Raw genomic sequence first — 190249 nt, forward strand, 5'->3', positions numbered from 1 at the left:
GGCGGCTCCTCGAAGTCGGTCCGCAGGGCGACCCAGGAGCGGCGGCCGTACAGGCGGTCGAGCCCCGGGGAGATCGCACCGGGCGATTCGTCCCTGCGGACGATCTCCACGAGCACGAACTGCGAGCGCGTGCGGTGCCGGTACACGTTCACGCTGCGGGCCCAGCAGGCCGCGGCGATCTCCTCGGCGTACGCCTCGAACTCCTCGGCGCTGATGCCGGCCCTGACCATGATCAGCGCTTTCTCGCCCGTCACCGTCGGCGTGATCCACAGCACCAGCGGGATCCGTCCCGCCCGGGTGTGCATGGTCGTCTCCATGCACACCCGGTGCAGGCGGTGGCGGGAGACCACGCACCAGAAGTGCGCGGCGACCCAGCTGCGGCCCGCCTTGGTGGCGGCCGGCGCCGACACGGCGCTGGTCAGCAGGACGACCGGCACCCATTGGCCGTTCCGGGTGGCGCCGAAGAGCGCCAGCACGAACAGCGCCGCGGCGCCGAGCAGCAGCAGCTCGGTCCTCGCCCGCCACAGCTTGACCAGCGGCCGGCTCCCGCGGACGGCGGGGAGGTCCTCGTTGGCGGGGTAGATCTGGTTGCGCGGGTTCCTCGCCATCAGGACACCTCCTCTGTCACCTTGCGTGGGAGGCGGAGCTGGTCGAAGCGCGGGTCGCGGTAGCGACGGGAGCCGAACCCCGTCCTGGTCACCGTCCAGCCCATGCGGAAGGCGAACTCGTCCGGCTCTACGCAGATCTCGTAGTCAGCCGAGGCGATGAGGTCCCGGATCCAGGACTTGATTCGGCTGAGTCCCTTGGTACCTTGTGAGTACATAGAAGACCCCCTTTCGCGGCATTTAGAGGTGGCTTCTTGGCCGGTCCGACGGCTGATGACCGGTCTCGCCGCAGGGTGGCAGCCCGTGGTGCGACGAAGAATCGGTGGTCAGCCGCGGATCGGCTTTTTGCATGCTCGATCGAGCGAATTCGCGCTGTGCGCTCAGGCGATGACGAAGTCCTTCCGGCAAGTGGCCTCCCTGGGGCGGTGATTCGTTTCCGGGACGGCGACGTTGCCGGGGGCGCGCCCGCCGAACGAGCGCGTGATCATGGCTGGGAGTCCCCACGCGTGCGGCCGATGCGTCATGTCCGGCCTCCTCACCACTCGAGAACCCTCCTAGTTCAGATCGTCCCCCGAGGTCGGCGAAGCTGCAATACTTTGAGCAAGGGAAGATTTAAGTTTCTTCGCTTATTGCCCTGCAACTTGCACGCCAACTGTCATCGCCACGGTACGAGGAGGAAAACCTGGCCCGCCTCCGGCGCACCTGCGAAGGTTGTCCTTGCTCCTACGCTCTCTCCGTGAAAGCCTTCTGGCAAGGCTGTGCGGCACAACTCATGCAACTTGCAGTGTAAGATTGGGCGAACGGCCCAAAAAGCCGGACTGCAAACGATCCCTTCCGGCTACACCTTCATTCCCGAGAAGGAGAGTGGACGGTGCCATCGCAGCAGGGCAGTCCCACAGTACGGCGGCTCCGCTTGGGCCAGGAGCTTCGCCTCCTCCGCGAGCGGCGCAAGCTCACCGGCGCCAAGGCGGCCAGAGACCTCGGCTGGTCCGCCAGCAAGGTCAGCCGCATCGAAGCCGCCAAGACCATGCCCAGCACTGAGGACATCAAGGCCCTTGCCAAGCTGTACCGGCTGGACGGTGACAAACTTGATGAACTCTTCGGCTTGTTGCGTGATGCGGAGCAGCGAGGGTGGTGGGAAGATTACGAGGACGCCCTGCCCGAGGAGTACACGACATTCCTGGGGCTGGAAGCGGAGGCCACCGTTCAGCGCAACTGGGAACCCCAGGCTGTGCCTGGCCTCCTGCAAACCGAGGACTACGCGCGAGAGGTCATCCTGGCCACGCGTGGTATCGCACGCATAACGCACAGTGGTGTCCGTAGTCGCGTCGAGGCCCGTCTGGACCGGCAGCAACGAGTTCTCCACAGGCCGAACCCGTGCCAGTTGAGCGTGGTGCTGGACGAGGCGGCTTTGCTGCGGCAGTTCGGCGAGCCCTCGGTCATGCGGGAGCAGATGGAGCATCTCCTGGAGATGTCCGTCCTGCCGCACGTGAGCGTCCACGTCCTCCCGCTGGATGCACTGCATCCGGTGAACACGGGTGCGTTCATTCACCTGAAGTTCTCGGGTTTTGACGATGTGGTGTATCTGGAACAGCTGTATACAGCCGACTTCGTCGAAGATCTTGAACGGGTCGCCGGATATGAAATGGCATTCGATCATATGAAATCGGAGGCCTTGGATGAGGATGAATCGCGAGTCCTGATCCAGCGAAAGGCGATGCTGTGGCGACGATGACGGCATGACCTCACCAAAGAGGCAATGACGCCTCTGACCCTTTGGGGAGAATATGCACAACGATATTTCGAGGGCGGCCTGGCGTAAGGCGAGCTACTGCAACGGTGCGACCGCGTGCGTTGAAGTGGCGCCCCTGGCGGATGGCAACGTAGCGATCCGCGACAGCAAGCAGGACGACGGGCCTGTGCTTGTGTTCACTCCTGAGGAGTGGGCCGCCTTCGTTGCGGGAGTCCGCGACAACGAGTTCGACCTGGCCACGCTGGGCGCGAGCGCGTGACGAACGGCCCTGGAGAGTGACGTCACCGGCTCTCCAGGGCCGTTCCTTTGTGATGCTGAAACCCCTTTGTTGCATGCGGCCCTGAAAAGGGCCGCTCAATCCCATCAAACGTGTCGACTATGGCCGGGGAAGCGCGACTCCGGCGTGTTTGCTGCGGCATGCTCTACCCCCTCATGGCGTGACCGTGCATTCCGAACTCCTGCGCGGAGTCGGTGATGGCCTCAGGGCTCGTGAGAGGATGCCATGGGTAACTCGGATTCACCTACGAGCGAGTGACTCTCCCGCCTTCTGGATCGCCGGCGCGAACGCGATGTGACGCTCTGAATCGCTATTCGTCTCGGACGTCATCTCCGGTCCGGGATATGACGGTGAATGGCCGGACCACCGGGGGTTGCCCGGTGCCCGGCAAGGGGGGGAGTCGGTCATGCGGAGGCGAGGGGCTTTGGGCGGCGGGTGAGGAAGAGGGAGCTGAGGCCCGCAAGTACGGCGAGACCGGCCATCGCCAGAGAAGTGGTCATGGGGGCGGAGGACGTGGGGCCGGTGTCGAGGGTGATGAAGAGGGTGCCGATGGCGGCGACGCCGATGACCTGGCCGATCTGCATGACGGTGAGCAGGGCGCCGCTCGCGTCCGCCGCGTACGCGCCGTCCACCTGCTCGGTGGCCAGGTTCGTGACCGCGACCTGCACGCCGAGGCCGGCGCCGACGAGGGCGCTCATGATGGCGTACACCACGCCGCCGCTCGCGGCGAGGCCGAGGCCGACGTAGGCGGGGGCGGCGACCACGTAGCCGAACGGCAGCAACGGCCGCTGCAGGCGTACGGGCAGGCGCGGCCAGGCGAGCCCGACGAGGCCGAACGCCAGCGCGCACGGCACCAGCATCATGCCGGAGGCGAGCGGCGTCATGTGCAGGTCGCCCTGCAGGTGCAGGGCGGAGGTGAACAGGAAAGCGCCCCAGGTCGCCGGGCCGAAGAGCAGGACGGCGAGGCCGGGCCGCATGCCGGGCGCGCGCAGCACCCGGGCGTCCACGAGCGGCCGGCCGCCCCGGCCGGTGCCCCAGCGCTCGACGCGTACGAACACCGCGAAGGTCACCACGCTCAGCGCCATCGAGATCCAGCCCCACAGCGGCCAGCCGAGGTCGCGGCCGAGCACGAGCGGCACCACGAACAGCAGCACGGCCGCCGACAGCGTCACCAGGCCCCACGGGTCGAGCCCGGTCCGGCCGCCGCCCGAGTCGTGGGGGAGCAGGCGATGCCCCGCGATCAGCAACAGCGCGGCGACGGGCACCAGCACCAGGAACACGATCCGCCAGCCGAGCCCGACGCCCAGCAGGATGCCGCCGAGCGCCTGCCCCGCCACGATGCCGCCGCTGATCATCAAAGACCAGAGGCCGATCGCCCGGCCGCGGGCCGCGCCGTGGTAGTTGCGCTGGATCAACGTCAGCACCTGCGGCATCATCATCGCCGCCCCGGCGCCTTGCAGCAGCCGGGCCGCCACCAGCCAGCCCGTCGTGGGGGCGAGGCCGGCGGCGAGCGTGGTCACGGTGAAGGCCGCCAATCCGCCGAGGAACGCTCTGCGGTAGCCGAACAGGTCGCCGACCCTGGCTCCGGTGATCAAAAGGACCGCATAGACAATGGTGTAACCAGCGATGATCATCTGTAGCCCGGCGCCCGACGAGTGCAGGTCGGCCTCGATGGTCGGGGTGGCCACGTTGACGATGTTGACGTTCAGGATGGCCAGGAACTGCCCGAGGAGGATGGTCGTCAGGAGCAGCCCACCGGCTTTGGGGGCCTCCTGCGGGGTGGTCACCCCATCAGAGGACACAACGGTGGTTTGCGACATGTTGTGAAGTCTGCCGTGACCCCAGTACCAGTAACGAGAGCCCATTTATACTGGTATTGGGAGTAACTGGCTAAGTGCCGCAGATGTCACGCATAGTGGATTAATGCAGGTGGCTGAGGCAAGACGTACGGATCTGTCGGCGTTCCTGCGCTCCCGCCGTGCGCGGATCACGCCGGAGATGGTCGATCTGCCGCCGGGCACGCGCAGGCGCACCCCCGGGCTGCGCCGCGAGGAGGTCGCCCAGCTCGCCGGGGTCGGCGTCACCTGGTACACGTGGCTGGAGCAGGGCCGGCCGATCAACGCCAGCCCGCAGGTCCTCGACGCGATCGCGCGTACGCTGCGCCTGGACAGCGCCGAGCGGCAGCACCTCTACCGCCTGGCCGGCCACGTCGCGGATCCGGTGCCGGCGAGCTCCGGGCAGATCACGCCCGAGATGCAGGTCATTCTCGACCGCATGGGTGACATGCCCGCCGTCATCTCCAACGGCCGGTGCGACGCCCTGGCCTGGAACGACGCGTACGCGGCGCTCTTCCCCGAGGTCTGCTCCGCTCCCGAGGGTGAGCGCAACCAGCTCTGGCAGCTGTGCACGCGCCCCTCGACCACGCTCATGCTGGTCGATCACGACCAGGAGCTGGCCAGGCTGGTCGCCGTCTTCCGCGGCGCCTACAGCCGGCACTCCGACGACCCGTGCTGGCAGGACTTCGTACGCCGGCTGCAATCCGAAAGCGCGGTGTTCGCGCGGCTGTGGGCCCGGCAGGACGTGGCCGAGGCGGGGTCGCGGGAGAAGGCGTTCAAGCACGTCGAGCACGGGCTGCTGCGCTTCAGTGTGACGAGTTTCACCACGGTGCCGGAAACGCGGATGCTCGTCTATACGCCGATGGATGACCCGACTCGTACGGCGATGTCCAAGCTCATGGAGGCTCCCCGGTAAACCGCCCTGCATGGCATGCTCGATCCCGAAAAGTCAGGTTTCGAGCGGAAGTGGCGGCATATGAGACTCCCCCGTGCCCTCCCGGTTTTCGCTGCGCTCTTTTCCGTGGCCGCCTGCTCGGCCATCCCGGGAGCTGAGCCGGAACGGCAGCCGCAGCGCAAGGAGGTCCAGCGGCAGGCCGCCGAGGAGCCGACCAGCGAGCCGACCAGGAAGCCCAAGCCCAAGCGGCGGCCGTACACCATCGCCTTCGGCGGCGACGTGCACTTCGAGGGGATCCTCCGTCCCCGGCTCGCCAACCCGCGCACCGCGCTCGGGCCGATCGCGAGCGTGCTGCGCAAGGCCGACCTCGCGATGGTGAACCTGGAGACCGCCATCACCACAGGAGGGACGCCGGCGCCCGGCAAGCAGTACACGTTCAGAGCCCCGGCCAGCGCGCTCACCGCGCTCAAGGCGGCCGGGGTGGACGTCGCGTCCATGGCCAACAACCACGGCATGGACTACATGGAGACCGGGCTCGCCGACTCGCTGAAGGCGATCAAGCGCGCCAAGTTCCCCGTGGTGGGCATCGGGGCGAACGCGACCGAGGCGTACCGGCCCTATCGCAAGACCGTGAACGGCAACCGGGTCGCGATCATCGGGGCCACCCAGGTGATGGACGCGGAGTTCATCCAGGCGTGGACGGCCACGTCGACCAAGGGCGGGCTCGCCTCGGCCAAGAACGAGGCCGCGCTGCTGAAGGCGGTCAAGCAGGCGCGCAAGAACTCCGACACCGTCATCGTCCACCTGCACTGGGGCACCGAGCTGCAGAAGTGCCCCAACGAGGCGCAGCGCTCGCTCGCCCCCAAGCTGGTCAAGGCGGGCGCCGACGTGGTGGTCGGCGGGCACGCGCACATCCTGCTCGGCTCCGGCTACCTGGACGACGCCTACATCAACTACGGCATGGGCAACTTCGTCTTCTACAACTCCAACCCCGCCACCACCGGCAGGACCGGCGTACTGACGCTGACCATCAACGGGCGGCGGATACTCAAGGACGTCTGGACGCCGGCCACCATCCAAGGGGGAGTGCCGGTGCCGATGACGGGCGCCGCCAGGACCCGCGCGGTGGCCGACTGGAAGGCGCTGCGCTCCTGCACGGGACTGTCCGCCCGCCCCGAATCGGAGTGATGGGGGCCGGGGCTCTTCTCCGCACGCCCGCCTGACGCGGGGACGGCGGGGCCGTGTGACGCGCACCTCCGGGCGCGGCCGGCGGGTGCGGCCGGTTCGCGGTGGCCTGCGTGGGGTGGTCGGGGTGGTCTTGTCGGCCTCGTCTATTGGATGGTTCGTCCAATAGGAGGCCAGGATGTGGCGGGTGCGGTCAGGGGACGTACGGCGGGCGGGTGGTCTGCGCGGATATCGACATCGGCGCGGCGAAGCAGACGGCCGACGCTATTGCGAAGAATATTCGCGGTACGGCTTACGCCATGCGAGTGGACGTGGCGAATAGCGATCAGATGGAAGACTTCGCGCGAAAAATCATCACCGAAAATGGGGTACCGGACATTGACCTGAACAATGCCGGTATCGCGGTCGCCGGCGCGTTCCTCGATCACACCGTGGCGGACTGGCGCAGGGGCCTCGACGTCAATCTGCGGGGCGTCATCCACGGCTGCCGGCTCTTCGGCGCCGCCACGGCCGACCGTGTACGCGGGCGGGCACATCGTGAACGCGGCGTCCCTGGCCGCTTTCGTGCCGACCCGGCTGCTGCCCGCCTACACGGTGTCCAAAGCCGCCCTGAAGGCGCTCAGCGACTGCCTCAGCGCCGAGCTGGCCGGGCGCGGCATCGGGGTCAGCGTCATCTGTCCGGGTTTCGTCTCGACGGGGATCGCGGGCAACGCCACGTACACGGACGAAGGGCTGCGCGGGGCGGCCGTGCGGGCGCTGGCGCGGCGCGGGTACCCGCCGAAGCGGGTGGCGGCGTACATATTGCGCGCGGTGCACCGTAATCAGGCGGTCGTTCCGATGAACGTGGAGGGAAAAATCGGGTATGCCCTGTCGCGGATTTCGCCTCGAGCCCTCCGCGGGTTCGCCCGCTTGAGCTCTCCTACGAGGATTCCGGAATTCGGCAGGTAAAGATCGCCCCTACGGGAGAAGATGGTTTCGTGTTCTCGCCGCAGCAAATGGACGACGCATGCGTCCCGCCGAAAGCTCTCAGGCGGCAGCCATCACAGCGCCGCAGCGCCCGACGGGTCGAGCGGATGCTCGACGCGTGTGCCGAGCTCCTCGACGAGATCGGCTACGAAGCCCTGTCGACCACCCGCATCGCCGAACGCGCCGGAGTGGCGATCGGATCGGTCTACCAGTTCTTCCCCGACAAGCGCGCCATCACCCAAGAGCTCACCAGGCGCAACGTCGAGGAGTTCGTCCGCAGGGTCGATCGCCGGTTCCTCGAAGAGGACTATCGCGGCTGGTGGGAGGCCGTCGACGCGATCATCGACATCTACGTCGACATGCACAGGACCGTCGCCGGCTTCAAGAGCCTGCGCTTCGGCGACGCCGTCGATCTCAACCTGCTCGACTCCGACTCCGACAACAACGCCGTGATCGCCGGACGGCTGCGCGGGTTGTTCCTCAAGGAGTTCGGCTTGGCCGACAGCCCTTCACTCGACCTCGCCGTACTCGTCGCGGTCGAGGCCGGTGACGCGGTGCTGAAACTGGCCTTCCGCCGCGACCCGCAGGGCGCGCCCGAGATCATCGACGCCGCCAAACACCTCATCAGAGGGTTTCTGTCCCGGCAGCTCCGATCCTGGTCGCCCGCCGCTCCGCCCGCGAAGGAGCGCGTCGGGGAGCAGGTGAAAGAGCCCGTCAAGGAGCCCGTGGCGGGCCAGTAGCGGCACCGGGTCAGTAGCGGACCATGCCCGGCCGCTCAGGCAGTTCGGGCAGCCATCGCTCGGCCTCCTCCTGCTCCGCCAGCGCCGTCGCGGGCATGTCCTGGAGCTGGGGCGGGGCCGGCGTACTTCGGCATGCGCCCGAGAGCGAGGCCGGGCGTGCCTCTCTCGCCTCGCGGATCTGCAGCCGGGTCTCCAGTGCGCGCAGGTTGCGTTCGGCCGCCTCGATGGACTCCAGGCGGGCCGACAGGTAGCCGGCCACCCCTGGCCCGAGGGCCGCCAACACCACGGCACAGGCCAGCGTGAAGGTCGTCTGCTTGGACATGCCCATCACAGTCCCTCCGCTCGCTGTGGCGGCTGAGTGACGCCTATATGCCCGATGACCTGGGCGAATACGCATTCCGTGCGCTGGATTGGCCGAGACGTTACCGAATTTGCACGTGACCGGCGATGCGGATTGACCGGGCAAACGGCCGGGTGGCTCGGTAGTCTCGCGGTGTGGCGCATGTGACCCGTGAGCACCTTGATCGTCTGCTCGAGCAGGCCCTGCTGGCCGACGACCACAGTTCCCTGGCCCGTCGGCTGTACGACGTCGCTCAGGACTATTCGTCCGGCGACGTCTCCAGGGCTTCCATCCTGGTCCTCGCCGCTGAGGAGTGGCGAGCGGCCGGGCAGCCCGCCCGCGCGATGGAGTGCTTCCAGCTCGCGGTCGAGGACGGCGGCGATGCGGGTTTCGACGCGCGTGCCGGCATCGCCGACACGCTCTTCGAGCTCGATCGGCCGGACGAGGCTAGAGAGATCATCGAGACGATACGCGCGGAAGGCAACGTCTCCACGGCGACCGCTCACACGATCGCCGAGACGCTCGTGGCGTACGGCGACCTGCAAGGGGGGCTCGAATGGGCCACCCAGGCCGCCCTCGCCTGCGATGAGAACGATCCAGAGCAGGTGGCGGTGCTCCGCACCCGCTACCGCATCCGGGTCGATCTCGGGTTGCCTGAGGACGAGCTCGACGAGCTCGTCTCCTGACGACCGCGCGCCCTGGCGAGCCCCGCCGCTCGTGGCGGGGCTCCCTGAGCCGTGCCCGCAGCCGGGGATGGGGTCGGGTACGCGGCGGCTTCCGGCGGAACGTTCCGACGCCCCGCACCGTGCCGGGCCGCGGGGCGTACCTTCCCGGAGTGCCCGGCGTGGGGGCGAGCGGGCGAACCACGTGGTGCCTGGGGTGGGTGAGTGAGTAATCCCGTGGTGCCTGGGGTGGGTGAGTGAGTGATCCCGTGGTGCTTGTGCGGGGCGAGCAGGCGAACCGCGCAGCTCCTGGGGTGGGCCGCGTGATGTCCGGCGCCGGGGCGGCCGGTGGGCCGGGATGACGGTCGCGTTGGGGTCATTGACGGCGAAGCCGGCGCCGGGTGCGGCCGGCGCGGCGGTGGCTGGGTGGCGCACGAGCCGGCGGGTTGAGCACAGCGTTGCGGGTTGCGCGGCCCTCTAGCGCCGTTTCGTGGGGCATGTGGAGGGGGTGGCCGGAGGGACGGGTTGCCCTGGTCCCTCCGGCCTGGAGGCCGGGCGCGGCAGGCACGACCCGCGCCCGGACAGTGGCTCACCTCCGGCGTCAGCGGCGAGGAGGCGTCGCCGCTCGGATCCGGCGGACGCCGGGGTGAGGAGCTCCGCCCGGCTCCGGTGAGTGCCGGTGAGGAGCGCTTATCGCTCGGCCCCGGTGAGGGGCCGGAACGGGACGTACGAGGGCCAGCGCAACTCGGCCTCGCGGCGTGGCGAGAACGTGGGGGTGCTCCAGCGTCGCGCGTGCCGCTCAGTCCTCCCCTGGCGCGGCTCCGAGCCGGTGAGACCGGGCTGAGCCCCGTGGGGAGCGCTCAGGGCCGCGTGCGGTCTCTGAGCGCGTTCAGCGCCGGGGTCAGCCCAGGGGGAGCGGGAGGGCCTGGGTGAGGCCGCCTAGGCTGCTGAAGCCGCTGATGATGGAGCCGCCGCTGGGGGCGAAGCGGGTGCCTTCCAGGGTCTCGAACGCCTTGGGCAGCAGCTCGCTGATGACCTGGGAGCCGACCTGGCGTACCGGCTCGTGCAGATTGGCGGGCGAGTCGAGCCGGGTGCCGGCGACGGTGGCGGGCGGGGGCGCCTTGCGTGCATGCTTGCCCGCGCCGTGCTTGCCCGCGGGCGGCTTGCCGGTCAGCGGCACCCGGGGGAGCTCGGGCAGCGCGGGGACGCTGCGCATGGTGGCGAGGTCCTTCATCGTAAGCGGCTCCGGCACCAGGGGAAGCAGCGTGGGCGAGCCCGCCAGGGACGGCATGCCCCACGTCGCCGCGATGCCGCCGAGGTCGCTCATGCCGAGGGCCCGCTTGCCGGTCGCGAGGCCGGTCAGGCCGAGCCTCCTGGCCGTCTCACCGGCCGCCATGGCCAGCCTGTTCGTCTCCGTGGTGACCACCCGCGAGGCGCCGATTCCAGGGTCGTCGAGTGCGATGTCCGTGTGGTGCCCGCAGTGGGTCAGGGGCAGTGCCGCCGGTTCCGCTCGGGTGCAGGTCCGGGCCGCCGCAGGACCCGCGCACAGCCAGCTGACGCCCGCGGCCACCGCGACCACGGCGATCGTGCTCCGGATCTTCTGGAATGACACCGCACGTCCCCCTCATCGATGTCGGTGCACTGACGAACGCACAACGTAGTCAGCGATCTCGACCGGTGGAGGCGGCTTGTCCGAAGAGTGGGGCGAACCTTACCGAACGCCGGGCCCGATGACCCGGTCATGACACGCCGAAGCCCGGAGATCTCGCAGATCTCCGGGCTTCTTCATGCGTGGAACGTCATGCGCAGAACATCCTGCGCCGAATGTCAGGCGCCGAACGTCAGGCGCCGGACATGGCAGTCGGTCGCCGCAGCGGCCCCGTGGCGAGCCGACCGGCCGTGCTCGAAGAGCACGGCCGCGCGCGTCAGGCGGCGCGCTGGATCAGCAGCTCGTCGTCGCCGAGCTCCACCTTGACCGTGTCGCCGTCCACGATCTCGCCCGACAGCACGGCCTTGGCCAGCTTGTCGCCGATGGCGGACTGCACCAGGCGGCGCAGCGGGCGGGCGCCGTAGAGCGGGTCGTAGCCGGTGAGGGCCAGCCACTCGCGGGCGGCGGGCGTGACCTCCAGCCGCAGCCGGCGGTCGGAAAGACGCCGCGCCAGGCGGTCGACCTGCAGGTCGACGATCTGCGCCAGCTCCTCGGAGCCGAGCGCGTCGAACAGGATGACGTCGTCGAGCCGGTTGAGGAACTCCGGCTTGAACGAGCTGCGCACCGCCCCCATGACGGCCTCGCGCTTGGCGCCGTTCTCCAGGCTCGGATCGACGAGGTACTGCGAGCCGATGTTGGAGGTCAGGATGAGGATGGTGTTGCGGAAGTCGACCGTGCGGCCCTGGCCGTCGGTCAGCCGCCCGTCGTCGAGCACCTGCAGCAGGATGTCGAAGACCTCGGGGTGCGCCTTCTCCACCTCGTCGAGCAGCACCACGGTGTACGGGCGCCGCCTGACGGCCTCGGTGAGCTGGCCGCCCTCCTCGTAGCCGACGTAGCCGGGAGGCGCGCCGACGAGCCTGGCCACGCTGTGCTTTTCGGAGTATTCGCTCATGTCGATGCGGGTCATCGCCCGCTCGTCGTCGAACAGGAACTCCGCGAGCGCCTTGGCCAGCTCGGTCTTGCCGACACCGGTCGGGCCGAGGAACAGGAACGAGCCCGTGGGCCGGTCGGGGTCGGCGACGCCGGCGCGGCTGCGGCGTACGGCGTCGGACACGGCCTGTACGGCCTGCCGCTGCCCGATGATCCGCTTGCCCAGCTCCTCCTCCATGCGCAGCAGCTTGGCCGTCTCGGCCTCCAGCAGCCGCCCGGCGGGGATGCCGGTCCACGAGGAGATCACCTCGGCGATGTCGTCGGCGCCGACCTCCTCCTTGACCATCGCGTTCTCCGGCTGCGCGGCCTCGGAGGCGGTCTTGAGCGCCTGTTCGAGCCGCGGCACTTCGGCGTACATCAGCCGGGAGGCGGTCTCGAAGTCGCCGTCGCGCTGGGCCCGCTCGGCGGCGCTGCGCGCCTCGTCGAGCTGCTTCTTCAGCTCACCGACCTTGTTGAGCCCGGCCTTCTCCTGCTCCCAGCGGGCGACCAGGGCGTTGAGCTCTTCCTGGCGGTCGGCCAGCTCCCGGCGCAGGCGTTCGAGCCGCTGGACGGAGGCCTCGTCGGTCTCCTTCGACAGCGCGAGCTCCTCCATCTTCATGCGGTCGACGTTGCGCTGGAGCTGGTCGATCTCCACGGGACGGGAGTCGATCTCCATGCGCAGCCGCGAGGCGGCCTCGTCGACCAGGTCGATGGCCTTGTCGGGGAGGAAGCGGTTGGTGATGTAGCGGTCGGACAGCGCGGCGGCGGCGACCAGCGCGCTGTCGGCGATCTGCACCTGGTGGTGTGCCTCGTAGCGGCCCTTGAGCCCGCGCAGGATCGCGATGGTGTCCTCGACCGACGGCTCGCCGACGTAGACCTGCTGGAAGCGGCGCTCGAGCGCCGGGTCCTTCTCGATGCGCTCGCGGTATTCGTCGAGCGTGGTCGCGCCGATCATGCGCAGCTCACCGCGGGCGAGCATGGGCTTGAGCATGTTGCCGGCGTCCATCGAACCCTCGGCGGCCCCCGCGCCGACGACGGTGTGCAGCTCGTCGATGAACGTCACGATCTGCCCGTTGCTCTCCTTGATCTCGGAGAGCACGGCCTTGAGGCGCTCTTCGAACTCGCCGCGGTACTTCGCACCGGCCACCATCGCGCCCAGGTCGAGCGAGATGAGGCGCTTGCCGCGCAGCGACTCGGGCACGTCGCCGGCCACGATGCGCTGGGCCAGGCCCTCGACGACGGCGGTCTTACCGACGCCGGGCTCGCCGATGAGCACCGGGTTGTTCTTGGTGCGGCGGCTGAGCACCTGGACGACGCGGCGGATCTCCGTGTCGCGGCCGATGACCGGGTCGAGCTTGCCGGCGCGGGCGCGCTCGGTCAGATCGACGCCGTACTTCTCCAAAGCCTGGTAGGTGTCTTCAGGCGTCTCGCTGGTGACGCGGGCGTGGCCGCGTACCTTCTCGAACGCGTCGAGCAGCGCCTGCGGCGTCGCGCCCTGGGACTTCAGCAGCTCGGCCGTCTGACCCCCGTCGGCCGCCAGGCCGACCAGCAGGTGCTCGGTCGAGACGTAGAGGTCTTCGAGCCGGTTGGCGTGCTGGGCGGCGGTGTTCAACACGGTCAGCAGCTGGCGCGAGGTCGACGGCGCCCCCACCGTCGCGCCCTGCGCCTTCGGCAGCGTGGCGAGCTGCTCCTCGTTGCGGGCCTTCAGCGCCCGCCAGTCGGCGCCCACGGCCTCCAGCAGCGGAACGGCCGTGCCCCCCGTTTGCGTGAGCAGCGTGCTGAACAGATGAGCAGGAGCGACCTCGGGGTTGCCCTCGGCGGCGGCGCGCCGAACGGCACCCGAGAGCGCTTCCTGGCTCTTCTGGGTGAGCTTGTAGTCCATATTCTCAGGCCCCCGGTGGCAACTGGTAGCGGATCAACGCCTTGATCATCGCCATCTCGGCGCGCAGGCGGTGCACTTCCTCGCGCAGCCGGAGGTTCTCGTTCTCAAGCTCGAGGATCCGCTTGATCCCCGCGAGGTTGATGCCCTCCTCTTGAGAGAGCCGCTGCACCTCACGGAGCTGGATGATGTCTCTTGTGGAGTAGAGGCGGCCGCGCCCGGCCGTGCGGCCGGGGCTGACCAGGCCGAGCCGGTCGTACTGCCGCAGGGTCTGCGGGTGCAGCCCCGACAGCTGCGCGGCCACCGATATGACATAGACAGGGGTGTCGTCTGACAGATCGAAGTAGTTGGCGTCCATCCCCGCTCACTCGCTTCTGGCTCGCTGAATCAGCTCGGCGCGCGGGTCTTCGCCCGCGGTCGCGTTGGCGAACTCGCTGAGGAGTTCGCGCGACTTGTCATCGAGCGTCTTCGGCACGAGCACCTCGACGGTGGCGAGCAGGTCGCCCCGAGTGCCGTCCTTCCTCCTGACACCCCTGCCACGGATGCGGAACGTGCGTCCGTTGGGGGTGCCGGCGGGAATGCGCAGGGTGACCGGCATGCCGTTGAGGATCGGCACCTTGATCTCGGCCCCGAGGGCGGCTTCCGTGAACGTCACGGGAACGGTGACGGTCAGGTTGTCGCCCGTTCTGCCGAAGACGGCGTGCGGCTTGACGTGGGTTTGAATGTAGAGGTCTCCGGCCGGCCCGCCGTTCTCGCCCGGCGCTCCCTTGCCCTTGAGCTTGACCCGCTGGCCGTCGGCCACACCGGCCGGGATGCGCGCCTGGATGGTGCGGGTGCTCTTGGCACGCCCGCTGCCGTCGCACACGGGGCAGGGGTCGTCCACGATCAGCCCGCGGCCCTTGCAGTCGCGGCACGGCTCGGAGAAGGCGAAGCTGCCCAGGTTGCGGCTGGCCGCGCCGGTGCCCTCACAGGTCGGGCAGACCCTGGGGGTCGTGCCCGCCTTGGCGCCGGTGCCGCTGCACGCGGTGCAGGCGGCGGAGCTGGTCAGCCTCAGCGACACGGTGGTGCCCTCGACGGCTTCGGTGAACGTCAGCGTCACCTCGGACTCGATGTCCTGGCCTCGCCGCGCCCGGGTGGCGCCGGTGGTGCGGGCGCCACCCCGGTTGAACAGCCCACCGAACAGGTCGCCGAGCCGTTCGCCCGCGCTCCCTGCACCCTGCGGGCCGGTGCCGCCGAACAGGTCACCGAAGTCGAACGGGAAACCGCCACCGCCGGCCCGCTGGCCGCCCACCCCGGACCCGAACAGCGTGCGCGCCTCGTCGTACTCCTTGCGGCGCTTGGCGTCGGACAGGACGTCGTACGCCTCGGAGATCTCCTTGAACTTCTTCTCCTTGGCGGCGTCGCCCTGGTTGGTGTCGGGGTGATATTGGCGGGCCAGCTTCCGGTAGGCCCTCTTGATCTCCTCGGCGGTGGCGGTCTTGGGCACACCAAGGACGGCGTAGTAGTCCTTCTCCAGGTAGTCCTTGGTGCTCATCTACGGCCCTTCGTCCTTGTTGTCAGTTTTCTTGGTCGTCATCGGACGCCGCTGGAGCGTCCTCACCCGGCTCGGCGACGGCCACCCGCGCGGGGCGCAGCACCCGGTCACCCATCCGGTATCCAGGCTGCAGCACCTCGACCGCGGTCGGCTCGGTCACCTCCGACGAGTAGCTGTGCATCAGCGCCTCGTGGATGGTCGGGTCGAACGGGTCGCCCTTCTGCCCGAAGGAGCTGAGGCCCAGCTTGGTGAGCACGGACTCCAGCGATTCCGCGACCTTGGCGAAGCCTCCGGTCAGCTCGCCGTGCTCGCGGGCCCGCCCGATGTCGTCGAGTACGGGAAGGAGCTCGGTCAGCGTGGCGGCCACGGCCTGCTCGCGGACCGCGACCCGGTCGCGCTCGACCCTGCGGCGGTAGTTGACGTACTCCGCCTGGAGACGCTGCAGGTCGGCGGTCCGCTCGGCGAGCTGGGCCGCCAGCTCGCCCTCCTGCGGCTCCTGCGGCTGCTCGCCGGCCGGTCCTGTGGCCGGAGCGGCGGCCTCCTGCTGAGGCTGCCGCACCTGGCCGTCGGCGGGCGGCTGCTCCCTGACCTGGCCCGTCTCCGGGTCGATCTTGCGCTTGTCGCGGATCACCGGCTCCTCGTGCCCGTGGTCACTAGGCGGCATCACTGATCCTTCTTCGGCTGGTCGTCGTCCACGATCTCGGCCTCGACCACGTCGTCGTCGGCCTTCTGGCCCTGACCGGCCGAGGCGTCCTGAGCGCCGCCCTCAGCGCCCTGCTGGCCCTGGCTGGCGGCGTAGATGGCCGAGCCCATCTTCTGGCTCACCGTGGCGAGCTTCTCCGCCGAGGTGCGGATGGTGTCGACGTCGGTGCCCTCCAGAGCCTTCTTCAGCTCGGCCAGGGCGTCGTTGACCTCGGTCTTGATGTCGGCCGGGACCTTGTCGTCGTTCTCGCGGAGGAACTTCTCCGTCTGGTAGGCGAGGCCGTCGGCGTTGTTGCGGACCTCGGCCTCCTCGCGGCGCTTCCTGTCCTCCTCGGCGTACGACTCGGCCTCGCGCATCATGCGCTCGATGTCTTCCTTCGGCAGCGCGGAGCCACCGGTGATCGTCATCGTCTGCTCCTTGCCCGTGCCCAGGTCCTTGGCGGAGACGTTGACGATGCCGTTGGCGTCGATGTCGAAGGTGACCTCGATCTGCGGGATGCCGCGCGGCGCCGGCGCGATGCCGGTCAGCTCGAACGTGGCCAGCTTCTTGTTGTAGGCCGCGATCTCGCGCTCGCCCTGGTAGACCTGGATCTGCACCGACGGCTGGTTGTCCTCGGCCGTGGTGAAGACCTCGGAGCGCTTGGTCGGGATCGTCGTGTTGCGCTCGATGATCTTGGTGAAGATGCCGCCCTTGGTCTCGATGCCCAGCGACAGCGGGGTCACGTCGAGCAGCAGGACGTCCTTGACCTCACCCTTGAGCACACCGGCCTGCAGGGCCGCGCCGATGGCGACGACCTCGTCGGGGTTCACGCCCTTGTTGGGCTCCTTGCCGCCGGTCAGCTCCTTCACCAGGTCGGTGACGGCGGGCATACGGGTCGAGCCGCCGACGAGCACCACGTGGGCGATGTCGGAGACCTTGATGCCGGCGTCCTTGATGACCTGGTGGAACGGGCCCTTGCAGCGCTCGAGCAGGTCGGCCGTGAGCCGCTGGAACTCGGCGCGGGTCAGCTTCTCGTCGAGGTGCAGCGGGCCCTCGGACGAGGCGGTGATGTAGGGCAGGTTGATCGTGGTCTCGGACTGCGCGGACAGCTCGATCTTCGCCTTCTCGGCGGCCTCACGCAGACGCTGGAGCGCCATCTTGTCCTTGGACAGGTCGACGCCGTGCGCGTTCTGGAACCGCTTGATCAGCTCGTCGACGATGCGCTGGTCCCAGTCGTCACCACCGAGGTGGTTGTCACCGGAGGTGGCCTTGACCTCGACGAAGCCGTGACCGTCCTCCTGGCCGACGTCGAGCAGCGACACGTCGAAGGTGCCGCCACCGAGGTCGAAGACCAGGATCGTCTGGTCCTGCTCCTTGTCGAGCCCGTAGGCGAGGGCCGCCGCGGTCGGCTCGTTGATGATGCGGAGCACGTTGAGGCCCGCGATCTGGCCGGCTTCCTTGGTGGCCTGCCGCTGGGCGTCATTGAAGTAGGCGGGGACGGTGATCACGGCGTCGGTGATCTTCTCACCGAGGTACGCCTCAGCGTCCTGCTTGAGCTTCTGCAGCACGAAGGCGCTGATCTGCTGCGGCGAGAACTTCTTGCCGTCGATCTCCTTGGACCAGTTGGTGCCCATCTCGCGCTTGACCGAGCGAATGGTCCGGTCGACGTTGGTGACGGCCTGCCGCTTGGCGACCTCACCGACGAGGACCTCGCCGTTCTTCGCGAAGGCGACCACGGACGGCGTGGTCCGCGAGCCCTGCGCGTTCGCGATGACGGTGGGCTCACCGCCCTCGAGGATCGAGACGACGGAGTTGGTCGTCCCCAGGTCGATACCTACCGCACGTGCCATGAGTACGTCCTTGTAGTCAAAGTTGAGTCCTTGCGACTCAAGCTATGGATGTGTGTCGCCTTTGTCAAACGACTTGAGCCTACTCGACTCAACCCCCCTGAGCCTCGATGCATTCCCCCCGAGAAGGAGAAAAAAGCTGTAAAGACGCACATTCGGGGCAACGAGGGCGGTCATCCTCAGGGTTCCGGGCGTGGGCAGGTTCAGGGTCGGCTCAGGGTCGCCTCAGGGGCACGTGGGACGGTTCAGGCGCGCGGACGGCTTCCAGGGCGGTTCTTGCGCATGGGGACGGACGGCTGCCCGGGGGTTCTCGCGCATGGGGACGGACGGCTGCCGGGGTGGTTCTCGCGCTTGATGGGACGGCTGCCGGGGCGGCTTGCGCATGGGGACGTACGAAAACGGGGCCCGGCGCAGTGCCGGACCCCGTGAAGCGCCGCAGCGGCTCCCTGCCCGAACCCCGGGCCTATGGCCTACTTGGTCTTGGCGCCGTCGACGAGCTTCCGCTCGCCCAGCGGCTTCTTGAGCTTGACCGTGGTCGTCTTCTCGATCGCCATCATGATGCAGGCCATGTTCCTGGCCTTGGGCGCGGTGCCCTCGTACAGGGTGATCGTGACCTTCTTGGACGTCTCCGTCACCTTCACCCGGTCGAGCACCGTGCACGGCTCCACCCCCGACCACCACGTGAGCTGGACCTGACGGCCCTTGGCCACCGGCTTGGCCTTGGTCCAGCGGACCTTGCGCACGTTGATCGCGTTGCCCTGCGGCTTGACCGCCTCGGGCTTCTTCGTGGGCGCGGTGGTGACCGGCTCCGACGCCACCGGCGGCTTGGCCGGGGTCGTGGCGGCCACCCGCTGCGCCGGCTGCTCGGAGGCGCAGCCCGCCACGAGCGCCAGACATCCGGCCAGGAGAGTCGCTGTCATAGTCCGCATACCCTTACGACGGAATCCGCCACGCGGCGGTTCAACAGGGCCGGGACCAGTGCTCAGCCCGGGTTCAGTGATTAGTGTGGATCACGTGCTCCGTCAGGCCATGCTCGCCCTCGCCAAGAGCCGGCGAGCCGAGCGGTTCATCACCACCTCGCCGTTCACCGCGGACGTCGTCAGGCGGTACGTCGCCGACGACGTCTCCCGCGTGGTCGGCGAGCTGACCCGCCATGGGCTGCTGGTCAGCGTCGACCACCTCGGCGAGGAGATCACCGACGAGGCCGCGGCGCGGCAGTCCGTCGGCCACTACCTGGAGCTGCTCGACCTGCTGCCCGCGGGGGCCGACGTCTCGGTCAAGCTCACCGCGCTCGGGCTGCGGCTGTCGCAGCGGCTCGCGCTCGGCAACGCCGAGACCATCTGCGCCGCCGCCGGCGAACGCGGCATCACGGTCACGCTCGACGCCGAAGAGCACGACACGATCCCCGGCCTGCACGCCGTGCACGCCGATCTGCGCCGCCGCCACCCCGACGTGGGCGTGGTCGTGCAGTCCTATCTGCCCGACTCGATCGACCGGTGCGAGAAGCTCGGCGGCGCCCGCGTACGCCTGTGCAAGGGGGCCTACACCGCGCCAGGCGCCTACACCAAGCCCGCCGACATCGACCGCTCGTACGTACGGTGCCTGAAAGTGCTCATGGCGGGCACCGCTTACCCCATGGTCGCCACTCACGACCCCAGGCTGCTGCGCATCGCCGCCGCGCTCGCCGAGCTCGCCGGGCGCGACGCCACCGGCTTCGAGTACCAGATGCTGTACGGCATCCGCCCCGACGAGCAGCTCCGCCTGGCCGGGCAGGGGTCGCAGGTACGCGTTTACGTGCCGTACGGCTCCGACTGGTATCCCTATCTCATGCGCCGCATGGCGGAGCGACCTCGGAATCTCACCTTCTTCCTGCGCTCGCTGCTGTCGCGGCGCTAGCCGATAGGCTGCGAGATCCGCGTTCGTTCCGTACGAGGGGCTCCGAATATGATCGCGATTCTGGGCACGGGCAAGATGGGCGAGGCCCTGCTGTCCGGGTTGTTGCGTGCCGGGTTCAAGCCGGGCGACATCCTGGCGACCACGCGCCGGGCGGAGCGGGCCCAGGCGCTGCGCGAGACGTACGGCGTGCGCGTCGTCTCCAACTCCGAGGCCGCCAAGGCCGCCGACACCCTCATCCTGGCCGTCAAGCCGCAGGACATGGGCACGCTGCTGGCCGAGATCGCCTCCTACGTGCCGTCGTCGAGCCTGGTGATCAGCGCGGCCGCCGGCATCACCACATCGTTCGTGGAGCAGCGGCTCGGCGGCGAGGTGCCGGTCGTGCGGGTGATGTCCAACACGCCGATCAGGTTCGACGAGGCGATGAGCGTCATCTCGCCGGGTGCGCACGCCGGCGAGGAGCACCTCAAGCTCACCGAGGAGCTGCTGAGTCCCGTCGGCAAGGTGCTGCGCATCCCCGAGTCGCAGCAGGACGCCGCCACGGCGCTGTCCGGCAGCGGGCCCGCGTACTTCTTCTACCTCGTCGAGGCCATGGTCGACGCGGGCATCCTGCTCGGCATGCCGCGCGCCGCGGCGCTCGACATGGTGACGCAGTCGATCGTGGGCGCGGCGGTGATGCTGCGCGACTCCGGCGAGCACCCGGTCATCCTTCGGGAGGCCGTCACCTCGCCGGGCGGCACGACCATCGCGGCCATCGCCGAGCTGGAGCGCCACAAAGTACGCGCGGCCTTCCTCGCCGCCATCGAGGCCGCCCGCGACCGCAGCCGCGAACTCGCCTCCGGCTGAGCCGCCCGGCTCGCGCTGAGGCCCCGGCCGTGTCACCGCCGGCTCGGCTTCGGTGGTGGTCGGATGTTCTTCGGCGTGGCTCCGGCGTGCAGGGCGGGCCGCATGGACCCGGTCGCCGCCCTGCGCGCCGCGTGACGCGCCCCCGCCGGCCCTGCCGGTCTCCGCCGCTTAAAGCCGTCGCGTCGTCACCGGCGAGCCGTTCAGGCGTCCCGCCGTCGCATCAGGACGGCCCCCGCGAGCACCGACACGGCGATCCAGGCGAGGTACACCCCGAACCCGCTCCACGGCCCCAGCGAGTCGTTCGACCGGTTCGCGACGATCAGGGAGCCGGCGTTGGTGGTGAAGTAGTCGGAGACGGTCCTGCCCCACTCGCCCGGCAGCATGGTCGTGAGCTGCGGCAGCACCATGATCAGGGCGATGGCCGAGACGATCGCCCCCGGCGTGTGCCGGATGAGCGTGCCGAGCCCGAAGCCGAACAGCCCGCACGCGGTCAGGTAGAGCGTGTTCCCGACGCCGGCCCTGACCACCTCGGCGAGGTCGAACCCGGTGGGCTGGGTGATGGACAGGCCGATGGCGATCGCGGCGGCCGTGGAGACCGCGCCGGCCACGAGTGCCGTCGCGGTGAACACGATCAGCTTGCCGGCCAGCAGCTTGTACCGGTTCGGCACGGCCATCAGGGACGTCCTGATGCCGCCCGTACGGTATTCGCTGGAGATCACCAGCACGCCCAGCGCGGCCAGGGAGATCGTGGCGACCAGCCCTCCTGCGACCGAGATGTTCAGCGCCTGGTCGAGCGTGAGCGGTCCGTCGCCGTTGACGCGGGCCGATCCGTTGATCAGCGCGCTGAAGCCGATCATGAGCAGCACGGTGACGACGAGCGACCACATCGTGGAGCGCACAGAGCGGATCTTGGTCCATTCGGACCTGATGACGTTCATCATGACGAGTACTCCAGGCTGTACTTGGTGAGCTCCATGTACGCGGCTTCGAGCGAGGGCTGCACGTACGTCAGCTCCTCCAGGGGCAGACCGGCGCGCGCGGTGAGCGTGCCGATCTCCAACGTGCTCATCGCGGTCACCCGCAGGTGGTCGTGGTGCAGCTCGCCCACCTTGACCAGCTCGGCGACCTCGGTGAGGCGGGGTGAGCGGACCCGTACGTAGCCCTGGGAGCTGCGCCCGATGAACTCCTGTACGCTCGTGTCGGCGATCAGCCGGCCCTTGCCGATCACGATGAGGTGGTCGGCGGTCTGGGCCATCTCGCTCATGAGGTGGCTGGAGACGAACACGGTCCGCCCCTCGGCCGCGAGGTCGCGCATGAGCGTGCGGATCCACAGGATGCCGTCGGGGTCGAGGCCGTTGACCGGCTCGTCGAACATGAGGATCTCGGGGTCGCCGAGCAGCGCCGCGGCGATGCCGAGCCGCTGCGCCATGCCGAGGGAGAACCCGCCGACCCGGCGCCCCGCGACCCCGCCGAGCCCGACGATCTCCAGCACCTCCTGGACGCGGCGGGCCGGGATGCCGTTGCTCTGGGCGATGGCCAGCAGGTGGTTGCGGGCGCTGCGGCCGCCGTGCACGGCCTTGGCGTCGAGCAGCGCGCCGATCTTGCGCAGCGGGTGCTGTAACTCCGCGTACGGCTTTCCGTCCACGAGCGCTGACCCGCCCGAAGGGTGGTCGAGCCCGAGGATCATCCGCATCGTGGTGGACTTGCCCGCTCCGTTGGGGCCGAGGAAGCCGGTCACCCGGCCGGGTTCGACGGTGAACGACAGGTCGTCCACCGCCACGGTGTCGCCGTAACGTTTGCTGAGATTCGTTGCCCTGATGGCGGTCATGATTTGAGCGTGCCGCCGGGCCTGCCCGATTACCTCCTGCCCGCGAACCGTTCGTACGGCGGCGGTCTGGGAGCGTGGTCCTACTCTCCGGGGCGGACGAGACCCGCCTCGTACGCGGCGATCACCGCCTGCGCCCGGTCCCTCGCCCCGATCTTGGCGAACAGGCTCGTCACATGGTTCTTGACGGTGGAGGGGGAGACGGCCAGCTCGGCGGCGATCTCGGTGTTGGACCGGCCGCGCGCGATCAGCACCAGGATCTCGCGTTCGCGGGCGGTCAGCTCGGGCAGTCCCGGCCGCCTGGCGGGCTCAGTACCCGCCGACACTGTGCCGGCCGGAACTGTGCCGGTCGAGTCAGTGCGCGGCGGGTTATTGCGTACGAACGTGCTGATGAGCCTGGTCAGCAGCCGGGGCGCGACGGCCGACTCGCCGCGGTGCACCACGCGCACGCCCTCGATCAGCTCCTCGGGGGAGACGTCCTTGGGCAGGAAGCCGGCGGCGCCCGCGCGCAGCGCCGCGACCACGTTCTCGTCCAGGTCGAACGTGCTCAGCGCGAGCACCCGCACCTGCGGCAGCCCGGCGGTGATCAGCTCGGTGGCGCGCACGCCGTCCATGCCGGGCATGTGCAGGTCCATCAGCACCACGTCGGGCCGCAGCCGCCCGGCCAGCTCCACCGCCTGCTCGCCGTCCGCCGCCTCGCCGACCACGCCCAAATCGGGCTGGGCCTCCAGCATCAGCTTGAAGCCCCTGCGGACGAGCGCATGGTCGTCGGCGAGCAGCACCCTGATCTGCGTGCGCTCCCCGGCCGGCTGCTGTTTCCCGGCCGTCATGCGTTCTCCAAGGGGATGCGCGCGTGCACGCGGAACCCTCCCTCCGGTCTGGGACCCGTCGTCAGCCGGCCACCGCACAAGGCCACCCGTTCGGCCATGCCGCCGAGCCCGAAGCCGGGCGCGCCGCCGTCCTTGGCCACGCCGTCGTCGAGCACCTCGACCTCCACGGCGTCGGGCTCGTACGTCAGCCGCACGCTCGCCCTGGCCCCCACGGCGTGCTTGCGGGTGTTGGTGAGCGCCTCCTGGACGATCCGGTACACGGCGTGGTCCACGGCGGCGGGCAGCTCGACGGGCTCGCCGGTCACGGTCAGGCCGGCCGGCAGCCCGGCCGCCCTGGCCTCCTTGATGAGCGCGGGTAACCGGGCGGCGCCCACCCCGGTCGCCGCGTCGGGCCCCTCGTTGCCGTCGGCCCTGAGCACGTCGAGCAGCCGTCGCATCTCCGTCATGGCCTGGCGGGCGGTCTGCTCGGCGCTCTCCAAGGCTTCCCTGGTGACCTCCTGCTCGGGCGGCAGCGTGGCCCTGGCGCCGCCGACCAGCGCGTTGATCACGGTGATGTGGTGCGCCACGACGTCGTGCAGCTCCCTGGCGATGCGCCGCCGCTCGGCGCGTACGGCGGCGTCGGCGGCTTCGCGGGTGGCGCGCTCCCTCAGCTCGGCCCTGAGCCTGATGAGCTGTCCCCAGCCCACCAGCAGGCCGAACACGAACAGCAAAGGCACCCAGAAGTACATGCCGGGCTTGGCCACCTCCGTGGCGGCGGCGGCCAGGGCGTAGGTCGCCGCGAAAGAGATGGCCGTCGCGCGGCCCGAGGTGTAGCGGCCCAGGCTGTAGAAGGCGATGAGAGTGGGCAGTTGAGCGGGCAAGGGGGAGGTGGTGGTCAGCGTGAAGACGGCGTCGATGGCCGTGAACACGCTGACCGGGTAGATCGGCCGGCTTCGGCGCACGAGCAGGATCGGTGTGCCCGCTGCTTGCAGAGCGCTGCCGAGCGCCAGTGCCGTCTCGCCTTGCATGGCCAAGGCCACGGTGCCGATCACCGGGATGACGGACAGCAAGATCACCAGCGTCCGGTCGAACACCGTGGGCCGGCGGAAGAACCGCACGATCCTCAGGAACGTCCCTGCCACCCGCACGCTGGTAACCCTAAGTCACGACATGTCGATATCGGCGGCCAAGCGACCGGCCGCTTGAGGCCGGTCTACAACCAGCGATCTGCGCTGCGGTAACGTCGGCCGCAAGGCGAGGGCATGCGGCAGAGGGGTTGGCATGAGCCGTTCGGCACGGGTGATCTGGGACGACGATCTGACCTCGTACGACTTCGGCCCCAGTCACCCGCTGGCCCCCGTGCGCGTCGAGCTGACGATGGCGCTGGCCCGCGAGATGGGCGTGCTCGACAAGGTCGAGATGGCCGGCTGCCTCCCGGCGACCGACGACGAGCTGGCCCGCATCCACGACCGCGGCTACATCGAGGCCGTCAAGCGCGTCTCCGCCACCGGCCTGCCCGACATGAGCGCCGGGCTGGGCACCACCGACAACCCGGCGTTCGCGGGCGTGCACGAGGCTTCCGCGCTCATCGCCGGGGCCTCGCTGGCCGCCGCCCGGGCGGTCTACGAGGGAGCGGCCGAGCACGCGGTCAACGTCGCGGGCGGGCTGCACCACGCGATGCCCGCCATGGCGAGCGGCTTCTGCGTCTACAACGACCCGGCGCTGGCCATCGCGTGGCTGCTCGACCAGGGCGTGGAGCGCATCGCGTACGTGGACGTCGACGTGCACCACGGCGACGGCGTGCAGACGATGTTCTACGACGACCCCAGGGTGCTGACCATCAGCCTGCACGAGAGCCCGCGCACGCTGTTCCCCGGCACCGGCTTCCCGCACGAGACGGGCGCCGACGGCACGGCGGTCAACGTCGCGCTCCCGGCCGGCACCGGCGACGCGGGCTGGCTGCGGGCGTTCGACGCGGTGGTGCCGCCGCTGCTGCACGAGTTCGGGCCGGAGATCCTGGTCACCCAGCACGGCTGCGACAGCCACGCGCTCGACCCGCTGGCCAACCTGATGCTGAGCCTCGACGGCCAGCGGATCGCGTACGAGGCGCTGCACCGCCTGGCGCACGAGACGGCCGGCGGGCGGTGGATCGCGACCGGCGGTGGCGGCTACGAGCTGGTGCAGGTGGTGCCGCGGGCGTGGACGCACCTGATGGCCGAGCAGGCGGGGCATCCGATCGATCCGGCCACGCCGACCCCCGAGGCGTGGCGGCGGTTCGTCCGCGAGCGTACGGGGGAGACACCACCGCTTACCATGACAGACGGCCGCAATCCGGAATTCAGACACCTATCCGGTGGTTATGATCCTGCGGACCCCATTGACCGTGCGGTCATGGCGACCCGGCAAGCGGTGTTCCCCCTGCACGGCCTCGATCCGATGCCCTGACGAGGAATGAAGCAGTGCTGAGCCGCGACGAACTCCGAGAGCACCTTGTCCAGAGCCGCATCGCCGGCGATGTCGCGACCTCCCGCGAGAACAACCTCGATCACTACAGCTCGCTGGCCAACGGAGATCCCTACTACGCGCTCGGCCTGACCTTCGATCACCCGTGGTCCTACCGCGACATCCTCGCCCTCATGGCCAAGTCCGCGGGCGTCGTCGCCGATCCCGACCATCGCTGGGGCCAGGACACCATCGATCCCGATCTGACGATCGACGCGCTCGACGCGATGGCCGAGCGCATCGCCGCCGTGCTGTCGCGGCCGGAGCCGCGCGTCCTGTTCGCCACCGGGCACCCCACGGGCCTGCTGGCGATCCACCTGCCGCTCGCGGCCTTCTGCGTGTCCAAGGGCGCGACACTGCTGACGCCCGCCGAGGGCTGGTCGTACTCGGGGTCAGGGTTCGGCAGGCCGCGGCGGATCCGCTACCTCCAGGACGTCGCCATGCTCGACGACCGCGGCGCCCTCGTGCACACCCACGATGCGGCCCCGATGCGCCACATGCTCGACGAGCTGGACGGCGAGCTGCCCGACCTGGTGATCGCCGACCACGGCTGGGCCGGCGCGGCGGGCGAGGCCGGCGTGCCGACGGTCGCGTTCGCCGACTGCAACGACCCCGGGCTCTTCGTCGGAGAGGCGGAAGGCAAGCTTGACGTGGTCGTGCCACTCGACGACAACGTGCTACCCCGCTATTACGCTCCGCTGACGGAGAGGTTGGTCACAGAAGTCTCACGAGCCCTTTGAGTCGATAACGGTCCTCCCCATACCGTCTTTTCGCGCCTGCATTCCAAGGGGCTCGCTGTCCCTTTACCAACTTTAGACAGTGCCTCGGCGACTCTTATATGTGGCAGCTTGGACAGTTCCAGAGTCCGAGTGAGGTGCTTGGCCAGGCGGTTGGCCAGCGATTTCGCTGGTTCGGCTGACAGGTGACTCCGTTGACTGGAAAAATAGGGGGTTTGCGCACTCGGAGTCCCGACTTACGCTGACGGCAGTACACGTGCGTGAGCAATGGCACCAGTGGGGATAACCCGGAAACACGTGCGGAAGAGGCGTCCGATGGGTGCAGGCGAAAGACCTCTCAGCGAGGTGAAGTTCCTGACCGTCGCAGAAGTGGCGACGGTCATGAGGGTGTCCAAGATGACGGTGTACCGGCTCGTCCACTCCGGCGAGCTGCCGGCCATCCGAGTCGGCCGCTCGTTCAGGGTGCCTGAGCAGGCGGTACACGATTATCTCCGGGAGGCCTACATCGAGGCAGGTTGACGTAGCGACACGCCCGAGCGTGTCGTGAGTGCCATCGCGGGAGAGGCCCGGCCGCCCGCTGGTACGGCCGGGCACTCACCCCCGAGGGGCGATCTACCGTGGATCGCCGGTAGTCTGTGAGCCGGTGTGCGCTCGCACTCCGTTTCAGACTTGCTATCAGTACCTGGGGGTCCCGTGGGCTCTGTGATCAAGAAGCGCCGCAAGCGGATGGCTAAGAAGAAGCACCGTAAGCTGCTGAAGAAGACGCGCATCCAGCGGCGCAACAAGAAGTAACCGACGCAGCTGCGAGGCGCTGATGACCCACACCGTGCTCGTCACCGGGGTCTCGCGCCACATCGGCGCCCGGGTGGCGAGCGTTCTGGCGGCAGACCCGGACATCAGCCGTGTCATCGGAGTCGACACCGTGCCGCCCCCCTCGCTCACGCGAGACGGGGGCGTCTCACTCGGCCGGACGGAGTTCGTCCGGGTGGATCTCCGCAGCCCCGACATCGCGCAGGTGATCGCGGCCGCGGACATCGACACCGTTGTGCACATGAGCCTGGTCAGCGCCCCCTCACGCAACGGGGGCAGGGCCGCCATGAAGGAGCACAACGTCATCGGCACCATGCAGTTGCTCGGCGCGTGCCAGCGGTCGGCGACCGTGCGGCGCGTGGTGGTGCGCTCCACCACCGCCGTCTACGGCTCGTCGCCGCGGGATCCCGCGGTCTTCACCGAGGACCTGGAGCCGCACGAGGGCCCCGTCCACGGCTACGCCAAAGACGCGGTCGAGGTCGAGGGCTACGTACGCGGCTTCGCGCGGCGGCGTCCCGACGTCACGGTGTCGCTGCTGCGCTTCGCCAACTTCATGGGTCCAGGCGTCGACTCGCCGCTGACGCGTTACTTCACCCAGCCGGTGCTGCCGACCGTGCTCGGCTTCGATCCGCGGCTGCAGTTCGTCCACGAGGACGACGCGGTCGAGGTGCTGCGCCGGATGGCGACCGAGGACCACCCCGGCACGTACAACGTGGCCGGGGCCGGCGTGTTGTTGCTGTCGCAGTGCGCGCGCAGGGCGGGCCGTCCGTCGCTGCCGCTGCTCTCGCCTGCCTTCAAGGTGCTCGGCGGCGCGGCGCGCAGGCTCGGGCTGGTCGAATACTCGCCGGAGCAGCTCAGGCTGATGTGCCACGGCCGGGCGGTCGACACCGCGCGCCTGGAGGCCGAGCTGGGCTGGAAACCCAAGTTCAGCACCGGAGCGGCCTTCGACGACTTCCTGCGCTCGCGCGGGCTGCGCCCGCTGGGAGGCGTCCGCACATGAGCGTTTCCCGCCCAGCGCACGAAGAGGAAGGCCGGGTGATCCCCATCACCGCGGCGCCGTCGTACGACGAGCCCGAGACCGATCCCCTGGCCGAGTCCGTCGCCAGGGCGCTGGCCTTCATCCGCAGGCGCGTCACCGGCGACTACGAGGTCGACGAGTTCGGCTACGACCCCGAGCTGACCGACAAGGTCGTGCTCGAGCTGCTGCGGCCGCTCTACCGCCACTGGTTCAGGGTCGAGACGCTGGAGCACAAGAACGTCCCCGATGACAGCGGCGCGCTCATCGTGGCCAACCACTCGGGCACGCTGCCGGTCGACGCGCTGATGCTGCAGGTGGCGCTGCACGACGAGGTGGGCAGGCCGCTGCGGCTGCTCGGCGCCGACCTGGTCTACCAGCTTCCCGTCCTCAGTCACCTGGCACGCAAGACCGGCCACACGCTGGCCTGCCGCGAGGACGCCGACCGGCTGCTGCGCAAGGGCGAGCTGGTGGGCGTGTTCCCCGAGGGCTTCAAGGGCGTCGGCAAGCCGTTCTCCGAGCGCTACAAGCTGCAGCGCTTCGGGCGCGGCGGCTTCGTGGCCTCCGCCATCCGGGCGGGCGTGCCGATCGTGCCCACCGCGATCGTCGGGGCCGAGGAGATCTACCCCAAGATCGGCGACCTGAAGTCGCTCGCGCGGCTGCTGGGGCTGCCGTACCTGCCGATCACCCCGTTCTTCCCGCTGCTCGGGCCGCTCGGCCTGGTGCCGCTGCCGTCGAAGTGGATGATCGAGTTCGGCGAGCCGATCCGCACCGACGACTACGACCCGTCGGCGGCCGACGACCCCATGCTGGTCTTCAACATCACCGACCACGTGCGCGAGGTCATCCAGCAGATGCTCAACGAGCTGCGGCTGCGGCGCGGCCACGCCTTCCCCCCGCTCCTCTGACGCCGCCGGCACGACGGTCTCTGAACCCTGACGGCGGGTTGTGGCAAGACATCCGTGACACATTCCCCGCAGAAGGGCGGAGATGATCACGCAACCTGCCGTCGGGGGTGCGGACGCCGAACTCGTGAACGCCTCACTGACCGAACCCGAGGTGTTCGCCGAGCTCTTCGACCGCTACTCCGCCATGCTCTTCAGGTACGCCTCCAGGCGCCTCGGCCCTGAACCCGCCGAGGACCTCGTCGGCGAGACGTTCCTGATCGCCTTCTCCCGCAGGAAGAGCTACGACTTGGCCTACCCGGACGCCAGGCCGTGGCTCTTCGGCATCCTCACCAAGCTCATCTCCCGGCACCACCGCACGGAGGCGGCCCGCTACCGCGCACTCCTGCGCGCCCCCATCGACCACGAGGTGGAATCGCCCGCCGACCGGGTGGCGGTCGGGGTGTCCGCCCGTGCCGTCCGCGCGGAGCTGGCCGGCGCCCTGGCCGCGCTGCCCGCCAAGGACCGCGACGTGCTGCTGCTGATCGCCTGGGGCGACCTCACGTACGAGGAGGCCGCGCGAGCGCTCGGCATCCCCGTCGGAACCGTGCGCTCCCGCCTCAACAGAGGCAGGCGGAAGGTACGCGCGGCGCTCGGCGACACCAACCCCTTGGAGGAGGAGTGACGATGGACGACTTGAAGCTGCTCCGCGACTTCGGGGCCGAGCTGGAGCACCAGCCACCCGCCACCCTCGTCCGCCATCGCACGGGCTTCCTGCGCGGCCGTCCCCGGCGCAGGTGGCCGCTGGCCGCGCTCGTGGCCGCGGCCACGGCTGCCGTCGTGGCGGTGACGACGGCGTTCATCACCGGCATCCCCGTGGCCGCGCCGTCCGTCGGTGGCCAGGTGGACATGAGCGGCGCCATGAACGTGCTGCTGATCGGCTCCGACACCCGGGACGGTCCTGGCAACGTGAAGTACGGGCCGAAGTCGCAGGGCTCGGGCCAGCGGGCCGACACCATCATCATCGTCCACCTGCCGGCCGACAGGGGCCGGGCCACCGCGATCAGTGTCCCCCGGGACTCCATGGTGCGGGTCCCGTGCGGTTCGACGCCGGGCCGGATCGCCATGATCAATTGGACGTACGACGAAGGCGGCGCCGCATGCCTCAGGTCCACGCTGGAGAAGCTGACGGGGCTGCGCCTGGACCACACGGTCGAGGTGGACTTCGCCGGATTCAAGACCATGGTGGACGCGCTCGGGGGCGTGCGGATCAAGGTGCCGAGGCCCGTGGACGACCGCGCCTCGAAGCTCAGGCTGCCCGCGGGCGAGCAACTGCTCGACGGCGAGAAGGCACTCGGCTACGCCCGGCTGCGTTACTACGGCGACGGCTCGGACGCCGCGCGGATCAAGCGGCAGCAGCGGCTCGCGCAGGCGATGCTGGACAAGGCCCAGCGGCATCTCGTCTCCGATCCCGCCAAGCTCAGCGCCTTCGTGTCGGCGGTGCGCGGAGCGGTGAGAACGGACCTCAGCGTCGAGGAGATGTACGAGCTGGCCACCCAGCTCGCCAGGACCACGATGGCCACGGTGTCGGTGCCCAGTGAGCCCTATCCGCAGGACCCGAACCGGCTCCGGTGGAAGCAGCCGGAGGCGGACAAGCTGTTCGGCACGCTGAAGTGAGCCGGCTGAAGTGATCAGGGGCGGTCGCGGTAGTGGCGGCGCAGGGCGATGCCGGCGGCGACGCCGCCCGCCACCGCGCCCACCCCGGCCGCGATCGGCAGCGCGGCGAGCGTGGCCTTGCGGCCGGTGCGGAAGTCCTTGATCGGCCAGTCGTGCTTCCTCGCGTACTCGCGCAGCTCGCTGTCGGGGTTGATGGCCACGGCGTGGCCGACCAGCGAGAGCATCGGCAGGTCGTTGGCCGAGTCGCTGTAGGCGGTGCAGCGGGTGAGGTCGAGGCCCTCCCTGCGGGCCAGCGCGCGCACCGCCTCCGCCTTGGCCGGGCCGTGCAGCAGGTCGCCGACCAGCCGGCCGGTGTAGACGCCGTTGCTGGTCTCGGCGACCGTGCCGAGCGCGCCGGTCAGGCCGAGCCGCTGCGCGATGACCCTGGCCAGCTCGATGGGGGTGGCGGTGACCAGCCAGACGCGCTGCCCGGCGTCGAGGTGCGCCTGCGCGAGCGCGCGCGTGCCGCCCCAGATGCGGTCGGCCATGACCTCGTCGTAGATCTCCTCGCCGAGTCGTACGACGTCGTCCACCTTGGCGCCCGCGACGAACGCCAGCGCCGTCTCCCTGGCCACCGCGATGTGCTCGGGGTTCTCGTTGCCGCGCAGGCGGAAGACGGCCTGCCCGACGGCGAACTTGAGCAGGTCTTTCGTGGTGAACAGCCCACGCGTGGCGAGGCCGCGGGCGAAGTGGTAGATCGACGCGCCGCGCATCATGGTGTTGTCGACGTCGAAGAAGGCCGCGGACTCGAGATCGGGCTCGGCGGGCGCGACGGTGACCGCCGCCTGTGCCGCCGCCTCGCCCGCGACCTCCGGCTGCGCTTCCTGTCGTCGTCGCAAGAGCCGCCACATGGGCTTCAGCTTAGCTACCTACTCGGGTGCGACCAGACCTTCGATGTAGCTGAGGTACCCCTGCGCCTGAACCTGTTCCGCCTCGTTGAGCTGCTCGATCATCGGCTCGACGACCTTCTTCTGGTCCCGCGCGAATTTCTTGATCTTCGGCGACCGCGGCTCCGCGCGCTTGAGCCGGCTGATGCCCGCACGGGTGGACTCCTCCATGTCCTTGAGCGTCTTGCCCACCAGCGGCCCGTTGTTGGACGAGCCGAGCAGGGTGGCGACCTCCTTGGCGCGGGTCTTGGCGGAGTCCAGCTCGCGAGCGGCGCGCTCGGCGTCGTCGGAGGTGAGGCGGACGAGCGTGCTCTCGGCGGCGCGCTTGAGCGGGTAGAGCGAGTCGCCCGGCACGGCGCGGTACGTCGCGAACGAGGACACCATCAGCGCGGCCACCAGGCCGACGGTGGCGAGCTGGGACAGCAGGGGACGGCCACGGGACCGGCGGCGGCGACCGCGCGCTTCGACGGCCGTCTCGCGTCCCGGCCCGGCGGTTCTCAAGGCGTCCTCCGCCAAGCGGCCGGGCGTGTCGGGCTCGGCCGTGGCGAGGGCGCCCGACAGCAGCTCGGCGCGCAGCCGTTCCTTGAACGCGGGCTCGGGCAGGCCGCCGATCGGGAGCCTGCGCAGCTCGTCGAGGTGCATGAGCACGCGTTCCCGCCGCTCGCGCGCGCTACTCATCACCACGGCTCCCGAGCCTCACGGTCATGACACCTGTCCTAACGAGGGGCGGCTTGCGGAGGTTACGCCAGGTCGTGCTTGAGCGCTCTGGCCAGCGCGCGTACGGCACGGAACTGCAGCGCTTTGATCGCTCCACTCTTCTTTCCCATGATCAGCGCGGTTTCCGCGAGCGAGAGGCCGTGCAGGAAGCGCAGGACGACGCATTCCTGCTGTTCGGGATTGAGCTCGCGTACGGCACGCAGCACCCGGTCGTTGATGATGGCCGTGACCACGGCGTTCTCGGGAATGTGGGAGCCGTCGAGCGGAACGTCGATGATCTCGCCCGTGGGGATCTCCAGGCGGTAGCGGCCCGACTTGAAATGGTCGGTCACCAGGTTTCTCGCGATGGTCACGAGCCAGGCGCCGAAATCGCGGCCCTGCCAGGTGAAATCGCCGATCCTGCGCAGCGCGCGGAGGAAGGTCTCGCTGGTCAGGTCCTCTGCCAGCGGGTGCGAGCCGACCCGGAAGTAGATGTAGCGGTAGACGAGGTCCACGTAGCGGTCGTAGAGCGTGCCAAAGGATTGCGTGCATCCGTTCTTGGCGTGCATCACCAGCGTACGGAGGTCGTCGGTCGCGTCCTCGCGCACGCCGAGCTCGCCCGTCCGGGCATGGCCGGCGACGGCCGGCGCCAGCAGCCCGGCGAACGGCGACGAGTCAGGCATCCGGTATCCCTGGGGGTAAGGGGTGCGGCGTGCTCGAACACTCTAGAAATCAACTGGAAAATCCACAATCCACGGAAGTCATGCATGACTAGGCGTAATCGGCAGATACCGTGGTTGACCGACCCGTTCCCTCTTCGGCTACCGGCTGGGAGGCATTGTCCGGCAGCATTGGAGTCACCATGGAGATCCTCGTTGCTGTCATAGCTCTTGCCGGTGCGATCCTGGCCGGTATCGCCACGGCCGCCCTGATCCAACGCCTTCGCGAGGAGTCCGAGGGCTGGTTGATCGCCTGGATCGTCGCGCTCGTAGGGCTATGCCTGTCACTCGCGGTGATCGCACTGGGATCCTTCATGGGCTTCGGCGGCGTCACGTTCCGGATCTTCCAGGTGACCGGGTCGATGCTGGCGCCCCTCTGGCTGGCCATCGGGCTCGTGCAGCTGCTCGCCGAGAAGGTGCCGCCGAGATTCCTCGCCTGGCTGCTCGGCTCCGCCCTGACCTTCGTGGCCACCGTCATCATGGTCTGGGACCCGCTCAAGACCGAGGACATGGGCAAGACGCTGCCCAGGGCCGTGACCCACTGGAACATCGTCCCCAGCTACCTGCTCACCGGCGTCCACGCCGTCGCCGCGCTGGTCATGCTGGTGATGCTCGTCGTGGCGGGGGTCAGATGGCGCAACGGCGACGAGTACGACACCGACAACCTCCACGCCACCGCGGTCATCGTGCCGTCGGGGCTCGCGCTCATCGGCGCGATGAGGTTCGCCGTGCCCGGTCTGTTCGCCACCGTGCTGCTCGCCGTCGCGGCGGCGGCGGTCTGGTACTGCGTGCTGCGGCCGCTGGCGCCGTACGAGGACGACGAGGACGACTTCGACGACGAGATCCCTGAGCGCGCGCCGCGGCGTGAGGAACGGGTCCCGCGCGAGCGCGCGATGCACCACGAGGGTGCGCCCGACGAGCGGCCCATGTTCCGCGACGAGGCGCCGGGACGCCGCCGCGCGCCCGAGCCCGCGCCCGCCGACCTGCCGCCCGCGCCGCCGCGCAGGTCGTCGGGGCTCGGCGACCTGGTGGCCGAATACCGCGCGGGCGACCGCGAGGTCGACTACGCCTCCCGCATGGCGCCGCCCGCGCCCGACGACGGCGGCCCCTCCACCGGCTACATCATGAACGGCGCCCCGCCCCAGCGCCCCGACTACAAGCTCTCGCCCGCCGCGCCCGCCACCGGCGCCGTCTACCCCGGAGCCGACCTGTTCTCGCCCGCACAGCAGCAGGCCGCATCCGGCAGGCTGTCGCCCAACATCTACGGCATGCTCACCGTCTTCACGCTCATGGACGGCGCGGGCGAGGCGTTCGACCGGCTGGCCGAGGCCACGGTCGAGGCCGTGCGCAGGGGCGAGCCCGACACGCTCGTGTACGCCTGCCACGCCGTCAAGTCGGCCCCGCTGCAGCGCATCGTCTACGAGCTCTACCGCGACGAGGTGGCCTACCGCGACCACATGCGCCAGCCCCACGTGGAGCGCTTCGTCAACGACCGCCAGTCGATGGTGCTGGCCACCAACGTGATCGAGCTCGACGTCAACGCCGCCAAGGTGGTGCCGCTGCCCACCGTCATGTACTGACGCGGGAGTCGCGGCTCAGGAGATGCTCAGGACGTGAGCGCCGCGCGCAGCCTCGCCTCGTCCACGCGCCAGAAGTCGTGCTGCACGCCGTCGATCAGTGTGACCGGGATCATCTCCCAGTACTTCTCCTTGAGCTCCTCGGAGGAGTCGATGCTGATCTCCTCCCACGGCACGCCGAGCTCGCCCGCGACCCTGGCGATGATCTCGCGCGCGTCGTCACACAGGTGACAGCCGGGTTTGCCGAGCAGGGTGATGCGATGCATGACGCAACCGTACCTCTGCTGACTTTGTGCATCGGTTCACAAAGGGATTAACCTGAAAGACGGTCCGATTCCGTTAACGCGGTCCCCAAGCCGCCCGTCCCCTGGAGCACCGGCACGTGAAGAGCCGCCCGTCCCAGCCCCGTGACCGCGGCATCCCCGAGGCGACGGTCGCCAGGCTTCCGCTTTACCTCAGGGCGCTGCACGGGATGGCCGAGCGGGGCATCGCGACCGTGAGCTCGGAAGACCTCGCCAACGCGGCGGGGGTCAACTCCGCCAAGCTCCGCAAGGACCTTTCGCACCTCGGCTCGTACGGCACCCGCGGCGTAGGCTATGAGGTCGAGTACCTCGTTTACCAGATCTCCCGCGAGCTCGGCCTGACGCAGGACTGGGCGGTCGCGATCGTCGGAGTCGGTAACCTCGGCCGCGCGCTGGCCAACTACGGAGGTTTCGTCTCCAGGGGCTTCCGGGTCGCGGCGCTCGTGGACGCCGACCCCGAAGTCGTGGGCGAGACCATCGCGGGGTTGAATGTTGAGCACATCGACGACTTGGAAGCCGTGATCAAACGGCGTGGAGTTTCGATCGTGGTTCTGGCGACACCGGCGGCAGCGGCGCAGGAAGTGTGCGATCGCGTTGTCGCCGTGGGCGTGACCAGCATTCTGAATTTCGCCCCCGTCGTGCTCTCCGTGCCGGAGACCGTCGATGTACGGAAAGTCGACCTGTCAATCGAACTGCAGATTCTCGCGTTCCACGAGCAACGCAAGGCTGGGGGGCCACTCATGGCGGTGGACGGTCAATGAGCGTTCTGGCTGTCGGGCTCAGCCACCGGACCGCACCGGTGGGACTCCTCGAGCGCGTCTCCGTCACCGGTGACGCCCTCGTCAAGCTCCTGCACGACGTGCAGCACGATCCCTGCGTGGCGGAGGCCATGGTGGTCTCCACCTGCAACAGGGTCGAGGTCTACGCCGCCGTCGACCGCTTCCACGCCGCCGTCACGTCGATCAGCGGGCTGCTCGGCGTGCACTCCGGCGTCCCGGTGGAGGAGCTCATCCCGCACCTGTACGTCCACTACGAGGAACGGGCGGTCGAGCACCTGTTCTCTGTGGTGTGCGGCCTCGACTCCATGGTCGTCGGCGAGGGGCAGATCCTCGGCCAGGTGCGCCAGGCGCTCAAGCTCGCCCAGCGCCAGGGCACCGTCGGCGCCACACTCAACGAGCTGGTGCAGCAGGCGCTGCGGGTGGGCAAGCGCGCACACCACGAGACCGGCATCGACAAGCACGGCGCGTCCCTCGTCTCCGCCGGGCTCGCGCTGGCGGGCGAGCTGGCCGGGCGGCGGGCGCTGGTCATCGGCGCCGGCTCCATGAGCTCGCTGGCCGCCGCGACGCTCGCGCGCTCCGGGGTCACCGACATTGTCGTGGCCAACCGCACGTACGAGCGGGGCGCCCGGCTCGCCGCGTCCGTCGGCGGGCGGGCCGTCGAGTTCTCCGCTGTGGCCGACGAGCTGGCGCACGCCGACATCGTGATCGCCTGCACCGGCGCGGGCAGGCACATCGTCACGGCGGATATGCTGGTCAAGCCGGTGTTTCTGCTGGACCTGGCGCTGTCGCACGACATCGATCCGGCCGTGCGCGAGGTGCCGGGGGTCACGCTGGTCGACCTGGAGACCATCCAGGAGTCCGGCATCGGCTCGCGCGAGGGCGACGCGGTGCCCGCCGTGCGCGCCCTGGTGGCCGAGGAGCTGCGCGCCTACCTCGACGCCGAGCGGGCCTCCAGAGTGACGCCGACCGTGGTGGCGCTGCGCAGCAAGGCGGCGGGCGTCGTCGAGTCGGAGCTGGGCCGCCTGCTGATGCGGGTGCCCGACCTCGACGAGCGCACCCGCGACGAGGTCGCCATGACCGTCCAGCGGGTGGTGGACAAGCTCCTCCACGAGCCCACCGTGCGTGTCAAGCAGCTCGCCACCTGCCCGGGGGGCGATCATTATGCGGAAGCCCTGCGCGAGTTGTTCAACCTGGATCCGAAGATGCCCGAGGCCGTGAGGGAGGTGGAGCTGTGACGAGGCCCGCTCTGCGACTCGGCACCCGGCGCAGCCTCCTCGCGACCACGCAGTCCCAGATGGTGGCCGACGCCTTCACCGAGCGCACCGGGACCCCTGTCGAGCTGGTGGGCATCACCACGTACGGCGACGTCACCAAGGCGCACCTCGCGCAGCTCGGCGGCACCGGCGTGTTCGTCAGCGCGCTGCGCGACAAGCTGCTCGAAGGCGAGATCGACTTCGCCGTCCACTCGCTGAAGGATCTGCCGACGACGCAGGACCCGCGCTTCACGCTGGCCGCGCTGCCGCCCCGCCACGACCACCGCGACGCGCTCGTCAGCCTGCACAAGTTCGCCGACCTCCAGCCGGGCGCCAAGGTCGGCACCGGCTCGCCGCGCCGCGTCGCCATGCTGCGCGCGCTGCGCCCCGACCTCGAATACGTCCCGATCCGCGGCAACGCCGACACGCGCATCGGCAAGGTCACCTCGGGCGAGCTCGACGCGGTCGTGCTCGCCTCCGCCGGGCTGACCAGGATCGGCAGGGCCGCCGACATCGCGCAAATCTTCGAGATCGAGGAGCTGCTGCCCGCTCCCGGCCAGGGCGCGCTGGCCGTGGAGTGCCGCGCCGACCGGCCCGGCCTCGTCGAGGCGCTGTCCGTGCTCGACGACCCGGCCACCCGCTCGGCCGTCACCGCCGAACGCGCCCTGCTGAGCGCACTCGAAGCCGGCTGCTCGGCTCCGGTGGGTGCTTTCGCGTTCGATGACGGGCACACTCTGAACCTGACCGCTGTGGTCGTCTCCATCGACGGCCGCGAAGCGGTCCGCAAGTCCGCCGCCGGCTCTCCTTCGGAGGCAGCGAACCTGGGCCGCCGCCTCGCGGCCGAGATGATCGCCGAAGGGGCCGACAGATTGATGGGGGAGCATTCCCATTGAGCTCCGATAGTCCAACCTCCGGATTCGTCGCGTTCGTCGGCGCGGGTCCCGGCGATCCCAATCTGCTCACGGTCCGCGCCGCCGAGCTGCTCGGCAAGGCCGACGCGGTGGTGCTCGACTCCGAGACGCAAAGACCGCTGCTGCGCCACTGCCGCGAGGGCGTCGAGGTCGCCGAAGGCGACTTCGTGCAGCGCGCCGCGCGCGGCCAGCTCGTGGTGCGCCTGTGCCCCGGCGACCCCATGCTGTTCTCCTCGATCTCCGAGGAGGCCGCGGCCTGCACCGCGGCGGAGGTGGACTTCGAGATCGTGCCCGGCGTGCCGCCCGCGACCGCCGTGCTCGCCTACGCCGGCATCCCGCCGGCGAGCGACGTGCCCGAGTTCAGGATCGTCGACGCCGCCCAGGAGCAGGACTGGGCCGTGCACGCCGGCTGCAAGGGCACGCTGGTCATCTACAACGGCGTCTCCGACGCGGTGGCCATCGGCAAGGCGCTGATCGCCGGCGGCAAGCCCGACACCACGCCCGTGGCGGTCAGCAGCGGCGGCACCACCACCGAGCAGTACACCGTGGTCTCCTCGCTCGGCCGGCTGCAGGCCGACCTCAAGCACGCCGGGTTCACCGAGCCCGCGCTGATCGTGGTCGGCGACGCCGTCGCCCAGCGGGACAAGCTGTCGTGGTTCGAGACCAAGCCGCTGTTCGGCTGGCGGGTGCTGGTCCCGCGGACGAAGGAGCAGTCCCGCAGCCTGTCCGAGCAGCTCGTGGCCTACGGCGCGGTGCCCGAGGAGGTGCCGACCATCTCGGTCGAGCCGCCGCGCACCCCGCAGCAGATGGACCGCGCGATCAAGGGCCTGGTCACCGGGCGCTACGAGTGGGTGGCCTTCACCAGCGCCAACGCCGTCAAGGCGGTGCGCGAGAAGTTCGAGGAGTACGGGCTCGACGCGCGCGCCTTCGCCGGGCTGAAGGTCGCGGCCGTGGGCGAGGCCACCGCCAAGGCGCTGGTCGAGTTCGGGGTCAAGCCCGACCTGCTGCCCTCCGGCGAGCAGTCGTCGGAGGGGCTGGTGGCCGAGTGGCCGCCGTACGACTCCATGCTCGACCCGATCAACCGCGTGCTGCTGCCGAGGGCCGACATCTCCACCGACACGCTCGTGGCGGGGCTCACCGAGCTGGGCTGGGAGTGCGACGACGTCACCGCCTACCGCACGGTCCGCGCCGCGCCGCCGCCAGCGCCGATCCGCGAGGCCATCAAGGGCGGCGGTTTCGACGCCGTGCTCTTCACCTCGTCGTCCACGGTCCGCAACCTCGTGGGCATCGCCGGCAAGCCCCACAACGTCACCGTGATCGCCGTGATCGGGCCGCAGACGGCCAAGACGGCCGAGGAGTTCGGGCTCAGGGTCGACGTCATGGCCGACAAGCCATCCGCCACCGCCTTGGCCGCCGCGCTGGCCGAGTTCGGAGCCAAGCAGCGCCAGGCGGCGCTGGCGGCCGGCGACACGCCGCGCCGTCCCTCGCAGAACCGCCGTGGCGCGAGGAGGAGAGCCAGATGAGCGCGCAGTTCCCCATCGCCCGCCCGCGCAGGCTGCGCAGCAGCCCGGCGATGCGCCGCATGGTCTCGGGCACCAGGCTGCACCCCGCGGACCTGATCCTGCCGCTGTTCGCCAAGGAGGGCATCACCGAGCCGCAGCCGGTGGCCTCGATGCCGGGCGTCTACCAGCACACCCGCGACTCGCTGCGCAAGGCCGCCCATGAGGCCGCCGAGGCCGGGGTGGGCGGCGTCATCCTGTTCGGCGTGCCCGCGGTGAAGGACGCGCGCGGCTCGGCCGCCGACGACCCCGACGGCGTGCTGCAGGTGGCGCTGCGCGACGTGGTGTCGGAGGTCGGCGACGCGCTCGTGGTGATGGCCGACACGTGCCTCGACGAGTTCACCGACCACGGGCACTGCGGCATCCTGACCCCATCGGGCGACGTCGACAACGACGCCACGCTCGAGCGGTACGCCTCCATCGCGGTGGCGCAGGCCGAGGCCGGCTCCCAGATGGTGGCGCCGAGCGGCATGATGGACGGCCAGGTGGGCGCCATCAGGGCCGCGCTCGACAAGGCGGGCCACACGAACGTGCCGATCCTGGCGTACTCCGTCAAGTACGCCTCCGCCTTCTACGGCCCGTTCCGCGACGCCGCCGAGTGCGCGCCGCAGTTCGGCGACCGCAGCACCCACCAGCAGGACCCGGCGGGCCCGCTGGAGGAGGCACTGCGCGAGGTCAGGCTCGACCTGGCAGAAGGCGCCGACGCCGTCATGGTCAAGCCCGCCATGCCCTACCTCGACGTCATCACCCGCGTCCGCGACGAGGTGGACGTGCCGGTGGCCGCCTACCAGGTGAGCGGCGAGTACGCGATGATCGAGGCCGCCGCCGCCAACGGCTGGATCGACCGCGAGCGGACGATCAACGAGTCGCTGGTCGCGATCAAGCGGGCGGGGGCCGACCTGATCCTCACCTACTGGGCGACGGAAGTGGCGCGCACGCTCTAACCAAGGGGTTTCCCGTCAACGCCTGGGGCGTGTGGGTTAGAGTTGCATGACAAGTGCTGGTGTGTCCCGCGTGTGATGCAGGCGCAGGCTGTTGCTGCCCTGCGGCCGGCCGCCGTCAGCGGCCCGCCGGCCACCCGGATCCGGGACCTCCTCAGGCGCTGTGACTTTTCTGACGGGAGAGACCATGGTGGGGGTACCTCTGGCTCGGCGTACCAGAAAGCGGTCCCGGCCGACGCGCATCGAGACCGTGCTCGAATACGCCGCCATGGGCTGGCCGGTCGTGCCCGGCGCCCACCCGCTGCGCCAGGGCCCGCGCGCGTGTTCCTGTGACCGGCTCGGCTGTCCCGACCCGGGCGCGCATCCGCTGTCGCCCGCCTGGCACCTGCAGGCCACGACCGACGCGGCGGTGCTCACGCGCTGGTGGCAGAACGAGCCCGAGACCAACATCATCCTGCCCACGGGCCGCGTGTTCGACGTCTTCGACGTACCGCTCGCCGCCGGCCTGTCGGCGCTCACCCGAATCGACGCCGCCGGGGCACACCCGGGCCCGGTCGCCGCCAGAGGCGACCGGGTCTTGTTTTATGTCGCCACGCGCGGTAACCCCGAGGACGAAGACGAGTGGTGGTCCTGCCACCTCGACTGCGACCCGGCCACCATCGACGACACGCCTGGGCTGCGCTGGCACTGCCGCGACAGCTACGTCCTCGCCCCGCCGTCCACGATGCCCAACGGGCAGTCCGTGAGCTGGCTGCGCCCGCCGGACGGCCGGCCGCTGCCCGACCCGCTGCGCATCCTGGAGTGGCTCGCCGACTGAGCCCCGCGGCTCCGGGCCCTTCGGCGGCGTCCTGCGGCTCCGGCCCGCCTGCGGTCCGCCGCCCGGCTTCTGCGAGCGCCGTTCGGCTGCGGTGCCGCCCGTGCCCGCTCCTGGGAGCGGGCGTACCTGCGGCTACCCTGGGTGGGTGAGTCGTACGAAGAACTCCGAAGACCTGTTCGCCCGCGCCCGCGACGCCGTCCCGGGAGGCGTCAACTCCCCGGTGCGCGCGTTCGGAGCGGTGGGCGGCACCCCGCGGTTCATGGTCTCGGGGCAGGGCCCCTACATCACCGACGCCGACGGCAACCGCTACGTCGACCTGATCTGCTCCTGGGGTCCGATGATCCTGGGTCACCGCCACCCGGCCGTCGTCGAGGCCGTCTCCGAGGCCGTGGCGGCCGGTTTCTCCTACGGCACGGCCACGCCGGGCGAGGTCGAGCTGGCCGAGGAGATCGTGGCCAGGGTCGCCCCGGTCGAGAAGGTGCGCCTGGTCAGCTCCGGCACCGAGGCGACGATGAGCGCGGTACGCCTGGCCAGGGGCTTCACCGGCCGGTCCAAGGTGATCAAGTTCGCCGGCTGCTACCACGGCCACGTGGACGCGCTGCTGGCCTCGGCGGGCTCGGGGGTGGCGACGTTCGGGCTGCCCGACACGCCGGGCGTGACGGGGGCGTCGGCGGCCGACACGATCGTGCTGCCGTACAACGACATCGCGGCAGTGGAGGCGGCGTTCGAGGCGTCCGAGATCGCGTGCGTGATCACCGAGGCGTGCCCGGCCAACATGGGCGTCGTGCCGCCGCGCGACGGCTTCAACGCCCGCCTGCGCGAGCTGTGCACCCGGCACGGCGCGCTGCTCATCGTCGACGAGGTGCTGACCGGCTTCCGCGTCTCCAAGGCCGGCTGGTACGGCCTCGACCCGGTCGACGCCGACCTGATGACGTTCGGCAAGGTCATGGGCGGCGGGCTGCCGGCGGCGGCGTTCGGCGGCCGGGCCGACATCATGGCCCACCTCGCGCCCGAGGGCCCCGTCTACCAGGCGGGCACGCTGTCGGGCAACCCGCTGGCCTGCGCCGCGGGCCTGGCCACGCTGCGCAACCTGGACGACGAGGCGTACCGCAAGGTCGAGGCCGCGGCCACCGCGGTGGGGGACGCCGCGTCCGAGGCGCTGCGCGCGGCCGGGGTGCCGCACCGGCTGCAGCGGGCGGGCAGCCTGTTCTCGATCTTCTTCACCGACGCCGAGGTGACGAACTTCGACGAGGCGCGGACGCAGAACACCGAGGCGTTCACCGCGTTCTTCCACAGCATGCTCGACCAGGGGGTCTACCTGCCGCCGTCGGCGTACGAGGCGTGGTTCCTGTCGGCCGCGCACGACGACGAGGCGCTCGGCCGCATCGCCGACGCGCTCCCGGCTGCGGCGAAGGCGGCCGCGGCCGTTCTCTGACCCCGGTTCCCGTGGCGGCCGGGCCGGGTGTCAGCGCCCGTCCCGCCGCCACCAGAAGGGCGACAGGGCGCTGCGGCCGCGCGGCTGGGTGCCGGCGTACAGGACGCCGAAGACGATGAGCACGGCGGCCAGCACGCGCGGCCACGACAGCGGCTCGCCGGTCATCAGGACCGCCGACGACATGCCGAACACCGGCACGAGCAGCGTGTACGGCGCCACCGTCGAGGCGTCGTAGCGGCGCAGCAGCCAGCCCCAGACGCCGAAGCCGCCCAGGGTCGAGATGAAGGCCACGTACACGAGGGACAGCCAGCCCTCGGCGGGCGAGGAGAGCACGAGCGGGCCCTCAAGGAGCAGGGAGAGCAGCAGGAGCGGGGGCGCGGAGAACGCGCTCACCCAGATCATGAAGCGCAGCGAGTCGGGCGGGGCGGCGTGGCGCTGGATCACGTTGCCGAGCCCCCAGGCCGCTGCGGCTGCGACGCACAGAAGGAAGGCCCCGAGCGGGCCGGAGACGCCGAAGTCGACGGCGACGATGGCGAGGCCGGCGAACGCGACGGCCAGCCCCAGCACGCGGCGGGCGGTGAGCCGCTCACCGAGCAGGGTCACCGCGAACACCACGGTGAACAGCGCCTGCACCTGCAGGACGAGGGAGGTCAGGCCGGCCGGCATGCCGGCGCGCATGCCCACGAGCAGCAGCCCGAACTGGCCGACTCCGAGGGTGGCGGCCACGCCCAGGACCCAGCGCCAGGCGACGCCGGGCCGCCCCGCGAACAGCAGGGCGGGGAAGGCCGCCATGGCGAAGCGGAGGCCCGCGTACTCCAGCGGCGGGAAGTGGCGCAGGCCCACCTGCATGACCACGAAGTTGTAGCCCCAGACGGCGGCCAGTCCGACGGCCAGGGCGAGGTGGCGGGGGCTCACCTGGGCGCGGTCACCGGGTGGGCTTCTGGTACCGGATGCGCATGTCGCGCGCCTGCTCGGCGAGCACCTTCAGGTACGAGATGGAACCGGTCTGCTGCTTCTTCGTCTTCACGTTTCTCATGCCAACAATTTTCATCTGCTACACAATGAACCACAAGCGAGACTTTCTACGCTAAACGGTTTAGAGTGGCTTACATGTTGGACCTCAACCGCCTCAAAGCCCTTCACGCCGTCCATGTCTACGGCTCGGTCGGAGCGGCGGCCGAGGCCCTCATGGTCACCCCGTCGGCGGTCAGCCAGCAGATCGCCAAGCTGGAGCGCGAGACCGGCGCCCGGCTCATGGAGCGTTACGGGCGCGGCGTGCGGCTGACGGACGCGGCCGGGGTGCTCGCCGAGCACGCCGAGCGCATCCTCGCCCTGGTCGAGACCGCCGAGGCCGACTTCGAGGCGCTGCGCGGCCAGGTCGTCGGCCGGCTCAACGTCGGCGCGTTCCCCACCGCCGCGCGCGGCGTCATGCCCGGCGCGATCGCCTCGCTCAAGCGGCGCCATCCCGACCTGTGGGTGCAGCTCAACGAGCGCGAGCCGGAACGCGTCGTCCGCGAGGTCTCGCGGGGCGAGCTCGACCTCGGCGTCGTCCAGGACTGGCTGACGCGCCCGATGGCGCTGCCCGACGGCCTGTCGAAGGCCACGCTGCTCGACGACGTGGCCGACGTCGCCCTGCCCGCCGATCATCCGCTGGCCGGCGAGCGCGAAGTCGAGCTGGCCGCGCTGCACGGCGAGCAGTGGATCAGCTCGTCACCCGGCACGGTCTGCCACGACTGGCTGGTGTTCACGCTGCGCAGCGCCGCGCTGGAGCCGGTGATCGCGTGCATGGCCGACGAGTACCCCACGCAGCTCGCGCTGGTGGCCGCCGGCCTGGGCTGCGCGATCGTGCCGAGGCTCGGCCGCGACTGCGTGCCCGACGGCGTGCGGCTGGTGCCGCTGCTGCCGCGCCAGTCGCGGCGCATCTACGCGATCTGGCGCTCCGACGCCGCCCGCCGTCCCGCGATCAGGGCCATGGTGGACGCGCTGTCGGAGTCGAGCAGGAAGCAGGAGAACGCCTGGGCCGTCCAGTGACCGCCCGATGACCTCTTCCACGGCCCGCTTCCACGGCCCGCTTTCAGGGCCGGCTTTCAGGGCCCGCTTTCAGGGCCCGCTTTCAGGGTCGGCGCCGCGCCGGTGCGGGCCCTGACCGGGCCCTGCGGACGAGCGGATAGGCTGTGCCCACCATGGCTGAAACCACCGTCGTCCACCTGCTGCGCCACGGTGAGGTGCACAACCCCCAGGGCGTCCTCTACGGCAGGCTGCCCGGCTACCACCTGTCGGAGACGGGCCGGCTCATGGCCGAGACGGTCGCCAAGGCCGTCGGCGGCCGCGACATCGTCGCCGTCTACAGCTCGCCGCTGGAGCGCGCCATCGAGACGGCGACCCCGCTCGTGGAGAAGCTGGGCCTGGAGATCGTCCAGGACGACCGGCTGATCGAGGCGGGCAACCTGCTGGAGGGCCGCGCCGTCGGGCAGGGCCTCGGTGTGCTGCGCAATCCGCGCAACTACCGCTACTTCTGGAACCCGCTGCGCCCGTCGTGGGGCGAGCCGTACCCGGCCATCGTCAAGCGCATGAAGTCGATGATCGACGACGCCAGGGCGGCCGCCAGGGGACACGAGACGGTGCTGGTCAGCCACCAGCTGCCGATCTGGGCCATCCGCTCGGCCGCCGAGGGCCGCAGGCTCTGGCACGACCCGCGCCGCCGCCAGTGCGCGCTGGCCAGCCTCACCACCTTCACCTTCGACGGCGATCGGCTGATCAGCATCGGCTACAGCGAGCCCGCGGGATCGCTGCAGACGGGGCCGTCGATCCCCGGGGCCTGATGTCCGGAGCGTGCGGGCGTCCCGGTAGGGTTGGAAGCTCTACCGGTTGTAGTACAAGGAGATCTTCCTCCGTGCGCGCCAAGTCCATCTCCCTCTTCATCCTGGCTGCGCTGGTCGCGGGCTGCGCCGGCAACCAGGGCGGCCAGCCGCAGGCCGGCGACACCCGCTTCGTCGCGGGCGACGGGAAGATGCAGGTGTTCGAGGCGAGCGAGCGCAAGCCCGCGCCGGCCATCGAGGGCCCGACGCTCGACGGCGGCGCGGCCTCACTCGCCGCGCACAAGGGCAAGGTCGTCGTGCTCAACTTCTGGGCCTCGTGGTGCGGCCCCTGCCGGGCCGAGGCGCCCGTGCTCAAGGAGGTCTGGTCCAAGACCAAGGACACCGGCGTGCAGTTCCTCGGCGTCGACTTCAAAGACCGCCAGGCCGACGCCAAGGCGTTCGAGCGCACCGAGCAGACCGGCTACCCGCACATCTACGACCAGCCGGGCAAGGTCGCGCTGGCCTTCCAGGGCACCGTCCCGCCCGCCGCGATCCCGTCCACGCTGATCATCGACAAGCAGGGCCGCATCGCCGCCAGGGCGCTCGGCGCGGTCAAGTACACCGACCTGATGAACGCGGTGACCAAGGTGCGCGATGAGTGACGTCGTCGCCTCCGGCTCGCTGCTGCTCGCCGTGCCGATCGCGGTGCTTGCGGGCGTGGTGTCCTTCCTGTCGCCGTGCGTGCTGCCGCTGGTGCCCGGCTACCTGTCCTACGTGACCGGCATGACCGCCGACCCCAAGCGGGGGCGGCTGGTGCTCGGCGCGACGCTGTTCGTGGCCGGGTTCGCCCTGGTGTTCGTGCTCAGCGGCGCGCTGTTCGGCGGCATCGGCTCGGTCGTGCTGGGCCACGCCGAGATCATCACGCGGGTGCTCGGCGTGCTCACCATCGTGCTCGGGCTGGCCTTCCTCGGCGTGCTGCCCGGCCTCATGCGCGACGTGCGCATCCACCGGCTGCCCGCCGCAGGGCTCGCCGGAGCGCCGCTGCTCGGCGTGGTGTTCGGCCTCGGCTGGACACCGTGCATCGGGCCCACGCTCGCCGTCGTGCTGACGCTCGGGCTCAACGAGGGCAGCGCGGGGCGCGGCGCGCTCCTGGCCGTCGCCTACGCCCTGGGCCTCGGCCTGCCCTTCGTCGGCGCGGCGCTGGCCTACAGCCGGGCGCTGCGCACGTTCCGTGCCATCCGCAAGCACTCGCGCCTGATCACCAGGGTCGGCGGCGGCATGATGGTCGCCGTCGGCGTGCTGCTCGTGACCGGCCTCTGGGGAGAGATGATCGCCGCCATGCAGGGACTGATCGGCGCGTTCGAGCCGGTGATCTGATGAGCGTCAAGGAGCTGGAGAAGGAGCAGACGGAGCGGCAGGCGTCGTTCGGTCTGATGGCCTGGCTGCGCTGGGCCTGGCGCACGCTCACCTCGATGCGCACGGCGCTGATCCTGCTGTTCCTGCTCGCGCTCGGCTCGGTGCCCGGCTCGCTGGTGCCGCAGCGCGGCGTCGAGCCCGACAAGGTCGCCAGGCTGTACGAGCAGAGCCCGACGCTCGCCGAGTGGTACGACAGGTTCCAGCTCTTCGAGGTCTTCACCTCCACCTGGTTCGCGGCCATCTACCTGCTGCTGTTCACCTCGCTGATCGGCTGCATCGTCCCGCGCACCGCGGTCTACCTGCGCGAGCTGCGCCGCAAGCCGCCCGCCGCGCCGAAGCACCTCTCGCGCCTGCCGCACCACGCCGCCTTCGACGGCGAGCTGACCGTCGAGCAGGCCGCCGCGCGGCTGCGCAAGAGGCGCTTCCGCGTGGTCACCGGCGACGGCTGGGTGTCGGCGGAGAAGGGCTATCTCCGCGAGACCGGCAACCTGTTCTTCCACATCGCGCTGGTCGGCATCCTGCTCGCCGTCGGCGCGGGCTCGCTCTACGGCTACCGGGGCAACGTGCTGGTCGTCGAGGGCGACGGGTTCGCCAACACCGTGGCCGCCTACGACCGCTTCATCCCGGGCAGCAGGGTCTCCGCCGAGTCCCTTGAGCCGTTCAGCTTCCAGCTCACCGACTTCGAGGTGGCCTACCAGGTCGCCGGTGACAAGCGCGGTCAGGCGCTCGACTACACCGCCCACCTCAAGGTCAACGACACGCCGACGTCCCCGGCCCGCGACTACGACCTCAAGGTCAACGAGCCGCTGGAGATCGACGGCACACAGACGTACCTCATCGGCAACGGCTACGCCCCCGTCTTCCGCGTCACCGACGGCAAGGGACAGGTCGCCTTCGAAGGGCCCGTGCCCTGCCTGATCGAGGACAAGGCCACCATGACCTCCGGCTGCGTGGTCAAGGCGCCCGACGCGCAGCCGTCGCAGCTCGGGTTCCTGCTGCGGTTCCTGCCGACGAGCGTGCCGCTCACCGACGGCACGTACGCCTCGGCGTTCCCCGGCAAGATCAACCCCGAGGTGCAGATACTCGGCGCGTTCTCCGGCGACCTCGGCATGCGCTCGGGCAAGCCGCAATCGGTCTACGAGCTGGCCGAGCCCGAGGTGATGCGCAAGCTCAAGCCGGTGCTCATGGGCTCCGACGCGCCCAAGCCGCTGGCCGTGGGCCAGTCGGTCGATCTGCCGGGCGGGCTGGGCAAGCTGGAGTTCACCGGCGTCAAGGAGTGGATCACGCTCCAGACGGCGTACGACCCGGGCCGCATGCCCGCGCTGCTGGCCGCCGCCACGGCGGTCGTCGCCATCGCGCTCTCGCTCATGATCCGCCGCCGCCGGGTGTTCGTCCGCGTCGGCCAGGGCCGGGTCGAGGTGGGCGGGCTGACCCGCACCGACAACTCCGCGCCGGGATTCGCCGAGGAGTTCGCCGACATCGTGAAGGTTCTATCAGCAGGAGAGAAGGATGTCCGCTGAACAACTCGCCGAGCTGAGCGACCTTTTCGTCGTCGCAGCCGTCCTGCTCTACGTCGTCGCCATGCTCGGATTCGCCATGGAACTGGCCTTCGGGCGGGCGCGGGCGGGCAGGGCCGCGAGCGAGCGGCGGGTCGAGTCCAGGCAGCCGGTCGCCGTCGGGGCGACGGCCGCGGGCCCCGCCGTGAGCACCGCCGTGAGCACCGCCGAGGTCTCCGCGACGGCCGGCGACGCTCCGGCATCGGCGGGCACCGCTGCTGAGACCGCCGTCTCCGGCGCTGAGGCGCCCGTGGAGACGCTGTCGGAGGGGCCCGAGTCCTCCGCACCGAGCTCGCCGCTCGCGGCCCGCGCGGGCGTCGTGGCGCTCGTGCTCGCCTGGATCGGCTGGGCGGCCAACCTCGCCGCCATCATCACCCGGGGCCTGGCCGTCGACCGGTGGCCGTGGGGCAACATGTACGAGTTCGTGGTCGCCATCTGCTTCGCCGCCGTGACCGCGTTCCTCGTCACCCAGATCCGCGTCAACGTGCGCTTCCTCGGCGCGTTCGTCATGGTGACCGCGGCGCTCGGCCTGGGCCTTGCGGTCAAGGTGTTCTACACCGCGGCGGGGCCGGTCGTGCCGGCGCTCAACTCGTACTGGATCGCGATCCACGTGACCGCCGCGATCATCGCGAGCGGGCTGTTCACCCTGGCCGGTGTCGCGGGCGTGCTCTATCTGGTGCGCGGCGACGGCCTGTCGCGGCTGCCGTCGCGCGAGGTGCTGGACAAGGCGGTCCACCGGGCGGTCATCTTCGCCTTCCCGCTGTGGACGTTCGCCGTCATCGCCGGTGCCCTGTGGGCCGACCGGGCGTGGGGCCGCTATTGGGGATGGGACCCGAAGGAGGTCTGGTCCTTCATCACGTGGGTGGCCTACGCCGCCTATCTGCACGCCAAAGCGACGGCCGGGTGGAGGGGCAGGGCTGCGGTGATCGTGCAGCTCGTGGCGTTCGGCTGCCTGCTGTTCAACCTGATCGGCGTCAACATCTTCATCGACGGCCTGCACAGTTACGCGGACGTCGACTAGACGCTGAAGGCCCGGATCCGGGCGCGCCGATCAGGAGACGTCGTCGCCGCGCATCCGCCGCTCGAGCTCGCGCAGGAACTCGGGGTCGTCGTCCGGGCCCTTCGGCGCGCCCGGACCGGGGGTGACGGGCCGCGCGGCGCGGGGCACGCGCGGACGGCCGCGCGCCATCCACACCAGCCCGCCCAGCAGCGGGATGAGCACCACGACGAGGATCCAGAGGGGTTTTGGTACGTTCCTAACCTCGTCTTCCGGTGTCGTGACGACGTCGAAAAGCGAGAAGAGCCAGAAGGCCAGCAGAGCCAGGCCGATAACAACACCTGCCATGACCCGAACTGTAAGCCATGTTGAGACGTGATCGTGCTGCCTGATGTCCCATTTCGGGTGACTAGCGGAAGATCTGCGTCGTACCGTGGAAGCCGATGCGGCGGTGTCCACGGGGCTCCGAGGGGCGTTGATGAGAGGTGCGATGGCGTTTTCTCACGACAAGAGCTCCAATGACCGAGGACGGCATCGGCGCGGGCGATGGTGGCGGCGCGGATCGTATTTGTTCTCCCGGCGTAAGGAGGCGCCGCCCGACGCCGACAGGTCGCTCTGGCGCGACGTCCGCGAGCGGGCCCAGGACCGGCGCGAACGGCGTAAAGAGCTGAAGAAGGCCGAGCGCGGTCATCCGCCCGGTGGCGGCGAGCAGAGGCTGGACCGGCCGTTGTGGCCGGGCGCGGACGATCCGGCGGCGCAGAGCCCGTCAGGGGCCGCCTGGGACGCTTTCGCGGTACGCGAGCGCGCGGAGCGGCTGCCCGCCGCCGTCGTTGTCGAGCGGCCCCGCTACACCTGGGACGACTTCGAACTGCCCGACCGGCCGCTGAGAGCCCGGCCCAACCGCCCCGACCAGCCGTCGCTCGGCGACGGCCTGCGCCACTGCGGGGCCCTTGAGAAGATCCTGCACCGCCAGTGGGACGCCAGGTACGGCCCGCCGCCCGTGGAGGTGGTGCGCGCCGTCGAGAGCCTGGCCAGGCTCCCCGACCGGCTCAAAGAGCTGCTCGCCGACGGCCTTGAGGGCATCTACCTCGGCCCCGGCGGAGTGCCCGACCTCGACGACATGGGCTACTTACGCGGCGCCCCGCTCCCGTCGGGGCGCGCGACCTGGGACATCTGCGCGGGCGCGTACGGCGACAAGAAGATCGTCGTCGGAGACCGCCCCTCGCCCACTCCCGACGTGATGATGCACGAGGTGGGCCACGCGATCGACGACGTGGACTCGCCGCACGGCGAATGGGTGTCGGACTCGCCGGAGTTCATGAGACTGTACGAGGCGGCGCTGCCGCTGCTGACCTCCACTTTCCACCGGCAGGGAGGCGGGCTGGGCCGCAAGGAGTTCTTCGCCGACGCCTTCGCCGCCATCGCCTCCCGTCAGCGTCCGGCCCTCGTGGACATGCTCGGCGGTGACACGCGGATGGCGCTCGACATCATGCTGTTCTTCAACCGGCGCTACGGAATCTAGGTGATCGGCCATGTACGTCATCCGGCTCGCGGACGGGACGTTGCGCGTACCGCAGAGCCTGACCAGCCAGGACGGGCGCTTGATCGGTAACGCGTACGTGGAGGTCCAGCCCGGTGACCCCGAGTACGAGCAGTGGCTGGCCGAGTCGCTGACGGAGGAGGAGGCGGAGCTGCGCCGCCGGCGTTGGGCAGAGGAGAACGACGAGCTCGAGCGGGAGTTCCTCGCCTACAAGGCACGGCAGGAGGACACCTGAGCACCCGTGATCGCGTACTTGGCTTCAGGCGCCCGCGAGGGGTACGGACAGGCGCCAGCCACGGTCGGCGGTTGGCGCCGCCCCAGTGCCTTCCCGCACGAGAAGTGTCGGCGGGAGTGCACGCGAACAGTGGGTTCCGCCAGCGGTGATCCTGGCGGGACGGACCACCTGTGTAGCGGTCCATCGTGCAGGATCACCGACTTGACGGAACGTCAGACGCGCGGGGACTCACCTGCTGGCCTGTCGGCCGTAAGAACGTCCTCGCCTCGGAGAAGGGCGTGGACTTCCGACTCGCGGAAGCGCCGGTGCCCTCCGGGGGTGCGGATACTGCTGATGCGGCCTGCCGCTGCCCAGCGTGTAACCGTCTTTGGGTCTACCCGGAAGAGGGCGGCAACCTCTCCTGGGGTCAGCAGACGCTCGCTGCTACTCTCCACCAATCTCTCCCCCTCGCATCCCGCTTCCTGCCAGCGGGCGGACAGGTAACCAGTGTGTCGAGCGAAGCCTGATTTATCCGTGGTTTTCTACAAAGATCACGGGTTGTTATCAGCTGACTGCCCGATTGTTATATGATAGAGCCTCTTTGGGGCTCTCGTGGGTGTTTCTTTACGAAACTCCCTAACTGGGAACAGTAGCAGTGCTCGCGTCCCATGCGAAGAGCGAGCGCTGCACAGGTCCGAGTAACCTCGAACCTGTGCGTCCCGTTCTCGTTTACACCGCGTCGCGGATCGGCCTGTTTCTCGTGACCTTGGGTGTGCTCTTCCTGCTCGGACTGTCAAACCCGCTGGCGCTGATCGTCGCCTCTTTCGTGATCAGCGGCATAGCGAGCTACGTGTTGCTGTCCAAGCAGCGAGACGCCATGAGCGAACGTCTCAGCGCAAGGCTCGAGCGGCCGAAGTCGCAGGACGACTAGGGCAGGGGGAACATGCCAATCCGGGCATGGTACTCCCGTCCGAGTCTGGTTGTGTCGCTACCCACAAGTAGTCCGGTGCTGTGGGCGTAAAACGCCTTCACACCGATCCCGCGCTCGCGCGTCGGATTCCAACTGAGGGCCTTTCCGGTACGCGGATGAATGGCTCCGATGCCGGGCCGCGACACCGCGCCGGGGCCGGCCGAGTCGCGGCCCTGCGGATTGTCCAGCCAGCGCTGGTGCCCGCCCACATAGACGGCCGCGCCGGTCACCGCCACGGAGTACAGAGAATCTCCGCCTGTGCTGTTGACCCAGGTGGGCTTGACGTTCGAGCCCTTGGCATAGGTCTCGAACCGCGCTGCTGTGTCACATATCCCGCCCTTTGGGCCTCCCGTGGTGACGACCACGAAATAGCGCCCGTCGGGGGAGAAGTCGAGACCTCTGACGTAGGAGGGAAACGCGGTGGCGCAGCGGCGCGCGTACGTGGAAGTGCGCCACGCGGCGACCTTCGCCGTCCGCCGGCCGATGTCGATAAGCCCGACCTGGGGCCGCGAATGGCCGTCGAGCGTGGTGAACGTGCCGTCCACCAGCAGCCGGTCCCGGCTGACGGCCAGCGCGTGCACCTTCACCCGCGCCGTCAGCGGGTCGCCCGGCGTGACCGTGAAGCCCGGGTCGGCCGCGCCGGTCGTGGCGTCGAGCCTGGCCAGCGCGGTGCGCGGGCTGACGAAGTCGCCGCCCACGTAGAGCTGGGAGCCGTGCCTGGCGAGCGTGCTCACCATGCCGCCGCCGATGCGCGGCTCGAAGCCGGGCACGAGCGCGCCGTCGGAGAGCCGCAGCCTGGCCAGGCCGCGGGCCCGCTGGTGGTCGATGCCGTGGAACTCGCCGCCGACGTAGACGGTGCCGCCGTCGCCGGCCGCGAGCCCGTACACCGGGCCCGCCACGCTGGGCGCGAAGTCCGGCAGGACGCGCCCGGTGTGCAGGTCGTAGGCGAACAGGTTGGACCGCGGGTACGTCGTACGCCGGCCTGCGTCGCTCACTTCGCTGAACGAGCCGCCGACGACGACGGTGCGGCCCACCACCGTGATCGCGTTGACGATGCCGTCGAGCACGTGAGGTGTGGTGTCGACCGGGTCGGCCGAGACCACGCGCGGGTGCGCGACGGGGGAGGCCGCCGCCGCGCCCGCGTGCGCGACGGCGGACGAGCTGAGGATCGCCGCAAGGGCGACACGGGCAAACATTCGCCAATATTTAGCAGACGCACGGTAATCAAGTTGCTACTTTCCGTCGAATATCCTGATGGCCATAGGGTGTGGGCATGACGCGCGCTCAGTTGGACAAGAGGCCGGACGAGGTCGCCGCGATGTTCGATCGCACCGCCCGGCGCTACGACCTGGTGAATGACGTGATCTCCCTCGGGCAGGTCAGGGCTTGGCGCAAGGCGGTGGCCCGCGCCGTGGACGCCGGCCCCGGTGAGCTGGTGCTCGACCTGGGCGCGGGCACGGGCACGTCGACCGACGCGTTCACCACGCTCGGCGCGCGGGCGATCGCCTCCGACTTCTCGCTCGGCATGCTGCGCACGGGGGTGCGGCGGCACGGCGGCAACGCGCTGTCGGGGCCCGGAGTGCCGTTCATCGCGGGTGACGCGCTGCGCCTGCCGTTCGCCGACAACGTCTTCGACGCGGTGACGATCTCCGTGGCGCTGCGCAACGTGCACGACACCGGGCAGGCGCTGCGCGAGATGCTGCGGGTGGCCAAGCCCGGCGGCCGGCTGGTGATCCTCGAGTTCTCCCACGTCACCGTGCCGGGCTTCGATCTGATCTACCGCGAATACCTGATGCGGCTGCTGCCCAAGGTGGCCAAGGTGTTCGGCTCCAATGACGACTCCTACGAATACCTGGCCGAGTCGATCCGCGACTGGCCCGACCAGCGCACGCTTGCGCGGACGATCCAGGAGGCCGGTTGGGAACGCGTGGCCTGGCGCAACCTCACCATGGGCATCGTCGCCATGCACCGCGGATTCAAGCCCGCCTGAGCATTGGGCCCCGGGGCCGCGGCGGCGCTCATTTTCGTCATCGGCTCGCGTCTGACGAAAACCTCAATTCCGCCCGGCCCGATTTGCCGCTCGGGGGTCGCGCCACGGGATGTTCACCGGATGCGACCCTCGGTCATTTTCCGGGCCGATTATGGTCATCGTTCACCCCGCGCGTATGGCCGCCGTCGCGGCGGGGCGCGGAATGCGCGCGGCGGGATTTCGGACCCGCGCGAGCGCGCCCAGGAGGCGTATCGCGCGGTCGCGGCGCGCGGAAGTCTCAGGAGCGCATCGCTCACGGGACCGCCCGCGAGCCGTCGTGAGCTTGACTGCTAGCGTGACGATCATGACTGTGCTGCCCCAGGCGACACGCCGTCCCCTTGGATCACGGAACAGTACCCCGACTGCCACTATGTGTACGAAAAGCAGTAGACTGCGGGCCGGTAAGTTTGTGAAGGGGTTCACAAAGGAACGAAGGCGCGCCACCCCATGGCCTTCGAGCGTGTGTAGGGACAGGACAGTCCAGTGACCGTGCCAACAGCCACCCATCGAGCGCAGGAGCTCGTCGCGCGTGCGCACAGCCGACGAGTGGCGAAGCGGGCGCGATCATGAGCGACGCCGACGTCATCGTCGTGGGCGCCGGCCCCGCCGGCTCCGCCACCGCCTTCTATCTCGCGCAGGCCGGCCTCGACGTATTGCTCCTGGAGAAGACCAGGTTCCCCCGCGAGAAGGTCTGCGGCGACGGCCTGACCCCGCGCGCCGTCAAGCAGCTCCAGAACATGGGCATCGACATCGACGCCCCCGGCTGGATCAGGAACAAGGGCCTGCGCGTGGTCGGCGGCGGCCTGCGCTTCGAGCTCGACTGGCCCAAGCTGGAGCGCTTCCCCGACTTCGGCCTCGTGCGCACCCGGCAGGACTTCGACCAGATCGTCGCCGCCAACGCGGTCAAGCACGGCGTACGCCTGATGGAAGGCGTCACCGTCACCGGCCCCGTGCTCGACGACCGCAGCGGCCACATCGTCGGCGTCACCACCAAGGACGGCCGCGAGTTCCGCAGCCCTGTGGTCGTCGCCGCCGACGGCAACAGCACCCGCCTGGCCATCGGCATGGGCCTGCACAAGCGCGAAGACCGCCCCATGGGCGTGGCCGTGCGCACCTACTTCGAAAGCCCCCGCCACGACGACGACTACCTCGAGACCTGGCTCGAGCTCTGGGACGGCGACACGCTGCTGCCCGGCTACGGCTGGGTGTTCGGCGTGGGCGACGGCACCTCCAACGTCGGCCTGGGCCTGCTCAACACCAGCGCCCAGTTCAAGCACATCGACTACCGCGACCTGCTGCGCCGCTGGTGCCGCTCGATGCCCGAGGAATGGGGCTTCACCGAGGAGAACATGACGGGCCCGATCCGCGGCGCCGCGCTCCCGATGGCGTTCAACCGCCAGCCCCACTACACGCGCGGTCTGGTGCTCGTGGGAGACTCGGGCGGGTCGATCAACCCGTTCAACGGCGAGGGCATCGCCTACGCCATGGAGACCGGCGAGATCGCCGCGGAGATCATCGCGAAGGCCCTCAGGGAGGCCACCCCCGCACAGCGGGAGCGGACCCTGCGGACCTATCCTCGGGTGCTGAAGGACGCCTACGGGGGTTACTTCACGCTGGGCAGATGGTTCGTCGATGCCATCGGCAAGCCCGGCGTGATGAGCTTCGGCACCAGGCACGGGCTGCCTCACCCGAGGCTGATGCGCTTCGCGCTCAAACTCCTTGGTAATCTCACCGACCGGCGAGGCGATGCGTCGGACATGATCATCAACGCACTCTCGAAGGTCGCGCCACCAGCATGAATCTCAGAATCACCAGATCCCGCTGCGCGCCCGCGCGCGCGGCGACTCCAGAGGAGGCGTAGCGATGGACCTTTACGTGCCCATCCTGGTGCTCGCCGTCATCGCGGGGGGCTTCGCGATCTTCTCGGTCGCCATCGCTCCCTTCACCGGTCCCAAGCGCTGGAACCGCGCCAAGCTCGACGCCTACGAATGCGGCATCGAGCCGACGCCCCAGCCGGTCGGCGGTGGGCGGTTCCCGCTCAAGTACATGGTCACGGCGATGCTCTTCATCGTCTTCGACATCGAGATCATCTTCCTTTACCCGTGGGCCGTCTCGTTCGCGCCGCAGACGAACGACATCGGCCGCGTGGCCACCTCGGGACTCGGCCTGTTCGCGCTCGTCGAGATGCTGCTGTTCATCGTCACCGTGCTCGTCGCCTACGCGTACGTGTGGCGCCGCAAGGGTCTGGACTGGGACTGAAAATGGGACTTGAAGAGAAACTCCCCAGCGGGTTCATCCTCAGCACGGTCGAAGCGGCCGCCGGATGGGCGCGTAAGAACTCCGTATGGCCGGCGACCTTCGGCCTCGCGTGTTGCGCCATCGAGCTGATGGCCACCGGTGGCCCCCACTACGACCTGGCGCGCTTCGGTATGGAGCGCGCTTCGGCATCTCCCCGCCAGGCCGACCTGATGATCGTGGCCGGCCGCGTGTCGCAGAAGATGGCGCCCGTGCTGCGCCAGATCTACGACCAGATGGCCGAGCCGAAGTGGGTCATCTCCATGGGCGTGTGCGCCTCCAGCGGCGGCATGTTCAACAACTACGCCATCGTGCAGGGCGTCGACCACATCGTGCCGGTCGACATCTACCTGCCCGGCTGCCCGCCGCGGCCGGAGATGCTCATCGACGCGATCGTCAAGCTGCACGACAAGATCCAGAACATGAAGTTCGGCGCGCACCGCGCCAAGCAGATCGACGAGCTCGAACTGCAGGCGCTGCGCACGCTGCCGCTGATCGACCAGGGAGCCTCGAAGTGACCTCGCCCGACAACCTCCCCGAGGTCCCGGACGCACAGGTCCCCGAGGCGCCGGCGCCCCAGGAGGCGCCGATCGCCCGCCGGGGCATGTTCGGCGCCAAGGACTCGGGTGACACCTCCGGCTACGGCGGCCTCGTCGTACGCCGCCCGCCGCAGATCTCCACGCCCCGCCCGTACGGCGGCTACTTCGACGAGATCGTCGACGCGCTGGCGCTCGACGACGCCATCGAGCGCGTGGTCGTCGACCGCGGCGAGCTGACCCTGCACATCAAGCGGGAGCGGCTGGTCGAGGTCTGCCAGAAGCTGCGCGACGACCCGGCCCTGCGCTTCGAGCTCTCGCTCGGCGTGTCCGGCGTGCACTACCCGCACCTGAAGGGCGAGGAGCTGCACGCGGTCTACCACCTGTGCTCGATCACCCACAACCGGCGTGTGCGCCTCGAGGTGAGCTGCCCGGACGACGACCCGCACATTCCATCGACGGTCAGCGTTTACCCTGGTCACGACTGGCATGAGCGGGAGACGTACGACTTCTTCGGGATCATCTTCGACGGTCACCCCGCGCTCACCCGGATCATGATGCCGGACGACTGGGACGGCCATCCCCAGCGGAAGGACTACCCGCTCGGCGGCATCCCGGTCGAATACCGCGGCGCCACCATCCCGTCGCCCGACCACAGGAGGAGCTACTCATGAGCACCGCTTATGACGAGGCGACCGAGGGCAAGGTCTATTCGGTCAACGGCGCCGACTGGGACCAGGTCGTCTCCGGCGTGCGCGAGTCCGAGGAAGAGCGCCTGGTCGTCAACATGGGCCCGCAGCACCCGTCCACCCACGGCGTGCTCCGGCTGGTGCTGACGCTCGACGGCGAGACGGTGACCGAGGCCCGCAGCGTCATCGGCTACCTGCACACCGGCATCGAGAAGAACATGGAGTTCAGGACGTGGACCCAGGGGACCACGTTCGTCACTCGCATGGACTATCTCTCGCCGATCTTCAACGAGACGGCCTACTGCCTGGGCGTGGAGAAGCTGCTCGGCATCGAGGATCGCATCCCTGAGCGGGCGCAGGCGATCCGCGTGATGATGATGGAGCTCAACCGCATCTCCTCGCACCTGGTCGCGATGGGCACGTTCGGCATGGAGCTGGGCGCGACCACGCCGTTCCTCTTCGGCTACCGCGACCGCGAGATGGTGATGGACCTGTTCGAGTACATCACCGGTCTGCGGATGAACCACGCCTACATCCGGCCGGGCGGCGTCAGCGTCGACCTGCCGGCGGGCGCGGTCGACAAGGTCGGCGAGTTCCTCAAGGAGATGCCCAAGCGGATCAAGGACATCCGCAAGCTCCTCGACGAGAACCCCGTCTACCTGCGCCGCACCCAGGACGTCGCCTACCTCGACCTGACCGGCTGCATGGCGCTCGGCGTCACCGGCCCCATCCTGCGCGCCGCCGGTCTCCCGTGGGACCTGCGCAAGGCGCAGCCCTACTGCGGTTACGAGACCTACGAGTTCGAGGTCGCCACCGAGCGCGGTTGCGACGTCTACTCGCGCTACCTCGTCCGCATGAAGGAGATGGAGGAGTCGCTCAAGATCATTGAGCAGGCTCTCGACCGCATCGCCGGCCCGCTCAAGGGCGACCCGGTGATGATCGAGGACAAGAAGATCGGCTGGCCCGCGCAGCTCGCGCTCGGCCCCGACGGGTTCGGCAACTCGCCCGACCACATCGCCCACATCATGGGCACCTCCATGGAGGCCCTCATCCACCACTTCAAGCTGGTGACCGAGGGCTTCAGGGTGCCGGCCGGGCAGGCGTACGCCAGCATCGAGTCGCCCAAGGGCGAGCTGGGCGCCCACGTGGTCAGCGACGGCGGCACCCGGCCCTACCGCGTGCACTTCCGCGAGCCGTCCTTCTGCAACCTGCAGAGCTTCCCCGCCATGGCGGAGGGCGGCCAGGTCGCGGACGTGATCGCCGCGGTCGCTTCTATCGACCCCGTCATGGGAGGTGTGGACCGGTGACTTATTCACCGGAAGTCCGTGAGCGTCTGGAGCGGGACGCCAAGGAGATCATCGGGCGCTACCCCAAGACCCGCTCCGCCCTGCTGCCGCTGCTCCACCTCGTGCAGTCCGAGGACGGCTACGTCTCCGACGACGGGCAGGAGTTCTGCGCCGAGATGCTCGGCATCAGCAAGGCCGAGGTCACCGGCGTGGCGACCTTCTACACCATGTACAAGCGCAAGCCCGCCGGCGAATACCACGTCGGCGTGTGCATCAACGCGCTGTGCGCGGTCATGGGCGGCGACCAGATCTGGGAGGAGCTGTCGGAGCACGTCGGCGTCGGTCACGACGAGGCGACCCCCGACGGCAAGATCTCGCTGGAGCGCCTTGAGTGCAACGCGGCCTGCGACTTCGCCCCGGTCATGATGGTCAACTGGGAGTTCTTCGACAACCAGACTCCCGAATCGGCCAAGCAGCTCGTCGACGACCTGCGCGCCGGCAAGGAGGTGCGGCCCACCCGCGGTCCCAAGCGGCTGTGCACCTTCAAGGAGGCCTCGCGCGTGCTCGCCGGGCTGCCCGACGACCAGGCGGGCGAGGGCCCGTCGGCCGGGGAGCCCTCGCTTGAGGGCCTGAAGCTGGCCAAGGCCAAGGGATGGAAGGCCCCCGAAGCATGACGACGACTTTGACACCGGTCCTGACCGCGAACTGGGACCAGCCCAACTCCTTCACCATCGACGTCTACGGCGAGTACAAGGCGGCGAAGAAGGCGCTGGGCATGGACCCCGACGCCGTCATCCAGACCGTCAAGGACTCGGGCCTGCGCGGCCGCGGCGGCGCGGGCTTCCCCACCGGCATGAAGTGGGGCTTCATCCCGCAGGGCGACGGCAAGCCGCACTACCTCGTCGTCAACGCCGACGAGTCGGAGCCGGGCACCTGCAAGGACATCCCGCTGATGATGGCCAACCCGCACGCGCTGGTCGAGGGCATCATCATCACGTCGTACGCCATCCGCGCCAACCACGCCTTCATCTACGTGCGCGGCGAGGTGCTGCACGTCATCCGCCGGCTGCACGCGGCCGTGCGCGAGGCGTACGCCAAGGGCTACCTCGGCAAGGACATCTTCGGCTCCGGCTTCGACCTGGAGCTGGTGGTGCACAGCGGGGCGGGCGCCTACATCTGCGGCGAGGAGACGGCGCTGCTCGACTCGCTCGAGGGCTACAGAGGTCAACCCCGGCTCAAGCCTCCGTTCCCCGCCGTGGCGGGCCTGTACGCCTCGCCTACTGTGGTGAACAACGTCGAGTCGATCGCGAGTGTTCCCTCGATCATCGCGAACGGCGCCGACTGGTTCGCCGGCATGGGCACCGAGAAGTCCAAGGGCTTCGGCATCTTCTCGCTCAGCGGCCACGTCACCCGGCCCGGCCAGTACGAGGCTCCGCTCGGCATCACGCTGCGCGAGCTGCTCGACATGGCGGGCGGCATCCGCAAGGGTCACAAGATCAAGTTCTGGACCCCGGGCGGATCGTCCACGCCGATCTTCACAGAAGAGCACCTCGACGTGCCGCTCGACTTCGAAGGGGTCGGCGCCAAGGGCTCCATGCTCGGCACCCGGGCCCTGCAGATCTTCGACGAGACCACCTGCGTGGTCCGTACGGTGCTGCGCTGGACCGAGTTCTACGCCCACGAGTCCTGCGGCAAGTGCACGCCCTGCCGCGAGGGCACGTACTGGCTCAAGCAGGTGCTTGCGCGCCTGGAGAAGGGCCAGGGCACCGAGGACGACCTGGCCACGATCACCGACATCGCCGACAACATCCTGGGCCGCTCGTTCTGCGCGCTCGGCGATGGCGCGACCAGCCCGATTCACTCCTCGGTGAAGTACTTCCGCGATGAGTACCTCAAGCACTTCGAGATCGGCGGCTGCCCGTTCGACCCGAAGAAGTCCACTCTCTGGGGTGAGCAGTGACAGTCGTAGAGACCGAGACGAACCTGGTGACCCTGACCATCGACGGGTTCCAGGTCAGTGTTCCCAAGGGCACGTTGATCATCAGGGCCGCCGAGCTGCTGGGCATCCAGATCCCGAGGTTCTGTGACCACCCGCTGCTCGACCCGGCCGCCAACTGCCGGCAGTGCCTGGTCGAGATCCCCGACGCGGGCAACGGCCGTGGCTTCCCCAAGCCGCAGCCGTCGTGCGCGATCGAGGTCGCCGAGGGCATGGTGGTGTCGACCCAGCTCACCTCGCCGGTCGCCGAGAAGGCGCAGCGCGCGGCGATGGAGCTGCTGCTGATGAACCACCCGCTCGACTGCCCGGTCTGCGACAAGGGCGGCGAGTGCCCCCTGCAGAACCAGGCCATGTCCAACGGCCAGGGCGAGTCGAGGTTCCAGGAGCAGAAGCGCACCTTCCCCAAGCCGCTGGCGCTGTCCACGCAGGTGCTGCTCGACCGCGAGCGCTGCGTGCAGTGCGCGCGCTGCATCCGCTTCTCCGACCAGATCGCCGGTGACCCGCTCATCGAGTTCTTCGAGCGCGGGGCCAAGGAGCAGGTGCGAGTGGCCGACGGCCAGCCGTTCAACTCCTATTTCTCCGGCAACACCGTGCAGATCTGCCCGGTGGGCGCGCTGACCGGCGCCGCCTACCGGTTCCGCGCCCGCCCGTTCGACCTGGTCTCCACGCCGAGCGCGTGCGAGCACTGCGCCTCCGGGTGCAGCCTGCGCACCGACCACCGGCGCGGCCGGGTGACCCGCCGCCTGGCGGGCAACGACCCGCAGGTGAACGAGGAGTGGAACTGCGACAAGGGCCGCTGGGCGTTCACCTACGCGCAGCAGCCCGACCGCCTCAAGCAGCCGCTGGTCCGCAACGAGGAGGGCGTGCTGGTGCCCACCTCGTGGCCGGAGGCGCTGGAGATCGCCGCTCAGGGCCTGGCCAAGGCCCGCGGCAAGGCCGGTGTGCTGGTCGGCGGCCGTGTCACCGTCGAGGACGCCTACGCGTACGCGAAGTTCGCAAGGATCGCGCTCGGCACCAACGACGTCGACTTCCGCGCCAGGCCGCACTCGGCGGAGGAGGCGCAGTTCCTCGCCCACGCGGTGGCCGGCAAGGGCATCGAGATCAGCTACGCCGACCTGGAGAACGCGCCCCACGTGCTGCTCGTCGGGTTCGAGCCCGAGGAGGAGTCGCCGATCGTCTTCCTGCGCCTGCGCAAGGCGTGGCGGAAGAAGGGCCTGAAGATCTCCTCGATCGCGCCGTTCGCCTCCCCGGGCCTGGTGAAGATGGGCGGCACGCTCATCCGCACCGCTCCCGGCGCCGAGGCCGACGCGATCGGCGACCTGGTCGGCACCCTCGCCGAGGGCACGATCGTGCTGGCCGGCGAGCGCCTTGCCACCGTGCCCGGCGCGCTGTCCGCGCTCGTCCGCCTCGCCGCCGCCTCCGGCGCCAGGATCGCCTGGATCCCGCGCAGGGCCGGTGAGCGCGGCGCGGTCGAGGCCGGCGCGCTGCCCAACCTGCTGCCGATCGGCCGCCCGGTGGACGACGAGACCGCCAGGGCCGAGGTCGCCAGGGCGTGGAACGTCGCCTCGCTGCCCGCCACCCCGGGCCGCGACACCACCGCCATGCTGGCCGCCGCCCGCGACGGCGAGCTGGACGCGCTGGTCGTCGCCGGCGTCGACCCCTACGACCTGCCCGACCCCGCGGCGGCGCTCGACGCTCTCGAGCACACGCCGTTCATCGTCAGCCTGGAGATCCGCGCCAGCGCCGTCACCGACCGCGCGGACGTGGTCCTGCCCGTCGCCTCCGTCCAGGAGAAGGGCGGCACGTTCGTCAACTGGGAGGGCAGGGGCCGCTCGTTCGACGCGCCGCTGAAGGTGCCCGGCCTGCAGTCCGACATGGCCGTCATCGGCAACCTGGCCGACCGGATGGACGTGCACCTGGGCCTGCCCGACGCCAAGGCCGTCCGGCGCGAGCTCGCCGCGCTCGGCTCCTGGCGCGGCAGCCGGGTCAGCCCGCCCAACGCGCTGTCTCGCACGCCGGAGGTGCCGGAGGCGGGCCAGGCCCTGCTGGCCACCTGGCACCTGCTGCTCGACGAGGGCAGGCTGCAGGACGGCGAGCCGTACCTCGCGGGCACCGCCCGCCCCGCCGAAGCACTGATCTCGGGGACCACGGCCGCCGAGCTCGGCGTCGCGGACGGCGACAAGCTCGTCGTCGGCGACCCCGACAGCGGCACCGTGACCCTGCCGGTGCGCATCGCCGACCTGCCCGACCGCGTGGTCTGGGTGCCGGCGAACTCCGGCGGCTGCTCGGTCACGCGTGACCTGCGCGCGGTGGCCGGCGACATCGTCACCATCGGGAGCGCCTCATGACCCACGTTCTCGCGGCCGATCCCACCCTTGCCGACTTCGGCAAGGACCCGCTGTGGATCACGATCATCAAGGCCGTGATGCTGTTCGTCTTCCTGATGCTGAGCATCCTGTTCGGCGTCTGGTTCGAGCGCAAGCTGATCGCGCGGATGCAGCACCGCTACGGCCCCAACCGGGCCGGCAAGTTCGGTCTGCTGCAGTCCGTGGCCGACGGTCTGAAGATGGGCCTGAAGGAGGACATCTTCCCGCGGACCGTGGACAAGGTGCTCTACCTGCTGGCGCCGGTCATCATGGTGGTGCCGGCGTTCCTGGCCTTCTCGATCGTGCCGTTCGGGCCGATGGTCAACCTGTTCGGCGTGCAGACGCCGCTGCAGCTGGTGGACCTGCCGGTTGCGGTGCTGTTCATGCTGGCCATGGGCGCGGTCTCGGTCTACGGCGTGGTGCTGGCCGGGTGGTCGTCGCGCTCGCCGTACGCGCTGCTCGGCGGTCTGCGGTCGGCGGCCCAGGTGGTCTCCTACGAGATCGCGATGGGCCTGTCGTTCGTGGCGATCTTCCTGTTCGCCGGGACGCTGTCCACCTCCGAGATCGTCAGGGCGCAGGAGCAGACCTGGTTCGCGGTGCTGCTGATCCCGTCGTTCCTGGTCTACGTGGTCTGCATGTTCGGCGAGGCCGCGCGTATCCCGTTCGACCTTCCCGAGGGTGAGGGCGAGCTGGTCGGCGGTTTCCAGACCGAGTACTCCTCCTCGCTGAAGTTCGCCCTGATCATGATGGGCGAGTACCTGCACACCTTCACCGCCTCCGGCATCGCCGTGACGCTGTTCCTCGGCGGCTGGCGGGCCCCGGCGCCGATCACCACCTTCTGGGCGGGCGCCAATGAGGGCTGGTGGCCGGTGCTGTGGTTCTTCATCAAGTTCGTGCTGACGTTCTGCTTCATCGTCTGGGTGCGCGCCTCGCTGCCGCGCGTGCGTTACGACCAGCTGATGTCGCTGGGCTGGAAGGTGCTGATCCCGGTCAACCTGGCCTGGATCCTGCTGGTCGCGGCGGTGCGCAACGTCGTCGTCTACGAGGAGAGCCGCACGATCGGCATCGGGCTTGGCGCGGTCATCGTGATCGGCGCGCTGGCCATCTGGATGCGTTTCGACACCGTCAACCAGCGGCGCAAGGAGGAGAAGAAGGCGGAGGTGGAAGCCGAGTTCCAGCAACTGTCCGAGGAACCGGCGGCCGGTGGCTTCCCGGTGCCGCCGCTCGACCTGCCGCACTACCACGGGGTGCAGCACAAGGAGATTCCCAGTGGGACTAACTGACTGGCTGAACCCCGTCAAAGGCTTCGGGGTCACCTTCCACACGATGTTCAAGAAGCCCGTCACGACGAACTACCCGGAGGAGAAGAAGCCGACGGCTCCTCGCTTCCACGGGCGTCACCAGCTCAACCGCTGGCCTGACGGGCTGGAGAAATGCGTCGGGTGCGAGCTGTGCGCCTGGGCGTGTCCCGCCGACGCCATCTACGTCGAAGGCGCGGACAACACCGAGGAAGAGCGCTACTCGCCGGGCGAGCGCTACGGACGCACGTACCAGATCAACTATCTGCGGTGCATCCTGTGCGGCCTGTGCATCGAGGCCTGCCCGACCCGCGCGCTCACCATGACCAACGAGTACGAGCTCGCCGACACCAACCGCGAGAGCCTCATCTACACCAAGGAGATGCTGCTCGCGCCCCTCACGCAGGGCATGGAACAGCCGCCGCACCCCATGCGGCTCGGTGAGACCGAAGAGGACTACTACCGGCTGGGGCGGACCAATGGGTGAGACCATCACTTTCTGGGTGCTGGCCGTCGTCTCCGTCGGCGCCGCGCTCGGCATGGTCTTCAACCGCAAGGCCGTGTACTCCGCGCTGATGCTCGGCACCGTCATGCTGTGCCTGGCCGTCCTGTACGCCGTGCAGGACGCGCCGTTCCTGGCCGCGGTGCAGATCATCGTCTACACCGGCGCGATCATGATGCTGTTCCTGTTCGTGCTCATGCTCGTGGGCGTGGACTCGTCCGACTCGCTGGTCGAGACGATCAAGGGACAGCGCTTCTGGGCGATCATCGCCGGTGCGGGCTTCGCGACGCTGATCATCCTGGCCGCGGGCAACGCGATCTTCGCGCCTGAGGCGGGGCTGGCGGCGGCCACCGGTCAGGGCGGCTACATCCGCTCGATCGCGCTGCAGCTCTTCACCAAGTACGTGTTCCCGTTCGAGATCACCTCGGCGCTGCTGATCACGGCGGCGCTGGGCGCGATGGTGCTGGCGCACCGCGAGCGGGTCACGCAGAAGGCGACGCAGAAGGAGCTGTCCCGCGCCCGCTTCCGCGGCGACCACCCGTCGCCGCTGCCCGGCCCCGGCACCTACGCCAGGAGCAACGCCATCGACATGCCGGCGCTGCTGCCCGACGGGTCGGTGGCCGAGGCTTCGGTCAACCGCCACATCGCTCGCTACGACGTGGAGCACGGTCGCCTCCCGGACAACCCGAAGCTGGCTGAGGCGATCAAGCACGCGGCCGAGGAGAGCACGGCGCCGACCGAGGCCGAGCAGGACGCCGAGACCAATGAGGTGACCAAGTGACGACGCACTACCTCGTCCTGTCCGGCCTGCTGTTCGCGATCGGCGCCCTGGGCGTGCTGATCCGGCGTAACGCCATCGTGGTGTTCATGTGCGTCGAGCTCATGCTCAACGCCTGCAACCTCGCGTTCGTGACGTTCGCCCGGCAGGTGGGCAACCTTGAAGGCCAGATCATCGCGTTCTTCGTGATGGTGGTGGCCGCGGCCGAGGTCGTGGTCGGCCTGGCCATCATCGTGACGATCTTCCGAACCCGCAGGTCCGCGTCCGTCGACGACGCCAACCTGCTGAAGTACTAAGAGGTGACTGGTGGAATCTCAAATCGCTGAGATCGCCCAGCACACCGGTGGAGTGATCGGCAACGCCTGGCTGATGATCGCGTTTCCGCTCGTGGGCGCGTTCATCCTGCTGGTGTTCAACCGGTTCACCAACCGCTGGGGCCATCTGCTGGGCGTGGCCATGTCCCTCGCCTCGTTCGTCGTGGCGGTGCTGGCGTTCTTCGAGCTGATCGGGTTCGGGGAGGAGGAGCGCCGCCGGGCCGTGCACCTGTACGAGTTCATCCCCGGCATGGTCGACATGGGGCTCCTCATCGACCCCCTGTCCATCAGCTTCGCGCTGCTGATCACCGGTGTGGGCTCGCTGATCCACATCTACTCGATCGGCTACATGGCGCACGACGAGCACCGGCGCAGGTTCTTCTCCTACCTGAACCTGTTCGTCGCCGCGATGCTCCTGCTGGTGCTGGCCGACAACTACGTGGGACTGTTCATCGGCTGGGAGGGCGTCGGTCTGGCGTCGTACCTGCTGATCGGCTTCTGGCAATTCAAGCCGTCCGCGGCGACCGCGGCGAAGAAGGCGTTCGTCGTCAACCGCGTCGGTGACTTCGGCCTGCTGGTCGGCATGTTCATCATCTGGACGACGTTCGGCACCTTGACCTTCAAGGGCCTGGGCGAGCAGATCCAGCCCGGCCAGAGCGACGGCACGATGCTCGCCATCGGCCTGCTGCTGCTCCTCGGTGCCTGCGGTAAGTCGGCGCAGCTTCCGCTGCAGTCCTGGCTCCTCGACGCCATGGAGGGCCCGACCCCGGTCTCGGCCCTCATCCACGCCGCGACCATGGTCACCGCCGGTGTCTACCTGGTCGTTCGCTCGGGCGCGTTCTTCTTCCCCGAGGGCTCCGGCGCGGCGCTCGCCGTCGCCATCGTCGGCGCGGTCACGCTGCTCGCGGGTGCGATCATCGGTTGCGCGAAGGACGACATCAAGAAGGGCCTGGCCGGTTCGACGATGTCGCAGATCGGCTACATGATGCTCGGCGCGGGCCTCGGCCCGGCGGGCTACGCCTTCGCGATCGGCCACCTGATCACGCACGGCTTCTTCAAGGCCGACATGTTCCTCGGCGCCGGCTCGGTCATGCACGGCATGAACGACGAGGTGGACATGAGGAAGTTCGGCGGCCTGCGCAAGGTCATGCCGATCACCTTCGTGACGTTCTTCATCGGCTATCTGGCGATCATCGGCTTCCCGCTGCTGTCCGGTTACTTCACCAAGGACGGCATCATCGAGGCCGCTGTGCACCACGAGCCGATCCTCGGCTGGCTGGCCGTGCTCGGCGCGGGCGTCACCGGCTTCTACATGTCGCGGATGGTCTTCATGACCTTCTTCGGCGAGAAGCGCTGGGACAAGGAGGCGCACCCGCACGAGTCGCCGCTCGTGATGACGGTGCCGCTGATGATCCTGTCGCTCGGCTCCCTGGGCCTCGGTGCCTACCTGGTGCTCGGCGGCACGCTCTACAAGTTCCTCATCCCGGCGGTCGGCGGCAGCGTCGACGCGGTGCCGCACTTCGACCCGTTCAGCACGCCTGGCCTCGCCACGCTGGCGCTGGTCGCGGTCGGCGTCGTGTTCGCCTGGATGCGGTACGGCCGGGTCGAGGTGCCGTCGGTGCAGCCGCGCGGCAACTTCCTCACCACGTTCGCCCGGCGCGACCTGTACGGTGACGCGCTCAACGAGTCGCTCTTCATGCGTCCCGGCCAGTGGCTGACCCGCGTCGCGGTGTTCTTCGACAACCGCGGCATCGACGGGATCGTCAACGGCCTGGCGGCGGGCATCGGCGGCAGCTCCGGGCGCCTTCGGCGGATCCAGACCGGTTTCGCCAGAACGTACGCGCTGTCCATCCTGATCGGTGCCGCCCTGCTGACCGGCGCCCTGCTCCTCGTTGGGAACATCTGATGTCACCCTGGCTTCCGATACTCATGGCGGTGCCCGTGGTGGGCGCCATCGTGGTGGCCCTGCTTCCCAAGGGCAGTGACAAGCTGGCCAAGCAGGTCACCCTGCTGTTCTCGCTGGTGACGCTGGTCCTGACCGGCGTCATGGCCGCCGGGTTCGACCCCGACGGCGACCGCTTCCAGTTCACCGCCGCCTACAACTGGATCCCGAGCTTCGGCGTGAAGTTCGGGGTCGGCGTGGACGGCGTCGCGCTCGTGCTCATCGCGCTGTCGGTGGTGCTGGTGCCCATCGTGGTGCTGGCCTCCTGGCACGACGCCGACGGCGTCAAGACCGCCGACGGCACGGTGATCGCGCCCAAGCGCTCGGTGAAGACGTACTTCTCCCTGCTGCTGGTGCTGGAGACGATGATGATCGGCGTCTTCGCGGCGACCGACATCTTCCTCTTCTACGTCTTCTTCGAGGCGATGCTGATCCCGATGTACTTCATGATCGGGTCGTACGGCGGCGCCCAGCGGTCCTACGCGGCCGTCAAGTTCCTGCTGTACTCGCTCTTCGGCGGCCTGCTCATGCTGGTCGCGGTGATCGGCCTGTACGTCGTGGGCGGCAAGCAGTCCTTCATGTTCCCCGAGCTGATCGGGGCCATCCAGGACCCGGCCATGCAGAAGTGGCTGTTCGGCGGCTTCTTCATCGCGTTCGCCATCAAGGCGCCGCTGTGGCCGGTGCACACCTGGCTGCCCGACGCGGCCGCGCAGGCTCCGGCCGGCGCCGCGGTGCTGCTCGTGGGCGTGCTGGACAAGGTCGGCACGTTCGGCATGCTCCGCTTCTGCCTGGAGCTGTTCCCCGACGCGGCCAAGGCGTTCACGATGCCGATCGTCGTGCTGGCGGTCATCAGCATCATCTACGGCGCGATCGTCGCCATCGGCCAGACCGATATGAAGCGGCTCATCGCGTACACGTCGATCTCGCACTTCGGGTTCATCGTGCTCGGGGTGTTCGCCATGTCGGACGTCGCCCAGTCCGGCGCGGCGCTCTACATGGTCAACCACGGCTTCGCCACCGGTGCGCTGTTCCTGGCCGCAGGGTTCCTGATCGCACGGCGCGGCTCGCCGTTCATCGGGGACTACGGAGGCGTGCAGAAGGTCGCCCCGCTGCTCGCGGGCTTCTTCCTCATCGCCGGTCTCGCCGGTCTCTCGCTGCCGGGCCTGTCGTCCTTCGTCAGCGAGTTCATGGTCATGATCGGCACGTACTCCAGCCAGGCTCACGGGTCCGGCGCGCTGACCGCGGCCGCGATCATCTCCGCCGTGGCGGTGATCCTGGCGGCCGTCTACATCCTGTGGATGGTCCAGCGGGCTCTGAACGGGCCCACGGCCGAGCCGGTCAAGGCGTTCAAGGACCTGAACGCCCGCGAGGTCTGGGTGCTGGCTCCGCTGGTCGCCCTGATCATCGGGTTCGGCTTCTTCCCCAAGCCGCTGCTTGACGTGATCAACCCGTCAGTGCAACACACGCTGACCAACGTGAAGGTACCCACCTCCACCGTCGCTGAGAAGGGGACAGGCCAGTGAACCCCGCCATCGAAGCGCCGACGATCGAGTACGGCCTGCTGGCGCCGTTGCTGGTCGTCTTCGGCGCGGCCTGCATCGGCGTGCTCGTCGAGGCGTTCGCGCCGCGCTACCTGCGCAAGCCCATCCACGTGCCGCTCACCCTGCTGAGCATCGCCGGCGCGTTCGCGCTGGTGCTCGTGCAGGCGCTGCGCGGCGGAGTGCCCACCACGGCCGCCGCCATGGGCGCGCTGGCCGTGGACGGCCCGTCGCTGTTCATCTGGGGCGTCATCCTCGTCCTGTCGTTCGTCTGCGTGCTGCTCATCAACGACGAGGGTCACTTCGTGGCCTCCGCCGCGTCCGTGCCGGGCAGCCCGGAGGAGGAGCAGGCCGAGTCCCACGACAGCGGCACCGGCCACACCGAGGTCTACCCGCTGGTCCTGTTCGCGGTGGGCGGCATGCTGCTGTTCCCCGCCGCGCACGACCTGTTGATGATGTTCGTGGCCCTCGAGGTCATGTCGCTGCCGCTCTACCTGCTGTGCGGCCTGGCCCGCAGGCGGCGTCTCCTGTCCCAGGAGGCGTCCATGAAGTACTTCCTGCTGGGCGCGTTCTCCTCGGCGTTCTTCCTGTACGGCACCGCGATGATCTACGGCTTCGCGGGCACCGTCTCGCTGCCGGGCATCAACCAGGCCATGGCGGAGGGCAACGCGCTCGACCCGCTGCTGCTCATCGGGTTCGCGCTGCTCGGCGTGGGCCTGCTGTTCAAGATCGGTGCGGCGCCGTTCCAGGCGTGGAAGCCGGACGTCTACCAGGGCGCCCCGACGCCCGTCACCGCGCTCATGGCCTCCGGCACGCTGGTCGCCGCCGTCGGCGCCGTGCTGCGGGTCTTCTGGGTCGGCCTGGGCAACCTCGACTGGGAGTGGCGGCCGGTCATCTGGGCCGTCGCGGCGCTGACGATGATCGTCGGCTCGATCCTGGCGATCACCCAGACCGAGCTCAAGCGCATGCTGGCGTACTCGTCCATCGCGCACGCGGGCTTCCTGCTGGTCGGCGTGATGGCGACGTTCAGCGACGCGCAGCAGAACGCCGGCTCGCTCAAGGCGATCCTGTTCTACCTCGCGGTCTACGGCATCACCACGGTCGGCGCGTTCGCCATCCTGACCCTCGTCCGCGACCCGGGCGGCGAGGCGGGGCACCTGTCCCGCTGGGCCGGTCTCGGCAAGCGGTCGCCGATCCTGGCCGGCGTGTTCGCCTTCTTCCTGCTGGCCTTCGCCGGCATCCCGCTGACGAGCGGCTTCATGGGCAAGTACGCCGTGTTCGCCGCCGCGCTGAACAGCGGCACGAGCCCCGGCGACTCCATGGGCGGCTGGATGGCCGGCCTGGTCGTCGTTGGTGTGGTCGCCTCCGCGATCGCCGCGTTCTTCTACGTTCGCGTGATCGTGCTGATGTTCTTCAGCGAGCCGGCCGCCGACGGCCCGGCGATCGCGGTGCCGAGTATGGGGACCGTGGCCGTCATCGCCGTTTCGCTGCTGGTTACGGTAGGAGTGGGGCTCTACCCGGAGTCCATCCTCGGTGTTGCCAACGACGCTGCTAGCAGCCTGTTCATCAGATAAGGGGATCTCGTATGTCCGCGCCTCCCGTGGTTGACCTTCCCATCGAGGACGAGCGGTTGGCGCAGGACGTGGCCAACGGACTGGCCGCGGTCGAGAAGCTCCTGCGCTCGTCCGTCGAGAGCGAGGACGCCTTCGTCACGGAGGCGTCCAAGCACCTCATCGAGGCGGGCGGCAAGCGGTTCCGCACGTTGATGGTGCTGCTGGCCGCCCAGTTCGGCGATCCGTCGGCGCCGGGCGTGGTGCCCGGCGCCGTGGTCATCGAGCTGACCCACCTCGGCTCGCTCTACCACGACGACGTCATGGACGAGGCCCCGGTGCGCCGGGGCTCCCCGTCCGCCAACGCCCGGTGGGACAACACCGTGGCGATCCTCACCGGCGACTACCTGTTCGCCCAGGCGTCCGACATCCTGGCCGACCTCGGCCCCGAGCTGATCCGCATTCAGGCCCAGACGTTCTCCCGGCTCGTCCAGGGTCAGATCAGGGAGACGATCGGCCCGCGCAACGGCGAGGACCCGATCGCCCACTACCTCAGCGTCCTGTCCGACAAGACCGGCTCGCTGATCGCGGCGTCGGGGCGGTTCGGCGCGCTGCTGTCGGGCGCTCCCGCCGACGTCGAAGAGCGGCTCAGCCGCGCCTGCGAGGCCATCGGCGTGGCCTGGCAGCTCGGCGACGACCTGCTCGACGTCGCCTCTTCCGGTGCGCAGTCGGGCAAGACGCCCGGCACGGACCTCAAGGAGGGCATCAAGACCCTCCCCGTCCTGTACGCGCTCGCCGCTGGCGACAATCCCCGGCTGACGGAGCTGCTGTCGGGCCCGGTCCCCGAGGAACACCTCGAGGAGGCCCTGACCCTGCTCCGCGCCCACCCCGCCATGGACAAGGCGCGGGCCGAGCTGGTGGCCTGGGTGGACCGGGCGCGGGCCGACATCGCGGGCCTGCCCGGCATCCCGGCCAAGGACGCGTTCCTGGCGCTCTGCGACTACGTGGTCGAGCGCTCCGGCTGAGCCTGTACGGCGATGCGGCTCCGGGCGGTCTGACGGGCCGCCCGGATGCTGTCGTACGTGAAGATCGCCAGCGCCAGCCAGACGATCGAGAAGCCGATCCAGCGGCTCGGCGGCATGACCTCCTTGGCGATGAGCACGCCGCAGGCGAACTGCAGGATCGGCGCGATGTACTGCAGCAGGCCGATCGTGCTCAGCGGCACCCTGATGGCCGCGGCCCCGAAGCAGATGAGCGGCACGGCGGTGATGAGTCCGGCTGTGACCAGCAGCAGCGCGTGGCCCAGGCCCTCGTGGCCGAACGTGGCCGTCCCCGTGACCTGGAGCCAGGTCAGGTAGCCGAGCGCGGGCAGCAGCAGCACCAGGGTCTCCACGGCCAGGCTCTCGGTGGCCTCGACGTTCGCGCGCTTCTTGACCAGGCCGTACACGCCGAAGCTGAACGCCAGCGTCAGCGCCACCCACGGGGGCCTTCCGTAGTCGACGGTCAGCACCAGCACCGCCAGCGCGCCGAACCCGACCGCCGCCCACTGCAGCGGCCGCAGCCGCTCGCGCAGCAGCGCCACCCCGAACAGCACGTTGACCAGCGGGTTGATGAAGTAGCCGAGCGCGCTCTCCACGACGTGGCCGCTGTTGACCGCGTAGATGTAGGTGCCCCAGTTGACGGTCACGAAGATCGCCGCCAGCGTCAGCAGGCCGAGCTTGGCGGGCTGCCTGACCAGCTGTTTCACCCAGGACCAGTGCCGGCGTACGGCCAGCGCCATGGCGACCACGACGAGGGACCACACCATGCGGTGGGCGAGGATCTCGACGGCGCCGGACGGCTTGAGCAGTGGCCAGTAGAGGGGGAACAGGCCCCACATGGTGTAGGCGGCGACCCCGTAGAGGATGCCGCGCCGCGAGTCAGGCATGTACCCCAGTTTCGGGCATTACTACCTTTAAACACAAATTCTGTCCACTTAGTGGAAATGTGTAGACACTCTTAAGTGTTGGGGGGTGTGTAGTCTGGATCGAGAGCTCTCGGAGGTCGCTATGGGCTGGCTGTTCGGCAACAAGACATCGATGGTCCGACCCGAGGACGCCCTCCCGGGCCGCGCGGAGCAGATGCCCGTGCCCGCCCGCCACGTCGTCCTCGACGCGCCGCTGGCCCCGCCGTACCCCGAGGGTCTCCAGGTCGCCGACTTCGGCCTCGGCTGCTTCTGGGGCGCGGAGCGCATCTTCTGGCAGACGTCCGGCGTCTACACCACCGCGGTCGGCTACCAGGGCGGCTACACGCCCAACCCGACGTACGAGGAAGTCTGCACCGGGCGCACCGGCCACGCCGAGGTCGTCCGCGTCGTCTTCGACCCGGCCAAGATCTCGTACAAGCAGCTGCTGAAGGTGTTCTGGGAGGCGCACGACCCCACCCAGGGCATGCGCCAGGGCAACGACATCGGCACCCAGTACCGCTCGGCCATCTACTTCCACTCGCCTGAGCAGCAGGCGGCGGCGGAGGAGTCGCGGGAGTCGTACCAGCGGGTGCTGAAGGACGCCGGCTACGGCGACATCACCACGGAGATCGCCCCCGCCGGCCCGTTCTACTTCGCCGAGGAGTACCACCAGCAGTACCTGTACAAGGTGCCGAACGGATACTGCGGCATCGGCGGCACGGGCGTCGCCTGCCCCGTCGGCCTGACCACCGGTGAGGCGTGAGCCCGCGAAGGCAGCCTGATCTCTGGCCCTTGATCGCCCGGACTTTTGTCCTGGCCGCTCATGGGCCAGAGCCGTTTCCGGGCAGAAAGAGGGCCTGCAGCGCATCGGCTTGCGGGGCCTAGGGTTCTGGTGTGCTGCTTCAAGAGGTCAACGAACTCATCGCGTACGACGAGGACTTACGGATGGTCCCTGGAGACCGTGAGCGGCTCATCGCGCTCATCGACCCCGTACGCGCTCAAAACCCCTCTGACTATGCCACCCTGCGCGCGCTCGGGGTCGGGCTGCTCGTTCTCGGCGAGTACGGCGACGCGATCGGCCACCTCGGCCGCGCGCTCGACCTGGCGGACACGAGTCGCAGGCGGATCGCGGCGTCGCTGAATCTCGCCGACGCCTACCGGTATGCGGGTGATGCGGCGGGCGCGGAGACGGTGTGCCGGGCGATGCTCGCGCTCGCGAGGGAGGAAGCGCCGGAGATGCTGTCGTTCGCGCTTCAGCACCTGGGCAAGGCGCTCATCGATCTGGGGCGTCGGGAGGAGGCGCGTGAGGTGCTGGAGGAGGCTCTGGACCTGCGCGTGGCCGAAGGAGACCCCGAGCTGATCGCGAGTAGCCGAGCGGTCTTACGGCTGCTCGGCACCTCCTGATCGCCGGTGAACCGGCCTGGGCACTGTTCGGCCGTTCCGGCCGTCCCCGGCAAGGTGCCTGTCGGGTGATGCAACATTCCGGGAGGTCTGGGGCGTCACAGACGGGATGAACAGAGGATCCTCGCGCGTGAACGGCCCACCGGAGTTAGCGGACTTCGTCACCCAACGTGGGCATGCGTTGTTCCGCTATGCGTACATGCTCACCGGCAATCCGCACGATGCCGCCGACCTGGTGCAGGAGGCGGTGGTGCGGTTGCGCGGCTCGTGGTCGCGCGTGCGGCGCAAGCACAACCCCGAGAGCTACGTCAAAACCACGATCACCCGGCTGCACATCTCCGTCTGGCGGCGGCGAAGGCGCGAACACCTGGTGTGGGAGGTGCCCGAACAGGCTCATGCGGAGGCGGAGTCGCTGGACCTGTGGGACGAGCTGACCAAGCTGCCCAAGCGTCAGCGTGCCGTACTCGTCCTGCGTTACTACGAGGACCGTTCGGATGCCGAGATCGCCGAGATGCTCGGCATCTCTCCGGGAACCGTGCGGAGCCAGGCGTCCCGCGCGCTGGACAAGCTTCGCGACGCCGTCGGCCAGCTGAGGAGCCTGCGATGAACGACGTTGAAGAGCTGTTGCGCCGTACGTTCGCCCGCGCGGAGGCTCGGATGCCGGAGATGCCGCCGGATCTGCTGCGCCAGGCGGTCGAGTCGCCGGGCCGGCGCAGACGGCCGATCCTGGTGCTGGCGAGTGTGGCGGCGGCCACCGGGCTCGTGATCTTGGTCATGTCGGTGCTGGTGTGGCGGGCGCCCGAGCCGCAGCCGGCCGTGTCGCCGCAGCCCGTGCCCGCAGAGACGGTGACGCAGACCCCGCGTGCGCAGAAGCAGAAGCCGCGGACCGTGGAGAAAATCGCGCCGCCGGTGGAGCAGGCGCTGGCCTCGGCGGTCGCGGTGGTGCCGATGAAGGTGCCGAACGGCAAGGACTTCACGCCGAAGGCGTTCCTCGACGAGCGCACCTTGCTCGGATACGTGGCGAAGAAGGGGTACGATCCCGCGCCCGAGTGGTGGTCTTACAGACTGGATTCGCGGACCTTCAAGCGCCTTGCCGTACTCGACTATGCGGTCGCGCCGGTGCAGACACCGGCGGTGGGTGAGGAATCGATTGCCTGGTTCAAGATCAAGGATGAGAACGTCCAGATCCTCACCATCCCGGTGACCGGGGGCACGCCCCGCCGGGTGGTCTCGTTCCCCGCCGAGCGTGACGTGGACAAGGTGAACGGCGACACCGTCCACGGTGTCCGGCTGGCCATCGGAGACGGCAAGATCTTCTGGTCGTCGCTCAAGTCGGGCAGTGTGCATCATGTTCCGTTGTCGGGTGGCGAGCCGTCGTTCGTTCCGGATACGGAGGGGCTGTATCTCGTCCGCTGGCCCTGGGTGGGGCCATCCGACGAACGCCTGCGAGGCGTACGGAATCTGCTCAACCTCAGCACAGGGGAGCGGCCGGACGATCCCGCGCGGGCGGTGTGCGACGTGACGTGGTGCTTCACGGAGGACCAGGCGGTCCGCCGCGACGGTGGCAAGGCCGCGGACCTGCCGGGCCGGCACCCCCGGAGGATCGTGGGCGATCGCTTCGTCCTCCTCAGCCAGGTCGACGAGCAGGGGCGGAAGGCCGACGCGGTCTACGACATCGCCACGTCGCGGGTCGGCAGGCTGTACGTCCAGAGCAGGAGCAAACCCAATCCCACGCTCTACGTCGGCACGGACATGTTCCACTTCAGGCGTGGTGACACGTGGGTGGTCGTCCACAACTGACCCCACCGCTTCGTGAAACGGCGTCGCGGGCCCGGCCCGCGACGCCGCGCGGCTCAGCCGGCGACCGGCTTCGCGGGCGGGATCACCTCGCGGGTGATGCTCGGGCCCAGCCGGTGGAGCCGGGCGATGGCGACGGTGATGTCGTCGTGCGGAGGTGGCGTTGAACCAGCAGATGCTTCCTGTACAGAAGAATGTACAGTGGGGGTATGACTGTTCTGCACGACGCCACTGAGTTGAGCGTCACAGAGGCGGCCAAGCGAGGCGTTGCCCGTCTGGTGGCTGATGCGGAGCATGGGACCGATCTGGTGGTCACTCGCCGGCATCAACCTGTGGCGGCCGTGGTGAGCATCCGCCGGCTCAACGAGTTGGAGGAGGCCGCTGCTGATCTTCGTGATCTGGCGCTGGTGCTTGCCCGGTCGGTCACGGATACAGGAGAGCGGATCGCGCTCGACGATGTGCTCGCCGCTTTCGGGCACACTCGCGAGTCTCTGGCTGCTCTCCCGGACGATGAGTGAGCCGTGTCCGACGTCGTCTTCACGGCGCAGGCGGTCGACGATCTTCGGCGCATCGGCCCGGACGCGGTGCCCACGATTCTCAAGAAGATCCTCCTATTGCTGGACAACCCTGAAGCCGGTTATCCGCTGGGCGGAGAGCTGACCGGTTTTCGGAAGCTGGTGGTCGGCCGCAACACTTGGCGCGTCGTTTATCGCATCACCGAGGACAAGTCGGTGGAGATTTGCGAAGTGTGGGCTGTCGGTGAGCGGGCCGACGCGGAAGTGTACGCGGAAGCGACGGCAAGGATCCGCCAGGCGGGAACGGACCGTCCTGAGGTCGTGCAGCTCGGCCAGGTCATTGAACGTCTTGGTGCGCTGGTAGCGGACATCCGCGTGCAGAAGGCTGCTCCTAGGGAACCGGTCCCTGATTGGCTCGCGGACCGGTTGATCTACACCGTTGGAATGACGCGTGAGGATGTTGCTGCTCTTGATCTCCAAGAGGCGGTCGACAAGTGGGCTGAATACCGCTCCAAGCCTCAATAGGTCGTTCGCAGCACGCGGAGTCGCTCGTTCGAAGCGGTGAATTCAGCGCTCGCGCCTCGGCCGCCGTCCGGGGCCCGCGTGTAACGGGAAGGGCCCGGGCGCCGGGTTCGCGTCAGAGGTCGATGACGACCTTGCCGCGTACGTGCCGGCCGGCCTGGAGTTCGGCGGCGCGGCGGATCTCCGCGATCGGGAACGTCGCCGCGATCGGCACCCGGAGCCGGCCCGATGCGACCAGGCGGGCGATCTCGATGAGGTCGCCCGGGGTGGCGTTGGCGCCGTTGGCCGCCGGTACGCCGTCCACCTGTGCGGCGATGGTGCAGATGCGACCGTCCGGGACGCCGAGTTCGCGTGCGGCCTCCACGGTCTCCGTGCCGTGCAGGTCGAGGGCGGCGGTGATGCCGTCGGGGGCGAGGGCTCGTACGCGGTCGGCCAGGCCGTCGCCGTACGCGACCGGCTCGGCTCCGAGGTCGCGCAGGAAGCCGGCCGAGGCGGCGGAACCGGTGCCGATCACGCGCGCCCCCGCGATCCTGGCGAGCTGGACGGCGAACACCCCGACCCCGCCGCCCGCGCCGCCGATCAGCACGGTGTCGCCGGGGCCGGGGTCGATCACGGCGAGCGCGGCGGAGGCCGTACGTCCGGCGATCGTGAGCGTGGCGGCGGTGCGGTCGTCCACGCCGTCGGGAGTGTGGTGGGCCTCCTCGGCCGCCGTTCCCCCTGACAGGTCGATCACCACAAAGTCGGCGACCGCGCGGGACAGCGCGCCGCCGAACACCCGGTCGCCGGGCTCGAAGCCGGTCACCCCGTTGCCGACCTGGTCGATCACGCCCGCATAGTCGGTGCCGAACCCGGCGGGGAGGCTCAGGCCGAACCGGGCCGCGGTGCCCGCGTCGGCGGTCATGATCCAGTCCATCGGGTTGAGGCCGGCGGCGGTGACCCGTACGCGGATCTGCCCCGGTCCTGCCTGCGGTGCGGGGACGTCACGGACGTCGAGGACCTCGGGACCGCCCCACGCATCGAGCCGTACCGCCCTGCTCACGCCCGCCTGCGGTCGAACGCTCTGTGCCACGCCTGTCTCCTCGGATCAAGGGAGCGCTCCGGAAAGTGGACTATGCTCCGTTTCCGTGCGTGACCCTAACACAACCGGAGCGCGATCCGTTTTGTCGGAACGCGCACCGCGAGCCGACGCTGCCCGCAACCGGGACCAGTTGCTCGCGGTGGCGACCCGGATGTTCATGTCGGCCGAGGCCGAGCCGTCGATGCGCGCCATCGCCCGCGAGGCCGGAGTCGGCATCGCCACGCTCTACCGGCACTTCCCGACCCGCGAGTCGCTGGTGGACGCGGTCTACCGGGACCAGGTCGTACGGCTCACCACCGGCGCCCGCGACCTGCTCGGCGAACTGCCGCCCGCCGCGGCGATGCGGCGCTGGATGGACCTGTTCGGGGACTGGATCGCGACCAAGAACGGCATGCTCGACACGCTGCACGCGATGGTCGAATCGGGGGAGATCGCCCACGCGCAGACCAGGGCCGAGCTGCTCGCCGCCATCACCGAGATCCTCCAGGCCGGTCGCGCTGCGGGTGACCTCCGTTCCGACGTCGAAGCCGACGACATCGCCGCCGCGCTCATCGGCATCTTCACCGTGGCGCCCCGGGGCGTACACGAGGCCAAGGCCGCTCGCCTGCTCGACCTGCTGATGGACGGCCTGCGCCCCACCGGCCGGCCGGCCTGAGCCCCGACCGGTGCGGCCCTGGGCTCAGGACGGCCGGGCGGTGTTCCTCGCGGTGGCCCGGTCCAGGAGGATCAGCGGCACACTGATCGCGGCGAGTGCGGCGCCGATCAGACAGACCGAGGTGAGCGCGCCCCCACCGGCCAGCGGGACCGCCGCCAGCACGGGGGTGAGGCTGATGCCCAGCTGAAAGGCCGACACGGTGGTCGCCCCGGCGAGCGTCGGCGCGCCGACGGCGATGGCGAAGACGCGTCCGTACACGGCGGGGTTCAGCACGAACCCGGCGACGCCGAGCAGGAAGACCGCGGGCACCGCCGCCCAGACGTGCCGGATCGCAGCGGTCATCACGACCGACAGGATCACGATCGCCGCCGCCCCGGTGAGAAGCGCGAAGTGGGGACGCCGGTCGGAGATCCGGCCGCCGATGGACAACCCGGCGAAGGCGCCCACCCCGAACAGGGCGAGGACGGCCGGGATCCAGACCCCGGGGACGCGGGTGATGCCGGCGAGCATGGCGGCCAGATAGTTGTATGTGATCATGTACGCCGCGGTGGTCAGGATCGTGATCGCGTACACGCCCCAGAGCATCGGCCTGCGCATCGTGGCGAGCTCCCGCGCGACGCTGGGCTCGGCGGCCCGCCCGGCGCCCGGGGCGGCGGCGGGGATCCCGATGAGGCATCCGATGATCCCGGCCGCCGTGAGGACCACGATCGCCCAGAAACCGGTGCGCCATTCGATGAGATGGCCGAGCAGCGTGCCCGCGGGACCGCCGGCCACCATCGCCACGCTCAGCCCGCTGACCACGACCCCGGAGGCGCGCGCGGTGCGGTCCGGCGTCACCAGGCTGATCGCGGTCACGGACGCGACGGCGAAGAAGCCCGCGTACGCGATGCCCGTGACCACCCGCGACAGCAGCAACACCTCATAGCCGCCCAGCAGCCCGATCGCCACCGAGGCCGCGAAGAGGCCCTGCGCCGCCACGAGCGCGGTGCGGCGCGGCCAGCGGAGGCTGAGCACGGCCAGCGGCGGCCCGCCGACCACGACGCCCAGCGCGAAAGCGGTGATCAGGTAGCCGGCCGATGAGAGCGGGACGTTCAGGTCGGCGGCGACTCCCGGCAGCACGCCGGCCAGGAGGAACTCCGCGCTCCCCATCGCGAACAGGCTGTAGCCCAGCAGGTAGACGCCGGCGGGCAGCCGGCGGGAGCGAGTGCTCGGCGGCGTCTCGGTGGCGGTCATCGGACCCCGCCTTCAACGGCGGCGGCCAGCTCCCGATCGAGCAGCCAGGCGGTCATGGCGATGGCGGCGGTGGAGCCCGCGCCCGCGGCGGTGACGACCTGGGCCCGGGGGTTGACCACGTTCCCCGCCGCCCACAGCCCGGGGACGCTCGTGGCGCCACGGGCATCGACGGCGATGAGGCCGGTCTCCGGGTCCCTGGCCGCGCCGAGCATGGCCGGCACCGCGTCATGGGGCCTCGGGCGGGGCGCCACGAAGACGGCGTCACACGTGATCGTCTCGCCGTTCCCGAGCACGACCGAGACCGGGCTCGCGGCTCCGGGCGGACCGGCGCTCGTCGTGATCGCCGTGACCCGTGCGTCGATCACGCGCACGCCGTACGCGGTGAGTCGGCGCCGCTCGACCTCGCCGATCTCGGTGGCGTTGACGCAGAACGTCACCGAGTCGCTGTAGCGGCGCAGCAGCGCGGCCAGGTGCGCCGACGTCGCCGCCATCGCGCTGCCGATCACGACGATGGTGCGCCCGCGCACTTCGTAGCCATGGCAGTGGGGGCAGTGATGCACCTGGGACGCCCAGCGTTCCGGCAGTCCCGGAATGTCGGGCAGCTCGTCGGTCAGCCCGGTCGCGACCAGCACCGAGCGGGCGCGCAGCGCTCGGCCGTCGTCGAGCCGCAGCTCGAACATGCCGTCGGCGGCGCGCCGCGCGGCGGTGACCGACGCAAGGGCGAGCGTGCCTCCGTACCTCGTGAACTCGTCCCTCCCGGTCGCGATGAACGCGCTCGGCGCCATGCCGTCCCTGGTCAGGTACCCGTGCATGTGATCGGCGGGGCCGTTCCTCGGCGCGCCGCCGTCCACGACCAGGGTCGCGAACCGCGCTCTGGCGAGCACGACGCCCGCCGACAGGCCGGCGGCTCCACCGCCGACGATGATCGCGTCCCACATCGTTGTGTCCACTGGGATCACCTCCGCCTGAAGGATGGGGACGCGTACCCGGGACCGGCAAAGATCCTTGCTGTTTCCGGGACGGATTGGTTGACTGCGTTCCATGGAGCAGCAGCCGAGCGTCAACGCCGTGATCGAGCAGATAGCTCCCCGGCTGCGACGCGCCCGCGAGAAGAAGGGCGTCAGCCTGGCCGAGCTCGCGCGCGCCACCGGCATCTCGACCAGCACGCTCTCGCGGCTGGAGTCGGCCCAGCGCAAGCCGAGCCTCGAACTGCTGCTGCCGATCACCGCGGCGCTGGGCATCCCCCTCGACGAGATCGTCGCCGCGCCCCGGATCGTCGATCCGCGCGTGCCGCAGCAGCCCACCACGAGGGGCGGCCGGGTGCTGATCCCGTTGTCCCGGCAGCAGGGCGAGCCGCGCGCGTACAAGATGACCATCCCGGCTCACGACGAGGAACCCCACCTGCGGACCCACACGGGGTACGAGTGGCTCTACGTGCTTCGCGGACGCCTTCGCGTGCGGCTGGGCGACCACGACTTCGTCATGGGCCCCGGTGAGGCGGCCGAGTTCGACTGCCAGATCCCCCACTGGTTCGGCGCCGCGGGACACGGCAGCGTCGAGGTGCTCAGCCTGTTCGGCAAGCAGGGCGAGCGCATCCACCTGCGCACCTCACAGCGCTGACACGGCACTCGAGGGCGTGTCCGGCCGGTAGGCCGGATCGTCAGCACGCCTGCGGGTTGCGGAACTCGCGTCATCAGAATGTGTTCTGACATCGCCTTGCCGGAGGTCTTCCCGTCCAGGTATCCGCGTGAGCCCGAAGCGTGGGGATCCGGTGATTCACGGGTGCCGGCATCTACGCGGCTCCTCGGCACCCGAAGGACACCGAGTAGAGCGGCCGGTTACGGGCGCTGGGCGGTGAGGTCCTGGGTGCCGATGACGGCGAGGAGGGCGAGGCGTTCGGCGTCCTCGCTGCCCGGTTCGGCCGTGTAGACCATGATGCGCAGGTCCTCGCCGGCGACGACGAGCACGTCGCAGTCCAGCGTGATGGCGCCGACCTGCGGGTGGTCGATGGTCTTGCGGGCGGACTCGTGGCGGCCGACGGCGCCGGACTCCCAGAGGGCTTCGAACTCGGGGCTGTTGTCGCGCAGGCGGGCGATGAGCTGGTGCAGCCGCCGGTCGTCGGGGTAGCGGGCGGCGGTTCTGCGCAGGTCGGCGACCTGGGCGGCGCGCAGGGCGCCGAGCGATTCAGGGGTGTGGCGGACGCGGGTGCCGGCGCCGGCGAAGTTGCGCCACACGGCGTTGAGGTCGTCGCCCCGCCAGTCGCCCATCAGCGCGGTGTAGAGGGGGTTGGCGAGCAGCTGGGTCCAGGCGGCGTCGAAGACCGCGACCGGGGTGCCGGTGAGCCGGTCCAGCATGCGGTGGACGCTCGGCGGGATGTACGCGGGCACGATCTTCGCCCCGGGGACGGCGAGGCCGGCGAGCTGGAAGAGGTGGGCGCGGCTGTCGCTGCCGAGCCGCAGGGCGCGGGCGAGCGCCTCGACGACCTGCGCGGACGGCTTGGTGGCGCGGCCCTGCTCGAGGCGGGTGAGATAGTCGACGGAGATGCCCGCCAGCTGGGACAGCTCCTCGCGCCGCAGCCCGGCGGCGCGCCTGCGGCCGCCCGCGCGCAGCCCGGCCGCCTCGGGTGAGACCTGGTCGCGCCAGTGCCGCAGGGCCGCGCCGAGTTCTGTCGTTGCCATATCAGACAGTGTGCATCAACCGGCGTGGACCGGTCCTGGCCCTGATAGTCCTATGACAAGCAGGTCAGGCGGGTCATTCGCCGGGTGAGAAGGCGGCCGCGAGGGTGAGGTGGGACCAGCGGGTGGCCTCTTCGGCGCGTTCGCGGGAGGACTCCTCGGCGATTTCGAGGGCGTCCTTGCCGAGGAGGAGGCGCAGGGGCGGCTCGTCGAGGTCGACGATGTCGCAGAGGATGCGGGCGGCGCGGGCGGGGTCGCCGGGGGCGGAGCGGTCGAAGCCGGCGCGGCGGTATCCCATGGCGCCGACGGTCTGCTCGTAGTCGGGGCCGGGGGTGACGGTGCGCATGGAGGAGCCGGCCCAGTCCGTACGGAACGCTCCAGGCTCCACGATGGTCACCTTGACGCCGAACGGCTTGACCTCGTTGTTCAGCACCTCGGAGAAGCCTTCGACCGCGAACTTGGCCGACTGGTACGCCGCCAGGCCCGGCGAGCCGCCCACCCGGCCCCCGATCGAGGAGAACTGGATGAAGTGGCCGGACCGCTGGGCGCGCAGGACGGGGAGTGCGGCCTTGGTGACGTTGACGACGCCGTAGAAGTTGGTCTCGACCTGGGCGCGGAAGTCGTCGTCCGGGGTTTCCTCGATGGCCGAGGAGTTGGCGTAGCCGGCGTTGTTGGCGACGACGTCGAGCCGGCCGAACGCGGTCACGGCCTCACGGACGGCGGCGCGGGCGGCCTCGGCGTCGGTGACGTCGAGGGGGAACGTGCGGACGCGGTCGCCGTACCGCTGGACGAGGTCGTCGAGGCGACGCGGGTCGCGGGCGGTGGCGAGCACGTGGTCGCCGCGGTCGAGCGCGGCCTGGGCGAGCGCCCGCCCGAACCCGCGCGAGCTGCCGGTGATGAGCCAAATCGTCATGGTGGTTGTTCCTTGGTCGTCGTGAGTCGCGAGGCGGTAGGGCGTGATCGCGCGCCGGCCGATCTCGAGGCGCGTGTGCGTCCTGTCGTCTTACGTCTGCGTCTAGCTTCAGTAAGTGCCACATAACTGTGGCGTCTCTTGTTTGTATATGCCTCTGATGTGTGTCTGTCAAAGAGGCATCTGTCACATCGCGTCTAAACTGGGCGGGTGATGAGAGCCGACGCCGCGCGTAACCTGCGGGCCGTTCTGCTTACGGGCGCCCGCCTGCTGGCCGAGGACCCCGCGACGAGCATGAGCGCCATCGCCGCCGCGGCCGGGGTCGATCGCAGGACCGTCTACCGCCGCTTCCCGACCCGGGAGGCGCTGCTCGCCGCCGTCTTTCAGACCAAGCTCGACGGCTCCGAGCAGGTCCTGGACGAGGCCAGGCTGGTGGAGGCGCCGGTGGCGGTGGCGCTGCACCGCTACGTCGAGGGCATCATCCCGGTCAGCAGGGAGTGGCCGGTGGACGTACGGCGGATGATGCGCGCGAACGAGGCGGCGAGCGCGCGCATGAAGGAGCAGAGCGCCCGGCTCGACCGGTTCGTACGGCGGGCCGCCGACGAGGGGCTGATCCGCGGCGACGTGCCGCAGGAGTGGGCACGCGCGATGCTCGACGGCCTGATCGACATCGCCGCCCACCGCTTGCCCGACCTCGACCCGCCGCGCGCCGCCGACCTCGTCGTGGAGAGCTGGCTCAAAGGCGTCGGCCGCGACTGAGCGGCATCGAGGTGACCTCACATCGGAGGGAATTGACGGTTGCGGGTCTGTTAACGATCTCCATAGGGTGTTGCGACCCCCAGCAAGATCGGAGTTCAGATGCGCGAGCCAGATCCCACCCCCTCCGAGCAATGGTCTTCCTGGGACACCGAGCCGCGCCTGCCGCCCACCTGGCCGGGCCTGGAGGACGAGCGTCACGCGGAGGGCTTCCACATCGACCGCAAGGGCGTCAAATCGGTCGCCGGCCGCATCACGGACCTGGCTCTCCGCGGCCAGCCCTACTGGCATGACCAGCCGGGCTGGCCCGAGATGCATTGGGCTCTGCCCCGCGAGCTGTCGACCCTGTTCAATATGGCCGACTACTACGTCAACCAGTTCTGGAGCGATCTGCACACCGAGATCGGCATGGCGGGGATGCTGATCGAGCGCGCCGCCACCAGGTACGACCTCGCGGAGAACCCGAAGCTGGGCGACATCCCCTTGGACCGGCTGGACGATCGTCTCGTGTCCCGGTTGAAAGGCGACCCGCCTGCCGACATCCTGGCGGAGCCGAGCGACCTTTATCCCAACGTCAGCGTGTCTCTGGAACTGCCGAAGGGGATCTCGTACGGCGTCGACGACATGACGGCGGACAAGCTGAAGAAGGACCTCGGCCAACTCGACCTCTGGATCGACCCGGTCCGGTTCGAGGAAAGAGCCGAGTCCCTCGTCGAGATGGCGAACCTGTTCCGGCTGCGCGCGCAGGACCTGAACGACGCCCCGTGGTACGGCGAAGCCGCCGCGAAAGCGCAGGGCGCGCTACGGCAGATCTACGGGAACATCACCTCGCTGGCCGCCCTGTGCGGCAGGTTCGGCACGGCGGCGCGATGGTATGAGGAGATCGCCGCCTGGTGCAGGGAGAACTTCGTCAGGGTGGCGGACCCGGACCGCAGCGGCTGGGACGAGTTCTGGGACTTCGGCGGCACTCCCGACAGCCGCACCCGTGACTTCCTCGAAGAGCCGAACAACAGGTTCATGCAGGTCTACGAGATCATGCCCAAGCGGATCACCATGGACCTGCCGGGACTGCTGGTGAACGACGCCAGCCTGGCCGAGATGCGCAGGATGGTGCGGTGGGTGGAGACCAGGCCCAAGGACACGGAGTGGGAGAAGGAGAACGACGAGGGCTGGCTGAAGTGGCACAAGCCGCGCCTGCCCGCCTATGAGGAGGCGGAGCGGCAGTACGGCTGAGCAGGGCGCGGGCGCGGGTCGCCTACCCGGGATGCGAAATCGGACCCCAACGCGGAATGAACCGCCGCTTTCGATCTGAAGGCCGTCCACCTCGGCAGGTGGACACGGCGAAAAGAAGAAAGGATATTGGAAAGAAAGCGGAGGTGTTTTCATGCGCGTACGCCTTGACCATCTCGTCTGCTGGGTCTCCGATCAGCTCGCCTCGCTCCATTTCTACGAGCAGGTGATCGGGCTGCCCGGGGTGCGAGCCGAGGAGTTCCGTGAGGGGAAGGCACCGTTCCCGAGCGTGCGGATCACGCCCGACTGCATCCTCGACCTGATGTCGTTCGAGGCGATGCGCGGCGTGGACGAGGGCACCGGGGTCCACGGCAGCGCCGGGCACCCGGTCAACCATTTCTGCCTGGCGTTCGGGAAAGAGGATTTCGACGCCCTCAAATTGCGTCTCAAGAAACACCAGGTGGAGATCACCGGCACCGGCACCAACTCGTTCGGCGCGCGCGGCATCGCGCCGGAGACTATCTATTTCCCTGATCCCGACGGGAACGTGATCGAGGCCCGATACTACGAGTGAGCCTCGCGCGTACGGCGCGGCGCGCCACGGGGCCCATGTCCTCCAGGGCCGTCACCAGGCCCGCAAGCTGGTCGAGGGCATTGAGCGCCTGCGCCGCGCCGTCGCCGTCGACGCCGTCGTACAGCTCCAGGCCCACGAACGCGGCCGCGGTCGCCTTGGCGAGCCCCGCCACGTCCACGAACTCGGCGAGCGGTGAGCCGGCCAGCACCCGCCTGAGCGTCTGCTCCACCTCGCCGATCCACAGGTTGAGCCCGGCGACCACGGCGGGTGCCAGCTTCTCGTCGGTCTGGCTGCCGGCGAGGAGCTGCGCGAGCGCGGCGACGTTGCCTTCGGCGGCCTCTTCGGCGTGCACCTCGCGGCCGAGGTCGAGCAGCTCGCGCAGGGTGGTGACGGCGGCGAAGCGTTCGCGGTAGCGCTCGACGCGGCGGGTCGAGCCGTGGGCGCAGGCGGCGGACAGGAGCTGGTCGACGCTGCCGAAATGGTAGAAGACCAGCGCCTGGTTGACGCCGGCCGCGGCGGCGATGGTGCGCGCCGACGCCCCGGACATGCCGGACGTGCTCAGGACCTCGAGCGCCGCTTCGAGCAGCTTCGTACGCGTGTCGGCCACCGCTCCACTCCGAGTGCAGGTCAGCGACGGGCCTCCTCCCGTCTGGGCCTCACCGTAGCGGGAACGCCGTGCTCCGCGACGTTCACGTACGAGACCGTGAAGCTGCCCCAGTAGCCGAAGATCCGGCCGAGCAGCGGGTTCGTCACGGTCACCGCGACCCTGAACCGCTCGGCCTGGTCGTCGTAGTGCTCGGTGACCACGGCGGTGCCGGTGGCGGCGGCGGGGACGGGCAGCACGAGCGGTCCGAGCAGGCGCTGGGGGCCGGAGCGGATGATCAGGCCCCCGCGGTCGTCCACCGAGAGCGCCAGCGGGACGGCGAGGTGCTGGTGGGTGCCCAGGTAGTCGACGATCTCGCCGCGCTCCTCGTCGTAGATCATGGTCGCGTCGAAGCGGCTGCGGGGAAACGTGCGGACGAAGGTGACGGTCTCGCGGCCGTAGGAGTCGGCGTACGGGTAGTTCTCGATGCGGAACGGCACGTCGCGGCCGGTGTCGGTGGCGAGGATGTTGCGGCGGCTGCCGAGGGCGAGGAACGGGCGGACGATGAGGCCCGCGTTCCAGACCCGGTTCATCACGCCGGTGCCGATGCACGCTTCTCCGGAGTCGAGTCCGACGCCGAAGCGGCGCTGGAGCTGGGGGTGGAGGCGGTCGAAGCGAGTGCCGAGTGCGCGCTGGAAGATCGAGGGCATGGTGCCTCCAGACGGGATCGGTGCTGTGCGACGGGGCGGTGCGCTGAGGTGCGGCGTTGCTCTGCGACGGGGCGGTGCTCTGTGATCGGGCGATGCTCTGTGATGGGGCGGTGGCGCAGGCAGCGGCGGGCGGCCGGGGTGCCGGGGAGCGGCGGCCACAGCAGCGCCAGGACCGCCACGGTCAGCGCCGCCCACAGGGGCAGGGCCAGGCCGGCCGCGACGACGGCGGCCACGCGTACGGCGACCTCGGCGAGCGCCCGCCGCAGCGCTCGCTCGGGGGTGAGGCCGGTCTCCAGCCACAGGCGCAGCCGGTCGAACGACCAGGCGGTGGCCCACCACATCAGGCGGCGGGGCAGCAGGCGGGGGCGGTAGTCGTACAAGGTGAGGAAGCGGATGCCGGCGGGCGTGGGCAGGTAGCGCCAGTAGCCGGAGCCGGAGCGGATCGGGGACAGCGGGTGGGTGGAGCCGAAGCGCAGCGCTGACGTACGGGTGCCGTCGGGGGCGTCGCGGTCTCCCGTGGCGACGGCCGTGCCGCTGATGCCCAGCGTCGAGTAGCGCATGTGGCCGGACGGCAGCGCGGTGATGTGGCCGAAGCGCAGGTCCCAGCGCTGGTGCAGGGGGAGGTCCTGGGTGGTCCGCCACACCTGGTCGATGTCGGCGCTGATCAGGGTCTCGACGTAGATGCGCATGGCGCACGTCCTCAAGGCAAGGGTTTGAGCGAGTGCTCAAATGAGCGTAGGACGATTTGAGCGACCGCTCAAGACCTCGGGGCGGCACGTTTTGAGCGACCGCTCAAGGCGGCTGGAACTGTCGGACCCGTCTGGTACACAGGCGGACATGGGAGTGACCGTGGACGAGTTCCTGGCGATGCTGGACGAGCTGCCCGAGGTGCGCTTGAGCCATGGGGGCGAGTGGGTCGGCATCAAGGTGCGCGACAAGGGCTTCGGCTACTTGTGGGAGGCCACCGAGACCGTCGGGCTCAAGGCCACCATCGAGGAGCAGATCGCGCTGGTCAACGAGCGGCCCGAGGTCTTCGAGGTGCAGTTCACCGCCGGGCGGTTCGGCTGGGTGGTGGTGCATCTCGACAAGATCGACGCCGACGAGCTGTTCGAGCTGGTGGTCGAGGCATGGTGCCTGACCGCGCCCAAGCAGCTCGTGGAGGACTTCGAGGCGACCCACCCGATCGGGCAACGGGTGCAATACGGGTAATGTCCGACACTGTGCCCCTCTTGAACGTCCGGCTGCGCGAGTGGCGCGAGGACGACGCGCCCGTCGTGCTGCGTGCCTTCCAAGCTCCCGACATGCGGACGCAGGCTCCGTGGCCGGTGGTCACGCTCAAGGACGCCGGCGGCTGGATCGCCTCATGGGAGGGTGTCGGCCACGCCTTCGCCATCATCGAGGAGGGTGACGGCGGAGAACGGGTCGTCGGCAACGTGGCGGTGACCAGGATCGATGATCACCGCAACGGCTGGGTGTCCTACTGGGTCGTGCCCGAGGCCAGAGGGCGCGGCATCGCGGTGGCCGGCACCAGGCTGCTCGCGAAGTGGGCGTTCGAGGAACGCGGGCTGTTCCGGCTGGAGCTGGGGCACCGTACGAACAATCCGGCCTCGTGCCGGGTCGCTGTCAAGGCCGGGTTCCTGGCCGAGGGCATCGAGCGGGGGCGGCTCTGTTACGAGGGCGTGCGGTACGACGTCGAACGCCACGCCCGCCTCGCCACCGACGCATATCCCTGATCACGTCGCCGGCCCTCGGGGCGCAGGCGCGCGCCCCGGCCGCCTGATCGAGCGGCGACGCGGATCGGCCGAGGCCGTCGTGAGCGTCACGTCGGCCGCGCGGGCCGGCGGCTGACTCGCGGAAGTCGATGAGCGCGATCGCGGCCCGCTCGCGAACGCCGGCATATCAGGCGCTAATCGCTTTCTCTGTGCGGTCGGAAACGTCAACCGCTCGCCCGCGCCAGTGGAACGCGCCGTCCTCGCCGCCACGACCGTATTCACTCTCGCCAGAGCGATTCACTGATCACGTACGGCTACTGTGAAAAGCTAAGTGCGGGCATTTTCCCTTGTCGTTTCCGCCGAATGATGCGATGGAGGCGTAAAAAGGGAAGCCGAAAACATAGTGACGGCCTGTTGCCCGGCGTCTCCGAAGGCGTTTCGGGGGCGCGCATCGAGGCCGAGTTACGCAGTTGTTATCCCCTTTTCTCTTGGCAGCCGATTACGGACTGATCAGCATCGGCTTCGGGTCTGTAACCGAGACCTGATTCGACAGCGGTGGGGGAGAGAAAGATGCGCGTACGAGAAGCCACGGCGTTATCCAGGCGGCTGCTGACCGTCCTCGGAGCACTGGCGGTGTTCGTACCGGCGGCGGGGACGGGACATGCCGCGACCACCACGCCGGAGGCACGATTCATGCAGGTCGTGGCACACCAGGACGACGACCTGCTGTTCATGAACCCCGACGTCCACGACTCCATCCAGGCCGGGATGCCGAGCGTGACCGTGTTCATCACCGCCGGCCAGATCACCGGGCTGGGCGACACCGACGCCGAACGGGCCCGTAACCGGCAGCGCGGCATTCAGGACGCGTACGCGAGGATGGCCGGCGTACCGGACGCCGACCCGCAGGACCAGGAGGAGTGGGAGGGCGACGTCTGGACCCTCTCTGGCCGCCAGGTCGAGCGGTTCACGCTCAAGGACGCCCCGCAGGTCCAGCTCGTCTTCATGAACCTGCGCGACGGCCAGCTCGGCTGGTTCGTCTGGGGTGACGACTTCGTGGACCACACGATCATTCCGCAGGGCAGCCAGATCACGCAGTCGTTCACGTACGACACCCAGGACGTGATCAACGTGCTGTCCGGGATGATGCGGCACTACCGGCCCACCGTGGTGCGCGCGCTCGACCCGATGCCCGAGCATCGCGGCCACGCCGACCACGTGGGCGCGACCATGTTCGCCAGGGAGTCGGCGGCCGCGTACGGCGTGCCGCTCATCCAGCTCCACTACCGCGACTACAACATCACCGACGCCCCGGTGAACCTGGCGCCGCCCGCCATCGCGCAGAAGCTGTCGATCCTCCAGCACTACAACACCTACGACCCGTTCGACCCGGACGGCCGGGAGTCGCGGCTGTACTACCGCTGGGCCCGTGGGACGGCCTGGGCGGGGCGGGACGGCAGCGGGCTGCCGCACGTGTTCGTGGTGCGCAGCGGGCGGGCGTACGCGTACGCGCGGGACGCGCTCGGGCAGTGGACGGGGCCGGCCGCGCTCGCCGACGCCGGTGGGCCGCTCGCGCAGGGGATCAGCGTGGAGCTCGACGCCGGCGGCCGGATGCAGATCTTCGCCCGGCGGATGTCCGACGACACCGTGGTCTCCCTGCGCCAGACCGCGCCGGGCGGCGGCTGGGCCGCGACCTGGGCGAACCACGGCAACCCGGGCACCGGCGACCCCATCCACATGGGCACCCCCGTGGTCGCCCGTGACGGTGACGGGCGGCTGCGGATCTTCGTCAGGAACGGCGCGGGCGGTGTGAGCACGCGTGCCCAGACGGCGGCCGGCTCGACCACGTGGGGCTCCTGGACGGACCTGCCCGGGAGCGGCGTCCAGGACGGGCTGGCGGTCGCCGCCGATCCGCAGGGCGGGATCGAGCTGTTCGCCAGTACGGCGACCCGCATCCTGCGCTGGCACCAGTCGGGCGGCGGGTTCGTGCTCGACGACACGCTGCCGTCCGAGGTTCCGGCCAGCCCGCCGACGGCGGCGCTCTCGCAGGACGGGCGGATCGCGGTGGCGTACCGCAAGGCGGGCACCGCCGAGCTGGTCGTCACCCGGCAGTCCGCACCCGGCGGCCCGTGGGAGCCGGCTCCGGTCGTGATCGGCGGCCACGCGGGCGTAGGCGAGCCTGAACTGATCACGACCCCGCCGGGCCCGGACGCTCGCGTGCTGATGTTCCACCGCAACGCCGACGCCGGGGTGAGCGTCGCGGTGCAGCAGAGCCCGAACGGCGCCTACGGCACCTGGACCGACCTCGGCGGCTTCATCACCGACTACCCGGCGGCGACCCTGGACGAGAACGGTGCGGTGCTGCTGTTCGCTGTCGGGGTGGACGGCAAGCTCCACGTCCGCGAGCAGACCGCCCTGGACCCGGACGGCCCCTTCGCCGACTGGGAAACCCTCGGCTAGGCGACTGCGTGCGACGCCGACCGGCCCTGCTGCGGTACGGCACCGGCCGGTCTGTGCGCGCCGCTCGCCCCGGTCCACTGCGGCGCTCGGCTCCGCTGGTCGCAGGTGTGGCGGCCAAGGCCCAGGGCCTGTGCGGCGCCCGTCGGTGTGAGCCGGGGGGCGCATGCCCGGCCTGGGAGCGCGCGGGGCTGCGGCCCGGGTCCGGCGTGCGGCGGGTCGGTCCACGAAGCGTGCGGCGGGCTGGTGTCGGGGGTCTGCGGGACGGCGGGTCGGTCCACGAAGCGTGCGGCGGGCTGGTGTCGGGGGTCTGCGGGACGGCGGGTCGGTGTCGGGGCGGGCGGGGCTGCGGGCCGGGCCTTGGGGCGTGCGGCAGACCGGCCCCACGAAGTGTGGGCGAGCCGGTTTCAGGGCGCAGGGCGCGGCCGGAACAGGGGCCGGCGCGTGGTCGGTTCGCCGCAGGCCGTGGGGTGTGGTGTGCTGACCGGGCGTGGTCGGTTCCCCCGCAGGCCGTGGGGTGTGGTGTGCTGACCGGGGGTGGGTGGGAGGACGGGTGGTCGGGGCGTGCGGCCTGATCTAGGCTTTGGCTGTGGACGGCGAGAGTCTGGCCGCGGCCAACCTGCTGGTGGCCCTCAGCCGGGCCGCCGGGATTCTCGCGGAATCACGGCATCCCTTCGTACGCAGCGCCCCGTTCTCCTACCTCATGCCCCCGGCCGGCGCGCGTGTCGGCACGCTGTTCATTCTGCCCGACGGGCGCGAGGTCGCCTTCCATGTGTCCATCGCCGCCACGGACGGCGGCTTCCGGGTGGAGGGCGGTGTGACGGCCGAGGCGGACGACCTCATGACGCTGCCGCCCGAGACCTTCGCTGAGATCGAGGACGCGCTGACGGTGCTCGACGACTACGCGGGCGAGGTGGCACAGGCGGCCGGACGGCTCATCGACCGATTATTGGATGCGATTGTCTGACAATTAGACAGTACACTGGCCCGTATGAAGTACGGACCCCTCGCGGTCGTGGCCGCCGCCGTGCTCTGGGGCACGGCCGGTACGGCGGGCCTGCTCGTCTCCGCCGACTCCGTCGCATTGGCCGCGGCCCGCCTGGTCATCGGCGGCACGGCCCTTGCCTTGCTGGCCGGGGCGCGGCTCAAGCGGGCGGTGAGCCCGTCGCTGCTGCTCGCCGCCGTGGCCGTGGCCGCGTACCAGCTCTGCTTCTTCGCCGCCGTCAGCCGCACCGGGGTGGCGATCGGTACGGTGGTGGCGATCGGCAGCGGTCCCGTCTTCACCGGGCTGCTGTCGTGGCTGCTGCACCGGCAGCGGCCGAACGCGCGCTGGGCACTGGCGACGACCGCGGCGATCTGTGGCTGCGCGGCCCTGCTCGTCGGCGGTGACGACGGCGGCGCGCAAGGCGGCCAGGCGGCGGTGGGGGTGGCGTTCGCGCTGCTCGGCGGCCTGCTGTACGCGTTCTACGCGGTCAGCGCGTCCCGCGCCATCGGCAGGGGAGCCGAGTCGGACGCGGTGATGGGCGTGCTGTTCGGCGGCGCCGCGGTCATCATGCTTCCGGTCCTGCTGCTGAACGGCGTGACGTGGCTGGCCGATCCGAAGGGCCTGCTCGCCGTCGCCTACCTGGGCCTCGGCACGACCGCGCTGTCTTACGTCCTGTACGGCAGGGGCCTGCGCACCACGCCGGTGGCCACGGCCGCCACGCTCGCACTGTCGGAGCCGGCGGTGGCGGCGCTGCTGGGCGTCGTGGTGCTGGACGAACGCCTCGGTCCGGTGTCCATCGCCGGGCTCGTGGCGCTGGCGATCGCGCTGGTGGTGGTGGCTCTGCCGGAGAGGCAACGCGAAAGGGCACTAGAGTCGCTGCCGTGAACCAGCCTCTCAGACCAGTCTCGACCGTCGACGCGCTGGCCGACGCCCTGCGTGCAAGGGTGCTCTCCGGTGAGATCTCTCCGGGCACGCCGCTGCCGGAGCAGGAGATCGCCGCGGCGTACGGGGTGGCCAGGCCGACCGTGCGCGAGGCGCTGGCGGTGCTGGTCCACGAGGGGCTGCTGAAACGCGAGCGCAACCGCAGCGCGTATGTCCCCGAGGTGACGATCTCGGACCTGAACGACCTCATGTACGTCCGCAGGCCGCTCGAAGACCTGATGGCCCAGGCGCTGTCGGGGCGCCGGGTGACGGCGGCCCAGGAGGCGCTCGACCGCATGGCCGAGCTGCCCGCGGACGCGCCCTGGGCGGCCGTCGTGGCCGAGCACATGGCGCTGCACCAGGCGCTCATCGAGGCCGTCGGCAGCCCGCGGCTCGTACGCCTCTACTCCGCCCTGGCCGCCGAGACCAGACTGGGGCTGGTGCGTCTGCGCCGGGTGTACGAGGACAGGGACGTGCTGGTCAGCGAGCACCGCGCGCTGCTCGACGCGATCGCGGCGGGTCCGGAGGCGGCCGCCCGCAAGGTGGTCGCCGAACACCTCAGCCATTCCTGGGGCGCCGACGAGCAGGTTTCTCACCAGCACCATTGAGTACGGACCCTTGCGGGAAGCGGCCATAAGTCGCAAGAATCGCGGCCATGCACGGCAATTCGATGCCGGACTCCTACGTGTACGTCACGGAAGAGGGCGTCGCCCGTCACTACGCGGACGGGAGCGTCGAGGCGCTCGCGTGGGAGGACGTGGTCGAGGTCCGTGTCGTCGCAGGTCCGGGGGAAGAGGTGCGTTACGTCCTGCTCGACCGCGACGGCGAGGGCTGCGTGGTGCCGCGCGACGCGACCGACGCCACGTTTCTCGCCCGCCTGCGCTATCTGCCGGACTTCGACGTCGACCGGCTCCAGGTGGCGGCCGACTCGCCCCACGACGGCGTCGTGGTCGTCTGGCGCAGCCCCGACCCCCCGTCCGCCCTGCCCGACCTCGAATACGACTGAGCCCAGCCTGCCGTAACGCGCTGCCCGACCTCGACCAGCCAGGCCCGCCGTACGCGCTGCCCGGTCTCGGACCACGGCTCGTCCGGCCCGCCAATTCCCCGACACCACCGGCCCGGCCCACCGTCCGCCCCGCCCCCCGCATACGACGACGCGTCACCGGACAGGTATCCGCCGTGTATGGCGTGGCGTTCATGCTTTGCATCTTTTGGATCGTTCCGTCAACCCCGGCCCACCGATAACTCGCGTCCTAATGTGGACATTTACCGGTATTTCCCAGCTTGTATCTGATCTTTAGTCTTTAGTGGGGGCCGCCGCCCTTGATAAGGCATGGGCCTTTCTCAACCCATGTGTCGCAAGACGTCATGTTACTGCGGTGCCGGAGTTGTCAGGGTGGTACTGATGAGGGTGGGGACTAGGGGGTCCGTCGGCGTGCTCCTTGGGGCCGTGCCGGGCCGGAAATCCAGTATTTGGACAAGAGCCTACTTACGGACCCTGTTACTCGGCGACACCTTATGCGCGCTGTGCGCATGTGGTGTCGTGCTGGGAATCCGCTGGCTCAACGGCGCGTACATCCCCGTCGTGGAGTTCGCCTTCGGCCTCGGCCTCGTCCTGTCATGGCCGGCCGCGCTCGCCCTGGGCGGAGCGTATCGCCGGCGGGCCAACGGCGAGGGTACCGAGGAGTTCAAAGCCGTCTTCAACGGCGGCGTCGGCCTGATGGCCGCGGTCGCCATCGGCGCGTACGTGACGCAGACCAGCATCGCGCGCAGCTTCGTCATGGCGATGCTGCCGCTGGGCCTGCTCGCGACGCTGTTCTACCGCTACAAGATGCGCAAGCACCTGCACCGGCGCAGGGAAGTCGGCGAGTACATGCGCCAGGTCATCGCGGTCGGGCACCGCGACTCGATACTCGACCTGGTCATGCAGTTCCGCAGGCAGCCGTATCACGGCATGCAGGTGGTGGGCGCCTGCCTGCCGTCCGATGACCGGGACGTCGATCTCGACGGTATCCCGGTGCTGGGCTCGTTCGCCGACGTGGCGGACGTCGTGGCCCGTACGCGGGCCGACGCGGTGGCCGTGCTGGCCTGTCCCGAGCTGGACGGCGCGGCGCTGCGCAGGCTGGCGTGGAGCCTGGAGGCCGACAGGACGGACCTGTTCGTCGCGCCCGCGCTGCTCGACGTGGCGGGCCCGCGCATCAGCATCACGCCGGTGGCCGGCATGCCGCTGCTGCACGTGGAGCATCCGGAGTTCAACGGGGCCAGGCAGTTCGTGAAGTCGGTCTTCGACCGGGTGGTGGCCGGCACGGCCCTGGTGGTGCTGGCGCTGCCGCTGGTGGCGGTGGGTGTGCTGATCAGGCTCACCAGCCCGGGTCCCGCGTTGTTCCGCCAGACCAGGGTGGGCAAGGACGGCAAGGAGTTCAGGGTCTACAAGTTCCGTACGATGGTGGCCGACGCCGAGCAGCGCAAGGCCGAACTCCTCGACGCCAACGAGTTCGACGGCGTGCTGTTCAAGATAAGGAACGATCCACGCATCACCAAGGTAGGCGCCTACCTGCGCCGCTACTCCATCGACGAGCTGCCGCAGCTCCTCAACGTCATCCGCGGCGAGATGTCGCTGGTCGGCCCGCGCCCGCCGCTGCTCGAAGAGGTCGCCGCCTACGGCACCGACGTGCGCCGCCGCCTGGTGGTCAAGCCGGGCATGACCGGCCTGTGGCAGGTCAGCGGCCGCTCCGACCTGACCTGGGACGAGTCCGTACGGCTCGACCTGCGGTACGTGGAGAACTGGTCGCTCATCCTCGACCTGCAGATCTTGTGGAAGACCTGGGGTGTCGTCACCCGTGGAGAAGGGGCGTACTAGCGTGAAAGCACTCGTGCTCGCCGGAGGGTCGGGCACGCGCCTGCGGCCCATCACCCACACCTCGGCCAAGCAGCTCGTGCCGGTCGCCAACAAGCCGGTGCTGTTCTACGGCCTGGAGGCGATTGCGGAGACCGGCATCCGCGAGGTCGGGCTGGTGGTGGGCGACACGCACGCGGAGATCGAGGCCGCGGTGGGCGACGGCTCGGCGTTCGGCCTCGAGGTCACCTACCTGCGCCAGGAGGCCCCGCTCGGGCTCGCGCACGGCGTGCTGATCGCCCGCGACTTCCTCGGCGAGGAGGACTTCGTCATGTACCTGGGCGACAACTTCATCGTCGGCGGCATCAAGGACCAGGTGGCCCGCTTCGCGGCCCGGCGGCCGGCCGCGCAGATCATGCTGACCAAGGTCGGCGATCCCCGGCAGTTCGGCGTGGCCGAGCTGGACGCGCGGGGCCAGGTGATCGGCCTGGAGGAGAAGCCGGCGGTGCCCAAGAGCGACCTGGCCCTGGTCGGCGTCTACCTGTTCAGCCCGGCCGTGCACGAGGCGGTCGCGGAGCTCAAGCCGTCGTGGCGGGGCGAGCTGGAGATCACCGACGCGATCCAGTGGCTGATCGAGGCGGGCCTGGACGTCGAGGCGTCGATCATCACCGGCTACTGGAAGGACACCGGCAACGTCACCGACATGCTGGAGGTCAACCGGCTGGTGCTGGAGTCGCTCGACCGGCGCGTGGACGGCGCGGTGGACGCGGTCAGCGAGATCGTCGGCCGGGTGGTGGTGGAGCAGGGCGCGGTGGTCGAGCGATCCCGCGTGGTCGGCCCGGTGATCATCGGCGCGGGCACCCGCATCCGCGACAGCTACATCGGCCCGTTCACCTCGGTCGGCGCGGACTGCACGGTCACCGGCAGCGAGCTGGATTACTCGATCGTGCTGCGGGGCACCTCCATCGCGGGGGTGGGCAGGATCGAATCCTCCCTGATCGGCCACCACGTCGAGGTGACCGCCTCAGTCAGTACCCCCAAGGCCCACCGTCTCGTGCTGGGCGATCACAGCAAGGTGCAGATCGGTACATGAAACGCATTCTGGTTACGGGCGGGGCCGGCTTCATCGGGTCCCAGTTCGTCCGCGGGCTGCGCGACGCGGACGTGACGGTGCTCGACAAGCTCACCTACGCGGGCAACCGGGCCAACCTGGAGGGGGTGCCGCACCGCTTCGTGCACGGCGACGTGTGCGACGCCGAGCTGCTGAGCCGGATCGTCCCCGGCCACGACCTGGTGGTGAACTTCGCCGCCGAGTCCCACGTCGACCGCTCGATCGAGGGCGCGGCGGAGTTCGTGCGCACCAACGTGCTCGGCACCCAGACGCTGCTGCAGGCGTGCCTGGACGCGGGCGTGCCCAAGGTCGTGCAGGTCTCCACGGACGAGGTGTACGGCTCGATCGACATCGGCTCGTGGGACGAGTCCGCGCCGGTGCGGCCGCGCTCGCCGTACGCGGCGTCGAAGGCCGGCGGCGACATGATCGCCCAGGCGTACGCGATCACTCACGGCCTGAACGTCTCCATCACCCGCTGCGGCAACAACTACGGGCCCCGCCAGTACCCGGAGAAGATCATCCCGCTGTTCATCACCAACCTGCTGCGCGGCAGGAAGGTGCCGCTCTACGGCGACGGCGGCAACGTACGCGACTGGATCCACGTCGAGGACCACTGCGCCGGCATCCGCCTGGTCGCCGAGGCGGGCGAGCCCGGCGAGGTCTACCACATCGCGGGCACCGCCGAGCTGACCAACAAGGAGCTGACCGCCCGGCTGCTCGAAGCCTGCGGCCGTGGCTGGGACATGGTCGAGTACGTCGCCGACCGCAAGGGCCACGACCGCCGCTACTCACTCGACGACCGCAAGCTGCGCGCGCTCGGCTGGCGGCCCAGGATCTCGTTCGAGCAAGGGCTGAAGGAGACCGTGCGGTGGTATCAGGACAACCCCGGCTGGTGGGCGGGGGTATGAGGTGGCTGGTGACCGGCGCGGGCGGCATGCTCGGCCGGGACCTGACGCGCCTGCTGCGGGCCGTGCCGGGAGCGTCGGTGCACGCGTTCACCAGGGCGGAGCTGGACGTGTGCGACGCGGGCGCGGTCGCCGCCGCGCTGCGCGCGGTCCGTCCCGACGTGGTGGTCAACTGCGCGGCGTGGACGGACGTGGACGCCGCCGAGCGGGACGAGGCGCGGGCCATGGCGGTCAACGGCACGGCGGTGACCGGGCTGGCCCTGGCCTGCACCCGGGTGGGCGCGCGGCTGTTACAGCTGTCGACCGACTACGTCTTCGACGGCGCGGCGCGCACGCCGTACGCGGAGGACGCCCCGACGCGCCCGCTCAACGCCTACGGCAGGGCCAAGCTGGCAGGCGAGCAGGCGGCGCTCGGCCACGGCCACTACGTGGTGCGCACCGAGTGGCTGTACGGCGCGCACGGGCGCAGCTTCGCCAGGACGATGGCGATCAAGGCGGCCGAGTGCACGCCGGTGCGGGTGGTGGACGATCAGGTCGGCCAGCCCACCTGGACCGTGGACCTGGCCGAGCGGCTGATCCTGCTCGGCGGCAGCCGGTTGCCTCCGGGGATCTACCACGTGACGAACGCGGGCACGACGAGCTGGTACGACTACGCCAGGCGGATCTTCGAGCTGGTCGGCGCCGATCCCGGCATGGTGGAGCCGGTGAGCACGGCCGACTTCCCCCGGCCCGCCCGCCGCCCCGCCTACAGCGTGCTGGGAAGCGACGCCTGGCGGCCGCCGGTGCCGATGCGCGACTGGCGCGCGGCCCTATCCGCCGCGTGGCCCCACCTGGTGGCCGCCTGGGGAGGCGTAGTGAGCCAGGCAGTCGGCGTAGGAGGGCAGTAGCCCTTGGTCCGCAGCCTGCGCCAGTGTGGGCGCCGCCGCGTCCTTCTCCGACAGCACGGGCTCGACGCCGGACGGCCAGCCGATGCCGAGGGCCGGGTCGAGGGGGTGCACGCCGTGCTCGCGCAGCGGCGCGTACGGAGTGGAGCACAGGTAGACGACCGTGGCCGACTCGCTGAGCGCGAAGAACGCGTGTCCCAGGCCCTCGGCGATATAGACGGCACGCCGCCGCCGGTCGTCCAGCTCGACGGCGACGTGCTCGCCGAAGGTGGGCGAGCCGGTGCGGACGTCCACGATGACGTCCAGCACGCTGCCGGACACGCAGGTCACGTACTTGGCCTGGCCGGGCGGCACGTCGCTGAAGTGCACGCCGCGCAGCGTGCCTCTGACCGAGATCGAGCAGTTGGCCTGCGCCACGTCCATGGGCCGGTCGAGCGCGTCCTGTTTGAACCACTCCAGGAACGCGCCGCGGTGGTCGCCGTGGATCTTCGGAGTGTGCAGCCATGCGCCGTCGAGGCCGAGGGGATCCATGAAGCGGATCATGACATGACGGGAACGTTCCGACCAGGCTCTGTAACGAATACGACAAGCGCCGCGAAATGTCTGCCGGTGGGCGAACGGGGACGGCGGACGGCCGCGGCTTTGGACCGCGCCAGACACACACAACGGCCGAAGTGGGGAGATTTCATGATGCGTGATCGGGGTCGATGCCCGTGAAAGGCTGCCGGTTATGCGGCTCGACCGAGCTCGCGAGCGTGGTCGACCTCGGCGCCACGCCGCCGTGCGAGCTGTTCCTCACCCGCGAGCAGCTCGACGAGCCCGAGCCCACCTATCCGCTGCACCTGCGCGTCTGCACGAGCTGCTGGCTGGCGCAGATCCCGCCGCTGATCCGGCCTGAGGACACCTTCACCGAGTACGCCTACTTCTCGTCGTACTCGACCTCCTGGGTCGAGCACGCGCGGCGCTTCACCGACGACGCGCTCGACCGGCTGGCCCCCGATTTCGTCGTGGAGGTCGCGAGCAACGACGGCTACCTGCTCCAGCACGTCGTGGCCAGGGGCGTGCGCTGCCTGGGCGTCGAGCCGTCGGAGAACGTGGGCCGCGCCGCCAGGGAGAAGGGCGTGCCGACGCTCACGGCGTTCCTGGACCCGCAGACCGGCGCGGCGATCAGGGCCGAGCACGGGCCCGCCGGGCTCGTCGTCGCCAACAACGTCTACGCGCACATCCCCGACATCGTCGGCTTCACCAAGGGGCTGCGCGCGCTCGTCGCCGACGACGGCTGGGTCTCCATCGAGGTGCAGCACCTGCTCACGCTCATGGAGCTGAACCAGTACGACACGATCTACCACGAGCACTTCCAGTACTACACGGTCGCATCGGCCATGCGGGCGCTGGAGTCGGGCGGGCTCGCCCTGGCCGATGTCGAGCTGCTGCCGACGCACGGCGGCTCCATCCGCCTGTGGGCCAGGCCCGCCGAGGCGGTGAGCGGGCACAGCCGCAGGGTGGCCGACGTGCTCGACATGGAGAAGAGCGCGGGGCTGCGGGAGCTCGGCGGCTACGCGAGGTTCGGCGAGCGGGTGGCCAGGGTCCGCCGCGACCTGCTGCGCTTCCTCATCGACGCGGCCGACGAGGGCAAGACCGTGGTCGGCTACGGCGCGCCGGGCAAGGGCAACACGCTGCTCAACCACTGCGGGATCCGGCCCGACCTGCTGCCGTACACGGTGGACCGCAACCCGTATAAGCACGGCAGGTTCACGCCGGGCACCCGCATCCCCGTCCTGCCGCCCGAGCGGATCGCCGCCGACCGGCCCGACTACGTGCTGGTCCTGCCCTGGAACCTGCGCGCCGAGCTGACCGAGCAGCTCGCGTACGTGCGCGAGTGGGGCGGCCGGCTGGTCTTCCCCATCCCGTCCTTGGAGGTCGCACCATGAAGGTCGTGCTCTTTTGCGGCGGTTACGGCACCCGCATGCGCAGCGGGCAGCCGGGAGACGTGCCCAAGCCGATGCAGCTCGTCGGCCCCCGCCCGCTCATCTGGCACGTGATGCGCTACTACGCGCACTTCGGGCACACCGACTTCGTGCTCTGCCTCGGCTACGGCGCCCAGCACATCAAGGACTTCTTCCTCAACTACCAGGAGACCGACTCCAACGACTTCATCCTGCACAAGGGCGAGGTCAGGATGCTCTCGCAGGACACCTCCGACTGGTCCATCGCCTTCGTGCAGACCGGGCTGCGCTCGCCGATCGGGGAGCGGCTGCGCCGGGTGCGGCCGTATCTGGAGGGCGAGGAGATGTTCCTGGCCAACTACGCCGACGTGCTCACCGACGCGCCGCTGCCGGAGATCATCGACCGGTTCAAGCAGGCGGACGCGGGCGCGTCGATGATGGTGGTGCCGCCGCCCGGCACCTTCCACTGCGTGGACGTCGCCGACGACGGGGCCGTGCGGGCCATCAGCCCGGTCAGCGAGATGCCGCTCTGGGTCAACGGCGGCTACTTCGTGCTGCGCCAGGAGGTCTTCGACCACATCCCCGAGAACGGCGACCTGGTCGGCGACGCCTGCGTGGAACTGGCCAAACGCGGGCGGCTGACCGCGTACCGGCATCGCGGCTACTGGCGGCCGACCGACACCGTCAACCAGCGCATCGAGCTGGACGACGCCTACTCGCGGGGTGAGCGTCCGTGGGCGCTGTGGGAGCGATGATCGGACTCGTACCGGTCAGGCTGGGCTCGCTGGTCGCGGTGGGCGCGCACTGCGACGATCTCGCCATCGGCGCCGGCGGCACGCTGCTCACGCTCTGCGCCGCCCGTCCGGGGCTGCGCGTCGACGCGCTGGTGCTCTCCGGTGGCGGCACCGAGCGCGAGGAGGAGGAGCACGCGGCGCTCGCGGCCTTCTGCCCCGGCGCGGATCTGCGGCTGAACGTGCTCAAGCTGCCCGACGGGCGGCTGCCCGCGCACTGGCACGAGGCCAAGGAGGCGGTGGAGGAGCTGCGCGCCGCCACCGAGCCCGACCTGATACTCGCGCCCCGCCGCGACGACGCCCACCAGGATCATCGCGGGCTGGCCGAGCTGGTGCCCACCGCGTTCCGCGACCATCTGACGCTCGGCTACGAGATCGTCAAGTGGGACGGCGACCTCGGACGTCCCAACGTCTACCAGCCGCTGCGGCCCGAAGTGGCCGAGGAGAAGGTCTCCCTGCTCCAGCGCCACTACCCCTCGCAGCGGCACCGCCTTTGGTACGACCGGGAGGCGTTCCTCGGCCTGGCCCGCATCCGCGGCATCGAGTGCGGCGCGCGCTACGCCGAGGCGTTCCACGGCTCCAAACTCGTCCTCGACCTCGGAGGCTAGGCCGACATGCGTGTACTGCTGACCGGGCACCAGGGCTATCTGGGCACCGTCATGGCTCCCGTGCTGAGCGCGGCCGGGCACGAGGTCACCGGCCTCGACTCGGGCCTGTTCGCCGACTGCGTGCTCGGCCCGCCGCCGACCGACCCGCCGGGCCTGGCGGCCGATCTGCGCGACGTGCCGGCCGAGGCGCTGCGCGGCTTCGACGCGGTGATCCACCTGGCCGCGCTCTCCAACGACCCGCTGGGCTCGCTCGCGCCGGAGCTGACGTACGACATCAACCACCACGCGTCGGTGCGGCTGGCCCGGCTGGCGCGCGACGCCGGGGTGCGGCGCTTCCTGTACGCCTCCACCTGCTCGGTCTACGGCGCCTCAGGCGGCGACGAGCTGGTGACCGAGGACGCGCCGCTGCGGCCGCTGACCCCGTACGCCGAGTCGAAGGTGCGCGTGGAGGACGAGCTGGTGAAGCTGGCCGACGCCGACTTCACCCCGGTCTTCCTGCGCAACGCCACCGCCTTCGGCTTCTCGCCCCGGCTGCGCGCGGACATCGTGCTCAACAACCTGGTCGGGCACGCCCACCTGGCGGGCGAGATCAAGGTGCTCTCCGACGGCACGCCGTGGCGGCCGCTGGTGCACGTGCTGGACATCGCGGAGGCGTTCGCCGCGGCGCTCACCGCGCCCAGGGAGGTCGTGCACGCGCGGGCGTTCAACGTGGGCGGCGAGCAGAACAACGTCACCGTGGCCGAGATCGCCGCCACCGTCGCCGAGGCGGTGCCCGGAGCTTCGGTGACGATCACGGGGGAGACGGGCGCGGATCCGCGCTCGTACCGGGTGGACTTCTCCCGGTTGCGCGCGGCGCTGCCGGCCGCCGAGGCGCGGCGGACGGTGAAGGACGGCGCGATCGAGCTGATCGACGCCTACCGCCGTCACGGGCTGACCAGGGAGGCGTTCGAGCGGCGCTTCACCCGGCTCGCCCGGCTGGCCGACCGGCAGGCGGAGGGCACCGTGAACGCGGAGCTGCGCCCGTCATGAGCGGCCAGATGACGGGCGCGGAGATGCACGCGCTGGTGGCGCGGCTCTACCCGCTGTGCAGGAGCATCACCGGCGACGGCCTCCGCGCGACCCTCGGCGTCATCGGCGAGCACCTGCCGCTGACCGTGCACGAGGTGCCGACCGGGACCCAGGTGCTCGACTGGACGATCCCGCAGGAGTGGAACATCCGCGACGCCTACATCAAGGACGCCTCAGGGCGGCGCGTGGTGGACTTCCGGCGCTCGAACCTGCACGTCGTGGGCTACAGCGAGCCGGTCTCGGCCACCATGACGCTGGACGAGCTCCGCCCCCATCTGCACACGCTGCCCGAGCAGCCGGACCTGGTGCCCTACCGGACCTCGTACTACGCGCGGACGTGGGGCTTCTGCCTCAGTCAGCGCACGCTCGACGCCATGGGCGACGGGCCGTACGAGGTGGTGATCGACTCGACGCTGGCCGACGGGTCCCTGACCTACGCCGAGCACGTCGTGCCGGGGCAGACCGGCGACGAGGTGATGATCTCCTGCCACGTCTGCCATCCGTCACTGGCCAACGACAACCTCGCCGGAATCGCGGTGGCCGTGGCGCTGGCCAGGAGCCTGGAGCGGCCGCGCCACACCTACCGGTTCCTGTTCGCACCCGGCACGATCGGCGCCATCACGTGGCTGGCCCGCAACCGGGAGCGCGTGGGGCGCATCAAGCACGGGCTCACGCTGGCCTGCGCGGGCGACTCCGGGCGGCTCACCTACAAGCGGAGCAGGAGGGGTGACGCGGCGATCGACCGGGCGGCGACGCTCGTGCTCAAGAGCCGGCCGCATCGGGTGCTGCCGTTCACCCCGTACGGCTACGACGAGCGGCAGTTCTGCTCGCCCGGCTTCGACCTGCCGTTCGGCAGCCTCACCAGGACCCCGTACGCCCAATACCCCGAGTACCACACCTCGGGGGACGACCTGGACTTCGTCACCCCGGCCGCCCTGGAGGACACCCTGGACGCGCTCCAGGCCATCACCGGGGTGCTGGAGGGCGACCGTACCTACCTCAACCTCAGCCCGTACGGCGAGCCGCAGCTCGGCCGGCGCGGGCTCTACGACTCGCTCGGCGGGCGCAGCGACACGAAACAGGCGCAGCTCGCGATGTTATGGGTGCTCAACCTGTCCGACGGGAGCAAGAGCCTGCTGGACATCGCCGAGCGCTCGGACCTGCCGTTCGCCGCGCTGCGTGCGGCGGCGGACGCCCTGCTGGCGGCCGGACTGCTCAAGGAGACCGCGTGATGCGCTACAAGGTCGGAGACCTCGTGGAAGTGCGAAGCGAGGCCGAGATCCTGGCCACGCTGGACGAACGGGGCGAGCTCGACGGGCTGCCGTTCATGCCCGAGATGCTGGCCTACTGCGGCAAACGCCTCACCGTGCACAAGGTGGCGCACAAGCTGTGCGACACCCAGACCCGTACGGGGCTCCGCAAGATGGACAGCGCCGTGCACCTGACCGGCGCCCGCTGCGACGGCTCGGCGCACGGCGGCTGCCAGACCGCCTGCTCCCTCTACTGGAAGGAGGCATGGCTCAAGCCGGTGACGGACGAGCCCACGACCGCGCCGCAGGACGCCAGGCTGCTGCCGCTGCTGGAGGCGAACACCCGCAAGCCGCCCGCCGATGACGGCACCGTGCGCTACTCCTGCCAGGCGACCGAGCTGCTGCGCGCCGCGCCGGCCTGCCTGCCGTTCACGAACGCCCGCCAGTACGTCACCGACGTGCGCTCCGGCAACGTGGGCCTGGGCAGGACCGTGCAGGCCATCGCCATCGGGCTGTTCAACCGCCTCCAGCGCCTGTCCAGGCGGGTGCTGCCGCGATGGCTGCTGATCAAGGAGGGGCTGCCGTGGGGCTTCCTCAAAGGCCGCCTGAAGGGGCGGACGCCCACGCAGACCCTCGGCCTGCGACCCGGGGAGCTGGTGCGGGTCAAGTCCAAGGAGGAGATCCTCGCCACGCTGAACGAGGACCTGCTCAACCGCGGCATGGGCTTCGAGCAGGAGATGGCCCGCTACTGCGGGAAGACGGCGCGGGTGCAGGCCAGGGTCGAGCGCTGCATCGACGAGAAGACGGGCGAGATGCTGACCATGAAGAACCCGTGCATCGTGCTGGAGGGGGTCGTCTGCGCGGGCGTGCACAGCCTCAACTGCCCGCGCGAGTTCGTACCGTTCTGGCGGGAGATCTGGCTGGAACGGGTCTGACCCGCCGTGACCGACGACCCCGTGACTGACGACCCTGTGACCGGCGACCCTGTGACCGGCGACCCTGTGACCGGCGACAGGGTCGAGTCCATCGGCCGCAAGGCGAGCAGCGGGCTGCGCTGGAGCCTGCTCGGCAACACGGTCACCAAGGCGGCCTCGTTCGTCATGAGCCTGGTGCTGGCCAGGCTGCTGGCGACCGAGGACTTCGGCGTCTACGCGGTCGCGCTGGCCGCCACGCAGTTCGTCATGGTCGTCAAGGACGCGGGCGTCATGGCCGCCGTCATCCAGTGGCGCGGCCGGGTCTCCGAGATCGCGCCCACGGCCACGGTGCTCGCGTTCTGCTTCGCCACCGGCCTGTACGGGCTGTTCTGGGCCGGTGCGCCGTACTTCGCCGCGCTGGCCGGCAGCGAGCCGGCGACCGGCGTGGTGCGGCTGCTCACGGCCGTCATCCTCGTCGAGGCCGTGACCGCCGTGCGCAGCGCGGTGCTGATGCGCGAGTTCGCCCAGGACCGCCTCGCCGCCGCGAACCTCGCCGGGTTCGCGGTCAACGCCACGGTCGCGATCTCGCTGGCGGCGGCCGGCGCGGGCGCCTACAGCTTCGCCTGGGGCCAGCTCGGCGGCGCGATCGTGACCGGTGCCGTCATCGTCCGGCTGGCCAGGATGCCGTGGCGGTTCGGCTTCGACCGGGCCATCGCCGCCCGCCTGCTGCGCTTCGGCCTGCCGTCGGCGCTCGGCTTCGGCCTTGAGGCCGTGCTGATGAACTCCAGCTTCGTCGTCGTGGGCGCGGTGCTCGGCGAGCAGCAGCTCGGCTACTACCTGCTGGCCTTCAACGTGTCGAGCTGGGTGCCAGGGGTGATCGGCACGGCGCTGCGCTACGTCGCGCTGCCCGGCTTCTCGCGGCTGGCCGAGGACCCGGACTCGCTGTCGGAGGGCGTGCGCAGGTCGGTGCCGCTGCTGGTGTCGTTCGTGATGCCGGTGGCGCTGGTCATGGCCACGCTCGCGCATCCCCTCATCACGTTCCTGTACGAGCCCCGCTGGGCTCCCGCGGCCCCCGTGCTGAGCTTCCTGTCCGTGCTCATGGTCGTCAGGATGATCACGTCGTACCTGGTCACCGACATCCTCATCTCGACCGGCGCGACCAGGAGCACGGTCTGGCTCAACCTCGGCTGGGCGCTCGCGCTGCTGCCCGCCCTCATCATCGGGGCGCACCTCGGCGGCATCACGGGCGCGGCCATCGGGCACGCCGCCGTGGCCGTCCTCGTCGCGCTGCCGCTGGGCGCGCTGCTGCTGCGCCGGCAGGGCGTACGGCTGCGCGGCGTGCTGCCCGGCCTGCTGCGGCCCGCGCTGGCCTCGGCGGTGACGTGCGCGTACCTGACCGCGCTCGCCGCCGCCTTCGCGTGGCCCCCGCTGCCGGAGCTGCTCGTCGTGGGCGGCTCAGGACTGGTCGTATTCGCCCTGCTGGCCATGCCGCGCGCGATGCTCGGCCGGCTGACGCGTCGAGGGAGGACCTATGTCCGGCTCTGAGATGTCCGGTGCTGAACTGGTGTCGATCGCCCTGCCCGTCCGCAACGGCGCGGAACGGCTGGAACAGGTCGTGAAATCCGTGCTCGCGCAGGACTACGGGAACGTCGAGCTGGTCATCTCCGACAACGCCTCCACCGACGCCACCGAGGAGGTGTGCAGGGACCTCGCGGCGGGCGACCCCAGGATCGTCTACCACCGGCACCCGCACAACGTCGGCCTGCTCGGCAACTTCATCCACGCCGCCAGGATCTCCCGCGGCGCGTTCGTCCGCTGGATCGGCGACGACGACCGGCTCGACCCGTCCTGCATCTCGCGCGCCATGGCGGCCTTCGCGGCGGACGAGCGGCTGGTGCTGGTCACCACGCAGGTCGCCTACACCGGCCCCGACGGCGTGACCAGGATGGCCGCCTACGACGGCACCGGCCTCGGCTCCGACGACCCGGTGGAGCGGCTGCGCGAGTGGCTGCGGCTGCTCAACGAGAGCCCGCTGCTCATGGACCCGCTCTACGGGCTGCTGCGGCGCGGGCCCGCGACCGGCATCCCGCGCAGGAACATGCTGCACGAGGACGAGATCTTCGCGGCCAAGCTGGCGCTGGCCGGTCCCTGGGGGCATGTGCCCGAGGTGCTGGCGCACCGCAACACCCGCGTCGAGCGCATCACCAAGGTGGCGCGCAGGCTCGGCGTGCCGTCCTGGCAGGCGCACGTGTCCAACACCCTCCAGCTCCGCGAGCTGCTGCGGTGGGTGGGCTCCGCCGAGCACGTGCCGGGGCTGACGGCCGCGCAGCGCCGCGCGGCGCGGGCGGCCGTGCTGCGCATGTACGCGCGCAGACAGCGCCGCACGGTCGCCCGGCGCGGCCGTAAGGTGCTGTCCCTGCTGCGCCCCGCGTAACGAGTGCTGCGTAACGAATGCCATGAACGCACGATTTCCCGATGTATCCGATATACCGGAACAACGCGGACGGGCGGGCCAAGTGCGCTTCTGGACGACTCTTCTCGGTCTGGCCGGGAACAAGCTCGTCGGTCCTCCCGTCGTCGTGGCGGCGCTCGCGTTCGCCGCCGCCGGGTTCCTCCTCATGCCGGCCCGTTACGCGTCCACGGCGGCCATGGTGGTCACCATCTCCACCGCGGGCGGCACCCAAGAGGTCAGGCCCGCCGCCGAGCAGAGCCTGACCAACCCGCTGCTGCAGTTCGGCGACCCGCTGCGGACCACGGCGGGGATCGTCATCCTGTCGATGCGCAACGAGCGGGTGGCCAAGGCGCTGGGCGTCACCGACGGCGGGCCGGTCGAGGTGACCGTGGACGACGGGCGCACCGACCCCGACCTGCTGAAGGTGGGCTCCAGCGGGCCGTTCCTGCACATCGAGGTGGAGGGCCCGTCCGCCGCCACCGTGCGGGAGGTCATGGCCAAGGCACAGGGCCAGGTGCGGACGGAGCTGAAGAACTGGCAGACGTCGCTGGGCGCGCCGCCCATCACCCACATGGGCCTGCTCGACGTGCGGCCCGCCACCCCGCCCGAGCCCGTCTACCGGGACAGGATCCTGGCGGCGGCGGGCGGCGGGGCGCTCGGCGCGCTGATCGGAGCCGGGGCGGCGTACGCGCTCATGCGGCGGGCGAGGAAGGCTGGGGGGCGAAGGTGACCATGGCTTTTTGGAACGATGTGCTGGGGCTGCTCCGGCGGCGCGCCATCGCCCTGCCGATCCTCGCACTCGGTCTCGTCCTCGCGGTGGCGGCGTACCTGATCACCCCTGCCCGCTACGCCACCGAGTCGTCGCTGATCCTCACCCCGCCGCCGAGCGGCGGCACCCTCTCGCTCGACCCGGCCGGCCCGGTCGGCCAGACCAACCCCCTGCTGCAGCAGAACAACGGGCTGCGCACCGTGGCCGGCATCCTCATCGTCGCGCTCAACGGCAAGGACGAGCTGCGCCGCCTCGGCGTCACCGAGAACGGCCCGACCACCATCGTCATCGACGACGGGCGGTCGAACGCCGACCTGCTCGGCGTCGTGACGCTCGGGCCGTTCCTGCACGTCGCGGTCGAAAGCGACGATCCGGCGACCGCCACGCAGGTACTGGAACGGGCGCACCGGCGGCTGCGCGAGCGGCTCACCGCGTACCAGGTCGCGCTCGGCGCGCCGCGCAGCACGTACATCACGCTCAGCACCGTCGTGGTGCTGCCACCGAAATACGACCCCACCGCGAAGATCCAGTACGCCGTGGGCGCGCTGCTCGCCACGATCCTCGCCGGCCTCGGCTGCGCGTACGCGGTGCAGGTGCGCGGCCTCTTCCGCCGCCGCACCGCCCCGGCCGTGGACGGCGGGACGTTCACCTCGGACGCCTCGCCCAACGGCCAGGCACCCGCGAGCACCTCGGGAACCGGAGCGGATCTGGTCGGCGCGTCGAACGAGACGGCGGCCGACAAGTCCGGCGAAGGCGATTGACGCCGGGTCAGGACGTCCGGGCGGCGACCTCCATGCCGTGCCGGATGGCCGCCTGCCGCACCTCGGGCGGTGTGCCCGACTTGGAGGAGATCATCATGCCGATCGCCTCGGGCCCCACCCGCCCGGCGAAGTCCAGCGCGGTGCGCAGGTCCATCGGCGACTCGTCGGGTGTCTTGTGGCAGATCGAGGTGTCGGAGGGCGGCCGTCCGTCGGTGGCGCTCAGCACCTCGTCGACGAAGACGCCGTACAGCATGAACTCGGAGACGTGCAGCCGCGAGCCGAACGCCTCGATCCAGTGCCGCCCGGTGGTCTCCCTGAGCCGGTCCTGCAGCTTGCGCACGGTGGCGGGCTGCCAGAAGGTCAGCGGGCTCATGTAGTCGGGCAGCGGCGGCCCCGGCGGCGGCGGAAGCCGCAGCAGGTCGCGGGCGACGCGATGCCAGAGCAGGTGGCGGGGCATCGCCGCGTGCACGCCGTCCTCCAGCCTGTGCAGCGCCACCCTGCCGTCGACCAGCGCCCGCGCGGCGGTGACCGGCCGGAGCAGCACCACGTCGGAGTCGGCGACCAGCACGACGTCGGTGTCCATGGCGGCGCTGGCCGCGATCTTGACGATCTGCTGCATCACCCAGCCGCGCACCGGCGGCCAGGGCCGGCGCACATTGACCCACATGCCCATGCGGGGCACCTGGACGTACCGCCTGGGCAGCAGCTCGTCCACCGTCCAGACCCGGCAGCGCGGCCCCGCGTACGGCGCGAACAGCCGCAGGTCGGGGCGCGGCACGATCACGTGGTGCACGGTGCCGGGCGGGGTGAAGCGGAGCACCGAGTCGTGCAGGTCGCCGAAGTGGCCGGCGTCGGGGCCGTAGCTGGGGGTCACGACGGCCAGCGTCCTCATGGGCGGCCCCACGGCGCGCAGCACTCTTCCACGGCTCACCTCTCGCGGATGCCTCTGTCGGCCCCCGGTGTATCGAGGCAGGACTTTGGCACGTTACAGACATCGGGTAACACGCCCCGCTTTCCCGTCGATTGCCTCAAAGAGGGGTGAGGGGGACGACGTGGATTTATGGCAGGCGATCTCCGTCCTCGTCCGCCGCTGGTACGTGGCCTTGTCGGCGCTGCTGCTGACGATCACCGCCGCGTACGGCATGTACACCACGGTCCCCACCCGGTACGTCTCGACCACCCTCATGGTGCTCACGGTGCCGACCAGCGGCTCCTACCGCATGCCGCAGCCCAACCACCCCAACCCGCTGGTCAACCCGCTGCTGAACTTCGACGGCGGCCTGAACATGACGGCCTCGATCATGGTGCAGGTGCTGGGCAGCCCCGAGGTGGCCGCCCAGCTCGGCGTGCACCCCGACTCGCCGACGACGTACGAGGTGCACAACGGCCATCCCAACCCGGAGTTGCTGATCAACGCGCCGTTCGTGGTGATCGAGGGCACGAGCCCGTCGCCGCAGGACGCCAAGCGGATCGTCGAACGGGTCGCCGAGCGGGCCAAGGCCGAGCTGGACCGCCGCCAGCACCTGCTGGGTGCGCCGCCGGAGACGTTCATCAACCTGACCCCGATGATCGGGCCGACCGAGCCCCAGCCCGAGCGGGGCGGCAAGACGCGCGCCGCGGCGGTCGTGCTGGCGCTGGGCGTCATGGCCGCCCTGGGCGCCTCCTACGCCACCGAGAGCATCGCGCAGGGGCTGCGGCGGCGGCGTCAGGAACAACGGCCGCAGGAGGCCGGCGCGGCCGCCGCGGCGGCCGAGGAGGCGGTGCTGCCGCGATGAGCGTGGCCAGGCTGCCATCGTCGAGCACGGGGCGCCGCGGCTCGGACGCCGCCACGCTGTGCGCCGTCTTCGTCGTGGTGCTCATGCTGGTGCCCGCCCGGCAGGTGATCGGCGGGCTGCCGTTCGACCTGACCTACGCCGAGGCCATCGGCCTGATGGCCGCCGTCTGGTGGTGCTGTGCCCACCTCACCACCACGCTCGGCGCCGCCAAGGGCCCCAGCATGGTCAGGTACGCGATCTACTTCTACGTGATCACGTTCCTGGTGACGTACGCGTACACGACGGCCGGTTACCTGCCCGCGCACGAGCTGGCGCTGTCGGACCACATCCTCGTCATCACGGTCGGCGTCGCCGGCATCGCGCTGCTCGCCGTGGACGGCGTGTCCGGGCGCGACCGGCTCGACCTGGTGCTGAAGACGCTCGTCGTCGCGGGCGCGATCATGGGCGTGATCGGCGGGCTGCAGTTCCTGTTCACCTTCGACCTCACCGAATACCTGCACATGCCCGGCTCCCGCCTGCGCTCGGTCGAGGAGACGATCCTGCAGCGCAACGGCGTCAACAGGGTCGCCTCGACGGCCACGCACCCCATCGAGTTCGGCGTGGTGTCGGCGATGGTGCTGCCGCTCGGGCTGCACTACGCGTTCGACGCCTGGGAGCGCCGCGCGCCCTCGCTGCGCTGGTGGGTGATGTGCGCGCTGATCGCGGGCGGTATGGCGTTCTCGGCCTCCCGCTCGACCGTGCTCGGCCTGGCGGGCTCGGGGGTCATCCTGCTCGCCGGGTGGAACAGGTCGCGGCGGCTGCGGGCGGGCGCGGGGTTGATCGGCTTCCTGGTGCTGCTGCGGCTGTTCGTCCCCGGGCTGCTCGGGGCGATCATCGGGCTGTTCGGCAACCTGGACAACGACGAGAGCCTGCGCTGGCGTACCAACGACTACAGCACCGCGCTCGCCGAGTTCCTCCGGCATCCCTGGCTCGGGCGGGGCCACGGCACCTGGTTCCCGCCGCACCACCCGGTCTTCGACAACCAGTACCTGCTCACCGCCGTGCAGGGCGGCATCTGGGGGCTGCTCGGGTTCGCCGGGCTCTTCGTCGTCGGCATGGTGGCGGCGCTGCGGGTACGGCGGATCGGCGCGGACGCGCGTACCAAGGATCTCGGGCTGACGCTGGCGGCGGCGCTGGCGGTGCCGCTGCTCGGCTGTGCCACGTTCGACCTCAACTCCTTCAGCACCGCCAACTCGCTGTCCTTCCTGCTGATCGGGCTGGTGGGCGCGCTGCTGCGGATGGTGCGCCGCGACGCCGGCGCGCAAGCCGCCGGGGTTCGAGCCGGGGCGGCGCTTTAGAGGCCCAGCCGCCGCAGCGCGTCCTTCCACGAGCCCGCGTTCAGGTCCCGCGCGCTGATCGCGGTGACCGGCAGCGGCCAGGCGATGGCGAGGTCGGGGTCGTCGTAGCGGACCGAGATGTCCTCGGACGGGTCGTGCTCCCTGTCGATGCGGTAGCAGACGTCGGCCTCGGTGAGCGCCTGGTAGCCGTGGAGCAGGCCCGGGGGCACGTACAGGTGGACGAAGTCCTTGTCGTCGAGCGTGACCGCCATCTGCCGCCCGAACGTCGGCGAGCCGGGGCGGGCGTCCACGAGCACGTCGTACACCGCGCCGCGGGCGCACCTGACGAGCTTGGCCTCGCCACGCCCGCTCCTGCCGTGCAGGGCGCGGATGCCGCCCGCGACCGTACGCGACTGGCTGTCCTGGACGAACGCGGCCGGGTCGAGACCATGCTCCTCGGCGATGGCGGCGTCGAAGGTCCTGGTGAAGAATCCGCGCTCGTCGCGGTGCGGGGTGGGGGTGAACAGCAGTGTCCCGGCCAGCGGGCCGCGCTCCACTCTCATAGTGGCAATCCTGACCCTTGGCACGTAACGGATAAAGCCCTGCCCCGATGACAAAAAGGAAGGACTGACGGCCAGGCACGTCAAGCCCGAGGAGGGGTGAGGACAATCCCGTGGACCGCTCCTCTGACAGGAACGATCCAGCATCCCGAGTCCGGGTGGGGGCCATCGAGGTCATGGCGATGACCGAGGCCGAGGTCGCCGAGCACGTCACGCGCGCCTGGCGCGCCGGCCTGGGCGGCGCGATCGTGACCGCCAACGTGGACATCGTCAGAGCCGCCACCCGCGCACCCGACCTGGCCGCGCTGGTCGCCGCTGCGGAGCTGGTGGTGGCCGACGGCATGCCGGTCGTGTGGGCCGCCAGGATCGCCGGCGCCCGCCTGCCCGACCGCGTCACCGGCGCGTCCCTGGTCTTCACGCTCGCCGCGTGCGCCGCGCGCGAAGGCCGCTCGGTCTTCCTGGTCGGCGGCGAGCCCGGCGTGCCGGAGCGGGCAGGAGAGGTGCTGGCCGCCCGATACCCCGGCCTGGTGGTGGCGGGCGCGTACGCGCCGCCGTTCGGCTTCGAGCGCGACCCCGCCGAGGTGGACAGGACCGTCAAGCTGGTCTGCGCGGCGGCCCCCGACCTGGTGCTGGTCGGGCTCGGCTTCCCCAAGCAGGAACGGCTCATCGCCGTGCTCCGCCCCGAGCTGCCGCGCGCCTGGTACCTGGGCTGCGGCGCGGGCATCCCCATGGCGGCGGGACGCTTCAAACGGGCGCCGCGCGCCCTGCAGCGAGCGGGCGCCGAGTGGCTGTTCCGGCTCGCGCTGGAGCCGCGCCGCCTGGCACGCCGGTACCTCCGCGACGACCTGCCCTTCGCCTTCGGCCTGCTGGCCGGCGCCGCATGGCGGCGCCTGACCGCCGGCCGCCGCCCCTAGACACCCGACAGATTGGCCACCGCCGATGAGCGTGCCCGCGATCGACCACCCCGCGCTTGCCGTCGTCATCGTCACCTACAACAGCGGCGAGGTCATCGAGGACTGCCTGGCCGGCCTGCCTGACGCGCTGCGCGACGCCGGCCCCAGCAGGACGATCGTGGTGGACAACGACTCGCGCGACGACACCGTGGCCAGGGTGCTCGCCGCCGGGCCGGGCGTCGAGCTGGTCCGTACGGGCCGCAACGGCGGGTTCGCGGCCGGCGTGAACGCGGGCATCCAGGCGGCACCCGGCTGCGACGTCCTCGTGCTCAACGCCGACATCAGGCTCGCGCCCGGCTCGGTGCGGCTGCTGCGCGAGAAGCTGCGCGAGCCCGGCGCCGGCATCGCGGTGCCCCGGCTGACCCACCCCGACGGCAGGCTCCAGCTCTCGCTGCGCCGCCGCCCCACCGTGCTGCGGGCGCTCGGCGAGGCGCTGCTCGGCGGGTTGCGTGCGGGCAGGTACGCGCCGCTCGGCGAGCTGGTGGTCGATCCCCGCGCGTACGACCGGCCCGCCTACCCCGACTGGGCCACCGGGGCGGCCTGGCTGATCTCCCGCCGCTGCCTGGACACCGTCGGCCTGCTGGACGAGCGCTACTTCCTGTACTCCGAGGAGACCGAGTACATGCTGCGGGCCCGCGATCACGGGCTGCGGGTGGCGTACGAGCCGCGCGCGCGGGCCGTGCACATCGGCGGCGAGCAGGACCGGTCGAGCCCGCTGTGGACGATGTCCGCGCTCAACCGGGTCAGGCTGCACCGCGAGCGTCATGGACCCGCCAGGGCTTCGCTCATGCGGCTGGCCGTGGCGCTGAACGAGGCGCTGCGCGCCGTGGCCCGCGGCCGGACCGGTGGCGCCCGGCACCGCCAGGCGCTGCGCGAGCTCGCCCGCATGCCCGCCTGGCCCACCCCGCCGGGGGCTTCCGGCGGCTCCCTGGGGACTTCCGGGGAGCCGCGGGCGGCGGGGGAGCCGCCGCCGTACGTCTGCTTCTCCGGCCAGGACTGGTGGTACCACAACAGGGCGCACTCCGACTTCCAGCTCATGCGCCACCTGGCCCGCTCGCGCCGGGTCCTGATCGTCAACAGCATCGGCATGCGCATGCCGATGCCCGGCAAGACCACGTACGTGGCCAGGCGCATCATCAGGAAGCTGCGCAGCGTCGCCAAGCTCGTCCGCAGGGTCGAGCCGCGCCTATGGGTCATGTCGCCCCTGCCGCTGCCCTTCTACCGCAGCCCCAGGGGCAGGGCGCTGAACGCCTGGCTGGTCAGGACCCAGGTGCGCGCGGTCTGCGCCCTTCTCGGCCTGCGCCGCCCGGTGATCATGGTGACGATCCCGACCGCCTGGGACGCCGTGCGCCTCATGCCCCGCCGCGCCCTGATCTTCAACCGCTCCGACCGCCACTCCGACTTCCCCGAGTCCGACCGCCCCACCATCGAGGCGCTCGAACGCGCCCTGCTGGAACGTGCCGACCACATCGTCTACGTCAGCCGCGCCCTCATGCGCGAGGAGGCCCCGCTGACCGGCGAGCGCGCGTACTTCCTCGACCACGGCGTGGACCTTGCGCACTTCACCCCCGTGCCCGAGGAGAGGCAGCCCGCCGACCTGCGCGCCATCCCAGGACCGCGCATCGGCTTCTTCGGCGCGCTCGACGACTTCGTGGTGGACTTCGAGCTGCTCGAACGGGTCGCCGTCGAGCTGCCGGAGACCTCGATCGTGCTCATCGGCGACGCCAACGGCGACATCGGGCGGCTCACCAAGCACCCCAACGTGCACTGGCTCGGCTTCCGGCCGTACCAGGAGATCCCCGCGTACGGCTCCGGCTTCGACGTCGCGATCATGCCCTGGCCGGCCAACGACTGGATCAGGCACGCCAACCCGATCAAGCTCAAGGAGTTCCTGGCGCTCGGCCTGCCGGTGGTCAGCACCCCGTTCGACGAGCTGGCCCACTACGCGGGCCGGGTCAGGGTGGCCGCCACCCCGGAGGAGTTCGTCGCGGCCATCAAGACGAGCCTGGCCGACGGCCCGCCGCTGCCCGCGGAGGAACTGCGCGCCTCGCTGGCGGGCGCGACCTGGGCCGGCCGCGCCGCCGCACTGGCGGCCCTGACCGAACGGGAGCCGGGATGAGCCGGGACGAGCCCGCGAAGACGGCCGGGCAGGGCACACCGGCGGTGGGGCGAGGCACGTGGGCCAAGGTGGCTTCGGTGGTGACGGCCGCCGCGATCTCGGCGGGCGGCTGGGTCTGGCTGCGCGACCACCCGGCACAGCCCCCGCCGCCGTCGCTGACCGCGCCGTCCATGACGCTGCGCGCCCTGCCCGGGGAGGGCCCGGACGCGTACGCGGCATGGCCGCGCCTGGCCGAGGCGGGCTGGACGCGGGAGTCGTTCTTCCCCGTCGGACTGTGGTTCTCCTCGGCCCGCACGGCCCGGCAGGTCGCCGCCGACCGGGCCATGGGCGTGAACACGTACCTGGAGCTGACCGCCGACAGCCGCCCCCGCCTGCTGCGCAAGGCCGGGATGACCGCGCTGACCACCGAGCGCCCGCCCGGCACGGGCGCGGAGACCGTGGGCGCCACGCTGCCCGCCAAGGCCGACGAGTGGGCGGGCATCGGGCAGTCTCGCTGGAGCGGCAGGACCGGCCGCGCGCCGTGCCGCCCCGAGCTGTCGTACTGCGGCTACAGCGTGCTGAGCGCGAGCGCCGCGAAGCTGCCCCGCCGCGACGGCCCCGTCTACGCGACCTTCGGCAAGGGCGTCGTCCACCAGGCCACCGACCCGCAGGCCGGCAGGTTCGTCAACGACTACGCCGACCTCATCGGCGTGGACGTCAACTGGTACGCCGACAAGAACGTCTGCGCCGAGGCCGCCCGCTGGCGGCAGCTACCGGCCGGACAGTGCCGCCTGGCCGCTAACTACGGCGCGACCGTGGACCGCGTACGCGAGCTGGACGCCCGCGACGGCCTGCGCAGGCCCGTCTTCGCCGTCATCTCGCTCGCCGGCCTCACGCCCGGCCAGGTCGGCGGCGCGGTGATGAGCTCGCTCATCCACGGCGCGCGCGGCATCGTCTACGACCCGCACGGTCCAGGCCCGCGCTGCAAGAGCGACGACCTGCTGCGCAGCGCCTGCGGCGCGAAGGTCAGGAAGGCGGTGACCGAGCTGAACGCGCTGATCGAGCGGCTCGCGCCCGTGCTCAACAGCCCCTCGTACGCCTACGACTTCGCCCCCGAGCTGGACACCGTGCTCAAGGAGCACGACGGCGCGTACTACCTGTTCGCCATGCCGGGGCGCGGCGCGGCCACCGGCGACCACACGCTCACCGTCCCGGCGAACCTGTCGCCGCGCGGCCGGATCGTGGACCATCTCACTGGACGCCCGATCGAGGTCGACAGGGAAGGCCGCTTCACCGCGACCTTCGCCACCGAGCACGCCTACCACGTCTATCGGATCACCCCGTAGCTGGAGGGACATGGCTTCGCGCAGGCTATCGAAGTGGTTACTGCTCATCCCGCTGGTGCTGGTGGTCGGCGTGGCCTGGGTCATCGCGCAAGGGGGAGCCGCCACCACGGCCGAGCGCTTCGATCTGCCGCGCGTGCCCTGGGAGGGCGGCCCCGCCTACTACGCGGACTTCCCCGTGGCCAAGGAGGCGGGATGGACGGACCCCGCGTTCTTCCCCATCGGGGTCTGGTTCGAGTCCGTCCTGGAGGAACGTGACGTCCGGCTCGACAAGGAGGCCGGGCTCAACACGTACGTCGAGCTGACCGCCAACAGCGACATGAAGCTGATCCGCGAGCACGGCATGTACGCCATGACCAGCAAGCCCCTTCCCGGCGCGGGCCCCGAGACGGTCGGCTGGCTGCTCACCGACGAGCCCGACATGTTCGCGGGCCCCGGCGACGGCAAGTGGAGCGGGAAGTTCGCCGGAGAGGGACAGATCTGCCTGCCGGAGAAGCCGCCCTGCGGCTACACGGTGATGCGCACGCTCAAGGACAAGCTGCCCAAGGGCGACGGCCGCCTGCACTACGCCAACTTCGGCAAGGGCGTCGCCATGTGGGAGTCGGACGAGGAGGCGAGCACGTTCGTCAACAGCTACACCGACGTGCTGTCCACCGACATCTACTGGTACACCGACGCCCACATCTGCTCAGAGGCCGAGACCTGGCTCAAGCTGCCCCGCGACCGCTGCCCCAGGGCCGCCAACTACGGCCGGGTCGTCGACAGGACCCGCCGGCTCGACGCGCTCGACGGCCGCCGCCAGCCCGTGTACGCCTTCGTCGAGGTCGGCTGGCCCGGCGCCAACGGACGTACCGCCATCACCGCCGACCAGATCGCCGGGGCCGTCATGAACGCCCTCGTCCACGAGGCGCGCGGCATCGTCTACTTCAACCACAGCTTCGGCGGGGCTTGCGTCAGCCAGCACGTGCTGCGCGAGCCGTGCACCAAGGACATCAGGGCCGCCGTGACCGAGCTGAACCGGCGCATCACCTCCCTGGCGCCGGTGCTCAACACCCAGTCGTACGCCCACACGTTCGAGCCCAGGCTCGACACCATGCTCAAGCGGCACGACGGCTCCTACTACGTCTTCGCCACCGTGGGAGAGCAGGGCTCGCCCGGCACCTACCGGCTGCGGCTGCCCGCCGCGCTCGCCTCCGCCGGCAGCGCCGAGGTGCTGTTCGAGAACCGGAGCGTGCCCATCCGCGACGGCGTCGTCACCGACGCCTTCGCCACCGAGCACGCCTACCACGTCTACCGAATCACGCCCTGATCGGGGCTCCTGGCCACGCCCTGGTCGGGGTTTCTGCTCGTGCCCTGGTCGGGCTTCCTGGTCACGCCCTGGTTGAGCTTCCTGGTCACGCCCTGGTCGGCGAGGCGCTGGGCGTACCAGGCGAGCGTGCGGCGCAGCCCGGCGGTCAGGCCGACGGTGGCCCGCCAGCCGATCAGCTCTTGCGCAGGGCCGGTGTCGGCCACCTGCGTGATGTCCAGCGGCCGGTCCGCCACCGCCCCGAAGCGCGGCTTGACCGGGCTGCCCGCCAGTTCGTAGAGCTGCTCGACCACCTCGCGCACGGACGTCGTGACCCCGGTCCCGACGTCGAAGGACCGCCCGATCGCCCGGTCGCTGTCCGCGGCGGCGACGAACGCCTCCACCACGTCGTCCACGTACACCCAGTCGGCGAGCTTCGCGCCGCTGGTCAGGCGGGGCTCCTCGCCGCGCAGCAGCGCCAGTGTCACGTACGGCACCAGCTTGGTCTGGTCGCGCTGCGCGGGCCCGTACACCATGGAGGGGCGCAGCACCGTGCACGGCAGCCCCCACAGCCGCCGGTACAGGTCGGCGTAGCCGGAGGCGGCGTGCTTGGCCATCGCGTACGGCGACGGCGGCGCGGCCTGCTCGTTGCCCGGCCTGGGCTCCTCGATCGAGCCCGCCAGCACCACCCGGCACTCCGCGCGCACGGCGGCGGTCAGCAGGTTCACCGTGGTCTGCAGGTTGCCCGCCAGCGTGCGCGGCACCAGCTCAGGCTCCCGCGCGCCGTTCACCTCGCTCGCCAGGTGGAACACGACGTCCGGGCGTACCGTGCGCACCAGCTCGGCCGTGGCCTCCTGGTCGCGCAGGTCCACCTGGTGGCGGCGCACCTCCGCGCCGCCGGGCCGCTGGGTCCTGCTCACCCCGTGCACCTCGGCACCCAGCGCGGCCAGGCGCGCGGCGAGGTGCCCGCCGATGAAGCCCGACGCCCCCGTCACCAGGGCCCGTCTGCCCGTCCACGTCATTGGCGTCCCTTCCCCCTGCCTGCCGGTCACAGATGTATCCGGACCCGCTCCTGCGCCGTTACGACGGACGCGCCGTAATGAGGGACGCCCTGTCACCGCGGGTGGGCCGGCATCACGGACGCTCTACAACGGCGAACGCCGCCGCCCCGCACGGGGCGGCGGCGTCCGTGACGCTCGCGGGGGGAAGGCGTCAGGCGATGCGCCAGGTGTCCCCGCCCATGAGCAGGTCGCCGAGGTCGCCGGGGCCCTGCTGCGCCACGGCCTCCTCAAGCTGGTCGGCCATCAGCGAGTCGTACGACGGCCGGTCGACGTTGCGGAAGATGCCGATCGGCACGTGCTCGAACGCCGGCTCGTCCAGCCTGCTGAGCGCGAACGCCACCGACGGGTCGGGGTTGTGCGCGTCGTGCACGAGGATCTGGTCCTCGCTGACGCTGTCGCGCGGCACGACCTCGATGCCGCCGGACGCGCCGCGCACCACGGCCTTGCTGGCGCTCACGATCGGCTGACCGTGCTCCAGCCGCAGCGTGATGTCGTCGCGGACCTCGGGGTCCTTGAGCGGCTCGAAGGCGTTGTCGTTGAAGATGTTGCAGTTCTGGTAGATCTCCACCAGCGACGTGCCGCGGTGCGCGGTCGCCTCGCGCAGCACCGACTGCAGGTGCTTGCGGTCGGAGTCGATGGTGCGGGCCACGAACGACGCCTCCGCGCCGATGGCCAGCGAGATCGGGTTGAACGGCTTGTCCAGCGAGCCCATCGGCGTCGACTTGGTGATCTTGCCGAGCTCGGAGGTGGGGGAGTACTGGCCCTTCGTCAGACCGTAGATCCGGTTGTTGAACAGCAGGATGTTCAGGTTGACGTTGCGGCGCAGCGCGTGGATCAGGTGGTTGCCGCCGATCGACAGCGCGTCGCCGTCACCCGTGATCACCCACACGCTCAGGTCGGGCCTGCTGGCCGCGAGCCCGGTCGCGATCGCCGGCGCCCGCCCGTGGATGGAGTGGAAGCCGTAGGTGTTGAGGTAGTACGGGAACCGCGACGAGCAGCCGATGCCGGAGACGAACACGATGTTCTCGCGCTTCAGCCCCAGCTCGGGCAGGAAGCTCTGCACCGCCGCCAGGATCGCGTAGTCACCGCAACCCGGGCACCAGCGCACCTCCTGGTCGGACTTGAAGTCCTTCAGGCTCTGCTTCACGTCGGTCTTGGGGACGAGCGACAGGCCCTTCCCGTTCACCAGCTCAGTCACTGTCGATCACGTCCTGGATGACTCCGGCCAGCTCCTCGGCCTTGAAGGGGAGCCCGCGCACACGGTTGTAGCTGATCACGTCGACGAGGAACTTCGCCCGCAGCAGCAGCGCGAGCTGGCCCAGGTTGATCTCCGGCAGCAGCACCTTGTCGTAGCGCTTGAGCACCTCGCCGGTGTTGGCGGGCAGCGGGTTGAGGTGGCGCAGGTGGGCCTGGGCGACCTTGCCGCCGCTCCTCCTGATGCGGCGCACGGCCGCGGCGATCGGCCCGTACGTCGAGCCCCACCCGACGACCAGCACCTTCGCCTCGCCGTCGGGGTCGTCGACGACCAGGTCGGGCACGTCGATCCCGGCCACCTTGGCGGCGCGGGTGCGCACCATCAGGTCGTGGTTGTCGGGGTCGTAGGAGATGTTGCCGGTGCCGTCGGCCTTCTCGATGCCGCCGATGCGGTGCTCGAGCCCGGCCGTGCCGGGGATCGCCCACGGGCGGGCCAGCGTCTCGGGGTCGCGCTTGAACGGCAGGAACTTGCCGTCCTCGCCGTTGGGCTCGGTGGTGAACGGCTGCGAGATGTCCGGCAGCTCCGACACCTCGGGCAGCCGCCACGGCTCAGAGCCGTTGGCGAGGTAACCGTCGGAGAGCAACATGACCGGCGTACGGTACTTGATCGCGATCCTGGCCGCCTCCAGCGCCGCGTCGAAGCAGTCGCTCGGCGACATCGGCGCCACGACCGGCACCGGCGACTCGCCGTTGCGGCCGAACATCGCCATCAGCAGGTCGGTCTGCTCGGTCTTGGTCGGCATGCCGGTGCTCGGCCCGGCCCGCTGCACGTCCACGATGATCAGCGGCAGCTCGGTGGTGACCGCGAGGCCGATCGTCTCGGCCTTCAGCGCCACACCGGGACCGCTCGTGGTCGTCACGCCGAGCGCGCCGCCGAACGCGGCCCCGAGCGCCGCGCCGACACCCGCGATCTCGTCCTCCGCCTGGAACGTGCGGACGCCGAACCGCTTGTGCTTGGACAGCTCGTGCAGGATGTCGCTGGCCGGGGTGATCGGGTAGGAGCCGAGGAACAGCGGCAGCTTCGACTGCACGCTCGCGGCGATCAGGCCGTAGGCGAGCGCCTGGTTGCCGGAGATGTTGCGGTAGACGCCCGGCGCCAGCCGGGCAGGACGCACCTCGTACGAGACCGAGAACGACTCGGTCGTCTCGCCGTAGTTCCAGCCCGCCTGGAAGGCCGCGATGTTGGCCTTGGCGATCTCGGGCTTCTTCGCGAACTTCTGCTCGAGGAACTTGATGGTGTGCTCGGTCGGCCGGTGGTAGAGCCACGACAGCAGGCCGAGCGCGAACATGTTCTTCGACCGCTCGGCGTCCTTCTTCGACAGGTCGAAGTCTTCGAGGGCCTTGACCGTGAGCGAGGTCAGCGGCACCGCGTGCACCCGCCACTCGCTGAGCGAGTCGTCCTCAAGCGGGTTGGAGTCGTAGCCGACCTTCTGGAGGTTGCGCTTGGTGAACTCGTCGGTGTTGGCGATGATGTCCGCGCCCTTGGGCAGGTCGCCCAGGTTGGCCTTGAGCGCGGCCGGGTTCATGGCCACCAGCACGTTCGGCGCGTCGCCCGGCGTGAGGATGTCGTGGTCGGCGAAGTGCAGCTGGAAGCTCGACACGCCCGGCAAGGTGCCTGCGGGGGCGCGGATCTCGGCGGGGAAATTGGGCAGAGTCGACAAGTCGTTGCCGAACTCAGCCGTGCCCGCGGTGAAGCGGTCGCCGGTGAGCTGCATTCCGTCGCCGGAGTCGCCGGCGAATCTGATGATCACGCGGTCGAGTTGCTGGACCTGCTTCGTCACAGCTCAGTCCTCCTCGACGCGCCACTGCGCGGTTGCCTTAGGCGCGTTCTCTGTTTCCATGCTAGATCCTCGGAAGGTGACGCGTTTGCATGCCACCTGAAGCGGGTAAACGCGGTCGGAGTCAGTCAGGGCGAGGTGAGAGAGCGACGACACAGCCCGGCGGCCAGCCTGCAGAGGTCTACATGCAGGCGGGCGAACAGGACGGTTCGGGTCACGAGCGCCAACTATACGTCCCCCCAACAGATGCGCTACGTCAGGGGCTGCTTACCCGGCAGCTCGTTCCCTGACCTGTACATGCGGCCGGCCTGCATCCCCACAGGGCCGTACAGCTCTGGAACGGTGACGAAGGTGTAACCGTTCCCGCGCAACCTTTTGAGGATGTCCGGAACCGCATCCACGGTTTCCCGATGAATGTCGTGCATGAGAATGATCGCACCTGGATGGGCCGCGTGCACGACCCGGTCCGCTATTTCGGAGGCATCCCTTGTGGACTCGTCCTTGGAGTCCACGTCCCAGGTGACCACCGCGCACCCCATCTGACGTGCGACATCGCGCACCTGAGGGCTCACCGCCCCGTACGGCGGCCGCACCAGCGCCGGCCGCTGCCCGATCACCTCCGACACCGCGTCCGAGGTCTTCCCCAGCGAGTCGGCGACCTTGCTGCTCGGCTGTTTCGACAGGTCCTTGTGCGACCAGCTGTGGTTGCCGACCAGATGGCCCTCCATGCTCATCCGCCGGATCAGCGCGGGCTCTGTGGACACGCTTCCGCCGAGCGTGAAGAACGTGGCCCGCGCCCGGTGCTCGGCCAGCGTGTTCAGCAGCCGGCCCGTGTACGGTCCCGGGCCGTCGTCGAAGGTCAGCGCCACGCATTTGCGCACGCGGCAGTCCACGCCGCTCGCCCGGGTGCTCACCGCGTCGGGGCTGCTCGTAGGCGTGAACGACGGAACCTCAGGGGCCGCCGACCGCCTGGCCGCATCACGTACCGCCTGCTGCGCATGCCGACCCAGCTCCGACAGCAGCGGCGCCACCTGCTGTGCCGGGATCGCCACCGCCACCCGGCCGAGCGAGCACCTGCCGACCTCGCAGTCGTCGAATTCGACCACCAGGTCGCCGTTCCTGTTGAACGCCATCGAGTCGAACAGATCGGGGTCGGCCGTCACCCGGTTGCGCTCCACCTGCGCGCCGCGGTCCGCGAGCGCCTCCTTGACCAGCGCCGCCAGCCGTTCCAGCGCGGGCCGTCCCGACAGCAGCCCGGTCGAGCCGGCGGCCTTGCCGGTGTGCGGGTCGAACCAGTACGTACGGGTGGAGTTGCCCCAGCTCGTACCCAAGAATTCGCCGGTCCGCAGCCGGACGCCCACCGCGTCGGGGGAGGCGGCGGCGAGCTGCCAGTCCACGTTCAGCTCCGGCTTCGGCAGGATGGGGGCGTCGCCGCCGGTCGCGCGCCTGAACTCCTTGAGCTGCCGCTCGGCGCGAGCCTTCAGCGTCCGGTTCAGCGCGGAGGCGCCGGCCAGCACCGGGTACTTGATGTGCACATACCTGCCGGCCGCCGAGTCGCCGTCGGTGACGGTAGCGGTGGACAGGCCGACGACGGTGGCGGGATCGACGAAGTCGATCATCGTCGGCTCTGCCGGGACCACGATGTCCTTGCCGTTGGAGGCGGCGGCGAGACCGCAACCCGAGGCGGAGAGTGCCAGCAGAGCGATTCCGGCGCAGAATCGCGATTTATGCATGGATGTCAGGGTATGGGCGCGATCTTACGATTTACCCTGATTTTGTGTGATCAGTCCGGACACTTTGACCGCGCTGGGTAACCGCCTCGAACGGCTTGAGGGACCTATGTCCAGGTCAGGACCCGTTTCCGCCACGCGTACAGAATGCCGAGGGCGATGAACCCCAGGAAGACGAACATCTCCACGAGCGTCGTCAGCCCGTAACCGGGGGCGTCGAACACCGTGGCCCACGGGAAGAGGAAGACGGCGTCCACGGCGAAGACCACGTACAGGTACGTGAAAACGTAGTAGCGGATCTGCGACTGCGCCCACCCCTCGCCCACGGGGTCCACGCCGCACTCGTAGGTGGTCAGCTTGTCCGGCGTCGGCCGGGACGGACGGAGCAGACGGTTGGCGAGCAGCGCGCCGGCGACGATCGCGACACCGATGACGAGCAACGCGGCCACGAGCACGTAGGAGCCGAAGTAGCCGTCCATGCCCGGATCGTAACCCGCCCCGCGATTCCCACAAGAGGGTTGGCCCCCACCCTCACCCGCACTTTGCCGCCCGCCTCCCCACCCGCGCTTCGCTCACCCCCTCTCACCGCTCCCACACCCCCACCCCACCCCACCCGCGCTGTGCGGTCTGCCCGCGTTACGCGCCTCGCCCGCGTGGTGCGCCTCGCCCGCGCTGTGTGTCCTGCCCGCGTTGCGCGCGCCCCGTCTGCGTTTCGCGCCCTGCTTGCGCTGCGCCACCCCCGCTTGCGCTGCGCACCGGCGTCCGACCCCCGGTGCCTTATCAGGACCTCGCCCCAGGCATCCAGCGCACTCCCACAGCCCTGAGACCCTGCAAGAGGTCGCCCGCGCGCCACCCCAGCGCGCCCAAGCGCACCACGCCTGCGATCCGGGACGCCCGAGATGCCGCCAGAGTCCAAGTCGCACCACGCCTGCGACCGCGAGACCCCTGCGACGCTGAAACGCGAGACGCCAAGCGCCTGCGACGTTGCGACGCTGAGACTTCGGCGATGTCTGAGACGCTTGGGCCGCCGCCGGAACCCCGCGCACTTCGTGGAGAGAACTTGACCCCCACGAGACTCGGCCGCACCACCCCCCGCACACCTTTCTTTGCCTGCATCCTGATCCGCGCAAGAATGGCCGTATGGCAGCAACGGACCTCCCGATGCCCACAGTGGGCCCGGTCTCGCGATTGGCACCCAAGCCGATGCGCTTCATCCTCAACTGGGGCCGCCGCTATTCGCTGTGGGTGTTCAACTTCGGGCTGGCCTGCTGCGCCATCGAGTTCATCGCGGCGTCCACCAGCCGCCACGACTTCATCCGGTTCGGCGTGATCCCGTTCGCGAACGGCCCGCGCCAGGCCGACCTGATGATCGTCTCGGGCACGGTCACCGACAAGATGGCCCCGGCGGTCAAGCGCCTCTACGAGCAGATGCCCGACCCCAAGTACGTCATCTCGTTCGGCGCCTGCTCCAACAGCGGCGGCCCGTACTGGGACTCCTACTGCGTCACGAACGGCGTCGACCAGATCATCCCCGTCGACGTCTACGTCCCCGGCTGCCCGCCGCGCCCCGAGGCCCTGCTGTACGGCATCACCAAGCTCCAGGAGAAGATCGCCGGCGAGAAGCTCACCGACCGCTACGTCTGGTCGCGCCCCCACGCGGACGAGCCGCCCGCGGGCCGGGAGCAGGCGTGAACGCCGACCACGCCGCCCGGCTGGCGGACCATTTCGGCGACCGCGCCCAGGTCACGGAGTCCTACGGCGACACCACGGTGGACGTGGAGCCGTCCGACTGGACGAATCTCCTCCGATTCGTCCGCGACACCCTCGACTACGCCTTCTTCGACTGGCTGACCGGCGTCGACGAGCCACCGGAGGCGTTCGCGGTCGTGGCCCACGTCTACAGCCCGAGCGCCGGCAGCAGGCTGCTCCTGCGCACCCGCGTACCGCGCGACAACCCGCACCTCCCCACCGCCGTGCCCATCTACCGGGGCGCGAACTGGCACGAGCGCGAGACGTACGAGATGTTCGGCGTGATCTTCGACGGGCATCCCAACCTCGTCCCGCTGCTGCTGCCCGACGGCTTCGAAGGCCACCCGCTGCGCAAGGATTTCATTCTCGCCGCCCGCGTGGCCAAGCCCTGGCCCGGCGCCAAGGAGCCCGGCGAATCAGGACACGGCGCCCCGAGCCGCCGCAAGACCCTTCCGCCCGGAGTTCCAGCCGACTGGGGGCCTCCTGATGCTTGACGTGGTGCTGAGCTTCGTCGTCATCCTCGTCGTGTTCCTGGTGCTGCCGTTGATCGTCGGTCAGACGGAGCACAAGGTCATGGCTCACATGCAGTCGAGGCTCGGCCCCATGTACGCGGGACGCTTCCACGGCTGGGCGCAGCTCATCGCCGACGGCGTGAAGTTCGCCCAGAAGGAGGATGTCATCCCGGCCGCGGCCGACCGCCGCATCTTCATGATCGCCCCAGGCGTGGCGCTCGTCCCGTACCTCGTCGTCCTGATCGCGATCCCGCTCGACCGCGGCCTCGTGGCCGTCGACCTCGACCTCGGCCTGTTCTTCGTCCTCGCCGTCATGGGCGTCGGCGTGCTCGGCTCGATCATGGCCGGCTGGGCGTCGGCCAACAAATACTCGGTGCTCGGCGGCATGCGTTCCGCCGCCCAGCTCATGTCGTACGAGCTGCCCCTCGTTCTTGCCGCCTCCTCGGTCGCCATGGCGGCGGGCACCCTGTCACTCCCCGGGATCGTCGAGGCCTGGCAGTGGTGGTGGCTGCCCTGGCAGGCGATCGGCGGCGTCGTCTTCTTCCTCGCGGGCCTGGCCGAGCTGCGCCGACCGCCGTTCGACATGCCGATCGCCGAGTCCGAGATCATCATGGGCCCGATGACCGAGTACACCGGCATGCGCTTCGCGCTCTTCATGCTCACCGAGTACGTCGGCATCGTCGTACTGTCGTTCCTGACCACCGTGCTGTTCCTCGGCGGCTGGCACGGCCCGTTCCTGCCCGGCTGGATCTGGACGCTGGCCAAGGTCTTCTTCCTGTCCTTCGTCGTCATCTGGCTCCGCGTCACCTTCCCCCGGTTCCGCGAAGACCAGCTCCAGAAGCTCGCCTGGGCCGTCCTCGTCCCCCTGGCCCTCGTCCAGCTCGCCCTCACCGGCCTCGTCAAGGTCCTCACCTGACGCCATCCGCGTGCTACCTGCGTCCCCCGGCCATCGTGACCCGCGGCCATCGTGACCCGCGGTGATCGTGACCCGCGGTGATCGTGACCCGCGGTGATCGTGACCCGCGGCCACCGAGACCCCGGCCACCGAGACCCCGGCCACCGAGACCCCGACGAACAACGACCGCCTGAGCTCCGGCGAGGGCCGCTGACCCCCGAAGCTCAGCGCACAATCGACAACATCACATCCGAAGCAGACGGACGATCCGCAGGCTGCTTACTGAGGCAGGCGCCAACGATGCCGCGTAAGGAGGGCGGCACCGCCGACAAATCGGGCTCGTGATTGAGCACCCGGTTGAACACGGCAGGCACCGTGTCCTCCCCGAACGCCGGCCGCCCGGTCGCCGCGAACACCATCGTCACCGCCCAGCTGAACACGTCGGACGGCGGCCCCACAGGCTCGCCCTTGAGCTGCTCGGGCGACATGTACGGCGGAGTGCCCACCATCTTCCCCGACGTCATCGTCACCTGGTCGAGCGCCCGCGAGATGCCGAAGTCGATCACCCGCGGCCCGTCGTTCCCGATCAGCACGTTGCTCGGCTTGAAGTCCCGGTGAACGACCCCGGCCTTGTGGATGGCCGCCAGCGCCCCGGCTGTGGATAAAGCCAGCCGCGTCAGGCTGTCCTCGTCCCGGGGACCGTGCGTCCTGACGAGCTGCTCCAGCGACGGTCCGTCCACGTACTCGCTGACGATGTACGCGTGCTGCCCCCCGATGTTCACGTCGAGTACCCGGGCTGTGGAAAACGTGGCCACCCGCCGCGCCGACTCGACCTCCCGCGCGAACCGCGCCCGCGCCACCTCGTCCACCAGATCGTGCAGCACCTTCACCGCGACCTGCGTCCCGTTGGGCGCCATGGCGAGGTAGACGGCCCCTTGACCGCCGCGCCCGAGCTGCCGCAGCACGCGGTAATGCCCGATCCACTCCGGCTGCTCAGGCGGCCGCCGCTGGGAGGGCGCGGTTATGCGTTGCCGCACGTCGGGAGGGGTGTGCCGCATGTCGGCGGGAGGGGTGTGCCGCAACTCGGCTGGAGGAGTGTGACGCATCTCGGCAGGGCGATGCCGTACGTCGGCGGGCGGCAGCGGCGCATGGACCATCGGGGCGGGGCCCAGCCGCGCCTTGACCATGGACGGCACCAGGATCCCCGAGTGGATGGTCCCGCCGATCCAGCTGATCACCAGTCCGAGGGTGACGAGCATCGACAGCTCCGTAGGAGCGAGCTCGTACTCGTACGTGAGCGCGGTCAGAACGAACGACCCGATGCCGACCGCATAGACGCAGGCAGCGACCCCATGCCAGACGTTGCGCAGCCAGATGGCCGCGATCCCCATCGTGACCGGGGTCGCGACGCCGCAGGTGACCAACGGCAGGCAGGCCCACACAACGGCGGCCGCCCATCGCAGGCCACTCGGCCGGATCGGATCGCTGTGCTGCATGGCCGAGAGACTATCGCCCTGCGATCGGTTCATTCCGGGCATGCACACAGTCTGTGGATAACTAGCCCTCAGTCTGTGGATAGCTGTGGAAAACCTGGGGACAACCGACTCCCTCATTCACGTCCGCCCCCAAGTGCGCCATGATGTTGAACATGGGGCGGATGCCGGGAGTGGGACTGGTGAAGGGGTTGTCGATCACCCTTCGCCACATGCTGCGTAAGTCGGTTACGCAGCAATATCCCGAGGTCAAGCCCGCCCTGCCGCCCCGGAGCCGCGGGGTCATCGCACTGGTCGAGGAGAATTGCACCTCCTGCATGCTCTGTGCCCGAGAGTGCCCCGACTGGTGCATCTATATCGATTCGCACAAGGAGACGATCCCGGCCCCCGAGGGCGGCCGCCCCAGGCAGCGCAACGTCCTCGACCGCTTCGCGATCGACTTCTCGCTGTGCATGTACTGCGGCATCTGCATCGAGGTTTGCCCGTTCGACGCGCTCTTCTGGTCGCCGGAGTTCGAGTACGCGGAAGGCGACATCCGTGACCTCCTTCACGAGAAGGAGCAACTGGGCGCCTGGGTGCAGACCGTCCCTCCGCCGCCCGCCCACGATCCGGGCGCGGAACCGCCCAAGGAGCTGACGGCCGCCCGCCGCCCCGCTCGTACCCCTCGCCCCCGCCCCGCCGCCGACCAGCCCGCGGCCCGGTCACAGGGTGCTTCCGGTACGGGCCAGGCGGCCGCCTCGGCTCCTGCCACGGACCAGGGAACCAAGCCGCCGTCCGGCACGGTCCAGGCAGCCGAGGCAACTCCCGGCACAGGCCAGGGAGCCGAGGCGACGCCTGGAACCCAGCAGAGGGCTGTGTCGACGCCTGGCACCGAGAGTGGAGCGGTGCCACCGCCCGGCGCTAGCAGGGGAACCACGCCGTCGTCATCCGCCGGCGGGGGGATGACGCCGCCGTCCGCTGCTGATCAAGGCGGGACACGGTCGTCCGGCGCCGCTGCGGACACCAGAGCACCGTCCGGCGCGGGCGGGGAAGCCACGCCGCCGTCCGGCGTGGGTGGAGAAGCCACGCCGCCGTCCGGCGTGGGTGGGGGAGCCACGTCGGCGTCCGGCGTGGGTGGGGGAGCCACGTCGGCGTCCGGAACCGCCCAGGGCACTCCGTCGGCCGAGCCGGGCCCCACGACCAGGCCGTCCCGCCCGGGTGGCCGTGCTCGCCGCGTGATGACGAACGTACGGGGAATCCGCCCTCCGGGTTCCCTGCCGACCCCGGACACTCCTACCGTCACCCCGGCCACTCAGTCCCAGGCGCCCGCCGAAGAGGCGAAGGGAGGTCCCACCTACCCAGGGCAGGCCCTCCAGCCCGGCGACGCCCGCCCCGGTGACATGGGCTCTGGCGAGGTGCGTTCCGGCGACGCAGGTTCTGGCGACGCCCGCTCCGGTGATGCCGGGTCTGGCGACGTGCGTTCCGGCGACACCCGCCCTGGCAACGCGCGCTCCGGTGACGCGGGCTCCGGTGACGCGGGCTCCGGCAACGTGCGCTCAGATGGCGCTGAGGCCGGCGACGGTCGTTCGGACGAGGCACGAGAAGCACGAGACGAGGCACAACCCCGAGACAACGACACGGCCCGCGACAACTCCACAAGTCGCGACAACGACGCAGTTCCAGGCAACGACACAGCTCAAGGCGACAACCTCACAACCCAAGACAAGCCCGTAACGCAAGACCGAGACGGGGCTTCATCCACAGGCGACCCACCTCCAGGCAAGTTGTCCACAGCCGAGGGCGAGCCGCCGCCGAAGCCCGATCAGCCAGGGCAGACTTCTGCCGCGAGCCGCCGCCGGCGCAGGATGGCCGATCCACGGTCCATCAGGCCCCCAGGGCGGCTCGGTCCTGACGAGCCGAGGGAGTCCGAGGAGGAGTCGTGACCGAGGCGGTGCCCTCCTACCTGTCACCCACCGGGCAAGAGATCGTCTTCTTGCTGCTGGGAGCGGTAGCGGTTGGATCGGCGCTGCTCGTCGTCATGACCAAGCAAATCGTCCACGCGGCCCTCTGGCTCGTGGTCTGCTTCGGTGCGCTCGCCGGAGGCTACCTCGTGCTGACGGCCGAGTTCGTGGCCTGGGTCCAGGTGCTCATCTACGTGGGCGCGATCATCGTGCTGCTGCTGTTCGGCCTCATGCTCACCCGGGCGCCCATCGGCCGCTCAGCCGACCTCGACAGCGGCAACAAAGTGGTCGCCGCCGTGGTGGCGGTGGCGACCGCGGCGATCCTCGTCACGGTCGTGATCGATGGTTTCCGTACGGCCTACACACCCCTCACCCCGGGCCCCGGCGCCGCAGGAGAGCTCGGCGCCAGCATCTTCGCCACGTGGGTCCTGCCCTTCGAGGCACTGTCAGTGTTGTTGCTGGCCGCCCTGATCGGCGCCATCGTCCTATCCCGCACCGACATCCGCGGCCCCGCACCCGCCTCGGGCGGCACACCGGGTGAGCAACCGGACGGCGGCGACTCCGGCACGGCGCGCCTCAACCCGCAGAGCACGCCGCCTCCAGGTGAGCCCGTAGCCGCCGCACCGCCTGATCAGACGGCGGAGCCGTCGTCGGACGACCGTACTGTCGGCGGCACCTCTCCCGACCAGACCGGGGGGCAGTAGTGCACATCGTCTATCCGGCCGTCGTCTCCGCGCTCCTGTTCTCCATCGGCGTCTACGGCGTGCTCGCGCGGCGCAACACGATCCTCGTGCTGATGTCGGTCGAGCTGATGCTGAACGCGGTCAACCTCAACCTGGTGGCGTTCGACGTGTGGCTGGGCGACCGTCTGCACAGCGGGCAGGTGCTCACCCTCTTCGTCATCGTCATCGCCGCCGCCGAGGTGGGGCTGGGCCTGGCGATCGTCCTGGCGCTCTACCGCAACCGCCAGACCATCGACATCGACCACCTCCGCGCCCTCACCGAACCCGCCCCCGACCCCACCGGCACGCCTACCGAGCCGGCGGCCCTCGACCTCGCAGGAACGCCCACCGAGACGGCGGTCCTCGCCCCCGTAGAAACGCCCACTCAGTCGGTCGGCGGCCCTTCTGTGCGACCAGAGTTCGCGTCGGCTTCGGCGTCGGACGTCGCTTCTAGGCGACCCGATGCTGCGACGGGTTCGGAGCCGGACGCTTCTTCGGCCCCCGAGGCGGCGCCCGCTCCGGAGGCCGACGTTGCCCCTGGGCAGCCGGAGACCGAACCTGCTTCTGAGCCGGGCGTTGCCGCTGCACGGCTTGGACCCGCCTCGGGCCCGCAACCGGATCATCCTGCGGAGCGCGCCCCGCAGCCGGATGGTCCTGCGGAGCGCGGCCTGCAGCCGGATGGTCCTGCTGAGTACGGCCTGCAGCCGGATCGTCCTGCGGAGCGCGGCCTGCAGGCGGATCAGCCTGCCGAGCACCTCCCGGAGGAGTGCGAGCACCGCGTCAACCGAGGCGGTGGTGATTGATGACGAACTTCCCGTTGCTGGCCGTGCTTCTGCCGTTCGTCGCCGCGGCGGCCGGTCTGCTGCTCTCCCGCTGGCGTCCCGGCAGGCCACCGGCGGGCACCACAGGCGCCGCTCGCGCGGCTGACGCAGCCGACACTGCCGGTACCGACGGCACAACCGCTGCCGGCACTGCCGCTACCGCTGGCTCCCGCGCCGGCACTGCCGGTACCGCTGGCTCCCGCAGGGCGGCGTGGATCGCCGTCGTCCCCACCGCAGCCTCAGCCGTGCTGGCCGTCTGGCTGGCGTGGACGCCGGGCTTCTCCTACTTCACGGGGGCCCAGCACCCCCCACCCACAGGCCAGACCTACGGCACGATCATCACCGGCGGCGTCCCGATCTCCCTGACCCTCCAGGCCGACGCGCTCTCCGCCGTCCTAGGCGTCCTGGTGACGCTCGTGGCGCTGGCCGTACAGGTCTACTCGGTCGGCTACCTCAAAGACGACTCGCGCTACCCCTCCTACAGCGCCTTCGTCAGCCTGTTCACCAGCGCGATGCTCCTCGTCGTGTACGCGGGCGACCTCCTCGTCCTCTACGTGGGCTGGGAGATCATGGGCCTCTGCTCATACCTTCTCATCGGCCACTGGTGGGAGGATCGCGGCAATTCGCGCGCCGCGGTGAAGGCCTTCCTCGTGACCCGCCTGGGCGACGTCGGCTTCCTGTTCGGCATCTTCGTGCTGGGCATGGGGGCGGGCAGCTTCCGCATCGCGGACGTCCTGGCGAAGGTGCCCGAGATGTCCGCGGCGACGCTCGTGACGGCCACGATGCTGCTGCTGGCGGGCGTCGCGGGAAAGAGCGCCCAGGTGCCGCTGCACACGTGGCTGCCGGACGCCATGGCGGGCCCGACCCCGATCAGCGCGCTGATCCACGCCGCCACGATGGTCGCGGCCGGCATCTTCATCGTGGCCAGGCTGTTCCCGGCGTTCGTGGCCGCGCGGCCCACGCTCGACGTGCTCGCCGTCATCGCGGCGCTCGGCATGCTGGGGGCCGCGCTGGCCGCGCTCGCCCAGGACGACCTCAAGCGCGTCCTCGCCTACTCCACGGTCAGCCAGCTCGCCTACATGGCCGGCGGGCTCGCGGCAGGCTCCGACACCGCGGCCGTCTTCCACCTGCTGACGCACGGCGCGTTCAAGGCGCTGCTGTTCCTATGCGCGGGCGTGGTGATCCACCACGTCGGCTCCAACCTGATGACGCGGATGGGCGGCCTGCGCAGGGAGCTGCCGGTGACGTTCGTGGCGATGACGATCGGGTTCGCCGCCCTGATGGGCCTCCCGCCGGCCAGCGGCTTCTTCAGCAAGGACGGCCTGCTGTCCGCGATGGACGACGCTCTGTCCGGCCAGAGCCTCACCGACGCTGCGGCGCTTCTCCTGTACGGGTGCGCGCTCGCGACCGTGGCCGTCACCGGCGCGTACGCCACCAGAGCCTGGCTGCGCACGTTCTTCGGCGAACCGAGAGCCGTGGCGCTCAAGGAGCCGGAGCCCGGCACCGCCCATGTCGTGGACGCCCGAGAAGCCCCGCGCACGATGCTCGTCCCCGTCGCGGTCCTGGCCGTGCCCGCCCTGATGCTGGGGTTCGCGGGCGACCTGCACGTCGAGCTCGGCGTGGCCGCCGTCAGCGTGGTGCTCGCGGTGCTGGGCGCGGGCGTCGTCTACGCGTTCTGGCGCAGCGACCCCCTCGCCGACCCGGCCCGCCTCCTCGGGCCGCTGCGGGCGCCGTGCGAGCGCGCGTTCTACGTCGGCACCGCGTACGCGGCCCTGTTCGTCCGCCCGATCCTGGCCCTGTCCACAGGGGTGGTCAGGACGGACGACACGGTCGTGGACGGCGCGGTACGCGGCTCAGGCAGGGCCGCCCGCGGCCTGTCAGGGGTGCTGCGCCTGGCCCAGAACGGCAACGTCCAGCTCTACGTGAGCGGCCTCCTGGCCGGGGTCCTGTTGATCGCAGTGGGGGCGGTGGTGTTCACATGATGGCGTGGATCCCGGTCGTCCTCCTTGCCGTGCCCCTGCTGGGGGCCCTGATGCTCCTGATCGCGCCGCGCGCCCTGCACCCCGTGCTCCGCCCGTACGGACTGATCCTGTCGGCCGTCACGCTGGCCGCGAGCCTCGTGCTCGTGGCGGCCTTCGACTACGGACGCCCGGCCGCGATCCAGTACGAGCTGGACCTGCCGTGGGTGCCAGGGCTGGGGATGCGGTTCCACCTCGGCGTCGACGGCATCTCGCTGCCGCTGATCACGCTGACGGCGTTGCTGACGTTCCTGTGCTTCGTCTACCTGTGCTGGGGACGCGGCACCGCACGCGAGTTCATGAACGCCAGGCCGCGGGCGCTGGTGTTCACGCTGCTCGTGCTCGAAGTCGGCATGATCGGCACGTTCCTGGCGCTCGACCTGCTGCTGTTCTTCGTCTTCTTCGAGATCGTCCTCATCCCGATGTACTTCCTGATCGGCATCTGGGGCGGGGACGGACGCAGGGCGGCGTCGGTCAAGTTCATCCTCTACACGCTGCTCGGCTCGGTCGTCATGCTGCTCGGCCTGCTGCTGGTGTGGGCGCAGGCGGGCACGCTGGACATCGTGGCGCTCAACGCCTCCCACGGGGCCGGGATGTCGAGGTCCGTACAGATCCTGGCGTTCGTGGCGATCGGGGCGGGCTTGGCGGTCAAGACGCCGATGTGGCCGCTGCACACGTGGCTGCCCGACGCACACACCGAGGCGCCCACCGTCGGGTCGGTGCTGCTCGCGGGCGTGCTGCTGAAGATGGGCACGTACGGTTTCGCCCGGATCGCCATCCCCGTCCTGCCCGAGGGCGCGGAGGCGGCGGCCCCGTGGCTGGGGGCATTCGCGGTGGTCGGCATCGTGTACGGCGCCCTCGCCTGCCTGGCCCAGCGCGACCTGAAACGCATGATCGCGTACTCGTCGATCGGCCACATGGGCTTCGTCCTGCTCGGCTTCGCCACGCTCACCCCGGTCGGCACCAACGGCGCGCTCTTCGCGAACGTCGCTCACGGCCTCATCACCGGCCTGCTGTTCTTCCTGGCAGGCGCGATCAAGGAACGCCACCACACCGCCGACATGCCTGCCCTGGGCGGCGGCCTGCTGGCGCGGCTGCCCAGGCTGGGCTCGCTGCTGACGTTCGCGGCGATCGCCTCGCTGGGACTGCCGGGGCTGGCCGGGTTCTGGGGCGAGATGCTGGCCCTGCTCGGGGCGTTCCAGCCCGCTGACGCGCTGCCGCGCGGGCTGTTCCTCACGTACATGGTGATCGGGGGACTGGGCGCGGTCCTGACGGCCGCGTACTTCCTGGTCATGCTGTCGCGCGTCACCCACGGACGGCCGCGTGCGGCGGACGAGGCGGAGACCGGCCCGGCGGCTGACACGGCGACTGACGCGGCGACTGACACGGGGGCCGGCGCGGTGACCGGCTCGGGCGGCGGCGCGGCGATCGCCGTCGCGGAGCGTACGGATGCCGGGCTTTCGCCGGGTGCGACGACCGACGTGGCGGAGCGTGCGGATGCCGCGCTTTCGCCTGGTTCGACGACCGGCGTCGCGGAGCGTACGGACGCGCTTCCGCCTGATGCGACGACCGGCGTGGCAGGACGTACGGACGCCGCGCTTCCGCCCGGCGCGACGATCGACGTCAAGCCCAACGAGTGGCTGGCCTGGACCCCGCTGGTGGTCCTGACCCTGCTGTTCGGCCTCTGGCCGGGCCTGCTGCTCTCCCTGACCACACCCCCCGTGCAGGCGCTGCTGGGAGCACTGTCATGATCCAGCAGATCGACTACTTCGTGATCGCGCCCCCGCTGGTGCTCGCCCTGTCGGCGGCCCTGGTGCTGCTGCTCGACGCGTTCCTGCCGGCCCGCCCGGTGCTCAGCGGGGTGCTCGCGCTGGCGGGGATCGCGGTCGCGGCCGGGTTCGTGGTCGCTCAGGCGGCGGGAACGGGCTCGAGGTCGACGTTCTGCGTGCCGCAGCGGCTCGGTGGCACGGCGGCGACGTGCTCGTTCGTGGCCGACGGGTTCACGCTGGTCTTCGCCGGGCTGGTGCTGGTGGCCGCCGCGGTGGTCGTCCTGATGTCGATGACCGAGCTGACCGGCGGCGGCATCCCCGTCGGCGAGTGGTACTTCCTCCTGCTGTGCACCATCGTCGGCGCCGTCACCCTGCCCGCCTCCCGCGACCTGATCATGCTCGTGGTCGCGCTCGAACTGGTCTCCCTCCCGGTCTTCGCCCTCACCGCGCTCAAACGCTACGACGGCCGCGCGTCGGAGGCGGCGGTGAAGCTGTTCGTGGTCTCGGTGGTCTCAACCGCGATCATGCTGTTCGGCGTGTCGCTCCTGTACGGCATCTCGGGCACGGTCTACCTGTCCCGCCTGTCCGGAGTGTTCAGTGGCCAGGTGGCGGCTCCTGGGGCCCCTGAGGGCCTGCCCGCGGTCGTCACGGTCGGCGTGGTGCTGGTGGTCGCCGGGTTCGCGTTCAAAATCGCCGCGGTGCCGTTCCACTCATGGGCGGCCGACGTCTACCAGGGCGCGCCCATCCCGGTCGCCGCGCTGCTCTCGGTCATCTCGAAGGCGTCCGGTTTCGCCGGTTTGATCCTGGTCCTGGTCGCCGCGCTCGGCGGGCAGGCGGCCACGTGGGCGCCGATCGTCGGCATCGTGGCCGCGCTCACCATGACCGCGGGCAACCTGCTCGCGATGCGCCAGCACTCCGTCGTACGACTGCTCGCGTGGTCCTCGGTCGCGCAGTCCGGCTACATCCTGGCGCCGCTCGCGGTCACGGGCACGGCCGCGGTGCGCTCGTCCATCGCGTACCTCGTCATCTACGCCGCCATGAACCTCGGCGCGTTCACCGTCGTCATGCTCGTCTCCAAGACCGAGCTCGACGACTACCGCGGCCTGGTGTTCCGGCGCCCCGCGGCCGGGCTGGCGCTGGCGTTCTGCCTGATCTGCCTGGCCGGCCTGCCGCCGGGGCTGGCCGGGCTGTTCGCGAAGGTGTTCGTCTTCCGCGAGATCGTCGCGGGCGGCGCCGGCTGGCTGGCGCTCGTCATGGCCGTCAACACCGTGATCGGCCTCTACTACTACGCCGTCTGGACCGCCCGCCTGTTCGCACCCGGCAGCCGGGCGCCGCTCTCGCCGCCCGCCACCGCCTGGTACGCCATGGGCGTGGCCGTGGTGGCGGCCGTGCTGTTCTCACTCGCGCCGCAGCTCGTCCTCGACATGGCCTCCCTGACCTGAGCCTTCGGTCCTGGCTCGTGAAACCCGCCCCCGGCCTGAAACATCGGCCCTGGCCTGAGACCCCGGCGCGTCGCGCTGCGCCTCCACGTGAGCACATTGGGGAACGAAGAGCCGGGCCATCGACGTTGGACGTGGTGGAACCCGGACCACGAAGGGGGGGACCTTGCACCACAACGGTCTGCGCACCGCCGTGTTGCTCGGCGGTCTGTCGGCGCTGATTCTCGCGGTGGGCGCGTGGTTGGGCGGCGGCACCGGTGTGCGGATCGCGCTCGTGCTCGCCCTGGCGAGCAACGGCGTGGCGTACTTCTTCTCCGACCGCATCGCCCTGTCGGCGATGCGCGCCAGGCCGGTCAGCGAGGTCGAGCAGCCCACCCTCTACCGGATCGTCCGCGAGCTGTCCACGCAGGCCCGCCAGCCCATGCCGCGGCTGTACATCTCGCCGACGGTGCAGCCCAACGCGTTCGCGACCGGCAGAAACCCGCGCAAGGCGGCCGTGTGCGTCACGTACGGGCTGACCCAGCTGCTGAACGAAGACGAGCTGCGCGGCGTGATCGGACACGAGCTGTCCCACGTCTACAACCGCGACATCCTGATCTCCTCGGTGGCCGGCGCGCTCGCCACGATGATCACCTGGCTCAGCTACGTGTCGGTGTTCTTCGGCGGCTCGGACGACGACGAGGGGCCGGGCTTCGTCGGCGCGCTGCTGATGATGGTGCTGGGGCCGGTGGCGGCCACCATGGTGCAGATGGCGATCTCCCGTACGCGGGAGTACCAAGCGGACGAATCGGGCGCCCGGCTCACCGGCGACCCGCTCGCGCTGGCCTCGGCCCTCCGCAAGATCGAGATGGGCGCGCGCCGGCTTCCGCTTCCCGAGAACAGCCGCCTGACCTCGGCCTCGCACATGATGATCGCGAACCCGTTCAGCGGCTCCGGCTTCGGCCGCCTGTTCTCCACCCACCCGCCCACCTCCGAGCGGGTGGCCCGCCTCGAGCGGATGGCGGGCTACCGCCGCTGACGCCTCTACGGACCCGTGGTGATCTTCCGCAGGATCACCGCGAGGTCCTCGGGGTAGACGGTCTCGTCGGTGGCGTCCAGCTCCTCGGCGCTCCACCAGCGGTGCCCGAGCGTCGTGTCCTTCTCGATCTGCTCCATGTGATCGAACGACACCGCCGCCTGCCCGCCCAGCCGGATCGCGAAGAACGCCTGATCCTGGGTGAAGGCGTAATCGCCCCACTCGAACTCGACCAGCGCCTCGGCGTGCGGCCCCGTGAACTCCTCGGGCCGCGCCCTGACGCCGATCTCCTCGTACAGCTCGCGCGCCGCCGCCTCCTGGAGCGTCTCACCGTCCTCGCGCGCCCCGCCGATGGTGAACCAGAACCGCCTGTCCGGCTGGGCCGGATCGAGACCGTGCAGGAGGAGAACGCGGTCATTCTCGTCGATGGGCAGCACGCGGGCCGTGAACCGGCGCAGGGGAATTTTCGCCACGCCTATGGAGCATACGCACCGCTTACCGGATCGTTATGAGGCGGCTCGGGGCACACGGCGCGATGGGTCGCCGCATGCCCCGAATACGCTCTCCGCGATCGTACGAGCCGGCGCAGCATGCCCGCGGACCGGCTAGCGGTAGTTCACGAACTGCAGGGCGATGTCCAGGTCCTTGCCCTTGAGCATGGCGATGACCTGCTGCAGGTCGTCCTTCTTCTTGGAGCTGACCCGCAGCTCGTCGCCCTGGATCTGCGCCTTGACCCCCTTCGGACCCTCGTCACGGATCATCTTGGAGATCTTCTTAGCGTGCTCCTGGTCGATGCCCTCCTTGAGGCTCACCAGCAGGCGGTACTCCTTGCCGGACAGCTTCGGCTCACCCGCGTCCAGGATCTTCAGCGACAGCCCGCGCTTGATCACCTTCTCCTTGAACACGTCGTACGCCGCGTTGACGCGCTCTTCACTGTTGGCCTTGAGCTCGATGTTGTTCTGCCCGGACCAGCTGATGCTCGCCCCGGTCCCCTTGAAGTCGAAGCGGTGCCCCAGCTCCTTGACCGTCTGGTTGAGCGCGTTGTCGACCTCCTGCCGGTCGATCTTGCTAACGATGTCGAAAGATGAATCGGCCAAAGCACCCATCCTCTCAGCTGCGGTGAAACCGGCCCGGCCGTTCGAACGTACGGACCCAGCGCACGAGCCTAGCCAGCATCGGCCCGCCGTGCAGGTTCGCGCCCCCTTGGTCACGTCGTACGGCGACCCTTCCCGTACGCCCGAGACCTCCCCTTCGCGCCTCGTTGGCTCGGGGCCGCTGTCTGGGCTTCCCACATCGGGCCGGCCGGGCTTCCGGGGCATGGCCGCCTGAGACTCTTGCGGGGCGCATCTGGGCCCCCGGCTTTGGGGCGCTCGTGGCACCCCGCGCGGGGGCGTCCGGGAGCACCGCCTGGGCCGTTCGGGGCGCCGCGCGGGGGCGTCCGGGGAGCGCTCGGTCGCAGTCCGGGGCGGCGTCGGGGCCGCCTAGATCAGATTAGATCCGGCTCCGGGACAAACCGGTGTCACGTACACCTCCGAAGTCCGCTATCCTTCTTTCTGTCGCCGCGAGAGCGGATGGCAAGGCAGGTTGCCCGAGTGGCCAAAGGGAGCGGTCTGTAAAACCGTCGGCTCAGCCTACGCAAGTTCGAACCTTGCACCTGCCACCAGCAGTAAGTGCAGCTCAGAGGCCCTACGGGGCCTCTTCTGCATTTCCGGGGTATGCAGCCAGAGGCAGCCCTGAGCGGCCCGTTGTCGGTGGTCGCGGGATATACGCGGGATGGAGCTGAGGGGCGTTCCCCCAGGTCGAGGCCCGTGTTGCGGGGGCTTCGCGGGATGGCGAGGCCCCGGGAACGGCGAAAGGCCCCGGGGGAGCCGGGGCCTTTCGAGTTCGGATCGTGATCTCATGCGGTGAGGACGTCCGCGATCCGCTGGTTCACGATCTCCTCCTGGCCGTCGATGCACTTGGCATAGACCCGCAGCAGCACGTCCACCCCGTGGCCGGCGCGGGCGGCGACTTCCGGGGCCGGGACACCGCCGTTGAGCCAGAGCGAGACGGCAGCGTGGCGAAGGTCATACGGTCGCCGGGCGAGCGGCGAGGCGACTTGGGCGGGTGTGAGGGCGAGGGTGCGGGCTTCCTGCCAGACCTCGGTGTAGGCCGTCGAGGCGACCACGCCGCCGCGTTCGCTGCGGAACAGCCGCCCGTCCGGGGCCACGCCGAATTCCTCGATGTGTTGCCGGAGGATCTTCACCAGTTCTGGAGGGATGGGGATGCGGCGGACGTCGTCTTGGCCCCGGTGTTTGAGGCCGCGTAGCTCGTGGGTGTCGCCGGTGTCGGTCCAGCGGCGGTTGACCTCGGGGCGGGAGCTGTCGAGCGTGATGTGACCCCAGCCCTCGGCTGGGAGGTGGCAGTCTTGCTCGCGGAGACCGACCGCTTCGGCGGGGCGGAGCGCGGCGAAGTACATGCAGGCGAACATGGCCATCAGCCGCCGGCCCCGGCCCTTGCCGTTGCGCTGGCGCTTGCCCACGTAGGTGAGCGCGATCAGGAGTTCCCGGGCTTGGCGGGGGTTGACCACGACCCGCGGATCCACGGTCTCGGTCGTCTTGGGGACCTTCCACTTGATGCGGTGCAGCGGGTTGGACGGCAGCTCTTCCAGCTCGACGGCGTACTCGAAGAGGTGGTGCAGGACGGCGCGCTTGCGCCGGATCGTGTTGGCGCCGGCCTGCTTGCCGTCGAGGCGGAGCGCGAGGGCGTCCAGGGCCGGGCGGACCGCCTTGGTGTCGTTGAGATCCTGCATGGTGAGCGATGCGGTCTCCAGCCAGCGGACGGCCCGTGCGATGTCGGCGGGCATATCCGGGCGTTTGGCCTCGGGGAGCAGGACGTAGTGGCGTAGGGCCTTGCGGAGGAGTGCTGGGTCCGGGCGTCCGGGCTTGTCTCTTGTCAGGGCCGGGAGGGCTGTTGCGAGGGCGTCGGACATACTGTCGCGGCTCTTTGCCGCCGCGTACGGCCTCTCGTCCAGGGTGAAGGCGCCGGGGGCGGCCCAATCGAGGAACTTCTCGTAGATCCAGGCGGCCTGACCCGCCGGGGAGTCGGTCAGGGCGTAGCCGATGGTCTGCGGCCGGGTGCGCTGCAGCAGGTGGTAGCCGGAGTGGACATGGGCGCACGTCTCGCCCTGGGCCAGGGCCGCGGCCTCTTTCCCGGGTCGGCTCGTCGCCGGCCGGCGGCAGGGCGAGGAACTCGGGGAAGTTGAGGTGGACGGCGCGCAGGCCGTCGGGGCGCTGCTTCCCCATGCGGGTGGCCACCACGCCGCCCCAGTCGCCGCCCTGCGCCAGGTAGGAGTCGTAGCCGAGGCGCCGCATCAGCACCGGTTGCGGGCCGAGCGCTTGACGCCGGGGACTACGCGTGGGCCCCACGAGAGGGCTCGTGAGATCCCCACGTGCGTGGGGAGCACTCGGCGGACGGGGCCTGATTGCCCTGCGGCGACGCTGTGCCCGTCGGTGCGCGGTGACGTGATGTCCGCCGGCCTTGATCCGTGGGTTCTGAGTTCGAGGGCGTGGGGGTCCTACCGGCGGCCTTACTCTCCATGGCGCCGGCCGTCGATGTCGAGGGCGAAACCTTCGGCGGCCAGCTCGGTCAGGAAGGTGATCGGGTCCACCAGGTGCTCGATGTGGTGCACGCCGGCCTTCGCCTGCGGCAGGTGGCGGACGAGCAGGGCGGCGGCGCGGCCGGTCGCGCGGCTCTGTGAGCGCCCGCTGAAGGACGCCCGCGCGGTGCCGGCAGTGACCGTCACGGCGAAACCGTCGCTGCCGAGGTGGACCTTCTCCAGGGTCTTGAGCAGCAGGTGTCGTACGCGGGGGCGGCGCAGTAGCCCGGCGATCGCGGGGCGGCGGGCGGCGGCGAGCATCGTGGTGAAGAGGCGGGAGTCAAGGCACAGGCCCGTGCGGGCGGACGGCACGGCGATCGTCCGGGGCAGCGTGTACTGGTCGGAGAAGGGGAAGCGGTGGACGGTGCGCGCGCCGTACGGCTCGGGGAAGGTCATCGTCCAAAAGCCGTCGAGCGTGCCGAGCCCGTCCAGGGTCCAGGCGATCGCCGCCGAGCCGTGCCGCTCTCCCGAGCCGAGCAGCACGCCGATGTCGAGGCCGTTGCCGGGCGAGCGCTCGGCGACCACGCGGGCCAGCAGGTTGGAGACGCCGGGTACGAGCCCGACGCTCAGGGCGGCGGTCGCGCCGCGCGCCGTGGCGAGATCGTCCAGTTCCTCGATCGCGGCCAGCACGTCAGGCGAGGCCGACACGTCGACATAGCCGATGCCGCGTTCCAGGCAGGTGCGGGCGACCGACGCGTTGCCGGTCTCGGCGCACATGAGCACCGTCGTGACGCCATTCAGCGATGCGGCCAGATCGGCGGGGTCGGCGGCGTCCACGCGTACCGATGTCACACCGGGGATGGGCCGGGCCTGAGCCGGATTGCGTCCGGCGACGATCACCTTCGTGCCAGGGCGTTCCGCCAGGGCCAGGGCGGCCTCGCGGCCGACCGCGCCGTACCCGCCGAGGATGAGGACCGATCTTTTCGTAGTCACGCTACAAGAATGTTTTTGTAGTGACGCTATAGTCAAGTCGTGAGCACGGCACCACGACACGACAGCGGCATCCGTACGGCGAGGAAAGGCGACGGCAGGGCCGCACGGGCCAGGGCGACGCGCGCCCGCATCCTGGCGGCGGCCACCGAACTGTTCACCACGACCGGCTACGCCGGCACGAGCATCAACGCCATCGCGGCCAAGGCAGGCGTGGGCGAGCAGACCGTCTACTACGCCTTCAGCACCAAGCGGGCCATTCTCACCGCGGCCCTGGATGTGGCCGTCGCGGGCGACGACGAGCCCGTGCCCACCCTCGAACGCTCTTGGGCGCGGGAGGCGATCGCCGATCCGGACCCGCTCGGGCAGCTCCGCCGCCAGGTGGCCGGCGCCGGGGACATCTACCTCCGTGCGGCCACCCTCCTGGACGTCGTACGCAGTGCCGCCACCGCCGATCCCGACCTCGCCGCGGTCTGGTCCACGAACCTCCGGCAACGCCTCACCGTACTCCGGGTCTTCGCCGAAGCGCTCGCCCGCAAGACGCCCCTGCGCGACGGGCTCACCAGCGAGCTCGCGGCCGACGTCGCGCTGACCGTCCTGTCCCCCGAGACGTACAACCTGCTGGTCCGCGACCGCGGCTGGAGCCATGCGCGGTGGCGGGACTGGGCACTCGACGCCCTCGTCGGCATGCTCACCACGCTGCCCCGCCCCGTTCGGTCGCTCGACGACCGGGAGCGATGATCAGAGCCTGTGGATCGGCTCGGGGACGTACCCTGCCTGAGTGGTCGAATCGAAGGTCGCTGAGCGGGCCGACGCTGGCGCGCCGGCCGGGAAGGCTGGCGGCGCTGCCCTGCGATCTCGTCTGGGCCACCACCTGGGAAGAGGAGGCGAACGCCGAGATAGCACCCCGAATCGGACTGCCACGCCTGCCGGTCGTGACCTGGCCGGAGACATCCGGCGAGCACGAGCGCGAAGACCGATGGTTCGGGCTCTGCTGGAAGACCCGCACCCTGGTGACATGGGCGGCCGGACGCTCGTTCGCCTGGGTCGACGACGAGATCACCGACGCCGATCGCACCTGGGTCTCCACGCACCACAGCGGCCGGGCACTCCTTCACCACGTGGAGCCGTTTCGAGGACTCACCAACGAAGACATCGCAGTCCTCGATCGATGGCTTCGAGCCCCGTGCCCGCGATCCGCGAAATTGATGGCGGTCGCGAAGGCGTCGGTCGGGGTCAGTGCGTTCCGCTCAACTCACGCTGCCGTTCCTGAGCGGTGAGCGGGTCGTGCTGAGCCTTGCCTCGTACGCCGGCTTGCCGTGTGCCAGGGCCGGACCACCCCCAGGGCAGGCCTTCGAGCGCTCAGGCCGCCGAGCGGAGCCCGGCGGGGCGGCGGCGGAGGGTGGGGTCGAGCAGCGCCGGCGGCTTGTACTCCTGGTCGAGCGCGGTGACGTCGGTGCCCGGTGGGACGATCTTGTCGATCCGGTCGAGGATGTCGTCGGACAGCTCGACGTCGGCCCCGGCCAGCAGGTCGTCGAGGTGTTCCATGGTGCGCGGGCCGAGGAGCGCGGCGGTGACGCCCGGGTGGGCGATGGTGAACGCCATGGCCAGGTGGGTCATGGGCAGGCCGGCCTCCTCGGCGAGCGGGATGAGCTGTTCGACGACGTCGATGCGGCGTTCGTCGGACAGGTGGCGGGAGAACCGGACGCGTTTGAGGTCGTTCCCGCCGCCCTTGCGCACCCGGCCGGTGAGCAGGCCCTGGCCGAACGGACCCCACACCATGACGCCCATGCCGTACTCCTGCGCCAGCGGCAGGACCTCCCGCTCGATGCCGCGGTTCAGGAGCGAGTACGGCGGCTGCTCGGTGCGGAACCGCTGCAGCCCGGCGCGTTCGGCGGCCCACTGGGCCTGCACGATCATCGAGGCGGGCGTCGTCGAGGAGCCGATCACGCGTACCTTGCCTGCCCTGACGAGGTCGGTCAGAACGGAGAGCGTCTCCTCCAGGTCGGTGTCCGGGTCGGGCCGCTGGAGCTGGTAGACGTCGATGTGGTCGGTGCCGAGGCGGCGCAGGGAGTTCTCGACGGCGGCGGTGATCCAGCGGCGGGAGGCGCCCTGCTGGTTGACGCCCTCGCCCATGGGCAGGCCGACCTTGGTGGCCAGGACGACCTCGTCACGGCGGCCCTTGAGTGCCTTTCCGACGATGTCCTCGGAGTCGGCGTAGCGGTCGGCGGTGTCGATGAGGTTGATCCCGGCGTCGATCGCCTTGTGGATGATCCGGACCGACTCGTCCGGGTCGTTGCCCATCTGGCTGGCGAACATCAGCGTGCCCAGTCCGTACGGGCTGACCTTGATCCCGGTACGCCCGAGGTTGCGATACTTCATGAACGTGCTCCTTCGGTCCCGACCGGCGAGTGGGTCCCCGCCGGCCACCGCCCGTCGGCCGGTGCGTCCACCTTCCGCGGACCCGCGGGCATCAGCCAGTGCCCGCCACAGCCAGTGGACCCGCAGTACCACGACGGGACAGGGCCGAATGCCCATACTGGGGAGATGACCGGATCCACGGATCTCGGCAGGGCGTTGCACGCCTGGCGGGATCGTACGAAACCGGCCGAGGTCGGCCTGCCGGACGACGGAGGACGCCGCGCGCCCGGCCTGCGGCGTGAGGAGCTCGCCCAGCTCGCCGGCCTGTCCGTCGACTACATCGTGCGGCTCGAACAGGGCAGGTCGACGAACCCGTCCCCGCAGGTGCTGTCCGCGCTGGCTCGGGCGTTGCGGCTGACGATGGCGGAACGTGAGCACCTCTTCGTGCTCGCCGGTCAGGCGGTGCCGGGCCCCGGGCAGATCTCCGACCATGTGCCGGCAGGCGTCCAGCGCCTGCTGGATCGGCTGACCGGCACCCCGCTGAGCGTGTACGACGCCGCATGGAACCTCATCACGTGGAACCGGCTGTGGGCCGCGCTGTTCGGCAACCCGCCCGCGCAGCGCGGCTTCGGGAGGAACGCGGTGTGGTGGTCCTTCGTGGAGCCGCCCGCCGGATACCCCCAGGCGGTGAGCAGGGAGACGGGTCACCGCGCCGCGTTCGTATCCGACTTGAAGGCGGCGTCGGCTCGCTATCCGAAGGACGCCGGACTGGCCGCACTGATCGATGAGCTCCGTGCCCGGAGCGAGGACTTCGCGGCGCTGTGGGACTCCGGCGTGGTGGGTGTGCACGAGCCCTTGACCAAGACGGTCCGGCACGCGAGCGTCGGCGAACTCACCCTCGACTGCGACATCCTCGCGGCGCTCGGCACCGATCTGCGGATCATGGCCTTCACGGCGGCGGAGGGCAGTGAGACGGCCGAGCGGCTGCGCCTGCTGGAGGTCGTGGGCGCCCAGGTCTGACGGGCACCGGAACGGGCACACGATCGGGCAGCATCGCCACCGGAGGTTCGCCGGGGCCGATGCCTCTACACGGCCGGCAGCAAGCGAGCTGACGAGAGGTGATCGGTGGGGTGATCCCTCCGGGAGAGGAGCGCCGTCGCCAGAGCGTGAAGTGGGGCGACGGAGACGCATCATGCCGCTGCATGATCGAATCCACGTCGCGCGGATTGAGACGTGCCGAGTACGGTGAGCGCTGATCGGGTCGGAAGCGGTGCGGGGGCCGCCATGGCGTCGAGGTGGGTTGTGGCTCGTCGGAGACGGCGCGCTGCGGGTGCGGTGATCGGGACGCTGGTGGTGCTCACCGGTCAATGTGGTCAGTGATCATCTGCCCGACGGGGTTACGGCGTATCGGTGGGCGTTGATCGCCGGCCTTGTCGCGGTGACGTTACTGATCGTCTGGTCGGCGTGGCCGGCTGGGCGGCGGGTTCGTGGCGAGCTGTTCCAGGTGCCGGTCATGCCGTCGGGGTGGGTGGCCCGGGAAGAGCTGAACGTTGTGGTGCGGGCTTTGACGAGAGCTGCCACGGGGACGGTAGGGGTGACGACCGACGTGCTGGGCCGGGCCGGGCAGGCGGTCGAGTACGACTCCGGCGAGTTCGCGCCGCCGGACTACCGGGGGGCCACCAGGACCCGGCTGGTGATCGACCCGGCTTCCGGCAGGCCCCTTTCCCTCGAAGTCCGATCCGCCGCGGACAGCGGGCTCCTGACGTACACCGCGATCAGGGACAGCCGCTGGGCGGACACCAACCCGTTGAAGGAGCACCGATGAGATTCCCCCTCGCCGTCGCCGCCGGCCTGCTGGTCGCCGGTGCAGCCGCCGTCCCGGCGTCCGCCGAGGCTCCGGAGGGCGCGTGCGCCGCCGGGACCGCCGCCCGGACCGTGCCGCGACGTGCACCGTAGCGTTTTCGAGCTGCTGGAACGCCTGCCGCAGGCCGCCATGCTCGTGCTGTCGGCGACCTACGAGGGGATCGCCTGGAACGACCTTGCGGCGGCTCTGCTCATCGATTTCTCCGCGTTGTCGCGGCGTGATCGCAACCTCGTCCGGTACGCCTTTCTCGGTCCGCGCGAAGGTGAGACCCGGCTGCCTGTCCTGATGGAGGAGGATCGGGTGGCGTTCGGGCGGGAGGTGGCCCGGTGGTTGCGGGCCGCCGCCGCGCGCTATCCAGGGGTCGCCGAGGTGGAGGAGCTGGTGGCGGAGCTGCTGGAGGGGAGTGCGGAGTTCGCCGAGCTGTGGGCCTCGCACGACGTCTCGCCTGATCGGGCGCGTCAGCGGCACATCGCGTCGATGACGTCCGGGAAGTGCGGGAACTCCGCGCGGGCGGCCTCCACGATCTCCGCCGGTGAGCGGCGGCCACCCGGCGCGTGGCGTTCGGCGATCGCGCGGAAACCCTCGTTCGGCTCGGCGGCGCAGCCGGGGTCGCCGAAGGCTTCGGCGGGGCCCAGGCCGGCGGCGAAGAGCCAGAGCAGGTCCCCGAGGTCGCGGGCGATCACGCCGCGCTCGCCCTCGGAGCCGAGGTACACGACGGGCTGCTCGGAGACGGCCGCGCCCGGCCGGACGAGCCAGAAACCGGCGTAGCCGCCACCCCCGGTCGTGCCGAAGAAGCGGAACTCCCGGCCGTCCACCTCCGGGTTCCCGGTCCACAGGCGCAGCCACCACGCCGTACGCTCGGGCGCCTCGAACCGGTCGTACGGCTCGAAGTCGATGCCGCGGGCCTCGTCGGCCTCCTCGTCCCACTCCCACTCGAAGCCGATCCCGGCCACTTCGGCCAGGGCATCGGGCAGCGCCAGATCCGCCATCCTCGGAAGGGTAGACGATCATCAGGGCTCAGGCGTCCCTGGGGGGTCGCGGCTCGGGCAGGGCCCAGCGCTTGTTGGTGCGGTCGACGGCGAGCTCGGCGGCGGTGAGGTCGATGTGGACCGGGATGCCGGGCCGGCCGCCCACCTTGACCAGGAACTTCCCGCGGCCGGGCGGCTCGCCGTCGCGGTCGCGGGCGCTGTCCCAGCTCGGCGGGGTGGACCAGTCGACGATCATGCGCTGCTCGGCGGCGGACATGCGGACGACCTGGGTGAGCGCGGCCATCTCCGCCTCGGGCAGCCCACCACAGATGATCATGCCGGCGCGTTCGGCGAAGCCCCGGGCCTTGAGGCGGTCGGCCTCCTCCGACAGGGCCAGCAGGTCGCTCATCGTGTGGGTGATCATCGCCTGGCCGACGCCGCGCTGCCGGTTCAGGCGGGTGAGCGCGTCGACGCGGTCGACGAGGCCGCGCCCGGCCCGCAGCACCCGCCACAGCTCGTCGAGCACCACCCAGAAGCGCCGCTGCGGGGCGAGGCCGGCGTCGGCCAGGGCGTGCGCGGCCTCGATCGCGCCGAACCCCTCCGACCAGCAGGCCAGCAGCACGGCCGCCTGCAGCTCCTGATCGGCCTCGTCGATGCCGGAGATGTCGATGCAGGCACCGGCGGGGGTGTCCAGCCGGATCGGGGTGGTGGTGTCACGGGCGAACGCGTCGCCGAGCGGCCCGTCAAGCAGCCCGAGCAGGGACGCGTGCAGGGGATCGACGACCTGCCGGTAGCGTTCCTCGCTGCCGCGCGCCAGGGTGACCGCGCGCACCGGGTCGGGGCCGACGTCGATGACGTGGATCAGGTCGGGCAGGATGGGCACACCCGGGTGGCGCTCGTCCAGCACCCGCAGCGCCGCCGACAGGATGGTGCGTTCGGTGTCGGCGACGGGACGGCCGCGCACGATCGTGATGAGGGCCGAGACGGTGTTGAGCCGGCGGCCGTGCGCGTCGGCGAGCAGCCGTTCGCGGTCGAGGCCGGACAGCCGCGCGGCGGCGGCGCCGATCTCGCCGGGGTCCAGGACGTTGAGCGCGCCGAGCCCGCGCCCGAGCTTGATGATCTGCCCGCCCATCGCGGCGATGAGGTCGGTGTAGTCGGGCTTCAGGTCGCCGAGCACCAGGGGGATCACGCCGTAGCCGGCCAGGCCGACGATCTGGCGGCGTACCAAGGTGGACTTGCCCAGCCCCGGCTTGCCGAGCACCAGCTCCGACGGGTTGTGGATGAGCCCGGCGCGGGCGAACCAGGAGATCGGGTCGCAGCACAGCGTCGCGCCGCCGGTCAGCTCGCGCCCGAGCGGCACGCCGATCGCGGGCGTGCTGGACCCGACCCCGAACGGCCACAGCCCGCACACCTGCACGGTGGTGCCGCGCCACTCGGGCGGAGCCTCGACGTACGGCACGCGGCCGCCGCCGCGCCCTGCGTACCCGCGCGCGCCAGGACGCCGGACGGGCGGCGGTGACGCGGAAGTCCTCCGAGGCATGGTCAGCTCCCTCCCGGGACGGGGGCGGTCACATGGTCTCCCTGACGAACGCGGGAATCCGCAGGTGGTCGGGCAGTACCAGGCCGAGCGGCAGCGCGGCGGCGAACGCGGCGGCCTGGGCGCCGTACATGCGGCGCAGCCGGATCCGCGCGGATGGGGCGAGCGTGTCGATCGCGGCGACGGCCGCCGGCAGGTCCTCGAAACGCGGGACGGTGGCGGTGACGAGCATCGCGAAGCGCACCAGGCCCGCGCCCTTGGCCTCCTCGCGGGCGCTCTGGTCGGCGGCGGCCACGGCCACGGTGTCGCGGGCGGCCGCGTTGACGCCGCCGATACGGAAGCGGGCGTCCTTGCGGTCGCGCTCGACGAGGCGGGCGGCGCTACCCGGATCGTACGGCCGGTACAGCAGCGAGACCCGCTTGCGCGCGACGTCGCGGTGCGGGGCGAGCAGGTCGGTGAGCACCGGGGCGAGCACCTCGCCCCTGGGGGCCTCGCTCATCGCCCAGGTGACCGAGATGCCGGAGTCGTGCCGATAGTGGTCCCAGGACTCCTGGGCGGCGGCCGGGCCGATCTGGTCCCAGGGCTGGGCGACCGGCTCGCCTCCCGACCTGGCCGCCTCCAGCAGCCGGTGGCTCGCGGGGTCGTACGCGATCCTGATCGCCTCCGCGATCTCGGCGCTGGTCATGGGACGGCAGGCGCCCGCGCCCGCCATGCTGAGCCCGGCGGTCAGTCCGGGCAGGCGGGTGGCGATCTCGCGGGTCATGGCCTCGGTGGTACGGGGCCGGCCGCCGCCGCGCGGGTTGGCCGCGTACGTGACGGCGATCCGGGTGGAGACCTGCGCGGAACCGGCGGGATAGGTCCGTACGACGTCGTTCAGCACGGCCGCCGCCAGGTCGGGGGCGTCGGGCGAGAGGTTGTCGGCCACCTCGCGCCGCAGGCGGGTGCCGAGGTCGGGCGCGGTCTCGACGGTGACGGTGGCGGCCACGAGCGACGGCTCGTACGCCAGGCCCGCCAGCCACTGCCCCCAGTGCGCCACCCAGGTGTCCACCTGGTCGCCGTCGACCAGCGCGGCCCCCTCGACGGACGCCTCGAACACCGCCGTGTAATGCCCCGTCGCCGGCACCACGATCAGGCCGAAGTCCCGGCCGCGAGAGTCCTTGGCGTCCAGGACGTGCGAGGCCGCGGCCAGGCCGGGAAGCTGGAAGGCGCCACGGTGGGTGAGGCCGAGCGGCCCCGACCGGTACAGGTGCCGCCCGCTGCTGCGGCCGCGCAGCCACGACAGGCGGGCGACGGCGATCTGCAGCCCGGTACGCCCGTGCCGGTCGCGCAGCAGCAGCATCGGCGCCAGCACGAACGCGAGCACGGCCGCGAGGACCAGCGCGGCCCGCAACGAGACCATCATGGTGATGACGCAGGCCACCAGGCCGCCGAGCAGCAGCAGGGTGCCCAGCAGGCCGAGCTCGCCGATCCCCGGGCTGGCCGGGCGGCGCCAGTTGCCGTAGGTGCGCTCGGAGTCAGCGGTCGCCATCCGGTTCTCCTTCTCGTAGGGGTGTGCCGCCCGCGGTGGCGGCGGCCGCCTTCCTGATCGTCGGGGCGCTCGGGGCCTTGCCTCGAGAGTCGCGGGGGTCGGTCGTGGGCCGCGCGCCCGTCGGCCCCGCCGGGCGCACCGTCCTGCCCGCGTCCATCCCGGGGACGGCGGCGTGGTTCCTCCCGAGCGCGGGCAGGATGCGGGCGCCCGTGGCGACGCCCGCGTACGCCATGGCGGGAACGGTATCGCCGCCGCCTCGGCTGACCGCGCCGACCACCGGGGCGAGCAGCCGCATCAGCGCCGGCAGCGCCGCGACCGCCAGAATGATCACCACCAGGCCGGACATCTGCGCGAGCTCCGACGACGGGGTGCCCATCGCGAGGAAGGCGTAGCTGTAGACGGTCGCCGCGGCGGGCTTGTACAGCGCGAACGCGAGCGCCCAGACGGCGATGCGGGTCAGCCAGGCGCGCCCCGCCTCGGTGCCGCTCAGCGCCGCCGCCATCGGCAGCATCCCGACCAGCAGGCCGAGCAGCGCGACGCGCGCCAGCATGAGCATGATCTGCAGGATGCAGGAGACGATCGAGGCCAACGCCAGCACGATCATCAGCCCGGGAGGCAGTGTCACGCTCTGCAGACCGGCCAGCCGGGTGATCGCGGTGCCGAAGTCGTAGCCGAGGCCGGCGCTGTCCAGGGCCTGGCCGATGATCCAGCCGGAGTAGGCGTCACCGGCCTCGACCAGCAGCGACATCGCCGCCGTGCCGCAGCCGGTGACCACCGCGAGCGTGAGCAGGCCCGCCGTGGCCCGCATCGCCGGCTCGGCCCGCCGCCGCAGTGCCAGCCGCCCGGCGGCGATGACCAGGCCGAGCACCGCGAGCAGGCCGACGTACCAGTGCGTACGCTCCTGCAGCCAGGCCACGGGGCCGACGCTGTCGGACAGCACGGGCGCGGCGGCGCTGCTCCCCGAGAACTCGGCCATCATGCTCAGGACCTTGACCTGGGCCTCCTGCAGCGCATCGGCCAGCTCGTGGATCACCCCGCCGCCCGCCGCGCCGTCGGCGGCGCCGCCGGTGCCCGCGCAGACCACGTCGGATCCGGGCAGGTCGCACAGGCTCGTCTCGGGTTCTGGTGACAGCATTCGTACGGTCCTCATCACACCCCGCTCCACGGCACGAACCCCGCCAGCGAGGTCACCGCCTGCACGCTCGGGCTGACCGACCCGTCGGGCTGCAGCCGCAGCCGCCAGTCGCCGTCGCTCCACACCACGGTGACGGTGCTCACCTGGAGCCGCCCGGTGGCGGCGAAGCGGGAGACGAGCTGGACGGTGGCCACCTCGGGCGTGTACGAGGCGATCGCGTACGCGGCGAGCTGGCCCTTGCCGCCGGTGTCGAGCCCGGTGCGCACCTGCCGGCGCTGGGCCACGTAGGCGTCCCTGCCGGGACCCGGCAGCACCTGCGACTCGACGACGCCGCGCCAGTCGTCGGCGAGGACGAACCGGGTGGCGATCTGCCAGGCGGCGATCAGCGCGCCGGTCGGCGTGTGGGCGTAGCAGCGGTGCACGTCGGCCTCCTCGCGGTGCGGGCCGTGCTCGCGTGAGACGGGCTCGGCGACGCCGTGGAAGACCGTCCACGTGACGTCGGCGGGCGGCTGCTCGGGCAGCTCCTGGGAGGCCGTCCCGGGCGTGGCGGGGCACCGGCCAGACCCTGCGGCGGACTGCGGCGAGGACGGGGTGGAGGACATCTGGGGTGTTGAGGGCGTTGAAGGCAGGGAGGGTGTCGGTGGTGCGGCCGCCGGAGCCGGCGGCGGTGACGGAACGGGCGCGCGGGGCGGCGGCCGGTCGGCGGCGGGATGCCGTTCAGTGCGTACGAGCACCGCCACGGCCAGCGCCGCCGTCAGCGCGACGAAGACGGCGGCCGCCCAGAATGCCGTGCCGCGCGAGGTCCGTGGCGCGGCCGGCTCGCTCGGAGGCGGCGGGGCGGACAGATCGGGCGGCTCGGCGGATCGCCGGCTGGTCGACGTCATGACAGCAGGGCGCTCACCAGGCCGGAGGCCGAACCGAGCAGCACGCAGGCGGCCATCACCCAGGCCAGCCCGATCGCGTGCCTGCCGCCCTCGCCACGGTGATGGATCAGCGCCATGCGGGCGGCCACGCCCATCACCCCGGCCACGCACAATCCCGTGACGATCCACGTCGCCCAGCCCAGCGCGGTCAGCAGCTTCTCCGAACCGGGCGGCGGCGTCCCCATGCCAGGGTCGGGGACGCCGGCGAGCACGAGCACATCAGCCAGCAAACGCGTCATGTGGGTCCTCCGGTGTGATCAGTCGCTGAGTAGATCGCCGGCCCCGTGACAATGCGCCGGGGCATCTTCCGGTAAAGGAAATGACAAGGACCGCCTTATTTCTCGGGAACAGATATTTGTGCGGCTGACGCCATCCGAATATCTCGCAGCATCGGCCGTTGACCAGGTAAAACCTTACTGTGCGGAATCGCGCGCGGCCACTAACGACACCTTTCTCGGTGCGGTTCCCGCAATGGCCGCGGGCGGCGAACGAGTATCGATGATCCCGGCTTCGACAAAGGTAAATGGCGGCGACAAGAGAGGCGTTGGGGCGCGTTCGTCATGAATAAGGGTGGAAAGCTGGTCATGGTGGCGACGGCCACATTTCTGGCTCTTGTGATCGGACTGGTGCTGCTGGTGAGCGGCCGGCCGCCTGGGGCGGGGCCGGTGATCTCCCTCCGTCCCGGCAGCGCCCCGGCCGCCTACCAGGCGTGGCTCAGCCGGGCGGGGCAGATGTGCCCGCACGTCAGCCCGCCGCTCATCGCCGCGCAGGTGGAGGCCGAGAGCGGCTGGCGGCCCAAGGCGCGCTCCAGCGTGGGGGCGCAGGGCATGGCCCAGTTCATGCCCGCCACCTGGGCGAGCTACGGCCGGGACGCCGACGGCGATGGCGTCACCAGCCCCGACGACCCCGAAGACGCGATCATGGCCATGGCGCGCTACGACTGTTCCCTGGCCCGCAGGCTCGCCCGGTTGCCCGGGGACACGACGTCCAACATGCTCGCCGCGTACAACGCCGGGCCCGGCGCGGTGGAGCGGCACAAGGGCGTCCCGCCGTACCCGGAGACTCAGGAGTACGTACGCCGCGTCCTCGCCCGCGTCGCCCACTACACCGACACGTCGGTCACGGCGTTCGGCGCCACCAGCTTCGGCGGCGCCGTGGTGGCCACCGCGCTGCGCTGGCTCGGCACCCCGTACGCCTGGGGCGGCGGCGGCCCCAGCGGCCCCACCCCCGGCATCGGCAGGGCGGCGGACGTCGTCGGCTTCGACTGCAGCGGCCTCGTGCTGCACGCCGTCTGGGCCGCCTCGGGCGGACGCGTCCAGCTCCCGCACCTCGCCGCCACCCAGGTGACGGAGTACGGCACCCCGGTGCCCCGCGACCGGCTGCTGCCCGGCGACGTCATCGGCATCGACCACCGCGACGGGCGCGGCATCAGCCACATCGTCATCTACATCGGACGCGGCCAGGTCGTCCACGCGCCACAGACCGGCGACGTCGTCCGCATCTCCCCGCTGACCCGCTTCTCCTCGGCCGCCTGGACCATCCGGAGGTACGCATGAGCCCACGACCCCCGGCGACCCTCGCCACCGCCCTCACGCTCGCGGGCTGCGCCGTCACCGTCGTCGCGCTCGCGGGGTGCTCCGCCATGGGCCCGTCGCCCGCCGAATCCGTGACATCCGGGACCCCGGCGCCAGATGGGGGTGCGGCGCCGACGGCGGGTGCGGGCGCGGCGCCGATGACGGATGGAGGTGCGGCGGCGACGGTTGGTGGGGGCGCGGTGCCGACCGCGGGTGGAGGCACGGCGGCGACGGCGGGTCAGGGCGCGGCATCTGGGGAGACCGGGACCGCCACGCCGGGACCGGCGGGTTCCGGCCGCCCACCGGCAGGGGCCGAACCGGTGGCGCCGGGGCAGCCGTCCGGCGGGGCCGTGATGTTCGGGCCCGCACCCTCCGCTCCTTCGACCGATGGGCCGGCACCGGACGGGACGCCCGCGCGGCCCTCGGCCACGCCTGCGACCACCGCCTCGCCCCTGCCCACCCCCAAGCCGGGATCCATCGACCAGCGCGACGCGGACGCCGTCGGCACCGCCGTACTGACGACCATGTGGACCGTCGACACCACCGTCGACCGGGACCAGCGGGACGCCGCGCTGCGCGCCGCCGGATGGCTGAGCCCGGAATACCTCGCCGAGCTCAGGGACGGCCCGCAGCCCGGTACGGACGCCGCCTGGACCACGTGGGCCGCCCACCGCGCGCGCACCCGCCCGACGCTGACCGAGGGCAGCGACACGCGCCCGCCCGACACCGCGACCCACGCCGACCGGCAGTGGCAGCTCACCGTCACCCCCATCGGCGCGGACGGCTGGCGCGGGCGGCCGCTCGTCATGACCGCGTTCGTCAGCCTGCAGCGGCGGGGGAGCGGCGCGCCCTGGCGCGTCACCTCCGTCACCCTGCGCTGACCCGGGCCACGGGGCTCCGCACTCGGAAAGAAGACGCCCCGGCCAAGAAGGGCGTCCAGACCGAGACGACGCCAGGGCCGCGAAGGCGCGCTCGGCAAAGGCGTCCAGGCCGAGACGACGTGAGGGCCGCGAAGGCGCGCTCGGCAAAGGCGTCCAGGCCGAGACGACGTGAGGGCCGCAGAGCCGCCCTTGGCCGCGAAGGCGCGCTCGGTCGCGAAGGCGCGCAGGCCGTGGAAACGTACAGGCACAAAGCCGTGGAAACGTACCGGCATAAAAGTGCCGTGGCCGGCTCCTCGCGGAACCGGCCACGGCGTCGTCTGGCGTGCGGGCCCTAGCCCTTGCTCACCTCCTTGACCTCCAGCCGCTTGTCGGCCTTGGACGCCATCGGCCGGCGCGTCTCGACGGTGATGTTGTACTCACCGACCATCGCCACCTGCGCGACCGCCTGGTACGTCCCGCGCTGCCCCGGCACCTCGGTCATCACGATGGGACCCTGCCGATGCGACATCGGCATGGACACCATGTCGGTATAGGCGACGACCTCCGCTCTGGTGATCGGGTCGTAGCTGCCGGGCGCGCTCACCCGGGCCATGATCCGTACCTGGAGGTTGCCGACGTGCTCGGCGGTGATGTCGATCGCCGCCTGCGGATGCCCGCCGCTCGCCGGGCCGGGCGTCTGGTGAGACGGGTGAGCGCCGGCCGCATGACCGCCGGCCGCCGGAGCCGGGATGGTCGGCCGCGTGATGAGGAAGCCGATCACCCCGATGCTCAGGGCGAGCGTCATCCCGACGCATCCACCGATCACCAGGCCCTGCCGGAACGGCGTCAGCCCCTCGGGCTTACGCGCCTTCCTGTCCCGGCCCGGAGCCCGGCGCGGGCCGGGAACCTGCGGCACCCCGGCGGGCTGCCGGTCGGTCTGGGCCGGCCTGAGCTTGCTGAGCAGGCTCATCGCGACCGCCTTCCGTGGCTGGACCGCCCGCTCTGGCCGGCCGCGCCGAACCACGCGTACGGCACCGGCGACTCGATGGGACGCTCGTCCCCATCCCGGACGGGCTCGCGCTCGTCCAGTAGGGGCGTGCGCTCGTCCCGGACGGGCACACGCTCGTCCAGTACGGGCGCCCGCTCATCCTGTCCCGGCGCGCGGAACCTGTCGCCCATCGGCCCGTCGGGCAGCGGCATCAGGTCCGGCCGGAGCTTGCCGTGCACCCGGAAGATGCCCCACTGACCTTGGTTGAGATGGCGGACCAGCACGCCGGAGCGGTACAGGTAGTCGCCAGGACGGTGGCGGAACCCGCCGGCACCGCCGGTGCTGCTCGGGTCGACGTAGAAGTCGCCCACCACGCCGGGTACGACGTTGTAGACGCTGCCCGGGTTGAACTTCCCTTGCGAGGCCGTGATCTCCGACTCCGGATCGTTGGGCGACCGGCGCCAGACGTGGCCGTGCAGGGCGAAGCTCGTGGAGCGCGGGTCGCCCACGGCCTGTCCGACTCGGAAGACCGTCCGGTCACCGGCGTACGCCTCGAAGATCGGCGTCGCCGGGTCGCCGTGCACCCGCGAGCTGAAGATCTTCGTGATGTCCTGGTTCCTGAGGTAGCGCCAGACCCAGGGCTCGTTGGTGTAGTTGATCGAGAACTCTCCTTGATCCTCCGGGTCGTCGGCCTGCCTGCTCGGCTGGAGCACGAGGTCGAGGTTGTCCGGCACGGGCTGGCCGTTCCTGCGGAACAGCGAAAGGTCGCTGTTCATCAGCACGATGTTCTCCCGGAAGTCCGGCTTCTCGGGATGCGTGATCACGGCGCTGGTGCCGCTGGCGAGCGGCCGGCCGGTCTTCGGGTCGAGGTACTCGGATCCGGGCTCCTCGATGATCAGCGCACCGTAGAGGCCGTGGTGCAGGTGGTTCTGCACGTCGGCGAAGTCGCGCAGGATCGCCATGCCGGTCAGGTCCCTGGGCAGGTTCCAGTGGTACTGGATGGTCTTTCCTGGCCCCACCGATTTGGGCGGCTTCCCTGGGATGAGCTGCGCGCTGATCGATACCTTGGAGCTCACCGGGAACGGCCTGAAGCCGGGAACGTTCTGCTCGTTCCTGGGCGGGATCTGCAGGCACTGCGGGAAGCGCAGCACGTTCTCCCTGAAGCCGAGCTGTCCCGGCTCGATCGCCTCATGGCAATGCGGCCGCATCTTGCGTGGGTCGAGCTTGTTGGTGAGGTTCACCGTCACGCAGTCACCGGCGTTCGCCCTGATCACGAGGGGTTCTGGCTGTTTCCTCCCTTCGCGTATCGCCCGCTCGTCCTCCGCGAGCGCGTACATGAGGCCGTTCGGATCGTGATCGCCGTTCTTGTTGTAGACGATGTCCCTGTTCATGGCGATGACGTTGAACGTGCGGTTCTGGCCGGTCCGGCACGGCGTCACCGGGCGGCTCTGCAGCCTGCCGGCCCCCACGCCTGCACCGGCGCCCACGCCTGCACCGGCGCCCACGCCTGCACCGGCTCCCGCACTGGTGCCGGCTCCCGCACTGGCGCCGGACCCGAACATTCCGGCGCGGGCCTCGTCCTCGTCGATCGCCAGCTCGGTGTGGCGATGGTGCTTGTCATGCGTACAGGTGTCGCGCGGGAAGTCCGGAAGTTCTGGAATCGGCGCCTTGCCGTTGCGCGGGTTGGAGCACGAGAACAGGCGGAACAGTCCCCAGTCGCCGAGGAACCAGTCGTCCGCGCCCGCGTAGGCGTAGACGTAGTCGTCCACCTCCAGATCGGGTGTCGGCGGTGGTGGCGGATCTTGCGACAGATCGAGATCGAAGTATTCGAGCATGCTGATGTGCTGGGCGCTGATGACGTTCGATCCGGGATCTTGTGGTTCGCGCCGCCATCGGAAATGGTCGAGGTTGAATCCGTGTGACTCCTCTTGCGAGAGCTGGAAGAGCCGGATCTTCACCGGATCGCCGCGGTACGCCTTGATCAGCGGTGTGAACGGATCACCGTGCACCTTGGAGTTGAACAGCAGTGACGGATCCCGGTTTCTGCGGGCCTCGAACGGTTCGAGCCGGTAGTTGATCCCCATGCCGCCTTGGTCGTCGTGGCTCGACGGGAACTTGGCAGGGAAGATCGGCACCCCGTCCGGGGTCTCGAACTTGTCGTCGTCCCGCCTGCGCGGGTCGTTCGGCTGGAACAGCGGGACGTGGTCCTCGATGAACAGCGCGACGTTGCGGTAGTCGACGCCGTCCGTCGGCATGCCGTTGTAGTCGACGGTCGGCTCGCAGTGCACGTCGAAGATCGTGCCCACGACCGCGCGGGTCCTGGCGCCCGGCACATCGGGCACGCAGCCCGCCGGGTGGATGGTCGAGCCGCCGAAGAGCCCGTTCTTCTGATGCACGTTCGGGAAGAAGTGATCGTGGAACGAGTTCGTCTTCGTGTTCTCCTGCACGAAGGTCCGGTAGATGATCGTGTCACCGGGGTCGGCGCCCTGGTCGTAGTTCCACCCGTTGGCGGTGCCGTCGGAGGTCAGCACGTCGAAGTGCACCTTGTGCTGGTGAATGCCGACCTCGTTGGTCTCCTGCTTCCTGTCGAAGACGTTGCCGCCGAATATTCTGGGCAACTCGTTGGTCAGCCGGTATTCCACGCAGTCGCCCACGTTGAGGATGGGCGCGAACGGCTCGGGTTTCTTACCGTTCAGCACCGCCCGTTTGTCGCGATTCAGGACGTAGATCCGTGATTGTGGGATCGTCCATTTCAGCTTGGGGTTGTACACCTGCCTGAGCTGGATGGCCGAGAGCTTGTAGACCTTGTTCACCCCTATGCCCACAGGGCACGGGTCCTGGAAGAACGCGCCCGGCTTGAGCCCGCCCGGGTCGGCCGCCGCCCGCTCAAGCGGGGTCGGCGGGAAGACGCCGTCCTCCGTCCGCGAGGCGACTCCGAGCGGCGGCTTGGGCGCCTTGAAGCCGAAAACGCCAGGAATGAAGAACGGGAAGCCCGGCCGTTCCGGCGTCGGCTCCGGTGGCGGGTTCACGCCAGGGACATTGGGCTGGTAGTCGTGGTCGGGCAATGGGAACAGCCGCAGCGTGGGCGTGCCGTCCGGCTGCCTGCGCGTACCGTCCGACAGCGTCTCCAGCGTGCGGTTGAGCCCCCACATGCCGTCCGCGAAGTGCGGATACAGGTGGCAGTGGAAGATGATGTCGCCGAACGACGCCGGCTTGCCGGAGCTCGCCGACCCCGCGCCGCCCTGGATGATGAGCGGGTAGTGGGCGCCCGGCGAGACCGCCTGCACATCGAGGAGGTTGGTCTTCCTCGTCACGTTGGCGGGATCGCTGATGTTGTCGATGCCGCCCTCGTCGTTCGGGTCGAACATCCAGCGGTTGACGTGCCAGTGGAAGGTGTGGGTCTCCTCCTCGCCGGGTGCCAGCAGCCGGACCTGCGTCGGCTCGCCGCGGTAGTTGCCGATCACCAGGTCGCCGCCGCCGGGGTCGCCGAACGTCCACGAGGAGAGCGAGGTCTCCTCACCGATGCAGCGCTCGGCGTCGAACCCCTGCTCCTCGCGCCTGGCGGCCGGGCAGCCGACCTCCTCGCGGTTGAAGCCGGGCTCGGAGCGGTAGTTGAAGGCGAACCACTCGACCGTGACCGGGATCTTGCCCTGCACCAGCGCGTCGGCGTCGCCACCGCCGAGACCGGGCAGCGTGCCCGCGGTCAGCAGCCTGAGCTGCTGCCTGTTGGGCTCGATGCACGACCTGCCCTCGGACGGCTGCGTGTCACCCTCCTCCTCGTCGTCGCGGCAGAACCGCGTGAGGATGCCGGGCTCCGCCTGCACCTCGTCGTGCATGAACAGCACGTGCTCGCGGAAGTCCTTGCCCTGCCGCCGGATGATGACGGCCTGCGTGCCGGACTCCAGCGGCTCGCCGGTGCGCGAGTCCACCCAGGTCGCCCCAGGCTCCTCGATGATGAACGCGCCGAACGCGCCGAACGCGTGCGAGCCGATGAAGCGTACGTCGCCGTTGCGGTCGATCGGGCGGGTCGACACCGAGGTCCAGTCGGCGCCGTCCTTGAACTGGAACTCACCCTGGATGGCGGCGTGCAGCCGGTACGTGATCGTCTCGCCGGGACGCGCCGTGGAGTCCGGGTTGTTGCCCACCACGGTGCCGTCCGCGCGCTTGACGTCGTAGTCGAGGCCGTCGAAGTGCATCGAGGCGTTCGGGGCCTTGGCCGGGTCGAAGTCGATCTCCGGCACGCTCAGCGCCGGGGCGAACTCACGCGGCTTCGGCGTCACCGTGCCGGGAGGCAGCAGCCGCTCGCCCGGCAGCGTGAAGATCGCGTTGTTGCGGATCTCCTTGTTCAGCGGCGGCGCCGGCTCGTTGAGCCGGTTGGTGAAGTTCACCTTGATGCAGTCGCCCTGGTTCGCCCGCAGGACCAGCGGCTCGATGAGATCGCGCAGCCCGCCCTGCATCGGGTTCGCCGCCTGCGTGTACGTCCGGCGCACCTCGTCGATGTTCTTGTCGAGGACGTACATGCGTCCCTCGGGCACCACGTCGCCGAACCGGTTGAGGAACAGCGGCAGGTTGATCAGCGAGACGTCGAACGTCCTCCACTTCTTCCCCGCGCACGGATGCCGGGTCGGTTGCTGGACTTCGGGCAATCGCTGGGCGATGGCCTCGCTCATCATCCACATCGACCCGCCGGCCACGGCCATCCACAGCGCGGCCGCGGTGACCAGGAGCACCCTGATCGGCCAGGTCTTCTGGCGGGATTTGCGGGTGAGGAAGGCCGCCACGACGACGGCCAATACTAGGAGCGGTATGAAATCGGTGTACGGCGCGTTCAAGCATCCTCCAACCGAATGACCACTGAGTGGTCTGTCCCCCGGGGGATCGTGAAGAGGTCCGGCCAGGGGGAAATGACCGCGTGCACCGCCCGCTACGCGGCCGCCCCCGAGACCTTCCGGCCACACCCGGCGATGCTGCCTGGTCAGGGTATGGGGAGGGATCTTCGCACCCCACCCGACCCGCCGAAGATCGCAGTGCGTGACCCAGAAGTTCGCGTCGTGATACGCAGCTCTTACCTTGGCTGAGATACGCACCCGGGCTTGGTGCGCTCGTGACGTGCGCATGGACTAGCATCGGGCTCCGATCGCGCAGGCGGCAGGAGAGGTCGATCGACATGTCCGGCTCTGGTGAGCGGAGGCGTCTGAGGTGACGGAGGCCGACCTGTCCGAGGCGGGCCGGGTCTTCGGTGAGCATCGCGGCCGGCTGTTCGCGATCGCCTACCGCATGCTGGGCCGGGTCGGCGACGCCGAGGACGTCGTACAGGACGCCTGGCTGCGCTGGTCGGCCGTGGACCCAGGCGAGGTGGCCGACCCCGAGGCGTACCTCGTGCGGGTGGTGACCCGCGTGGCGATCGACCGGCTGCGCAGCGCCCAGGCCAGGCGTGAGGAGTACGTCGGGCCCTGGCTGCCCGAGCCCGTGCTCACCACGCCCGACGTCTCCGAGAAGGTCGCCTTCGACGACACCGTCTCGACGGCCGTGCTGGTGCTGCTGGAATCGCTGTCGCCGCTGGAGCGGGCGGTGTTCGTGCTGCACGAGGCGTTCGGGTACCCGTACACGGAGATCGCCGAGATGGTCGGGCGCAGCGAGGCGTCCGTACGCCAGACCGCCCGCCGCGCCCGCGAGCACGTCGAGCAGCGGCGCGTCAAATACGACACCGACCGGGCCAGGATGGTCGAGGTGACCCAGCGGTTCATCGCCGCGGCGGCGGGCGGCGACCTGGCCGGGCTCATGGCCGTGCTCGCGCCCGAGGTGACGCTGGTCAGCGACGGCGGCGGCAAGGCGCCCGCGCCGCGCAAGGCCATCGTGGGCCTGGAGCTGGTGGCGCGTGCGCTGGTGACGTTCGCGGGCCGCATGCCGCCCGACCCGCGTTCGGAGATCGTGGACGTCAACGGCGGGCCCGGCATCGTCATCTACTCGGGCACGACCCCGGTCGCCGCGGTCACCCTCCACCTGGTCGGCGGGGCCGTGCACACGATCCACCTCATCAGCAACCCGGACAAGCTCGGCGGGCTGGTCCCTGGAAGCTGACAGGCGGCCAGACCGAGACCGTCATCCCTGCGATCTCCGCCCAACGACTTCTACGCCGGCGGCTGGTTCTGGCCGACGAGGCAGGTCAACTGGACGACCTTTCTGTTCTACGGGGCCGACGTCAGGGAGGGCCTGCTCTTTAAGGTCCGGGAGAAGGTCGAACAGCTCGCGGAACTGTCCTCGGCAGGGGAGCACCGGCCAATGGGCCTCTTCATGATCTCGAAGGAGCGGGGGCAGACGCTGAGCTGGGAGGTGCGCGACGGCGTGGTCGACGAAAAGCGGACACCTCAATACGACTGGATGGCGCTGTAGGCGCGAAGGGGCGGCAAGGCGCCCGCGCATGGTCGCCGGTGGGGCTGTGCGCGCCCTTCACGTTCGTCAGCGGCCCCGGTACCCGACCGGCCGGTTGGCCCGCCCGCCCGTACGCGACATCGTCCGCGCCGGGATGGTGAGCCGGCGCGACAGGCGGTAGATCTTGGCGGGGCTGCTCGTCACCGCCTCCTTGTACGCCACCGCCAGCCGTCCCGTCAGGTACCACCGGCCCGGCGAGTCGTCCGGGCGGGTGAACTGGATGACCGCGTCGCGGCGGCCCAGGCTGGTGGGCTGATGAACGTACCCGAACCGGAACACCCCCGGCTTCCTGCCGCGCAGCCTGCGGGCGATGGCGTCGGCGGCGTGCACGGCCGTGGGGATGCCGCTCTGGCAGGTGCCGTGCAGCTCGCCCCACGACTGGCGGACCGCGGCGGCGTCGCCGACGGCGTACACCGACGGGTGCGAGACCGAGGCGAGGGTCGCGTCCACCACCACCCGGCCCCTGTCGTCCACCTCCAGGCCGGACTCGCGCGCCAGCGGCGCGCCCACCACACCGGCGGTCCACAGCAGCGCGTCCACCGGCAGCAGCTCGCCGCCGTCCAGCTCCACCGCCTCCGGCAGCGCCTTCGTCACCTTGACCCCGGTACGCACCTGCACGCCGAGCCGGTCCAGCGCCTGCCGCAGGTAGCCCCGCGCCTTCGGCCCCATCATGGAGCCCGGCTCGTCGCGTCCGAGCAGCACCACCTGGAGCTTCGGGTGGCTCTCCGCGATCTCGGCCGCCGACTCGACGCCGGTCAGCCCGGAACCGGCGACCGCGACCGTGCCGCCGCCCCGTCGGTCCAGCTCGGCCAGCCGCTCGGCGAACCTGCTCGCCGTTTCGGCGGTGTCCAGCGTGTACGCGTGCCCGTCCACCCCCGGCACGCTGGTGTCGGTGACGCCGCCGATCGCGTACACCAGGTAGTCGTAGCCCAGCGTCCGCTCGCCTTCTCCGTCCGCTATGCGCACCTCGCGCTCGTCGGGAGCGATGTGGACCGCCCGGCCGCGTACGAACTCGACCTCGGTGCCGCGCAGCAGCGCCGGGATGCGATGGTCGGCCGGCTCCTGCCCGGTGGCGAGCTGATGCAACCGCAGCCGCTCGGTGAACCGATCCGTCGGATTGACCAGCACCACCCGGGCGCCGGTACGGCGAGTGCGCCTGGCCAGCCGTATCGCACACATGACGCCGGTGTATCCGCCACCGAGCACGACGATCGTCTGATTCGTGGATGCCATCTCGTCCTCCCTTGTGCGGGCGCTAACACCGTCACGGACGGGAGGCCCGGCGCCGAGCGTGAGCCCGGACGCGTGTGAGGTCGATCACACGGAGGAGCGCGGTGACAACGGCGGCTCAGGCGCTGCGGCGGTCAGGGAGTGGCAGGGCCTGCGGCGGGGAGGCCGGAGCCGCCCAGGAGGTCCAGCTCGATCATCTCGGCCGAGCGGACGAGCCGCATCGCCGCGGCGGCCTCCGGGCTGCCGGACACCTGCCGCAGCGAGGCCTTGAGGTCGGCCTCGCTGCGCCAGATCTCCGTCACCCAGATGACGTCGGCCGCGTCGGCCTGCCGGTTGATCAGGTACAGCTCGCATCCGGGGTCGGCGTCGAGCTTGGCGGCGGCGTCGAGCAGAATCTCGGCCAGTTCCTGGGCCCGCCCGTCGTGGGCGACGAACTTTCCGTATCGCGCGATTCTCGTCATGACCGCCGAGCCTACGTTTCGCGCGGCGATCACGCGCGGGCCAGGGCCTCCCGTACGCCGTGGGCGGCGGCTTGGCCCGCTCGTAGGCTACACGTCCGCGACGAACCGCGCCCCCGCCCGCAACACGGCCCGCGCAGCCGGGCGCCGTTGGACAGCAGGTTGTCGCAGCTCACCACCGCGACCGGGCCGGCGCCGGCGGCCGCCCGGCGCGACAGTCCGGCGGCCAGCAGGCCGATCGGGCTCTCCGGCGCGGTGGACTCGTACGCCTTCTCGGTGATCGTCAGTGTGATCACCCGGACCTCGGGGTCGGCGACCTGCCGGAGGACCTCCTCGGGCTCGGTGAGCGCGTGCAGGGTGCGGCGGATGGACGACACCTCGGTGGCGGAGACGTCATCGCCGTCGCGTACGCCTTCGGGCAGCGGCACCCGTCCGCCGGTGAGGATCACCGTGGCAGGTCGATCCGCGGCAGGTCGATCCGCGGCAGGTCGATCCGCGGCAGGTCGATCGCGCCGGCGGAGTCCGTGTCGAGCAAGAGCGTGGCGTGCGGGGTGCGGCGCAGGATCGTGGCGGGGCAGGCGGGTGAGACCGGGTCGTTGAGCGTGGCGGCGATCGCCGCGGCCTTGCGCCGCTCGGGTACGCACACCTGCACCGCGCCGGCGGCCAGCAGCGCCGGGACGGTGAGCGAGATCGCGGTGGCGGGCACCTCATCGACGGTGGCGAAGTGGCCCTCGCCGACCTGCTGCTCGCGAGAACGCAGGTCCAGCGTGATCACCCGGGCCCAGCGGTCGTCGTCGAAGCGCGCCTGATGGGGCTCGTTGAAGGCGAGGTGGCCGTTCTCGCCGACGCCCATGCAGACCAGGTCGAGCGGGAGCGCGCGCAGCTCGGCCTCGTAGCGGGCGCACTCGGCCTCGGGGCCGGCGGCGTCGCCGTCGATGTAGTGGACGGCGGCGGGCGCGAACGGGGCCGCGATGCGCTCCTTGATCCAGCGCCGGAACGAGGCCGGGTGATCGGCGGCGATGCCGACGTACTCGTCCATGTGGAAGACCGTCACCCGGTCCCAGGGGATCTTCTGTTCGCGCAGCGCGTCGGTGAACGCGTACTGGGAGTTGCCCGTGGCGAAGACGACGCGGGCGGCGCCGCGCCGGTCCACCGCGTCCCGGATCGTCGCGGCGGCGCGCTCCGCTGCGGCGGCTCCGAGGTCCGCTTCGCCGGCGTACACCTCGACGGGCAGGCTCTCCGCCGTGAACCGGGCGACTGGCGTGGGCACGTGATCCTCCTCGAGAGGAGGGTACGCCCGGCTACATGCGGCGATCCAGTGGCGGCTGCTGCGCCACCTCGCGCTGCATCGCGCGCCGCTCGTGCCTGATCGCCATCCTGACCGTCCAGTAGACGAGGATGAGGCCGATCACCCCCGGAATGACCCACCACACCAGCATCATGATCAGCTCGGGGAGTCCGATGTTCATGATGTCCTCCTCTTAGGCGAATCGGCCGATCTTCGGCACTTGCACCCTACTCCGGGCGCGCCTAGCGGGTCTTGGGATCGCGGAGTGAGCTCATGGTGTCGATCAGCGTCTGGTGGATGTACTCCAGCTCCGGCGTGCTGAAGCTCGACCAGTCCTCCGCGCCGCCGCCGTCGCCGGGCTCCTCGGACCACGAGCCCTCCCCGCCGGACTCATCGGACCAGCCGGAGGAGGTGGCGGCGGCCGACGGGTCGTGGCGGTACACCCACCACAGGTTCCCCGAGGGGTCCTGGAAGCGGGAGAGCGTCTCGCCGAAGAAGCCGGTCGGGCGGGTCACGATGCGCGCTCCCCGCGCCTGCGCCCTGGCCAGGGTGGCCTCGACGTCGTCTGCGTACACGCGGGTGAACGCCGGCGTGAACGGCCAGCCGGGCTTGCGGTCGGCCACCATCAGCAGCGAGTCGCCCAGGCGGAGCTCGGAGTGCAGGATGAGCCCGTCCGTGTCGAGCGTGCGGGCCTCGGGTACGTCCTTCGCCCCGAACACGTCGACGATGAAGTCGATCACGGTGGCGGCGTCGTCGGTGATGATGAACGGGTTCACGGTGTTCGCGCCGGCCGGCACGTCGGGCATCGCGGTCATGGTGCGTCCTTTCCACGCGACGGGCCGGCCCTTCGACGGAAGGGCCGGCCCTGATGAAGGGATGCACGCATGCTCTCCAGGGGTGCGGCCACTTGATGGCCTCAATCGACCGCAAACTCGGATCGCTCGTGAACGCGCCCCGTTCTTAGATCGGGAAGCCGCCGGTGCGCCACTGCCAGTGGCGGCCGGCCTTGAGGTGGTCGATGACGGCGCGCTGCAGCGCCGTGCGGCGCGGCAACTGGTCGAGCGGCGTGCTCAGCGTGCGGAACACGAACCGCAGCACCTCCACGTCGGCGTCCAGCCCCTCGGGCTCCTTGTACGGCTCCAGCTCGAACATGCTCTGGAACCGCACGATGTTGGAGTCCTCGGGAAGGTACTCGCGTAGCTGCGGGTCGAGCAGCCACGAGCCGCAGGTGAAGGACGTGTAGTGCTCGTCCGGGAAGTGGCGCGGGAAGAACGCCCGGGCCTCGTCGAGCGAGGCGGCGACCGCCTCGGGCGTCAGCGGCCCCGACTCGGGGATGTGCAGGTTGATGGCGCCGTCGCCGCGGTGGAACTGCAACCGGCCGAGCTCGTAGATGCCGCCGCGTACGTGGAGGGTCAGCCATGCCTGCATGACCGGCCAGCCCTCGCGGTTCATGCGCCGGTCGATGGCGAGGTTGCGGCCCAGGTCGGCGAGTGTCGTCCAGGACACCTGCTCGGGGACGCCGTGGTCGCGGTGGTAGTCGAGGACGACGCCGACCAGGGCGAGGTAGGCGTAGACGTACAGGTGCCGCCAGGCGGGCCCGCGATCTCGGGGCAGCTCGGGGCCGGGCACGAGCCAGCCGTAGCCGCCGAGGTCGGCGCGCACCAGGGCGATCGAGCGGTCGAGCAGCCAGCGCAGCTCCGGGGTCCACAGCGGGGAGCCGGGGTCGGGCCAGCCCTCCATGATTTCGGCGGCGTCGTCGGGACGTACGGCGAGGCGTTCGAGGATCGCGGGCGCGTCTGCCTTGTCGGGCAGCGGCGCCGATGGGAGGTCGGCGGCGAGACGGTGCACGCGCTCGACGTCCGCGAGTGGGACCCCGAGCCGGGAGGCGGTGTCGTCAAGATCCACGTGGCCGACTCTACTCGGCCGCGCGGAGGCGGCCGCAGGGGGTTTGGATGCGACTGTATTCAAACCAAGGGGGTCGCGTGCCCGACCAGCCGTCCGCCTTCACCAGCGGCTCCGCCCGCGACAGGTACTACGCCATCGCGCCGCCGGCCCGCACCCGCCCGGTCCTCGCCGTGGACCCGATCGGCGAGCCGGGCCGCACGATCCAGCGCCGCCCGCTCACCAGCGGGGCCGACGTCGGCGCCTGGATCACCGCCGTGCCGGCCACGATCGTGCCGTCCGACGAGCAGAGCCGCCTCGACTCGCTGGCGTGGACCGCGTACTACACCGCCGCGCTCACCGACCCCGCGCTCGCCGCGGCCGGTCTCACCCTGCCCGGCGCGCTGGAGGACTTCCTCACCAAACGGCTGACCGCCGCCCTGCGGGCCGGGGAGATCGACCCCGACCAGCTCGACCGCCTGTTCGGCCTGGCGCGGAGGTAAGCATCGTGACGGAAGGCCACCGGGACCGGCTGGCGCGGCAGCCCGCCCCGGACGGGCGGCTCCTGCTCGTCGATCACCGCAAGGCGCGGCTGTGGCTGCCGACGCCACCGACCGGCGGGAGCCCGGTGTCCGTGGTCGAGCAGGCCATGTCGGCACGGGACCGTCAAGTTGACGGTCGGCTGAGCGAGCAGGTGTTGACCACGTCGCCGGTGGTCTGGCGGGGGATGGTGGCGCTGCGCGGCGGCTGCCGGTGCCCGTCCACCCAGCGCTCCAGGGCCTCGAACGCGCTCCGCATGCACGGCAGCAGCGGCCGCATGCGGTCGGGGAACATGTCGTACTCCAGGTCGAGGTGGGAGGCGCCCTCGATGCGGTAGTAGCGGTGCAGAGCGCCACGACCCTGCCCCCGCACCGCGTCGGCGTACGCGTCGCCGTGCACCTCGATCGGCAGCAGCGTGTCGAGCGTGCCCTGCACGGTGAGCAGCGGCTTGCCGATGCGTCCTGAGTGCGAGGCCCGCGTCACCGCGTCGTGCACGCTCTTCGGCCTGGCGAAGTAGTCGTAGTCGGCGTCGCAGCCGGGGGTGCCGCTCGCGCAGTACGGGATGCCCGCGTCGAGGTCGCCGTCGAAGCCCGGGTCCACCTCCTCGCGGTAGCGGCGCTGGGTGCCGTCCCACAGGACGGTGTAGTTGAACTCCCACAGGAACTCCGAGCCGGGGGCGAAGCCCGCCTTCAGCATCGCCGCGTGGGCCCGCTCGTCGCCGCCGGCCCGGTACTTGGGGTACTCGCGCAGCGCCACCGGCAGGTACGTCAGCGCGTTGCGCCGCTTGCCCGGCGGCCAGTAGGTGCCCTCGGAGTCCACGCCGCCGTCGTACAGCTCGGGGTGGTTCTCCAGCGCCCAGCGGACGAGCTGGCCGCCGTTGGAGATGCCCATCGCGTACGTCCTGCGCGGCTGCCTGCCGTAGCGGCGGGCCACGGTGGCCTTGGCGGCGACGGTCACCTCGGTCATCCTGCGGTACCACTCCAGGATGGCGTCTCCCGGCCGCTTGCCGTCGTGGTAGAAGCCGGCGTCCACGTTGCCCTTGTCGGTGGAGGCGTAGGCGTAGCCCTTGGCCAGCACGTAGTCCGAGATCGTGAAGTCGTTGGCGTACTGGCGGCGGTTGCCCGGCGCGCCCGCGACGACCAGCCCGCCGTTCCACTTCTCGGGCAGCCGGATGACGAACTGGGCGTCGTGGTTCCAGCCGTGGGTGGGGTTGAAGGTGGAGGTGTCGTGGAAGTAGCCGTCGATCTGGATGCCGGGCACGCCGCTCGGGTTGCGGGTGGCCGCCGCGTGCAGGCCCTGCCAGTCGGCGGGGTCGGTGTGGCCTGAGGCGACCGTGCCCGCCGTGGTCAGGTCGTCCAGGCAGGCGGCGACCTGGTGCTGCGCGCCGGGCACGCGGAGCCGGTGCATCCCGGCGCAACGGGCGTCCGCAGCGGAGGCAGAGGCGGCGGAGGCGGCGGAGGCCGCCGGCGTCAGGGGGATCGCCACCACCGCCGCGAGGAGCGCCGAAAGCGCGGCGGATCTGCGGGAGATCAGGCGAAATGACGGACGCGGGGACGAAGGCATGTGCGGCTCCCATCGGTCGGACGGACGCCATGCTGATCCAGCGTTCCCGGCGCGGCGACGTACGTCGTCACCACTGTTCGGCGGCGACCTGTGGAGGTGATGTCCACCGGTGACCCCGATGAGAGCCGGATCGGACGCCCCGAAAGCCGCTTAAGGCCGTGGAAGCCGCGAAACGGTGTGGGTCACCGCAAGGCGGGCGGTCCGAATGTGTGGGTGTCTCACCTGGTCCGCCGTCGCGGGCGCGACCTAGCGTTCACGGTGTCCGCAGTCGCGTTGTGACGCGTGAGGAGGGCGCATGGAAGCAGGCCCCACGGGTTCCGCGGCGCAGGCGGAGAGCCCGCCCGCCGTCCCCGTCCTGCGGGCGCGCGGCCTGGTCAGGGAGTTCCGCGGCTTCCGCGCGGTGGACGGCGTGGACCTCGACGTGGCAGAGGGCAGCGTGCACGCCCTGGTGGGGCCCAACGGCGCCGGCAAGACCACCCTGTTCAACCTGCTCACCGGCTTCCTCAAGCCGACCGCGGGCAGCGTCGTCATCGACGGGCACAGGGAGCTGGTCGGCCGCAGCCCCGAGGCGATCAGCCGGCTCGGTGTGGCCCGCTCGTTCCAGATCACCAGCCTGTTCCCCGACCTCACCCCGCAGCAGCACGTGGAGCTGGCGCTGGCCGGCCCGACCGGGCTCGGCTGGCGGTTCTGGCGCTCGGACCGCGCGCTGGCCCGCTTCGCCGCTCCCGCCGCCGAGCTGCTGGACCGGGTCGGGCTCGCCGGTCACGCCGGCGTCCCGGCCGGCTCGCTGTCGTACGGCCGCAAAAGAGCCCTGGAGCTCGCGCTCGCGCTCGCCATGGACCCCAAGGTGCTGCTGCTCGACGAGCCCACCGCCGGCATGGGCGTCGAGGACGTGGACCGCACCATCGAGCTCATCCGCACGATCCGCGCCGGCCGCACCGTCGTCATGGTGGAGCACAACATGAACGTGGTCGCCAGCCTCGCCGACCGGGTGACCGTGCTGCAGCACGGCAAGGTGCTGGTCGAAGGGGCGTACGCCGAGATCCGCCACGACCCCCGCGTCATCACCGCCTACCTCGGAGACTCCGATGCTGCGCGTTGACGGGCTGTCCGCCTGGTACGGCGAGGCGCAGGCGCTGCGCGAGGCGTCGCTGCGCGTGGACGAGGGCGAGATCGTCACCCTGGTCGGCCGCAACGGCGCGGGCAAGACCACGCTGCTGCGCTGCCTGATGGGCCTGCACGGCACGTACGGCAGGACGTCCGGCACGATCACGCTGGACGGCGAGGACATCACCGCGCTGCCCGCGCACCTCAGGGCCCGGCGCGGCCTCGGCTACGTCCCCGACGACCGCGGCATCTACGCGACCCTGTCGGTGGAGGAGAACCTGCTGCTCGCCCCCTTGGTCAAGGGCAGTGCCAAGGTGAAAAGGGGCGGCCCCAGGCCCTGGCCGCTCGATCGGATCTACGAGACGTTCCCGCACCTGAAGGAGCGCCGCCGCGCGCCCGGCACCACGCTGTCGGGCGGCGAGCAGCAGATGCTCGTGCTCGCCCGGGTGCTGCGCACCGGCGCCAGGCTGCTGCTCTGCGACGAGCCGACCGAGGGCCTGTCGCCACTGTTCGTGCAGCGCATCGGCGAGATCCTGCGCGAGGTGCGGGCGGCGGGCACCACGGTGCTGCTGGTCGAGCAGAACGTGCACTTCGCCGCGTCCGTCGCCGACCGCCACTACCTGCTCGCGGAAGGGCGGATCGTCGAAGCGCTCGACCGCGACCAGGTACGCGAACGCGAGCACCAGCTCCTCGAATACCTCGGAATCTGACGACCCGCCACCCCTGAGCGAGACAGAACGGGAGATGCCGCACATGAAAATCACGGGCTGGAGCGGCGGGCTGGCCGCCGCGACGCTGGTGCTGGCCGGCTGCGGGGGCGGGCCCGGCGGTGGCGGCGGCGCGATCAGCGACGGCGGGGTGGTGCTCGCCGTGCTGAACGACCAGTCGGGCATCTACGCCGACACCTCGGGCCGCAGCACGGTCGAGGCCGTCAAGATGGCGGTGGACGACTACCGCGCCAAGTACGGCGACCAGGCCGTGGCCAAGAAGGTCGAGGTGGTGGCCGCCGACCACCAGAACAAGCCCGAGATCGCCAACTCCAAGGCACAGGAGCTCTACGACCGCGAGCACGCCGACGTCATCCTCGACGTGCCCACCTCGTCGGCCGCGCTCGCCGTCGCCACCGTCGCCAAGAACAAGCGGAAGGTCTTCATCGACGTCGGCGCCGCCAGCACCGAGCTGGAGGGCAAGGCGTGCAACAAGTACACCTTCCACTACGGCTACAACAGCTACATGCTGGCCCACGGCACCGGCAGCGAGGTGACCAAGGACGGCGGCGAGAACTGGTACATCGTCTACCCCGACTACGCCTTCGGGCAGGACATGAACAAGACGTTCGGCTCCGCCATCCAGGCCGCCGGCGGCACCGTCGTGCAGGCCGACCCGACGCCGTTCCCCAACGACAACTTCTCCACGTTCCTGCTCAAAGCCCCAGAACTCGACCCGAAGCCGCAGGTCCTCGGCACCATGCACGCCGGCGGCGATCTGATCAACCTCGTCAAGCAGTACAACGAGTACAAGCTGCGCGACAAGGGCGTGCAGCTCGCGCTCGGCCTGCTGTCCATGAGCGACATCCACTCGCTCGGCCCCGACGCCCTGGCCGGCACCCGCTACACCACCATGTGGACCTGGACCTACGACGACAAGACCCGCGCCTGGGCCGACAAGTTCCAGGCCAAGACCGGCAAGCGGCCCACCTCCAACATGGCCGCCAACTACTCGGCCGCCCTGCAGTACCTGGAGGCCGTGCAGCGCGCCGGCACCGACAACTCCGACAAGGTGGTCGCGCAGCTCGAAGGCCACTCCATGGAGGACGTGTTCGTCCGCAACGGCACCATCCGCGCCCAGGACCACCTGCTGCTGCACGACGCGTACCTGACCGAGGTCAAAGCGGCGAGCGAGGTCAAGGAGCCGTACGACTACGAGAAGGTGCTCAAGACCATCCCGGCCGCGGAGGCGTTCCAGCCGCAGCCCGACCCGGCCTGCAAGCTGTAGGCGGCCGGCGTGCTCCAGCAGGCGTTCAACGGGCTGGTGGGCGGGTCGTTCTACGCCCTGCTCGCCCTCGGCCTCGCCGTCATCTTCGGCATGCTCGGCGTGGTCAACCTCGCGCACGGCGCGTTCTACATGCTCGGCGCGTTCGGCGCGTTCATCGCGCTCGACTCGTTCGGGCTGACCTTCTGGGTGGCGCTCGCGCTGGTGCCGCTGCTGCTCGGCGTGGCCGGCGCGGTGCTGGAACGGCTGTTCATCCGGCGGCTCGCGCCGCTCGACCCGCTCTACAACTTCCTGTTCACGTTCGGGCTCGCGCTCATCCTCCAGGACCTCGTACGCCGCGAGTACGGCGTCAACTCCCAGCCCTACCCCCGGCCGCCCGCCCTGGAGGGCACCGTCGACCTGGGGCTGTTCACCTACCCGGCCTACCAGGTGTTCGTGCTCGGCGTCTCGGTCCTGATGTGCCTCGTCGTGTGGGTGGTGCTCACCAGGACCCGCGTCGGGATGATCGTCAGGGCCGCTACCGAGCGGCCCGAGCTGACCAGGGCGCTCGGCATCGACGTCGGCCGCTGGGTGACGCCGGTCTTCGGCTTCGGCATCGCGCTGGCCGCGTTCGCCGGGGTGCTGGCCGCACCCATGCGCGCGGTCAACCCGCTCATGGGCGCCGACCTCATCATCACGGTCTTCGCCGTCGTCGTGATCGGCGGGCTCGGCTCGGTGTTCGGCTCGGTCGCCGCCGGGTTCGCCGTAGGGCTGGTGTCGGCGCTGGGCAACCTGTACGTGCCCGCGCTCTCCCAGATCCTCGTCTTCATCCTCATGGCCGCCGTGCTGCTGTGGCGGCCCGCCGGGCTGTTCGGACGCGAGGAGGCGTACCGGTGATCATGTCCAGGCTGGCCCGCTCGGACCGGGGCGGGATCGTGCTCCTGGCGCTCGGGCTCGTCGCCGCGCTCGTCCTGCCGTGGCTGATCTACCCGCCGGTCGCGCTGGACATCGCCTGCTGGGCGCTGTTCGCCGCGGCCGTGGATCTGCTGCTCGGCTTCACCGGGCTGCTGTCGTTCGGGCACGCCGCGTTCTGGGGCGGGTCAGCGTACTGCACGGGGCTGCTCGTGCTGCACGGCGGGCTGCCCTTTCCGGTGGCGATCCTCGGCGGCGCGGCCTTCGCGGCGCTGCTCGCGCTCCCGATCGGCTATCTGTCGGTACGCCTGACCGGCATCTACTTCGCCATGGTCACCCTGGCCTTCGCCCAGATGCTGTACTTCCTGGCCAACCAGTGGCGCGACGTCACCGGCGGCGAGAACGGCCTGCAGGGCATCCCGCGCGAGCTGTTCGGCCTCGACCTGTACGACCCGTTCTCCTTCTACTACGCGGGCCTGCCGTTCGTGCTGGCCGGCCTCGCGGCCGCCTGGCGGATCGTACGCTCGCCGTTCGGCCGGGTGCTGGTCTCCATCAGGGACAACCCCTCGCGCGCCCGCGCGCTCGGCTACCCCGTCGAGCGCTACCGGCTGCTCGCGTTCGTGCTGTCGGCGGCGCTGTCCGGCGTGGCGGGCGGCGTCTTCGCCATCGGGCACGGCTTCGCCTCGCTCGACGGCCTCTACTGGACCACCTCAGGGCAGGTCGTGATGATGGTCATCCTCGGCGGCATCGGCACGCTGTGGGGCGGGGCCATCGGCGCGGCCATCGTCGTCCAGCTCCAGGACTTCCTCGCCACCTCCGGCTTCGAGGGCATCGGCATCGTCACCGGCACCATCTTCATCGTGATCGTGCTGTTGTTCCGGCGCGGCATCTGGGGGACCGCCCGCCACCTCATCGCCGCGCGGGTCAGCTCCGCAGCCGGTGCAGGCGGAGCGCGAGCTGGATCTCCAGAGCCCGCTCCGGCTCCTGCCAGTCCTCGCCCAGCAGGCGGCTCACCCGATGCAGCCGCTGGTGAACGGTGTTGATGTGGACGTGCAGCCGCTCGGCCGTCCGCGACAGCGCGCACCTGCAGCCGAAGTACGTCTCCAGCGTCCTGACCAGCGACGTGCCGCGCCGCGCGTCGTAGTCCAGCACCGGACCGAGCGTCGCCTCCAGGAAGCCGCGGGCGTCGCGGTGCGCGCCGATCAGCAGGCCGACGAAGCCCAGCTCACCGGCGTCGGCCCCGTCGTCCATACGGTCGAGCGCGAGCAGCGTGTCCGCGCAGCGCCTGGCCTCCCGGTGCGCGGCGGGCACTCCGGACAGCTCGCGCACCGGGCCCGCGCCGCCGACCGTCACCGGAGCCGCCAGCGCCGCGCCCAGCTCCTTGGCGACCCGGCGCGCGATCTCGCCAGGCGCGTCGCCGGGCAGCAGCAGCACGACCTCCTCGCCGCGCGCCGCCGCCAGCCCGCGGGCCGCCGCCGCGTACGAGGCCGCCCAGAACGCGGCGCGCCCGCGAGACCGAGACGAGGCGCAGCGGGCCGACAGCACCACGTACGGCACGTTCCGCTCCAGGCCCGCGCGGCGCATCCGCGCCTCAAGCGCCGCCCTGTCACCGGCGGCGCCTGCCGCCTTGCCGTCCAGCAGGTCGTCGAGCAGCTCGCCCTGTGCCCGCGCCTGCGCCTCCGCCGGGCTCCTGCGCAGCAGCATCAGCAGCGCGGTCACCAGCGCGGCGCGCTCCAGGATGCGCCGGTCGGCGTCGTCCAGCTCCGCCCCGCTGCGCAGCACCAGCGTGCCCAGCGCCTCGCCGGGCGTCGAGATCGGGGTGACCCACAGGTCGCCGTGCCGCGTCGTACCGCCCCTCGGCTGCGCCGCGCCGGTGACGGCGGCCAGCTCGTCCTCCGGCAGCGGCGTGCCGTCCGGATCGCCCGACGTCGCCAGGCAGCGGCCGGCCGGGTCCAGCACGTACAGGGTGCCGCCCAGCACCTCCGTGACCACCGCCGCCACGTCCGCCGCGTCACCGCCCTTGACGACCAGCGCCGTCATCCGGTCGTGCGCCTGCGCCGCCCGCTCGATCGCCGCGCCGCGCGCCTTGAGCCGGGCGTTGACCGCGTTCAGCTCCTCCACCGTGGCCCTGGTCTCCGCCAGCAGCCGCGCGTTGTCGATGGCCAGCGCCGCGTGCGCCGCCAGCGAGCCCAGCAGCACCGCCTGCTCGGGCGCGAACGGCCGCTCGGTGCGGTTGGCCGCGTACAGCACGCCGATCACCCGGCTGCCCACCCGCATCGGCACGCCCAGGATCGCCACCAGCGCCTCCTCGGCCACCGCCGCGTCGATGTGCGCGTGGTGCCGGAACTGCGGGTCGCGCAGATAGTGATCGGTGCTGTACGGCATCGCCGTCTGCGCCACCAGCCCGCCGAGCCCGTCGCCCAGCGGGATCCGCAGCCGGCGGAACGCCGCCGAGATCGAGCCGTCCGTCATGCGGATGCGGGTCTCGCCGCGCTGGTCGTCGTTCAGCGACACGTACGCGATGTCGGCGCTCAGCAGCCGCCTGGCGCGGCGCACGATCGCCTCCAGGATCGCGTCCAGGTCGCGCAGCCCGGCCAGGTCGCCGGCCAGGTCGAACAGCGCGGTCAGCTCGGCCTCGCGGCGCGCCTGCCTGCGCATGCCGGCGCTCACCCGCAGCGCCGTCAGCTTGGCCGCCTCCAGTTGCGCCAGCGTCTCGGGGTCCGCGCCCGCGGCGCGGGCCGAGGCCACCGGCTCCTCGAACTCGACCGGCGCGGCCTCCCTGGCCAGTAGGTCGAGGAAGACGTTGCACGATGCGAGGGGGGTGTGCACGGTCATCGGTGCGTCCGTCCAGGTGCGGTGGGTCGGCCCTGACGTGATCCGCGCCGCTGGTCGGGGTGCGGCTTGAGACGCGGACCGGGGCGGGGGCACGGCATGGTCACGCATGCCGGTCGGCGGTTCGTCTGCTCGAAGGGATGGTCAGGTCCTGCGACAGGGCATGCAATGGGGCCTCCAGAGCACGACGGGCAGGGGGTTGATCGGAGTCCGCCAGGTTACTAAGCGCATAGTCAGTCCGTGAACGGCCGCTTGTCAACCGGTGTCCGGACTATTCGCGATACGAGGTGATCCGGCCTCGGCGTCCGGCGGCCTCAGCGCCCTGGGACGGGGCGGCGTTCGGCGCTGGGCGGCTTCAGCCTTCGGGGGCGAGCAGCTTGAGCGCGAGGTCGGCATAGAACTCGCCGAGCTGCTCAGGCGAGTCGGGCCCGTCGAGCCGGTACCAGCGCACGAGGTCGATGGTCAGCGACAGCATCGCCCGCGTGACCCGCTTGACGTCCACCTTCGCGAACGATCCGTCCGCCACGCCGCGCGCCACCGCGCCCCTGAAGTAGCCGTTGGTCTGGTGGCGCAGCTCCACGATCTCGCCGTAGTGCTCGGGCGTCAGGTGGTTCAGCTCCATCTGGCACACCCGCGCCGTCACGTGGTGGCGGGCATGCCACACCGTGTACGCCGACACGATCGCCCGCAGCCGCTCGGCCGAACCCTCGATCTCCATGATCGCCGGGTCCGTGATGTGCTCGAGCACCCGCTCGTGCCCCGCCCTGATCACCTCGAAGAGCACCAGCTCCTTCGACGGGAAGTGCACGTAGAGCGCGGCCGGGCTGAGGCCCACGCACTCGGCGATGTCGCGGGTGGTCGTGGCGTGGAAGCCGTTGGCGGCGAAGCAGCGCACCGCCGACGACAGCAGGCCGCGCTGCACCTCCCCGAGGTCCGGCCGCCACAGCTCGGGAGAGTGGTCGCGCAGCCGGGGATCGTCGGCCAAGTCCTGCGCGGTGAATCGGGCCTGCCGTCGGGCCATCCGCGACCCTCGCCCCCCTCCGAGTGCGTGGTATCGATGCCGCCCGCGGTGCCCGCCGGCCACCTGGTCGGGTGGCCCTGCCGCGAGTGTTCTCGTACGAGCAGTCTACGAGGTGACTATGCGCTTAGTCACCACCCGCGCCCCCGGCACATGCACGACCACCGCGCACGAGCGCGGTGGTCGTGGTGACGGCGGTTCCGCCCCGGCCGGAGGTCAGCCCGCCGGCTCCGTCACGGTCACCGCGTGCGAGCCGATCGCGGCGGAGAAGGTCGCGTCTCCGCCCCATTTGAGCCGGTACGAGTACTGCCCGGCGATCTCGGGCGTGTCCGTGATGGCGAACGTCCCGTCGTCCGCCACCGTCACGGTCCCGAGTGAGGTCACCGGCAGGTCGTCGATGGCGCGGTACACCCACACCGTGGGGTTCGACGTGGGCACGTGGCCCGAGCCGTCTAGCCGTACGGAGATCTCGAACGGCTGCCCGGCGACGGCCTGGGCGGGGCCGGAGAAGACGAATCCCGATCGGCGGTGGTAGACCGGCACCTCGATCGTCCGCGCGCTACCGAAGAAGAGGTCGTCCCCGGCCCAGCGCGCGCTGTAGAAGAGGAAGCCGCCGACCGGCGGCGCGTCGGTGACGCTGAACGTGCCGTCGTCGGCGGTGGTGACTTCGGCGATCGGCGTCTGCTCGCCGCCGGGCAGCCCCCGCGAGATAACGATCTGGCGCGGGCCGGTCGTCTCCAGGCCCGGCAGGTTGAGGCGGCCGGTCAGCGTGAAGGCGTCGAGCGCGGTGGGGCTCGCGGGGAGCGTCCATCTGATCGTGGACTTGGCCTTCGCGGCCGCCGTGGCGGCCGGCGCGAGCAGCCCGAGCACGACGGCCGCGACCAGGCAGGGCAGGGCGGCGAGCCGGATTAATCGCGACGATGAGGAACGCATGGAATCCCTTCGCATGAATCGAACTTGTGTTCGAGTTGATCAAGCCATAAGAGGTGGACTCCTGTCAAGTGCCGTCCGCACGCGTGAGAACCTGGGGCTCTCGATGCTGTCGTTTCTGTACAAGACCGGGCAGGTCGGGAGCGCCTAGCCTCCTCGTACGTCGTGACCGACGGATTCCCATTGACCAGAAGTGAGGCGTAACCATGGGCAAGATCGTGTCGAGCTTCTTCATCTCGGTGGACGGCGTGGTCGAGTCGCCGGACCAGTGGCACTTCCCGTACTGGAGCGATGAGATGGGCGCGTTCGTGCAGGCCGGGATGGAGAGTGCGGCCGGGTTCCTGATGGGCCGCAAGCTGTACGACGAGTGGTCGAGCTACTGGACGACCACCGACACCGACAAGGAGATCGCCGAGATTTTCAACTCGGCGCGCAAGTACGTCGTCTCCAACTCCCTGGAGAAGGCCGACTGGGCAGGCACGACGATCATCTCCGGCGACGTCGCCGCCCGGCTGCGCGAGCTCAAGGAGCAGACCGAGGGCGACCTGCAGATGTCGGGGTCGGCGACGACCGTGCGGTGGCTGCTCGCCAACGGCCTGCTGGACGAGCTGCATCTGCTCGTCCACCCGATCGTGGTCGGGCGGGGGCAGCGGCTGTTCGAGGACACGCCGACGCACCCGCTCAAGCTGATCAGGTCTGAGGTCTGGCCGTCGGGCGTCGTCCTCACCAGCTACGCCCCCGACACGGACACCGCCGCCTGAGAGCGCCGGACGGAAACCGGCCCGGCGAGCGGGGGCGGGTCCGGTGGAAGCGAGGGGGGACGTGCCGGCGGAAGCGGGCAGGGCCCGGCGGGAGCGGCGGGGCGGGGCGTCCGGGCGGGCCGAGGGTCAGCGAGAATCGTGGCCGTCGTTCAGGCCGAGGAGCTTCACCGCCTGCTCCCGCATCTCCACCTTGCGGATCTTCCCGGTGACGGTCATCGGGAAGGAGTCCACGAGGTGCACGTACCGGGGGATCTTGAAGTGCGCGAGCCGCCCGGCGCAGTACTCCCTGACCGCCTCGGCGGTGAGCGGCGGCGCGCCGGGGCGCAGCACGATTCAGGCCATCAGCTCCTCGCCGTACTTGTCGTCCGGCACCCCGATCACCTGGACGTCCTCGATGTCCGGATGCGTGTAGAGGTACTCCTCGACCTCGCGCGGGTAGATGTTCTCGCCGCCGCGGATCACCATGTCCTTGATGCGGCCGACGATGTTGACGTAGCCCTCCTCGTCCATGGTGGCGAGGTCGCCGGTGTGCATCCAGCGGGCGGAGTCGATGGCCTCGGTGGTCTTGTCCGGCGCTTCATCACCTCGACCGGGCACGGCGAGCCCGCCATGATGCCGGTGCGCAGCGACGACAGGTCGTACTCGGCGAAGCGCGGGTGGCCCAGCTCGGCGATGAACATGGTCGGCACGCCGTACAGGGAGGGTGCACCGCTCGTCCTGCACCGCCCGCAGCGTCGCCTCCGGGTCGAAGCCGGCGGAGGGCAGCACCACGCAGGCGCCGTGCGAGGTGGCGCCCAGGTTGCCCATGACCATGCCGAAGCAGTGGTAGAGCGGCACCGGCAGGCACACCCGGTCGGCCTCGGTGTAGCCGACGCCCTCGCCGACGAAGTAGCCGTTGTTGAGGATGTTGTGGTGCGACAGCGTCGCGCCCTTGGGGAAGCCGGTCGTGCCCGAGGTGTACTGGATGTTGATCGGGTCGTCGAACGACAGCGTGGCGGCGCGCTCGCGCAGGGCGGCCGGATCGGCGCGGCGGCCCGTCTCCACCAGCTCGTCCCAGCCGGGTTCGCCGATGAACACCACCGGCTCGAACCCGATCTCGGCCAGCATCGCCCGGTAGTCGCTGCTCTTGTGGGAAACGGCGCTGATCATCAGCCGCAGGCCGGACTGGCGGACCACGTAGTCCAGCTCGTGGCCGCGGTACGCCGGGTTGACGTTGACCAGGATGGCGCCGATCTTGGCGGTGGCGTACTGCGTGAGCACCCACTCGGCGCAGTTCGGCGCCCAGATGCCGACCCGGTCGCCCTTGGCGATGCCGCGCGCCAGCAGGCCGAGCGCCACCTCGTTCACGGCGGCGTCGAACTCCGCGTACGTCCACCGCCGCCCGGTGGCCATCTCCACCAGCGCCTCCCTATCGGGATGCCGGGCCACCGTGCGTTCCAGGTTCGCCCCGATCGTCTCGCCCAGCAGGGGCACGTCGGAGACGCCGGACGCGTACGAGAGCAGTGAGTCACCCATGCCCGAAGCATCCGTCAGCGGGGGCGGCCGCGCCAGCCCCTGACGGCGGCACGTCCTGCGGTTTTCCGCAGGGGAAGTGGACGGCGCACCGCATTCTGCCGCAAGCCGGCCGTCCCTAGCGTTGGGGCCCATGATGCAGACGCTGATGAACGTGCTGGTGGCGGCGACCGTGGCGACGGCGAGCCCGGGGGTGGGCGCCGACCTGGAGAAGATCGTCGAGGGCAAGGGCGCGACGGCCGCGCTGGCCCGCGTCACGGCCGGCGGCAAGACCTGGACGGGCGCCGCAGGCGTGCGCGACCTGCGGCGCGGCGGCAAGGTGTCGCCGAACGGCCATTTCCGGATCGGCAGCGTGACCAAGACCTTCGTGGCCACCGTGGTGCTCCAGCTCGTGGACGAGGGCAAGGTGCGCCTGGACGACCCCATCGACGACCACCTGCCCGGCCTGGTGCCCGGCGGGAAGAAGATCACCGTCCGCGCGCTGCTCGACCACACGAGCCACCTGTACGACTACATGAGCGAGCCCGGCTACTCCACCAACCGGTGGCGCGGCGCGGCCAGGTTCCGCTCGTACAAGCCGAAGGAGCTGCTGAAGGTGGCCTTCGCGAAGAAGCTGCCGGACGACGGCACGTGGCACTACTCCAACACCAACTACGTAGTGCTCGGCCTGCTGGTGGAGAAGCTGACCGGACGCCCGTACGGCAAGGAGATCGAGCGCCGCATCCTGCGCCCGCTGGGCCTGCGGCACACGCTGGTGCCGGGTGACCGCGCGGGCCTGCCGTCGCCGCACGCCAAGGGGTACGAGCCGGTGAACGGCACGCTGGTGGACGCGACCCGCATGAACCCCTCGCTCGACTGGGCGGCCGGCGAGATGATCTCGACCGCGGCCGACCTGGAGCGGTTCCTGGCGGCGCTGCTCGGCGGCAAGCTGACCAGCGCCGAGTCGCTGCGCGCCATGCGCACGACCGTCGAGACGGGGGCCGGGTTCGGCTACGGGCTCGGGCTGCAGGCGTACCGGCTGCCGTGCGGCACCGTGTGGGGGCACAGCGGCGAGCTGATCGGCTACCTGACGTTCGCGTTCCGCTCGGACTCCGGCAAGTCGCTCACCATGGCGCTCAACCCCTCGACCCGCAACCCGACGACGGAGGAGGTCATGGGCATCGCCGTCAAGACGTTCTGCGGCTGACCCTCTGCGGCGGCTCCTGACGCGAGGTCCGATCGCCGCCAGCGCGTGGCGCGAGCACGTGCTCGGCCTGGGCCGGCGCGCCAAGACGGCGGAGAACCTGCTGCGGACCCGCGAGTGCCTGCTGAACCTGCCGTCGGACGCGCTCGCGGGCGCGGTGGACCGGCTGGCGCTCACCACCGGCTCCGACCCCGTGCCGGAGGGCAAGCGGCGGCGGGGCTACCGGACCGTCCGCGACAAGTTCGGCCGGGCCGGGCTCACGCCGGTCGAGTCGGAGACGGTGGCGCCGCCCCGCGCGGCCGAATGCCCGGTCGCCATGGAGGCCGTGCTGGAGCGCCACCACCCCGTCGATGACGGCGGCGTGCTCGCGTTCGAGGTGCGGGTGCAGCGCGTCTGGGTGCACGAGGACATCCGCATGACCGGCACCGCCGACCGCATCGACCCGGACGCCTGGCGGCCGCTCATCATGAGCTTCCAGCACCTGTACGGCCTCGGACCTCAGGTCCACCGCTCCACGCTGGCCACCATCCCCGAGCGTCTCTACCGGCCGGACGCCGACCTGGAGCGCGCGCGGACCGCCTGAAGCAACACCGCCTAGAGCAGCATCGACCAGGTCTGGGGCCCGCAGAGGCGGTCGATCTCGTCCTTGGTGAGCCACGCCGCCCGCGTGCTCTCCGACCCGGCGGGCGGGCTGGTGGACACGCCGGGCCCCGGCAGCGCGGCCCGGCACATCACCATGTACGCCAGCGCCGGATAGCGGTAGCCGGCGGGCGGCGGCTCCAGCAGCTCGATGCGCTGCCAGGCGAAGACCGACAGGGCGGACGGCGGCAGGCGCAGCCCGGTCTCCTCGTACAGCTCCCTGGCCGCCGCCTCGACGGGATCCTCGCCCGGCTCCAGGTGACCGCCGGGGATGTCCCAGCCGCGCCCCTCGCGGTCGACGCACGTCATGAGCGTGCGGCCGTCCGCGTCGGAGACGAACGCGAACGCCGACGTCACCCGCCCGTCGGGCGGCAGGCTCGCGGTCTCGATCACCTCGAGCCGATGCGCGACCGGGATCCATGGAACGGTCAAAGTGGCCAGCACGGAAGTCACCGGCTCACTGTGGTCCCGGCCGCGCGACGCTGTCAAAACGGCTCACAGCCCCTGGCGCATGGCACGGTTGCCCAGGTAGAGGCCGATCGCGGCGACGGCGCAGGCGGCGGCGGTGCCGTACAGCACGCTGGGCGCGGCCAGGTCGCCGGCGAAGAGCGCGCGCTGGGCGTCCACGATGTACGTGACCGGGTTGATCTGCCCCAGCGTCCGCAGCCAGCCCGGCGCGGTCTCCAGCGGCAGCAGCACCCCCGAGAGCAGCAGCAGCGGGAACAGCACCGACTGGGTGACGACGTAGAACAGCGTGCCGCTCGGCACCGACGTGATCGCCAGCACGAAGGACAGCGCACCCAGCCCCACCCCGAAGATCGCGAGCTGCGCCAGCCCGGCCGGCACCCCGGCCGCGTGCGGCTCGAACCCGAGCGGCAGCGCCAGCGCGACGATCAACACGGCCTGCACGGCCAGCGTGAGCACAGCCTTCGCGCTCTTGCCGACCAGCGGCGCGGTGCGGTTCAGCGGCGTCACCGTCATGCGTTCCATGGCGCCGCCGATCAGCTCGACCAGCAGCGTGTAACCGGCGCTCATCGGCCCGGTCAGGCACATCATCACCAGGATGCCCGGCACGAACCACTGCCACGACGACCCGACGGCCCCGCTCAGCAACGACCCGAAAAGGAACAAGAACAGCAGCGGCTGGCGCATGTCGAACAGCAGCCCGGCCGGTCTTCGGCAAGGACCCGATCAAGGAGGCGCTCGCCGACACGATCCCGCGCCCCGCCGGCGTGGAGCCGCGCGCGTGGAGCAGGCACCTGGGCATGGCCGCCGGCGAGAGCATGTGGACGCTGCTCGCCACCGCCGGGCCCGGCGCGGTGCTGGAGAGCCCCTGGCTCGCGCCGCTGCGGCCGGTCGTGCTCGCGGGGCTGCGGCGGGCGGGCGTCGAGCCGGGCCCGCGCGTGCGCGAGGTCTGGTGCGACGTGCCGCTCACGGTGGCCAGGCAGCGGTACGAGAGCCGCGTACGGCATCCCGTGCACCATGACGGCGAGGTCGGCGACGAGCGGTGGGCGGAGTGGGCGGCCGGTGCGCGGCCGCTGGGACTGGGGCCGGTCCGCCGCGTCGATACCACCCGAGAAGTTGATATTTCCGAGCTTGCGAAATGGTGTACGGCTCCGGAATGATCACCGGCGTGAAACGTCTCTTGTTATTCGCGGCGATCGCGTCGGTCGGCATGACCGGGGTCGCCCACGCGGCCGACGGCGTGCCCGGTGTGGACGTCAGTAACTGGACGGGCGAAATCGACTGGCCGGCCGTGGCCGCCGGTGGCGGAAAGTTCGCGTTCGTGCAGGCCACCGAGGGTACGAACTATCGAAATCCGCTTTTCGACTCCCAGTACGGCGGCGCCGCCGCTGCGGGTCTCATCCGCGGCGCATATCACTTCGCGCAACCGCACGAATCCGATGGGAGAGCGCAGGCCGACTATTTCCTGCAGAACGGCGGTAACTGGGTAAGCGATGGGCTGACGCTTCCGGGTGTTCTCGATTTGGAGGACAACCCGTACAAGGAGAGAAACGGCAAGAACACCTGTTACGGCCTGTCCGTGCAGGACATGGTCGCCTGGATCAAGGACTTCACGGCGAAGTACTACGAGGCCACCGGGCGGCGGGCGATCATCTACACGACTACGAGCTGGTGGCGTACGTGCACGGGCGACTCCAAGAAGTTCGCCGCCAACCCGCTCTGGCTGGCGCGCTGGGGGAGCGAGCCCGGCGAGCTGCCGAAGAGCTGGAAGAATTACACGTTCTGGCAGTCGGCGGAGAAGGGGCCGCTGGTGGGCGGCCAGAACGCGTTCAACGGCTCGGAGTCCGCGCTGAAGGAGCTGGCCAACCCGCCGGCCGAGGTGCGGGTGTCGGGCCGGGCCAAGGGGCGGACGTCGTACTCGGTCACGATCTCCAACACCGGGCCGCACCCGGTCACGAACGTGAAGCTGTCGGGGCGCGCCTTCGGCGGGCAGCGCGTGGTGAAGGCGCCGGGCTGCAAGTTCAGCGGGACCGCCGTGCGGTGCGTGGTCGGTGAGCTGCCGCGGGGGCGTAAGGCGACGTTCACGTTCACGACCAAGCCGCGGAAGGCGAAGGGCACGGTCGGGATGTACGTGACCGTGGGATCGGTGAAACTTACCCTTAAAGCCCGATAAATCGGCTTTTAGGGGGGCGGAATGAGGCGGCGGCGGGTGGCCGTGGCGGCTTCCCTGCTCCTGCTCACCGCCACGGCGTCGATGCCCCAGGGCCTGTCGCTGCCGCCGCTGACCGTGCGGATCGCGTACGAGATCGAGCAGCGCGGCATCCCCTACTCCTGGGGCGGCGGCCACGGACCCACCCCAGGGCCGTCCAAGGGGACCTGCCTGGGCTACCGGGGCGCGATCAAGCCCTGCCCGGCCGCCAGGACGCGCGGCCTCGACTGCTCGGGCTTCACCCGCTGGGTCTACGCGCTCGCGTACGGCCGCGACGTGCTGGGCCCCGGCAACACCGACGCGCACGTACGCAAGATGCGTCGCGTCAAGCAGCCCCGCCCCGGTGACCTGGTCTTCTTCGGCAAGATCGGTAAGAAGCGGATCAAGACCCACCACGTCGGCATCTATCTCGGTGGCGACCGGATGATGAACGCCCCGGAGACCGGGGCCGTCGTGCGCGTCGACTCCATCGCCGCCAAGAAGGACTTCGCCGGCTTCTATCGCTACTGAGCGCTTCCGTGCCGATCCGGTATGCCGGTAACGCGTGGTGCGCGACGAAAATTGAGAGACCCCACGGCTAATCTGAGCCGCTATGGACAGGCCTATGGCAAGGCGCTGGGTCGGGCTCGACGGCTGGGAGGTCGTCGGGGCCGTACGCGGGGGGCGCCAGGTGCTTCGCGTGCGCAGAAACGGGTGGGTGGTCGCCGACTGCACGTCCGTGGCCGAGGTCGCCGCGCTGGTCGATCTGGCCGATCTGTGCGAGGTCATCGAGTTCCCCGCCCGCCGTTCCGCGGCCGTCACCGGGGCTTCGGCGGCGGACTCCGGCGAGAGGACGCGAACGAGTTCGCATCATCGGTGAGTGCCGTGTATGGTTACACCTGTCCGCAGCGCCGGACAGGCCCCTATAGCTCAGTCGGCAGAGCGTCTCCATGGTAAGGAGAAGGTCAACGGTTCGATTCCGTTTGGGGGCTCCACTCGAAACCGAGTCAACGCCCGCTCCGGGTCCCGGAGCCGGGCGTTTTTCGTTTGCCCCGGGCCGTCCTTCGTCCCAGAAACGCGGCCTCAAGAAGCGAAGCTGAGGCCCGCACCGCCCGGCCGGGGTAGAGCCGGGGTGCAGGACGACCGACCGGGCCAGGGCGAACCCAAGCTTGATGCGATGCGCGGCGACGGCCGTGGCCGGGAACGGCCGTGGCCGGGGACCGGCCCGCAGCGGGGGACGGCCCGCAGCCGTGGCAGGGGTTCGCCGCAGCCTGGCGAGGCCGGGAGCGGGATCTCGGCCGCCGAGCCGGTCCGGCGCGACCCGGCGACGGCACGGACGGAGAGCCGGTACGGCACAGCCCGGCGACAGGCACGGACGACAGGCGGGCCGGGTTGGCCGGGTCGGTGACGCCCGGCGCGAAAGCCCGGCGGCTCACCGAAGCCGAGCACACGCACTCACGGCGGCCGAACGTGGTCCGGGCACGAGCTCGGGACGGTGCGGAGACGGCACGAGCCCAGGACGGCACGAGCTCGGGACGGTGCGGAGGCGGCACGAGCTCGGGACGGTGCGGAGGCGGCACGAGCTCGGGACGATGCAGAGGCGGCACGAGCCCGGGGTGGCACGAGCCCGCGACGGTGCGGGGCCGAGCATGAGCCAGGGACAGTGAGGGCGGGCGCGAGCCGATGTGCTGGGCGCGAGCCACGGACCGGCCTGCGCGGTGGGGCGCGGCCGGAGGCGGTGTGGGTTAGGCGCGGGCGCGGGGGTGGCGTTTGCGTGGTTGACGTGAGTGAGGGACCGGCGTGTGCGGTTGGGCGGGGGCTGGAGGCGGTGTGGGGTTAGGCGCGGGCGTGAGAGTGGCGTTGCGTGGTTGGCGTGAGTGTGGGACCGGCGTGCGCGGTTGGGCGTGAGCCTGGGACCGGCGTGCGGGGGCGGGCGTGTGTGGGGCTCGGGCGGACTGGCGACGCCCAACGGGTGTCCGTCAGCGATGCACAGGGGGCGGCGGGCTCAGGCGCGCAGCCGAGGGGACGATCCGGGCCGAGCGGCCCGCGAGGGGTTGCCCCGGAGGACGCCTCACGACGGCGTGTGATCGACCGAGAGGGCGCGCTAGGAGCGGTCCTACGGCCCGGTGTACGGGCCGCGCGTAGAGCTACGGCGGTAGGCGAGACTGGGCGCGCTCACGGGACCTGCGTGCGACGTCGGGCGCGATCTACGGCGATGGGCGAGTGCGGGCGTGGGCTACGGCGGCCAAGCGGATCAGTTAAGTCCGGCGACAGGCACAGGCGAGCGGCGGGGCGGGTTCGCCGGCAGGCGCCGGAGCGGGTTCGCGGCGGCGCTGAGGTGGGCTGAGGAGCCGCGCTGCGGCGGGCTTACGGACGGGCGCTTGGGGCGGGCTTACGGGCAGCCGCCGGGTGGGTTCTACGGGTGGGGTGGCTGGTGGGGTTCGCTGTGAACGGGGGGCACTGCTACGCTGATCACCCTCGCGTGGAGCGGCCGGGGGATGCCGCTTAACGATTTTCGTTGACGGGGGTTCCTGAGGCATACTGGAAGCACCCCACCCGATCGGGTGAGTTACTCACGTGCTCGCCGCTTCGGGTATCCTCTACGGGCCGGGTTGTTCCGGCTCAAAGGCGGAGTAGCTCAGTCAGGCAGAGCAAACGGCTCATAATCGTTGTGTCGCCGGTTCAAGTCCGGCCTCCGCTACTGCTCAAGCCCAGGTCCACCGACCTGGGTATGGGCGTGTCCATGTCCCGAACGTAGAAAGGCACTCCCAAGTGGCTGCCACCGACGTTAGGCCGAAGATCACGCTGGCCTGCCAGGAGTGCAAGCACCGCAACTACATCACGCGGAAGAACCGGCGCAACGACCCGGATCGGCTTGAGCTGAAGAAGTACTGCCCCAACTGCCGCACCCACCGCGCGCACCGCGAGACCCGATAGGTTCTCCGGGCAGGGCTTCTGTCTCAATATCTCCAATAACGCACAGCCGGCGTCCCGCTGTAGGGCGCCGGTTTGTCGTGTCTTAGGCCATTTGTCATCCCGTGCTTCGGGTCGTCTCGTGTCTTGGGCTGTCCGTGGTCCCGTGCTTCGGGTCGTCTCGTGTCTTGGGTCGTCCGTGGTCCCGTGCTTCGGGTCGTCTCGTGTCTTGGGCTGTCCGTGGTCCCGTGCTTCGGGTCGTCTCGTGTCTTGGGTCGTCCGTGGTCCCGTGCTTCGGGAC

Annotated in this window: 185 protein-coding genes, 3 tRNA genes and 6 pseudogenes (1 of these 194 cut by a window edge); 126 read left to right on the forward strand and 68 right to left on the reverse strand. The window is 70.5% G+C overall.

The features are described 5' to 3' along the window. Positions 1-608, reverse strand: the 5' portion of a protein-coding gene (locus AB0K67_RS20505; protein WP_364062161.1) for a hypothetical protein. The gene continues 40 nt to the left of window position 1, outside the view; only the first 608 of its 648 coding nucleotides appear in the window; its start codon is at positions 606-608; its stop codon lies beyond the left edge, outside the window. Next, a complete protein-coding gene (locus AB0K67_RS20510) occupies positions 608-823 on the reverse strand; it encodes a hypothetical protein (protein ID WP_364062164.1) in 216 nt (71 codons plus the stop codon). The genes AB0K67_RS20505 and AB0K67_RS20510 overlap by 1 nt, the downstream gene beginning before the upstream one ends. A gap of 653 nt (positions 824-1476) precedes the next feature. On the opposite strand from AB0K67_RS20510, the gene AB0K67_RS20515 reads away from it, so the two are divergent. Then, positions 1477-2340 (forward strand): helix-turn-helix transcriptional regulator, encoded by an 864-nt coding sequence (locus AB0K67_RS20515; protein ID WP_364062167.1) that lies wholly within the window; start codon positions 1477-1479, stop codon positions 2338-2340. A 52-nt stretch (positions 2341-2392) separates the two neighbouring features. Beyond that, entirely contained in the window at positions 2393-2617 is a 225-nt protein-coding gene (locus AB0K67_RS20520) for a DUF397 domain-containing protein (protein WP_364062170.1), read from the forward strand. A gap of 422 nt (positions 2618-3039) precedes the next feature. Here the strand turns inward: AB0K67_RS20520 and AB0K67_RS20525 are convergent, their stop codons facing one another. After that, positions 3040-4455: an MFS transporter gene (locus AB0K67_RS20525; RefSeq protein ID WP_364062173.1), complete on the reverse strand. Its 1416-nt coding sequence runs from the start codon at positions 4453-4455 to the stop codon at positions 3040-3042. Between the two features lie 103 nt (positions 4456-4558). Here AB0K67_RS20525 and AB0K67_RS20530 point away from each other — a divergent pair, with 103 nt between their 5' ends. The 5 genes and pseudogenes from AB0K67_RS20530 (at position 4559) to AB0K67_RS20550 (ending at position 8256) form a co-directional block, all read left to right on the forward strand. Next, positions 4559-5386 carry a helix-turn-helix transcriptional regulator gene (locus tag AB0K67_RS20530; protein ID WP_364062176.1) on the forward strand — a complete coding sequence of 276 codons (828 nt, stop codon included), beginning with the start codon at positions 4559-4561 and terminating at the stop codon, positions 5384-5386. Between the two features lie 105 nt (positions 5387-5491). Next, positions 5492-6553, forward strand: a complete 1062-nt coding sequence (locus tag AB0K67_RS20535; protein ID WP_364062179.1) for a CapA family protein — start codon at positions 5492-5494, stop codon at positions 6551-6553. Between the two features lie 212 nt (positions 6554-6765). Further along, a pseudogene (locus AB0K67_RS20540) lies at positions 6766-7011 on the forward strand (SDR family oxidoreductase); the annotation flags it as partial. A 55-nt stretch (positions 7012-7066) separates the two neighbouring features. Beyond that, positions 7067-7498, forward strand: coding sequence for an SDR family NAD(P)-dependent oxidoreductase (locus AB0K67_RS20545; protein WP_364062182.1), 432 nt, complete (start codon positions 7067-7069; stop codon positions 7496-7498). Between the two features lie 125 nt (positions 7499-7623). After that, positions 7624-8256 (forward strand): TetR/AcrR family transcriptional regulator, encoded by a 633-nt coding sequence (locus AB0K67_RS20550; RefSeq protein ID WP_364062185.1) that lies wholly within the window; start codon positions 7624-7626, stop codon positions 8254-8256. Positions 8257-8266: 10 nt separating this feature from the next. Here the strand turns inward: AB0K67_RS20550 and AB0K67_RS20555 are convergent, their stop codons facing one another. Further along, a complete protein-coding gene (locus AB0K67_RS20555) occupies positions 8267-8578 on the reverse strand; it encodes a hypothetical protein (RefSeq protein WP_364062188.1) in 312 nt (103 codons plus the stop codon). Between the two features lie 173 nt (positions 8579-8751). Between AB0K67_RS20555 and AB0K67_RS20560 the strand changes: the two genes are divergently transcribed. Next, a complete protein-coding gene (locus AB0K67_RS20560) occupies positions 8752-9282 on the forward strand; it encodes a tetratricopeptide repeat protein (RefSeq protein ID WP_364062191.1) in 531 nt (176 codons plus the stop codon). A gap of 877 nt (positions 9283-10159) precedes the next feature. On the opposite strand, the gene AB0K67_RS20565 is transcribed toward AB0K67_RS20560, so the two are convergent. The 7 genes and pseudogenes from AB0K67_RS20565 to AB0K67_RS20595 all read right to left on the reverse strand — a co-directional run bounded on the left by AB0K67_RS20565 (position 10160) and on the right by AB0K67_RS20595 (position 18737). Continuing rightward, positions 10160-10870: a hypothetical protein gene (locus tag AB0K67_RS20565; protein ID WP_364062194.1), complete on the reverse strand. Its 711-nt coding sequence runs from the start codon at positions 10868-10870 to the stop codon at positions 10160-10162. A 313-nt stretch (positions 10871-11183) separates the two neighbouring features. Continuing rightward, positions 11184-13757: an ATP-dependent chaperone ClpB gene (gene clpB, locus AB0K67_RS20570; protein WP_364062197.1), complete on the reverse strand. Its 2574-nt coding sequence runs from the start codon at positions 13755-13757 to the stop codon at positions 11184-11186. A 73-nt stretch (positions 13758-13830) separates the two neighbouring features. After that, positions 13831-14112: pseudogene (locus AB0K67_RS20575) on the reverse strand (helix-turn-helix transcriptional regulator); the annotation flags it as partial. A 6-nt stretch (positions 14113-14118) separates the two neighbouring features. Then, positions 14119-15288 carry a molecular chaperone DnaJ gene (gene dnaJ / locus AB0K67_RS20580; RefSeq protein WP_364062200.1) on the reverse strand — a complete coding sequence of 390 codons (1170 nt, stop codon included), beginning with the start codon at positions 15286-15288 and terminating at the stop codon, positions 14119-14121. Between the two features lie 22 nt (positions 15289-15310). Beyond that, positions 15311-15952, reverse strand: coding sequence for a nucleotide exchange factor GrpE (gene grpE, locus AB0K67_RS20585; RefSeq protein WP_364062203.1), 642 nt, complete (start codon positions 15950-15952; stop codon positions 15311-15313). Continuing rightward, positions 15952-17820 carry a molecular chaperone DnaK gene (gene dnaK / locus AB0K67_RS20590; RefSeq protein WP_364062206.1) on the reverse strand — a complete coding sequence of 623 codons (1869 nt, stop codon included), beginning with the start codon at positions 17818-17820 and terminating at the stop codon, positions 15952-15954. The genes grpE and dnaK overlap by 1 nt, the downstream gene beginning before the upstream one ends. A gap of 467 nt (positions 17821-18287) precedes the next feature. Then, positions 18288-18737 (reverse strand): hypothetical protein, encoded by a 450-nt coding sequence (locus AB0K67_RS20595; RefSeq protein WP_364062209.1) that lies wholly within the window; start codon positions 18735-18737, stop codon positions 18288-18290. Positions 18738-18831: 94 nt separating this feature from the next. Between AB0K67_RS20595 and AB0K67_RS20600 the strand changes: the two genes are divergently transcribed. Both AB0K67_RS20600 and proC read left to right on the forward strand, forming a co-directional pair. Then, positions 18832-19713, forward strand: a complete 882-nt coding sequence (locus AB0K67_RS20600) for a proline dehydrogenase family protein (protein WP_364062212.1) — start codon at positions 18832-18834, stop codon at positions 19711-19713. Positions 19714-19761: 48 nt separating this feature from the next. Further along, positions 19762-20556 carry a pyrroline-5-carboxylate reductase gene (proC, locus tag AB0K67_RS20605; protein ID WP_364062215.1) on the forward strand — a complete coding sequence of 265 codons (795 nt, stop codon included), beginning with the start codon at positions 19762-19764 and terminating at the stop codon, positions 20554-20556. 200 nt (positions 20557-20756) lie between these two features. On the opposite strand, the gene AB0K67_RS20610 is transcribed toward proC, so the two are convergent. The 4 genes from AB0K67_RS20610 to AB0K67_RS20625 all read right to left on the reverse strand — a co-directional run bounded on the left by AB0K67_RS20610 (position 20757) and on the right by AB0K67_RS20625 (position 24338). Then, on the reverse strand, positions 20757-21497 hold the full coding sequence (locus tag AB0K67_RS20610) for an ABC transporter permease subunit (protein WP_364062218.1): 741 nt from the start codon (positions 21495-21497) through the stop codon (positions 20757-20759). Beyond that, positions 21494-22384, reverse strand: coding sequence for an ATP-binding cassette domain-containing protein (locus AB0K67_RS20615; protein ID WP_364062221.1), 891 nt, complete (start codon positions 22382-22384; stop codon positions 21494-21496). Before AB0K67_RS20615 ends, AB0K67_RS20610 begins: the two co-directional genes overlap by 4 nt. An 80-nt stretch (positions 22385-22464) precedes the next feature. Then, entirely contained in the window at positions 22465-23211 is a 747-nt protein-coding gene (locus AB0K67_RS20620; protein ID WP_364062223.1) for a response regulator transcription factor, read from the reverse strand. Beyond that, entirely contained in the window at positions 23208-24338 is a 1131-nt protein-coding gene (locus AB0K67_RS20625) for a histidine kinase (protein ID WP_364062226.1), read from the reverse strand. Before AB0K67_RS20625 ends, AB0K67_RS20620 begins: the two co-directional genes overlap by 4 nt. Positions 24339-24471: 133 nt before the next feature. On the opposite strand from AB0K67_RS20625, the gene AB0K67_RS20630 reads away from it, so the two are divergent. The 8 genes from AB0K67_RS20630 (at position 24472) to AB0K67_RS20665 (ending at position 30815) form a co-directional block, all read left to right on the forward strand. Further along, entirely contained in the window at positions 24472-25635 is a 1164-nt protein-coding gene (locus AB0K67_RS20630) for an acetoin utilization protein AcuC (RefSeq protein ID WP_364062229.1), read from the forward strand. A 14-nt stretch (positions 25636-25649) separates the two neighbouring features. Then, complete coding sequence (locus AB0K67_RS20635; RefSeq protein WP_364062232.1) at positions 25650-26432, forward strand: phosphatase; 783 nt, start codon at positions 25650-25652, stop codon at positions 26430-26432. 312 nt (positions 26433-26744) lie between these two features. Further along, the gene (locus AB0K67_RS20640) at positions 26745-26948 is read left to right on the forward strand and encodes a helix-turn-helix domain-containing protein (protein ID WP_026214222.1); all 204 of its coding nucleotides are present in this window, start codon (positions 26745-26747) and stop codon (positions 26946-26948) included. A gap of 174 nt (positions 26949-27122) precedes the next feature. After that, positions 27123-27221, forward strand: a complete 99-nt coding sequence (locus AB0K67_RS20645; RefSeq protein WP_018654693.1) for an AURKAIP1/COX24 domain-containing protein — start codon at positions 27123-27125, stop codon at positions 27219-27221. A gap of 22 nt (positions 27222-27243) precedes the next feature. Then, positions 27244-28239, forward strand: a complete 996-nt coding sequence (locus tag AB0K67_RS20650; RefSeq protein ID WP_364062235.1) for an NAD-dependent epimerase/dehydratase family protein — start codon at positions 27244-27246, stop codon at positions 28237-28239. A gap of 35 nt (positions 28240-28274) precedes the next feature. Further along, the gene (locus AB0K67_RS20655; protein ID WP_364062238.1) at positions 28275-29162 is read left to right on the forward strand and encodes a lysophospholipid acyltransferase family protein; all 888 of its coding nucleotides are present in this window, start codon (positions 28275-28277) and stop codon (positions 29160-29162) included. Between the two features lie 82 nt (positions 29163-29244). Beyond that, entirely contained in the window at positions 29245-29823 is a 579-nt protein-coding gene (locus tag AB0K67_RS20660; protein ID WP_364062241.1) for an RNA polymerase sigma factor, read from the forward strand. Positions 29824-29825: 2 nt separating this feature from the next. Next, positions 29826-30815 (forward strand): LCP family protein, encoded by a 990-nt coding sequence (locus tag AB0K67_RS20665; protein ID WP_364062244.1) that lies wholly within the window; start codon positions 29826-29828, stop codon positions 30813-30815. Positions 30816-30829: 14 nt separating this feature from the next. On the opposite strand, the gene AB0K67_RS20670 is transcribed toward AB0K67_RS20665, so the two are convergent. From AB0K67_RS20670 to AB0K67_RS20680, 3 genes are all read right to left on the reverse strand, one after another. After that, positions 30830-31705: an HAD-IB family hydrolase gene (locus AB0K67_RS20670; protein WP_364062247.1), complete on the reverse strand. Its 876-nt coding sequence runs from the start codon at positions 31703-31705 to the stop codon at positions 30830-30832. A gap of 18 nt (positions 31706-31723) precedes the next feature. After that, a complete protein-coding gene (locus AB0K67_RS20675; protein WP_364062250.1) occupies positions 31724-32419 on the reverse strand; it encodes a DUF5667 domain-containing protein in 696 nt (231 codons plus the stop codon). A 62-nt stretch (positions 32420-32481) separates the two neighbouring features. After that, positions 32482-33120, reverse strand: a complete 639-nt coding sequence (locus AB0K67_RS20680; protein ID WP_364062253.1) for a sigma-70 family RNA polymerase sigma factor — start codon at positions 33118-33120, stop codon at positions 32482-32484. 179 nt (positions 33121-33299) lie between these two features. Between AB0K67_RS20680 and AB0K67_RS20685 the strand changes: the two genes are divergently transcribed. Next, the gene (locus AB0K67_RS20685; protein ID WP_364062256.1) at positions 33300-34736 is read left to right on the forward strand and encodes an antibiotic biosynthesis monooxygenase; all 1437 of its coding nucleotides are present in this window, start codon (positions 33300-33302) and stop codon (positions 34734-34736) included. A gap of 26 nt (positions 34737-34762) precedes the next feature. On the opposite strand, the gene AB0K67_RS20690 is transcribed toward AB0K67_RS20685, so the two are convergent. Continuing rightward, positions 34763-34999, reverse strand: coding sequence for a glutaredoxin family protein (locus AB0K67_RS20690; RefSeq protein WP_364062259.1), 237 nt, complete (start codon positions 34997-34999; stop codon positions 34763-34765). A gap of 116 nt (positions 35000-35115) precedes the next feature. Between AB0K67_RS20690 and AB0K67_RS20695 the strand changes: the two genes are divergently transcribed. The 7 genes from AB0K67_RS20695 to hemL all read left to right on the forward strand — a co-directional run bounded on the left by AB0K67_RS20695 (position 35116) and on the right by hemL (position 42730). Further along, positions 35116-35796, forward strand: coding sequence for a redox-sensing transcriptional repressor Rex (locus AB0K67_RS20695; protein ID WP_364062262.1), 681 nt, complete (start codon positions 35116-35118; stop codon positions 35794-35796). Continuing rightward, complete coding sequence (locus tag AB0K67_RS20700; RefSeq protein WP_364062265.1) at positions 35793-37049, forward strand: glutamyl-tRNA reductase; 1257 nt, start codon at positions 35793-35795, stop codon at positions 37047-37049. The genes AB0K67_RS20695 and AB0K67_RS20700 overlap by 4 nt, the downstream gene beginning before the upstream one ends. Next, positions 37046-37960, forward strand: a complete 915-nt coding sequence (hemC, locus tag AB0K67_RS20705) for a hydroxymethylbilane synthase (protein ID WP_364062268.1) — start codon at positions 37046-37048, stop codon at positions 37958-37960. The genes AB0K67_RS20700 and hemC overlap by 4 nt, the downstream gene beginning before the upstream one ends. Continuing rightward, complete coding sequence (locus tag AB0K67_RS20710) at positions 37957-39501, forward strand: bifunctional uroporphyrinogen-III C-methyltransferase/uroporphyrinogen-III synthase (protein ID WP_364062271.1); 1545 nt, start codon at positions 37957-37959, stop codon at positions 39499-39501. Before hemC ends, AB0K67_RS20710 begins: the two co-directional genes overlap by 4 nt. Next, complete coding sequence (gene hemB, locus AB0K67_RS20715) at positions 39498-40481, forward strand: porphobilinogen synthase (RefSeq protein ID WP_364062274.1); 984 nt, start codon at positions 39498-39500, stop codon at positions 40479-40481. The genes AB0K67_RS20710 and hemB overlap by 4 nt, the downstream gene beginning before the upstream one ends. A gap of 184 nt (positions 40482-40665) precedes the next feature. Next, positions 40666-41295: a bifunctional DNA primase/polymerase gene (locus AB0K67_RS20720; protein ID WP_364062277.1), complete on the forward strand. Its 630-nt coding sequence runs from the start codon at positions 40666-40668 to the stop codon at positions 41293-41295. A 145-nt stretch (positions 41296-41440) separates the two neighbouring features. Then, positions 41441-42730: a glutamate-1-semialdehyde 2,1-aminomutase gene (gene hemL / locus AB0K67_RS20725; protein WP_364062280.1), complete on the forward strand. Its 1290-nt coding sequence runs from the start codon at positions 41441-41443 to the stop codon at positions 42728-42730. Between the two features lie 30 nt (positions 42731-42760). Here hemL and AB0K67_RS20730 read toward each other — a convergent pair whose 3' ends face one another. Further along, positions 42761-43645 carry an EamA family transporter gene (locus tag AB0K67_RS20730; protein ID WP_364062283.1) on the reverse strand — a complete coding sequence of 295 codons (885 nt, stop codon included), beginning with the start codon at positions 43643-43645 and terminating at the stop codon, positions 42761-42763. Positions 43646-43840: 195 nt separating this feature from the next. Between AB0K67_RS20730 and AB0K67_RS20735 the strand changes: the two genes are divergently transcribed. The 6 genes from AB0K67_RS20735 (at position 43841) to ccsB (ending at position 49521) form a co-directional block, all read left to right on the forward strand. Then, the gene (locus AB0K67_RS20735; protein ID WP_364062285.1) at positions 43841-44761 is read left to right on the forward strand and encodes a LysR family transcriptional regulator; all 921 of its coding nucleotides are present in this window, start codon (positions 43841-43843) and stop codon (positions 44759-44761) included. Positions 44762-44913: 152 nt separating this feature from the next. Further along, complete coding sequence (locus tag AB0K67_RS20740; RefSeq protein ID WP_364062288.1) at positions 44914-45552, forward strand: histidine phosphatase family protein; 639 nt, start codon at positions 44914-44916, stop codon at positions 45550-45552. 71 nt (positions 45553-45623) lie between these two features. Further along, positions 45624-46190: a TlpA disulfide reductase family protein gene (locus AB0K67_RS20745; RefSeq protein ID WP_364062290.1), complete on the forward strand. Its 567-nt coding sequence runs from the start codon at positions 45624-45626 to the stop codon at positions 46188-46190. Then, complete coding sequence (locus AB0K67_RS20750) at positions 46183-46905, forward strand: cytochrome c biogenesis protein CcdA (RefSeq protein ID WP_364062293.1); 723 nt, start codon at positions 46183-46185, stop codon at positions 46903-46905. Before AB0K67_RS20745 ends, AB0K67_RS20750 begins: the two co-directional genes overlap by 8 nt. After that, positions 46905-48464: a cytochrome c biogenesis protein ResB gene (locus AB0K67_RS20755; RefSeq protein WP_364062296.1), complete on the forward strand. Its 1560-nt coding sequence runs from the start codon at positions 46905-46907 to the stop codon at positions 48462-48464. The genes AB0K67_RS20750 and AB0K67_RS20755 overlap by 1 nt, the downstream gene beginning before the upstream one ends. Then, positions 48454-49521, forward strand: coding sequence for a c-type cytochrome biogenesis protein CcsB (gene ccsB, locus AB0K67_RS20760; RefSeq protein WP_364062299.1), 1068 nt, complete (start codon positions 48454-48456; stop codon positions 49519-49521). The genes AB0K67_RS20755 and ccsB overlap by 11 nt, the downstream gene beginning before the upstream one ends. Before the next feature lie 30 nt (positions 49522-49551). On the opposite strand, the gene AB0K67_RS20765 is transcribed toward ccsB, so the two are convergent. Beyond that, positions 49552-49845 carry a PLD nuclease N-terminal domain-containing protein gene (locus tag AB0K67_RS20765; RefSeq protein WP_364062302.1) on the reverse strand — a complete coding sequence of 98 codons (294 nt, stop codon included), beginning with the start codon at positions 49843-49845 and terminating at the stop codon, positions 49552-49554. A gap of 220 nt (positions 49846-50065) precedes the next feature. On the opposite strand from AB0K67_RS20765, the gene AB0K67_RS20770 reads away from it, so the two are divergent. Beyond that, positions 50066-51019 carry a hypothetical protein gene (locus tag AB0K67_RS20770; RefSeq protein ID WP_364062305.1) on the forward strand — a complete coding sequence of 318 codons (954 nt, stop codon included), beginning with the start codon at positions 50066-50068 and terminating at the stop codon, positions 51017-51019. Between the two features lie 10 nt (positions 51020-51029). After that, entirely contained in the window at positions 51030-51272 is a 243-nt protein-coding gene (locus AB0K67_RS20775) for a hypothetical protein (RefSeq protein WP_364062308.1), read from the forward strand. 212 nt (positions 51273-51484) lie between these two features. On the opposite strand, the gene AB0K67_RS20780 is transcribed toward AB0K67_RS20775, so the two are convergent. Continuing rightward, positions 51485-51706, reverse strand: coding sequence for a BldC family transcriptional regulator (locus AB0K67_RS20780; RefSeq protein WP_026214226.1), 222 nt, complete (start codon positions 51704-51706; stop codon positions 51485-51487). A gap of 257 nt (positions 51707-51963) precedes the next feature. On the opposite strand from AB0K67_RS20780, the gene AB0K67_RS20785 reads away from it, so the two are divergent. Further along, the gene (locus tag AB0K67_RS20785) at positions 51964-52182 is read left to right on the forward strand and encodes a DUF4229 domain-containing protein (protein WP_364062311.1); all 219 of its coding nucleotides are present in this window, start codon (positions 51964-51966) and stop codon (positions 52180-52182) included. Here the strand turns inward: AB0K67_RS20785 and AB0K67_RS20790 are convergent. Then, a complete protein-coding gene (locus AB0K67_RS20790) occupies positions 52179-53417 on the reverse strand; it encodes a hypothetical protein (protein WP_364062314.1) in 1239 nt (412 codons plus the stop codon). The two genes, AB0K67_RS20785 and AB0K67_RS20790, sit on opposite strands and share 4 nt — an antisense overlap. Before the next feature lie 77 nt (positions 53418-53494). On the opposite strand from AB0K67_RS20790, the gene AB0K67_RS20795 reads away from it, so the two are divergent. The 17 genes from AB0K67_RS20795 (at position 53495) to AB0K67_RS20875 (ending at position 72365) form a co-directional block, all read left to right on the forward strand. Then, positions 53495-54211: a demethylmenaquinone methyltransferase gene (locus tag AB0K67_RS20795; protein ID WP_364062317.1), complete on the forward strand. Its 717-nt coding sequence runs from the start codon at positions 53495-53497 to the stop codon at positions 54209-54211. A gap of 605 nt (positions 54212-54816) precedes the next feature. Beyond that, complete coding sequence (locus AB0K67_RS20800) at positions 54817-56049, forward strand: geranylgeranyl reductase family protein (RefSeq protein ID WP_364062320.1); 1233 nt, start codon at positions 54817-54819, stop codon at positions 56047-56049. Positions 56050-56113: 64 nt separating this feature from the next. Then, complete coding sequence (locus AB0K67_RS20805; RefSeq protein WP_364062323.1) at positions 56114-56509, forward strand: NADH-quinone oxidoreductase subunit A; 396 nt, start codon at positions 56114-56116, stop codon at positions 56507-56509. Positions 56510-56511: 2 nt separating this feature from the next. Continuing rightward, positions 56512-57063 (forward strand): NADH-quinone oxidoreductase subunit B family protein, encoded by a 552-nt coding sequence (locus AB0K67_RS20810; RefSeq protein WP_364062326.1) that lies wholly within the window; start codon positions 56512-56514, stop codon positions 57061-57063. A gap of 86 nt (positions 57064-57149) precedes the next feature. Then, on the forward strand, positions 57150-57755 hold the full coding sequence (locus AB0K67_RS20815; RefSeq protein WP_364063242.1) for an NADH-quinone oxidoreductase subunit C: 606 nt from the start codon (positions 57150-57152) through the stop codon (positions 57753-57755). Beyond that, a complete protein-coding gene (locus AB0K67_RS20820; RefSeq protein WP_364062329.1) occupies positions 57752-59077 on the forward strand; it encodes an NADH-quinone oxidoreductase subunit D in 1326 nt (441 codons plus the stop codon). The genes AB0K67_RS20815 and AB0K67_RS20820 overlap by 4 nt, the downstream gene beginning before the upstream one ends. Next, on the forward strand, positions 59074-59730 hold the full coding sequence (gene nuoE / locus AB0K67_RS20825) for an NADH-quinone oxidoreductase subunit NuoE (protein ID WP_364062332.1): 657 nt from the start codon (positions 59074-59076) through the stop codon (positions 59728-59730). The genes AB0K67_RS20820 and nuoE overlap by 4 nt, the downstream gene beginning before the upstream one ends. Continuing rightward, on the forward strand, positions 59727-61016 hold the full coding sequence (gene nuoF / locus AB0K67_RS20830) for an NADH-quinone oxidoreductase subunit NuoF (protein ID WP_364062335.1): 1290 nt from the start codon (positions 59727-59729) through the stop codon (positions 61014-61016). The genes nuoE and nuoF overlap by 4 nt, the downstream gene beginning before the upstream one ends. Next, positions 61013-63400: an NADH-quinone oxidoreductase subunit G gene (locus AB0K67_RS20835; protein ID WP_364062338.1), complete on the forward strand. Its 2388-nt coding sequence runs from the start codon at positions 61013-61015 to the stop codon at positions 63398-63400. The genes nuoF and AB0K67_RS20835 overlap by 4 nt, the downstream gene beginning before the upstream one ends. Continuing rightward, the gene (gene nuoH / locus AB0K67_RS20840) at positions 63397-64701 is read left to right on the forward strand and encodes an NADH-quinone oxidoreductase subunit NuoH (RefSeq protein WP_364062341.1); all 1305 of its coding nucleotides are present in this window, start codon (positions 63397-63399) and stop codon (positions 64699-64701) included. Before AB0K67_RS20835 ends, nuoH (AB0K67_RS20840) begins: the two co-directional genes overlap by 4 nt. Beyond that, positions 64688-65203 carry an NADH-quinone oxidoreductase subunit NuoI gene (gene nuoI, locus AB0K67_RS20845; protein ID WP_080043639.1) on the forward strand — a complete coding sequence of 172 codons (516 nt, stop codon included), beginning with the start codon at positions 64688-64690 and terminating at the stop codon, positions 65201-65203. The genes nuoH (AB0K67_RS20840) and nuoI overlap by 14 nt, the downstream gene beginning before the upstream one ends. Further along, positions 65196-65999, forward strand: coding sequence for an NADH-quinone oxidoreductase subunit J (locus AB0K67_RS20850; protein ID WP_364062344.1), 804 nt, complete (start codon positions 65196-65198; stop codon positions 65997-65999). Before nuoI ends, AB0K67_RS20850 begins: the two co-directional genes overlap by 8 nt. Then, positions 65996-66292, forward strand: coding sequence for an NADH-quinone oxidoreductase subunit NuoK (gene nuoK, locus AB0K67_RS20855; RefSeq protein WP_364062347.1), 297 nt, complete (start codon positions 65996-65998; stop codon positions 66290-66292). The genes AB0K67_RS20850 and nuoK (AB0K67_RS20855) overlap by 4 nt, the downstream gene beginning before the upstream one ends. 73 nt (positions 66293-66365) lie before the next feature. Beyond that, positions 66366-68216 (forward strand): NADH-quinone oxidoreductase subunit L, encoded by a 1851-nt coding sequence (gene nuoL / locus AB0K67_RS20860; RefSeq protein WP_364063245.1) that lies wholly within the window; start codon positions 66366-66368, stop codon positions 68214-68216. Then, positions 68216-69775 (forward strand): NADH-quinone oxidoreductase subunit M, encoded by a 1560-nt coding sequence (locus tag AB0K67_RS20865; RefSeq protein WP_364062350.1) that lies wholly within the window; start codon positions 68216-68218, stop codon positions 69773-69775. The genes nuoL and AB0K67_RS20865 overlap by 1 nt, the downstream gene beginning before the upstream one ends. Continuing rightward, positions 69772-71364, forward strand: a complete 1593-nt coding sequence (gene nuoN, locus AB0K67_RS20870) for an NADH-quinone oxidoreductase subunit NuoN (protein WP_364062353.1) — start codon at positions 69772-69774, stop codon at positions 71362-71364. The genes AB0K67_RS20865 and nuoN overlap by 4 nt, the downstream gene beginning before the upstream one ends. Before the next feature lie 11 nt (positions 71365-71375). Further along, on the forward strand, positions 71376-72365 hold the full coding sequence (locus tag AB0K67_RS20875; protein ID WP_364062356.1) for a polyprenyl synthetase family protein: 990 nt from the start codon (positions 71376-71378) through the stop codon (positions 72363-72365). On the opposite strand, the gene rarD is transcribed toward AB0K67_RS20875, so the two are convergent. After that, entirely contained in the window at positions 72341-73267 is a 927-nt protein-coding gene (rarD, locus tag AB0K67_RS20880) for an EamA family transporter RarD (protein ID WP_364062359.1), read from the reverse strand. The genes AB0K67_RS20875 and rarD overlap by 25 nt on opposite strands. Before the next feature lie 121 nt (positions 73268-73388). Here rarD and msrA point away from each other — a divergent pair, with 121 nt between their 5' ends. The 6 genes from msrA to AB0K67_RS20910 all read left to right on the forward strand — a co-directional run bounded on the left by msrA (position 73389) and on the right by AB0K67_RS20910 (position 77523). Next, positions 73389-74048, forward strand: coding sequence for a peptide-methionine (S)-S-oxide reductase MsrA (msrA, locus tag AB0K67_RS20885; protein WP_364062362.1), 660 nt, complete (start codon positions 73389-73391; stop codon positions 74046-74048). 131 nt (positions 74049-74179) lie between these two features. Further along, positions 74180-74689, forward strand: coding sequence for a tetratricopeptide repeat protein (locus AB0K67_RS20890; protein ID WP_364062365.1), 510 nt, complete (start codon positions 74180-74182; stop codon positions 74687-74689). A 127-nt stretch (positions 74690-74816) separates the two neighbouring features. Next, positions 74817-75293 (forward strand): SigE family RNA polymerase sigma factor, encoded by a 477-nt coding sequence (locus tag AB0K67_RS20895; RefSeq protein WP_364062368.1) that lies wholly within the window; start codon positions 74817-74819, stop codon positions 75291-75293. A 50-nt stretch (positions 75294-75343) separates the two neighbouring features. Continuing rightward, positions 75344-76486: a hypothetical protein gene (locus tag AB0K67_RS20900; RefSeq protein WP_364062371.1), complete on the forward strand. Its 1143-nt coding sequence runs from the start codon at positions 75344-75346 to the stop codon at positions 76484-76486. A 206-nt stretch (positions 76487-76692) separates the two neighbouring features. Continuing rightward, entirely contained in the window at positions 76693-77001 is a 309-nt protein-coding gene (locus tag AB0K67_RS20905; protein ID WP_364062374.1) for a type II toxin-antitoxin system prevent-host-death family antitoxin, read from the forward strand. A 3-nt stretch (positions 77002-77004) separates the two neighbouring features. Continuing rightward, on the forward strand, positions 77005-77523 hold the full coding sequence (locus AB0K67_RS20910) for a type II toxin-antitoxin system mRNA interferase toxin, RelE/StbE family (protein WP_364062377.1): 519 nt from the start codon (positions 77005-77007) through the stop codon (positions 77521-77523). 112 nt (positions 77524-77635) lie between these two features. Here the strand turns inward: AB0K67_RS20910 and AB0K67_RS20915 are convergent, their stop codons facing one another. Next, complete coding sequence (locus tag AB0K67_RS20915; RefSeq protein WP_364062380.1) at positions 77636-78589, reverse strand: NADP-dependent oxidoreductase; 954 nt, start codon at positions 78587-78589, stop codon at positions 77636-77638. 148 nt (positions 78590-78737) lie between these two features. Here AB0K67_RS20915 and AB0K67_RS20920 point away from each other — a divergent pair, with 148 nt between their 5' ends. Beyond that, a complete protein-coding gene (locus AB0K67_RS20920) occupies positions 78738-79253 on the forward strand; it encodes a helix-turn-helix domain-containing protein (RefSeq protein WP_364062383.1) in 516 nt (171 codons plus the stop codon). A gap of 24 nt (positions 79254-79277) precedes the next feature. On the opposite strand, the gene AB0K67_RS20925 is transcribed toward AB0K67_RS20920, so the two are convergent. Both AB0K67_RS20925 and AB0K67_RS20930 read right to left on the reverse strand, forming a co-directional pair. Further along, on the reverse strand, positions 79278-80486 hold the full coding sequence (locus AB0K67_RS20925; protein ID WP_364062386.1) for an MFS transporter: 1209 nt from the start codon (positions 80484-80486) through the stop codon (positions 79278-79280). Next, positions 80483-81436, reverse strand: coding sequence for an NAD(P)/FAD-dependent oxidoreductase (locus AB0K67_RS20930; RefSeq protein WP_364062389.1), 954 nt, complete (start codon positions 81434-81436; stop codon positions 80483-80485). The genes AB0K67_RS20925 and AB0K67_RS20930 overlap by 4 nt, the downstream gene beginning before the upstream one ends. A gap of 91 nt (positions 81437-81527) precedes the next feature. Here AB0K67_RS20930 and AB0K67_RS20935 point away from each other — a divergent pair, with 91 nt between their 5' ends. Next, positions 81528-82106 carry an XRE family transcriptional regulator gene (locus AB0K67_RS20935; RefSeq protein ID WP_364062392.1) on the forward strand — a complete coding sequence of 193 codons (579 nt, stop codon included), beginning with the start codon at positions 81528-81530 and terminating at the stop codon, positions 82104-82106. Positions 82107-82324: 218 nt separating this feature from the next. On the opposite strand, the gene AB0K67_RS20940 is transcribed toward AB0K67_RS20935, so the two are convergent. Both AB0K67_RS20940 and AB0K67_RS20945 read right to left on the reverse strand, forming a co-directional pair. Next, positions 82325-83164, reverse strand: coding sequence for a helix-turn-helix transcriptional regulator (locus AB0K67_RS20940; RefSeq protein WP_364062395.1), 840 nt, complete (start codon positions 83162-83164; stop codon positions 82325-82327). 73 nt (positions 83165-83237) lie between these two features. After that, on the reverse strand, positions 83238-84074 hold the full coding sequence (locus AB0K67_RS20945; RefSeq protein WP_364062398.1) for an oxidoreductase: 837 nt from the start codon (positions 84072-84074) through the stop codon (positions 83238-83240). 210 nt (positions 84075-84284) lie between these two features. Here AB0K67_RS20945 and AB0K67_RS20950 point away from each other — a divergent pair, with 210 nt between their 5' ends. The 3 genes from AB0K67_RS20950 to AB0K67_RS20960 all read left to right on the forward strand — a co-directional run bounded on the left by AB0K67_RS20950 (position 84285) and on the right by AB0K67_RS20960 (position 86631). After that, positions 84285-84830 (forward strand): helix-turn-helix domain-containing protein, encoded by a 546-nt coding sequence (locus AB0K67_RS20950; RefSeq protein ID WP_364063248.1) that lies wholly within the window; start codon positions 84285-84287, stop codon positions 84828-84830. A gap of 99 nt (positions 84831-84929) precedes the next feature. Next, entirely contained in the window at positions 84930-86060 is a 1131-nt protein-coding gene (locus AB0K67_RS20955) for a hypothetical protein (protein WP_364062401.1), read from the forward strand. A gap of 151 nt (positions 86061-86211) precedes the next feature. After that, positions 86212-86631, forward strand: a complete 420-nt coding sequence (locus AB0K67_RS20960; RefSeq protein ID WP_364062404.1) for a VOC family protein — start codon at positions 86212-86214, stop codon at positions 86629-86631. Here the strand turns inward: AB0K67_RS20960 and AB0K67_RS20965 are convergent. The 3 genes from AB0K67_RS20965 to AB0K67_RS20975 are packed head-to-tail and all read right to left on the reverse strand — an operon-like array spanning position 86576 to position 88613. Then, positions 86576-87238 (reverse strand): TetR family transcriptional regulator, encoded by a 663-nt coding sequence (locus AB0K67_RS20965; RefSeq protein WP_364062407.1) that lies wholly within the window; start codon positions 87236-87238, stop codon positions 86576-86578. The two genes, AB0K67_RS20960 and AB0K67_RS20965, sit on opposite strands and share 56 nt — an antisense overlap. A gap of 20 nt (positions 87239-87258) precedes the next feature. After that, positions 87259-87924, reverse strand: a complete 666-nt coding sequence (locus AB0K67_RS20970; protein WP_364062410.1) for a DUF4166 domain-containing protein — start codon at positions 87922-87924, stop codon at positions 87259-87261. Then, the gene (locus tag AB0K67_RS20975) at positions 87807-88613 is read right to left on the reverse strand and encodes a hypothetical protein (RefSeq protein WP_364062413.1); all 807 of its coding nucleotides are present in this window, start codon (positions 88611-88613) and stop codon (positions 87807-87809) included. The genes AB0K67_RS20970 and AB0K67_RS20975 overlap by 118 nt, the downstream gene beginning before the upstream one ends. Positions 88614-88761: 148 nt before the next feature. Between AB0K67_RS20975 and AB0K67_RS20980 the strand changes: the two genes are divergently transcribed. The 11 genes from AB0K67_RS20980 to rfbD all read left to right on the forward strand — a co-directional run bounded on the left by AB0K67_RS20980 (position 88762) and on the right by rfbD (position 99738). Then, positions 88762-89133 (forward strand): MmcQ/YjbR family DNA-binding protein, encoded by a 372-nt coding sequence (locus tag AB0K67_RS20980; protein ID WP_364062416.1) that lies wholly within the window; start codon positions 88762-88764, stop codon positions 89131-89133. Beyond that, the gene (locus tag AB0K67_RS20985; protein ID WP_364062419.1) at positions 89133-89657 is read left to right on the forward strand and encodes a GNAT family protein; all 525 of its coding nucleotides are present in this window, start codon (positions 89133-89135) and stop codon (positions 89655-89657) included. The genes AB0K67_RS20980 and AB0K67_RS20985 overlap by 1 nt, the downstream gene beginning before the upstream one ends. A 549-nt stretch (positions 89658-90206) precedes the next feature. After that, positions 90207-92096, forward strand: coding sequence for a PIG-L family deacetylase (locus tag AB0K67_RS20990; RefSeq protein ID WP_364062422.1), 1890 nt, complete (start codon positions 90207-90209; stop codon positions 92094-92096). A gap of 586 nt (positions 92097-92682) precedes the next feature. Continuing rightward, positions 92683-93060: a hypothetical protein gene (locus AB0K67_RS20995; RefSeq protein ID WP_364062425.1), complete on the forward strand. Its 378-nt coding sequence runs from the start codon at positions 92683-92685 to the stop codon at positions 93058-93060. Positions 93061-93084: 24 nt separating this feature from the next. Continuing rightward, positions 93085-93963: an EamA family transporter gene (locus AB0K67_RS21000; protein ID WP_364062428.1), complete on the forward strand. Its 879-nt coding sequence runs from the start codon at positions 93085-93087 to the stop codon at positions 93961-93963. After that, positions 93960-94607 (forward strand): GntR family transcriptional regulator, encoded by a 648-nt coding sequence (locus AB0K67_RS21005; RefSeq protein ID WP_364062431.1) that lies wholly within the window; start codon positions 93960-93962, stop codon positions 94605-94607. Before AB0K67_RS21000 ends, AB0K67_RS21005 begins: the two co-directional genes overlap by 4 nt. 47 nt (positions 94608-94654) lie before the next feature. Then, a complete protein-coding gene (locus AB0K67_RS21010) occupies positions 94655-95005 on the forward strand; it encodes a hypothetical protein (protein ID WP_364062434.1) in 351 nt (116 codons plus the stop codon). A 399-nt stretch (positions 95006-95404) separates the two neighbouring features. Next, positions 95405-96859, forward strand: coding sequence for a sugar transferase (locus AB0K67_RS21015; protein WP_364062437.1), 1455 nt, complete (start codon positions 95405-95407; stop codon positions 96857-96859). A 1-nt stretch (position 96860) separates the two neighbouring features. Next, positions 96861-97928 carry a glucose-1-phosphate thymidylyltransferase gene (locus tag AB0K67_RS21020; RefSeq protein WP_364062440.1) on the forward strand — a complete coding sequence of 356 codons (1068 nt, stop codon included), beginning with the start codon at positions 96861-96863 and terminating at the stop codon, positions 97926-97928. Continuing rightward, complete coding sequence (rfbB, locus tag AB0K67_RS21025; RefSeq protein WP_364062443.1) at positions 97925-98854, forward strand: dTDP-glucose 4,6-dehydratase; 930 nt, start codon at positions 97925-97927, stop codon at positions 98852-98854. The genes AB0K67_RS21020 and rfbB overlap by 4 nt, the downstream gene beginning before the upstream one ends. Continuing rightward, positions 98851-99738, forward strand: coding sequence for a dTDP-4-dehydrorhamnose reductase (gene rfbD, locus AB0K67_RS21030; RefSeq protein WP_364062446.1), 888 nt, complete (start codon positions 98851-98853; stop codon positions 99736-99738). The genes rfbB and rfbD overlap by 4 nt, the downstream gene beginning before the upstream one ends. Here rfbD and AB0K67_RS21035 read toward each other — a convergent pair. Beyond that, positions 99661-100266: a dTDP-4-dehydrorhamnose 3,5-epimerase family protein gene (locus tag AB0K67_RS21035; protein ID WP_364062449.1), complete on the reverse strand. Its 606-nt coding sequence runs from the start codon at positions 100264-100266 to the stop codon at positions 99661-99663. The two genes, rfbD and AB0K67_RS21035, sit on opposite strands and share 78 nt — an antisense overlap. A 176-nt stretch (positions 100267-100442) precedes the next feature. Here AB0K67_RS21035 and AB0K67_RS21040 point away from each other — a divergent pair, with 176 nt between their 5' ends. The 10 genes from AB0K67_RS21040 (at position 100443) to AB0K67_RS21085 (ending at position 110294) form a co-directional block, all read left to right on the forward strand. After that, complete coding sequence (locus AB0K67_RS21040; protein ID WP_364062452.1) at positions 100443-101666, forward strand: class I SAM-dependent methyltransferase; 1224 nt, start codon at positions 100443-100445, stop codon at positions 101664-101666. After that, positions 101663-102436, forward strand: coding sequence for a sugar phosphate nucleotidyltransferase (locus AB0K67_RS21045; protein WP_364062455.1), 774 nt, complete (start codon positions 101663-101665; stop codon positions 102434-102436). The genes AB0K67_RS21040 and AB0K67_RS21045 overlap by 4 nt, the downstream gene beginning before the upstream one ends. Further along, positions 102433-103080 (forward strand): PIG-L family deacetylase, encoded by a 648-nt coding sequence (locus tag AB0K67_RS21050; RefSeq protein ID WP_364062458.1) that lies wholly within the window; start codon positions 102433-102435, stop codon positions 103078-103080. The genes AB0K67_RS21045 and AB0K67_RS21050 overlap by 4 nt, the downstream gene beginning before the upstream one ends. 6 nt (positions 103081-103086) lie before the next feature. Next, positions 103087-104109, forward strand: a complete 1023-nt coding sequence (locus AB0K67_RS21055; RefSeq protein WP_364062460.1) for an SDR family oxidoreductase — start codon at positions 103087-103089, stop codon at positions 104107-104109. Beyond that, positions 104106-105380 carry a DUF4910 domain-containing protein gene (locus tag AB0K67_RS21060; RefSeq protein WP_364062462.1) on the forward strand — a complete coding sequence of 425 codons (1275 nt, stop codon included), beginning with the start codon at positions 104106-104108 and terminating at the stop codon, positions 105378-105380. Before AB0K67_RS21055 ends, AB0K67_RS21060 begins: the two co-directional genes overlap by 4 nt. Further along, a complete protein-coding gene (locus tag AB0K67_RS21065; protein ID WP_364063251.1) occupies positions 105380-106333 on the forward strand; it encodes a hypothetical protein in 954 nt (317 codons plus the stop codon). The genes AB0K67_RS21060 and AB0K67_RS21065 overlap by 1 nt, the downstream gene beginning before the upstream one ends. Positions 106334-106354: 21 nt before the next feature. Further along, positions 106355-107857, forward strand: a complete 1503-nt coding sequence (locus AB0K67_RS21070; protein WP_364062465.1) for a lipopolysaccharide biosynthesis protein — start codon at positions 106355-106357, stop codon at positions 107855-107857. After that, positions 107844-108746 (forward strand): glycosyltransferase family 2 protein, encoded by a 903-nt coding sequence (locus AB0K67_RS21075; RefSeq protein ID WP_364062468.1) that lies wholly within the window; start codon positions 107844-107846, stop codon positions 108744-108746. The genes AB0K67_RS21070 and AB0K67_RS21075 overlap by 14 nt, the downstream gene beginning before the upstream one ends. A gap of 82 nt (positions 108747-108828) precedes the next feature. Beyond that, the gene (locus AB0K67_RS21080; protein ID WP_364062471.1) at positions 108829-109494 is read left to right on the forward strand and encodes a hypothetical protein; all 666 of its coding nucleotides are present in this window, start codon (positions 108829-108831) and stop codon (positions 109492-109494) included. Positions 109495-109496: 2 nt separating this feature from the next. Then, the gene (locus AB0K67_RS21085; protein ID WP_364062474.1) at positions 109497-110294 is read left to right on the forward strand and encodes a hypothetical protein; all 798 of its coding nucleotides are present in this window, start codon (positions 109497-109499) and stop codon (positions 110292-110294) included. Between the two features lie 7 nt (positions 110295-110301). Here AB0K67_RS21085 and AB0K67_RS21090 read toward each other — a convergent pair whose 3' ends face one another. Next, positions 110302-111225 (reverse strand): DUF6492 family protein, encoded by a 924-nt coding sequence (locus AB0K67_RS21090; protein WP_364062477.1) that lies wholly within the window; start codon positions 111223-111225, stop codon positions 110302-110304. Between the two features lie 121 nt (positions 111226-111346). On the opposite strand from AB0K67_RS21090, the gene AB0K67_RS21095 reads away from it, so the two are divergent. Beyond that, on the forward strand, positions 111347-112069 hold the full coding sequence (locus AB0K67_RS21095; RefSeq protein WP_364062480.1) for a hypothetical protein: 723 nt from the start codon (positions 111347-111349) through the stop codon (positions 112067-112069). Further along, a complete protein-coding gene (locus AB0K67_RS21100; RefSeq protein WP_364062483.1) occupies positions 112066-113406 on the forward strand; it encodes an O-antigen ligase family protein in 1341 nt (446 codons plus the stop codon). The genes AB0K67_RS21095 and AB0K67_RS21100 overlap by 4 nt, the downstream gene beginning before the upstream one ends. On the opposite strand, the gene rfbC is transcribed toward AB0K67_RS21100, so the two are convergent. Further along, entirely contained in the window at positions 113403-113948 is a 546-nt protein-coding gene (gene rfbC / locus AB0K67_RS21105) for a dTDP-4-dehydrorhamnose 3,5-epimerase (protein WP_364062486.1), read from the reverse strand. The genes AB0K67_RS21100 and rfbC overlap by 4 nt on opposite strands. 155 nt (positions 113949-114103) lie before the next feature. Here rfbC and AB0K67_RS21110 point away from each other — a divergent pair, with 155 nt between their 5' ends. The 4 genes from AB0K67_RS21110 to AB0K67_RS21125 are packed head-to-tail and all read left to right on the forward strand — an operon-like array spanning position 114104 to position 119648. Then, positions 114104-114859 (forward strand): WecB/TagA/CpsF family glycosyltransferase, encoded by a 756-nt coding sequence (locus tag AB0K67_RS21110; RefSeq protein ID WP_364062489.1) that lies wholly within the window; start codon positions 114104-114106, stop codon positions 114857-114859. A 25-nt stretch (positions 114860-114884) separates the two neighbouring features. Beyond that, complete coding sequence (locus tag AB0K67_RS21115) at positions 114885-117017, forward strand: glycosyltransferase (protein WP_364062492.1); 2133 nt, start codon at positions 114885-114887, stop codon at positions 117015-117017. Then, a complete protein-coding gene (locus AB0K67_RS21120) occupies positions 117014-118342 on the forward strand; it encodes a hypothetical protein (protein WP_364062495.1) in 1329 nt (442 codons plus the stop codon). Before AB0K67_RS21115 ends, AB0K67_RS21120 begins: the two co-directional genes overlap by 4 nt. Before the next feature lie 10 nt (positions 118343-118352). Then, positions 118353-119648 (forward strand): hypothetical protein, encoded by a 1296-nt coding sequence (locus AB0K67_RS21125; protein WP_364062498.1) that lies wholly within the window; start codon positions 118353-118355, stop codon positions 119646-119648. Here AB0K67_RS21125 and AB0K67_RS21130 read toward each other — a convergent pair. The 5 genes from AB0K67_RS21130 to ndhC form a co-directional block, all read right to left on the reverse strand. Further along, positions 119630-120646 (reverse strand): NAD-dependent epimerase/dehydratase family protein, encoded by a 1017-nt coding sequence (locus tag AB0K67_RS21130; protein WP_364062501.1) that lies wholly within the window; start codon positions 120644-120646, stop codon positions 119630-119632. The two genes, AB0K67_RS21125 and AB0K67_RS21130, sit on opposite strands and share 19 nt — an antisense overlap. Before the next feature lie 190 nt (positions 120647-120836). Then, on the reverse strand, positions 120837-121883 hold the full coding sequence (locus AB0K67_RS21135) for a 2-oxoacid:ferredoxin oxidoreductase subunit beta (protein ID WP_364062504.1): 1047 nt from the start codon (positions 121881-121883) through the stop codon (positions 120837-120839). Then, positions 121876-123720, reverse strand: a complete 1845-nt coding sequence (locus AB0K67_RS21140; RefSeq protein WP_364062507.1) for a 2-oxoacid:acceptor oxidoreductase subunit alpha — start codon at positions 123718-123720, stop codon at positions 121876-121878. Before AB0K67_RS21140 ends, AB0K67_RS21135 begins: the two co-directional genes overlap by 8 nt. A gap of 248 nt (positions 123721-123968) precedes the next feature. Next, complete coding sequence (locus AB0K67_RS21145; RefSeq protein WP_364062510.1) at positions 123969-125450, reverse strand: polysaccharide deacetylase family protein; 1482 nt, start codon at positions 125448-125450, stop codon at positions 123969-123971. A 104-nt stretch (positions 125451-125554) separates the two neighbouring features. Beyond that, positions 125555-125926, reverse strand: coding sequence for an NADH-quinone oxidoreductase subunit A (gene ndhC, locus AB0K67_RS21150; RefSeq protein ID WP_364062513.1), 372 nt, complete (start codon positions 125924-125926; stop codon positions 125555-125557). A gap of 724 nt (positions 125927-126650) precedes the next feature. Here ndhC and AB0K67_RS21155 point away from each other — a divergent pair. Genes AB0K67_RS21155 through nuoH (AB0K67_RS21165) form a run of 3 tightly spaced genes read left to right on the forward strand, consistent with a single transcriptional unit; the run spans position 126651 to position 128624 of the window. Then, the gene (locus tag AB0K67_RS21155; RefSeq protein ID WP_364063254.1) at positions 126651-127139 is read left to right on the forward strand and encodes an NADH-quinone oxidoreductase subunit B family protein; all 489 of its coding nucleotides are present in this window, start codon (positions 126651-126653) and stop codon (positions 127137-127139) included. Continuing rightward, a complete protein-coding gene (locus tag AB0K67_RS21160) occupies positions 127136-127690 on the forward strand; it encodes an NADH-quinone oxidoreductase subunit C (RefSeq protein ID WP_364062516.1) in 555 nt (184 codons plus the stop codon). The genes AB0K67_RS21155 and AB0K67_RS21160 overlap by 4 nt, the downstream gene beginning before the upstream one ends. Continuing rightward, the gene (nuoH, locus tag AB0K67_RS21165; RefSeq protein ID WP_364062519.1) at positions 127683-128624 is read left to right on the forward strand and encodes an NADH-quinone oxidoreductase subunit NuoH; all 942 of its coding nucleotides are present in this window, start codon (positions 127683-127685) and stop codon (positions 128622-128624) included. The genes AB0K67_RS21160 and nuoH (AB0K67_RS21165) overlap by 8 nt, the downstream gene beginning before the upstream one ends. A 203-nt stretch (positions 128625-128827) precedes the next feature. On the opposite strand, the gene AB0K67_RS21170 is transcribed toward nuoH (AB0K67_RS21165), so the two are convergent. Then, a complete protein-coding gene (locus tag AB0K67_RS21170) occupies positions 128828-130099 on the reverse strand; it encodes a serine/threonine-protein kinase (protein ID WP_364062522.1) in 1272 nt (423 codons plus the stop codon). A 314-nt stretch (positions 130100-130413) separates the two neighbouring features. On the opposite strand from AB0K67_RS21170, the gene AB0K67_RS21175 reads away from it, so the two are divergent. From AB0K67_RS21175 to htpX, 7 genes and pseudogenes are all read left to right on the forward strand, one after another. Continuing rightward, positions 130414-132018, forward strand: coding sequence for a 4Fe-4S binding protein (locus AB0K67_RS21175; protein WP_364063257.1), 1605 nt, complete (start codon positions 130414-130416; stop codon positions 132016-132018). Then, positions 132015-132740: an NADH-quinone oxidoreductase subunit J gene (locus AB0K67_RS21180; protein WP_364062525.1), complete on the forward strand. Its 726-nt coding sequence runs from the start codon at positions 132015-132017 to the stop codon at positions 132738-132740. Before AB0K67_RS21175 ends, AB0K67_RS21180 begins: the two co-directional genes overlap by 4 nt. Further along, positions 132740-133039 (forward strand): annotated as a pseudogene (nuoK, locus tag AB0K67_RS21185) (NADH-quinone oxidoreductase subunit NuoK); the annotation flags it as partial. The gene AB0K67_RS21180 and the pseudogene nuoK (AB0K67_RS21185), both read left to right, overlap by 1 nt. A 521-nt stretch (positions 133040-133560) precedes the next feature. Then, positions 133561-135561: an NADH-quinone oxidoreductase subunit L gene (locus AB0K67_RS21190; RefSeq protein WP_364062528.1), complete on the forward strand. Its 2001-nt coding sequence runs from the start codon at positions 133561-133563 to the stop codon at positions 135559-135561. Then, positions 135558-137348, forward strand: coding sequence for an NADH-quinone oxidoreductase subunit M (locus AB0K67_RS21195; RefSeq protein WP_364062531.1), 1791 nt, complete (start codon positions 135558-135560; stop codon positions 137346-137348). Before AB0K67_RS21190 ends, AB0K67_RS21195 begins: the two co-directional genes overlap by 4 nt. Next, the gene (locus AB0K67_RS21200) at positions 137345-138808 is read left to right on the forward strand and encodes an NADH-quinone oxidoreductase subunit N (protein WP_364062534.1); all 1464 of its coding nucleotides are present in this window, start codon (positions 137345-137347) and stop codon (positions 138806-138808) included. Before AB0K67_RS21195 ends, AB0K67_RS21200 begins: the two co-directional genes overlap by 4 nt. Before the next feature lie 163 nt (positions 138809-138971). Beyond that, a complete protein-coding gene (htpX, locus tag AB0K67_RS21205) occupies positions 138972-139823 on the forward strand; it encodes a zinc metalloprotease HtpX (protein WP_364062537.1) in 852 nt (283 codons plus the stop codon). A 5-nt stretch (positions 139824-139828) separates the two neighbouring features. Here the strand turns inward: htpX and AB0K67_RS21210 are convergent, their stop codons facing one another. Next, the gene (locus tag AB0K67_RS21210; protein ID WP_364062540.1) at positions 139829-140293 is read right to left on the reverse strand and encodes an NUDIX domain-containing protein; all 465 of its coding nucleotides are present in this window, start codon (positions 140291-140293) and stop codon (positions 139829-139831) included. A gap of 132 nt (positions 140294-140425) precedes the next feature. After that, positions 140426-140917: a YajQ family cyclic di-GMP-binding protein gene (locus tag AB0K67_RS21215; RefSeq protein WP_364062543.1), complete on the reverse strand. Its 492-nt coding sequence runs from the start codon at positions 140915-140917 to the stop codon at positions 140426-140428. A gap of 481 nt (positions 140918-141398) precedes the next feature. On the opposite strand from AB0K67_RS21215, the gene AB0K67_RS21220 reads away from it, so the two are divergent. Further along, positions 141399-141483 (forward strand) — tRNA-Tyr (locus AB0K67_RS21220). Positions 141484-141717: 234 nt separating this feature from the next. Here AB0K67_RS21220 and AB0K67_RS21225 read toward each other — a convergent pair. Together AB0K67_RS21225 and AB0K67_RS21230 are read right to left on the reverse strand one after the other, a co-directional pair. Then, a complete protein-coding gene (locus AB0K67_RS21225) occupies positions 141718-142665 on the reverse strand; it encodes a hypothetical protein (protein WP_364062546.1) in 948 nt (315 codons plus the stop codon). A gap of 723 nt (positions 142666-143388) precedes the next feature. Beyond that, the gene (locus AB0K67_RS21230; RefSeq protein ID WP_364062549.1) at positions 143389-144390 is read right to left on the reverse strand and encodes a saccharopine dehydrogenase NADP-binding domain-containing protein; all 1002 of its coding nucleotides are present in this window, start codon (positions 144388-144390) and stop codon (positions 143389-143391) included. Between the two features lie 39 nt (positions 144391-144429). Between AB0K67_RS21230 and AB0K67_RS21235 the strand changes: the two genes are divergently transcribed. Both AB0K67_RS21235 and AB0K67_RS21240 read left to right on the forward strand, forming a co-directional pair. Continuing rightward, the gene (locus AB0K67_RS21235) at positions 144430-145128 is read left to right on the forward strand and encodes a TetR family transcriptional regulator (protein ID WP_364062552.1); all 699 of its coding nucleotides are present in this window, start codon (positions 144430-144432) and stop codon (positions 145126-145128) included. Between the two features lie 194 nt (positions 145129-145322). Next, positions 145323-145667, forward strand: coding sequence for a hypothetical protein (locus tag AB0K67_RS21240; protein ID WP_364062555.1), 345 nt, complete (start codon positions 145323-145325; stop codon positions 145665-145667). An 82-nt stretch (positions 145668-145749) separates the two neighbouring features. Here the strand turns inward: AB0K67_RS21240 and AB0K67_RS21245 are convergent, their stop codons facing one another. Then, positions 145750-146769 (reverse strand): aldo/keto reductase, encoded by a 1020-nt coding sequence (locus AB0K67_RS21245; RefSeq protein WP_364062558.1) that lies wholly within the window; start codon positions 146767-146769, stop codon positions 145750-145752. 165 nt (positions 146770-146934) lie between these two features. Between AB0K67_RS21245 and AB0K67_RS21250 the strand changes: the two genes are divergently transcribed. The 4 genes and pseudogenes from AB0K67_RS21250 to AB0K67_RS21265 form a co-directional block, all read left to right on the forward strand. Beyond that, the gene (locus AB0K67_RS21250; RefSeq protein ID WP_364062561.1) at positions 146935-147768 is read left to right on the forward strand and encodes a helix-turn-helix transcriptional regulator; all 834 of its coding nucleotides are present in this window, start codon (positions 146935-146937) and stop codon (positions 147766-147768) included. Positions 147769-148186: 418 nt separating this feature from the next. Next, entirely contained in the window at positions 148187-148573 is a 387-nt protein-coding gene (locus AB0K67_RS21255; protein WP_364062564.1) for a hypothetical protein, read from the forward strand. Further along, positions 148570-148704, forward strand: coding sequence for a hypothetical protein (locus AB0K67_RS21260; protein WP_364062567.1), 135 nt, complete (start codon positions 148570-148572; stop codon positions 148702-148704). Before AB0K67_RS21255 ends, AB0K67_RS21260 begins: the two co-directional genes overlap by 4 nt. Before the next feature lie 37 nt (positions 148705-148741). After that, a pseudogene (locus tag AB0K67_RS21265) lies at positions 148742-149026 on the forward strand (transcriptional regulator); the annotation flags it as partial. Between the two features lie 44 nt (positions 149027-149070). Here AB0K67_RS21265 and AB0K67_RS21270 read toward each other — a convergent pair. Genes AB0K67_RS21270 through AB0K67_RS21295 form a run of 6 tightly spaced genes read right to left on the reverse strand, consistent with a single transcriptional unit; the run spans position 149071 to position 154942 of the window. Continuing rightward, the gene (locus AB0K67_RS21270) at positions 149071-149601 is read right to left on the reverse strand and encodes an SMI1/KNR4 family protein (RefSeq protein WP_364062570.1); all 531 of its coding nucleotides are present in this window, start codon (positions 149599-149601) and stop codon (positions 149071-149073) included. 28 nt (positions 149602-149629) lie between these two features. Then, entirely contained in the window at positions 149630-151120 is a 1491-nt protein-coding gene (locus tag AB0K67_RS21275; RefSeq protein WP_364062573.1) for an ATP/GTP-binding protein, read from the reverse strand. A 28-nt stretch (positions 151121-151148) separates the two neighbouring features. Next, positions 151149-152645: an SCO6880 family protein gene (locus AB0K67_RS21280; RefSeq protein ID WP_364062576.1), complete on the reverse strand. Its 1497-nt coding sequence runs from the start codon at positions 152643-152645 to the stop codon at positions 151149-151151. After that, positions 152632-153795, reverse strand: a complete 1164-nt coding sequence (locus tag AB0K67_RS21285) for a hypothetical protein (protein ID WP_364062579.1) — start codon at positions 153793-153795, stop codon at positions 152632-152634. The genes AB0K67_RS21280 and AB0K67_RS21285 overlap by 14 nt, the downstream gene beginning before the upstream one ends. Next, positions 153795-154664, reverse strand: coding sequence for a hypothetical protein (locus AB0K67_RS21290; protein ID WP_364062582.1), 870 nt, complete (start codon positions 154662-154664; stop codon positions 153795-153797). Before AB0K67_RS21290 ends, AB0K67_RS21285 begins: the two co-directional genes overlap by 1 nt. After that, complete coding sequence (locus tag AB0K67_RS21295; protein WP_364062585.1) at positions 154661-154942, reverse strand: hypothetical protein; 282 nt, start codon at positions 154940-154942, stop codon at positions 154661-154663. Before AB0K67_RS21295 ends, AB0K67_RS21290 begins: the two co-directional genes overlap by 4 nt. Before the next feature lie 321 nt (positions 154943-155263). Between AB0K67_RS21295 and AB0K67_RS21300 the strand changes: the two genes are divergently transcribed. Together AB0K67_RS21300 and AB0K67_RS21305 are read left to right on the forward strand one after the other, a co-directional pair. Then, complete coding sequence (locus AB0K67_RS21300) at positions 155264-156259, forward strand: transglycosylase SLT domain-containing protein (protein WP_364062588.1); 996 nt, start codon at positions 155264-155266, stop codon at positions 156257-156259. A gap of 338 nt (positions 156260-156597) precedes the next feature. Beyond that, positions 156598-157158, forward strand: a complete 561-nt coding sequence (locus tag AB0K67_RS21305) for a hypothetical protein (protein WP_364062591.1) — start codon at positions 156598-156600, stop codon at positions 157156-157158. A 331-nt stretch (positions 157159-157489) separates the two neighbouring features. Here AB0K67_RS21305 and AB0K67_RS21310 read toward each other — a convergent pair whose 3' ends face one another. Both AB0K67_RS21310 and AB0K67_RS21315 read right to left on the reverse strand, forming a co-directional pair. Further along, positions 157490-158107, reverse strand: coding sequence for a hypothetical protein (locus tag AB0K67_RS21310; protein WP_364062594.1), 618 nt, complete (start codon positions 158105-158107; stop codon positions 157490-157492). Continuing rightward, positions 158104-162918 carry a hypothetical protein gene (locus tag AB0K67_RS21315; protein WP_364062597.1) on the reverse strand — a complete coding sequence of 1605 codons (4815 nt, stop codon included), beginning with the start codon at positions 162916-162918 and terminating at the stop codon, positions 158104-158106. The genes AB0K67_RS21310 and AB0K67_RS21315 overlap by 4 nt, the downstream gene beginning before the upstream one ends. A gap of 406 nt (positions 162919-163324) precedes the next feature. Between AB0K67_RS21315 and AB0K67_RS21320 the strand changes: the two genes are divergently transcribed. After that, a complete protein-coding gene (locus tag AB0K67_RS21320; RefSeq protein ID WP_364062600.1) occupies positions 163325-164206 on the forward strand; it encodes an RNA polymerase sigma-70 factor in 882 nt (293 codons plus the stop codon). A 378-nt stretch (positions 164207-164584) separates the two neighbouring features. Here AB0K67_RS21320 and AB0K67_RS21325 read toward each other — a convergent pair whose 3' ends face one another. The 7 genes from AB0K67_RS21325 to AB0K67_RS21355 form a co-directional block, all read right to left on the reverse strand. Beyond that, positions 164585-165790 carry an FAD-dependent oxidoreductase gene (locus AB0K67_RS21325; RefSeq protein WP_364062603.1) on the reverse strand — a complete coding sequence of 402 codons (1206 nt, stop codon included), beginning with the start codon at positions 165788-165790 and terminating at the stop codon, positions 164585-164587. Positions 165791-165921: 131 nt separating this feature from the next. Beyond that, positions 165922-166248, reverse strand: a complete 327-nt coding sequence (locus AB0K67_RS21330) for an antibiotic biosynthesis monooxygenase family protein (protein WP_364062606.1) — start codon at positions 166246-166248, stop codon at positions 165922-165924. A 29-nt stretch (positions 166249-166277) separates the two neighbouring features. Further along, positions 166278-166694 carry a hypothetical protein gene (locus AB0K67_RS21335; RefSeq protein ID WP_364062609.1) on the reverse strand — a complete coding sequence of 139 codons (417 nt, stop codon included), beginning with the start codon at positions 166692-166694 and terminating at the stop codon, positions 166278-166280. Continuing rightward, a complete protein-coding gene (locus AB0K67_RS21340) occupies positions 166691-167515 on the reverse strand; it encodes a glucosamine-6-phosphate deaminase (RefSeq protein WP_364062612.1) in 825 nt (274 codons plus the stop codon). Before AB0K67_RS21340 ends, AB0K67_RS21335 begins: the two co-directional genes overlap by 4 nt. Positions 167516-167546: 31 nt before the next feature. After that, on the reverse strand, positions 167547-167714 hold the full coding sequence (locus tag AB0K67_RS21345) for a hypothetical protein (protein ID WP_364062615.1): 168 nt from the start codon (positions 167712-167714) through the stop codon (positions 167547-167549). A 61-nt stretch (positions 167715-167775) separates the two neighbouring features. Further along, positions 167776-168348, reverse strand: coding sequence for a VOC family protein (locus AB0K67_RS21350; RefSeq protein WP_364062618.1), 573 nt, complete (start codon positions 168346-168348; stop codon positions 167776-167778). Positions 168349-168493: 145 nt separating this feature from the next. Further along, complete coding sequence (locus AB0K67_RS21355) at positions 168494-169438, reverse strand: acyltransferase domain-containing protein (RefSeq protein WP_364062620.1); 945 nt, start codon at positions 169436-169438, stop codon at positions 168494-168496. A 77-nt stretch (positions 169439-169515) separates the two neighbouring features. Here AB0K67_RS21355 and AB0K67_RS21360 point away from each other — a divergent pair, with 77 nt between their 5' ends. Continuing rightward, positions 169516-169917, forward strand: a complete 402-nt coding sequence (locus AB0K67_RS21360) for a hypothetical protein (RefSeq protein ID WP_364062623.1) — start codon at positions 169516-169518, stop codon at positions 169915-169917. Between the two features lie 163 nt (positions 169918-170080). Here the strand turns inward: AB0K67_RS21360 and AB0K67_RS21365 are convergent, their stop codons facing one another. Next, complete coding sequence (locus AB0K67_RS21365) at positions 170081-171517, reverse strand: tannase/feruloyl esterase family alpha/beta hydrolase (RefSeq protein WP_364062626.1); 1437 nt, start codon at positions 171515-171517, stop codon at positions 170081-170083. Positions 171518-171812: 295 nt separating this feature from the next. Here AB0K67_RS21365 and AB0K67_RS21370 point away from each other — a divergent pair, with 295 nt between their 5' ends. Genes AB0K67_RS21370 through AB0K67_RS21390 form a run of 5 tightly spaced genes read left to right on the forward strand, consistent with a single transcriptional unit; the run spans position 171813 to position 176550 of the window. Continuing rightward, complete coding sequence (locus AB0K67_RS21370) at positions 171813-172619, forward strand: ABC transporter ATP-binding protein (RefSeq protein WP_364062629.1); 807 nt, start codon at positions 171813-171815, stop codon at positions 172617-172619. Next, on the forward strand, positions 172606-173334 hold the full coding sequence (locus tag AB0K67_RS21375) for an ABC transporter ATP-binding protein (protein ID WP_364062632.1): 729 nt from the start codon (positions 172606-172608) through the stop codon (positions 173332-173334). The genes AB0K67_RS21370 and AB0K67_RS21375 overlap by 14 nt, the downstream gene beginning before the upstream one ends. 43 nt (positions 173335-173377) lie before the next feature. After that, entirely contained in the window at positions 173378-174619 is a 1242-nt protein-coding gene (locus tag AB0K67_RS21380; RefSeq protein WP_364062635.1) for an ABC transporter substrate-binding protein, read from the forward strand. 9 nt (positions 174620-174628) lie between these two features. Then, positions 174629-175492 (forward strand): branched-chain amino acid ABC transporter permease, encoded by an 864-nt coding sequence (locus AB0K67_RS21385; RefSeq protein WP_364062638.1) that lies wholly within the window; start codon positions 174629-174631, stop codon positions 175490-175492. A gap of 2 nt (positions 175493-175494) precedes the next feature. Next, positions 175495-176550, forward strand: coding sequence for a branched-chain amino acid ABC transporter permease (locus AB0K67_RS21390; RefSeq protein WP_364063259.1), 1056 nt, complete (start codon positions 175495-175497; stop codon positions 176548-176550). On the opposite strand, the gene AB0K67_RS21395 is transcribed toward AB0K67_RS21390, so the two are convergent. The 3 genes from AB0K67_RS21395 to AB0K67_RS21405 form a co-directional block, all read right to left on the reverse strand. Continuing rightward, positions 176432-178342: a helix-turn-helix domain-containing protein gene (locus tag AB0K67_RS21395; protein ID WP_364062641.1), complete on the reverse strand. Its 1911-nt coding sequence runs from the start codon at positions 178340-178342 to the stop codon at positions 176432-176434. The genes AB0K67_RS21390 and AB0K67_RS21395 overlap by 119 nt on opposite strands. A gap of 352 nt (positions 178343-178694) precedes the next feature. After that, positions 178695-179360 carry a TetR/AcrR family transcriptional regulator gene (locus AB0K67_RS21400; RefSeq protein ID WP_364062643.1) on the reverse strand — a complete coding sequence of 222 codons (666 nt, stop codon included), beginning with the start codon at positions 179358-179360 and terminating at the stop codon, positions 178695-178697. A 213-nt stretch (positions 179361-179573) separates the two neighbouring features. Further along, positions 179574-180290, reverse strand: coding sequence for a hypothetical protein (locus AB0K67_RS21405; RefSeq protein ID WP_364062646.1), 717 nt, complete (start codon positions 180288-180290; stop codon positions 179574-179576). Between the two features lie 203 nt (positions 180291-180493). Here AB0K67_RS21405 and AB0K67_RS21410 point away from each other — a divergent pair, with 203 nt between their 5' ends. Further along, complete coding sequence (locus tag AB0K67_RS21410) at positions 180494-181048, forward strand: dihydrofolate reductase family protein (protein ID WP_364062649.1); 555 nt, start codon at positions 180494-180496, stop codon at positions 181046-181048. 126 nt (positions 181049-181174) lie between these two features. Here AB0K67_RS21410 and AB0K67_RS21415 read toward each other — a convergent pair. Continuing rightward, a pseudogene (locus AB0K67_RS21415) lies at positions 181175-182563 on the reverse strand (AMP-binding protein). Positions 182564-182693: 130 nt separating this feature from the next. Between AB0K67_RS21415 and AB0K67_RS21420 the strand changes: the two are divergent. Both AB0K67_RS21420 and AB0K67_RS21425 read left to right on the forward strand, forming a co-directional pair. Next, the gene (locus AB0K67_RS21420) at positions 182694-183746 is read left to right on the forward strand and encodes a serine hydrolase domain-containing protein (RefSeq protein WP_364062652.1); all 1053 of its coding nucleotides are present in this window, start codon (positions 182694-182696) and stop codon (positions 183744-183746) included. 58 nt (positions 183747-183804) lie between these two features. After that, positions 183805-184326, forward strand: coding sequence for a flavin reductase (locus AB0K67_RS21425; RefSeq protein WP_364062655.1), 522 nt, complete (start codon positions 183805-183807; stop codon positions 184324-184326). A gap of 11 nt (positions 184327-184337) precedes the next feature. Here the strand turns inward: AB0K67_RS21425 and AB0K67_RS21430 are convergent, their stop codons facing one another. Together AB0K67_RS21430 and AB0K67_RS21435 are read right to left on the reverse strand one after the other, a co-directional pair. Continuing rightward, positions 184338-184835 (reverse strand): NUDIX domain-containing protein, encoded by a 498-nt coding sequence (locus AB0K67_RS21430; protein ID WP_364062658.1) that lies wholly within the window; start codon positions 184833-184835, stop codon positions 184338-184340. Positions 184836-184877: 42 nt separating this feature from the next. Further along, positions 184878-185549, reverse strand: a pseudogene (locus AB0K67_RS21435) (ABC transporter permease); the annotation flags it as partial. A 98-nt stretch (positions 185550-185647) separates the two neighbouring features. Between AB0K67_RS21435 and AB0K67_RS21440 the strand changes: the two are divergent. The 7 genes from AB0K67_RS21440 (at position 185648) to rpmG (ending at position 189972) form a co-directional block, all read left to right on the forward strand. Next, positions 185648-186007, forward strand: coding sequence for a hypothetical protein (locus AB0K67_RS21440; protein WP_364062661.1), 360 nt, complete (start codon positions 185648-185650; stop codon positions 186005-186007). Further along, complete coding sequence (locus tag AB0K67_RS21445; RefSeq protein WP_364062664.1) at positions 186004-187020, forward strand: lysozyme; 1017 nt, start codon at positions 186004-186006, stop codon at positions 187018-187020. The genes AB0K67_RS21440 and AB0K67_RS21445 overlap by 4 nt, the downstream gene beginning before the upstream one ends. Before the next feature lie 36 nt (positions 187021-187056). Then, entirely contained in the window at positions 187057-187566 is a 510-nt protein-coding gene (locus AB0K67_RS21450) for an NlpC/P60 family protein (RefSeq protein ID WP_364062667.1), read from the forward strand. A gap of 94 nt (positions 187567-187660) precedes the next feature. Next, positions 187661-187915: a transposase gene (locus AB0K67_RS21455; RefSeq protein ID WP_364062670.1), complete on the forward strand. Its 255-nt coding sequence runs from the start codon at positions 187661-187663 to the stop codon at positions 187913-187915. Positions 187916-187954: 39 nt separating this feature from the next. Beyond that, positions 187955-188030 (forward strand) — tRNA-Thr (locus AB0K67_RS21460). A 1632-nt stretch (positions 188031-189662) separates the two neighbouring features. After that, a tRNA-Met gene (locus tag AB0K67_RS21465) sits at positions 189663-189736 on the forward strand. A 71-nt stretch (positions 189737-189807) separates the two neighbouring features. Beyond that, positions 189808-189972 (forward strand): 50S ribosomal protein L33, encoded by a 165-nt coding sequence (gene rpmG / locus AB0K67_RS21470; protein ID WP_101786011.1) that lies wholly within the window; start codon positions 189808-189810, stop codon positions 189970-189972. Positions 189973-190249: the final 277 nt, after the last annotated feature.

This window comes from Nonomuraea sp. NPDC052634 (genome assembly GCF_040678535.1).
Lineage (GTDB): Bacteria > Actinomycetota > Actinomycetes > Streptosporangiales > Streptosporangiaceae > Nonomuraea > Nonomuraea fastidiosa.

Bases quoted from the DNA above. Each gene is read 5' to 3' on its own strand.
- AB0K67_RS20510 (WP_364062164.1), bottom strand. From the start codon at position 823: ATGTACTCACAAGGTACCAAGGGACTCAGCCGAATCAAGTCCTGGATC.
- AB0K67_RS20520 (WP_364062170.1), top strand. From the start codon at position 2,393: ATGCACAACGATATTTCGAGGGCGGCCTGGCGTAAGGCGAGCTACTGC.
- AB0K67_RS20525 (WP_364062173.1), bottom strand. From the start codon at position 4,455: ATGTCGCAAACCACCGTTGTGTCCTCTGATGGGGTGACCACCCCGCAG.
- AB0K67_RS20530 (WP_364062176.1), top strand. From the start codon at position 4,559: ATGCAGGTGGCTGAGGCAAGACGTACGGATCTGTCGGCGTTCCTGCGC.
- AB0K67_RS20550 (WP_364062185.1), top strand. From the start codon at position 7,624: ATGCTCGACGCGTGTGCCGAGCTCCTCGACGAGATCGGCTACGAAGCC.
- AB0K67_RS20555 (WP_364062188.1), bottom strand. From the start codon at position 8,578: ATGTCCAAGCAGACGACCTTCACGCTGGCCTGTGCCGTGGTGTTGGCG.
- clpB (WP_364062197.1), bottom strand. From the start codon at position 13,757: ATGGACTACAAGCTCACCCAGAAGAGCCAGGAAGCGCTCTCGGGTGCC.
- dnaJ (WP_364062200.1), bottom strand. From the start codon at position 15,288: ATGAGCACCAAGGACTACCTGGAGAAGGACTACTACGCCGTCCTTGGT.
- grpE (WP_364062203.1), bottom strand. From the start codon at position 15,952: ATGCCGCCTAGTGACCACGGGCACGAGGAGCCGGTGATCCGCGACAAG.
- dnaK (WP_364062206.1), bottom strand. From the start codon at position 17,820: ATGGCACGTGCGGTAGGTATCGACCTGGGGACGACCAACTCCGTCGTC.
- AB0K67_RS20595 (WP_364062209.1), bottom strand. From the start codon at position 18,737: ATGACAGCGACTCTCCTGGCCGGATGTCTGGCGCTCGTGGCGGGCTGC.
- proC (WP_364062215.1), top strand. From the start codon at position 19,762: ATGATCGCGATTCTGGGCACGGGCAAGATGGGCGAGGCCCTGCTGTCC.
- AB0K67_RS20610 (WP_364062218.1), bottom strand. From the start codon at position 21,497: ATGATGAACGTCATCAGGTCCGAATGGACCAAGATCCGCTCTGTGCGC.
- AB0K67_RS20615 (WP_364062221.1), bottom strand. From the start codon at position 22,384: ATGACCGCCATCAGGGCAACGAATCTCAGCAAACGTTACGGCGACACC.
- AB0K67_RS20620 (WP_364062223.1), bottom strand. From the start codon at position 23,211: ATGACGGCCGGGAAACAGCAGCCGGCCGGGGAGCGCACGCAGATCAGG.
- AB0K67_RS20630 (WP_364062229.1), top strand. From the start codon at position 24,472: ATGAGCCGTTCGGCACGGGTGATCTGGGACGACGATCTGACCTCGTAC.
- AB0K67_RS20640 (WP_026214222.1), top strand. From the start codon at position 26,745: ATGGGTGCAGGCGAAAGACCTCTCAGCGAGGTGAAGTTCCTGACCGTC.
- AB0K67_RS20650 (WP_364062235.1), top strand. From the start codon at position 27,244: ATGACCCACACCGTGCTCGTCACCGGGGTCTCGCGCCACATCGGCGCC.
- AB0K67_RS20660 (WP_364062241.1), top strand. From the start codon at position 29,245: ATGATCACGCAACCTGCCGTCGGGGGTGCGGACGCCGAACTCGTGAAC.
- AB0K67_RS20665 (WP_364062244.1), top strand. From the start codon at position 29,826: ATGGACGACTTGAAGCTGCTCCGCGACTTCGGGGCCGAGCTGGAGCAC.
- AB0K67_RS20670 (WP_364062247.1), bottom strand. From the start codon at position 31,705: ATGTGGCGGCTCTTGCGACGACGACAGGAAGCGCAGCCGGAGGTCGCG.
- AB0K67_RS20675 (WP_364062250.1), bottom strand. From the start codon at position 32,419: ATGAGTAGCGCGCGCGAGCGGCGGGAACGCGTGCTCATGCACCTCGAC.
- AB0K67_RS20680 (WP_364062253.1), bottom strand. From the start codon at position 33,120: ATGCCTGACTCGTCGCCGTTCGCCGGGCTGCTGGCGCCGGCCGTCGCC.
- AB0K67_RS20685 (WP_364062256.1), top strand. From the start codon at position 33,300: ATGGAGATCCTCGTTGCTGTCATAGCTCTTGCCGGTGCGATCCTGGCC.
- AB0K67_RS20690 (WP_364062259.1), bottom strand. From the start codon at position 34,999: ATGCATCGCATCACCCTGCTCGGCAAACCCGGCTGTCACCTGTGTGAC.
- AB0K67_RS20700 (WP_364062265.1), top strand. From the start codon at position 35,793: ATGAGCGTTCTGGCTGTCGGGCTCAGCCACCGGACCGCACCGGTGGGA.
- hemB (WP_364062274.1), top strand. From the start codon at position 39,498: ATGAGCGCGCAGTTCCCCATCGCCCGCCCGCGCAGGCTGCGCAGCAGC.
- AB0K67_RS20720 (WP_364062277.1), top strand. From the start codon at position 40,666: ATGGTGGGGGTACCTCTGGCTCGGCGTACCAGAAAGCGGTCCCGGCCG.
- AB0K67_RS20735 (WP_364062285.1), top strand. From the start codon at position 43,841: ATGTTGGACCTCAACCGCCTCAAAGCCCTTCACGCCGTCCATGTCTAC.
- AB0K67_RS20740 (WP_364062288.1), top strand. From the start codon at position 44,914: ATGGCTGAAACCACCGTCGTCCACCTGCTGCGCCACGGTGAGGTGCAC.
- AB0K67_RS20750 (WP_364062293.1), top strand. From the start codon at position 46,183: ATGAGTGACGTCGTCGCCTCCGGCTCGCTGCTGCTCGCCGTGCCGATC.
- AB0K67_RS20755 (WP_364062296.1), top strand. From the start codon at position 46,905: ATGAGCGTCAAGGAGCTGGAGAAGGAGCAGACGGAGCGGCAGGCGTCG.
- ccsB (WP_364062299.1), top strand. From the start codon at position 48,454: ATGTCCGCTGAACAACTCGCCGAGCTGAGCGACCTTTTCGTCGTCGCA.
- AB0K67_RS20765 (WP_364062302.1), bottom strand. From the start codon at position 49,845: ATGGCAGGTGTTGTTATCGGCCTGGCTCTGCTGGCCTTCTGGCTCTTC.
- AB0K67_RS20775 (WP_364062308.1), top strand. From the start codon at position 51,030: ATGTACGTCATCCGGCTCGCGGACGGGACGTTGCGCGTACCGCAGAGC.
- AB0K67_RS20790 (WP_364062314.1), bottom strand. From the start codon at position 53,417: ATGTTTGCCCGTGTCGCCCTTGCGGCGATCCTCAGCTCGTCCGCCGTC.
- AB0K67_RS20795 (WP_364062317.1), top strand. From the start codon at position 53,495: ATGACGCGCGCTCAGTTGGACAAGAGGCCGGACGAGGTCGCCGCGATG.
- AB0K67_RS20800 (WP_364062320.1), top strand. From the start codon at position 54,817: ATGAGCGACGCCGACGTCATCGTCGTGGGCGCCGGCCCCGCCGGCTCC.
- AB0K67_RS20805 (WP_364062323.1), top strand. From the start codon at position 56,114: ATGGACCTTTACGTGCCCATCCTGGTGCTCGCCGTCATCGCGGGGGGC.
- AB0K67_RS20810 (WP_364062326.1), top strand. From the start codon at position 56,512: ATGGGACTTGAAGAGAAACTCCCCAGCGGGTTCATCCTCAGCACGGTC.
- AB0K67_RS20815 (WP_364063242.1), top strand. From the start codon at position 57,150: ATGTTCGGCGCCAAGGACTCGGGTGACACCTCCGGCTACGGCGGCCTC.
- AB0K67_RS20820 (WP_364062329.1), top strand. From the start codon at position 57,752: ATGAGCACCGCTTATGACGAGGCGACCGAGGGCAAGGTCTATTCGGTC.
- nuoF (WP_364062335.1), top strand. From the start codon at position 59,727: ATGACGACGACTTTGACACCGGTCCTGACCGCGAACTGGGACCAGCCC.
- nuoH (WP_364062341.1), top strand. From the start codon at position 63,397: ATGACCCACGTTCTCGCGGCCGATCCCACCCTTGCCGACTTCGGCAAG.
- AB0K67_RS20850 (WP_364062344.1), top strand. From the start codon at position 65,196: ATGGGTGAGACCATCACTTTCTGGGTGCTGGCCGTCGTCTCCGTCGGC.
- nuoL (WP_364063245.1), top strand. From the start codon at position 66,366: ATGATCGCGTTTCCGCTCGTGGGCGCGTTCATCCTGCTGGTGTTCAAC.
- AB0K67_RS20865 (WP_364062350.1), top strand. From the start codon at position 68,216: ATGTCACCCTGGCTTCCGATACTCATGGCGGTGCCCGTGGTGGGCGCC.
- AB0K67_RS20875 (WP_364062356.1), top strand. From the start codon at position 71,376: ATGTCCGCGCCTCCCGTGGTTGACCTTCCCATCGAGGACGAGCGGTTG.
- rarD (WP_364062359.1), bottom strand. From the start codon at position 73,267: ATGCCTGACTCGCGGCGCGGCATCCTCTACGGGGTCGCCGCCTACACC.
- msrA (WP_364062362.1), top strand. From the start codon at position 73,389: ATGGGCTGGCTGTTCGGCAACAAGACATCGATGGTCCGACCCGAGGAC.
- AB0K67_RS20900 (WP_364062371.1), top strand. From the start codon at position 75,344: ATGCCGGAGATGCCGCCGGATCTGCTGCGCCAGGCGGTCGAGTCGCCG.
- AB0K67_RS20905 (WP_364062374.1), top strand. From the start codon at position 76,693: ATGACTGTTCTGCACGACGCCACTGAGTTGAGCGTCACAGAGGCGGCC.
- AB0K67_RS20925 (WP_364062386.1), bottom strand. From the start codon at position 80,486: ATGACCGCCACCGAGACGCCGCCGAGCACTCGCTCCCGCCGGCTGCCC.
- AB0K67_RS20935 (WP_364062392.1), top strand. From the start codon at position 81,528: ATGGAGCAGCAGCCGAGCGTCAACGCCGTGATCGAGCAGATAGCTCCC.
- AB0K67_RS20940 (WP_364062395.1), bottom strand. From the start codon at position 83,164: ATGGCAACGACAGAACTCGGCGCGGCCCTGCGGCACTGGCGCGACCAG.
- AB0K67_RS20945 (WP_364062398.1), bottom strand. From the start codon at position 84,074: ATGACGATTTGGCTCATCACCGGCAGCTCGCGCGGGTTCGGGCGGGCG.
- AB0K67_RS20950 (WP_364063248.1), top strand. From the start codon at position 84,285: ATGAGAGCCGACGCCGCGCGTAACCTGCGGGCCGTTCTGCTTACGGGC.
- AB0K67_RS20955 (WP_364062401.1), top strand. From the start codon at position 84,930: ATGCGCGAGCCAGATCCCACCCCCTCCGAGCAATGGTCTTCCTGGGAC.
- AB0K67_RS20960 (WP_364062404.1), top strand. From the start codon at position 86,212: ATGCGCGTACGCCTTGACCATCTCGTCTGCTGGGTCTCCGATCAGCTC.
- AB0K67_RS20970 (WP_364062410.1), bottom strand. From the start codon at position 87,924: ATGCCCTCGATCTTCCAGCGCGCACTCGGCACTCGCTTCGACCGCCTC.
- AB0K67_RS20975 (WP_364062413.1), bottom strand. From the start codon at position 88,613: ATGCGCATCTACGTCGAGACCCTGATCAGCGCCGACATCGACCAGGTG.
- AB0K67_RS20980 (WP_364062416.1), top strand. From the start codon at position 88,762: ATGGGAGTGACCGTGGACGAGTTCCTGGCGATGCTGGACGAGCTGCCC.
- AB0K67_RS20985 (WP_364062419.1), top strand. From the start codon at position 89,133: ATGTCCGACACTGTGCCCCTCTTGAACGTCCGGCTGCGCGAGTGGCGC.
- AB0K67_RS20990 (WP_364062422.1), top strand. From the start codon at position 90,207: ATGCGCGTACGAGAAGCCACGGCGTTATCCAGGCGGCTGCTGACCGTC.
- AB0K67_RS21000 (WP_364062428.1), top strand. From the start codon at position 93,085: ATGAAGTACGGACCCCTCGCGGTCGTGGCCGCCGCCGTGCTCTGGGGC.
- AB0K67_RS21010 (WP_364062434.1), top strand. From the start codon at position 94,655: ATGCACGGCAATTCGATGCCGGACTCCTACGTGTACGTCACGGAAGAG.
- AB0K67_RS21015 (WP_364062437.1), top strand. From the start codon at position 95,405: ATGAGGGTGGGGACTAGGGGGTCCGTCGGCGTGCTCCTTGGGGCCGTG.
- rfbB (WP_364062443.1), top strand. From the start codon at position 97,925: ATGAAACGCATTCTGGTTACGGGCGGGGCCGGCTTCATCGGGTCCCAG.
- rfbD (WP_364062446.1), top strand. From the start codon at position 98,851: ATGAGGTGGCTGGTGACCGGCGCGGGCGGCATGCTCGGCCGGGACCTG.
- AB0K67_RS21035 (WP_364062449.1), bottom strand. From the start codon at position 100,266: ATGGATCCCCTCGGCCTCGACGGCGCATGGCTGCACACTCCGAAGATC.
- AB0K67_RS21040 (WP_364062452.1), top strand. From the start codon at position 100,443: ATGCCCGTGAAAGGCTGCCGGTTATGCGGCTCGACCGAGCTCGCGAGC.
- AB0K67_RS21045 (WP_364062455.1), top strand. From the start codon at position 101,663: ATGAAGGTCGTGCTCTTTTGCGGCGGTTACGGCACCCGCATGCGCAGC.
- AB0K67_RS21050 (WP_364062458.1), top strand. From the start codon at position 102,433: ATGATCGGACTCGTACCGGTCAGGCTGGGCTCGCTGGTCGCGGTGGGC.
- AB0K67_RS21055 (WP_364062460.1), top strand. From the start codon at position 103,087: ATGCGTGTACTGCTGACCGGGCACCAGGGCTATCTGGGCACCGTCATG.
- AB0K67_RS21060 (WP_364062462.1), top strand. From the start codon at position 104,106: ATGAGCGGCCAGATGACGGGCGCGGAGATGCACGCGCTGGTGGCGCGG.
- AB0K67_RS21065 (WP_364063251.1), top strand. From the start codon at position 105,380: ATGCGCTACAAGGTCGGAGACCTCGTGGAAGTGCGAAGCGAGGCCGAG.
- AB0K67_RS21075 (WP_364062468.1), top strand. From the start codon at position 107,844: ATGTCCGGCTCTGAGATGTCCGGTGCTGAACTGGTGTCGATCGCCCTG.
- AB0K67_RS21085 (WP_364062474.1), top strand. From the start codon at position 109,497: ATGGCTTTTTGGAACGATGTGCTGGGGCTGCTCCGGCGGCGCGCCATC.
- AB0K67_RS21100 (WP_364062483.1), top strand. From the start codon at position 112,066: ATGAGCGTGGCCAGGCTGCCATCGTCGAGCACGGGGCGCCGCGGCTCG.
- rfbC (WP_364062486.1), bottom strand. From the start codon at position 113,948: ATGAGAGTGGAGCGCGGCCCGCTGGCCGGGACACTGCTGTTCACCCCC.
- AB0K67_RS21115 (WP_364062492.1), top strand. From the start codon at position 114,885: ATGAGCGTGCCCGCGATCGACCACCCCGCGCTTGCCGTCGTCATCGTC.
- AB0K67_RS21120 (WP_364062495.1), top strand. From the start codon at position 117,014: ATGAGCCGGGACGAGCCCGCGAAGACGGCCGGGCAGGGCACACCGGCG.
- AB0K67_RS21125 (WP_364062498.1), top strand. From the start codon at position 118,353: ATGGCTTCGCGCAGGCTATCGAAGTGGTTACTGCTCATCCCGCTGGTG.
- AB0K67_RS21130 (WP_364062501.1), bottom strand. From the start codon at position 120,646: ATGACGTGGACGGGCAGACGGGCCCTGGTGACGGGGGCGTCGGGCTTC.
- AB0K67_RS21145 (WP_364062510.1), bottom strand. From the start codon at position 125,450: ATGCATAAATCGCGATTCTGCGCCGGAATCGCTCTGCTGGCACTCTCC.
- ndhC (WP_364062513.1), bottom strand. From the start codon at position 125,926: ATGGACGGCTACTTCGGCTCCTACGTGCTCGTGGCCGCGTTGCTCGTC.
- AB0K67_RS21155 (WP_364063254.1), top strand. From the start codon at position 126,651: ATGCGCTTCATCCTCAACTGGGGCCGCCGCTATTCGCTGTGGGTGTTC.
- nuoH (WP_364062519.1), top strand. From the start codon at position 127,683: ATGCTTGACGTGGTGCTGAGCTTCGTCGTCATCCTCGTCGTGTTCCTG.
- AB0K67_RS21170 (WP_364062522.1), bottom strand. From the start codon at position 130,099: ATGCAGCACAGCGATCCGATCCGGCCGAGTGGCCTGCGATGGGCGGCC.
- AB0K67_RS21175 (WP_364063257.1), top strand. From the start codon at position 130,414: ATGCTCTGTGCCCGAGAGTGCCCCGACTGGTGCATCTATATCGATTCG.
- AB0K67_RS21190 (WP_364062528.1), top strand. From the start codon at position 133,561: ATGACGAACTTCCCGTTGCTGGCCGTGCTTCTGCCGTTCGTCGCCGCG.
- AB0K67_RS21195 (WP_364062531.1), top strand. From the start codon at position 135,558: ATGATGGCGTGGATCCCGGTCGTCCTCCTTGCCGTGCCCCTGCTGGGG.
- AB0K67_RS21200 (WP_364062534.1), top strand. From the start codon at position 137,345: ATGATCCAGCAGATCGACTACTTCGTGATCGCGCCCCCGCTGGTGCTC.
- AB0K67_RS21225 (WP_364062546.1), bottom strand. From the start codon at position 142,665: ATGCCCGCCGACATCGCACGGGCCGTCCGCTGGCTGGAGACCGCATCG.
- AB0K67_RS21245 (WP_364062558.1), bottom strand. From the start codon at position 146,769: ATGAAGTATCGCAACCTCGGGCGTACCGGGATCAAGGTCAGCCCGTAC.
- AB0K67_RS21250 (WP_364062561.1), top strand. From the start codon at position 146,935: ATGACCGGATCCACGGATCTCGGCAGGGCGTTGCACGCCTGGCGGGAT.
- AB0K67_RS21260 (WP_364062567.1), top strand. From the start codon at position 148,570: ATGAGATTCCCCCTCGCCGTCGCCGCCGGCCTGCTGGTCGCCGGTGCA.
- AB0K67_RS21270 (WP_364062570.1), bottom strand. From the start codon at position 149,601: ATGGCGGATCTGGCGCTGCCCGATGCCCTGGCCGAAGTGGCCGGGATC.
- AB0K67_RS21275 (WP_364062573.1), bottom strand. From the start codon at position 151,120: ATGCCTCGGAGGACTTCCGCGTCACCGCCGCCCGTCCGGCGTCCTGGC.
- AB0K67_RS21280 (WP_364062576.1), bottom strand. From the start codon at position 152,645: ATGGCGACCGCTGACTCCGAGCGCACCTACGGCAACTGGCGCCGCCCG.
- AB0K67_RS21285 (WP_364062579.1), bottom strand. From the start codon at position 153,795: ATGAGGACCGTACGAATGCTGTCACCAGAACCCGAGACGAGCCTGTGC.
- AB0K67_RS21290 (WP_364062582.1), bottom strand. From the start codon at position 154,664: ATGACGTCGACCAGCCGGCGATCCGCCGAGCCGCCCGATCTGTCCGCC.
- AB0K67_RS21295 (WP_364062585.1), bottom strand. From the start codon at position 154,942: ATGACGCGTTTGCTGGCTGATGTGCTCGTGCTCGCCGGCGTCCCCGAC.
- AB0K67_RS21300 (WP_364062588.1), top strand. From the start codon at position 155,264: ATGAATAAGGGTGGAAAGCTGGTCATGGTGGCGACGGCCACATTTCTG.
- AB0K67_RS21310 (WP_364062594.1), bottom strand. From the start codon at position 158,107: ATGAGCCTGCTCAGCAAGCTCAGGCCGGCCCAGACCGACCGGCAGCCC.
- AB0K67_RS21325 (WP_364062603.1), bottom strand. From the start codon at position 165,790: ATGGCATCCACGAATCAGACGATCGTCGTGCTCGGTGGCGGATACACC.
- AB0K67_RS21330 (WP_364062606.1), bottom strand. From the start codon at position 166,248: ATGACGAGAATCGCGCGATACGGAAAGTTCGTCGCCCACGACGGGCGG.
- AB0K67_RS21345 (WP_364062615.1), bottom strand. From the start codon at position 167,714: ATGAACATCGGACTCCCCGAGCTGATCATGATGCTGGTGTGGTGGGTC.
- AB0K67_RS21350 (WP_364062618.1), bottom strand. From the start codon at position 168,348: ATGACCGCGATGCCCGACGTGCCGGCCGGCGCGAACACCGTGAACCCG.
- AB0K67_RS21365 (WP_364062626.1), bottom strand. From the start codon at position 171,517: ATGCCTTCGTCCCCGCGTCCGTCATTTCGCCTGATCTCCCGCAGATCC.
- AB0K67_RS21370 (WP_364062629.1), top strand. From the start codon at position 171,813: ATGGAAGCAGGCCCCACGGGTTCCGCGGCGCAGGCGGAGAGCCCGCCC.
- AB0K67_RS21375 (WP_364062632.1), top strand. From the start codon at position 172,606: ATGCTGCGCGTTGACGGGCTGTCCGCCTGGTACGGCGAGGCGCAGGCG.
- AB0K67_RS21380 (WP_364062635.1), top strand. From the start codon at position 173,378: ATGAAAATCACGGGCTGGAGCGGCGGGCTGGCCGCCGCGACGCTGGTG.
- AB0K67_RS21390 (WP_364063259.1), top strand. From the start codon at position 175,495: ATGTCCAGGCTGGCCCGCTCGGACCGGGGCGGGATCGTGCTCCTGGCG.
- AB0K67_RS21395 (WP_364062641.1), bottom strand. From the start codon at position 178,342: ATGACCGTGCACACCCCCCTCGCATCGTGCAACGTCTTCCTCGACCTA.
- AB0K67_RS21400 (WP_364062643.1), bottom strand. From the start codon at position 179,360: ATGGCCCGACGGCAGGCCCGATTCACCGCGCAGGACTTGGCCGACGAT.
- AB0K67_RS21405 (WP_364062646.1), bottom strand. From the start codon at position 180,290: ATGCGTTCCTCATCGTCGCGATTAATCCGGCTCGCCGCCCTGCCCTGC.
- AB0K67_RS21410 (WP_364062649.1), top strand. From the start codon at position 180,494: ATGGGCAAGATCGTGTCGAGCTTCTTCATCTCGGTGGACGGCGTGGTC.
- AB0K67_RS21420 (WP_364062652.1), top strand. From the start codon at position 182,694: ATGATGCAGACGCTGATGAACGTGCTGGTGGCGGCGACCGTGGCGACG.
- AB0K67_RS21440 (WP_364062661.1), top strand. From the start codon at position 185,648: ATGGCCGCCGGCGAGAGCATGTGGACGCTGCTCGCCACCGCCGGGCCC.
- AB0K67_RS21445 (WP_364062664.1), top strand. From the start codon at position 186,004: ATGATCACCGGCGTGAAACGTCTCTTGTTATTCGCGGCGATCGCGTCG.
- AB0K67_RS21455 (WP_364062670.1), top strand. From the start codon at position 187,661: ATGGCAAGGCGCTGGGTCGGGCTCGACGGCTGGGAGGTCGTCGGGGCC.